Source organism: Lysinibacillus sp. FSL W8-0992 (genome assembly GCF_038008685.1).
Taxonomy (GTDB): domain Bacteria; phylum Bacillota; class Bacilli; order Bacillales_A; family Planococcaceae; genus Lysinibacillus.
In genome coordinates this window covers 1,557,132-1,787,817 of record NZ_JBBOZQ010000001.1, presented here as the reverse complement: position 1 = coordinate 1,787,817, position 230,686 = coordinate 1,557,132, and the positions used below count along the sequence as shown (strand labels likewise).

The window sequence follows — 230,686 nt, the reverse complement described above, 5'->3', positions numbered from 1 at the left end:
ATAGCATGCTTCAACAACATATCGTCTGAGCTACTTGGAGCGCTAGATAAATTCACTCCAAGAGCAGATAAACGCATTACTACATCTAAATACATACGAATCACTCGCTTTCAGCCGTTTTACTTGGTTGCGCAGCTTTTTTCGGTTCTTCTAATCGTTCCATCATTGATTCGTTTAAATGTTTTTCATCAATTGTCAATTCTTCACCAACTAAATAACGCTCTCCCTTATAACGTATAGGGAAAGCGCCGTTTTTCACTTTTACTTTAATGTTCGCCATTTCAAATAGCCTCCTTATGCAATTGGTTGCGCTTGGAATACATTCTGTGCTTCTGGGAATGATGGAATCGCTGTAGCTGCTGCTTTTGCCCATGTTGAAACAGGATCTTTCCCTTCTTCGTAGACCATTCCAATTACCTTGCCAATAGTAGTCATTTCAACATCTGAACCACTACGGACAAGGCGTGATTCTTCAGGAGTTGGACCATATAACGATTCACCAAGTGGGCCATCACCGAACATTACAAATTTATTGTCTGGGAAGTAACTCTTTGTTGTATATGTGCCATCAGCGTTTTGCTCGCGATATTTCGTGTTTGAATTTGACTCATACACAGCTATAGTAGGCAAGCCTTGTTGTGTAAAGAAAGCATTTAAATCCGTTAGATTTGCTACACGAGCAGAACCAGCGCCATATAGGTAACCGATAATCTTTGGATTACGTAAAATAAGGGCTGCTATCTTTTTAGATGTTAATGCACGAGTTGGCGTAATATCTAGTGAACCAGACCAACGTTCTAAATCCCCTAAGATATCCTCAGTACCTGAACCCCATTGATCAGTTCCAGCAAGTGCTTCTTTATGATCTGCTGGTACTCCGTATCCAACCGTAAGAGTCTTTGGTGTGCCATCTGCTGTATTTAAAGCTAATTTCAATTCACCTGTACTCAGTGCTTGCATACGCATTAGTTCAACACTAGCACGAACATCATTTGCTGCTTTGTCGATTAAATTAAATACTCGTTGCATCAAGTATTGTTGCTCCTGTGCTGTTCGTGGGAATTGCAATGCAATTAAATCCTTTTCAGTAATTTGATACTTTTTCTTGATATAAGCAGCCTCTATCACTTGTTTAGCTGCATCTAATGAGCCGATTTCTGCTTCTGTATCAAATGAGTGTACCTTTGCAATAACAGGTAATTCATTCGCTCCTACTAGATATTCAAACTCCAGCGTGTTGTGTTTAACTTCTGGGAAAAGAGCTTCTCCCACGCCATAGCTTTGATATTTTCGTTCCTTCATGTAATCTAATACTGTTTTTTGACCAAATAGTTCTAAAATGTCTGGCATATTGTTTTCCCTCCACTTATCGGAATTTAATTTCTTTTAATGCTGTTTTGGCTGCTACATCTAGAGCAGTTGGTAGACGATCCTCTAAAACGTAAGCTTCAACAATCAATGAACCTGGTTGCGGTCCGTTTGACACATCGACGTCGGTATATAAGATACCTTCTGCGGTAGCGTCATTTTTAGGTAAGATAGTACCCGCCTTTACGACTTTCTTTCCATTCGCATCTGCTGTTACACCTACATCACTCACTAAATAGGTAAATGCCTGCACCTTAGATGATGCTAAGAAATTCACACGTTGAAATTTTTCAATTGGTTTTACATATGGCATATAAAGCCCTCCTTATTGTTTAGTCCCACGGGTTGTTTTTTGTATCATTTGAACCCTTCTCATTCGCTATTTTTGCGAAGTTAGAACCTACATCACTTGTGTCTGTTCCACTGTCTGCGCCACCAGCAGGATTCCACCCTCTAAAAGTTGGTTGCTGCTTTTCTGGCACAAATAAAAAGGACTTTGATTCTTGCAACGATTTAAGTTGCTCATCAAGTCCTTTAGTGACTTTTCCATCTTCACTTAATTCAATTGTCGCCTTGTCGATAAGACCAGTAACTAAATCTGTATCGTGAACTTTACTGTGTAGCGCTAGTTTTAGAGCAGTATTCAAACGCTCATCCTTCATTTGCTGCTCATGTTCCTGTTTCGCAGTTTCATTAGTTTGTTGTAATTCAGTGATTTTCGCTTGAAGCCCATCGATATCCACTTTCTTAAGTTCTTCTAACTGAGTATCACGTTCTGAAAGCTGTGTTTCAAGTGAACTCTTAGTAGTAGATAACTCGTTATATTTTGCTTTTGGCACTACATGTTTTGGTGCTTCCTTCACGGCATTAGTCACTATCGTTTCAATCTGATCATCTGCAATACCTGCATTTTTAAGTAATTCTTTTAACCATTCCATTTTCATTACCTCCATACATTTTTATACAGGTTTGTACCTGTTGGGGGTGTACGCTTCTTTATGGTCTAGCCTTTAAAAAGACCAAAATAAAAAGTTGTATTGTTACGACTTTAAGAAACTGAAATCATTATCTTTTAATACTTGATGTAATACCTTACCTATTCGATTCACCATTTTTTCTGAATGCTCCTGATAGCCAGCTTCATAAAAGATAGCGTGTGTTAATTCATGTATAAGCGTACCTTTTTTTCCATTTTCGGGTAAGTCCGCCTTAACTTCTATGCGACAATATGATTCATCACATGATCCAGCAAATTTAATGTCACCGTCTATAATGACCTGTTCCACTTCTTTAACCGAATAATCAATAGCACCCACTTTAACTTTCGAAGGTAACATTCATTCAACCTCCAATAAATCGGATGCAGCATGCAATTTATGTTCAACTTCACTTAATGCCACACCTATTGAATGATTATCATCATCAACTTTCGATACTTCCACTTGTAACTTTTGCAACTCGATAATCGCTTTGTTAATTAAACTACCAATATCTTTTTGCTCGAATTTTTTCATGAATAAACCTCATTTCCCTTTATGGATTTTATTAATCAAACTATGCAATACACTATAGTGCACAATAAAAGCACTCAACCTTTTTTCATTGGTTAAGTGCTTACTTGATAATTTCGATTTTTTTTACTTCTGATTCATTAAACCCTACATACGGATGTTTTTTTGTTTCAATCGTGATCTCATCATATAATTCATCTTCAGTATCAAGTTTACCTGTGAATGTATTACATCTACCTTCTAGAATCTGACCGTCTGTGAATGTCACACGAATTGTTTCACCTAAATATTGTTCTAAATTCACAATATATCCTCCCTTATCGGTACAATATGTGTACGTTTTTTAGAATGGTGTATTTTAATCGCTTTGGTTGGTTTTATACCATTTGTAGATACGGCGTGACCAACTATACTCTCAGTGACAACAATCTCTGTATTTTTTCTTCTATCATTGTGGTCTCTTTCAACAAATCCCGTTCCAGCATAATCATCAAATAATTTTTGAACATCCACATTATCAAAGAAGTAACTTTTTCCTTCTAACTGAGTAGATTCAATATGAGGAGCTTGTTTCTCTGGATTTATTTTTGCGCCAAACGAACCGTCTTGTAAATTTGATTTCACATACAGATTGTCTTGTAACTTATCCCACTCGCTACCATTACTATACTTAATATCTTGAAATTCTTCAAAAGATTTCGATACATTTTGACCAAGTATATTTGTGTATTTTTTATATTGATTCTTATCAGTTTCAAGATTACGTTGCATTTGCTTATGCTTTTCGATTTTTCCTTGGCCATGTTTATCAACTTGCGTTTGATACCATTCTTCATACTTCATATTGCTAGGAACATAATATGTTTGGCCATCTAAATCTCGGGCAATACGTTCACTATAATCATCTTCAAAATATGGCGCTGTCGTACTACGACAATGTGGGTGAAATGGATTTGCTGTAACTCCAGGTTCGAAATCCTCCTGCTTAAATACCTTCCCGTCCATTGACTGGCAAATGCTACTTGTTTTATGATCTAAAGTTGCAATGATTTCATATCGCTCTACATCAAGCTCATGATAAACATCCTTTTGTGCAGCAGCACTAAAAAACGCTGACTCAGTCATAACTAGACGAGCAGCGTTGGACCGTGAGGTATTCATTTTTCTTGTGATTGCTGAAATCATACGATTAGGAGCTTCGCCTCGCGCCATTGATTGGATAAGCTCAGTGTGCAAAGTGTCTAACAACATATTTCGGTCTCGCCATATCTTTTGGCTAAATGTACGACCATCAGCAGTCCAGGGCTTGCTAATTATTTTTGTAAGCTTGGTTTCATCCAGTGCTTGTAAAGTAAAGCCTATTTCGAAAGCCTTTTGAACCTCAAATGCTGTTTGATAGTATTGCGTCTGATACGTTTCTTTTATCAACTGCTCAAAGCCCTCTATTTGCCCGCCGTACAGTTTTTCCACGTGTTGCTGTAATTGTAATTGCAAACTCTCTAAACGGCTTAAATGAACACGAGAAGAAGCATTTTCAAGTTGTTTCATCCATTGCTGATTAATAGCATTCTTTTTGCCATATTCGATATATTCCTCTACTGTCCAACGAAATTCACGTAATTCATCACTTTTTAATAACCGTTTGGCTTCCTCCAATGAAATTTCATTGTTCTTAGCAAAACGTTGATACCATCGGGCAATATTCTTTTCCATTTCTTGCATGGTTTGAATATAGGCTTTTTCAAGGTCTTTATAGTATGATGCTGATTTATTATGTTGTGCTTGTTCCAACATCTCAAAACGCTTTTGCCAATAACTACGCGTCGGCTTGGTCATCTACATCACCTTGCTTTTGCTGGAAGGTTGTTTCGTAATTATCCATTAAATCCATTTGCTCTTGCTGTTCTTTCTTCTTGCGTTCTAATTCTAGTTGCACATCTTTTACATATGGATGTTGTGCAATCTTTGTTTCTTCAGATAAGTAAGCTGATTTATTTAATACATCTACTACCTCCATCTCATTAATCAGGATGTCGCGATTAAAGATGATATTTACATATTCCCCATCATAATCACCCTGACCAGTGTTAGCTAAATGGACATTGATGAACCAAAGCAACTCCTCGAAGGATGCCTGGAACTCTGTTTCAATACCATCAGCATCAAGATCGATTTCACTATACATAGCTCTAATATTTAATTGATTTGGGTTATTCGCCATACGATCATCTTTCGCATCATAACCTCGACCATTTTCAATTAGTGCTTTTTTAAACAGTGTTAATATCGACTTATAGTTATCAGCATTCACTTCTATGTTTAGAGTTTCAACGCCACCTTTTGTTCCATCTTCTGAGGTCACTTTAACTGCTCCGTATATAGAAAGATTACGCCTAAATTCTCCTAAATCTTGCCCTTCATAGTTATGCAACACTAGGATTGTATTTCTCGCATCTTCCTGCATGTTGTTTTCAAAGTCACTTAACATGGTATTGATGCCATCTTGTAGAGACTTCACGCGTTTAATTAGTGGTATTTCTTTGTTGTTGAATTTAAACGGAATCAAAGGAGCTCTCTGCCAATTCATACTTAATTTATTTTCACCATCATTGATAGTAATATAGGATTCTGGAGTCTTTGTGACATCCTGTATAAGACGACCTGCAAACCACTGATAATATTCTACTCCGTTGACACTGTATACCTCTACCTTCTGCACAACGACTTCTCTATCACCCTCGTATTCTTTCACAAGGAATAAACGAATTGCAAAGTCGAGAATTGTTTGCTCTGAATCCTTCCAATATGGAATGATTTCGTGTGGGGGAAATCGTTTTATGGCAAACTCACCATTTTCATCATAAAACGGATAAAGCCACCCGATACCTCCATTCAAGGCATCCTGCCCAACGCTTTTTAATGTACGGTGGAATCGTTTATTGAAAATATCTTGTAGTTTTTTTAAGTACTCGTTATTTTCTGTTTCAATCGTAATCGGTTTACCCAATTGATAATTCACTTTTTGGTCTACAAGCTTCGCGTACTGATTATCCAGTATCTTGTTATTTGGAAGATTGTCATTTACTTCTAACCTTCCGCCGTTACCGATAACCCACCGTTTACGCTGTAAAATATCTTGAAAGCCCTCATAATAAGCTTCACCTATCAGTATCCACTTTAGCTTCTCCGACTTTTTAAATTTATTTATTTCATTTTCTAGCCATTTGATGTCCGTTATAGCACTATTTGCGTTAGTTGTTATGTTTTCATTGATGACATCTGTATCTGTTATAGCCCCCTGGTACGGAAAATAACTCATGTTCTCACCTCTTTCTAATCAAAACTGAATAATGATTTTTTCATAATTACTGTATTAACAAAATAACGATCCGCATCGAGTTGATGGTCGTTCTGCTTAATCGGCTTATCTTCTCCTCGGTCTGCTGCTTTTGCATCCCACATATAGGAACTGAATTCACGAAATGTCTCTGTACAACAGTCATTGTATTTGATTAGGTTGTTAACCAGCGCGTTTGCTAAGTTACGTATACCATCAAGTACATCATTCTTTGCCTCTTTAACAGAAAAGCCATGTTGCTTCAATGCCGTAATGAATGATTTTGCAGAAGGGTCAACGATAATCTTTACGATTTTTAAGTCACCAACAAATTCCTTCATGTCTTGGCAATATTGCTCGTCGGTTTTCTGTCTACTAGATTTCCGACCATCGTAGTGATATTCCTTAACCTTGTACCAAATACCATCAAAAAAGCCCCACAGACCAAATGTCGTAGGGTTCTGAGTGCCGTAATCGACACTGACATAGTATTTCGTGTAGTTGCGTTGCTCTGTTTTAACAACATGCAGGTCTTTGTCGAACATGTCGTAGATGACGCCCTCAGCTAACACCCATAAACCAAGGATGAAACGTTGATAGAACACGCCTTTATACATGCGTTTATAACGCTCTTTGATACGTTCTGACAGCGATAAGTTGTCATCCATCGTAAAGTGTAAATGCAACATGTTCTTATTTTCTAGTTGTTCTAAGTACTCTAGCTTGAACCAATGATAAGGACCAGCAGGGTTACAGTTGAACCAGAATTTTGCACCATCAACTGAGCATCGAGCTGTTGCTTGGTTGACGAATGATTGTGGCATAAGCGCTACTTCATCAAAGAACATACCAGCTAACGTAATACCTTGAATAAGGTCTTGTGAAGCCTCGTCTTTCCCTCCAAAGATATAAAAATAGTTCACCTTGCCATTGCGAGTGACAGTGAACATGTTTTCGGAACGATATTCTTTTACTTTATAGCCTCTGGACATCAGCATTCGTTTTAATGGTTTAAATACGTTACGTCTAAACGAGCCGATTGTTTTACCAGCCATGCCAAGGTTCTCGTCCTCAAACGTCTCCATTGCCCACATAACGAAAGATAGTGACATAACGACCGTTTTACCAGCACGAACCGAACCATCGCAAATAAGGCCATCCTTGTCCTTGTGAGGGGAATTGGATTGCCACCATTTGAGTACTTTAAGTTGTTTCTGACTAAAAGGCTTGAACGAGAATAAAGCAGGTTTCTTTCGCTTACTCATCCCAATTCACTTCCTTGCCTTCTAATGCCTCTAAGAAGCCATCATCCTCGAACTCTTCTTCATCATCACCATTTTCCTTGCGGATAGCGATTTTCGATAGTTCGATGTCTGTTTTTGTTTTCTCCATGTTCAACTGCATCTGTTCAAGTTTAAGCCTGCGCTCATCATCCTCAGTTGTAAGGTCCATGAACTGTTTAACCAAGTTACGATGTTCAGCGAATGCCCTTGTTTGAGCTTTGATGTATGATTCGTAACGTTCGTGAGCGTAAATGACTTTAAATGTTTCGCCACTTCCACCTTCACCAGATGAATAACCACTTGTTTCTTTTAAGTGGTCGAATGGATCTTCAACCCACATTATCTTTTGAGCACGAATGATAGCTGAGAAGCTTAATTCAATCTGCAACCACAACTGGTCAACAACATCGAAGTCTTGCAATGCCTCCATGATTTCGATTTGCTCATCATAAAGGAACTTACTACGCAAGCCATGAATCATAGCAGCCCTGTTCCGTTTGGTGAACTGATTCGGTGGATTAGGATTGCCACTCCTTTTCTTCACTCGCCCATCCTTCTTAGGCGGTGCATCATGTATCACTTCATCGTTACCAGGTTCGGTTGCATCCTTACTAGAAATAGTTGCAACCTTCTTCGTTTTAGTTGCATCCATTTCAGTTGCATCCCTCGACCATTTCTCACGGCTCTTTCTACTCTTTAAAGTACCAAGCTTTATGTCGTGCTTTTCAGCTAGATCAGCAAGCGTAATCTTTGTGGTTTCCCACTCTAGTTTTATTTCATCCCAATTAGCCATATCTCATAAACACCACCTCCAGAACACTTAAATTCCATTCAAATTACTGTTATAATAATATTTGAAAGGAGTTGAATAAATTTAAATTAGATGAATTAGTTGGAAAATTTATTAGAATTGAATTTATTGATTCTGACAAAGAACTTGGAAAGTTAGAAGGTATTGATAAAGATTTAAATGTTATCATTGTATATATGCGCAGTAGTAATGATAGGTCATTTATCCCTTTATCTTCTGTTAAATCAATTACAGAAGCGTATACTTGATTAGTGCAGTCCTTCCTTTGTTTAGGAAGGGCTTTTTCACTCTCAAAACCACACCAAACTCTACCCTCTCAACAGTTAACGTTTTGGCTGTTTGATGCAGTTTTCAAAGCAAAAGAAAAAGCCCTCGTATGAAGGCTCTTAATTACGTGCAATTGAGGCATTAGCCCACATAACAGCAGTTTCAAGGTTCGTCATAGCAACTGACTTCTCTCGGCTGTTAGGACACACTTCTTCAATCAAGTAAGCAAGCTCTTTCGCTTTTTCACGAATTGCCTCGTACTTTTCTGGTTGCCCTTCTTTCGGAGCGTGGTACATAAAGTTGTTTTCGAGTTTTGGATCCATAATAATCTCCCTCCATAATAAAAACCCCTCGAATCTCAAGTTGTCTTGCATTCGTCTATTATTCTATTGTGGTAAAACTGTCGAGTTAGCTCACTTTTAGAACCGCGGTAGAGCTACACCACGTTATTATTGCAAGTGAATTGTGTTCGTGCATTTCCGTGCACGTTTAGTAAGTTTGACTGATCAAAATGGAAAGTGGGCGAAGTTCACATGATAACCACTCCTTATTCCGTTTTTTAGCCCTTTATATTAATTAAGATACCTAATCTTTTTAAATAAATAGGCCGGCCATGTATGTCGCGCTCCGGACTAATCTGACAAGCGCAGGTCGGTCGTCGGTCTGCCTTTCCCTAATATTTAGGATTTTATAAATACCAAGAGAAGAAACATTTACCTGTCCGACCTCCCCTTCATTCTACACTGCAAATTTTTCGTAGGTCAAAATCGTACTTACTTGGCTATTTTGGCTAATTTGGCTAAAAATAATTTGCTTCTTTAACCGTACATAATCCTTTGATGCTGATAGATGCTCTGCAATTTGGCGGTATGTCATTCCATCAAGTAAGCAATCATAAATCGTTGTAAGCTGCTCGTCCTCAATTAAATTGTAGGCTATCTCCAATGCATAAACGTAAGTACGCAACTTTTCTAATCGTTCAATTTGACCTCGTTCACGTACATCCATTCTTTTGAGTTCTTCGGCACTACGAATAGAACTCCCTTTTGGCATTGCTGCATCTATTCCATATTGAGCTACGCCCCAAGATCCCATTGCGCTACTTCCACCGTATAAAACTCTTTCTAATCGATTGATTTCTTTCTTCCAGAAACGATAGTTTTTCACTAGATAATCGATGTCTGACTCTGACCATACTTCTTTTACTGTTTGCCCTTGTTTGCCCATTAGGTTTGCCCCCTAAACTATGTTATACTTCTTTTACTGACTAGCCTAAAAGGGCATAAACCAATTCGAGCTGTAGCGTCTGCAAACGCTGCGGCTTTTTTATTTATCAAAAATCATTGGACTACATAAATCTGTTCGAAACTTTTTCCATTTTCATCCGTAAATAAATTTGAACAGTTTCCTTTATCAATATCAGGAGGTTTCCAATGAATACTTTTGCTTTAGTAGCTTTTACACTTGCGGCAGCTGCGTTTGCATTTGCATCATCAGCTGATGGTAAGATTAAAAAGCTAGAAAAACGTATCGAAGAACTTGAAAGAAACAAGTAATTTCTTTAATACATAATAGATTTATAGAGCGATGTTTTAATCGCTCTTTTTTGTTTAATCCTCAAATTGTTCAGTAGTTTCTAATTCTTCGTTTAAAACTCTCTATCTCTTTACTTAATTCAACTGCCTGATCTTCAAGTTGCTTTAATTTTTCATGCGGACTTCTTAAAGTCCAATTTACTGCACCCCATATAAATCTTCCGTTTAAATGTTCATTCTTCAATTCCTGTGGTGAAAACCACAAATGCTGGTAAGTGGAATAAAACCATAATCCTTCTTTTTCAGCCTTTTTAAATAATGGGTCAAGACCTTCTAGGATTTCTCTATTATTTTCACTCATTTAACAATCTCCTTTCTGAACAATTTTTATCTAATACTCATATTTTTCAGTTATTTCGATTAACAAAATACAAAAATATTTCTTCAATATCAGCAATATTATCTTCGATATGACCCTCGCAGTTATTAATAAATGCAAAGGCTTCTGTTGCATGTTCTTCTTTGTAGTCTCCATACTCTTGACAAGCAACCAGGTTTTCGTATGGAACATTATATTGTTCGAAGATTTTCACTAACTCTCCGTGTAAAGATTGTACTTTTGCATTCGCCTTGTCATACTGACGTAACTTTTGTTTTATTTCATAAGGCATCTGTTTCAACTTCTTCACCCCCTGCTGCACATTATCTTTCAACTACTACACAGCACTAGCTCTTTTTTCTTTTTAAACTCTTCAAACCAAGCATCATAATCACCATCTAACCTTTTGCCGATTAATCCATGTTTCCTTGGTTTAATTACTCCCAACAACTCCAAATCGATTGCTATAAGAGCAGCACTAACCTTATGAATATTCAACTTGCGATAAATCAAATTAATTGAGAAATCAGCTTCCCACATACCGATAAATTTTTCGATCTGTTCATGTGTGAAATCCAGTTGCAACATTTCGTGTTCTGGTTGCGAGAATAAAATGTATCTTCCTGCTACTTTTCGCCCCACTCAATCGTCACCTCTGCTCTCGGATGCTCTGAATAAAACTTTCTTACAGTCATATCAACAATTTGAGAGTCATCATTCCAGATGATTTTGTTACACCCATCCTTTATGCCCTTAATTAGGTTATCCGCATCAGGTTTCGTAGTTGGTCGTAATTCACCACTAGCTATTAGCGCTCTCTTTGGCCCTGTATGGTATTTCTTTGGTGGCATGAGATAAATATCAGCTTGTAGCTTTATCGGTCCTGTAATCAATTCAGACGGCTTATTTTGCCATGCTACAAGCTTTACAAAGTCTTTGAAGTCCTTGCTCTTTGGTGCATCGTATGTTTTAACGTTCTTGCCTTTTCTACTAAAGCGAGGTCGTTCTTGCGCTTGGATGACACCTGGTATTTCAATTTTTAGTACGTTCATGTTTGCCCTCCTGTTAGCACTCTTATTAATTTGCTGATAGAAAAATCTAATTCTGTTCTACCAGCAGCGTGTATCTAATCCTCAAGCTTAATAAGCTGTAATCTATTATTCACTTCACTTTTAGCGCGTCTTTGATAAGCCCTAGACATGTAAAACTGAATTGTTTTAGGCTTAACACCACGTTCCTCTGCTATTTCCTCTACGGTTCCTATGCCTACCATCTGTTCACCTTTGAATAATGCATATTCTTTCATGTTGCACCTCAATAACCAGCGTTTTGACGCTCATGGTTGACCTTGTTCTTTGCGTAGTAAGCATCCTCGACCTGTTCCCATGTGAAGCCAAGCATTTCGCCAAGACCTATAAACAGCTCCAAACCTTCGTGATAGTAACCGCCTTTCCACTCTTCGTAAATCTCCCAATCCGTTCTCATAAGCGCTGTAAATTGTTGTGTTATATCTCTTTCTTTTAATGGTTCAATCTCTAAATCTTCCGCAATATCATTGAATGCATGTTCCAACCCAATACTCAAAATGAAATGCAAGCAGTCAACGTATTCTTCTAGTAGTGGGTTTCTTACTTCGCCAATATCTTTTCTTTCAATCCAATTGGGATTATCAGTTGGTACATCAACATAATGTGTTTCTTTTTTGTAAACTCTCGGCTCTTGGTCCTTACTCCATTTCTTAAACCCACGCCATTCGTTAGCACATTCACCTAGCTCAACTTGTAGCGCTAACAGCTTCCAATCAAGATTGTTCTGCCCTCGTAACTCAGGATGCTCCTGCATGATGTGCTCGTCCAACACTGCCTGTGTATCAAATAATTTTATTAAGTTCATTTTTACGCTCCTTCGCTAGCCACTTTTTCTCTACTAAAATTTGATATGGATATTTTTCATTTTCATAAAACTTAACCGTGCTTATTGGTATATAAGCTGCATGCTCTTGAAAAATAATTTGCTTTTGTAAATCCCTAAGTGTCCTATCGTACAAGATTTTGCGTTTTTGTGTATTTGGCATATAAATCACTCCTTAGAAAGGCAAATCTGATTCATCAACCTCAATCGGTGCCTTTGTATTAGCAAATGGATCTTCATCCACTCTCGTATAACTTGGTTGGTTATTATTACCGCTATAATTGCCCTGTGGTGGGTTTTGATTCGTTCCACCTGTATTTGTACTAGATTGATAGTTTGGCGTACTCTGTGAGCCTCCTGTGCTGTTTCTTGGCTCTAAGAATTGAATGCTGTCGGCTACTGCATCAGTTGTAAAAACACGTTTCCTATCCTGCCCCTCATAGCTGCCTGTTTGGATTTTGCCCTCCAAACCAATTAAATTACCTTTCTTCATGAAGTTCGCTAGATTCTCCGCGTTTTTGCGCCATGCCATACACGGGATGAAATCTGCCTGTTGCTCACCTTCATTTTTGAATGGTCTGTTGACTGCCACTCGAAACTTACAAGAAGCAATTCCTGACGGAGTGTAACGGAGCTCCGGATCAGCTGTAAGTCGGCCAACTATAACGACTCGGTTAATCAATTGGAATCACCTTCAATAATTTCATATTCACCTTCAAAAAAGTGTCTGCCACATTTCGTTGTAGCCATTTTGCATGAATCAATTGATAACAACTTGTAAGTGTTACCTACAAGCGTTTGTGAACGAATGTCGTCAAGGATTTGTATTATTTTAATCTCTCTACTCATGCAATCATCTCCTCTCTCTGCGCTGGATAGTAAACTTTCGCCGCATCGTATCGGCTGTAAAAATCCCCTTCCGTTTGATGACGCTCAAGCATATCTTGAATATCTTGCTCATCTCCGCAAATCGATCTGTGGTCTGCTTGACCATCCATGTGCCAAATAATGATTGCGTATGGTATAACTCCAAAGCCTAGAAATGTTGGATTCATCACTCATTCACTCCATTTCCTCTTGGACTAATTTAACTGCCGAGTACACAGCTTCTGTATGCTTCCTTAGCACTTGCTTTTCAGGTCTAGTAGCTTTAACCACTTGCAAGCCTAAGTTACTTCCAACGATTTTTGTAACCAGTGAAACAAACACTTTTCTCTCTTGACGTTTATTCATCACTCATTCACTCCTTCGATTTTCATGTTAAGTAAATTTAAAGTTGTAATTATTCCGTCGCAGACACCTTCATTAAAAGCATTATTTGAGACAGATTTTTTCGTTTTAATATTTTGTTTGGAATTGAGATATATTTCTGCAATTTCTTCTTCTGGAGTTACATCTAACACCTCATATCCACCAGTCATTAAAGCCAACAACGTAAACCAATCAATGTCTTTCAATACAGAATCAGTTTTATGAGGTAGTATTTTTTCAGACCATTCGTAAACCACGGCTAATGAATTACCTTCATGTTTGTCCAATAATTCTTGGTAAGCTTCTGCCACCTTATTGCTAACCTTCACTTTTTCAGACATTTGCTTCAACCCCATTTCCTAAATCGTTTCATAACCTTGATAATTTCCTCAATCATTTGAGGATCTTCGTCTGTATTGATCACAATATATTTAGGGAATGGTTTTTTCCCTTCTAGCGTTCTTATATCAGTAATGCGCGCCTCCAAATAAGCAAATTCTCTTCGCTCTTTCAGAGGAAGTCTATCTACATCCTCATTCTTAAAAACTGTATGTGTAATCTGCATTTGTTCAATTTCATCTTGCACTTTTTGGCGTAGAAGTGACTTTTTATAACATTCATTGCAGCAATACTTACCTGACAAAGCGTAGAAATAGTAACCGTTAGAATCATGTAAAATTTGTTTATTACAATCCACGCAAGGAACTGTATTTTCGTTTTCACTTATCTTTCGCAAATATTTAGCAGCAAATGCTCCACAGTAATCTTCTAACCAAACTACTGGACTACCGCATAAATCTTGTTCACCAGTGCTGCATGTCCAAACGATACCTTCGTAATGTTTAGCTTCGATACATGAGTGCATTACTACTTTGTTGCCTTTCTCTAACATCCCTTCACCCTCCAATCAAGGGGCTGTGCGCCCCTCTATCTATGTTCAAATACCTTGCGTAATCGGTAGTTCACTTTCATGTCCTTTGGAATCGTTACCGTGAAATCTTGAGCCATTTCAAACAGCCTGCTTGTTAATGCCTCGTCAATATAAAGCATGTCGTCCAGTGATAGCTCGCTGGATATTAGTAACGGCTTGTTGTTCAGATAACGATAGTTGACTACTTCAAAGATGACCTCGGTCTGCCACGGCTTCACATCAACTTTCCCGCCAATCGGTTTAAACAAATCATCTATGAACAGGACTTCAACCTCTTTCATCCGATCCATAATTTCGTTTTTTCGTTCAAAGTTGTTTGCAGCGATATTGTTCATACCATCTTTGTAAGGGAAGTACAGCACAGGCACTTGCTTTGCATGCATCAGATAATTAGATATGGCGGTTAATAGATGCGTCTTGCCACAACCTGGTTGTCCAATAAGCATGATACTGTTCTGTCTGAAACCTTTAATCTCATCAAAGGCTGTATAGTACTGATTGGCCTTACTTTTCATTTCAACAACCTTTGGATGGAGACCATCGACTGTGAAGTTTTTAAAACTCATTTTCTGAAATTCTTCCGTAATAGCACTTGATTTAATGAGCCTATTAATCTTGAACATCTTGCTACATTCGCATTCGACATAATAGTCCTGCTCAACTTCAACACCTCGGATATAGTAGCCATTCTTTTTGCGGACTAAGTAACTGCCAGTATCTTTACACTTGGAACAGTTATAGTTAGTTTCCTCAATCGCTACAGAAGTCTCCGAACACAGTTGGCTTCGCGCTTGTAGTTCCTCCATTACCGCTGCCATTCTGTCGCCCGTTTTTTGCATCTATCTTCACCTGCCAATCTGCGTATGTTTTTACGCCAAGCTCCTTACGCCAGTTATCTAAAATTGAAAGAATGTATTTAAAGCTTCGTGCACTATTAGATCCAGCGCTGATTGCTTCTTTAATTAGTTGCGGTTCGTAAAATTCAAGTGCTTCATGAATAATGTTGCAATCAGCAAAAGTTGCAATACGAACTTTACTTTCGAATAATTGTTTAATAGGTTCAAAATTCGGATTTATGAGAGGACTAGACGACTGTCTGTCTATGTCTCTTGTATTATTAGATGTATTATTAATTACTGTATTATTATCCTCGGCGTTTTCGCCTATAGGGGTATCGGTGTTTTCACCTAGACCCTCTCGTTGTTTTCGACTAGGGGTATCGGTGTTTTCGCCTATAGGGTATGGTTGCCGTACAATACGAATAATTCGTTTTTCAATTTGCTTTGTGCCCTCTTTATAAACTAGTTGAACCGTTATATATCCCTTATCTCTCATACTAGAAATCATTTTGGAAATGCGGTCTTTTGATAGTTTGAAAAAGTCGGCTAAATACTCATTAGAAGCAAAACACCCATTTTCACCGTCTAATGAATCAATTTCCACCAGTAGTACTTTTTCCGACCACCCTAAATCCTTTGCTAGCCATATTTCTTTCGGAATCCATACGCCCTTGAAATTTCTTTCAGCCATTTGCCCTTGCCCCTCCTACGGAATAAAAATCATCTTGCCTGTTGTCCTTGCAACTGCTTTAAAGATGCGCTCTACGTTGCTATTGCCATCTGATAAATGCAGTAGATGTATTTCCTCAACCTTGCTCAAATCGTTTGCCCTAAAAAATTCGAGTAGGTTTTCTAAGCTGAAATGTGATCGCATAACTCGTTTTCGCATCGCTGGATGTACTCGGCCACTCTCTACATTGTCATCCAATGTTTGTTGGTCGTAATTACACTCAATCATGATGTGAGTTAGCCCTGTAAATCGGTATTTCACGTAGTAGGTATCAGTTGCGAATAACAACTTGCTACCATTGTCAGATTGCAATAAGAATCCTAACGGCTCATTTACATCGTGCTGCACATCAAACGGCAATATAGTCCATGTGCCAACTCTGAATTGCTTTTTGCTTTCGACTGTAACAATTCGGTGATGCTGTAACTGCAAAGCCTCTTGAGTACCTTTTGACATGTAAACATCTAACCCTCGATTTAACACCGATTCCACGCCTTTACAGTGGTCTTTGTGTTCATGGGTAACAAGTACACCTCCAAGGCTTGAAGTCTCGAAATTAACGCCCTGCTGTATCTGTTTGAAGCTGATACCACACTCTAGGAGTAGAGGGGTGCTACCGTCTGTAATGTGATAGCAATTCCCCTTACTTCCTGTTGCTAGAGTTTTGATTTCAATCATTAGAAGCCTGGTCCATCAGTGAATGATGCTTGCTGTTGTTGTACTGGCTTTTTAGTTTCGATAACTACTGTTGCCTCTACTTTTTCAGCAGGTTCATTAGAAAAATCAATAACTTCTGAGTTTGCGTTTTGTTCAATTTCTCGCTTCACTTCTTCAATATCACCCATATCTTTGACTGTTGGCTCAAACTCATTTTCAGTTGTTCGATTAACAGATTCTATTAATAGATCGCTATCATCAGATGTATTAATAAAGGCTTTCGATGCACGGTTGATAACTGTACGTTTAGCCATTTCTTGCGGATATTTATTTTGGACATTTTGCGTTTTAGCTGTTGACCAAGCTGTTGCAATTTCATCCATTGTCATAACCGTTAAGAACTGATCGCCATCCTCGCGCTCGATAATGCAATAAGCACCTTCGATGTCCTCTTTTTTACCTGTAGCAGCTTTCCAATTTACTTTGTGAGCTTTGAAAGCTAATTGACCACGTTCGTTGTATTCAACCTCAAACTCCTCGCCTTTCCAGATAACATTGGCCCAAATATCTTTTACACCATTCAATCTTTTAAGAATTGCTTGAGTACCGTGATAAGAACGTAGAAACTGCAATTTATTTCCGTAAGGTACAAAGTATCCTTGTTTCTTAGCCACAGATAACCCTTGGATAGCCATGTCTTGTAAAGCAAATGCAACAGATTCTGGCGTAACTTTATCGATTAACGCTTCATTTTTACCAAAGTCCACAGCTGTAAGTGTGAAATACGCAGCTTGCAATGCGTTTACTGCTGAATAATTGTCTGGTAAATTAATTTGCCCTAGTTGTTTCATTTTTTCGATTTTATCTGCAACTACCATTACAAAAGCATTTTGTTTTTCTTTTTGAGCTTCTGGTGTTAACTGCTGTTGTTGTGCCACTTGATTTGTCATTAATGAACATCCCCTTTAACCTTCGATAATTGGTTTTCGCCAACAAAAACTGGTTCATTTAAGTCATCTAAAAATACTGCATACTCCATACCAGGCTCTCTAAAATCGTTGTAATTATAAATTGTCCCTGTGTATGTTTCAGTGCCATCATTATTTGTAACTTTCACTTGCTCTCCCACTTCGAAAGTCATATTATATTGCCTCCTTGTATTCGATTGGTTCTAATTCAACACGTAACTGCTTGTCTTTTTCCGAAACCACTAGACTAATAAGTTGAGTTTCCATATCTATAAACTTGGTTACAGCTTCGGCATTATCCACGAAAATTGGTGCTAGGATGCCATAATGAGCTGATAGAGTATTAATAATGTCTAAGCCAACGTTTATTTTTGCTGCATTGTTAAGGCCAGTGCCGTATGGTACGCCCTTAAATGTCGTTTCGCATACTTCGTTTAATCCACCATTTACTTGTGTATCAAATAGCTTGAATCGTGCGTATTTGAACTTGCTGTTAATACGTTCTGTGAGCATGTTTACTTTTGTTCGAATAAATTCTTCTATTAAGAATGTTGTTTGCTCTAGCTTTTCGTACTCTTGAGCAAGTTTCACCTGTTGATCTTCAAGCTCAATAATTCGCTCTTTACTAGCTTCAATGTTCGCATGCTGAGATAATGCATTGTTGCAGCCGTTACGAATGAACTTCAATTTCTCTATTTCTTCATCGATACCAGCAACGGCTTCATGAGCATGCTCGTTTAACTGCTTAATTTCAGCTTGTAACGTTTCAATTTGTTGAGTGATAGATTTGTATTCATCAGTCGATGTAATATCTTGCACTGTTGATTGAGCAGTTTCGAGAGCCTTTTGAGCTTTCTTCAACTCTTTATCCTGTACCGATAGATCATCTTGATACTTGTTCATTTCCGCTAAAGCCGCATCATGTTCATTACGTAATACAGTTAAACGTTCATTTAATTGCTCAACTTGCTCTTTACGAGAGCCACCTTCACGTTGAATATCTGCAAAACGCATTGTTCTTCGTTCGTTAAATTGAGCTTGAGCTTCATTACGAGCAGCATCTACTTGTTCAACAGGTAAAGATTGATTACAGGTTGGACATTCACAAGTATCTTCAAAATGGAATTGCTCTTTTTCAATCACATAATACTTCTCACGTAGATCATCCATCTCTTTCGTTAATCGTCCTATATCATTTTGAATACGATTAGCTTCATCTACTTTAAATTTCCGATTGTTATCAGACTGTTGTAATTTACTATTAACGATTTGAATATTCCCTTGCACTTCTTGTAATTTAGCTTGAGCCTTATATACTTCTTGCATGCTATCAGTCTCAAACGTTCGTTTATGGTCATTGAGTTGCATTTCTAACTTCTGTAGCTGGTGTTGTTTATCTAAAACAGAAGATCCATTTTCCACACGGATTTTTTGTTGGTGCAGTTCATCCATATCAGCTTCGATTTGCTCCACTTGTTGACGCATTTTTTCAATGTCTACAGTCGTTTCTGGCATCATTTTATTGATTTCATCAATGCGTACTGGAATCTTTTCAAGTTGGTCATTGATATGTTTCTTTTGGCTAGCAATGATTTTTTTCATATCTTCCATTGATTTGCCATTAAGAAGTTCATTTAATTTAGCCAGCGATTGATTTGATGCAATTACATCTTCATCTGAAATGTCGCCACAGATTTCAATAAGTAAGGCACGACGATCTTGCCACTTCATTTGTTCATTAAAGTAAGTAGGTGATGTTAGAAGCTTGAATACTTCTTCATCTACAATGCTTTCAACTTTGGCCCTATAATCTTTTTTAGACATCGGTACATCATCTACAAAATGTTCAACCACATGCCCTGTAAACTCTGCTACAGCTTGACCATGCTTTTTCGTCCATTTCTCTTTGTAAATTTTCTTTAAAGTAACTGGCAACCCATCAATTAGAAATGAGCCTTCAACCGTATGCTCCAAGTTGTGGCGTTCAGTTCCGTCACCGTTTAAAGTCTTGATAGCGAAATCCTTTTTGTTGTTGCTATCCTTATCGAATAACAGCCATAAGAACGCATCAAATGTTGTAGTTTTACCTGCCTCGTTGTCGCCAAAAATCTCTGCATTGCCACCGTCTAATTGAATATCTAGTGATTTAATGCCCTTGAAATCTCGTAATTTTAAAACTACCAACTCAATTTTCTTCATCTTTTTTGCCCTCCTGTGGTATGATGATGTAAATTAATTGTTTTTGAAGCCACTGTTGTCGCAGTGGTTTTTTTTGATGGATTTTCCCATCAAGCAACTTGTAAATTCCTTAGAGGAAACGGCTAACCAACCATTTACAAGCTGCTTGACGGAAGCGAGTTTCGACTCGCAAACGTCGGATTGCTAGATTAAAGAGTACTTAATTAACGCGTTGTGCATATTTGTTGCTGGCCATCTGTTTTCTATATCTGGTGCAATTCCAGATGTCGAATACTGAATATCATGTACTTTTATATTTTCTTGAGAAATAAAGTTGTTTAATTCAATTTCAAATGCAGGCATTTCATTTTCAATAACTTTTAATTTCATTTTTTAATTCTCCTTTTTCTCTATCATTCACAATTTGTGATATAATGAACTTGTATAAGTTGTCGCTGTTTAATCACGCCATTGATTAAGCAGCTTTTTTATTGCCATCTAACTTGGCTAATACTTTCTTGTCGCAAAAGAAATGTACATATATTAACCTTTGCTTTAATGTCATGTGTCGCCACGCTCTAGGCTTGATGCGCATATTTCTTCATCGCCTCTCCCAGCAAACCTCTATTTGTTAAATCATCGATTACCCACTGAAAGTTTTGTTGATCTTGTAGATGTGCTTTCAATCGATTGATTTCGTGTGATGTTCGCTTAATTTTTTGCATACATTCTGCTGATAACCGGTAATCACCACGTTTGTTATGCAATCCAATCGCTACTAATAAATCCTCATTGCAAGACTCTAACTTAGCTATTTCAAGTTTTAATCTTTCTACAATATCCAATTGAACATACCTCCTATAAACATCGGAACTGCCGGCATTAACTGAGTTACCAAGTTCACTGTGTCCATTCCGAACAACATTGCTGCAGCTGGTATTTCTGAACCTGTCACATTAATCCACCTTAAAAAGGTTGATAAATCTAAAGTCTTTCGACCACTTTCATATTTACTAACACATGATTGTGTAACATTTAACTCTTCGGCTATATCTTCTTGAGTCATTTTCGCTTTTTTACGAAAGATTTTTAGCATCTTTCCATGCTCTATCGCATCAAACATTTCGTTCATCGCCCCTCTAAATATTCTGTATTAGAATAAATTCCATTGTGGAATACAAATTTCTTCCAAGTTAACTTAATATAGTGATAAGAGGTAGATTTGCCCCTACCTCTTACTAGATTGGTAGTTTGACGAGGCCATTTGCCCTGGCCTCTCCTATGCCCTTGGTTGTTGCTTCAACCAACTTGTTAAAAAATCACGAGTTTCTTTTGCTGGCATCCACCATTTTGAACCTACTTTGAATTTCGGAAAATCAGGATGATAAAAGAATTTATCTCTAATAAATGGGATACTCATTTTTGTTTGACGAACAAGTTCTTCCATATCCCAAAAAGTGTGTTCTATGATTAATGTGTCTAGCTTTTTTTGAGCTTCTTCACGAAGGATGATTTCAGCTCTTTCGTTATAAAATTCAGTATCGACGGTGATCATTTTTGATTACCCTCCTATCATTCAGATTGCTTTTTCGGAGAAAGCGCTTAGTAAAATGTTTGTTAATTCAACTTGGCCCTTACCAGTTACAAGAGTTGTACCTGTTTGAATGTCTCCTGATGTCCTTTTGACAACGGTTGGTCGTACCTTAAACCATCCACGTTCAATAAATTTTTGTTTAGGTAGGTTCTTTTCTGCGCCTTCTTGTTTTATTAAATAGCCACTATCGCGCATCCAGCTTAATAATTTATTACGTCCGATGTTAATACCATGTTTGTCATATATAAGTTTTGCGAATGCTCCAATATTGATAGCTCCATCAGACATTGATACCACTTTTCCGAATTCTGTGTACGGCTTATCTTCTTGGATTTGTGTTTCTAGCATTACAATTTTTTGTTGTTGGAAATCCATCGCCCTTTTGATGACCATGTCTGGACTGTTCCACATACGCTCAAGATGCAAGAAATATTGACGAGCTTGTTTGCCTTTTTCAGTACGTTGGAGCATCGCGATTTCTTTAGCCATATCTAATTTCAATAAAAAATCTGCTGTTTCTTGTTTGTTTAAGGGGTGGACAAAAATGTCCAGGGTATAATCTACACCTTCAACAAATCCATACTCAGTCATTCGCGGAAACCATTTTCTGAAAGGTGTTTCGACTTCTAGAAACTCATGTAGTTCACGGCTACTTACAATAATCTCTCCAACACTGTTTTGTTTTGTTGCAATTAATTGATCCATGGTAAAACCTCCATGTTATTATGCAGTTTTTGTTTGTGCAATTTTTGCACCATTTTCAATAAAAAAAATGGTCCATTCAACATTTAGAACCCGACCAATTGCTTGTGCAACTTTTACACTTGGACGGAGTCCATTTTCTATTTTTGTGTAGTAAGAGCGTTCTACTCCTACCAATATCGAAACCTGTTCTTGTGACAAACCAAGTGTTTTCCGACGTTCTTTTAAAATATCCTGAAACATTTCAAAACCTCCTTTGTGCATTTCTTACACTAAGTATAATGTGCAAAAACTGCACTGTCAATTGTTTTTTGTGTATTTTTTTCACAAAATATTTAATGTGCAATAAATTCACTTATAATAGTTATATAAAAAGGCGGTGATATTAGATGGATTATGGTAGAAGACTTAAAGGATTAAGAGAAGAAAAAGGTTTATCTCAAAAGGACCTGACTGATAGATTATTACTTAACAGATCTACATATGCGCGCTACGAAACGTCATCAACACAACCAGATTACTCAACTTTATTTAAGTTAGCTGATTTTTATGGGGTATCTGTTGATTATATATTAGGAAGAACTAATGTAAGGAATCAAGAGGAACTAGCTGCACATCGATCAGATGATTTTTTAGATGATTTGCCGGCTGATGCTGTTAAAGAGCTAGAATTGTTTAAAGACTTTATCAGAACTAAATATGGGAAAACAAATGGAAAGGGGAATGCTTAATGCGAATGATTGAAACTAAGAAATTATTCGATATCACTTTAAGTGAAGGAATTGTTGTTGAGCGTTGGGATTTCCCTAAACCGTTAGAGGCGGTGTACTTTTTTGAACCAGGATTACCACCTACTATAGGGCTAGCAGAAAGGATAAGATACGATTCTCCTTTATTTAGATGTATATTAGCAGAAGAATTAGGTCATTATTTTACCACTGCCAATAACTCTATTGCTAATCCTTCCATGACTTATCGAGAAAGACTTAGTATTGGTAAAGTTGAGTATAAAGCTATGAAGTGGGCTGCCGAAACATTAATTCCAATAGAGTATTTAAAAATGGCTATTTTGCAAGAAAAACACTGGACTAACTGGACACTTGCTGAATATTTTGAGGTTACTATTGAAATGATTGATTTTAGGTTGCAAATGTCTGATGCGAAGGACTTGGTTATATGCACGCGGTATCTAAGGTATGGTTGAAACAATTAAATAATATTATCATAACCACTTTTTTTCGAAATGCGGTTTTTTTTATAACCTCAAAAAGAACATACATTCTATTTTTGAAAGAGAGGCAAAACTCATGGCTAGTTTCAGAAAGATACGTGGTTCTTGGGAATACAGAATACGCTACAAAGACAAGCAATCTGGAAAATGGAAAGAAACGTCAAAAAGCGGCTTTGCAACAAAAAAAGAAGCTCAACTTGCTGCAAGTGAAGCAAACTTAGATTTTGAATACTATGGCTTCCAAGAAGATGGAAAAGAAACGATGTACAGCTATATGGAAAAATGGTTTGAATTATACAAACGCCCATATTTAAAACAAACAACTATCGATTTACAAGAAAGAAATATTAATAACAATATTCTTCCGCGTTGGGGTAATTATAAATTACGAGAAATTACACGTTCGGAATATACAGAGTGGCTCTTAGAATTAAGTAAAAAATATGCTACTGGATCAGTACGCCGTATTCATAGTATTATGAGCGCTGCTATAAATGATGCAGTTCATGAGTTCAGAATATTAAGAGAAACACCTTTATCACGAGTTAAAATACCGAAAAACAACACAGAAGCAAAAATTAAATTTTATTCAGTCAATGAAATGAATGCTTTGATTGAAGCATCAAAACTAAAAGTGAAACATGCAAAGTATCAACAATCGAATATGTATTATGCCATGATTCACTTGTTAGGTCATACCGGGCTTCGAATTGGTGAATGCCTTTCATTAACATGGTCTGACATTGATTTAGAAAATGGAAAACTTACAGTTAATAAGACTGTGAGTTATCCTGATAAATCTAATAGACCTGTTGTATCCAGTACCAAAACTACATCAAGTGAACGCATCATTGAGCTGGATAAAGCGACTGTTAATGTATTGAAAACATATAGTATCAATCAAAAAGAGCTTTACCTTAGATACCCAAGTATTTTAAAACCTGCAGATAAACTATTATTTCATACAGCAGATGGATTGCATTATCGAGCTAACGTAGTGCGCGATCAATTTAGAGTATTTTGCAAGCGTGCAAACGTGCCTGTATTATCTCCTCACGCACTTCGTCATAGTCACGCGGTTCATCTTTTAGAAGCTGGCGCTAATATAAAATATGTGTCGTCTCGCCTTGGTCACAAGTCGATTAAAGTTACTGCAGATACTTATTTGCATATAACAAAAAAGATCGAGCGCAATGCACTCGACCTCTACGAAAAACATATAAATTTATAATTTGTGGGTGATTTGTGGGTGTTTCACACAATTCACCCCACACCAACTATATAGAAACGTTGATGTATCAAGGTTTATCGGACTTTTATCCGATGCTTCCTTCCATCTCAAACTTGATGAGACGGTTCATTTCTACTGCGTATTCCATTGGTAATTCTTTCGTAAATGGTTCGATAAAGCCCATTACGATCATTTCCGTTGCCTCTTCTTCAGAAATACCACGAGACATTAAGTAGAATAACTGCTCTTCTGATACTTTAGAAACTTTCGCTTCATGCTCTAAAGAAACATTATCATTTAAAATTTCGTTGTATGGAATTGTATCCGAAGTAGATTGGTTATCCATGATTAACGTATCACATTCAATGTTGGCACGTGCACCACTTGCTTTAGGACCGAAACGTACTTGACCCATATATGTTACTTTACCACCTTGTTTAGCAATCGATTTAGAAACGATTGTAGAAGATGTATTAGGTGCCATATGAATCATTTTTGCTCCAGCATGTTGGTGTTGCCCTTTACCAGCTAATGCAATTGATAATGTCATACCACGAGCGCCTTCACCTTTTAGGATACAAGCTGGGTATTTCATCGTTAATTTAGAACCGATATTACCATCGATCCATTCCATCGTACCGTTTGCTTCAACAACTGTACGCTTTGTTACTAAATTGTAAACGTTGTTCGCCCAGTTTTGAATCGTTGTATAACGGCAATAAGCATTTTTTTCAACGATAATCTCTACTACTGCTGAGTGTAAAGAGTTAGTTGTATAAACAGGAGCTGTACATCCTTCAACATAGTGTACATGTGCACCCTCATCCACAATAATTAGCGTACGTTCGAATTGACCCATATTTTCAGAGTTAATACGGAAGTAAGCTTGTAAAGGTGTTTCAACTTTTACACCTGGTGGCACATAAATAAATGAACCACCTGACCAAACTGCTGAATTTAGTGCAGCAAATTTGTTGTCAGTGTATGGAATTACTTTACCCCAATATTTTTTGAAAATATCTTCATTTTCACGTAATGCAGAATCAGTATCTTTAAACACAATACCAAGATCTTCAAGCTCTTGTTTCATATTGTGGTATACTACCTCAGATTCGTACTGAGCTGATACACCTGCAAGATACTTTTGCTCTGCTTCAGGAATACCTAATTTATCAAATGTTGCTTTAATTTCTTCAGGTACTTCATCCCAAGATTTTTGCGTAGCTTCAGATGGTTTTACGTAGTACGTAATTTCATCGAAGTTTAAATCGCCAAGGTCGCCACCCCATTGTGGCATTGGTTTTGTATAGAAAGTTTCAAGCGCTTTTAAGCGGTATTCAAGCATCCACTCAGGCTCTTGCTTCATATTTGAAATTTCACGGACGATTTCTTCAGTTAAACCACGTTTTGAACGGAAAATTGATACGTCCTTGTCATGGAATCCGTATTTGTAATCGCCAATATCCGGCATTTTTTTAGCCATTATTTCTCCTCCGTTCACGAATTATTATTCTTTTACGCCTTTTTCCATTGCTTTCCAAGCCAATGTCGCACATTTAATTCGTGCAGGGAATTGAGAAACACCTTGCAGTGCCTCAACATCCTCAAGGTCGTATTTATCGCTATATTCTTCACCCATCATCATTTTTGAAAAAATTTCAGCAAGCTCTAATGCTTCTTCTACTTTTTTCCCTTTGACAATTTGTGTCATCATTGAAGCAGAAGACATCGAAATAGAACAGCCTTCACCATCAAATTTCGCATCTTCTACAACACCATCATTCACTTTAAGCGTTAAGTGAATGCGGTCGCCACAAGTCGGATTGTTCATATCAATTGTTACAGCATCTGTATCTAAAGATCCTTTATTTCGAGGATTTTTATAATGATCCATGATAACTGAACGGTATAGTTGATCTAAATTATTAAAAGACATCGCCAAAATACTCCTTCGCAGAACGCAACCCGGCAACTAAGCGGTCAATATCTTCCTCCGTGTTATACAGATAAAAGCTTGCGCGCGCTGTCGCTACTTGTTGGAGACATTTCATTAGTGGTTGAGCGCAATGATGTCCTGCACGAACAGCGATACCATTCATGTCCAGAACTGTTGCAACATCATGTGGATGTACATCATCTAAGTTAAACGTAACAAGACCACAACGTTTCATTGGATCGCGCGGACCAAAAATTTTAAGTCCCTCAATTGTTTCAAGTTGATCCATTGCATAGCCTACAAGCTTATGCTCGTGCTGTGCAATATTCTCTAACCCTACTTCCGTTAAGAAATCGATAGCAGCACCTAAACCGATTGCACCTGCAATGATAGGCGTACCACCTTCAAATTTCCACGGTAATTCCTTCCACGTTGAATCTTGTAGTCCAACAAAATCGATCATTTCGCCACCAAATTCAATTGGCTCCATCATTTCAAGGTGCTCTTTTTTACCATATAGTACACCTATTCCAGTCGGACCGCACATTTTATGACCTGAAAAGCCTAAGAAATCTACATCTAAATCTTGCACATCAATTTTCATATGCGGTGCAGCTTGCGCACCATCTGCTACCATTACGGCACCATTAGCATGTGCAATTTTTGCAATTTCTTTAATCGGATTAATTGTACCGAGAACATTTGATGCCATTGATACTGACACGATTTTCGTTTTCGGTGTAATCGTTGCTCGAACCTTTTCAAGATCAATTGTGCCATCTGCCTCAAGGTCAATGTACTTTAATATTGCATTTTTTTCTTTTGCAAGTTGTTGCCAAGGAATAATGTTGGAGTGATGCTCCATATGTGTGATGACAATTTCATCACCTTGCTCAACATTTGCACGACCATAACTAGAAGCTACTGTATTTAACGCAGTCGTTGTACCACGAGTAAAAATAATTTCTTCTGTTGATTTCGCATTAATGAAATTGCGCACCTTTTCACGAGCACCCTCGTATTTGTCAGTCGCACGATTTCCCAATGTATGCACACCTCGGTGAACATTCGAGTTATCAAATTCATAATAATGCTTAATTGCTTCAATTACTTGAGTAGGCTTTTGAGATGTTGCTGCGCTATCAAGGTAAACAAGTGGATGACCATTTACTTGTTGATTTAATATTGGGAAATAGCTTTTAATGTCTTTATTGATCATTAGCGAACTTTCCTTTCGATAACCTCCGTCAGTTGCTTTTGAACGCCTTCTATAGGTAATTGCTTAACAACTGGCGCAAGGAATCCATGGATAACAAGGCGCTCTGCTTCTGCTTTCGAGATACCACGACTCATTAAGTAATAAAGTTGTAGTGGATCTACTCGTCCTACAGATGCTGCGTGTCCTGCTGTTACATCATCTTCATCAATTAAAAGAATTGGGTTAGCATCGCCACGAGCTTTTTCAGAAAGCATTAACACACGTGATTCTTGTTGTGCATCTGCTTTTGTAGCACCGTGTTCAATATAGCCAATACCGTTGAAAATTGACTGTGCTGCATCTTTCATCACACCGTGTTTTAAGATGTGACCATTTGAGTTTTTACCCCAGTGACGAACTTCTGTTGTGAAATTTAGTTTTTGCTCTCCGCGACCAACAACAACTGTTTTTGTATCAGCATGTGAACCGTCACCGACAAGGTGTGTAATGTTTTCAGAAATTGTATCTGAATCGTTCATTAAACCAAGAGCCCAGTCAACTTTTGCATCACGTGCTAAGCGAGCACGACGATTTACATAAGTAGTATAACCTTTAGCTAGTACATCAACCGCACCGTAAATTACTTGTGCATTATCTTGTACAATTACTTCAGAAATAATGTTAGCTTGAGCTTTTGCTTCTTCAACTGTAGAAATATATGTTTCCACATATGTGACAGCTGCATTTGCTTCAGCTACTACTAATACGTGGTTATAAAGTGAAGCTTCTGCATTATCATTTAAGAATACAACTTGTAACGGTTGCTCAATAATGACATTTTTCGGTACGTAAACAAATACGCCACCATTCACAAGTGCTGCGTGAAGTGCTGTTAATTTATGTTCATCAACTTTAACCGCTTCAGTCATGAAGTACTTTTGAACAAGCTCACCGTGATCACGTATAGCTGTTAACATATCTGTAAAAATAACGCCTTTGTCAGCAAGCTCCTGTGATGTTTTAATAAACGCTGGTGTGTTGTTTCGTTGAATATATAAGTTTTCTTGTGCCTCAAGATCAATTAAGCGACGTGCCTCTTCTGGAAGTGCATCAAGTGAAGCAAATTCTTCACTGACAACTGTATGAGTTGGGAAGTTCATGAAATCCCATTTTGAAATATTTGTTCTATCTGGTTTTGGCATATCTAAACCAGCTGCTTTGTCTAGTGCTGCCGTACGAAGCTCTGCAAACCAAGTTGGTTCACCATTCGCCTCTGAGAACGAGCGCACGTCCTGTAATGTTACAGGCAAGTTAAGTTCCACTGTCATGCTAGTTCGTCCTCCTTCTTATGCTTCTTGTTCTTCTGTTTCTTCTTCGATACCTAGTTCTTTTTTAATCCAGTCATAACCTTCTGCTTCTAAACGGTGCGCTAATTCTTCGCCACCTGATTTTACAACGCGACCTTGCATCATTACGTGAACATGGTCTGGTGTGATGTAGTTAAGTAGACGTTGGTAGTGAGTGATCATTAAGCATCCGAAGCCTTCGCCACGCATTGCATTAATACCTTTAGAAACAACTTTAAGTGCGTCAATATCAAGACCAGAGTCAATTTCATCTAAAATAGCGAAAGTTGGCTTAATCATCATTAATTGAAGAATTTCGTTACGTTTTTTCTCACCGCCAGAGAAACCTTCGTTTAAATAACGTTGTGCCATGTCTTCGTTCATTTCAAGGAATTCCATATTTTTATCTAATTCACGAATGAATTTCATTAATGAAATTTCGTCGCCCTCTTCACGGCGTGCATTAATAGCTGAACGTAAGAAATCAGCGTTTGTTACACCAGCGATTTCTGATGGGTATTGCATAGCTAGGAACAAGCCAGCTTGTGCACGCTCATCAACTTCCATTTCAAGTACGTTTTCACCATCAAGTTCAACTGTACCAGAAGTAACTTCGTATTTTGGGTGTCCCATAATTGCAGAAGCTAGTGTTGATTTACCAGTTCCGTTTGGTCCCATAATTGCATGGATTTCATTTGTATTAATTGTAAGGTTTACGCCTTTTAAAATCTCTTTCCCGTCGATTTCAACGTGAAGATCTTTAATTACTAAAGTTGACATGAAAATACCTCCATAGTGTGTTCTGTGAATGGGCAACCATTCCTTAATTATCATCATTCTAATCTTAACTGAAAATCGTTCTCTATGCAAACCATTTTGACCACTTTCACTTTTCAATGATGAAATCTTGAATTATAAAGACTTTTTAAGCATTTTCAGATTTATTAGAATCGAAACTGCTAATGAGAATAGACAAAGTCTATTTTCAATGAAATATCCCTAAATGAGAATGGATTTCATCTAGCTACATAGTGGAAACCTCGCATAAAGCGTTAATTGTAGCGGTTTTGTGACAAAAATGCACAAACAACCATATCTATACTATATCCTATTTCATTAGAATGGAATCACTATAAGAAAATAAAATTATAGAGTAATAGTGCTATTAATTACTATTGTTTTAAAAAAGCTATCTTATAATCCCTTCAAATATTCATACACTTTTTACTGTATGTTAAAAATTCACTTTGCTTTCAGCAGAAGTCATCACATACTTTTACATGTCCAATGAAAAGAGGCTATGGGCAAAAGCGAAAAAGTGTTAGATTGGTTGCAGTCAATCTAACACTTTTTCATTAAATATGTATAAAGGCTAACTTTTTTTGCTATAGATAAAATTCAGTAGATAGCACCAAGTTGGTGGAATCGAAGGCGGTTGCTTTCCGCGGGAGGTTACAGCTTTCTCGTTTGCTGATTATTAAATGCTAAACCTTCTAACATTGCGATTATCAGTAAAATTAGCAGCCAACTGATTCCTTTCTTTATCATAAATCTCCCCCTGACATTGATTACCGAAGACTTAGCTGCCAAATTACAAACAGAATTTGCGTTCAACTGCTTCTTTCGGATTCATTTTTAACAGATATTGGTCATCTACTTTAAATGATTTAAAATGCATTTGAGTTGACTGTAATCGTTTATTCATTTTTTAGCACCATGATATTTTTTCAGTCTTTTTATATCTTAAATATTATATAATTAAAATATAATTAATCGGATTTTTCGATAGATAGAGGTGAATATCCAGTGGAGTTACGTCAATTACGTTATTTTGTGGAGGTTGCAGAGCGTGAGCATATTTCTGAAGCTGCTGAACACCTTCATGTTGCCCAATCAGCAATAAGTCGTCAAATTGCTAATTTAGAAGACGAATTAGGTACACCACTTTTTGAACGTGTCGGCAGAAATGTAAAATTAACACCGATAGGAAAAACTTTTCTTGAACATACAATCACTGCTTTAAAAGCAATAGATTTTGCAGCCAAGCAGGTTGAGGAATATTTAGATCCTGCAAAAGGAACCATTAAAATTGGTTTTCCTACGAGCTTAGCAAGTTATGTACTGCCAACCGTTATTTCAGCATTTAAGCGTGAATACCCAGATTTGCAATTTCAATTGCGCCAAGGCTCTTATCGCTTTTTAATTGATGCCGTTAAAAATCGTGAGCTTAACTTAGCATTTTTAGGACCGCTGCCACCAAAGGACGAATCAATTCAATCAAACATCTTATTCACCGAAAATATTGCAGCCCTATTGCCAGCAAACCATCCTTTAGCGAAACGGGAAAGTATTCAGCTAGCAGATTTACGTAATGATCTTTTTGTTCTTTTTCCAGATGGCTATATATTACATAAAGTTGCGATGGATGCCTGCCGTGCTGCCGGCTTTTTACCAAATGTAATATCTGAAGGTGAAGACTTAGATGCATTAAAAGGTTTAGTGGCCGCTGGAATTGGTGTCAGCCTACTACCTGAGAGTTCACTATACGATTCAGCAGCCCGATTCACTATCAAAGTGCCAATTGAATCGCCCACAATACCAAGAACAGTTGGTATTATTTCACCTGTAAATCGAGAAATTGCACCATCTGAAAAAATATTTTTAGACTTCGTAACTAATTTCTTTTCACGACTTTCTCAGTTTCAATAACACCGTTAAACTAATGAAAAGACCCAGTGAAATTCACTGGGTCACACATTGTCTTATAACCGGCATCAAGAAGTTCAACTTGATGCCGGTTATTTTGTTAATTGTATTGATGGGATGGCGACTTATGCTCAGGGCGTAAGACACAACAACCGTGTGCATGGGAGGGTTGCAGCTTTCGTTGTGCCCGTAGAAAACGCCTACCCGTAGCGAAAATTAAACGCAATTAAATGAAAAAAGACAGTAGACCCAGTAAATTTACCGGGTCTACTGATGCTTAAAATCTACTCTTCTTCATCCTCAACAAGAAGATTTTTTCTTTTTCTACGTAAAATAAAATATAAAATAAGCCCAATCACTAATATCAGTACAGCAAATTCTGCTATAAGCACAAATGAAATAGAATTGTTCTGCTCTGAGGTAGATTTTTCAATGTCTGCTGCACTACTAGCCGCAACTACAAATTTCCCCTCTTTTGTTTCAATCGCAGAGGTTACCTTTTCATTTGTCCCCTTCAATTGGGCTAAAAAGTCCTTTTGGTTTGCTGCTCCATCCATCATTTGGATGATTAATAGCGGTTGCTTATCATCCCAAAAACTTTGTGTAATAAATGTATACTGAGCAATTGTTTCTGGAAGAAAACCTTGCTTTAGTAAATCTTCTGCAGATTGAGGTATATTGTTTTTGTTTCCTATGAGCGTTGTGAAATCGGAGGAAGCGCCAGCAAAAATAATTGCACTTCGTTTTAATTCCTCTTCCTTAACATCTCGTTCTTTCCTCAATATTGTTTGAGCCATTTCACCATTCGTCATTAAGGACTTATACAACAAGAGCATTTGTGTATCGTTTATCACCGTATTATTCGGAACAATAATCAAAGATTGTTCTTGGAATGCATTTGGAAAATCTCTTAATGTAAATGTTGGTGTTGTAGCTTCTTTTGTAACAGATAATGTACTACTACCATCAATATAAAGCCAATAACGTTCATTCGTCGTTTCACAAGGATCCTCTAATTGAAAACCAGTTACTTCAAATTGGATATCTGTCATCGATTGTTTATTTAACACATTTGTTTGAATGGGCACATTCACTTCATATAAATCTGAAGAAGTTGACTCTAGCTTCTGAAGGTCAACTGCATGCGGTACATCATTAACCCATACAATCAATTCTACTTCTCGTTCATTACTTTTACCTTTTTCAGGTAGGAGAGCTGATTTCTTTAAGACTAATCGCATGTTTGCTTCTTTATTAGCCTCAACTTGTGGTAAAGACACATAATAGTGCGGCGTCATCGTTTCTTGACTCGATAATATTTGATGGTCAAAACCTAGCTGTGAAAAGAGAAGTGTTGAATTAGAAGAATTGTTCACTGTTGGTAACTCATCCACCGTTAACGTACTTCCTGCAAATTGACTATACAATTTAGTATCCGTCAATAACGAAATTCGCTCTTGAAGTGCGTTTGGAGTAGCAGCTGACACAAACAAAATAGGTACACTTTGATTGCTTTCCTCATTTTTTAGACTGTGTACACTTAGAAAAAGACCATCTTCATATTGACTATTGGCAGTCTCGAGCATTTTAATCATATAATTTGTACTAAATTCATCTTTTGCTCCTACAACAATAACCGGTCCAGCAACACGTGCAACAGCAGATTCTCTTTTAACATCTACGTCATTCTCACCTTGCTCTGACAAATAAGCAGCAAGTTGATAACTAGCATTCAATGTTTGTTCTGAAGCTTCATCAGGTACTATAAGTGTTGTTCTATAATCTTCATAGCCTACAAACGCTTCAGGATAGTTGCTCAATGTCCATTGTTTTGTACTTTCATTAAATGATGAAATAGACGATAAAATATCGATACGTAACCAATTGCCCTCATTGCCAGGTGCTACACATACACCTTCTTTCAAAATACCATAAAAACTAGCTGTTATTTTATGCGTTCCTTTCATTAAGGCACTTTCCGGTAAAGTAACAGTCACAGTTTGCTTCAATAAATCTGAAGTTAATGCAATCGATTTAATTGCGATATCATCCACTTTTACCGTAAAAGAGGATGGCGCTATTAACAGCTCTGACTGCTGTATTTGAAATGAAACAGTTTGTCCCTTCGCCTCTACATCTTGACTGAGCGTGTAATAGAAATCTCTTGAAGAGGAAGGCCCTGGTAATTCAATTGCCTGAGACAACAATGGTTTTTTTGCTAAGCTGTTTGCCTCAATAGCTATTGTTTGTTTTTCTACTGTGATTGGCGCAGCTAGGGCATGCGTAGCTAAGAACGGCAAACTGATTAAGACTGTAAAAATATAAAGTAAGACTCTCATTATTGTTCTCCTTATTTTGTTTTCTTTGCAAAGCGCTCAGTTTTATACCACTGCACTTCTTGGCCAGTAAAAACTCTTTTTATCTCTAAAAATAGCGACCAAATAACTAATACTATCCACATTTGTGAATATGTAAAATACATTAAAATGACATAGAAAAAATTTTTACGATTCATTTCTGTTTTTTCAATGCTTAAGGTAATCATCACTTCACCTAAAAATAACAAGAAAGCCAATACCCATAAAACAATTGCGATATCTCCAACAGTTAGTCCAATATCGTAAAAAAGATTGGTGATAAATAAAATGTTGGATAAAATGACGCCGAAGAAAAATAAAAAGTAAGTAAAAAAGAAATAAAACAAATCAAAAATAATACTTTTTCTTTTCAATGTGAAAAATTGGCTTAAAAACTTTAGCACAACATACTGATTTCCTCTTGCCCAGCGTGTTCGTTGTTTCCACCATACTTTCAACGTCTCTGGTTCTTGTTCCCACGTAATAGCCTTTGGGAAAAAGCGGATATGATAGCCTAAATTATAGACACGAATAGTTAATTCAGTATCTTCCGCTAACGCCTTTACATCCCATCCACCTAATTGTTCTAAAATACTACGGCGAATGGCGAAATTGGTACCTGGAATTGTTGCAATGTTAAACCACTTCCAACGACCACCTTGTGCCATCCACTGAAAACAAATCGTTTCAATATTAATAAATCGTGTTAACCATGTTTCAGTCGCATTTACCACTCGAAATTTCCCCACGGTAGCTGCAGCTTTTGGGTCATTTACAAGCCCCATAACTAAATACCAAATGGCCATACGCTCTGGCGTATTATCTGCATCATAGACAATAACAACTTCCCCAGTAGAATCCGCTAAAGCTGTATTTAATGCAGAAGATTTGCCCTTACCTTTATAAGGTTCTACTGTTTCAATTACTCGTATAAATGGATATTTTTCTGTAAACTTTCTTGCAATCTCTCCTGTTCTATCCGATGAATTATCGTTAATGACGATTACTTCCAACTTATCTTTCGGGTAAAACAATCGGGACATTGCCCGTAAAGTTTGCTCAATAACAACTTCTTCATTATGTGCAGGAATGAAGATACTCACTGTTGGAACATCTATCATTTTTTTTGACCATTCATCGATAACCTTTTCATAAGATCGAAAATGCAAATAGCCCCCTTGCATTAAAAACATATGGTATAACAGCATAATCCATATGAGAAACAATGAAATATAAAATAAAATATCAGCCATTACTTTTCCTCTCCTCAAATAATCGCTTACGTAGCGTTATACGTAGTCTCAAAGTATTCATAAAAAATACAATAACAAATAACGATACTATGATTACTAACAGCCATAAAACTACTTCAAATGGCCGCTCATCAAACATCTTTTTTAAGCGATCCAGTTTGGTAAAAGAAAGCTGTATCTTTTGCTCTCCGTTTGCTGATTGCATTATTGATACGTTAGACGTCTGTACAAACTGTTCTGTTTTTCTAAAATCAAGCCATTCTAGCTGTACTTGTTTGTTTAAGAGTTCAACAAGCTCTTGTACATGATGAGCCCCTAAGTAGCTAGGATATTGGATTCCAATAGTTGAACCTGGCGCTTTATTGATATTACGAATCGACTGCTGTGTGGAATACAGTGGATATACATTCACATCATTTATTGCTGCTATCGTATAAGGATAAATTGTTTGTAAATCTCTTTCGGTTATATAAAAATGATTTTCTTGTTGTCGCAATACTCCACTGAAAAATGCGCTATCATTTAGAATTAAAGTAGGGTAAATTTTCTGCAATACTAAATAATCTAGACTTTTTTCTATGTTAGCTTGTGAAGAAGATAAAATAAAAGCTACCCCCTCCTGCTGTAATTGTTGTAAATATTTCAGCAATGCCTTATTGTCCTGTAAATAATAAATTGCACCATCTACTTCATATAGTGGGCTAATCTGTAAGTTGATAGGAACATTCAATTGCTTTAATTGTTCAACTACTTCCTTTAACTTCAAAACATCCGTTTCCACATTAATGTCTGATAACACGATAAATGCAGGATGAATGTTTGGAGATGATATTTTCAATAGATCACCAAATATCGATGGCCAGTCATATACTAAAGGAGATGTTTGAATCACTTTACCTATATAAGACCAATTGCTATTTTTTTCTTTCACAATAAAAGGGAAGTCTTCATTAAATGAAGATGCCATTTGTATAACTTCAGCATCATTAGGTGGCGTCATGACCGTCCATTCAATTGGACTCTGCAATTCATGTTCCCCAATTTTTCGAAGCTCGACTTTTTTTCCCTTTTGCCAATGTGAGAATGAGGAAATCTGCTCAATATTCTCCCCTATAGCAACAGCGGGTCCATGGAAATTGTTCATAGCTTGTAATGCTTGGAAAGGTATATGCATCTTATAGGCATTTAAAATGACAATACGTTTATAACCAGCCAATGTATCTTCTTTAATATTTTCCACTGGGATAACATCTACATCTGTATAAGCATTTAGCATTTCACGTAGAATTTGCACATCTTCATCAACTTGTTGATTGCTAGTAACATAAATAAGTGCAATGTCTTTATCATCGACACTTGCTTGATAATGCTGAGGCATACTAACTAAATAAAAAAGAACAATGAAGACGAGCAAGCCAAATCTAAAGCGCACTTGTTTTCATCTCTCTTTCCATTTCTGCTAATAAATCATCAAAACTTTGATCCATCTGTGGCGAGTAAGTAAAATAACTTGTTTTGTAGCTTAGTGTCACCCATCGCTTATTTAATAATTGATGGTTTTTTAAAGCTTGATCCAACTTTTCGTAAATAATATCAATGTATTGATCCGATGTATCGATTAATAAAATGGCAAGATAATTTTCACGATAGCGAAATTTTTTATCTGTTTGTCTAACGGATTGTTGTATTTTTTCCGCCAGTTGCTTCCATAAATATTGTGCTTCTTTGAAACCATATAGCTTTTTAAATTTTTCATAGTTTTCAAGCTTTAGCATAATAAAAACAAAAGAATGTTGATGACGATCCGCTCTTCGCATTTCTTCATTAACAATCACACGCATACGGGATTCATTATCAAAACCAGTCTCTACATCAATGGCTACAAAGTTTTTGACATCCTGCTGTAAGTTTTTCATATATTTTTCTTGTGCTAACAATAATTCATGAATCTTTCCGGCGCATAATACTAGGAGTAGTAAAACAACACCATATGCCAAAAATTGTTGCATTGAAAATGCATTACTTAACAATGCTACAGAACCAGTCATACCGATATACAGTAATGTGGAGCCGCTGATAAAAATAAATAATAAACTACTTATTAGCCCAGTAACCGTACCTCTCCATAGTGTTAGGATTACAATAAGTACTAAAAAGATATATAATAATAAACTTTCAATATCTTGATGTAGTAAAAAATAAGCAGGTAATTGGAGAAGCAAAATAAGTAAAATTCCATAAAGAAATATAGCTTTATTCCATTTTATTGCTGTTCGCATCGTCGACCTCTCTTTCCGCTAGAAGTGGTAATAAATTATCAAATATATGTGTCGCATTTGTTTGCACGTCTACATACCCCGTATTTGCATTGGCCTTTAGCGATTCCATTTTGCGGAAAAATTCTTCAGCCATCATATCATTATGGATTTCCAACATATAACGAGTTGCCATTGCGTAAACAGCAGGCGATTCGAATGTAACAGCTGGTTCACCTGTTTTAGCATCGTAGCGGCCGTACAATTTATGATCTCTACTATATAAAGACAGCAACCAATTGGTAAAGGGCTTCGTTTCTAAACCTAAAGTTGCACTATGGTAAGCAGTATACAATTGATCTATCATATGTAACTCTGTATCATATTCATAGTTTTTTGATACGACATCATAATATTTTGGGAAAAAACCTGCTTGAGCTTTTGGAGCTTTTGCTAAAATAGATAATTGATGCTCTAGTTGTGCTTTAGATAAAACATCATATTGTTGCATCTTTAAAAGTGCAGAAGGCATAATATAACTTAATGTAATAGTGTTAGCCTTTTTATGTGTATGAACATCAACAAAATCTACAAATGTATCTTCTTGCATTCCATACTTTACAATGTTCTTGCCAATGGACTTCCCTAACGTAATATAACGTTCATCATTCCATTTCTCCCCAGCATCAAATAGCGCTCGCATGATTCTATAATCATCAATCAGTGCGTTTACAGTAGCTTGTTTTTTACCGTCAATTCGCCAGACAATAAATTTCTTCTCTAAAAAATAATTATCAATCACTTCAAGCTGCTCATCGAAGCGAGCTTGATCATCTTTTTCTAGTAAATAGGTCAACCATAATCCGACTGATTCAGATAAAAACACATCTTTTTGTTGCGTTAAATCAGTACGTAATAAGTTATCTTCTGTCATTAGTTCTTCAACAACAAACCTCTCAGTTGATGAAATGGGCTTTTTTGTTATTTTTTCTTTTCCTTGTGAGCAGCTCATTAAAACAAACAACAGGCAAAACATGACTAAAATACCACTCCTAAAAAATTTCGTTATAGGATTTCACCTCCATCAGGACTAAATACCAAATTTTTTTCAGTATTATTGGCGAATAATATTATATCAGTAATCATATTAAATGAATCTAAACAAATTCTAAACAATTTTAAAAAAATAAAAGAACTTAATTATTGGATTTCAAACCATTATTTATCTTTCCCCAAAAAAAAATAGTACAAACCATTTTCATGGCTTGTACTATAGTGTTAGAAAAATCTATTTTACTGGTACTACTGCACCTTTCCATTCCTTCAGGATGAAGTCTTGGATTTCTTTAGATTTTAATACTTCTAATAATTTTTTAATTTCTGGCTTATTTTCATCTCCAGCACGTACCGCAATAATATTAACATATGGAGATTCTTTATCTTCAAGCTCAATTGCATCATCAATTGGGTTTAAGCCGTTATCAATTGCATAGTTAGAGTTGATAAGAACAGCATCGCCTTCTTCGTTTTCAAACATTTGAACAAGTAATTCTGGTGCAGTATTTGCATCGAATTTAAAGTCTTTCGGATTATCAACGATATCTTTAATTTCTGCTGCTGTTTTGTCGATACCATCTTTTAATTTAATTAAGCCTTTTGCTTCTAACAATGACAGCATACGGCCATGGTCTGAAACTGAGTTCGATAATAAAATTGTTGCACCTTTAGGAAGGTCTTCAAGAGATTTATATTTTTTAGAGTAAATACCGATTGGCTCGATATGTACGCCGCCAGCATTTACGAAATCATAGCCATTATCTTTAATTTGTTGTTCTAGATAAGGGATATGTTGGAAATAGTTTGCATCAATAGTTTTTGAATCTAAATCTTGGTTAGGTAGTACGTAGTCTTGGTACGTTTCAATTTCTAAATCAATACCTTCTTTAGCTAAAATCGGTTTTGCTTGTTCTAAAATAACTGCGTGTGGTGTGTTAGAAGCACCAATTTTTAATGTTACTTTTTCTTCAGTTTTTGCACTGTCGTCTGCTTTATCTCCAGATGTTGAACCTGCTTCGTCTTTGTTACCAGCACCACAAGCTGCTAAAGCTAGTACAAGTACTGATAAAAATAATCCTGCTAATAACTTCTTCATTTGTATACACTCCCTTTATTTGTTCAATCAATATGTTAGCGGTAAAAACCGGGTTAACCTTTTTAACGTTTGTCTGTTTTCGTTGTAATCATATCGCCAATCCATTGAATGATAAATACGACTACTAAGATCAAAATAGTTGCCATTAATGTCACATCTTGGCGATTACGTTGGAAGCCATCTAAAAAGGCTAAGTTTCCTAGGCCGCCAGCACCAATAATTCCAGCCATTGCCGTATACCCAACGAGTGCTACAGCCGTTACGGTAATCCCAGAAATAAGTGCCGGTAATGATTCTGGAATTAGTACTTTCCAAATAATTGTGGACGTTTTAGCACCCATCGAGCGTGCCGCTTCAATAACGCCTTTATCAATTTCTCGTAATGCAATTAATACCATTCGTGCATAGAATGGTGCAGCACCGATAATAAGTGCTGGTAGCGCTGCATTCGCTCCTCGAATTGTCCCAAGTAAAAACTTCGTAAATGGTATTAGTAAAATAATTAACACGATAAATGGTATCGAACGGAATATATTAACGACCGATCCTGTTAAAAAGTTAACGATTTTATTAGCCCATAATTGGTTTGGACTCGTTAAAAAGAGGATTATGCCAATGGCTAAACCAAGTATAAATGTTACGACTGTTGAAAGAGTGGTCATATAAAGTGTTTCATATGTGGCTGTCCACATTTTTTCCCAGTCGACATTCGGAAAGAGACTAGTTAGCATTTGCAATCACCTCCGTTTGTACTTCAACTGTATTTAAATAATTTAGTGCAGCTGCTACATTTGTATCCGTGCCATCAATTTGCACGATAAGAGTACCGTATGCGCCATTTTTAGTTTGTGAGATATTGCCATGGACAATACTAATCTCCACATCAAACTGTTTTACTAAATGCGATATAACAGGTTGCTCTGTTTTTTCACCAACAAAAACAAGCTTAACAAGGTGTCCCGTTGGATAATTTACTCTAAGCTGTGCAACTGTCTCCTGGGTTTCCTTCGTATCGGTAATTTGCGAAACGAATTTTTTAGTAATCGCCGCTTGTGGTGCTTGGAACACTTGTAATACTTCACCACGCTCCACAATTTCTCCAGCTTCCATTACCGCTACACGATGACAGATTTTGCGGATAACATGCATTTCATGGGTAATTAATACAATCGTTAAACCTAATCGTTCGTTAATGTCGACAAGCAAATCAAGAATTGCATCTGTTGTTTCTGGATCTAGTGCCGATGTAGCTTCATCACATAACAACACTTCAGGATTATTAGCAAGTGCTCGTGCGATACCAACGCGTTGCTTTTGACCGCCTGATAGCTGTGATGGATACGCCTTGTCACGTCCTTCTAAACCGACAAGTGCAATCAGTTCTTTCACACGTGCGTCTCGCTCACTCTTAGCTATACCTGCAATTTCAAGTGGAAAAGCGATATTTTCAGCAACAGTTCTTGACCAAAGTAAGTTAAAATGTTGGAAAATCATACTTACTTTTTGTCTAGCATCACGCAACTTTTGGCCCTTAATAGATGAAAATTCTTGATTGTTCACCTTCACCGTACCTGTTGTCGGCTTTTCTAAACCGTTTAATAAACGAATCATCGTACTTTTACCAGCGCCACTATAGCCGATAATGCCAAAAATCTCACCTTTGTTAATCGTAAGATTGACATCTTTAACAGCAGTTAATTCGCCATTTGCGGTTTTGTATTTCTTCGTAATATTTTGAAGCTGTATCATAGCGAATACTCCTTTTCTCATATAGAAAACCCCTTCACTCATAGACAAGTAGAAGGGGTCACGTATTTTATACGCTAAACCGTTCTCTCATCTTTCAAAGAAAAATCTTTGAGTGATTTGGCACCTTTTCACATATGTGATGGTTGCCGGGCTTCATAGGGCACTTCCCTCCGCCGCTCTTTATAAGAGTTCGATATATTTAATAGTTTTTAATATAGTTGTTACTTTACCATGCTAGCAAAGTTCAGTCAATTGGTTTTTTTAACAATTCGTATAAAAACGGTACGGATTGAAATGCATAAACCTTGTCTATAACTTTTCCTCGATCGCTAACGAGTAAACAAGGTACACTTTCGATTTGAAAATCATAAGCTATTTGCTCTAAAAAATTTATATTTGCCTTACCTAATTTCAACTGTGGCAGTAACTGTTCTATGATATCCATCATTTTAGATGCAACTGCACAAGTTCCGCACATCGGTGTATATAAATAAAAGGCAGTTTTTTCACCAGATTTTACAGCCGTTTCCCACTGCTCTTTTGACCATTCTTCCATTTTTCACGCAACCTTACAAAATATATTCATTATGGATGGAAAAATACGCGCGCAATAAAATCATCGCAAGCACTTTCCTCGGTGTAGTTTCTACTTCTTTATAAGTAGGCATTGTTCGCAAATGCTCCGCCTCAGGATAATGTCTGTCCATTAATGCTCGTAGTTTATCTCCTGATGCATCTGCATCAAAAAATGTATATAGCTCACAGCCCTCATATGGGTCGAGTAATTCTTCTAATTGATGCACACCAATTGTACCATTTGTACAAAGTATTGTAACATCTTCACTCAAAATAGGTTCTATTTGAAGCTTATCCGAACGGCCTTCCACGATTAAACATTTCCCTTCGAACATCACGCCACCCCCATTTAGACAGTTATCTACTACAACAATTCATTGCCATTACCAGATTCCACACGATGCATAGATCTACATGTTAACAATCATTTTCACATGTCGCTTCGCAATTTGGACAACATTTTATGGTGAGTCACTGTACTATCATTTACTTGCAGAGTCAAGCTTTGTACAAATCAAATTACCAACTAATACCTCGTGCTATATAATAAAAAACGCCGGTGTGTATGCCGACGTTTTTCTATTATAGGCTTGTTTATTCTGCAATCATTTCTTCGTATTGTTCTGCAGTCATAAGGCTTTCAATCTCTGAAGCATCTGCAGGCTCTACAACGATCATCCATGCTTTTTCATATGGTGATTCGTTTACGAATTCAGGGCTATCTTCTAAATCTGCATTTACTTCAACTACAGTACCTGAAATTGGTGCGTATAATTCAGAAACAGTTTTTACTGATTCTACGCTTCCAAATGGATCATCTGTTTTAATTTCGTCGCCAACTTGTGGAAGCTCAACGAAAACGATATCTCCTAATTCAGATTGTGCGAAATGTGAAATACCGATACGTACTTTACCATCTTCTAATTTTACCCATTCGTGTTCTTCAGAGTAACGTAAGTCTTTAGGTGTGCTCATGCCAAAAACCCCTCCATAAATATGTAATATATTCACTTTCAGTGTGCCATACTTCTTTCATAAAAACAAGGATTAAAGCTGTTATTTCCACGCTTGTTCAAAATCTGATTCCTTAAAACCTAACGTTACTTTTTTTCCATCAGTAACAATTGGTCGCTTAATTAGCATACCGTCAGAAGCAAGTAGTGTGAGCTGTTCATCTTCGGGCATTTCCGCCAGTTTATCCTTCAACCCAAGTTCGCGATATTTCATGCCAGATGTATTGAAAAATTTCTTCAGAGGCTGTCCGCTAGCTTGCCAATAACTCTTTATTTGCTCTTTCGTAGGTGGTTGTTCAACAATGTGTACCTCTTCGTATGAAACGCCATTGTCGTTTAACCACTTCTGTGCTTTTTTACAAGTTGTACATTTAGGGTAATGGATAAATTGAATCATATTTATAGGCTCCTCTACTATCATTTCCTGTAGTATACCATCATAACTAGTATGAGCCAAAACGAAACATTTATTGGCTAGTTACGCAAGATAAATTAGTAATGTCGAATGTGGCTACCGCCATTGATTTTCGCTACGGGCGGAAGGTCTGAGCAGAATAGCAATTGTTTGAGTGCCTGGTACTTTAGCATAGATACATCGCATTGTATCGGCTCCTATTTCGTAAAAATCCACTACGCTTTCCGCGGGCACAGTGTAAGCCGCAACCCTCGCTAGCGCGCGGTTTGTTTCGTCTTACATTCTGTGTTGTTCCCGCAGGAGTCTTCGTGGATTTTTACTTAATAAATTATAAAATGCATGGTGAATTGTTTGAGTGCCTGGCACCCCACATATGACACTTAGCATAGATACATCGCATTGTATCGGCTCCTATTTCGTAAAAATCCACTACGCTTTCCGTGGGCACAGTGTAAGCCGCAACCCTCGCTAGCGCGCGGTTTGTTTCGTCTTACATTCTGTGCTGTTCCCGCAGGAGTCTTCGTGGATTTTTACTTAATAAATTATAAAATGCATGGTGAATTGTTTGAGTGCCTGGCACCCCGCATATGACACTTAGCATAGATACATCGCATTGTATCGGCTCCTATTTCGTAAAAATCCACTGCGCTTTCCGCGGGCACAGTGTAAGCCGCAACCCTCGCTAGCGCGCGGTTTGTTTCGTCTTACATTCTGTGCTGTTCCCGCAGGAGTCTTCGTGGATTTTTACTTAATAAATTATAAAATGCATGGTGAATTGTTTGAGTGCCTGGCACCCCCACTTAGCTTAGATACATCGCATCACATCGGCTCCTATTTCGTAAAAAATCCACTACGCTTTCCCTCTGGCACAGTGTAAGAAGTACCCCTCGCTAGCGCGCGGTCTGTTTACAACAATATCTACTAGCAAAATTCAGAATTGTTTGTGTGCCTGGCACCCACATAACAAAAGGCAACAAGAATGATTTTCTCGTTGCCTTTTGTGGACACTCTAATCTTAGCTTTCCTATAGCAAGCAGCTAGGTCAAAGTTTATATTATACGATGAATTTTTCTGCTTCGATTAGTTTAACTGAAGCTTCACGCTTTTTAGTAATCAGGTTATAAGGATTGTTACGAGTCAGTTTACGTAATGCTGACAATGTCATACGTGCAGCATCTCCATCTGCTGATGCAAGAATTGTATCCTTTGCCTCTTTCTCGATTTCTGCAAATGCTTCTTGGCAGAAGATTTGTGTGTAAAGTAGTTTTTGATGTGATTTTTCTACACCTTCACGCGCAATTGCCTTTTCTGTACGTAAAACCGCAGACTCCATAGCGAATAATTGGTTGGCGATATTGGCAATGTTCACTAATACCTCTTGTTCTTGGTCTAGCTTCGCCCCATAGCGTTGTGCTGCCATACCCGCTGCTAACACAGCAATTTTTTTAGCATTTTTCACAAGGTATTTTTCTTGTGCTAGTGGCTCTGTGCCTACATCTTCAGGCATTAGCATAAGAAGTTCTTGTTGTAAGTTTTGTGCGACCTGTAATAATGGCAATTCACCTTTTAACGCTTTTTTCATAAATGTACCTGGTACAATCATGCGGTTAATTTCATTTGTACCTTCGAAAATACGGTTAATTCGAGAATCGCGATAAATTCGCTCCACTTCATATTCTGCCATAAAGCCATAGCCACCATGCAATTGCACCGCTTCATCTGCGATATAATCCAATGTTTCCGAACCAAACACTTTCGCAATCGAACACTCAATTGCATATTCAGCAATTGCATTTGCAATAACTTTCCCTTGCTTTTGTTCTTCAGGGCTTAATTGGCTTAAACGATCTTCAAATAATCCAACCGTACGATAATTTAATGACTCAGACGCATATAGTTGAGACGCCATTGTCGATAGTTTTTCTTTCGTTAAGTTGAAATCAGAAAGCTTCGTTTTGAATTGTTGACGTTGGTTTGTATATTGAATGGCTAGCTCTAAAGCACGTTTTGAGCCACCGATTGTTCCTACACCTAATTTATAACGACCGATATTTAAAATGTTAAATGCAATTACGTGTCCACGACCTACTTCACCTAGTAGATTTTCTACAGGTACTTCTGCATCCTCAAGCACTAATGTACGAGTTGAAGAAGATTTGATACCCATTTTCTTTTCTTCTGGACCTACAGAAACACCATTATAGGCACGTTCCACGATGAATGCTGAGAATTTATCGCCATCGATTTTTGCGTACACAACAAAGACATCAGCAAAACCAGCGTTAGTAATCCATTGTTTTTCACCGTTTAATACATAATGAGTGCCAGCAGCATTTAGCTTTGCAGTCGTTTTGGCACCTAAAGCGTCCGAACCTGAACCAGGCTCTGTTAATGCGTAAGCTGCAATTAATTCACCAGAAGCAAGCTTCGGTAAATACTTTTGCTTTTGATCTTCGTTACCGAATAGCACGATAGGTAATGAACCAATCCCTACATGTGCACCATGTGTAATCGAGAAGCCCCCAGCTACTGACATTTTTTCAGCTATTAATGCAGAAGATACTTTATCTAAGCCAAGACCTTCGTATTCTTCTGGTACATCTGCAGCTAATAAACCAAGTTCACCAGCACTTTTCAGTAGACGCACTGAATGCTCGAACTCATGATGCTCTAAGTTTTCAACTACAGGTAATACCTCATTCGCAACATACTCTTCAGTAGTTTTAGCAATCATTTTATGCTCATCTGTAAAATCTTCTGGTGTAAATACGCGGTCCAATGCCACGTCCTCAATGATAAATCCGCCGCCTTTAATGATATCTGTTGTTTTTTCTGTCATGTTAAATTCCTCCTTATTTTTAGGTGCCGGGCACTCATACAATTCGCAATTCTTAAATAATTTCACATAACTTATAAAATCTCAAATACTCCAGCAGCGCCCATACCACCGCCGATACACATTGTAACGACACCATATTTTTTGCCTTGACGTTTCAGCTCGTGAATTAGCTTCAATGTTAAAATTGCACCTGTTGCACCAAGCGGATGTCCTAATGCAATTGCACCGCCATTTACGTTTACTTTCTCTTGGTCAATACCTAAATGACGAACCACTTGTAATGATTGAGATGCAAACGCTTCGTTAATTTCCCACAAATCAATATCTTGAATTGATAAACCTGCAATTTCAAGCGCTTTGGGAACTGCTACGATTGGGCCGATACCCATTACTTCTGGTGGAACTCCGCCAACCGCAAAGCCTAAAAACTTAGCCATCGGTGTCATTCCTTGCTTTTCTGCTTCCTCACGATCCATTACTAGAACTGCAGCTGCACCATCAGAAGTTTGAGAAGCGTTACCTGCTGTAACACTTCCTTTTACATGGAATGCAGGACGAAGTTTAGCTAAGCCTTCAACTGATGTGCCCGGACGAACGCCCTCATCGACACTGAAGGTAAATTTTTTCACCTGTAGTTTATTATTGTTATCCACATAATGTTGTTCCACTTCAATTGGAACAATCTCATCATTGAATTTACCTTCTTTAATTGCTTTTTCTGCAAGCATATGTGATCGTACAGCAAATGCATCTTGATCTTCACGACTCACATTGTACTGACGTGCTACTTCCTCTGCTGTATGCCCCATCCCCATATAGTATTGTGGTGCAGTTTCAGCTAATGTTGGATTTAAGCGTGGTGTATTTCCTACCATTGGCACCATACTCATCGATTCAACACCGCCAGCAAGAATGGCCTTTGAATGACCAAGCATAATACGTTCAGCTGCATATGCTATTGCCTGTAAACCTGATGAACAAAATCGATTAATTGTCAGTGCAGGTGTAGTATCTGGTAGTCCTGCAAGCGCTCCGATACTACGAGCTACATTCATCCCTTGCTCTGCTTCTGGCATTGCGCAGCCTAAAATTAAGTCATCGACAGGACCTTCATAGCCCGCTCTTTTTAATGTTTCTTTGACAACTGCTGCCCCAAAATCATCCGGTCTTACTGTTGCTAATGAACCTTTTTTCGCTTTTCCAATAGGAGTTCGTGCTCCTGCTACAATTACGGCTTCACGCATCGTCTAAATCCCCCTTTGTTTCATGTGCAAACATTTTAGTCTAGTTAGTTACGAAGTGGTTTTCCTTTTAATAACATGTGTTGCATTCTTTGTTGAGATAGCGGATCTGCAACTAAGCTTAGGAATGCTTCACGCTCTAAGTTTAATAGGTATTGCTCATCTACTAATGTGCCATATGGAACTTTTCCACCTGCAATTACGTACGCTAACTTCTTAGCAATTTTTAAATCATGTTCACTAATGAAACCTGATTCAAACATTCCTTGAGCACCAATTAGTAACGTACCGTAGCCAGATGCACCGACAACAGGAACTCTTGTTGGCACTGGTGGTTGGTAGCCTGCATCATAAAGTGCCAAAGCAGCTTGCTTTGCATCATAAATTTGGTGATCTGCATTGACTGAAATACCATCTGCAAAATCTAGGAAGTTATTATCGCGTGCTTCCTCACCTGACGTTGAAACTTTCGCCATCGCAATTGTTTCGAATACTTTATTAGCAATATTTTGATAGTCTACCTCAACTCCATTTGGTAAACCTTTCAAGAATTTTTGGTAAAGCGCTTTATTACCGCCACCACCTGGAATTAAACCAACACCTACTTCTACTAAGCCCATATAAGTTTCCATCGTCGCTTGGATATGTGCAGCAGGTAAACATACTTCTGCGCCTCCACCTAATGTCATCGCGAACGGTGCTGCCACAACAGGTTTGTTAGAATATTTTATTTTTTGCATCGCATCTTGGAATGCTTTAATGACAAAGTCTAGTTCAAAAATGTTATCATCCTGTGCTTCTACTAAAATCATTCCTAAGTTAGCACCGACACAGAAGTTTTTACCTTGGTTTCCAATTACCAAGCCTTTATAATTTGCTTCCACTTCATCTACTGCGTAGTTAATCATTTGAATAATATCTAAACCGATAGCATTTGATTGGGAATGGAACTCAAGTAGTGCAATTCCGTCACCTAAATCTATTAAGCTAGCACCTGTATTAGACTTAATAACGCCATGTTTCTTTTTATAGCGCTTTAAGTTAATTTCTTTTTCATTAACAGGAACTTTTACGTATTGTGACCCGTTATAATACGCTACGTCTCCTTCAAGTTCTGAATAGAATGAAGTAAAGCCCTTCTCTAACATGTCTTTTACAAATACAGGAACCTCGTGACCTTCCGCTTCCATTTTGGCAACGGATTCTGCAACACCGATGGCATCCCATATTTCAAATGGACCTTGTTGCCAGCCGAAGCCCCATTTCATTGCATTATCTATTGCCACAATATCATCGGCAATTTCACCGTGTAGCTGTGCAGAGTAAATTAATGTTGGTGCAAAAATCCCCCATAACAGCTCACCTGTACGATCTTTAGCATACGTTAATGCCTTAACTTTATTAGCTAATCCTCGCGTTTGTTTCGCCATTTCAATTGAAGGTGTTTGTAATTTTTTCACTGGGCTATAAGCTAATGTGTTTGGATCAATTTCTAAAATTTCCTTCCCTTGCTTCTGGAAGAAACCTTGCCCAGACTTAGCACCTAGCCAGCCGTTTGTAACCATTTTTTGCAAAAATTCAGGTACTGCAAATACTTGCTGTTCATCTCCTGACGTTTGGTCATATACGTTTTTTGCCACATGGATAAAAGTATCTAAGCCAACGACATCTAACGTACGGAAAGTAGCAGATTTTGGACGACCGATAAGTGGCCCTGTCACTGAATCTACTTCGCCAACTGAATAGCCGCCTTTCATCATTTCCTGTAAAGTAACGAGCAGACCATATGTGCCTATGCGATTGGCAATGAAGTTCGGAGTATCTTTTGCTAGTACGACCCCTTTGCCAAGAATGTCCTCACCAAATTTTTTCATAAAGTCTACAACTTCCGGTGCAGTTGTTGTTGCAGGGATTACTTCAAGTAATTTTAAATAGCGTGGCGGATTGAAGAAGTGCGTCCCTAAAAAATGTTTTTGGAAATCTTCTGAACGCCCTTCCGCCATTGCATTAATACTAATGCCTGATGTATTAGAACTAATAATTGTACCTGCTGTACGTACAGCATCAATTTTTTCATATAAGCTTTGTTTAATTGCTAGATTTTCAACAACAACTTCAATTACCCAATCTACATCTTTTAGTTTGTCTAAATCGTCTTCAAAGTTCCCCACCGTTAGTAGCGATAAATTTTTCTTAGAAGTAAGTGGTGCTGGCTTTTGCTTCACTAACTTTTGAAGAGCACTATTCACAAAGCGATTTCTTACAGCTGGATGCGCTAAAGTTAAACCCTTTGCTTCTTCCTCTTTCGTTAGTTCTTTCGGTGCAATGTCTAATAATAATGTTGGAATACCGATGTTTGCTAAATGTGCTGCAATTCCAGAACCCATTACTCCAGAACCTAGAACAGCCGCTTTTTTAATGTTATAAGTCACAAGCAATTCCCCCTTATTCTCCCATTGAATGAATAGCCATTCATTTTTTGGCCAAAAAAAATCAAAATTTCGCTTTGGCGTTTTTTGCTTCGATTTTGACATTCACGTTGACCTTTTACAATGTATGCTAGCTAGTCGCAATCACTTACATTGTCATAGATTTTTAGCGAAAAGATTTTAACTAATGTCATTTTATAATCTGTGGCAAGCGCCAGAGACTTATCTTCAGTCAGTTGATATGCAACTCAAATCAGCGTGTGAAAAGTCTTCCACTGAATGAAAATAAAACTACTTTTTCTGTTTTTAGTGTAGATTATTTTGTCTAAATTAGCAATCTTTTTTCTTCATTTATTTTTGCAATATACAACTTTTTTTGTTTTTTACGAGCGAAAATAGGACAATAAGTAGAGTCTACATATCCCAAACAGATAACTTTCAGGATGAAGAGAAAATGTGTAAAATGGTTAGCAAGGAGAGTGAATTACTAATGAAAACAATAACTACTGCAGAACAATTTAATGAGCTTATCTCTGGTGAGCAAAAAGTGCTTGTGAAATTTTATGCTGGATGGTGCCCTGATTGCACACGCATGAATATGTTTATCGATCCAATTATTGAAGAGTACAACCAATTTGATTGGTACGAGCTTAACCGTGACGAACTTCCTGAAATCGCAGACAAATATGATGTAATGGGTATTCCAAGCTTATTAATTTTCCAAAACGGTGAAAAATTAGCACACTTACATAGTGCTAACGCTAAAACACCACAGCAAGTTACTGAATTTTTAGCTGCTCAACAATAAATAGATAGTATTAGTTGATTGTAGCAAAGGCGGTGACTCAAGCGGGAACACCACAAAACGTATGACGCAGCAGACTACGCGATCGCGAGGTTTGCAGCCATCGGTGTGTCCGTAAAAAGCGTCTGCCGTAGTGAATTTCAACTGTCGCAGCAAAAAAGTGTTAGATTGTTTGCAAACAATCTAACACTTTTTCTCTTTTGTCCCAGCTTGATTCATTATTTAAAGAAGGACTCCACGTAATTATGTGTGAAAGCGCCTAAGAATTACATTTAAACCGTTCTTTTTCGAAGGGAGATTTTTATGAAACAGTATTTGCCGATACACGGAATATCACAATACGAAACATCCATTACACCTAAATATCGTAATTCTGCCTGTGGACCAACAACAATCCATGTCATTCTGCACTACTATAATCCGACTGCTCCATCAGTTAACGAACTTTATGAACTACTCGGTGGCACAAAAATAGGCTTGTTTAAATGGCGTTTAATTTATAACCTTCGGAAACTGTTACCGACCTGGGATATACGCAACTGTACGTTAAAAGAGGCGCTGCAGGAAATAGATGCAGGACGCCCCGTTGCGATGCGCTTTGACCGTTACTTTAGCCTGCAATGGTTTGATAAAAAATCTACCTTTGTCTATCATTGGGTACCACTCATTGGCTATGACGTGCAAGACGGTGAGCTCTTGTTAATTTTCCATGATAATGGTGGCAAAAATCGCCCCAGCCAAATTCGTACTGCTCTATTTCAAAATAATGAAAAAGTGTTAAGCTTCGTTAAAGTAGCACCTAAATAAGGGAATACAATGAACGTGCCTGCTTTGCAATAAGCGTAAAGCCACGTTCTTCTATCGCTTTAAATGTTTGTTGCTCATAGTTTGGCACTACTAATTGAGCAATCTCTGCTTCTATCGGTACATTCGTTTGAATTGTTGCTAGTTCGTGTGATAACTTCAGCATGTCAAGATTGTCTTTGATTTTCGTACGTTGACCAGGCTTTAATTCCTCCAAGGAAGAAATAACATTGTCAATAGAGCCGTACATTTGAATAAGTGTCAGCGCCTGTTTTGGACCAATCCCTTTAACTCCTGGATAGCCATCACTTGTATCACCCATAAAAGCCTTTACTTGTGCAAATTGAATCGGTTCTATACCATATTCTTCTTTAAAACGAGAATGTGTATAAAGATCATACTCTGTATAACCTTTTTTCGTAAACGCTATTTGCGTTGTAGGCGTCAACAGTTGCAATAAATCTTTATCCCCACTAATTACTGTAATATCGGCTTCGTCTTGCCATTTGGTAATCATTGAACCGATTAAATCATCAGCCTCCATACCGACAACGCCGAAATTTTGCCACCCAATATGTTGAGATAAGTTTTTAGCCATATCAAATTGAGGAAGCATTTCCTCTGGCGGTGCTGGGCGATTAGCCTTATAACCATCATATAATTCATTTCGGAATGTTTGTGAACCCATATCCCAACAAATAGCTAAATGTGTTGGTTGCATAATAGATTGTGCCGTCAAAACATGGCGGACAAACCCTTGCGCACCATTAGATGGTGTGCCGTCCTCTAAGCGTATAAAATGCCCCATTGCAGCTGAAGCAAAAAAAGAACGAAATAACAATGCCATGCCATCAACAATGAGCAATTTTGGTTTTGTAGTCATGATGAAAAATCCTCTCTAATCCATTATTCTAGCGTTTAGACATTATCTAAAGAATAATAAGCATTTTTCTATTATAGCAAACTATCGACTTAATATAAGTGCCAGGCACTCAAACAATTTACATACCGGTCATGCTTTTTTTCTCTTTACTCACAGAAAAACCCTGGACGCCTGAGGGAACTGCATAAGTTGAAAAGTGCCAGGCACTCAAACAATTAAGCGGAAAGCGCCTGTCCGTAGCGGAAATCAACGTCATTTTTTCCTTATTTACAAAATAAAAAAGTGAGATCTTTCTTCCATTGTCCAGATGATTGGAGCGGAGGGCGGGCGACTCCTGCGGGAACGCACAAAACGTAAGACGCAACAAGCCGCGCGTAGCGAGGGTTGCGGCTTACGTTGTGCCCGCGGAAAGCGCCTGTCCGTAGTGGAAATCAACATCATTTTTTCCTTATTTACAAAATATAAAAGTGAGATTTTCCTTCCATTGTCCAGTTGATTGGAGCGGAGGGCGGGCGACTCCTGCGGGAACGCACAAAACGTAAGACGCAACAAGCCGCGCGTAGCGAGGGTTGCGGCTTACGGTGTGCCCGCGGAAAGCGCCTGTCCGTAGCGGAAATCAACGTCAATATTTTTCTTTATGCAAATAACAGACTATGGAGTAGCCCCATAGCCTGCCTTTTCTTTCCTCGATATGCGATTGCGGTGATCCAATTGAATGCCAGTTAGCCATTGCAAAAATGCTGTAACGCCCGTTTTAACTGTTTCTATACGAAGGTCATTATGCTTTGGATCAGCGTAAATAAAATCAATATGACGTACGCCCTCATTTTCGCCAATCAGCTTTAAAATATCAAATAATTCATAGGCTGTTAACCCACCAGGCGTAGCCGCAGGTACATCAGGCGCAAATGTAATATCCAATGCGTCTAAATCAACGGACACATAAATTCTATCTACTTCATGCATAAGCTGACGCAACATTTCAAGGATAGTCAACTGTATACCGTCGCGTCGCATTTGCTTTAACGTAATCATATGCATTCCTTGCTCACGGGCATAATAAATCATTTCAGGCGAATTAAAAAAGCCATGCAAGCCGACGTTATAAATATGCTTTCCCTCTACAACGCCTGATGCAATCAGTTGATGAATTGGCGAATTCATCGCTAAACCAATTTCTTCTTGATTTCTTGCATCTAAATGTGTATCAAGCTGAATAATGCCAATGCGATCTTTCGGAAAAGCATTTTTAATCCCTCTTAATGAACAAGCTGTAATTGCATGATCTCCACCAATAAGGCATGTGAAGCTTTTTTGATAGGCAATACTTAAGTTTTCCGCTGCCGCCTCTATTGCCGATTCCGAAAGCATTCGATTTTTCGGATCTATCGCTACGTCACCAATATCAACAATTGCTAATGCACGTAAATCTACTTGTTCGTCTAAATTATAAGATTGGAAACCGGACCATGCCTTACGGAAAGCATTAGGATACTGTGCTTTTTTGGATGGATCACTTGCATATGATAATAATGCTCCATACACAATAATATCCACATCGTTTGCAGTTGGATTTTGTTTTTGCTTAATCCACTGATGCATACTTGAGCCATTTTCTTGTTTCCACTGCCATTCAGGTTGGATGAACATTTTAACCTACCACCTTCACGCCTTTTTTCCAAACTTTTTTCACATGATTCACACCAAAAATATAATGTAGCTTTTGATGATTATGAACATCCCATAAAACTAAATCAGCTTGCTTTCCTACCTCGATAGAGCCAACACGATCTTCAATTTGCAATGCACAGGCAGCATTATACGTAGCAGCACATAAGCTTTCTGCTGGTGTCATTTTCATTGTGATACATGCTAGGTTCATTACAAGTGGAAGCGAAATGGTTGGAGAGGACCCAGGATTACAATCAGTCGAAATGGCTACAGGCACACCTGCGTCAATGATGTCTCTAGCACGTGCCGGTTTTTCTCCTAAATACAATGCTGTCGCTGGTAATAAACATGCAATAACCCCCGATTTAGCAAGCTCTTCGATTCCTTCGTCTGAAACTTTTAATAAATGCTCAGCAGAAATAGCTCCTACTTTTGCTGCAACATGCGCACCTTTATTTTCTTCAATTTCATCAGCGTGTATTTTAGGGATGAGCCCTTGCGCCTTGCCTGCCAATAAAATACGTTCTGATTGCTCCGGTGTAAAGACATCGACCTCACAAAATACATCAATAAACTTTGCCAGGTTTTCTTGAACAACTGCAGGAATCATTTCATCAATCACTAAATCAACAAACTGCTCTGGGTTGTCTCGATATTCTTCCGGTACTGCATGTGCTCCCATAAAGGTTGGCACAATGTCCACTGGGTGCTTTTTTTGCAAGCGCTGCATAACACGTAGTTGCTTTAGCTCATTTTCTAAATCTAGTCCGTAGCCACTTTTACTTTCTAATGTTGTGACACCATGCTGTAAAAATAAGTCCAAGCGTCTCGTCGTTTGATTGAAAATATGTTCTTCTGTCAATGTACGCATTTTTCGAGTTGTTGCATGAATGCCTCCCCCAGCATTCATAATGTCCATATAGCTCGCACCTTCTAAACGCATCTCAAATTCATGCTCGCGACTTCCACCAAAAACAACATGTGTATGAGGATCAATCAAACCTGGTGTTACAATTTTTCCCGTTGCATCTACAATCTCTGCTTCCTCTGCACGGGGTAAATATTTAAGTATCATGTCACGAGTCGTACCAAGATCTTGAATAGTACCATCTTCAATCCAGACGCTTCCACCTTCAATAATTCCGAGCTCTCGCATTTCTTCACGTACACGAGGTCCCTTCTTGTCACTTGCAACTGTCACTAATTGAGAAATATTTTGAATCCAAATCGGCCTTTGTTGCTTTTCCATCATCCCTAACTCCCCTTTGTTATGTAGAAAGCTACTTCTTTCCTTCTGCTTGTTCTATATAGAATTCTAAATTAACACGAAGTAACTTACATCTTCGTCACGCTCAGGTAATTTCCCTCTTATTCTCTTAAAAATTCTACAAAAGCAGAACATCAATTAAGTAGAGGATGAATTCTGAGCAACTAAAATAAAAAAGCAATAACACTCTATTCAGAAATGTTATTGCTTACATTACATAGTCTGGCTACCTCATGCATGGAATAGCTTTGAAAATTATAATCCTTCTGTAATTCTTGATAATATTGCAAAAGCTCCTCAAGCATCGCCAAATTTTTATCAATATGTTTTCCAAAGTTATGCGGATGCCACCACAAATGATAAAAAGCCCCTTCCTTTGCAGCAGCAAGCATTCCTTCTTTAATTCGTTTTACCTTGAGGTGCTCAAATGCACGCAACAAGCTACTATATGGTCTTAAAAATGCACTTGCTCGAACATTAATAAATGCATCCCCTTGCATCTCTTCTAGACTTACCATATGATTGCCAGTTACATTAACATAGCTATCCAGCCATTTCATTACACCAAAAGATAGTCGATTTTTTTTAGTGAACTTTTTAGGATTGTATAAATCATGTAGTTCATTTCCTCTATAGCAAACAAATCCTGCTTGCTGACAAATTGTAAAATAATTATCATTCACTTGATTACGTGGAAAAACAATGGACTTCATCGGTTCAATATACCCGTCACATATCATGTTCATTGCTTGTAAATCCGCAAGAAAGTCCGTTTCTGTTTGTCCACTTTCTAAACAATAAAAATGGGAAAATGTATGACTACCAATTTCCTGGTGGGGTGTTTGAATAATTTCTTCAATTAATGATTTGCCAAAGTGCAAAGAATCTTCTTGCTCATTTTCCCCTACTTTCGCAAGCTGGGAATGTGCTGCATACCGCATTTGTTTATATTTCACTGGAATGCCTCGCAAGTAATGAGCCATCTCACCTTTAGATTCTGCAAATAATAAACCTACAGTAGCCCATGTCGCATGTATTTCATATTGCTTAAACAGCATCAAAATTTTAGGTAATGCCTGACGAACACCATATAAATTTTTATTATATTGTCCATGCCGAAATACATCATGAACACCCCAATTTAACTCAAAGTCCAGTGAAATCACTAAACCACCATGATTTGCATTGCTTGCTATTTTCTCCACTTTTGCACGCCCAATAACAACGCACTCATTTTCGATTGTGCGATGTAGCCTGAATATACGTTAACAACTTGTCCACCGAAGCTCAATTTAAATTGACGAATCGTTTCGACATCTGTTAACTCGCCCATATCGTATAGTACAAATCCCTGCTGCTTTAAATACATTAAATTGTGCCATAACAAGAAACGATTCGCATAACGTAATGGACGCTTTAAATGGGGAGGCAATGATAAAGCATCACTTGTCGCTACGTAATAGGACATCGCTTTTTGTGCATGTACAATATCCAATCGATAACACAATGTTTGTCCACATATACTACGTACTTCTGACAAAAACAAAGCGTTTTTTTGATTTAAAAGCATAATGGATTCCATCTGCGATTTAGTAATTTGTTCAATTTTTTTCCTTTTTGCAAAATCATTATAAAACTGTTGAAAAGCTCGTAAGTTCTCTTCTGATGGCTCTGTATATAAAAATACTTGATAGGGCTCTTCCTGTGCGCGACGTAGCAACTTTCGATTGTTTTTCGAAAGTGCTGTATACATCGAGCACTCATGATTTGTTAATGGAATATGAACCGCTTCACGTTTAACAAGCTTACGGCTCGGAACAAGTGAATGTGTGTGACAAACTAACTTCATTGACTTTCTAGTATTTGCCAACTTTTCTGCAAAGTAAATATGCTGCATCGCGATATTCCATCGCTTACTTCTAATGGATAGAATGAACACCGCCCCCACTCTCTGTGTAATTTTCTACATGATTGCGCTCATAACGAGCACATTTAAAATGCTTCATTCGAGAAATATGTTTATAGCCTAATTGCTGCAATCGTTTTCGCTTACGCCATTGCCAAAAGCTTGCCGTTACCCAAAGTGTTTCATTTGGCTTTATTTTTTGAATAAATGCTGTAACAACGTCTATCTCTTTATAGAGATCGTAGCTCAAAAAGTAGGTTTGTTTAGGCAACGATTCAACGATTTGCAATGCATCCACACGTAAGTTTTTCGTATGTAATGCAAATGCAGGCTTCGTCGTCTGTGCAAAGGAATCTTTATAAATGGTATATCCCTTATAAAATAATGAAATAATCTCTTCCTGATCGAGTGACATTGCCTCTTGAATCGACATTTCCTCAAACAACTCCCCTACTGGTTGTTGTGGAACGACCCGATCAGATGGGGATAACTCGTACAATTCCACTTGCTTAAAACGAACAAACTTTTCAACGAATTGTTGTCCATATTCTAGCCAATCTTTCGCTTTTCCATACTTTACTAAATAACGCAGTTCACCAAGAGTGTGACGTTTCCATCCAACGAAACGCTGACTACTTTTCAGCATTTCCTTTAAACGTTCCTTCATTACAAACCAACCAAGCAAAACCTTTGCTCGTTTTGTTTTACTACTTGCAACGATACGCCTCGTAAAATCGATGCCAGAGCGCCAATCAAATTTATAAGCCTCATAACCAATACTCATATCGAACATATGATAATTTTCTGAAAAAGTACGCTTTATCGTAGTTTGATTAAGTAAACGACCAATTCCAAAAATATTGAAGTTTGGCTCATGTCCGAGTGCATAAGTGACATAGCGCCCTCGACAGCAAATACCATAGTTAAAGGCAAGCCATTGATCTTCAAAAACAAGTGCGTCTACTTCTACTTGCATCGCTTCCCCTTTAAGGTGGAAAATGCGTTCAAAAAATTCCCTTTTCTTGCCTTTTGTAAAACCGCTCGTATCCATCTTTTTTTTCCAACGTCGATCAAATAATCTAAACATTTGCCAAAGGTCTTCTTGTTCAGGTGTTTTTGTCCGTAAAGATCCTAAATTACGTAGCTTTTTTTCTCTTCGATCTATACCATGCATTTTTTTACGGTTATTGAAATGGCTATTGAAATCGACGTCTTGAAAAGTAAGGTATGGTGTTACTACTCTGAAAATATGTGGCGGTAATTGCCTTTCTACGAAATACTGTTCAATTGCCTTCGAGGACTCTTTACTTTCAAGTAATCCATGAAATGAAAATAGTACATGACGATGCTTTTTCATTAGCTCATCAAATACAAATGTTATAGCAGGCAATTGCCATTTTTTCCTTGCGATAACACCCGAATAATTAGCGATGTTTTCACCTGTAAAGGCATATAGACGAACACCCCAAAGCATTCGAACCGTAAATGGTAAAAATGCAATAATATCCTCATCCTTTTGCACAGCATATAGCTCTACACGCTCTTTTCTTCCAATAGTAATCCACCAGTTATAAAACCATGCATATTCAATAAACGGATTATCATTGTGTTCATTCGCTAATATCTCATCCCAAATCCCCTTATAATACATAAGTTCATCTTCTGTTCTAATGCGAATTAATTGCAATTTAATCACCCTTTTTAGCAAACTTTGAAATTGCCTGTTCATAGATTGATAATGTTTTTTGATACATAGGAATAAACGTAAAATCACGTAAAAAACGCCGTTCACTTATATCGCCCATTTTTTCACATAGCGTTTCATCCGTTAAAAGCTGTTTAAGCCTTTCTTTCAGTAGGCTTGGATCGTCACGAGCAATTAAAAATCCATTTTCTTGATCAGTCACTAACTCATTGACTCCACCAACATTCGTGGCAATAATAGGAAGTCCTGCTCTCATCGCTTCAATAATTGAAATGGGTAAACCCTCCCAGTCTGATAGCAGTGCAAAGATATGACTTTGAGCAAGCAATTTTGTGACATCTAATTGATTGCCTAAAAACGTAACTCGCTCTGAAAAACCTTTGTCTTTAACATAACGTTCTAATTGGGGACGCAAAGAACCATCACCAATAAATTGAAGGTGCCAAGGTATATCCGATAACTCCATCAAAGCCTCCAACAGTAAATCTTGCCTTTTTGGCACCTCAAAGCGAGCAACCATAACAATTTGCGGATGCTCATTTTCCACTCTATTTGGTGCTATTTTCGTTTCTAATTGTTCAATGCCATTATGAACCGTCTGCATTTTATGAGCAGGTGCAATGCCTTTTGTTAATGCCAACTTACGATCATAATCAGAAACCGTGATGATCTTAGTTGTTAATGGCTGGACCGTTTTTTCAAGTTGGCGATACATCAGTTGCTTTTTTTGTGGCACTCCTTCTGTAAAACTCCAGCTATGTGCGGTAAAAATCGTCGGAATGCGCAAAAGACCACCGATAATACGTCCAATTGCCCCTGCCTTAGAAGAGTGTGTAGCAATGACATCAGGCTGTATTTTTTTAAAAGCAGCTCGTAATTGCCAAAGTGCCTGGATATCTTTTGTTAGATGAATTGCCCGCTGCATGGCAGGGATACTGACTACATCAATTTGCTCATCTTGTAAACGCCATAATGAAGCATCATAATAACCTGTAACAATCGTAACTTTATGGGCATCTTGCTTTAACTTTATAGCAAGTGCCTCCACATGTTTTTGAGCGCCTCCTACTTTATCCATACGTGTTATTAGTTGAACAATCTTCAGCATCCTTCACCTCTTGCTCTTTTAGTAAGCCCCTGTTCTACCTAGAACGACGAAAAAGGTTTTCATAACAATTTTTAAATCCACCCAAAACGTTACGTTTTCTACATAATGAATGTCATAGGAGATTTTTTGACCATGCGAAATATTAGATCGTCCGTTAATTTGTGCAAGCCCTGTTAAACCTGGTTTTACTTCCAAACGGCGTGCCTGTAACGCACTGTAACTATTTGTAATTGTCGGTACTTCGGGCCTTGGTCCAACAATACTCATATCCCCCTTTAATACATTTAAAAGCTGCGGAATTTCATCGATGCTTAATTTACGTAATATTGCTCCTATCTTTGTAATGCGCGTATCTTGGTCAGTTTTGAAATAGTAATCATCTGGAATACCTTCTGTACATATTACAGGCATGTTGACAGGTGTTGCCTGAATAGCCATTGTTCTTAATTTCCAAATGATAAAACGTTGATGTTCGTAACCAGTTCGAATTTGTTTGAAAAAGATGGGGCGTCCTGTAGTAACGAATAATAGGAGGAGTACACCTAACATAAGAGGAATTGTAATAAGTAATAAAATAAATACCCCGACTATATCAAAAATTCGTTTACCATACTGACCGTAAAATGTGATTGTCTCAGCTGTCTGTACGTGCAATACATCATCCTTTACATTTTTTTAGTGCTTAACTTTATATATTCATTTCGCCCATTTATAGAACTATTTCAGACAAAGCAAATACCCTGTAAATATGACAAAAGGAATTACACCAGAAAAATTTTTGGCATAATTCCTTTAATAATCAAGAGATTAAGTTAATTACTGAAAATCAGACACCTGCTCAATTTGAAGGTGACATTCGATATGAACATTTCCCTTTAATGCTTTACTAATCATACACGTTTGTTCTGCTTTTTGAGCTAGCCGATTAATAAGATTTTCATCACGTTCAGGTAGATGCGGTACTTTTACATTTGGTTTATGGACAATTCTCTCATATGTAAAAACACCATCCGTTACATCTACAAACCCTTCTGACTCCATCGACAATGCCTCAACTGGTATTTTGGCGTTTTCCAGTAATGCTGCAAATGTAATTAAATAACAAGTTGCTGAAGCACCCAATAACATTTCATCTGGATTTGTTCCGATTCCTGGTCCATTCATTTCCCGAGGAATAGATACGATTGTATTCAAATTAGTTGATGTTAAGTTCCCTGTACCATTTCTTCCTTGCGACCATGATAAATTCATACCAAACTTGTGCTGCATTTACATAGCTCCTTTTTATTTTATTTCCATTAATTGTAATTAATATTTTAAATTATAATATACTGTTGAAAATGCCCATCCAGCCATATGAATTAGTAAAAGGATCCCTAAAGCTTGAGCGGTAGATAACTGAACACCTGCTATTAACAACAGAAATAGCGCATAAATGGAAATAACCGTTATTTTCCATCCATTCGCTAGTGAGCTTACTGTAATTTTTTCATATCTTTCATCGAGTCCATTTTTACGTGCCGCCATCCTACGTCCCCACCAAAGTCCAAAAAGACCTCCTGAAATGCCAAGCACTATACCAAGAAATCCTAACATTTGTTCCAAACTCATATTTAATCACTACCTTTCTCAAAAATAAATACTTCTTCAATACTTAGTTGAAATGATTTTGCGATTTTATACGCAAGTTCTAAAGATGGATTGTAACGACCATTCTCTATAGAAATAATTGTTTGCCTTGAAACTCCTAGTTTTTCGGATAGCTGTTCTTGAGTCCAGCCAAATGATGCTCTTAATTCTTTAATACGTTGTTCCATTTTTCACCACCCCGATGTAAAGCAACCTTTACGTAAAGTGTACTTTACTATTTTTTATTTGTAAAGCATACTTTACATTTTTTCTCGAATTTTCGGAAAACAACACAAAACTTCCTCGCTTTGTATAACAACAACCATCGAAAAACAGCGAGCCTTATTTTATGGTAAAATAGAAAAAACAATTATTTAGGAGATTTAGTAATGACTTTAACTAAACAACAAGCACTACAAGCACTTAATAAAAACAAATTTATCGGTTTTACGATTTCAACAGGAAATATTATTATAAAAAAGATTAATAAAACCGACTATAATATTTTCGTATATGAAGAAGGTAATGAAAAACCAATGCATTATGTAGGTTCCATTATGAACGTAATGGCGACGATGAGTGATAAAGCTTCAAATAAGGATTTTATTATCGTCGAGCAACTTCCTGAGGAAAATAAAACTGAAACGCCTGCCAATGGGGCTAATGAACAAAAGTCTGTTAAAAAAACTGTTATAAAAACGGCTAATTTGGATGAACAAAGCCGTGCAATCGCAGGCTATGAAGAACTCTATGAAATAACTGAAAGCGGACGCATTATTACAGTGCGTGAAAATCGTGCTTTAGCTCGTTGCAATGATGAATATGGTTTTCATATTGTCCGTTTAACAAAAGATGGCACAGCATCAAACCATAATGTATTCGAACTATGGAAGCAAGCATTCCCAGAGCTTGAACAAACAAACTTTAAAGGTGCCTTAAAAGCGAAATATGGCACAGGCTGTAAGCTAATTGACAAGCCAGGCATTCACTTTTAACAAGAGCATATATAGCTCCAATACAAGACAAGTAAAAATCCTCAGCGCCTATAAAAGACGCTAAGGATTTTTGGTTATATTAGAAAGGAAAGTAGTGCTAGGTGCCAGCTATGTTCTGATTGCTGTCCTTGTTTCGAAAAAAATTTCACCCATTTCTTTTCTTGACGATGCACTTTTTTCCACTTCAACAGTTGATTTACCCATACACGTTCTACCCTTCGAAAACCTAATGCATTCAACGTCCTACGCTTTCGCCACTCAAACCAATTAGCCGAGGTACAAATTGCACGCCCTTCTCGTTGCACTTCATCTACAATAATTTGGAGTTTAGGTAGTTCATAATTTTTAATATATGTAGTATTTGGTGGCAATTCTTGCATAAACCCATCCGCTTCCTCTTGGATTAATTTATCATGTCGCAAAAATGAAATTTCCTGTTTCTGTCCATAGAGCTTATAGCCTTTAAAATAATGAGCAAGGAGCTCAGTTCGCTGATCGTGGTCGAGCACCGATTGAATATTTATTTCCTGGAAGTTAGATTTATTGTGGCACATTTTTTCATCCAAATAATAAATATTAAATACATGTCCATTAAAAACCTTACATTTCAGCATCGATAACCACTCATTCATATTAGCTTTTGTGAACAAGTATCGTAATTCTCCTAATGTATTACGTTTCCACTCTACAATCCTGCGATTTGTTTTCACCATGGCTAACATCGATTCTTGCAGCACCATTACATTACGAAGCGCTTGTTCCCTCATCCCTGTAGTACTCATAATAAATTTTCTTGTAAAATCTAAATGTGTATACCAGTCAAACTTATAAGGCTCATACCCAACACCAAAATCGTATAGACGAAAGTTCATACTTTGTGCCTTTAGCATATTTTCCTTTTCAATTAAACGTCCAGGTCCAAACATATTGAAATCAGGTTCATGCCCCATAGCATGACAAAAATTTCTCCCTCGACAACAAATATCTAATGTAAAGCCAATCCAAGTATTCTCAAATTGCAAACTATGAACTTTTAAACATAGTGCTCCATTTTGCTGCTTTGCAAGCTGTTCAAAAAATGCCTTCGTTCGTTCGTCTGTAAATCCACTCGTATCCATTTTCTTTTGCCATCTTTTTTCAAACAATCGAAACATATTATCTAAACTTCCAGCATGTGCTTTTTGATAAGTTATGTTTCCAAATTCCTTCAACCGCTTTTCTCGACGATTAATACTCTTTAATCTTCGCTTATGCTGTGCTAAAAAATCGGGTAATTCAATCGACTTAAAATCTATATAAGGCGTGACAACACGAAAAACTGAATAGGGCAATTGATGTGCTAACGTATATTTTTCTAATATTTGAGATGTATCCTTACTTTCCAGTAAACCATGTAATACGAAGAGGACTCGGGAAAATTTGCTTGTAAGTTCCTTTAATAAATAATGCACAGCCTGCTCTTTCCATCTTTTTTCGGCAATTACCTCCATATAAGAGGCAAGTCCTTGTCCTAAAAAGCTAAATTGGTGGATACTACTAAATCTTCTTGTATGAACTAACGGGAAAAACGCTATAGCTTCCCCCTTATGCTCAACAATGTAAATTTCCACATTCACATCGTGCCCAACTATCATCCACCACGTCGAAATCCATTCATATTCTATAAAAGGATTATCGTTTTTTTCACGTTCAAGTATTTCAGACCAAGTATCCTTATATGTCTCTAGCTCGTTAATCGTTGTCACGAGTCTATACTCTAGCACGTGTGTAGTCACTCCTTTTTCACTTTCAATAACAAAGCATTGCCTTCCTTATAACCCAGTTATTGTTTTTTAGCATTTCAATGTGCTGTCCTATTTCTTCACCCAGTAGCCACTATATTCAAAAACGAACAAAATTAGAACGATTGCACATACCAATAGCCTGATTCCATTAGTAAAAAGGCATTTTACATATACTTCTCGAGACAAAAAAACCTCCTTATCGAAAGAAGAAGAAGGTTTTTATATAGTACAAATTAAGCTTCAATAAGAGTTGCTATTTCTTGTTTACTACTTTGCGCCATATGTGACGTTGCGATATAACTCATCGTCATTCCTGGTCCTAGTGTAGCACCCGGTCCTGGATAAGTTTCGCCCATTATCGAAGCGGAGCAATTACCAGATGCATACAAGCCTTCAATTGGTGTTCCGTCCTTCTTTACAACCCTAGCATGTTCATCTATAACGAGCCCCCCTTTCGTGCCAATATCACCTGGATATAACCGTAGTGCATAATAAGGTGCATCCTTCAATTCAGCTAAATTTGGGTTTTTTAATGTAGGATCACCGTAATAGTTATCGTAAGCACTTTCCCCTCGATTGAAATCATCATCGTGTCCATTACGTGCAAATGTATTAAAACGCGCAACCGTTTCAATTAAATTTTCTGATGGTACACCCATTTGACTTGCCAATTCCTCTATTGTTTTCCCGCTTTTCACAATATCATTGTCAAACCAGCTTTTTGGGAAAGCTTGTCCAGGGAACAAACCTGTAAATATATATCGACTCTTCGCAGTTGCATCAATAAGAATCCACGAAGGTATTCCAGTATTCGTTTTTTTATGATGTGCAAACATATTATCTACAAACTCATGATAAGGGGCAGCTTCATTTAAAAAACGATTGCCTAAATTGTCTACCACCATCATATTTGGTACGCCACGGTCTGCCACTAAAAAGAATGGATGTCCTTCTGGATCTAATACTGAAGGCGCCCCCCATACTTTATCCATTAAATCTAACGTTCCCCCAATTTTAACGCTTGGTTCAATACAATCACCGGTTTGTCCTTCTGGAGTCGATGTCCATTTGGCATTGGTTGGGGAAGGCAAATATTTCTCTCGGTACGCTTGATTGTGTGAAAAGCCACCAGATGAAAGCACTACACCTTTTTTGGCTTCAATCTGCATTTCTTGTCCATCCCGTTCTACGATTAAACCAATCACGCGATTATTCTTTACGATAAAATCTTTAAATGCCGTTGAGACCCATAACTCCCCATTCGCTTCTGCAAGTGACATACGTAAGCGTGCAATTAACGATTGTCCTAACGCTACAGGCTCACTACCTGTTATTTTAGACTTCACTAAGCGCATCCCTAATTTTAGTGCTGTTGTTTTTCCTTTCATTGTACGTCTTATCATATTTACCTTATGGAATTCATAGCTATTCATCGTGAAGCCTTTAGTCGACATAATAGACCGGCGCATCGTATCAGCTAAAGTTCCCATCTTCTGCAAATCAAAAATAAGTGGCTCAATAGAGCGCCCTTGTGAAAGGCCACCTGGTTTTTCAGGATAATAATCCGAATAGCCTGTAGCATATTGGAAACGCATGTGATTAGTATGATGATTTAAAAACATTAACATTTCAGGCCCTTGCGTTATATAAGCCTCTTTTAATGTGGTTGGCACACGATCACCAATAGTTGAATCTAAGTACAAACGTGCTAGTTCATGCGTGTCAGGAACACCTGCACCTTTAATGACATGATTATTTGGAATCCATAGTGCTCCACCTGATAGGGCAGATGCTCCACCGTAACGATCAGTTTTTTCAATGACTAATGATTTCATCCCTTGCAACTTTGCTGTTAGTCCTGCTGTCAAACCTGCAGCGCCTGATCCTACTACTACTACATCATAACTCGCATCCCATTTCATACTTACATTCCTCACCTTCATTAGTAGTTGACTAAATCAATGAATCTAGTATTTCTATTCAAAAGTATAGAATTAAAGTAATATTCAGTCAATTGAACGCACCCTCTTTTTTCCAAATAATACTTTACGTATAAAGTGACGCTTCATTATCTCCGCTTTCCGATAAAAATCCATATAACAAGCACAGCACTATACAGTAAAGGCATATAAAATAAGCTTCCAGCATCTACCCCATTTTTCACAGCAATGCCGATAAAAGACCAAATAATAACTATTGGAAACAAAAAATCTACTTCCACATAGCGAATATAAATAGCAAGACATGTGGCAACGAAGAGCAACAAATTTGCCCACCATACATCTGATATACCAAAGCCATCCCACTGATAGTACGTCAAAACATAACTAATATTCGCCATTAAGGCAACACTAATCCAGCCCAAGTAAATCGAAAAAGGTAATCTCCCTGCAAAACGGGTATCCCCTTTCGGATAACTTCTATAAATAAAAATTAAACTGACTAGGAGTCCAATCATCATGACGATCGATAACGAAAAGTATTCATAATGCCAACATAAAAGCCAAGCAATATTATACAGACAAGTTGACGTTACAAGACTTATGATGGCTGTCTCTTGATTGGCTTTCTTCCGGAATAAATGAATAACAAGCCATATTCCTAAAACTATATAAATAACAAGCCATATAGAAAAAACATAGCCTGCTGGCATAAACAGCACCTGTAGTTGGTTAGATACTTCTCCTGTTGTTTTGCCATTAATACCTATTGTACTTGCTATAACATTAACAGTAATCATGATTAAAAAGCTCAAAAGTGCAGCCCATTTCATTGCAATCCCCCCAATTATCATAATTAAGCTACTATATAACTAATTAATTCATAAATATAACTACCCTATTTAAAAAAATGAAATCTTTTTAGGAATGCTTACTATCCAGCTTCATTTCTTTTGTACGCACTGTTTCGATTTGCGTGTATAGTTTTCATTATTTAAACGCAAACGTGGTCATTTATTTTAACTGTGCTCCATCATATAACCCTTTACGTTGCATATATTTTGTAAAACGGACTTCAGTTTATTATAGGGCGGAGGAATTTCGCAGTTGAGTGCAATGATACTTGGTGGATTTCTTTTTTTCAGCGTTAGCATAGGTGGAACAATCGCTTGGGTTTTCTCTAAGCTGTTTCAACATACAACCCAAGGTTTATCATTATTATGTGGTGGTTTTTTAGTAGGATTGCTCGTACTAGATATCATTCCCTCCTCTTTTCAAATGTACAAGTCTTTTGGCATGTTATTAGGCATACTTATTGGCTATTTAATATTTCAATTACTTAGTAGTTTATTTCACCCTACAAATCATCAAAACCCCTCCGTTTCTTTGCTTGCAATAGCAATGGTCATCCATACAATTCCTATTAGTCTTACTATTGGAAACTTACTTGGTAATTCCGCCCTTAGTATTACAATGACAGCATCAATCATTCTTCATCATCTTCCGGAAGGGTTTGCACTTACAACAGCATCTCTTTCACAAAGCGGAAGACTATGGAAACTATTCATTTATTTCATCGGATTTTCGATATTCTTTGTATTTTTCGTTTTCATTGGTCAATATTGGAATTTAACAATTAAGGCACAAGGAATGTTAATGGGCCTCTCAATAGGATTAATCGGCACGGCTAGTATTTCAGAATTTATTTTGCACCATGTACGATCAGTAACCTTAAAATCCTTTATGACATATATTTTATTCGGCTATTTTTTAAGCTATATGTTTCATACATTTGTAGGCTAAGCACATATTTTGTTTGAATTTTTCGATTTGTTTGGGTGACTGGCACTTAGAAAAAATGTAAAAAATCCACTTCGCCTAACAAAGCACTGCGAAGTGGATTTTTACATTTTAAATTTAGCTTAGTCTACAGGAGATATTACTCTTCACTCACTGTCATCAACGTAAGTGATAAAATTTTAGAAAACTGCGCACGAGTCAGATTGCCTTTTGGATTAAACTTGCCACTTGCACCTTCAATAATCCCCAATTGCTGTAATAAACCAATAGATTCCACAGCTTCCTTACGCATTTGATCCTTATCCGTAAAGGTATTATTTTTGTTAGCCTTTGCGATATCGAATTCCATCGCTTCTAAGTAACTTGCCGTAACATGAGCCATCTCTTCACGTGTAGCAGGTTTGTTTGGCTCAAAATAATTACCATCGAAAATTTCGAGTAACCCGTACTCTTGTAAAATCGCTACTTCCTTAGCTCCCCAGAAACCTTGCATATCTTTGTAAGAAGCAGGTCCTTCATAATCTTCATTTACATCTAATCCTGAAGCACGGAAAATCATCGCAGCTAATTGACCACGTGTTACTTGTCCATTCGGATTGAATGTTGTATCAGTAGTACCAGTTACGATTCCAGCCTGATAAAGCAATTGGATATAGCTTTCAGCCCAATGGCCAATCGCATCTGTAAAATACCCACCTGGTTTTAAATCAAGGTCAGCACGGTTTAATACCGTAATTAAATCACCCATATCTGTATTACTTGCTGCTTCCCATTTCCCCGCTGTAAAAATTTCAGCCTTGAAGCCATTACCAGATTGAGTAATGCGCATTTGAATCGCATCACCATACAGCTTTTTAAACTCATCAAAGTTTTCTTGTAATGCCTGTTCACCTTCTGGGAATAAGTTTGTCCCATCTGTGTAGGATGCCATTAATCCTTTAAGGGACATTTTTATAATAATGCTATCTTTAGATGTAACTATTGTTACATCATCATCCTCATTGACTAGCTTAGAAAGTAAAAACATTTTGTAAATATCTTGATAGGACATCGATTGTACTTGATTAGTCGATGCAACGACTTGTTTAGGATGAATAATGTTTGCAACATCGACTTTTTCTTGTGCATATGCTTGTAAGCCAAAACCTCCTGTAAAACATGCAATACTTAAGGCTCCAGCTAAAATTGTTTTCTTCATTCCTCTTACCCCTTTCAATTCATAACTTCAGTGTACTAAAACACCTATTAACAAATCTATAAATATATGTAAATTATTGAAAATTATAAAATAGCCCTATTTTTGCAAATCAATTTACTCCGACTAAATCTTTACACTTCTAAGTCTAAATGCTTGAAGATGTTATTAATAAAAGATAAAAATACCCACTAAATCCAAATAATTGATAATAATTCATTTGTACTAAACCGTATATGTTCCTAAAGTCTACTTTTAAAATTATTAAGGCTAACGGTGATTTTTATTCTCAATAAGCACATACTTGAAGCGTATAAATTTCAGTAGAAATCGGACATATTTTTATATCATTATAATAATTGAGTTTATAATTTGATTTTCATTCAACGAAAGAAGTAGTATGAAATTGTAATAAGAAAATTATTCTACATCGAAACTATTATACTAACGTAACAATATCAGAGGAGGAATTCAGATGAACTATCAAAACATTACTGTAGCAGGAAGTGGCGTTTTAGGAAGTCAAATTGCTTATCAGTCTGCTTTTAAAGGATTTAACGTTACTGTGTACGATATTAATGACGAAGCTTTAAAAAATGCGCAGGATCGCATTACAAAGTTAAAACCATTATACCAACACGATTTGGGTGCGACACAGGAAGAAGTAGATGCTGCTTATGCGCGTCTTTCATTTAAAAGTGACTTAGCCGAAGCTGTAGCAAATGCAGACCTTGTTATCGAAGCGATTCCTGAGGTTGTAAAAATCAAAACAGACTTTTACACTAATTTAGGCAAAGTTGCCCCAGCAAAAACAATTTTCGCAACTAACTCATCTACTTTATTACCAAGCCAATTTGCTGAAGCTACAGGTCGCCCTGAGAAGTTTTTAGCATTACATTTTGCTAATACAATTTGGGTAAACAATACAGCTGAAATTATGAAACATCCAGGTACAGATATGAAAGTATTTGATGAGGTCGTTGAATTTGCTCGTGCTATTGGAATGGTGCCACTAACATTATATAAAGAACAACCTGGCTATATTTTAAACTCTCTACTCGTGCCATTTTTAGATGCAGCTGAAATGCTATTAGTAAAAGAAGTATCTGATCCTGAAACAATCGACAAAACTTGGATGATTGGGACAGGTGCTCCTCTTGGACCATTTGCTATTTTAGACGTTGTAGGTATCAATACCGCTCATAACATTGTAGAGGCAAAAGCTGCTGCAACTGGTGATGACAACATGAAAAAGCTTTCTAACTTGTTAAAAACAGAGTATATCGACAAAGGCAAATTAGGACGAGCAACAGGAGAAGGCTTCTACAAATATCCAAACCCAAGCTTCTCAAAACCTGATTTCCTTAAAGGATAAGTGCCTGCCACTCAAACAATTCCCTACAATTTACTACGCTAGTCATGTATTTGATGACTAACACAACAAAAATCCACTGCGTCTCCAGAAAACGCAGTGGATTTTTACGATTTTAGGAGCTAAGTGCCAGGCACCCAAACAATTTTGTATCTAAATAGCACCGCCAGAAGGATTAGCTCAATAAAAATCTACGGAGACTCCTGCGGGAACGCACGTAACGTAAGACGCAACAAGCCGCGCTACTGCGTTGGTTACGGCATACGTCGTGCCCTCGGAAAGCGTAGTGGATTTTTACGATTTCAGGAGCCCGTACTATGCAGGAGCTAAGTGCCAGGCACTCAAACAATTTTATATCTATATAGCACTGCCAGAAGGATTTACTTAGTAAAAATCCACGGAGACTCCTGCGGGAACGCACGGAACGTAAGACGCAACAAGCCGCGCGATAGCGAGGGTTGCGGCTTACGTCGTGCCCGCGGAAAGCGCAGTGGATTTTTACGATTTTAGGAGCCCGTACTATGCAGAAGCTAAGTGCCAGGCACCCAAACAATTTTGTATCTAAATAGCACCGCCAGAAGGATTTACTCAGTAAAAATCCACGGAGACTCCTGCGGGAACGCACGTAACGTAAGACGCAACAAGCCGCGCTACTGCGTTGGTTACGGCATACGTCGTGCCCGCGGAAAGCGTAGTGGATTTTTACGATTTCAGGAGCCCGTACTATGCAGGAGCTATGTGCCAGGCACTCAAACAATTTTATATCTATATAGCACTGCCAGAAGGATTTACTTAGTAAAAATCCACGGAGACTCCTGCGGGAACGCACGGAACGTAAGACGCAACAAGCCGCGCGTCAGCGAGGGTTGCGGCTTACGTCGTGCCCGCGGAAAGCGCAGTGGATTTTTAAGATTTCAGGAGCCCGTACTGTGCAGGAGCTATGTGTGAAACTAAGTGCCAGGCACCCAAACAATTTTGTTTCTAAATAGCACTGCCAGAAAGATTTACTTAGTAAAAATCTACGGAGACTCCTGCGGGAACGCACGGAACGTAAGACGCAACAAACCGCGCGTCAGCGAGGGTTGCGGCTTACGTCGTGCCCGCGGAAAGCGCAGTGGATTTTTACGATTTCAGGAGCCCGTACTATGCAGGACCTATGTGCCAGGCACTCAAACAATTCTATCTTCTACTCATTTAATACTTCCCCTTGCGAATTCACTACTTTAACCTGAAATTCATTTATCGGCGTTACTTCATTTCTCTCTTGTGAACGTAAAATTCCATATATGATTTCTTCCATTTCTAATGCTACCTTTTGTGCATCTTTCTCCGAACCAATGATAGAAGTTTGAACAGTGATAAAGGTGTGTTGATCCGTCGTTACATTTTTAAATACATCAAATTCTTTAAGACCTTCTACAATAGCTTTTAAAAAATAGGATAATTCTTTATCTATTAGTTTTTTTCCTTCATTTTCTGTTGTAAACTCCCACCTTTCAAAAATAACTGTATAGTCCTTAAATGGTGAAGTTTCCATAACACGTTTGGCAATCGGCTCCATATCTTTTTTAACAAAACTAAAATAATCTTCATCCGCCACAACTTGTAACACCAATTCTTTCTTTGTCGTCGTTTTCACATCAACTCCAACATATATTTCATGCAGTTTTTCTTTCAATTTAGCAATACTTAACTCTTCTTTAGTAACGAAAGATTGCTGCGCCTCTTTATTTTCAGAACTATCCACCTCAAAAAGTCTAGCGACTAGGCTAACTATAATTATTACCATAGTAAGTGTTCCTACAAGAATCCATTTCCTTTTGAACATGTTATCCCTCCTACTTAAGAAGGTATGTCATCGAAGATATAAAAAATGCCCTAACCGAAAGTCTCTTTTGTTACCACTAGCGTAAGTTCCACAAAAAAAAATACTTTTAATAAGCACTTGAGAAACATTTTTAATCATATTACCTTTACTTAGGAAGGGGGGATGAAATGATGAAAATAACTATTGAAGAATTAGCAGAATCAAGAATTGCCTTTTTTAGAAACGTCGGTGAATATGGTGAAAAGCAAAACAAAGAACTAATGGAATCCTTTAAGCAATGGGTACTGGAAAATGGAGTATTTGATAATTCACCAATTTTAGCTATACCACAAGATAATCCAGCAGTTACACCGAAAGAAGAATGTCGTTATGATGTTTGCGTCATTATTCAAAACGATTATCATGTGGCAAAGCCTGCTCAGGTTGGTACATTCACTGGAGGGAAATATGCGGTTTTCCTGTTAGACCATACGAAAGAGGCAGTCAGCGAATTTTGGGGCAATATTTTTTCTGAAATCGCAAAACATAATCTATCCATTAGACAACAACCAATAATTGAAAGATATACCTCGCAAATGATTGAAAATCATCTATGTGAAATATTAGTTCCTATTCAGTAACGAAACTTAATATTTCCATCTTCCATTTAACAATAAGTTGTTGTTAGTGAAGGCGGTAAGCGATAACTACTGTAGGAAAGCAACGCATACAGAAAAAAAGTGTTAGATTGATAACAGTCAATCTAACACTTACACTTTTCAGCCTATAATTGATTTTGTACAATTTTACCATCATTCATTTTAATGACCTGATCTGTATATGACAGCATTTCTTCGTCATGTGTAACCATTAAAGTTGTAATGTTTAATGTTTTTGTTAGATCCCTAATTAACTCCATGACATCCTTAGATCTTTTGGAATCTAAACTTGCTGTAGGTTCATCCGCAAAAAGAACTTTCGGTTTATGAATAATTGCTCGCGCAATGGCAACTCGTTGCTTCTCTCCACCTGATAATGATGAAGGATAGGCATTTTTCCGATGATCCATCCCGACTAATTTTAAAAGTCGCTCTACCTCTCTTTGCTGCTCGTGTTTCTTTAATGCTGATTCAGACACTTCAAGCATAAGTAAAAGCTGTTCTTCTACTGTTAAAAAAGGAACTAAGTGAGCAAATTGAAAAACAAAGCCGAATTTACTTGCCCGAACTTGTCGCACTTGTTCTTTAGTCAAAGCTGTCATGTTTTTCCCTTCAAAAATAATTTGGCCATCAGATGTAGGTTGCAACCCTGCAGCAATCGTTAGAAGTGTACTTTTACCAGAGCCAGATGCACCTACTAACGCCGTTACCTCTCCTTCTTTAAGCGTCATATTAATCCCTTTTAATATTTCTTCTTGCACTTCACCATTCGTAAACGTTTTTCTAACATTCTCCATTGTAAATAGCGTCATATTAGACCTCTCCTTGCTGTATCGCTTGTAATGGTTGAATTTTTTTAATTTGGATACCTGAAATTGTTGCACCAATAAAACCAATAATGATGAATACAATCGACAATTGTGTTGTCGTTGCTAAACTTAAACTAAATGGCATTCCTTGTGGTGCAAATTGATTGAAAATTTGACTTAGCGCAATAGATAACGCAAGTGAAATAATCGTAATAACGACCATTTGCGTCCAAATCATTTTAAATAGCTTACTCGTTTTTAAACCGATTGCTTTTAAAATACCGTACAAACCAATCTTTTGAACGTTCATCATGTAGAAAAAGATTGCAAACAGCATGCCACTAATTACAACTAAAAACCAAACTATCATATTAAGAGACATTTGCTCTGCGCTATAACTAGGAATTGTATTTAAAAAATCATTTTTTGAAAATGCTTGTAATCCCGTATAGGATTGAGTAGCATCCCCATCTGGAGCGAAAACTAATTGCATTTCTTCGACACGATAAATTTCTTTGTAATCCTCCATGCTTATATAAGCTACAGGAGCATGACTATATTTCTTTTGCTCAACAAAGCCTTTTACAATAAACTTGCCACTAAATTGATTATTTGTTACTGTATCGCCTACCTGTATACCTTTATCCTTTAATGAGCTATCTAAAATAATTTCCTCATGTTTTACATTTTCAAATAGTGGTGAATCGGTAGCAGTTACAAAGGCTACGCTTTGCTGCTTCCCTGCCTTATCATTTATAAAGCCCATTTGAATTGAGAAGGCTACAGCATCCTTTTGTTTGTTTAACATTTCATTTTGGGTACTGCTATCTATTTTTGACAGATTGTACGTTTCATCTGCATCCTTATTCATATAAAACTGTCCTGCTGGTAAATCTTTTATTAGCGCCGCATTGTCTTGCGATAGTCCATTTGCTAAACCTGAAATAATAAAGGTTAATAAACTCACCAGAAAAACAATGGAACCTAAAATCAAAAATCGTACTTTATTTTTCTTCATTTCTTTTATAGCTAGGTTCATCTTAAAACCCCTCCTATTTCTTTTCACATTCTTAGAATATAGAGCCTAAATGAACAGAGCATGAACTGAAAATGAACGGAAGATGAACAAACTATTACAATTGAATCCATGCTGAAATTATCAATTATTTTTATACAGGTTTTGCAAGTGTACGAACGATTGCCAGCACTGGTTTAATTGGCATTTCACCAAACCTGCTTTCAACGAAAAAACCTTCTACTCATAAACTGAAGTAGAAGGTTTAAAACATTGTATTTAAATTTGAGCACAATAAGTAAACAGCTCAGCTTTTATAGACATTCATCAATAGCTATAGCAATTTAAATTAAAGCTAATAGTTGTTTCGCAAAAGATTTAAAATCGTCAAGATGTTGCTCTATAATTGCCTGTAAAATATCTAGCTTAATCGCCTGATAATCATGTACAGCAATATTTCGGAATCCAACCATGTTCATCAACGATTTTGCTAATTGTGCATTAATGATACCATCTTCTTGCAACAAAAGAAATGCTTCTCTACTCGTCTTAGGTAAACCTAACTTTCTCTCACTTACAAGGTGCATTCCTAAATCAATACTTGCTTCACAAGCACGCTGAATATTTAAAATAATACTATCCTGTTTAGTAAAATCCTTTAAATTGTTTGGATCTTGCTCGTAAACTTCATGAATCCTTTTTATACAGCGCTCAATTGTGGCCACTTTATTTAAAATAACCTCATGACTCATCAAGTACACTCCCTCTCTCCTTAATTCCTTGAAGGATTTCGGTTCGCTGCTCATTCAACGTTGCATACATAGAGTAAGCTTTCATTCGCTGCTTAATAAACTCATTGTCATCTACACAATTTAACAAAATACCAGTTGAAAATATTTGTGCCACAAATACTGTATCAACTTGTTGCAAATCCACCAAATCTACATCAATATGACATTTCTCCGCTAAATCCCCAGCTAGTAAAAATCGTTCATAATTCGTTAAGATTGTTTCTGAAAAGTATGCAATATCTAAATCACTGTCCCCACGCGCCACCCCTTTTGCATGGGAACCAAACAATAAAATAAAGGATGGCTGAACACGCGCTTGTAATACTTCTTTAATTGTATTTTTTAGCTCTTTAGATAACACTTTCAGCCCCCCTTAATGTAATGTAATGAATACATTCATTATACCGATAGGTGGTGAAAATTACACAGCTCTTTATAACGACAGCCAACTACTTTATCAACAAAAAACTCCTAAAAGCATTCGTCTTTGCCCAAGTTAAATTCTTTTCACCTGCTGTAAATATTTTTCATACTCACTACCACGACAAAAGTAGTTTACAATTAAACTACCTTCCTCTTACTAAAGTAATTTACACATACCATAATGCCTATCGATAAATTACACTATTATACTATTTAACATTAAACCTTCACCGTATTACCCTAATGAAGGGTGGTAAAATATAGGACAAATTGTTCTTTGGTAATTATTTTCACTATGCTATTCTTTATAGTAGAAAAATTGAATAGGCAAACTTAAAGAAATTTAGGGACGCAAAGCTATAGGGACTAAGGTTTATAACTATGTCAGCCAGTTGCCGAAGAGTACATACTACTTTTTGTTTAGTAAGGTCATAAAAAAACAAATTACTGAAAAAATATTTTTTTAATATAACATCTAAAAGGTGAATTTTTTATCTTTTAGTCTTTTCAGCGCCCATATATAATGGGTATATTTGTATGTTTTTATATTATCCTTATTTAAAATAAAACTACTCTTTTATGAGTAGTTTTTTTATGTACTCCGTAGGAAAAAATTCAAAACTTCATAAGGAGGAAGAATAGATGAAAGTTGTAAAGATTGTAACAGTATCTGCTCTAGCTTTAAATTTAGTCGGTGGTCCATTGAATGTTTTGGCAAGTGAAAATCCGAATGGAAATATTGTCAAAACTTCAGCTGAAATGAGTACTAAACATACGATAGCATCGGTGAAAAAGTTTGATTTGTACGGAAAAGATATTTTAAAGGCATACGATGACGTATTTAAGATGGCTAATACTAACATTAAATCGATTACGAACAACGGTGGAAAATATGCAAGTTCTACTATTGATAAAGCGATTGATGGCGACATGAATACCCATTGGGAAACAGGGACACCGAATAGTGCATCATTCACAAATGAAGTCGTAATACAGTTCAATGACGCAGCTACGTTAAATAGAATTGTTTATGCTGCACGTCAATCAACTACAAAAGGTAAAGGTTTTGCACAGCAGTTTGAAATTTATAGCTCAACAACAGATTCAGGCAATGATTTTACCCTCGTTTCATCCGGTGAATACAAAGGTTCTACTGGTGATATCGTCGAAATCCAGTTTGACCCAACAGAATTTAAACGCGTAAAGTTTGTTTTCACTAAAGCAAATCAAGATTGGGCAAGTGCATCAGAGTTTCAATTTTATAAAGAAGATGCAATCTCTGACAAAATGGCAACACTATTTACTGATGACACAATGAGTGCTGTTAGTGACAAGTTCCATTCAATTGATGCACTCAATCAATTAGATGCTGAAGCACAAGGACACCCCTTCTATGCTCAATTTAAAGAAGATATCGACAATGCTAAAGTGCTACTAAGCAACGAAGCGATTAAAGCTACAACAGCAGTAACTTCATCATTTAGCCATTACGCAAACGAAGCCTATTCTAAAATATTTAGAATGGACTACAAAAATATTAGGAGCATTCGCAATAACGGTGGACACTATGCTAGCGCTGTTATCGAAAATGCCATCGATGGAAATGTCAATACATATTGGGAAACGAATACAAGCAACACTGCTAAATTCGCAAATGAAGTTGAAGTGGAATTTATCGAACCTGTAACATTAAATCGCATTATTTATGGAGCAAGACCATCCGACCGTAAAGGCTTTGCGGAAGAATTTGAAATTTATGCTTCACAAACATCTAAAGGCGATACATACGAGCTTGTCTCAACAGGTAAGCAGAATATGGTTGCTGGATTAGTTGAAGCAAAGTTCGATCCAACTACATTTAAACGTGTAAAGTTTAAATTCACAAAATCCAATCAAAATTGGGCAACCCTTTCAGAGTTAGCGTTCTATAAAGAAGATACGCTGGACGATAAAATGGCGAAGTTATTTACAGATGGAACGATGAATACTGTATCACCTGAATTCAACAGTATCGAGCTCATTACTGCACTAGAAGAAGAAGCAAAATCGCATCCACTATATGCTACGTATAAAGAAAATATCGAGCTAGCGAAAAAAGTAATTAACGGTGAAGTCGTTACAGAAGGCAGAATAATAGTAGCTGAGCAACACGGAGATATGGTAAAGCACGCCAATGAACAATTGAAGTTCGGCTTCGGTAACAACCTGCAACCAACAGGACTTGCTGCTCAACCAGGCGATCAAATTATCGTTTACGTTGACGCAGCAACAAATGGACCATTACCACGCTTATCTTTTGCTCAACAAGAAGGTGCTTGGAACAGTTGGAGACAAGGCGTTAGCTTAAAAGTTGGTAAAAACGTGATTACGGTGCCGGCAGTTCCTAAAACTTCTTATAATAATAAGGCAGTCACACCGGGCGGAACAATTTATATTGAAAATCCATACACAGCTGAACAGCAAGGAAAAGCACCAACATTACGTTTTGAAGGTGTTGACAGAATTCCATTTGCTACGAAATCTACAAATGTAGAAGAGTTCAAACAATTTTTAATTGACTATAAGAAAAAAATCGATGACGACATTGCGAAGCATCCAAAAGTTGAAGATCGCGAAGTACTAGATATCGTAGAAGTTGTAAGTGACCATTTATTCTGGACAGGTACTGCAACTGGTGCTTATAAAACATATATAGAAAATGGCTATAGCCCACTACAAACAATTGAATCGTATAACCGTCTAATGGATGAACTATTTAAATATAACGGTTTAGATGGTCATAATGAAAAAAATGACCCTAAATTAATTCGAGAAAACGTACGACTTGCACAGCCTTATGCCTACATGTATGCAGCTGGCGATCACATCGGTACACTGGATGATGTCGTATCTGATATTTTAGTTCCTATCGAAGAAAAAGGCGGTTCATGGGGCGTTATCCATGAAATCGGTCATCGCATGGATATTGGGGTAAGAACTTACGGTGAAGTAACAAACAATATGCTACCACAGCATATGTCAGCATTTTACGGAAAAATCGATGGACGTATTCCATATGAAGCGAACATCTATAAAAACGTTCTAAAAGAAAACACAAAAGATTATAACGATCAAGGTCTGTTTGAAAAGCTAGCTGTATATTGGCAACTTGAAATGTATAGCCCAGGATATTGGGGTAAATTAAACTCTTTATATCGCGAACGTAATGTGACACTAACAGATGGTGATCGTTCTAAACAACAGTATTTAGTCGAATTCTCTTCTGAAGCACTTGGTTTAGATTTAAGTGAACATTTTGCTCGCCATGGTTTTGTTGTAACTGACGAAACGAAAGCAAAAACAAGTAAATATCCAAAACCAGATAAAAAAATATGGTATTTAAATAATAGTGCAGTCGACTATAAAGGTAATGGTTTAAAAGGTAAAGAAGTAAACGTAACATTCGCCTCAAACCAAGCTGCTAAAACAAATACATTATATTTATCGATTGATAAATCTTACCAAGATGATTTCTTAGGCTATGAAATATATAGAGATAATGAATTAATTGGCTTTACTAGTACTGCACAATTTATCGATAAAAATGTAGATACAACAAAAAATTATACGTACAAAGTTGTTGGTTATGACAAAAAATTAAATACGCTGAAACCAGTAGAAGTGAAGGCATTTACCCCTACCCTATCTGCTGAAGACTGTGTCACAGTAAAACTACATCAAGCATTTGATCCTATGGATTATGTAAAAGCAATTTCTTATAGCGGCAAAGATATAACAAAAACAGTCATTATCAAATCGAATACGGTAGATATGACGAAAAAAGGAAGCTATGAAGTAGTTTATGAAATAAATGATGAAGGCATTAAAGAAACAAAAACAATGAATGTTAACGTAATAAGTGACATGCAATATATTTCTGATATGACAGCTAAATCTGCAAAAGTAGGTTGGGGCTCATTACAAAAAGATAAATCAATTGCTGGAGGCACAATTACATTACTACGCCAAGGTGTAGATGCAACGTATGCAAAAGGACTTGGTGCACACGCGAACTCTGAAGTAGTGTATGACATCGAAGGAAAAGGCTTTGATTTCTTTGAAAGTTATATCGGAATCGATCAAGCAGCAAAAGGCAAAGCATCTTCTGCAACATTTGAAGTATGGGTCGATGGTGAACAGAAATTTGCAAGTGATGTATTTAAGGCGAATACAGATCATGGCTATATCAACATCCCTGTTACAGGTGCAAAAGAAGTGAAGTTAATTACAACGGATGCCAATGATAGCGGTAATTCCTCTGACCATACTATTTGGGCTGATGCGAAATTTGGCAAAGACTCAAGTCTACCTACGTTAACACTTTCAGAAGACTTGACATTAGTAAAGTTAAATAGTGAATTTGATTTTCTAAAAGATGTAACAGCATCTGATATTGAAGACGGTGATTTAAGTAAACAAATTAAAGTAACTACAAATGGCTTCAATACAAATAAATCAGGTACTTACCAAATCAAATATACAGTAACGGATAGTGATAACAACGTTGCAACGGCGACAAGAAATGTGTATGTCTATAGCGATGAAAAATTCGCCTCAGACATCGGCTGGAAATCTGCTCAAACAGCGTATAGTACTGTCAATAAAGACAAATCGTCTTCAGGTGGTTCAATAAAAGTACTGACAAATGGAGAAGTTAAGGAATTTGCCAAAGGGATTGGTACACACGCAAACTCTGAAATCGTCTATGATTTAACAGATAAAAATTACGATTACTTTGAGACACTCGTAGGTATTGATCGCAATATCGCTGAAAACGGAAATTCTAGCGTGACATTTAAAGTACTAGCTGACGGTCAAGAAGTATATAACAGTGGTGTCATGAAATATCAATCAGAAGCAAAACTTGTGAGAGTACCGCTTCAAGGTGTGAAAGAGTTAAAACTGATTGCAAATGATTCGGGCAATGGTAATGCATCAGATCATGCGAACTTTGCTGATGCTAAGTTCTATGTTTCAAACGGTATGCCGGAACTAACGATTCCTAAATCAGTTGCAACAAAAGTAGGAACGCCTATCAACATCGACGAAAGCTATTTAGCAACGGATGCTGAAGATGGTAATTTAACATCTCGAGTACAAGTAACTGGCTTAGAGCAAGTGAACTTCAATCGAGCTGGCCACTACGAAATTACGTACACAGTAGTTGATAGTGATGGCAATGAAGTAACGAAAAAGCGCACTATTTCAGTGGTAAATATGGAAGATTACCATTACTTAACTGATTTTGAATGGCAATCTACACAAAACAGCTATACAGCTCCTGTGAAAGATATCTCCATTAGTCACAATGCATTACGCTTAACAGGAGACGATGGTCGTGAAATAACATACGAACGAGGCATCGGTGCACATTCTAACTCAACAATCATTTATGATTTAACAGATAAAAACGCAGATTTCTTCACTGCATTTGTTGGTGTAGACCGCCAAATGTACGGTACGATAGGCTCAGTAACATTCCAAGTGTTTGTTGATGGAGAAAAGCAATTCGATAGTGGCTTAATGCAATCTCGTGATTCTCAAAAGTACATTGAAGTGAGCATTACTGGCGCCAAAGAGCTTAAACTTGTCGTAACAGACGGTGGCAACGGAAACGGCTCTGACCATGCATCATGGGGCGAGACGAAATTACATTTTGCTAATGCGGATCGCGTATTCACTGAAGATTTAACACTAGCACTTGAAGATGCTAAAACAGTTAATGTAGAAAACTACACAGCTGATACAATCCAAGCTTTACAAGCGAGCATGGCAAAGGCAGAAGAACTTCTTGCTAATACACAAGCTTCACAAGCACAAATCGATCAAGCTTTAGAGGAGCTATTACAAGCAAAAGCTGCTTTAGTAGCAATTGACTTCAGTCAAATTATACCAATTGCAGACAACCAGCTTAAAGTAGCTATCCAGCAAACGCTAGGACTGTCAGGAGAAATCACTTTAGGTGATATGATTACACTGACAAGTCTACATGCACCAAATGCACGTATTACAAGTCTAGATGGCTTACAATATGCTAAAAATTTAACATCACTTGATATTTCGGCTAATAGCATTACTGATTTCTCGCCATTGAAAAATCTAAGTAAATTAGAAAACATCACTGCGCACCCACAAATCGTTGAAGTATCTAGCTTAACGGGTCCTGAACTAACAGTGGAAAATCTAGTAAAAGGATTAGATGGTAACTATCTTAACCCTTACCAAATAGCGCTAAGAAATACGAAAACAATGAAAGAGATTTCAGTAGATGTGGACCAGCTTACACCGAACGCAGACCACTTTACAATCGACCTTTCTCAAGAAGAACAAGGCATGTACATGCTAGTCATTGCGTATAAGCTAAACGAAGACACACTTATTCAATTAACTTATTTTGTAAAAAACTAGTTATATCGCTGTCATAAAAACTCCTCCCCTTTTAAATACAATGCCCGCGGATTTTTCGTGGGCGTTTTTGATTGTAGACAATAGTTAAATGGAAACAAATAAATCTAATTGAACAAAGAAAAACCCCAAATAGTAACACTATAAAGTGTCCCTACTCGAGGTTTGTTCATATTTTTTATTAAATGTTTACTCAATGAACGCTAATATGAGCTTCCAAATCTAACTCACTCATTTTAAAATACGTCGTGAATCGTTTAGACAAAGCTTGTGTGATGGCTTCACTTTGTTCATCATTCAACGGTTTTGCATAAACCATGACAATGCCAATATTTTCGCTACCCTGCTCTAATGGATTCATCACTACATCTTCTTTCAAAATTAACGCATTGTTCATCGCAACAAAATTTAACACCGTATTTTGCAACATTTTTCTTTCTCTTGGATTTAACCCCACAGTATCAATTATTTCAACCGTAACATAATTCATACTTTGCACCTCCATAAAATGTTGTGAAAATTCTTTTTTTATTTTACTATTTTTATTCCCTACTGAAAATTATTTAATTAAGAAACGATAGTAGATTGTTATTTTCATGTGGTTAGTGAATAAAAGCGAAATGTTAGATTCAACAAATCGGTAGTAACGAGAGTATTAGCTTACGTTGTGTTGAACGGAAAGTGTCGCATAAAAAAAGACGAACAGCACCTAAAGCTGTTCGTCTTTTTTTATTCTTTAAATTTTAAAATGACCCACAATTGTTTGTAAGTCCATCGCTTGATTACTTAAATCATTTGCGACTGCGCTTATTTCTTGTAAAGTTGAAAGCTGTTGTTGTGAAGCTGCTTGTGAACCTTCTGCCTGTTCAGCTGTCGTTTCTGATAAAGCTGCAATTTGTGTAACTGAAGCAGAAACTTGTTCAGTACTTGCGGAAATTTCCTCTGTCACAGCAGAGATGTTTTCAATCTGTGTTCTCATATGATCAACTGCTTGTACAATATCATTGAAAGATGTGCCTGCATTTTCGATTATTTCTACACCTGTTTCAACGGTACGTAAGCTTTCACGCATTGCTAGTTCCACATTTTTTGTATCTTTTTGTATTTCATTCGTAAGCGTTACAATTTGTCCTGCAGATTTGTTCGATTCCTCTGCTAATTTTCTTACCTCATCGGCTACTACAGCAAATCCTTTTCCCGCTTCTCCTGCACGTGCAGCCTCGATTGCAGCGTTTAATGCTAACAGATTCGTTTGTTCAGTAATACCTGTAATTACTTTTGAAATATTTTCAATATCTTCTGTTTGTTTACTTAAACGTTGAATAAGTTCAGTCGTTACCTTTGTTGATTCATAAATCGTTGTCATTTGTTTACTTGCCGAAGAAATATTCGTCACACCTTGACTTGCAACTTCTGTTGTCTCAGAAGCGGAAGTTCGAAGGACATGTGAAGATTGCGCAATATGTTGGACAGCACTAGCTGTTTCATCCATTGCGACAGCATTTTCCCGCGCTGATTGTGCAGTCGTTAAAGTGTTTTCAGATGCGGCTTCTGCTTGATTTGCGATATCAACAGAAGATGCGGTCACTTCTTCCGTTGAAGCACTTAATTGTTCAGCAGACGCACTTAATTGACTAGCACTTTCTGCAAACTGATTTAAAAGTTTTCTCAAAGTATCTTTCATAAAATTAAAGTCTACCGCAAGTTGCCCTAACTCATCCTTAGAGCGAAGTTGAATATCCTCGGCTGTTAAATCCCCCGCTGCAATTGTCTTTACTCCATGTTGTAATTGACGTAAAGGTACAGCAATCTTCTTATTCAATATATAAGCGATGACACTCCCTACTAAAATTGATACTAAAATGATGCTAATAGCGATAAAGAATGATTCTTTTGCATTTTGATTTGCTTCTTGCTGAGCTTGATCGAAATTGGCTTCAATTAAATCATTTAACCCTTCAGACGCATCTATTGCTTCCCCACGAATAGGAATAACATTTTTAGTGTAATAAGCAGCAGCTGCAAAAACGTCTTCATTTTGATTTAATGCGATGACCTTTTCAAGTTCATTTTCAAACGTATCCACTTTTTCACTTGCATTATTTAACGTTTGTTTCTCATCATCTGCATCAAATTGCTCCTTAAGTAGGTTCATCGTTTCATCAATTATGGATTGTGTTTCACGCACATGATTTAACGACTCTTCATCTCCTAAAAGATAAGTTTGTACTTGTGAACCTTCCAAAGCTATGTATTTATTGAGGTCACCCGTCGCATAAAGCTGAGGGAGCCCAACTGCTAATGTATTATTGTAATCCTTACTGATGTCAATAATTTGCAAATAAATACTTGAACCAGAAACAAGCGTTATTAACATCATTGTAATAAACCCTAAAACTAATTTCTTTGTAATAGACATACTAAACTCCTTTTTCAATAAAATGGTTATAATTAGTCATTATAGACTATATTTACGTTTTTATCTATATAGTATTTACTACCATTAATATTTTATTTAAAATAAAAGTATCCCGATTAATTCAAAAAACAGTAAGTATTTTAATAATTATTACTAATGTCGCATGATACAATAATCACAAAATTATTAATTAGCTTATAAAAATGGATATATAACAAAAAAAGAAGGAGATATTTAATGAGTACTGATTTTTTAGAAGATAAACTGCGTGAAACATTTTCACATTTGCAATCTATTGAAGGCGTAAAATCGGTTGATAGCATTTTAGAGCGTTTAAACGACGAGAAAATTTTTCCCGAAATTACTACATTAATATATAATGCAAAATACGAATTAGTTTATTTATACGAAGAACAACAAGTAGTATTAAAAACTATTAAAGAAGGAATAACGCTCGATACAAAGTTTATGAACGAAATACATTTGATTCATCAATATAAAGACATGATTGAGTGTATCCTAACAGGAATCATCGCAACCGATAAAATTAAAAACTACTCGCTTAACCTGCTTTCACTTAAATATAGCGAGTTAATTCAAAGTATTTAACGGACAACAAAAAACCGATGAACGAGAAAATCGCTCATCGGTTTTTTTGTGTAGTCATTAGGTTAGGGAATGTATTATTTTATATAAATACCCTGAATTGGTTCTTTTGCGGAGGGCGGCGACTCCTGCGGGAACAGCACAATACGTAAGACGCTACAGGCGGCGCGACTGCGACGGTTGCGGCTTACGATGTGCCCGCGGAAAGCGTCCGCCCGTAGCGGAAATCATCCGTAGGAGTTATCATTTTTTTCAATTGATTGGAGCGGAGGGCGGCGACTCCTGCGGGAACAGCACAATACGTAAGACGCAACAGGCGGCGCGACTGCGACGGTTGTGGCTTACGATGTGCCCGCGGAAAGCGTCCGCCCGCAGCGGAAATCATCCGTAGGAGTTATCATTTTGACGTGTCCATTCATATTGAATATCAGGTAAATTCTCTTCATTTTCATGACCTCTACCTATAACCTCAAATCCGTGCTTTTCATAGAAACGTTGTGCATTTTCGTTTACTTCAAATGTGTATAATGTTAATCTCCCACTTGAATGGGCTTTCGCTTTATTTAATAATGTTTTACCTATACCGCACCCCTGGTAATCGATATGAATATACAGTTGGCTTACTTCACTATCATTATAGGCAATCATGCCAACAACTGTTTCCTCTATGAACGCTACATCTATTTGAAACTGTTCAAGTAATATATGATTTAAAAAATATATATGATTTTCAACGCTATGCATTTCTTTCTGTCCAATTGCCTGTTCCTTGCTATCTCGCCACATCGCTACTGTTTGTTCAGAAAATTCAGGGCTGTATGGCATGATTGATATTTTATGTTGGCTCATTAGAGTCCTCCCTTCCTTGTACTAACTTGCGGTGTAATGTCTAACAGCTGTAATAACAAATTTCTTGCTAGTTCAAAAATTATATTCCCCATAGAAATTATGATAGGCAATTCTTTTTTAATTTCCGTAAGTTGTTTTAAAATATCCTTCATATTTCCGCCAATGTCTTTTTCTAGTTAAGACTCCGCCATAAACTCTTCTATTGATATTCTAAATTCATTGTATGGATCATTCATTGTTAAATCTAAAATAAGATTAAATATATCGTTTGATAACTCCGGGTAATTTTCTAGTAAAATAATACCTGCATTATAAAATACGAGTAGATAATTGTAGTTAAGGTGTTCTGTTTTTTCAGTTAATCCATTTAACAAAAATTGTACGTTGAAATTATATTTGGCATTCAAAAATTTCTCAATTTCAGCATCAGTTGGAACGGGGTAACCTACGCTTTCAAAAAAAGATAGATCGTCAGAATAATTTTCATTCATTGAAAATTGGTTAATATCTTTATAATGTTCACTATAATCCTGATCAGTTTTAAATGTCTGTACAATATAGCTAAATGTTGCTTCTTGCTCTTCTAAAGATTTATTTAATATGTCTTTTACTAATTCCATATGACGACGTAAAGTTTCTAAATCATTTGTGTCATATAATGGACTATCTAAATCAGAGCCTGAAATTAAAATTTCCGATAAATCAACAGCTCCGAGATATTCATTTACTTGCATTCCGCCTTGTATTATTTTAGTTGGTAATATGTATTCACTATCCGGAAAATCAGAAATAACTAAATCTAAATATGTATTCGCTAAATCCCATCTTTGATCATTGATCGCTATGAGTGCTTTTGTATACGGTTCAGGGATTTCTTGAATTATTTGTTCTGCGGCCTTTTCATCTGTAACAGCCTCTATAGTTTCCTCTTTGTTTTGCTCTAAAGCCTTTTCCTCTTTCTCACTACTATTACAACCAGCTAAAAACAAAGCAAGGGTTAGGACAGTAGTAGCAAAGTACTTATATTTTTTCATAAGACTCACTCCTTTAGTTTCATAATCTAAATATTACCATCAATTGCAATGAAAAACAGTTAGAAATTATAAAAGAAAGTAGGCTAGGACATAGCTTTCATATTGATTTCTTTTAACAATAAATAAAATTTAGAGGAGAGCACTAGTTGAAGGGTAGCTGAGGTAGTTACTGCTACACAGAACGCACAGAATGTAAAAACGCAATTACTGCACGCAAACGAGTTGTGGCTTACGGTGTGCTAAGCGAAAAGTTGTCGCCGTAACGGACAACAACGTTACAGCAAAAAAGTGTTAGATTGATTGCTATCAATCTAACACTTTTTCTCATTTGTCCCAGCTATGTTGTGGTCACCAGTTCAGTTTTGTAATTTGACCTAATCCCTTAACATCTAACATATTTACGTTTAAAGCCAATTCTACCTTTTTCTATTTCCTTTTGAATTCCTTCATAAGCGTGAAGGAAGCTGCTTTTTTTATTGTCCTTTTTCATTTCTACTGGACCTACCTCTTTGGCAGTTGCAAGTGCCATGTCGTGCAGTGGTAAATACGAAACGCCTACCGTATTTAGAAAGTTATTCATAGCAGATTTCGTTCGCTCTGGCGAATCATGAATAGTATTTTTCACAATTTCTAACATACTGGCAATCTTGTCTTCGGAAAATTCAACATCTTTTCGATTTCCTAAAAGCCAGCAGTAGCAACTCCAGCCCGCAGACATTCTCAGCTCTTCCCCACTAGCAATCCATTTATCAGCAACTTGTTGTGCAATATCCGCTTCCGCTAAAGTAACAGCTACCACATAATCAGACAACATATAAAAATATGCCGTATCTATCCAACGATCAAAATCAGATTCCGCCATTGCTTTTGGATCGGCAATAATACCAGCAAAATACATTGCATCATAGTTCCCCGAAGCATAAAGCTCTTCCGCTAAAGGTTGATTAATCTTTATTTTCTTCGCTATAGGCTTCATTGCACCTGTTGCCACTCCAAAAAGCGGCTCATGTGCACCATTGGACATGTACATTTTTTTAGTCCGTTCCTTCCCTAGCGCTTCAAGCTCCTGCATTACTATTTCAAAATTCATTATTTGCACCCCCTTCGTTTTAGCATTTTACTATTTTTTCAATCTCGAATATATCACCATTATCCTATATTAAAGTATCATTTGTCAGCTGAGGTATTTTTTAATATTTGCATGTTAATAAGTGGCTTTTTTCACCTTTTATTTCCTAATCCCCACCAAAAATTCTGCTATAATCATTTTTTTTTGCTTTTTTATCAACTTTCTATTAATATCACTTAGTTACCATTATTCAGTAAAGCTTAATTAAAATTCAATACGTACGGTTTCTTTTTATTAAATTGGGCAATATACACATTATAACTACAATTAAAATAAAAGAAGTTTCTATGCGAAAAGTAATTTTATTACAAGCTAACACATCATGATTTAATTCATCAGGAGGTTACATATGCAATACATTATTTCAATTTTAGGTATTCTCATTGTGTTATTTTTGGCTTGGTTGGCAAGTTCCAATCGAAAAGAGATAAAATTCAAACCAATTATCACAATGATTATCATTCAAATTCTATTGTCATTGTTATTATTAAATACAGAATTTGGATTAATCATTATTAAGGGCATAGCTACTGTTTTTAACAAGTTGCTCGAATATGCAGGTGAAGGTGTTTCCTTTGTCTTTGGCGGCTTGGCGAACGAAGGAGAAGCTCCATTCTTTTTAACAGTGTTGCTACCAATTATATTTATTTCTGCATTAATTGGGATTCTTCAGCATTTGAAAATCCTACCATTCATTATGAAGGGTATTGGATGGGTATTAAGTAAAGTAAATGGAATGGGAAAACTTGAATCTTATAATGCTGTTGCTTCATTGATGGTCGGTCAATCAGAGGTTTTCATTACATTAAAAAAACAACTCGGCCTCCTTTCAAAACAACGTTTATATACTCTATGTGCGTCGGCAATGTCGACTGTCTCTATGTCCATCGTTGGTGCTTATATGACGATGCTCGAACCAAAATATATTGTTACGGCATTAGTTTTAAATTTATTTGGCGGTTTTATTATCGCTACAATTATGAATCCGTACCAAATTGACCCTAACGAGGATATATTAGAAATCGAGCATGAAAAGCAATCCTTCTTTGAAATGCTCGGCGAGTATATTCTTGATGGTTTTAAAGTTGCCATTATCGTCGGGGCCATGTTAATTGGGTTCATTGCATTGATGGCTGGATTCAATAGTGTGTTTGAGCTATTGTTCGGCATTTCGTTCCAAAGTATTCTAGGTTATATCTTTGCACCAGTTGCCTTCATCATGGGGATTCCTTTCTCTGAGGCAGTTAGTGCTGGATCAATTATGGCGACTAAACTGGTAACGAATGAATTTGTGGCGATGTTGGATTTATCCGGAGGCGATCATCACTTTAGTGAACGTACAATGGGTATTCTTTCTGTCTTCCTCGTTTCCTTTGCCAACTTCTCATCAATTGGTATCATTGTCGGGGCTGTCAAAAGTCTAAATGAAAAACAAGGGAATGTAGTCGCACGCTTTGGATTAAAATTATTATTTGGTGCTACACTTGTAAGCGTACTATCAGGTATCATTGTTAGCTTAATTTTATAAAAAAGGAAGTGGCGTGCACCACTTCCTCAGCGAGTCGAGACAAAAGGCATTAAGAAGTCATTCTTAATGCCTTTATCTTTTTTAGTAACGGTGCCAGGCACTCAAACAATTCTATTAGTTGGTGGGAGTGGACCGCGGATAGCGAGGGTTGCAGCTTACGCTGTGCCCGCGGAAAGCGTCCGCCCGTAATGGAAATCGACGGCAGAAGTCTTTTATATTTATTTTGACTAAACCTTTTTATCCCATGACCACAATTTTTTTATTAAAAGTAGACTGTTTTCATTGCCTATTAAGTTGATTGGAGTGGAGGGCGGCGACTCCTGGGGGAACGCACGGCACGTAAGACGCAACAAACCGCGCGTTAGCGAGGGTTGCGGCTTACGCCGTGCCCGCGGAAAGCGTCCGCCCGTAACGGAAATCAACGGCAGAAGTCTTTTATATTTATTTTGACTAAACCTTTTTATCCCATGACCACAATTTTTTTATTAAAAGTAGACTGTTTTCATTGCCTATTAAGTTGATTGGAGTGGAGGGCGGCGACTCCTGCGGGAACGCACGGCACGTAAGACGCAACAAACCGCGCGTTAGCGAGGGTTGCGGCTTACGCCGTGCCCGCGGAAAGCGTCCGCCCGTAACGGAAATCAACGGCAGAAGTCTTTTATATTTATTTTGACTAAACCTTTTTATCCCATGACCACAATTTTCTTATTAAAAGTAGACTGTTTTCATTGCCTATTAAGTTGATTGGAGTGGAGGGCGGCGACTCCTGCGGGAACGCACGGCACGTAAGACGCAACAAACCGCGCGCTAGCGAGGGTTGCGGCTTACGCTGTGCCCGCGGAAAGCGTCCGCCCGTAACGGAAATCAACGGCAGTATTTTTATTTTAATTTAATAACCATTTACAAAGTTCGAGATTGTTTCGATTTCGTCTTCTGTCAGTTCTCTTTGTACGTGTTTTTCATATTCCTTAATAATGCTCTGCTTGTCTCCGCCGAAACGATCTGTAAAGTTGGCGATTGTTCGAAGTTTCGCTACTTCTTGATTAAACTCTTCTTTACTAATCGGCTGTTGATGAGAAGGGATATATGTATCCGCATCAAATTGCTCTAATTCATCCAACAAGCGCAGCGTTTCCTTAACTGTATAGTTTTCTTTTACAGCGTAAAGATTAGGATAAATACAGTCAGCAAGGAAAAGAATCTTTTCTTCTTTGATATAGACAACTACTGAATCAGAAGCATGGTCCCCTCCAACATGTTGAATGATACAAGTTACCCCGCCTAAGTCCATTTCCGCACGTTTTTCAAACGTCACATCTGGTAAAACAATCTTAATATCTCGGTGATCTTTGAATTCTTCTTTAATGGCTCTAGCGCAAAATTCAATTTCAATTCCCTCTTTTACTCGCTCATCAATTGCTTCATCAGACCATGAGAACGGAATTAATTTCTCCATTTCTTCTTTTGTTGCTTTGGAAGCGATGGATACAATATTACGTAGTGCTGACAGGCCAAAAATATGATCCCAATGCCAATGTGTTAGAACTACTATATCAGCATTAGGAACCCCCATTTTTAAAAGTTCTTCCTGAAAATATTGTACATGATCTTCCGAGTTACCTGCATCGATCATTAATGTCTTGTTATTGCCAACTACCATTCCTAGAATGGGGCGGTCGGTTTCTGATATTGGCGTGATATACCAAAAACGTTCACCTATTTTGTTAATTGAGTGCATAATAAATTATCTCCTTCCATTTATAATAGTTTAATTCAAAAAGTAATAATTTACTCTTTTGAAGAATTTTTTTGTGAATAAGAAGCAATTGCATGGCGCTTTATTCTACTTCGGTTGATAATATCGGGGGCTTAAAGGATATAAAAGGTTTGGAACTAGAAAGTAAAGGGAAAATAGTGCTTAAATTCATGATACTAGCGAAAATGGTAATTGTAGTACAGGACATATAAACAATCGAACTTCATTTACAAAATTCAAGTTCAATACGATATCGATGTGAAAGTTTCCGCACTGGTCCAATTAAAAAGATGGAGTGAAATTATATTTTCATTCCATCTTTTATTACTTTATAAATGATAAATTAGGTTGTCGAGGTTTTAAATTGCATTTTATACCTTTTTATTTATATAATTACCATATTTAGTATTTAAATTAACCACTATTTTCCACTTAACGTAGGTTTAATTTCAAATACAATGATTTTTGAAGGGGTGATTGTATGTTGAAAAATATGAATAATTATACTTCAAAAGGAGAATTCACTTCCGTTATACTGGCTTCCCTCATAGGATTTTCTCAAGTCGTTTTTATTGAAAATGCCATTTCAGGCTTCATTATTTTATTAGCTATTACGATTTATTCTTATAAATTGGGCATCATTTCACTTTTATCTTCTATTGTCGGCACACTAATCGGAAAAATAGGAGGTGCGCAAGAAAATAGTGTTAGGTCTGGTCTATTTGGATATAATTCTGTCTTAACAGCTTTGGCCATTTCATTATTTTTAACTGGAACTTCTAGGTGGGGCATCGCACTATTAGGAGCAATGATTGCAGCGATTTTTACAGCAACAATGATGCATTTTTTGAAAAATATAGACATGCCCGTCCTTACTTTTCCTTTTATCATCCTAACATGGTTTATCCTATTAGCTTCTTACAAACTAAACGTATTCCATTTAAGTGAATCTTTAGTACCCCAAAGTTTATCTTACTGGCAACTAAATATTGCAGGTGAGTTAAATTGGGCTGTAGGTTTTTTGAATAATATTGAGCAAATCTTTTTTTTGAATCATCCTTTATCAGGTGTACTTCTTTATACCGCTATATTTTGGGCTAGTTGGAAACTTGGTTTAAATGCTGTGATAGGAAGTGTCGTCGCTTTAGTCTTATCATATGGACTTGGAGGAGAACATGCTTTAATAATAGGAGGTCTTTACGGCTACAATGCGATATTAACATGTATGGCAGTCTCTACTGTATTTAGTACCAAATCTAATCGTTTTAGAATTATTTCAGGTATTCTAGCGACATGTGTAACCATACCGCTTACTGCTAGTTTTAGTACTTGGCTTTTACCATATGGCCTCCCTGTTCTAACGATTCCATTTGTCCTTAGTACTTGGCTCTTCTTAGGTGCTAGAAAGGTAATTCCTAATTTGTAAATAGAAAAATTCTTCAGCTGGAGAATTTAAATATTTTATAAGTACGTGATAACGACCAATAAAAAATGACATCTTACATAAATACTGGTCGTTTTGCGTACTTTGTATTTCTATTACCTTTTGACTCACCATCTCTGATCACACCCCCGATTAATTCATTCACAAATCACCAGTAATAATAGCTATAAAAAAATTATATACTAGGAAATAAATCAAACTATCCTCTTCGAAAATGCTCCATAATTCTCTTTAAATAAAACTTATTCTCTTTTAAACTATTTTTATGTTGACAATCGTATTTTAAATTAATATACTATTCCAAATTAAACCATAAAAGGGTAAATTAATCTAACTTAACTGGTACGTACATCACAATAAGTTTACAGCACATAAAAGTTAATCCATTATTCCTACTGTCGTTAAACTCCTTGGTTTACTGGTTGTAGCATTCATCATTATAAGGTTTGTTACTGTCGATCATATAATAGCTCAAACTTTATTAATTCAAGCTACAATGCCTGCTCTAACATTGTCATCTATTTTATTTAGTAAATTTAATGCGAACGATAAATTAGGTGCAATTGTAACAGTAATTTCAACAATTTTTTCTTTATTGTCAATACTATTGCTTCTTTTAATTTTTGTTAAATTAAATTACTTTTAGGAGGAATTATATGATGAAGGTTGATTTACTTATAAGAAATGCAAATATTATCACTTTAGATGCTCAAAGTACTCGTGCTAATGTTGTAGCTTCTTATAGAGGAAGAATTGTAGGAATATGGTCTAAAGCGGAATTTAATAAAGCAAAGGATTCATTAGCTCCAGAAAAGGATTTTAAAAAACTCGATTTAAATGGTGCAACGTTAATCCCTGGTTTCATCGATACTCATAACCATCTATTTATGTATGCTTTAAATAAGGCGCAAGTTGATTGTTCATCTCCGCAAAATAAAAGTATTTCAGATATCCTCTACAATTTAGAGGCATTTCATCAGAAACAAAATGACAGTAGTTGGATTTTAGGTTTTGGCTATGATGATACAATGCTCACTGAGAACCGACACCCTACTAAAGAAGACTTAGATAAAGTAAGTACAGACCGACCTATTATTGTCCGTCATATTTCAAATCATATTGCAGTTGTAAACTCCAAAGTACTGGAACTAGCGAAAATAGATGCTTCTGTGAAAGACCCAGAAGGAGGGCATTTTGGTCGAGATGCATCAAATAATTTAAATGGGGTTTTATACGAACATGTGGCAATGAGCTTTGTTTACGATTATATCCCTGCCCCTTTAAAAGAAGAAGTTATAGATTTAATTCGCGTCGCTGCTCAAGATTATGTTGCTCAAGGGATTACTACTAATACTGATGCAGCAGTTGGGCATTCAGAATACGATATTCATATGGATGTAATAAGAGATACAAAACATCCCATGAGAATGCGATTAATGTTTATGTATAATGTGTTATTGGAAGATGGCTTTTTTGAAAAGTATAATGCAAATCAACTAAATCAAAAAATATTAGAAGACTCAAATGGCATGGCTAAATTAGATAGTGTGAAGCTATTCCAAGACGGCTCGATTCAGGGGCTTACTGGAGCATTACGTCAACCGTATTATAATGATCCAAATTTATTTGGGGACCTTATTTTTCCACAACAAACTTTGAACGATTACGTATTAAATTTCCATAGTCGTGGCTTTAGAATTGCCACACATGGGAATGGGGATCGTGCGATAGGCTCTATCCTTGAAGCCTATCAACACGCACTTGACACTTCTCCAAGGACTGACCACCGTCATCGGATTGAACATGTCCAAACTGCTACACCAGAAGATTTGAAGTTAATGAAAGACTACAATATTGCTGCTTCATTTTTTATTAATCACATTTATTACTGGGGCGACCGCCATAAAAACATCTTTTTAGGGCCTGAAAGAGCAGAAAGGATAAATCCATTGAAAGAAGCAGAGGACTTAGGTTTGTTGTATACATTACATTCGGATTGTCCAGTTACTCCGATTTCCCCGCTCTTCTCAATATGGGCAGCGGTTAATCGTGTGACGAGTGGAGGACATGTACTTGGAGAAGGACTAAAAATTAATGTTGAAACCGCATTAAAATCAATGACAATTTACGGAGCTCAATTAAACTTCGACGAACAAGATTTAGGTAGTATTGAAATAGGAAAATTCGCTGATTTTGCTATTTTAGATAAGGATCCAACAGCAGTTGATCCTATGACCATTAAAGATATCAATATTTTATTTACGATAATTAATGGCGAAATAGTATTTGAAAATAAAGAGTTAGCTTTATCAAAGATTAAATAATTACTATCCCCCAATAGTAACTATTTATAGATGTTAGACAAACTACTGACAATCCTCATCCGTCAGTAGTTTTCCGAATATTACAAAAATAAAGCATCTATTCTATTCCTTTAGACAAATTTTAGTAAAGCGTTGATTTTTTCAAGAAGCTCCCTTTCCGCAAGTACAGCATCGACTAATTTTATTTAACAGAATCTTTTGACTTATTTTTCATTCCATTTTAGAGTCCTAATATTCTCTCTTTCCGCTTCATCCTTGAGTTAAATTACCTATGAAATAATTTATATACTAAACAATATTTCTCTTTTAAATCATTTTTTTCTACTTAAACACTATTATTATGTTGACAACTATATTTTAAATTTATATACTATTCCAAAATAAACCATGGAATTGTAAATAAATTAACTCAACTGGTACGTACGTCATGATAAGTTAAATTTATTTGCTATTTAGAAAGGAGTTATTCTATGTCCCGAAAAACTTTTTTTAATGTCTTAATTGGTCTTGTTCTACCTGTTGCTAGTGTCATTGGTGGGTTAATTTATTTTCGTTACTCTGAACATTTTATTTTAGGTTTTCCAATTCTTTATTTTTGGATGTTCCTGTGGTTCATACTGACATCTATTTGTATTTCTTGTTCTTGGTTTTTCTTCGATAAAAAAAATTATGATTAATTACAAGGTGGGATAGATAATGGCAGTTACAATCTTCATTAGTGTTCTTATTTTTTCTCTAATTCTAGCAGTTCTTTCAAAAGGAAAATCAAAAAAAGACAATGTAGCAGATTATTTAGTTGGTGGCAGATCTTTTAACGGATTTATCTTATTCTTTCTCGCTATCGGCGAAGTTTATAGTATTGGAACAATAATTGGGTTTCCTGGAGGTATATACGCAAAAGGGGCTAGCTATGGAATATGGTTTCTAGGATACATTCTTTTAGCATATCCAGTTGGTTACTTCCTTTCTCCTCTTATTTGGCGGGCTGGTAAACACTACAATGCGATGACCGCTCCTGATTTGTTCAAAAGCCACTTTTCTAGCAGACCTTTAGAGTTACTAGTGGCATGTACTTGTTTACTTTTCCTCATTCCTTGGGGACAGTTACAATTTGAAGGGCTTATAGTAGCCTTAAATGCTTTAGGCTTCGATTTCCCACCTATTATTGCTGTATTCATTGCTGGAACAATCGCATATGTTTATGTTGCGATTTCTGGAGTTAAAGCACCTGCTGTTATTTCGATTTTAAAAGACATTCTGCTATTCGCAGCCATCATTATCGTAGGGTGGGCAGCATTTTCAAAACTCGATGGTGTAAAAAATCTATTTACTACTGCAAAGGAACACGGTGCTTCAGTGTCATTTGGTTCGACAGAACAAGTCACATTTTCAATAACGACAATTATTTTCCAAGCAGTAGCTTTCTATTGTTTCCCATTTATTATAAATGTATTGTTCACTAGTAAATCAGAAGGGACAATTAAACGCGCCCAAAGATTTATGCCACTGTATATGCTTATGTATCCATTCTTAATTGCTGCGGCATATTTTGCTTTAATTGCTTTGCCGAACATCGATAATCCTAACCATGCATTTATTGCAACATCAATTGAATTATTACCTTCATGGGTAGTTGGATTAGTAGCTGCTGGAGCCGCACTTTCAGGGCTGTTAGTACTAGCCGTTATATCTTTAGTAGTCGGTGGTATTTTTACTCGTAACATTGTGACAAGTATTCCAGAAAATAAACAACGCAAATGGTCACAAGTCGTTGTTGTTGTTTATTTATTAATTTCAATGTTGTTAACTGTTTCACTTCCAAGCTTAATGCTCAATCTAATCAACACAGCTTATTTTGGCTTCGGTCAAATATTACCTGGTATTCTTTCAATTATTTTTTGGAAAAGAGCTACAGCTATAGGAGTAGGTGCAGGTATTCTAACTGGTACGGCAATCGCCTTATCCTTCCAATTTGCAGGTATTAGTATATTTGCAATCAATACCGGGCTTATTGCATTATGTTTCAACTTCCCTGTCTTGATTATCGTGAGTCTACTGACATCTAAAAATAAACAGCTGCTCACGCCGATAGTATCTGTGCGCATGGAAAAATAGTTTAATAATGATTGTTTTAGGAAGTGCATGAAATGGAGTATTCTGTTGTTTTTGAATCAATTTTATTAATAGGGTTTATGATTTTAATAGGTGTATTACTCGCTCGCATTACACCTATTAATGATAGTACTCGTAAAACCTATACGCTTATTATCGTGAATGTAGCGATGCCCTGTATTATTTTGTCGAGCATATTTAAGGTAGATATTAGTCCTTCTATTCTTAAAAATATCGGAATGGTATTTGGACTATCAATTATTATATGTTTAATTGGCATTTTACTAGGATGGCTATTGATTACTATTTTTGATAAGGACAGTTCGATTAAACCTGAAATTGCCCTTCTCTCAGGCCTTGGCAATACAGGTTTCATCGGGATACCATTATGTGCCGCGATTTTAGGTCCTAAAGGTGCTTTATATGCTGCAATTTTTGATGCAGGTGTGGACTTAGTAATATGGACTGTTGGCGTTATGCTGCTACAAAAATCGATGAAATTTTCATTTAGCACGTTGAAATCGATGATCAATATTCCAACCATTGCAATTGTATGTGGCTTATTCTTTGCTTTTGTTAATTATCGTCCTCCCGTTATTTTTATTACATTAACAAACCAATTAGCTGCACTTGCATCACCACTTGCCATGTTTTATATCGGAATACTAATAATGTCTGTAAACAAAGCTCAATTTACAGCACTTAAAAGTAAATCAATCATTCCTACATTGGTTAAACTCCTTGGTTTGCCGGCTGTAGTGTTCATCATTATAAGTTTTATTACTGTCGATCAAGTTATTGCACAAACCTTATTAATTCAAGCTACAATGCCTGCTCTGACATTGTCTTCTATTTTATTTAGCAAATATAATGCGAATGATAAATTAGGCGCTATTGTTACTGTTATATCAACAATATTTTCTTTGTTATCGATACCGTTACTTCTATTAATATTGGTTAAATTAAATTACTTTTAGGAGGTCAATAAAATGTTAAAAGTTGATTTACTTATTAAAAATGCAAATATTATTACTTTAGATGCTCATAGTACACGTGCTAATGTTGTAGCTTCTTTTGAAGGAAGAATCGTAGGAATATGGTCTAAAGATGAATTTAATCAAATTAAAGATTCATTAATTTTTAAACAAGACATGAATGAAGTAGATTTAAATGGCGCAACGTTAATCCCTGGTTTCATCGACACACATAACCATCTATTAATATATGCGCTAAACAAGTCTCAAGTAGATTGTTCCCCTACAAATAATAAAAGTATTACCGATATCATCTATAAGTTAATGGAGTTCCATAATAAACGAGCTGACAGCAGTTGGATTTTAGGCTTTGGCTATGATGATACAATGCTAATAGAAAATAGGCACCCTACAAAAGAAGACTTAGATAAAGTAAGTACGGATCGACCTATATTTATCCGCCATATTTCAAATCATCTGGCAGTTGCAAACTCAAAAGCACTGGAAATCGCTGAGTTAGATGCTTCTATTCAAGACCCAGCTGGAGGTCATTTTGGTCGAGATGAATTCAATAATTTAAATGGTGTTTTATATGAGCCAGCTGCCATGGACTTAGTTTTCAATAGTATACCTACTCCATCGAACGAAGAAGTAATTGAGTTAATTCGAATAGCTTCACAAGATTATTTAGCACAAGGAATCACAACGAATACAGATGCAGGGGTTGGATTAACATTAGGTCCAATCGAATACGATATCCATATTGAAGCTTTGAAAGAAAAAGCACATCCAATGAGAATGCGATTAATGATTATGAATGATTTGTTATTGGAAGGTGGCATTTTTGAAAAGTATAATGCGACTCAACTTAATGAGAAAATTTTAGAGGATTCTAATGGCATGGCCAAATTAGATAGCGCAAAACTATTCCAAGATGGTTCGATTCAGGGGCTTACAGGCGCATTACGTCAGCCATATTATAATGATCCGAATTTATACGGGGACCTAATTTTCCCACAACATATTTTGAACAATTACGTATTAGATTTCCATAATCGAGGCTTTAGAATAGCGACACACGGCAATGGAGACCGTTCCATAGGCTCTATCCTTGAGTCATATCAATATGCACTTGATACTTCTCCAAGCAGTGATCATCGTCATCGAATTGAACATGTTCAAACTGCTACACCTGAAGATTTAAAATTAATGAAAGACTACAATATCGCTGCTTCATTCTTCATTAATCATGTTTATTACTGGGGCGATCGCCATAAAAATATCTTTTTAGGGCCTGAAAGAGCAGAGAGAATGAACCCACTCAAAGAAGCTGATGATTTAGGTTTGTTGTATACGTTACATTCAGATTGTCCTATTACGCCTATTTCTCCACTCTTTTCAATATGGGCCGCAGTTAATCGCATGACGAGAGACGGGCATGTACTAGGTGAAGGACAAAAAATAGATGTTGAAGGTGCGTTAAAATCTATGACAATTTACGGTGCCCAATTGAATTTCGACGAACAGGATTTAGGCAGTATTGAAATAGGGAAATTAGCTGATTTTGCAATTTTAGATAACGACCCTACAGACGTTGATCCGATGACGATTAAAGATATCACTATTTTAGCTACGATTATTAATGGTGAATTTGTATTTGAAAGTAAAGAATTAGCTTTTTCAAAGTGAAAATAATTACTATTCCCCAATAGTAACTATTTATATATTATTAAAAAACTACTGACTCCCCATTTGTCAGTAGTTTTCTGTTGCCAAACAAAAGCATCTGTTATGGGCCTGTAAACTTACCTTTTTTAAAAGTTGATTTCCATTCAAGAAGCTCCCTTTCCGCAGGCACGGCTTCCACTCCAATCAACTAGTAACGCCTACTTAATAAAAAAATCTGTCTCATTTTGAACATTTAAGTTCAAGTTCATTATCCATTGTTACTGCTTTTTTAAACGTTGAGATTTGAAATGAAAAGCATACATACCTGGATTATAATCCGCAATACAATATTCAATGAGATCGCCATTAATATCATAAACAAAGCGATTCAGGTGGAGTGAATTACTGTTTTCTTTAATATTAAGCAATTTACAATCCTCTTTAGAAATAGGCTTACTCGTAATCACCTCATCCGCATCATGCAATTGTATATTCATTTCATCCTCTAACAAGTCATATAACGTACCACTTTTAATATCCAGTTTAGAAAGCTTTTCACCAATTTCTATTGGATAGTATTGTGTCTCAATGGCTATTGGCATATCATCTGCATAACGTACCCGTTTAATCAAATATGCTTCAGCTAAATTGATCGCTTCTTTTACTTCATCAGAAACCGTAATAATCCCATGTTTAATTAACTTCGTCCCCGGCTTCATCCCCATATTCTCAATACTTTTAGTCGTACTAATTAGATTACCCAACCAGTAATGAACGGGTTTTCTAGTAATATATGTACCTTTACCATGTCTTTTCTCCACAATACCATCTATTACTAATTGTGAAATGGCTTCTCTTACTGTACTTCTACTAACATTATATTCTTCCATTAATTCACGTTCGCTTGGTATTTTACTTATATATATACCTTGATTAATTTTCTTTTCGACCATTTTTCTTAACTGTATATGGAGAGGTATTGGATTATTTGAGTTAATCATTATTACACTCCTTTCAATAGTAAGTTTGTATAGGGTTAATTGGATTGCTAGACATATTATTATGAATCCTAAAAGTAACTGCATACCCATGATAATCATTTTTAAGCGTTACTGCTATTATATCTAGTCTCATCAGACCTCGTCCACATCATTCCCTCTTAAATTAATCTATAAGCACTCTCCTTCTTCAAAAGCTCAAATAAATTACATAGAGCCATCTATATTTAGATGGCTCTATTTTTGTTCTATATTTTAAATGCATAATAGTAATTACTATATTATTAACGCTCTATACATGATTACAGCAAATTGATTTCTTGTAGTTATTGCATGAAGCTCTATTTAAGCCTCTTTCCGATATGAACAGTCTCACACTTGTTTCCGCTTCTTATTTATTAGCCAATTCATAGTTTTTCAAGTTTTCTATTGTATGAGAAAGAAGTGAAAAGTCGCCCCAATTCTTATGTCCTGGAATAACTACCTTTGCTTCTGGATATTTATTAATAAGGTTTTGCATTGTATGAGGCCATGCACTCATATTTGCTTCATCAATTATCCCAACGTTATCCTGTTCAAGTGCAAAAATCATATCGCCAAATAACATTTTATATTGAGGTAACCATACGACAATATTATCTCTTGTATGAGCTTCACCTGGATAATATGTCTCTATAATAACTTTGCCTGCTTTAAATACAGGGTTTCTATCCAAGTTAGTTTTAATTTGAGGATATCCTTCATCCTTTATCATTTTTGCAATAAAAGATGTACTTTCAACTGGAATTTTAGCATCCAATAAAGCTTGGATACCGCCAACACGGTCAATTTTATGATGAGTAATAATCGCTTTCTTTACACGTTTATGGAAATTTTGTTCAATCAATGTTAATAATTCATCTGCTAATTGGTCATTCCACGTGGCATCTATAAGATAAAGTCCTTTAGATGAGTTAATAAGCAGACCGTTTGCTGGCACTAAATAGCCATCCATATTTTCATAGGTCGTGTGGACCCAAACCTCATTATTGATTTTTGTTAATTTAACTGAACCATCCTTGTTGCTAATTTCAGTTTGATTTCTGCCTTTTAAAATCCCTTCATTTTCCTCACTTTTGGTAGATGCGTATGTTTTAGATTTTTCTATTGGAAATAAAAAAGATCCAATAATCACTGCGAAACTTAAAACACACAGTAAAACTTTTTTTGAACTTATTATTTTTTTCTTCATGTTTCTAACTCCTCCTTTTCCTTGTTCATTTTAGATTGAGATATTGCCCTGTTCAATAACAGAACGCTAACAAAACGCTAACAGTACAAGAAAAAAGAATGACTATTACCTAGATAAAGAACCGATTCTTTACATTTCAAGTTCATATGATAAGATACCCTTTGCATACTTTAAACTAAATTTGTTCCTTAAGGAGTATACAGATGTTAAATCAGGATGTTTATATTTCAATAAATAAGGGAGAAACACTTACTAAACAAAATAGAATTTTTATTACAAATACTGAAATTGTATTAGGGCGTGAGGGGAGAGATTTTATACCAGACGTTTCTTTTACTAGTCAATACATTTCAAGAAAACACGCTTTAATTGGTGTTGAAAGTGGAAATTATTATATTATCGATCTTAAGAGTAAACACGGAACAGAAATAAATTATACTAGCATTGAAAAGAACAAACCTTTTTTCCTTCACGATAGGGATGTTATTAGTTTAGCTCAAGGCACTTCGGTTCTTACTTTCCATCATCATTCGAAGAGCAGCCTTGATAAAACGCTTGAATTACCTATATTACAAAATGACAATATGGATGATTCTATTGGATTAACTATTAATATTGAACGAAGAGAAATACTTATTGACGGTGTTCAAATTTATCTTACAAGTAAAGACACAGGGCTATTTTGGTTGTTACATCAAAATAAAGGTTGTGCAGTAAGTTATGATGAAATAAAAATTACCGTTTGGCCTGAACGAATTTTACATAAAAATGAAAAACCGGACGTAGGACGTGAAGAAATTAATATGCTTGTATATAGATTAAGAAAGAAATTAGGTAAATACGGGAAATATATTAATTCGGTCCCACGTTACGGATATATATTAGACTTGTAAGCATTACACTACATAGCCTATTTTTAAATAATGTTGTACGGGCATTTTAAGAAATTGTTGGGATATCTGCCCCTCCGATAAAATCCCTTATTTACCTTCCGTCATTGTCCAAGCGATGTGATGCTTCCCAACAACCTTGCAAACTGCTAAATACACAGAATGCCCTTATCGTCTTATATATATTTTATATAAATCACTTAGTAAAAATATATTATCCATGTTAAAATCTGGTCTTTATAATGAAGGTATCACTATTAAAGGAGGAATTGGAATGGAGTTTAATAAACTTGGCAATAGTGGATTATCTGTAAGCAAGATTGCATACGGCAACTGGATAAATCACGGGGGCAAAGTAGATGAAGATACTGCAAATGAGTGTGTGAAAGCTGCACTAGATGTTGGTATTACAACATTTGATACTGCGGATGTTTATTCAGATACGAAAGCTGAAGAAATACTGGGTCGTTCTTTAAATGGTATACGACGCGAGAGCATTGAACTTTGCACAAAGGTATGCCATCCTACTGGAAACGGGCCAAATGATAGAGGTTTATCAAGAAAACACATTTTTGAAAATTGTAATGCCTCTTTACGTAGGTTGCAGACTGATTATATAGATGTCTATTATGCACACCGGTTTGACCCAACTACTCCCCTTGAAGAAACAATGTTAGCCTTCGCAGATCTTGTAAGACAAGGTAAAGTTCTATATATCGGGGTAAGTGAGTGGACATCAGAACAAATTACCCGTGGTGCAGCACTTGCACGTGAATTGAATATCCCTCTTATCGCAAGCCAACCCCAATATTCAATGCTGTGGAGAGTTATCGAAACTGATGTAATCCCAACCTGTCAACGTGAGGGACTCGGACAAGTAGTATGGTCGCCTTTAGCACAAGGTGTTCTCACAGGAAAATATTTACCTCAACAACCAGTACCAACACAATCCCGTGCTAACTCTTCAGCTGGTAAACCATTTTTTAATAAACTTGCACAACGTTGGATGGATGACAATGTTCTTACTGCTATCCAAAACCTAAAACCTATCGCACAACAGATTGATCTTTCCCTTGCTCAGCTCTCAGTAGCTTGGGTGCTACAAAATCACAATGTTTCATCAGCAATTATCGGGGCATCGAGTCCAGAACAGGTAAGAGAGAATACCGTAGCTGCTAGTGTCAAACTAGAGCCTGAAATAATGCAGCAAATTGATAAAGTATTAGACGGTATCGTTGAGTACGATCCAAGTAAAACAGGTTGAGTTTATGCATGATAAAGCTTGAACTAACTAACAATACTTCCTACCCATCCCATGTGGATGGGCTTTTATTTTTGATGGTCTAGATGTAATAGCGAATATACCTCTCTAACAACTGTTAGGAACTGTTCTACAACTGAAGATGTTTCATTCTTTCTCCATCCAACATATAGGTTTACTTTTGGTGTAGTTTGTTGGATTTTTTTATAGATAACACCAGGACGTTTATAACTTTCTACAGACGAAGGGACGACAGAAACGCCCATTCCTGTTGCAACTAGATTAACAATTGTATGCATTTGAATAGCTTCTTGAACTACATTTAAATTTACGCCATGCTCCCAAAAGTAGCTAATAATTAAATCATAAAAATTTGAGCCCATTTGACGCGGAAACAAAATAAATGGTTCACCAATTAACAACTCGACTGGAATTTCGGACAATTTGGCAAAAGGATGATCTTGATGTAAAACTACTGTTAAAGATTCTTCAGAACAAACTTCAGAAGATAGTATTTCGTTATTCTGGTTAGACCGAATAAATCCAATATGAATTTGTTTTTCATTAAGTGCCTTTATTTGTTGCTCCGTTGTCATTTCACGCAACATAAGATTGATTTTAGGAAAGCGTTCTCGAAATACATTCAGCACTTCTATAACAATTTCTGTGGAATCGACAAAACCGATTACTAAGTTCCCTATTTTACCTTCAGCAGCAAGCTGTGTTTCCTCTATTGTTCTTTCTAACTGCAACAACGTTTGTTGAGACCCTGCTAAAAATATCTTTCCAGCATCCGTCAGTTCAACCATTCTTTTTGTACGATGAAAAAGTTGTACGCCCAATTCTTCTTCCAATTTACGAATTTCTTGGCTTAAAGGAGGTTGTGCCATTCTGAGACGTTCTGCTGCACGACTAAAGTTCAATTCTTCTGCGACCATTATAAAATAGCGAATTTTCCTAATATCTATTTTTATGCACCCCTTCTGAAAATCCAATATGAAACTATTTACATTAATTTTAGCATAATCTACCATTTTATTATTTAAGAAAAGAACTATCTTAGTTTTTTGACAAAAATAAAAATAAGTATATTCTTGCCATATCGGCAAAAATACACTTAATTTATCATGAAAAATATAGTGCGCATACGCCTAACAAAGTGTAAATGGCTTTTCAACTGTCAAACTGCTTCGATAAAAATTGTAACTTTGACCTTTACACTTTCGTACTAAATAATTGCGTTCCATTAAATAATGTACAAAGGTAATCACTTGAATAAATGCAGCCCCTCGAAGCTCTGCAGGCTTATGTGCATATACCTGATTCGTAATTTCGTGTGCTGTCGCCCCATCCTCAGGTATTGCATTTAAAATTTGCTGACATTTGTCAGTATAATGAACCATCAATCGTGATACGCGCTCATTAAAGTCTTCAATTTGTGTCCCATGTGCCGGCAATGCATCATGAATTTTCAATTGACCTAAGCTTTCAAATGTCGCTAAATATAAGGCAAGAGGATTTTGCATATGTGTAGAAGGCATAACAATCGGGTTAATAATTTCTAATAAATGATCACCTAAAAATAACACGCCTGCCTCTTTTTCATAAAAGCAATAATGATCTGGCGAGTGTCCAGGTGTCCAAATTGGCTGTAAATTAAATGTTTCACTTTCAATCATTTGATGCTCCGAAAAAATAACATCTACATGTACTTGGAATGGTTCGAATCGATTAAATACCGCAGATGCCTCTTTATCTTGCACCATCCCATAATCAGCCAGAAAAGATAAACTTCCATCCTCAGTAATTCCGTTTTCAAAGCGTTCCCGTCTGCTCGTAAATTCCTCGTAACTTCGTTGAGACATCCAAATAGTTGTCTCATACTCATCTTGGAGCCATTTTGCCAAGCCAAAATGATCAATATGCAAGTGTGTGATAAGTACACGATTAACTCGTCGTTGACCAATGACCTGCCGCCATATTTCTTTCGACTCAGCATTATCGTCACCTGTATCAATAATTGTAATTCCAGAAGGCTCTTCAATTACATAGCAGTTAACACTACGTAAATCATAAGGAATCGGCAATGTAACAACTTGCCAATTTAAAAGCTTTTGATTTTGCATTTTTACACCCCTGCTTAATTATTCTATTATTCTGTCTTTTTATGTTAAGATAATAGCACTTCTTATGGAAAGGAGCCAACTTATGGTACAACAAATCGATCTATTTATTTATAATGCCGTTATTTTAACACAATCAACGTCTGTACCAATCGCTACAAGTATGGCCATTCATAACGGAAAAATCATTGCTCTATTTGGGCATAATGATTCTTCACCCTATCAAGCTAAAATAAGTATTGATGCACAGCAAAAGGTAATTTTGCCTGGTTTTATCGATGCACATTGTCACTTACAAGCGATGGTTAGCGAACAGTTTAGTATACATATACCAACATCATACGAAACGAAAGAGGCACTTTTTGCATATCTTCGTAAGCAAATTTCACCCATTCCAAACGGTAATTGGGTTCGTATTAATGGCTATCATCCTTTTCATTTCCCCCATATAGAACCTTTATCTATGGCAATGTTGGATGAGCTTTCTACCAATCACCCAATCCGTGTACGCTATGTAACGCGGCATACATCCGTGTTAAACAGTAAGGGTTGGGACTATTTCAAACAAGCTTTAGAAAATCATCCTAATGACGGCATCCATATTGAGCTTGATTCACTTGGACAGCCTACAGGTATTATTCATGGAGCAGATGCTTTACTAAATGAATCTGTTTTACCGAAATTACCTGAAGAACAGTGGTTAGTGGGCATAGAAGCTTTACAAGCAAAGCTTCTATCTTTAGGGATTACTACTGTTTGTGATGCATCTCCAACTACATCAGTATCTCAGCTTGCAATATGGAAAAAAGCTGCTCAACACTTTTGGAAAATTCCAGTTCACTGGATGACCGGTAGCCCACACTTTGATGACCTAGCAAATCATCTACAACCTATACCAATATTTAAACGGAATGCCTTAAAAATTGTGTTGGAGACAATGCCAGAAATGTATCCTACAAAGGATGCCATTGTACAAATGATGAAACAAGCATTTCTCGCAAATAGCCCTGTTGCAATTCATGTTGTAAATCCCGAGATGGTTTGGCATGCTATTGATGCATTAAAAACAGTACGTCAGCAACTCCCTGAAGTAAACGGAATTTGTCGTTTTGAACACTTAAGTTTATGTCCCGAAGCTTTTTTCGATATGATACATGAACACCAAATACAGGTTGTCACAAATCCTCCGTTTATCGATATTCATGGAGATCGGTACTTACAGCAAGTAGACGATAATGAACACTGTTGGCTCTATCCAGTGAATTCTTTACTACAACATGACATAACAGTCGCAGCTGGTTCAGATGCACCCGTTGCGCCTATCTCCCCTTGGCTTGGTTTGCATGCTGCATGTACAAGGCAAAGTAAAAATGGCTTACAAGTAAATATACGAGAGGCTGTTTCAAGACAAAATGCGCTTAACCTTTATACGACTCATGCCGCTTTAGTTATCGGTGAGCAACACCAAATAGGGCAACTTGCACCAGGCTTTGACGCTAATTTTATTATTGTTAAACAACATCCTGTAAACTGCACCCTTTATCAGCTCCAAAACATGCAAGTATTAGAAACATGGATTGCTGGTGAGCGACTTTATCATTCTTCATAACAAATATTGTATTTCGAGCAACATATATATATAATAAGTACTTAATTGCTATAATCGCAATTTTCTAAAAACGGAAAGGTGTGAAAACTATGGATAATACTAAAACCGTCCACCGATTAAGCACTGTGGATAATGCCATCTCATTACTCACATTATTTTTAAAATACCAATCAATCGGGCTAGTTGATATTGAGCGCGAGCTACAAATTAGTAAAACAGCGGCTTTTCGTTTAGCAGTTACGTTAACTGACCGTGGTATGCTATTAAAAAATTCCGAAAATAAAACGTATCAGCCAGGGCCAATTATTTTCCAAATCGTCAATCGCTTTCATTCGCCAGATATTGTCTCTATTGCCCAGCCATACATGGTGGAACTTGCAGCTACAACAAAGGAGTCTGTTTACTTATCTATACGCTCCGGTAATAAACACCTCTTTTTATCAGGAGTTGAAAGTGAACATGCCTTAAAAGTAACCACTCCACTAGGAGAAGAATATGAATTATATTACGGCGCTATCGGTAAATTACATATGGCCTACATGTCGCCTAAAGATTTACAAACATATTTTAATCGCACTACCTATATCCAACATACAGAAACAACCCTAGATATTGAGCTTCTAAAACAACAGCTCTCCACTATCAAGCAAGATGGCTATGCCTGGAGCCTTGGTGAACGGGCAGATGGTATGATTGGTGTTGCTGCGCCTATTTGGGGAAATAGTGAAGAGCCTGTAGCCGCGCTAACGATTCTTCTCCCTCTTTCCCGTTTTAATGATGACATTAAAGAACAAATGGAAAAAATCGTGCAAGAATATACAGCAAAAATTACACAAGACTTTCTTGAAAAGCAACACTAGCCATTTGCAATGAACTGTTGCTTATAACTTTCCTTTACAAGGGTTTGTTCAAATGCAAGCCCTTGCTCTAAAGATCGATCCATACCACTAGAAATTAATCGTTTAATTTGCTGTGCTGTCTTAGGATACGTCGTTATACGCTTCATAAAATTTAATACTTCATCAAATAAATGCTCTTCTTCAAAAATGTCCGTGACAATTTGACGAGCCTTCGCTTCCTCAGCTGACAAATAATAACCTTTCATCGCAAAATCGATTGCCCAACCATGACGCATTAATCGGGGTAGGCTTTGTGTTCCGCCAGCTGCCGGTAACATACCTAGTGCACATTCAGGCAAAGAAATTTTTGTTTTTGGTGCTGCAAAACGAAAGTCGCAAATCATCGCCATCTCAATGCCAGAGCCAACCGCAAAGCCATGTAAAATAGCGGCAATCGGCTTAGAGCATCGACGGAATTCATCCCAAATATCATGCTGAATCCGAATTTTTCGCTTTTCAATGACGGAAGGTATTGTGCCAAATTCTTTTAAATCTGCACCAGCACAAAATCCTTTGCCATTGCCTCGTAAAATAACGCCATCGATTGTAGGGTCAGCCTGTACGGCTAAAATTTGTTCATACAGTGCATCACGCATCGCCACACTAACAGCATTTAATTTTTCAGGGTGATTCAATGTAATAATGGCTATATTTTCATCTCGCTCTAATAAAACGATTGATTCCATGTCATCTCCTCCTACTCTCCAATAAAATATGGCTTGCGCTTCTCTAAAAATGCCTGTACACCTTCCATACGATCACGTGAAGTTTGTAATAATAAATAGACATCTAACTCTAAACGTAAGCCTTGCTCAAATGGTAGCTCGCTTCCACGATATAAGCATTCCTTCGTATATTGTAATGATAAAGTAGAGAGCTCGCTTAGACGCAATCCTTCTGCACAAGCCGATTGCCACAGCTCCTCACGTGTTACTTGTATCGTTGCTAAGCCTAGCGCCATCGCTTCCTCCGCAGTTACAGTAGACTGACCAAGCAAGACATTCATTGCAGCACCTTTACCTATTAACCTTGGCAATCGCTGTGTAATGCCTCCCGCTGGCACTAATCCGTAAGCTAATTCAGGTACCGCTAATTGCACATCCTCCGCAATTATTCGGATATCTGCAATACAAGCAAAGCTAAATGCTAATGATGTACATTGCCCATGAATCGCCATAATAATTGGATATGGTAGCTTTGCCCATAGTTCAAGTGCTTCTGTTGCAAGGCATACTGTCTGATATTGTTGTGGAACATCTTCCTCTACAATCGCAGGGAGTCTACTGCCAATTGAAAACTCATCTGCACTCGAACCGACAACAACTACTTTAATATCCGTTGCATCACGCAAATAAATAGCCACATCTCGTAACTCTTGAATAAAGGGTGCATGCCATTCATTTTGTGTTTTACTGTCTATTAGCTGTATGTAGGCAACGCCTTGCTGTTTGGCTATATTGATAAATTGATAAGTCATAGTGAATCCCTCTTTTCTTTGGAATAATGTGTCTTGTAATAAGTTGTATGCTCACCAAAATAAGGGGCTCTTCCTTTCTGTTCTTGCCACGAATTTGGTGTTTCTACTATTATATTGTCATCACATTTATGCATTGTTTTGACACATGATGCATCAGATGTATGCTTATAAGGAACCCAAGCTACCATCGTCGCTACTTCATATTGCGAAACATCAATCATATAGGCTGCATGCGTTGTTGTTTGTTCATACAAGGCAAGAATAATCGAAAAGGCACCCATAACACCTGCTAGCATGTCACTTATTGAAAATAGTGGTAGCGTAGGGGTTCCTGTATAATCTAATGTTTGTGCTACTATTCCACTCATTGACTCTAGTGTGGACCCATAGCCTACATAATCTCGATAAGGTCCTGTTTGACCAAATGCGGATAACGATGCATGAATAATTGACGCATTGTGTAGCTGTAGTACATCATCTGTCAAACCAAAATTCCCCATTACACGCGGGCTAAAATTATTAACGACAATATGGCTGTCTTCAATGAGACGTAACAGTATCTCTTTATCTTCCTCCACGTTCAAATCTAAAATGACTGATTTTTTATTGCGATTGAGCTCTTCAAAAAATGGCGTTGACCCCGACTTACCACGAATGCCATCTGGCCGATGTGGCGCTTCGATTTTAATTACTGTAGCTCCTAAATCTGCAAATAATCGTGTACAATACGGACCAGCCCACATCGCTGTCAAATCCACAATTTGTAACTCCTTAAAACTGGTAAAAGAAAAGGGCTGGTTTGCTGCCAGCCCTTTTGACATGATCCATGGGGAACGGATGATGCGTTGTTGTTTAATAAAACCTCTACTTTTATGTTGGGGACATTGTATTACTTCCTGATGCGATTGGACATTAGCAAATGGCAATCGAAACGTTTGCCCAAGTGTCATTAGCTCTTGCCGTAATTGACTTGAACTCCACTTACTTAGTGATGCCTCGATATCACTTTTTTGCAACCGTCTTTCAAATTGTGTCATACAAGTTGGCAAATCTAATTGTGCCCAACGAGTTAAAAATGCCCACTGTTCATCACTTGGCGCACCAATGAACAGATGACCATCCACAGCAGGGGTTAGCATCATCGGCACAATCTCTTGTTCTTCTTTCGTAAACAGTCGACCATGTAGGGCACTCGCTAAAATCGAGGCTACATGCACCACTACTGTGGATTCGCGCCGCCCTTCAAGTAACTGACAAACTGTGACAAAAGCAATATGAGCTGCCACTAATAATGAGGCGGGGAAACCTCCAATGGCAATAGAAGGGGATGTTTCTTGCTCACTTTCTTTAAGCCAGCCTGCTTTTACTTGTAGTTCACGCTCATCACCTGTTTGAAAAGAATGAAAGTTAATGAATACTGTGACTGCTTCTGGAAAACACGCATATCTCCACATACTGTCGTCCGTTAGTACAATATCCCATTCACTCACTGTTTGTACCGATGATGTAAGCACCTTCTGTGAATCACAAAAGAAAGGTTGCTTCAAACTTACTTTTTCTACATAGGCTCCTTGCAGCCGTAATAATTCAGCAGCAAAACTCGTTGCATGCGTTGTCGAAAGTTCTAGAATTCTACAGCCCTTAAGTGTTTGCTGCTTCATAAAACGACCTCCTATTTTAGTCCGCTGTTGGTAATGCGACTGGTTTTTTCACCTGCATATTTTTGTTACAGCATTGTACAGAACCTTCACCGGATTTGATGCACATTACTTCACTTCCGCATTCCAAACATTCAAAGCGTTTTCCTAATTGATTCGCCATCGTACATCACTCCTTACTTTTTCTCACTAATCTTCTGCCCACAGCAAGTTAGCTGTCCTTCGCCGATTTTCATAATAATGAATTCGCTTTGACATTTTGGGCATGTGAATTTCGTTCCTATTTTAATGGTCATTTACGCTCCCTCGCTTTAGCTAAGCATTTTATTGCCGATAATATTTTTTTCTAGCAAGCTATTATAATCTTCATCTGAAAGTTGTAATAACTCCTTAAACACATACTCATTATCCTGACCAAGTAACGGCGCGGGTGCTTTATGTAAAACACGTTCATTGTTCCATTTAATTGGCCATGTAGGATATAAATGTGTCCCTACATACTCCCTTGTTACTTCTTGATACATATTTTTTAAAAATGGATCATGCTCCATTTCATGCACTTCCAATACAGGACCTGCTGGCACACCGACTTTTTGTAGACGTGACGCAATTGCATGATGTGTCTCCTGCTGTGTCCACTTCGAAATAATAGTATCTAACTCATCATGGGCAGCAAAGCGCCCTGCCGCCGTCTTCAAACGCTCATCGTTTAGGAGCGATTGTGCATTCATTTCTTGGCATAAGCTTTGCCATTCTTCATCTGAAGTGATAGAAATCGCAACCCAACTATCTTTACCTTGTGTACGGTATACACCTTGTGGGGCAATCCCTGGCTGACGATTACCTACACGGCTCCAATTTTCTCCATTCAATATAAAGTCCGCAATAGGTGCGCCCATATAATTCACGCAACCTTCATTTTGCGCAAGCTCAATTTCCTGTCCTTCACCAGTACGATCCCGATGCTCTAGTGCAATTAGCAGGGCAGCTGCCGCATGAAAGCCTGCTAATACATCAGCAACGCCAAGTACAGTCATCGGTTTACCATCCTGATAACCATTTAATTGTGCAATGCCTGATAGCATTTCAAATGTATACGCAAACCCAGGCTGGTCACGATATGGCCCTGTTTTCCCATAGGCTGGCATCGATAGCATAATCACATCTTTCTTATACTGAGATAGCACGTCATAAGTTAATTGAAAGTTTTCCATCACACGTGGTGTGTAGTTTTCAATGACAATATCGCATTTTTCCATAACTTTTTTAAAGTACGCTTTTCCCTCTTCATCATTTAAATTAAGCGTCGCACCTAATTTATTATGATTTGCAGCGTTGAATTGTGGTCCAAACTCCCACCAATCTTCCTTCGGGGATGTTAACATAAAGCGGAAACCATCCGGTGATTGAATGGATTCCAACTTAATAATTTCAGCACCAAGTGCACCGAGATAAGACGTACACATTGGGCCTGACCACCACATCGACAAATCTAAAATTCGTATGCCCTTTAATGGTTGATGCATATGATTCACCCTTTCTACATTTGTGTACTTTTATCATAAAATGCTTTGAATGTTTTTTCGTTATGCTCACCTAATAAAGGTGCGCTTGTACGAATCGACCAAGGTGTTTTCGACATTCGGAACGGTGCACCAGGTTGCTTCATTATGCCAAGCTCTGGATGATTGACCTCGACGAAAAATTCACGTTCTACATACTGCTCTAAAGAAAGTAAGTCTTCAAAAGTTGGAACAAGCGTTACAGGTACACGCCATTCATTGCCTAAAGCAAGCACTTCCTCAGTCGTATGCTCCATTAAAAATGCATCAAGACGCTCTTGGAAAATGTCCTTATGAATTAATCGTTGCGGTAACGTTGTAAAACGCTCATCTTCTACCCAATCATACGCCTCAATCATAAAGCAGAATCCTTGCCAATGTTGACCTGTTAGAACACTTATGCCGACATGCCCATCCTTACATTGTTCAATACCTGGCAGCATCACATAACGTCCCTCGTACTTAAAAACACTTGTCGGATAAGAGTTTTGAACAGTTGGATAGGAACGCTGTAATAAGCCCATTTCCGCAATGGATATATCTAAATGCGCACCTACTCCCGCTTCACGAGCCTCTCGACATGCCGCTAGCGCCGATGATGCTGCAAACGTACCTGTAATATACTCTAAAATACGTAATTGTCCTGCTGCACGTACTGGCTCTCGATCTGGCTCACCTACTGAAGATAAGAAACCACTCATTGCCTGCGTAATAATCTCCGTTGCCTTATAGTGTGCAAATTCTCCCTGTTGCCCAAAGTTTGAAATTGATACCATGACAAGCTTAGGGTTGATTGCCTTTAACGTGTCATAATCTAAGCCAAGTCGCAGCATCACACCTGGTGCAAAGTTTTCAACAAGTAAATCCATATCCTTCACTAACTGCTTGATAATACGAATACTTTGCTCGGATTTTAAATCGAGTGTAATACTTTGTTTATTATTATTTAAGTAAGCAAATAAACCGCTCGCATTTAAATTTTCCTCATTATTTTTAAAAGGACCAGCCGCTCTTGATGGATCACCCGTTTCAGGACGTTCTACTTTAATGATTTCAGCTCCATAATCCGCCAATATTTTTGTACAATAGGGTCCTGCAATATGCCAGGATAAATCAAGTACCTTCAGATGAGTTAACGCTGAATTCTTCATTTACTCCCCCCTTACATACTAGATACTTTTGAAGGTTCTTCTGGCTTTATGGACAACCATTCACCTAGATTACGCAGATGCACTTCTGACGTACCAAATTCTAGTTGTTGCCCTTTAAAGCGACGGTAACAAAACTGTAGTGGATAGTCATAATCAATCCCCATCCCACCGTGTAGTTGATGTGCACCCGTCACTACTTTTTGTCCTTCTTGACTAAGCCAAGCTTTTGCAATGGCTACTTCTGTTGTCGCATCTTTGCCTTCTACTAATCTTGAAAAAGCATGAAAGGCTGCTAGACGACCGCCCTCAACAATTGTTAACATATCCGACATGCGATGTTGAACCGCTTGGAACGAACCAATTGGCACATTAAATTGATGACGCTCCTTAACATAATCGGATGTAATATCAACTGCTCGACTGAGTACACCCGTCATTTCAATAGATTTTAATGCTGTCGCAAATGTTAGCATATCGCTAGCTACTCGGAACCCTTCTCCAACCTTGCCTACGATTTGCTCAGCAGACACTTCCACATGATTAAACTGCACTTCACATAAACCGTCTGCACTAATCGTTGGAATGTCTTTCACTTCAATTCCTTTTGTAGCCGTATCAATAAGGAAAACTGTCAACCCTTCCTCTGAACCAACAGCACCCTGATCTGTACGTGCTACGACAAATAACTTTTCAACTGACTGTGCAAAAGGAACAAATAACTTCGTACCATTTACCACATATTTATCTCCAGCAAAAACCGCTTCTAGCGACAGATGCTCCAATTTGTTATGGGCATGTGGCTCTGCAATGGCATAGCTGACTTTCTGTTCACCATTTGCAAATGCGGGTAGCCAACTTTCTTTCTGTGTCTCCGTACCATGTGTAAGCACTGGCATTACACCACTCACGATTGTTGATAAGAAAGGTCCTTGGAATAAGCCCCAACCCGCTTCCTCCATGACAATCGCTAAATCTAAAAAGTCTCCACCAAATCCACCATATTGCTCTGGCACAACAAGACCGACAAAGCCTAGCTCCACCAGTTCGTTATAAAGCTTTTCTGAATAATGATGTGGATTTTTTTCAAAGGCACGTAATTCCTCCAGCCCACACTTCTCTTTAAAAAACTTCCGAGCTGTTTGCTTAAACTCCTTTTGAATATCATTTAAATGAAAATCCATTACGAACCCTCCTCATATTTTTTTAAATTTAATAAGAGATACGTCTTCATATACCTGATCGTCTACGACTACTTCTACAGGCATTCCAATTGCTATTTCATCTGGAGCAGCATCGAGCATATTGCCGACAATTCTTGCCCCATTTTCTAATTCAACTAACACGACTTCATACGGTGTTTGGAACCCTGGGTGTACCGAACGGTGATACACAACATAAGAATAGATTTTTCCTTTTGTAGGTGCCTCAACCCATTCCAATTCAAAACTGTGGCAGTTATAACAAACTGGACGCGGTGGATGTAACACCGTACCGCACTTGCAACATTGTTGAAAATGTAGTTTCTTTGTTTCCCGAAGCTTGTGCCAAAACATTTCCGTATCTTCATTCATATTAGGCTTTGGCGTGCCAATACCCGTATATTGCACCATATTGTTTTACCCCCTTCTTAAAATGAGCCCACTTGTTGGCACACATGTACCACCTGTAACAAGCACATTTTCTACATTATCTATTTGTGTTGTGGATGTACCACGAATTTGACGAACACCTTCTGTTATTAAATTCATACCATGTAAATAACCTTCCGACATTAAGCCACCTGCTGTGTTAATCGGTAACTCACCATGACGATTAATGCGCGTGCCGCCTTCACAAAACGCAACCCCTTCGCCTCGACTAACAAAGCCAAGTGCTTCCAGTTGCATCGGAATTAACGGACTAAATGCATCGTAAATCTGTGCCACATCAATGTCTTGCGGTGTAATGCCAGCTTGTTGGAATAACTTTTTACCTGATGCTTCTACTTCATGCAAAAACGTAATTTCATCGCGGTAATAACTCGTCATCACTTCTCCATTTGTAGACATTCCTTGGCTAGCTCCCGCTATAATTGCTGGCTTTTGTCTTAATGCTTTTGCACGCTCTGGCGTTGTCACAATAACTGCAATTGCACCGTCAGTACTTAAACAGCAATCATGTCGACGCAATGGCTCGACATTAATAGGCGATGCCAAGTATTCCTCCATCGTCATTTTGCGATTATAAAAGATTGCATTCGGATTGCGGTTGGCATTTTCGCGATTGACTAAAGGTGCCCACGCTAGCTGTCCATCCTTTATGCCATAGTCATGAATGTAACGGTTGGCAAACATCGCTACCCATGACACAGGTGTTAGTAAGCCATACGGATGATACATCCCCATGTGCAAATCTCCACTTACACGTGTTGGTTCGAAATCGCCATAACGCATTGGACCAGATGCATCACGAATGGAACGCACACAAACTACGTAGTTCGCCATACCCGATGCGACAGCTGCTGCTGCACTAGCAACCGTTCCACAACTCGCACCACCACCATATGGAATTTGGTTGAAGTAACTTAAGTTTGGAATCCCAAGTGCCCGTACAATATCTATTTGTGTCGCACTATCCATCGTATAATTGACCATGCCATCGATTTCTTTTATATCTAATCCAGCATCCTCTGCAGCAGCAAGAATCGCTTCAAGTGCCATTCGTAATTCCGTTCTTCCGCAATTTTGACTAAATTCCGTTTGTCCAATTCCTACAATTGCTGCTTTCCCTTGAATCGTTTCCACACCTTTACCCCCTTGGTAATGCTAAGACGCCTTCTCCTAATGCGTGATAGCCTAGATTGTTTTTACCGACAAACTCAACCTCTACTAAACATTCATTGTTTTCCTCATATTTGTTTTTCACACGTCCACTAAAGACGAGCGTGTCATTTGGATAGTTGGGTACTGCTAATTTCAACGCAATTTTTTTCAACGTACTTTCTGGTCCTGCCCAATCGGTTAAATATTTACCGACAAGTCCGTTCGTCGTTAAAATATTCATAAAGACATCATCTGCGCCAGCCGCCTTTGCTGCCAAATGATCGTGATGGACGTTTTCATAATCATGCGTTGCTGCAATCGCACCACCCACAACTAATGCTGCTGTTACCTCCCTAGAAGTAGTAGGCAGTTCCGTTCCGACTTCAACTGAATTCCACGTTATGCTTGCATATGTCGTCGCTTCCATTCCCATTCCTCCTATTGTTGCACTTGCGCTTGATACGATAAGATTGTAAATGACTGCTTACAAACAATCTCATGGCGCTGATTTAAAAATGTATATAAAAATGTCGAGAAGTAACCTGGACCACGTGCCGTTTGCTTCAAAGGTGAAATTTCTTTCACGGACAGCGTATAACTAATGTCATCCCCAATTTTCATTGGCTCAAAATATTCTTGTACTTGCGCTGTCGCAACAATTGAAGAATATCCATGCTCCTTTAGCAAATCTACTAAATGTTCCATTGAATTTTTTTCGCGCTCTACTTTTGGCCAAAGTGGATTCATCGTATACACTTGCACCTGAGTTGGTGGTGCGATAATTTCCCCATAGCGTGATGCCTTTGCATAAGCGTCATCATGATACAGTGGATTAGCATCTTCCATCACTTCGCAATAATGGCGAATCATCGGACGGCATACTTCATCAGTGCCTTTTGTCACCTCTGATTCAATGCCGACTAGCGATTGTAGCATTTCTGTTGTTAATGACATGTCTTCGTTCCCTCCTCTGTATTAAGCACGGCGTAAGCCTAAACCAAAACGTGCCACTAAATCTCGTTGTACATCGTTGGCACCGCCACCAAATAAGAACACAAGGCGTTTCTTTGCATAATTTTCTGCATCGCCATTCGCTATTGCCCATTCAGAGCCATCCCGCACTTGCCCAAATAGCCCCATAATATGCATACAAGAATCAAAAACACGCTGATTGATTTCAGCTGCAAACACTTTATTCATCGAAGGTCTAAATGGCGCTACTTGTTCATTGTCATGTCCCCATGCAGCACGGTAATTGAGTAAACGCAATACTTCTAAATTCATCTTCATTTGTGCAAAATGCTCTTTTACCCATGGACGATCAATGACACGTTCACCATCAATCACGGCTTCTTGAGCAAATGCTAATGTTTCTTCTACCATACGCTCCATACGCGCATATGTAGAAAGCATTAAACGTTCAAGGGAAAGTTGTGACGTAATGTATTGCCAGCCTTTATTTTCTTCACCAACAAGCGCCGAAGCAGGTACGCGCACATTTTCATAATAGGTAACATTCGTTTCTTCACCCATTAGTGCCATTGGCGTAACAGAAAATCCTGGGTCTGTCGTTGGTACTAAAAATATCGAAATACCCTTATGTTTTGACACCGTTGTATCTGTTCGCGCTGCAAGCCAAATATAATCAGCAATATGTGCATTTGTCGTGAAAATCTTTTGACCGTTGATGACATAATCATCACCATCACGAACGGCTGTTGTTTCTAATGCAGCTAAGTCAGTACCTGCTTGTGGTTCTGAATAGCCAATCGCTATCTCCACTTCACCTTTTAATATTTTTGGTAGAAAATAATTTTTTTGTTCCTCAGTCCCTAATTTCATTAACGTTGGACCGACTGTTTCTAGCGTAATGAACGGAATATTGACACCTGTGCGATCTATTTCCTCGATAAAAATATATTGCTCAAGCGGTGTAAGACCTTGCCCACCATACTCCTTTGGCCAACCAACACCGAGCCAACCATCATCACCAAGCTTTTTAATGTATGCCTTCCAAATAGGTCCCCCTTCTGGTGTTACTTTCAACTCCTCGATTAACTCCTCAGTTATTTGCTCCGCCAAGTACTCACGAATCGTCTTACGTAACAATTCTTGTTCTGCTGTTAATTCAAATTTCATTTCCCCCATCACCTTTCTATTTTTATTCCACTAAGTTAGTAGTATATTGATCACGTAAATCACGCTTTAATAACTTACCTGATGATGTACGTGGTAATTCCGTTGCAAATTCTATTATTCTAGGACATTTAAAACTAGCGAGTCGCTCTCGACAATATGCCGTAATATCCGCAATAGCGGGTGGTGCAAGTTCATTATTTGGAATAACGACTGCTAAAATCTCTTCGCCCCATTCCACACTAGGTACACCTATCACTGCTGCATCAGAAATTTCTGGATGCGCCATAAGCACATTTTCAATTTCCTGCGGTGCAATATTTTCACCACCACGGATAATCATGTCTGAGTTGCGACCTTTTAAAAATAAATAGCCATCCTCATCGAAGTAACCCATATCTTTTGTGTTGATCCAGCCTTCAATCATCGTTTCTTTCGATTCTTCTGGACGATTCCAGTAACCTTTCATCGCCTTTGCGGTTTTAATGTAAACGTTACCAATTTCATTAGGAGGTAACTCATTATGACCATCATCGAGTATTTTAATGTCCACATTTGGCAACGGCTTTCCTACCGAATGTAAACGTTTAATCTTGCGTTCAATTTCTTCTTGTGTGCCGACAAGCTTATGGTCATCTGGCCCTAATACAGCGACAGTAGATGTCGTTTCTGTCATGCCAAAAGCATTGGCAAAATCGACTGATAAAGGGAACATCTCAATTGCCTGACGAATAATTGGGAATGGCATTGGGGCCGCCCCGTAGGATAAGCTTTGTAAACTTGAAAAATCAGTTTGCCCGAAGCGTGGATGATCAATAATACGCTTGAGCATCGTCGGCACTAAAAATGCGTGTGTTACTTGCTCTTGCTCTAGCGTATCTAGCCACGTATCTGCTTCAAACTGACGAATCAATACAATACGGCGACCACCATAAATGCAGTTACAAATACTTGTTGCCCCCGCTACATGGTAATTTGGAACACATGTTAACGATGCACCATTTGGCAAGCCAGTTGCCGCTTCGGTATGCCCCATCACATAATTCGTTAGCTGTGTATAAGTAAGCATGACCCCTTTTGGCAAACTCGTTGTCCCACTCGTATAGAGCAAAATCGCAATATCGTTTTCATCTATGTCGGCAAAGTCAATCATCGGCTCAGTATTCGCAATGTATGTTTCATACAATTCGTAACCTTGTGCGTCATCGCCTATTACAATCGTCTTATCAATGTTGCACATCGGATTATTTAAAAATTGCTCGATGGATTGTACATAGCGACCTTCAATAAGTAAAACTTTAATCTCACTATCTCGTAGCATATACTCCAACTCTTCCGGCTTCGCACGATAGTTAATCGGCACAATTGTTGCGCCTAGTTGGAATGCTGCAAAAAAACTTTCTACCACTTCCGGGCTATTTGTTGAAATAACCCCCACTCGATCCCCATGTTTAACACCATCGGCTGCCAATCGACTAGCCAATGCACCTACACGCTGGGCAAGTTGCTCATAACTTAAACGCCGATTAAAAAAAGTTAAAATTTCTTGCTCTGGTGCAATACTTGAGGCAATTGACAATAGCAAATATGCGTTCATTCCGCCACTCCTCCTTTATTGAATATTCAGAATATTATAGTCATTTCGATTATGATAATATATAATTTCGAATATAGCAATATTACTTTGAATTTTTTTATTTAGAACGGAAAATTAAAAATTGTGGGGTGTTTTTATGAAGGTAAAAAAAGACCGTCGTGCACAGCATTCACGTAACTTAATCAAGCAAACGTATATTTCTTTAGTTCAAGAAAGAGGCTCTACCGTTGTTTCGATTACGGATATCGTCGCTCGTTGTAATATTAATCGCTCTACTTTTTACATGCACTTTCAAACAAAGGAACACTTACAAAATCAAATTGTTTTAGATTTTATTGAAGATATTTGCGGGATTATGGCACAGCATTCAGAGCCATCTCCAACTTTCTTTTTTCAATACGGTGTACAACATGCCATTTTTAGCTATGTCGAACAGCACTATGTCGCCTTCCACACATTTTTAACTTTTAGCGATTCTTTTATGAAAAGACTTTCTTCTGAAATCTATAACCAATTTTTAACTTTAGTAAAAGACAAGATGCCGGCACCTCAAATTGCTTCCACGTATTATGCCTCTGTCGTTACAGGCATGATTTATCATTGGAGTGTTGAAACATATTATCAATATTCCGCACAATTTATAGCGCAAGAAACGACGAAACTTTTTCAAAGTAACATGCTTTGTCAGCAATTAAATGGTTAAAAGCAGAATACTGTCGAAACGTTAGTAAAAACCCATCAAAGTACAAGACAATGTTGTTTTTACGACATTTTTATAAAATTTGTGGATTGAATTCTTAAAAATATATCTCTTATAATGAGGCTTAATAAATTCTTGCAGAAGGAGATGCATTGGATTGTAAACGCTTTATTATCATTAAGGGGGATGATTAGAAATGGCAAGTACGGAAAACAAACCACAAGATGCAAAGGTCACAAAGGTACAATGGATTCAATTTTTAGCATTAGTTTTCGGGGCATTTGTAGCAATTGAAGCAATGGCATTTCAGGCACCGGCCATTCCGGTAATTTCGCAACATTTTAAACTTCCAACCTATTTAGCTGGTTTAATTTTACTAACTTTTTATGTTGCTTCCGCTACACTGTATCCAATTGTTGGTCGTTTAGCAGATCAGTATGGTAGAAAAAAGATGTTGCTCATTGGCATGGTGATTTTCACGATTTCAGAAGTTGCCGCTGCAATAGCGCCAGATTTCACAGTCTTCCTAGTTGCGCGGGTATTCCAAGGGGTAGCGGTAGGCTTTATTTTACCAATCGCCATTGCTTATATCGGGGTCATTTTCCCACCCGAAAAACGAGGAATGGCATCGGGCATTTTTTCATCCGTACAAGCTATCGCTGCCATGTCAGGCGCTGCAATTGCAGGCTATTTAATTTTACAATATGGCTGGCCCATTATTTATTGGATTAGTGCGGCATTAGCGTTTCTTGGTTTAATTGTTGTCTTAATTTTCGTAGAGGAATCGAAGGGAGAAAAGCAATCATCCTTTGATTTCATCGGTCTCATCCTTATCTTTGTTACATCGATAACATTATTGTCCGTGTCCACAATTGGCAAAATGTTCGGCTTCTTTTCACCGTATACAATCATTACGTTAGCTGTAGGATTAGTTGCAATTGTGCTGTTATGGATTTGCGAAAATCGCATGAACAATCCACTAATTGAGCTATCTCTATTGAAAATTAAACTATTTAGTATGGCGGTCGGCATTAACTTGCTCATCGTCGCAACCTTTATGCTATTCATCTATTGCATGAATTTCTTTATCTCCTCACGACCAGGCGGGGATGCATCCCAAACAGGATTATTTTATATGTTCCTATACGGGGCATCGTCGATAGGGGGCTTAGTCGTAGGTCGCTTATCAGATAAAATCAATGGCCGTTCCATTTTAATTGCCATTTTCTTTATCCCAACGATAATAATGTTTATCTTTACAATGCTTGACGCATCAACACCATTTAATATTATTGCGACATTAGCCGTTTGTCTTGGTTTCGTATCCGGAGCCAATACACCAATCTTAATGAAATTTGCCTTAAACGAAGTACCAAAAGAAAAACTAGCGGCAGGCGCAGGCCTATTCTCATTCATCCGTGACTTCGGCACACCATTAGGCTCTGTTTCAGGTATTGTGCTATTTTCTATTTTTAAAGACGCGGCATTTAAAGAAACGTTACTCAGTTCTGCAAATGAAGCTGGCATTGGGATCGAACATTCAGCAGCACTACTAGCCGCTGGTCAAACAGGTACTGTCGAAAATAGTGCATTAGCTGAACATCTTATATCTTTAGGAGTATCATTCGAGTCCATCTTTACAACAGCAACTGCAGTCGGCCTTACATCCGCTGTCCATACGATCGCCTATATTGCGATGGCACTGTTTGCTACTATATTGTTCTTATGCTTCTTAATTCCGAAGACAAAGAAGGCACCTGCTCCAGCGGTTATTGCCTCGGAAATGGTTGCTGTGGAGGAGACGGTTTCTTAGAGTTTGTTGCGAAATAGAAAAAGTGTTAGCTTGATGGCGATCAAGCTAACACTTTTTTGCCATGATGTGTTGATGTCCGCTACGGCGGTGGTTGCTATGTGCGGGTTGACGTGCGATTTACACGCTTTTAGCGGCGATTTCTCTAGGTTTACGGGCGATTCTCACGCTTTTAGCGGCGATTTCTTTAGGTTTACGGGCGATTCTCACGCTTTTAGCGGCGATTTCTTTAAGTTTACTGGCGATTTACACGCTTTTAGCGGCGATTTCTCTAGGTTTACAGGCGATTCTCACGCTTTTAGCGGCGATTTCTCTATGTTTACAATAAGGAGCAACCATCGCGGACGCGCGGTTTGTTGCGTCTTACATTGTGTGCTGTCCCCGCAGGAGTCACAGCCTTCGCTACCATTAACTAGTGTTCTCTTCTAAATCTTAAAATAAGCATTCGTCATCAGACAGCCGCTTCAAGTTCCTCAAGAAGTGCAAAAACAAAAGAATATAATTGTGCTAACACTTCGTCAAGTGACTGCTGTTCACTAAATCCATCCAGCGCATCTAACGCAAGATTTACTTCCCAAAGACCGTCTTCCCCAGAAAATGCCGCACTATACGTCATCTTCTCATTTTGCAAATGTGCTTTAAAATACGAATGCAAAAACTCACTGTACTTCTTTTGCAATCGCAGTCCAAACAAAGCACTATACACACCAAACGCCCCATCGAATTCAAGCGCAAACGAATCCACGCGAATCACATCAAAACGTTCAGACGTCACATACATAAATTCATTTGCATGCTCTTTCAAATATTGCACAGGCTTTGTCAGAAACGAAGTTGTTTCTTCTGCTACTAACTCTTCAGTTTCCTTATTGCAACGTTCGATTACTTCGAATTGCAGATGGATTGTTTCTATTGTTGCATCCTCGTTTAACAATGCGTGCTTTTGAGCATACGACTTTTCTACGTCGATTAATTTAATATTGGCTTGCTCGTTTATTAATGATTCTATTTGGGTTTTTAACACTATTATCCAGCTCCATTCGATTGCTTTGAAGATAAGTATAGCTTAGGAAGGCGGTAATATGGAGAAAGTCACTTTATTTCGTTGCGAAAACCTTAATTAGTGACACCAATACGATGGCCTTTAAATAAGGAAAAGCACTTTCACTTCCTTTATTCTTAAAGAAGTGCATTCACTAATTTCCTGTTTTATTTACTTAAATTGTTCAGATTTTCTTTTGATTTATTATATTTGTTAAATTAACTTGAGCCATCTATATTTAGATGGCTCAAGTTCTGTACTATATTGTAATACATGATATTAATCACTATATTATTTTGTTAAATTTAACGCTCTATACAAGATTGCAACGAATTGAGCTCTTGTAATAGAATCTTGAGGATTAAATCTCCCATTATCCCCTTGCACGATACCTAATTTTTCTAAACCAGCAACGTATTGATAACTCCAATGATTTTTAGATAAGTCTTCAAAATTACTTTCATCACCTAGTTCAAAATTAAAAGCAATTACAATAATTTTTGCCAATTGTGCACGGGTTAAGAATTCATCAGGTTTAAATTGACCATTTGTTCCATCGACAATACCTGCTTGTTGAAGCAATTGTATTTCCTCGTAGTAAGGGTGGGTTGGTAATACATCACTAAAAGAAGCATTTTCACGTATTGGTTTTAAATCTAAGGCACGGTTAATCATAATAGCAATATGTTTTCTTAAAATCGGCTCATTTGGACGGAATGTACCATCTGGATAGCCGTTAATAATACCTAGAGCGGCTATTTCTTCAATCATTTCTTTCGACCAATGTGTTGAAATGTCTGAAAAATTAGGTTTTTCTTCTTCTATGGATTCATCAATTTCTTTTTTATTTTCAATCCATTTTGCATACAAAGTTGTTGATACAGTTATAACATCTTTTTCGAAATCCCATTTAACTTTAAATTCAGGGTCTTTATACCACCCTTCAAATAGATAACCTTCTCTTTTAGGATTTTCTGGTTTTATTATATTTTTATTTTTTTCTAAACTTTGCATACCAATGGCACTTCCACCATTTGTATTAAAAATAATCTTATATTTATTTGGTTCTAATTTAATAGGTGTTGTTGACGTAGCATCGGTATTATTATTATATATAGGAATGTTGTTAATCTCATTCACCGTAACTATAATACTTTCTTCATCTGTTAACCTTCCATCACTTACACGCACAATAATTGTATAGCTGCCTGGACCCTGTGCTTTCGACGGCGTCCAGGTAAATACGCCTGTCGTGGCATTGATGCTCGCTCCTGTTGGTGCACCTACTAAACTGTAAGTTAATGTATCTCCATCTGCATCCGTTGCTGATGCCCTGAATGTCAGCTGACTATTCTCATTCACTATTTTATTACCAATTGCTTGTAACACTGGGGCGCTATTTACTTCATTCACCATCACCGTGATGCTTTCTTCATCTGTTAACATTCCATCACTTACACGTACAGTAAATGTATAGATGCCTGGACCCTGGGCTTCCGTTGGTATCCAGATAAAAACACCTGCCGTCGCATTTATGCTCGCTCCTGTTGGTGCACCAACCAAGCTATAGGTTAACGTATTGGCTGGTAAATCAGCGTCTGTTGCCGATGCAGTGAAAGTCAACAGGTTACCCTCATTCACTGTTTTATTACCTATTGCTTGTAACACTGGGGCGCTATTTACTTCATTCACCGTAACCGTAATACTTTCTTCAGCTAGTAACATTCCGTCACTCACACGCACGGTAAATGTATAGATACCTGGTCCCTGGGCTTCCGTTGGTATCCAAGTAAATACACCTGTCGTCGCATTGATGCTCGCTCCTGTTGGTGCATTGATTAAGCTATAAGTTAGTATATCTCCATCTGCATCTGTTGCTGATGCAGTAAATGTCAGCTGACTATTCTCATTCACTGTTTTATTACCAATTGCTTGTAACACTGGGGCGCTATTTACTTCATTCACCGTAACCGTAATGCTTTCTTCATCTGTTATCATTCCGTCACTTACAAGCACAGTAAATGTATAGCTACCAGGACCCTGGGCTTCCGTTGGTGTCCAAGTAAATACGCCCGTCATGGCATTTATAGTTGCTCCTATTGGTGCTCCAACCAAGCTATAGGTTAACGTATTGGCTGGTAAATCAGCGTCTGTTGCTATTGCAGTAAATGTCAGCAGGTTACCCTCATTCACTGTTTGATTACCTATTGCTTGTAACACTGGGGCGCTATTTACTTCATTCACCGTAACTGTGATGGTTTCAGCAGCTGTTGACATTCCGTCACTTACACGTACAGTAAATGTATAGCCGCCTGGCCCCTGTGCTTCCGTTGGTGTCCAGGTGAATACACCTGTCAGGGCATTTATGCTCGCTCCTGTTGGTGCACCAACCAAGCTATAGGTTAACGTATTGGCTGGTAAATCAGCGTCTGTTGCTATTGCAGTAAATGTCAACAGGTTACCCTCATTCACTGTTTTATTACCAATTGCTTGTAACACTGGGGCGCTATTTACTTCATTCACCGTAACCGTAAAGCTTTCTGCGTCTGTTAACATTCCATCATTCACATATACGGTAAATATATAGCTACCCGGACCCTGGGCTTCCGTTGGTGTCCAAGTAAATACACCTGTCGTCGCATTGATGCTCGCTCCTGTTGGTGCACCGACTAAACTGTATGTGAGTGTATCTCCATCTGCATCTATTGCTGATACAGTGAATGTCAGCTGACTGCCCTCATTCACTGTTTTATTACCAATTCCCGTCATTGTTGGTGGAGTATTTGTATTGTCAATCAATGAATGCACTTGTGCAACTGGGAAACTTAAAATGGAGTCGCCTGTAGCTGAGCTTACTCCTGTAATACCAGACAAAACGAAACCCACACCTGATTTAAACGAACCTGCAGCAGAAATATAACCAGCATACAAATTCCCACTGTAGCCACTTTCATACAATGAGGTCCCATCAAATGTCGCTGTTAAATTCGGCGCAAACGTTGTAGGCGCCGCCTCTATCTTTTGAGTTCCAAAATTTAAAAAACATGTTACCATCATCAAAGAAACAGTAAGCAACGCCATTTTTTTAATCACTATCAACTTCCTCTCCTTTCAATTCTATCTTTCTATTCTGACGAGCAATATTCTTTCTCAAACTAGAAGCCTATCTTCTGATATCAGAGGAATCTCACCTTACCTCCTTTAACTTGATCTTCAGTTCACTTTTTATATGTATGTATTCTATAGTAATAAGTACATACCCTTTAAAAGTACTATAGATAAAAACATGGTGATACTGATGAATGTTAATGATTAGAGCGTTAACATTCAAAAAAATAACCTATTAGCGATATTTTTATAAGTAAGAGATTATTGATAGAGTGAGGGGTTACATAAAACATGAAGTGGTTTTCAAAGCATAAAAAAATGCAGAGATGTTTTAAACCCATCCTGCATTTCATATTATTGAAATATATTTTTCCGATGCCATCTAAAATACTGCTTATTCTCTTCATATCTTGAAACTTTCATCTTTTGATGAATGTTATACATTCCATAATTCGTTGCTGGAATTCGTTCTGAAATGTGAATTAAGCCTGTTCCATCAAATGTAATATAACCTTGATCGTATAATGCGTCATGATTACAGCAAAGCAATACACCATTATACGGATCTAACCGTTCTTCATTCGAACTTTCCCGCCAAGGCTTAGAGTGGCTTGCACGTAGAAGCGCCGGTAGCTCAATACCACAAAGTGCGCATTGATGATTCCATAAAGGTAATAATGCTGCTTTAAATTTTTCTTGGCCAATACGGATTTTACGTTTTGCTTCCGCTTCTGTTTCGGTAATCACTGGAATAAGCGTATTTCGTTCTGTGCGTACTACCGTGCCAATCGCAAATTCTAGCTGTTCATCATCCACTTGATAAATATTCATATCACTAATAATATCTAATAGCTTGATCGCAAGTTCTTCATTACATGGATATAAATAGCCTTGGTTTCCATCCCCATCTTGCTGGAAAGCTGAGTATTTAACAGGCAATAACACTTTCAACTCATTAAAGTAATCTTTAATCGTTAATGGTTGTTCTAATTCATGGTATTGCAGCTTCACTAGAAAACCTTTCTCTTCCCACTGGTCATATGTTGTTAGAGAAGCAGGCTTTTTGCCCTCCTCACAATCAGACAGCGCAATGCTAATCGCAACGATTTTTCCTTTTACGTAATGAAAAATACGATCTCCTGAGCTCACTTCCTCCATACGTCGCCATGAGTGCGGAGTGTTTCCGCCTTTATCTTTTTGTGGTGACCAAATGATTTCTGCTTCTTTTTCTTCTTGATAGGTGTGCCCTTGCATGACGATGTAGTGGTTCATTATGTTCTCCTCTTCTATTCATTACTTCTATTATAGCTAAAGTCTTCAAAGTATTTATGTATATATAATTGATTTAATACATAAACTCGTTTTTTAAGTACGCATTCGTTAATTACAAATAATAAAAGCCATAGTAGCTCCTTTCAATTGAGCAACCTATGGCTTCAATATTTATAAATAGTCATCTTTTACTTAATTCGTTTTCTATCCACTCAGAAATTAACATCAAAACATCATCACCTGCATATTTCACATAGGTATTCCGACCTATTAATGTAATTTCTCTTCCAATTTCTACCCCAGCAATACTTCTCGTTGTAGATACGAACCCTTCAACTTTATTTTTAATTTCCCCATCTATTTTTGTTGTTTGACGTAACAATACCTTTTTAGGTTGTACATCAAAGAAATTAAAAATCTCCATTGTAGTTTTCTTTCCATTTAAAAATAAAGTATGAAAATTCCCATACTTAATTATTTCCCCTAGCAATTCTATGTCACCAGTACTTACTAAATCCTTTTGTTGATAATTATTTAATTTTCCCCATATGTCTTTTGTAGCCCATTGGCTTAAATCAAGGTGACAAGCTGTTCCTTCATAATAATCGTACCCAGTGGAATTCTTAATAAATTTTGAAATTCGATTAAACCAATCTTTATAAACCACATTTCTCTCAAAGTATCTTTCGCAATAATCTAATATCTGTTCTCCATGTTCTGCTTTAATATCAGCATAACTATGTAATCCTAAACTATCCAGAGTATGAAACCTATTTTTCCCATTAACTAAATCAAATTCTTTATAACTCGGATTTAAGCTAATAGTAGCAATCTCTGCAGTTCTAAACCTCCCAAATGCAATTACAGGCGTACTTCTAGGGACAATTGTGCAATTTTCTGGTGCACTCTGTTGTAGTCTACTTAAGATTTTTTCATCAAGTGTTTGTATAGTTTTCACCTCATTATATCTATAAATTATACTTTTCTTTCATCATCATCCGAAAATAGTTGTGCTGGATACAATAGTTAATTTGGTAAAAAATACAATATTTTCTATAATTATAGTATAAACATTATAAAATATAAAGAGTACAATCAATATTTCATTGAAAGTCGTTTGAAGTACTGTTGTAGTACTGTAATAATACGGTAACTTGCTTATTAACACTACATTTCTTTACGCAAGGGGTTGTCCAAATGTAGAGAACATTAGGAAACTTTACGTTTGTATATTTTCAAAAAATAAAATGCGTCTAAAACCCTTGGTAATAGGGTCTTAAACGCTTTTAGTAAATTTAAAACTATTCATCTAAAACTTGATACTTCCTAGAATAGAATCTAGCATCTGGCGAAATTTTATCATTTCAGTTGTACGAAAATTTTTTGAGGAATAGTGAAAGAATATTTATGACTAGACTTCACGATTAGTACCCATATTTAAAAACTAATCAGGTATGTTAAAGGTTTACTATTCCAACTATTATCGTTCATTAATTCATTTGGATTTGCGACTAGTTCTACTTGTGCATTTACACTTAAGCAATTAACTACAAATGCCATATAATAATTATCTTTTAATATCATAGCAGCTTTAAGCTCACCATCAGTTAAAATGAAATTAGTTATCTTATTTGAGACAGTTCCTTTTACTTCAATATGTAGTTTCATCCCCGTTGATGTTTCACAACTTATGTCATACCCTGGTTTGTTGCCCAACTTCGCTTCCCAAACAACATTAATATACCCTACATCTTCCAGGTATCTACAAACCAACTCCTCTGCTCGATCCCCAACTTTTTTAGCATTTCTAGAGTACCTTGGCAAATTGTTGTTTTTGGATGATGAAGGATTTGAACTTTTATTACTTTTTGTACTTACTAATAAGCCTTTACCTTCAGATATATTTACATCATCGAGTTTAGGAATAGAGCCATCCGTAAAGGAAATTATTTTGCGATTGGAACTACTTGTAGATGTATTACTATAGCTTCCACTACTTAATACATTCAAATAGTTCTCTTTTGTTAATTCTCGCACACCATTTCTAAAAGCTTGTGAATTACTATGCTCTTCGAGATATTGACCCTTTTCATCTTTAAAAAAAATCGCTTCATCAAACTGAATAAAATCCTCAATAGTAGCAAAGAATTGGCTAGGATCATTAGGATCTACTGTAACTTTTCCAATCTTGGCTGTTCCAAAATAATGTTGTACCTTGGATAATCGGGCATTTTCGAAACGCTGATCTTCCATTTTACCTTTATAATATACTACTAATGTTCCTGGTTCTAACAGTTTTTTGTATCTTTTAGGAAAATGATATAAAACTCCTGTTTGATCTGAATATTGAGAAATATCATTTTCTGTAATTGCCGCATACTTCATAAAAGCCCCCCTAAATCAAGATTGTACCCTCATATATATTATTGCATAATTAATAACATTTCAGATAAATTTAACGCCCTAAAACATTCATAAATGTGTGTCATTTCCACAGGCATAAGAGAGGCGATAATGCTCAAGGGTTCAGATCCTTTTGAATTCATGAAATGTCATTTACGTAACGCTCAAAAGCTTGTTCTGCACATTTCTTGACCATAAAAAACTGCACCTCCGATTGTTAGATTGTGTCTAACCCATTGGGGTGCAGTTCAATTTAAGATGGATTTTCTAATTGAAGTTCCCTAAATTATTTCTGATTTAAACTATCCAACAGTTCTACAATATATTGTGATGTTTCCATCATCTGCTGTTTATTTGTTATTGAAGATTCACCGTCACCTTTTTGATGTCCATAATCTCCAAATCCTCCATGATTCCCACCGTTTATTTCGATAAAACGTGCGTCATTTGGCAAAATATTTTTAACATCCTTTACTTTGTTTAAGTCTGCAACTTTATCATTGCTTCCCCATAGTGATAAGACTTTTATTGGTTGACTACTTAGATTTGTTTTTGATTGGGGATAGGATGCTAATAGTACCAAGCCTTTTATATTATCATTTTTTAGTGCATAATCTGCTGCCATGACGCCCCCTAAAGAATGTCCTCCGATCACCCAAGTATCAATTTCTTTATGATTAGTTATAATATTGTCTGCTTTGTTCGGTGAAAAAATGGCTAAGTTAAAGCTCATTTTCGCAATACTAACGTTATAACCTTTTGCTGCTATCTCTTTAGCGATTGGTGCATATGCGGAAGCTTCTACCTTTGCTCCGGGATAAAAAATAAAGCCGATATTTTTAGCATTCGATACGGGTTCAAATAAAATATTGCCATTTTCTTCAACTTTAACGACTTCGTCAGATTTCAAACTATCCAAAGCTAATGAACTGGCCTTATAATATGAACTTACATAAATAAAAAATCCTGCAACTAGCAGTATTAACAAAGCAAAAATTCCAGTGAAAATTTTAAATTTTAGAGATTTCTTTTGTTTCATCGTATATCCTCCTATCCTATTTATTATATTCAGCTTTGCAAAAATGTTTTAATTGTTCACAGTATCCACTTCACCCATTCATACTAGCCCTGAAATATGCTCGTTTACATTTTGTTCTGTCCATTTTTTGTCTTCAAGATTGACTAATACGCTCATAATTTTAAATTTCAAACTTTGGACGATGACTTTTCGGAACACTCCAACTATACGGACGTTGACATGATGGTAAAGCTGATTTCATACCAGAGCCATCCTTCAATCCCCCCGACAAAGTTTAACATTATATTAATAATAGCACCCGCATCTCGTTTTCACTTGGAGGTGCAAAGTGACATAACTTACTTTGCACATAAAAAACACCACCTCAAATGAGATGGCTACATCATTTTAGATATTCAACTAAGGTTTACCTTTTAAAATCCCGAAACTCATATTGATTCATAGGGGAAAGGGCTATTAAATTCCCCTACTTTATCCCTCAATATTGTATCTTTTTAATTTCCAAGAATAAGCCCAAGTCCGAGGATGCCTTGGATACCCCTCTTGCGTCAAATCCTCCATATGATAGATTTCCTTGTTTTTAATTAAACGAAAAATTTCTTGAATCCTATTGTCATAATCAAATATGTATCCTTTTCCCCAAGCAATAATTATTAATTGAGCATCTTTGTTAGCCATTTCAATTATCGTATTATTATTATATTTTCCGTCAGTATCTATCCCCTTAACAAAATCCAAACTTTGTACTGAAATATACTCATCGACTTTTTCTTGATATATCTCACATACTACATAAAGATTAGTAATAATAATTTTCCCTATGCCCTGTAAAACACCAGCAGAGTTATTTAACGAAACGTATTTGATAATACGATTAAGAGTGTTGTCGGAAATTTCCTCATTTGCTTTACTTGGATTAATCATCATTAAATGGACAGCTTTTTCGGCATCGCCATTTTTTAATTCTATATCTAACCTATATCTCCTATTAGTATCAATGTCATAATGTACTAATTTAACATTTTTCACATACTCATTCTTATAGTAGAAAATTCTTTTTCTTGCTCTTTCCATAACTGCCCCTCCTCTATATATGAATTATCTATGGAGTAAATATTTCAATGTATTCTTTACAAAAATCAGCAGATTATTTAACCGTATGATTTCTGTTAATGAAAAACTTTCAAATATTAAATCTACTAACCCTTAATGTTTTATAATTAAATAAAGGTAAATTTTATTATAATTCCCCATCTTATATATCCGGATTAATTTTTATTATACGCCCTTTTTTTCTTCCTTTACATAATTTTTCTTTGTATTCAGAATAAACAGTATAAATATATAATGAATTGAAAACGATTATACTTTTACAAGTCTTTTTGACAAACTCGAAGTAAATGTCAATGATTTAATGGATTGTAGCCGTGTTGAAGTAAAAGTAGAATGTGATTATTGTAAAAATCCTTTAAAAGAGATATTTAGAAGTGCAGGATGTACTTACTCCTAGCATCCACAGTAATTTTATTAATTTAAAGTGTGCTCCTCTGCTTATACCCATAATAAGACAAAAAAGAATCCCATCTATTAAAAGACAAGATTCTTTAAACTCAAACATTTTTTGCTAGTAGTGTATTCCAATAAAAATTACATTAAAGAAAAAACACCCTATGTAAGCGAGCAGACTAGTCCAATTTTGAAATGGATAGTTTAAACACTTACATAGAGTGGTCTATAGTTGGTTAAGGTTATGAAAGATTAATGACATTTTTTATTTAGACAGCTTTTCATGCTTACGCTTGTAACGCCTCAATTGTTTGAGCTACTTGCTCTTCTGTTAAATTGTGACGCACGATGTAGCGATTGCGTGCATGCTTTGTACATTCGATTGTACAGCCCCCTAAATGCTTTGCTTCATTTTCTTCAGATGCGATGATTTGCTTGTTACATTCAGGGTTTGCACAGTTAATGTAACGTTCACAAGGTTCACCGTCATAGTGATCACGGCCGATAATCACATGCTCTACTTGATTGATTGGCACCGTTAAACGCTCATCAAATACGTACATTTGACCGTCCCATAATTGGCCTTTTGCAACAGGGTCTTTTCCGTATGTTGCAACACCGCCATGTAATTGACCGACATCGCCAAAGCCTTCACGTTTCATCCAGCCTGAAAACTTCTCACAACGAATCCCACCCGTGCAATATGTTAAAACATTTTTCCCTTCGAATAGCTCGCGATTTTCACGTACCCATTCTGGTGTATCACGGAAGTTTTCTACATCTGGTCGAATCGCACCACGAAAATGGCCGACATCGTATTCATACGTGTTACGCACATCTAATACTACTGTATTTTCATCTTGCATTTCAGCAAGGAATTGTTCTGGTGACAGGTAGCGACCTGTTAATTCATGCGGGTTAACGTCTGCTTCTAAGCCTAAGTTTACTAACTCAGGACGTGGGCGTACGTGCATTTTTTTGAATGCATGGCCATCTGCCGCATCAATTTTGAAGACAATCCCTTCAAATAATGAGTCTGCTTGCATGTTTGCCATGTATTGCTCTGTTTGCTCAATTGTACCTGATACCGTACCGTTAATGCCCTCATTAGCTACTAAAATACGACCTTTTAAACCGATTTCTTTACACATTGCTAAATGCGTTTCCGAAAACGCCGCTGGATCTTCAATTTTCGTGTAATGGTAATATAATAAAACTTGATAATTCATTTGTTTCCACCTATCATTTCATATATTTGCAGGATATACCTGATAGTCTATTTTACGACCTAATAACCATAAAGGATTTTCATTTAATATGCTATCGGTAATTAGGCTGAAATGGGTATAATTATTATTTTTAAAGCATTTGGAAAGAGGTTAGTTTACCTTTTTTTATAAAGAAGTATGATTCCACAATCAATATGGCTCGATTGTTGAATAAACTACTTTATTATTAATAGTACACCGTTTTATTGGATTACCTAAGATGTGAATATTCAACTATAAAATTCCCTAAAATAAAATAAAGCATAAACTTTCCATTTGGGAAATTTATGCTTTACGGCACTATTTAACAGTATTTGTACTGCTATATATTATGTATGGAGACGGCGGGAGTCGAACCCGCGTCCCTTATTCGTTATTGCATCGCTATAATATCCGCATTGTTGTAACGTTGACTGTACCGCCATTTGAAACGGTGATATAAACGTACTGGCGGACAAATATCCGTTCAATGGTCGTACATTGCATAGTCGACCTTCTTACGAATCATCTTACGTTATTTGACAGCGGAAGTAAAGCCGATTTATCCGCTAAATATAAAATGTCATATTTTCATATGGCAAATTTTCCGTTATATCTTGCTTGATTGCCAGCTGCATCGCTCTAATACCTTGCTCACGTTTATTCTGCTTATTATCATCCGTAAACTCTGCTCTATAACATACATAATACGACAACTCACGTATTTTTAACTCGCCAATTTCCGCAAAACCCGGTATAAACTTTCTAATATATCTAGCATCCGCCTCGACTATATCGTAAGTTAAACCTGTCACCCTTGCTACTTCTGCGTATACCATCAGTACCACTCTCCTTTACGTACCGAGTATAACGCCCTTAAAACAGCATTGGAATAGGCTTTACTGACCGTTGTGAAATCAGTATTTACGGCTCTTTTAATCTATGCTACTATATCCGTATAATTTAAAAAATCGGATTCGAACGACTACACATTAGTCGTTCTTTTTTTATGCGTCAGTATTACGTTGATTAGATTACTATATAATAGTAGAAACTCAGACGATTCCAGACGGTCAACTATTCCAGATGCGTCTGACAGCGCTGAATATTAACCGCCCGAGTTTAAAAAATTATAGCGAAAATTTCCTGAGGTAAAAAAATAGCTCGAATATTAAACTAAAGCTCCCGTTTGTTGAAGAATCTAAATTTCTGTTCCATTTGAGAGTCTCTTTTTAATAACAAAATAAGTTACTACTCCTAAGCAAATGTAGATTATTAACACACTACTACCCAATATCGCAGAGTATTTATATACACCATAAAGACTGTATATACTTAGTAAAATATAGATTGTTAAAAACACAAGTCCTTTCTTTCTGCTTTTCAAAAAGACTGAGGTAAAAATAGCCAAAACTATACTAACGACTGCCAACTGAAATAAAATGAGTATTGTGAACATCAAAATATTATTATCCATTACACCAATCCCTCCTACATGACTTCTACAAATAAAAGCAATTTCCTTGTTCCGCTAAATTGCTCTGTTAGTTGAATAGTAACAATATTTCAGAAAATTATCCATTATTTTTCCAAAAAGAAAAAAGTTGTAGGTAAGGTCCGAATACCAGAAAGCGCCATTCAGAATCGAGGGCTTTGGGGTCACGCAGTTTCAACGCAAAAAAAAAGACGACCGCCGAAGCAGTCGCCTATAACGCAAAATCTTCCATTGTTGCATCAATTTCATCGCTTGTAATTCCAATATATTTCAACGTAATTGAAGGCGCTGAATGATTGAATATGTGTTGTAACGTAGCAACGTCCTTATTGCGCTTGTAATGATGATAACCGAAAGTTTTCCGCATTGTATGAGTGCCAATGTCATCACGTCCTAATGCGTCAGCAGCCTTCTGTAATGCTCGATATGCTTGCGTTGTGCTGATATAACTATCGCCTCGACGAGACGGAAATAGGTAATCATTATCGTTCATTCCGCGAGTATAATCTTCTATTGCTTCACGTGTTGCCTTCGGAATTAGGAACCGTTTAGGCTTGCCGGTCTTTTGCTCGGTAATAATAACGTGCTGCCTACCCTTAACATCGCTTACCTTTAGCGGTACAATGTCCGATACTCGTAAGCCGGTATTGATTCCGAAGTTAAACATAAATACGTCTCTAGCGCATGCATATCTCGCCAATGCCCAACGCATATCCTCGATTTCCTGCGCCGATCGTAACGGCTGTACGTTCTTTTCATTCGTCATAATATCCGCCTCATTTCATACGTTATCGTACATACTATGTATCTTAACGCAATCATAAACGATGGATATAGTAAAGTCAACGTTTTGTATGTACGAAAATATAGAAAAACGTACATATCTAGTTATTTACGCTAGTATTTTAGAAACCCCTCGAGTTTCAGACATCCCCGTCCAATCCGACTGTCTGCCCGTTGTAATCTGCGTTAACATTACGTTATCTAACTTTACATAAATTTTTATATTCACAGTTCCTTCTATTATATGTCCCGTTGAAACCGCCGAATTATGTAAAGTAATGTAAACCTCTCGCAAAGTGTTTTATGTGCTTGTCCATTCGGAGCCTCTACCCGTCATTTATGCGTCAGAACTAACGTCTACTATAGTTACCTTTTTGACTTCCTTCTATATAATGTCGTCAATTTCGGAAGGTTTAGTTATTGACGGACTATGCCGATTACAAAATGGTGATAATCGTCGAGAATCAAAGTGTTTTAAGTGCACCTGCAAATCCGTCATCTGCCCGATTAAATCGATCATATACTAGCGTCAAAAATGCGTTAAAATCGGACATAATCGGAACTATGTATTTGAAGTTTCTTCTATATAATGCGTCAATTTTGCGTTATGTCCGATTTACAAACGGAGTTCTAAGTAAATAGGCGAAAAAAATCGGCAAGCATAGCTGTATTAGCCGATGCCTGCCCCCATTTATTTTAGCGTTATTCTCCCATCGCTAATACGTACAATAACTGTTGATGCTCCGGCTCGAAAACCCATATCTTAGCACCTTCGACTAATCGATTGGGATACTCAATTGTTCGGGTAACACCATCAATTTTAACAGTCTCAGTTCGATTGAACAGGTCGGGATTGCAAGTAAGACCCTGCGCAGGAGTATCAACGGTATCTCCAGTTACTAGGATTCTAAAATTAGGATACACACTAGTCACTGTTGCCGTACGAATACGACCGCCTGGATTATAGCCGACATATTCTATTACATTCAACAAACGGCCAACCGCACTGCCTTCTTTTATTATTTCCGGTTTATATACACCCACTAAAATCCTCCTCTTTTCTCTAAGATTCCACTTACAAGCGCATCTGCAATTTTACGAATATCAGCTTCTTCGCGAACAACCATGCCAGGCATATTGATCGTTGGTCTAATCGTAACTACACTAGGCGTGCCTTTTTCATTGCGAGGAGTATTCGCAGTGTTATATGAATTATAAGTTGAGTTGTTTGTTATCCCTACGCCTGTTGAGTTGTAAGTAACATCATCTACTCCCGAACTGCGTGTTTTTCCACTAATCATAGAACGATATGCTTCCGCCTCAAAACGAGGTAATACCATTTCTCCTTTGTGCAAATATGATAGATAATTATCATAAGGCACGTTATTTAGTCCATGATAATGCGAACCGTCCGGTTTACTGCCGCCGAGCATATTACCAACGAACGATACAGTCGAGTTGATTCCGCTAGATAGCCAGTCCGGCATCTTAACGGAACTAATAAATCCGACGAAATCCTTAATGTTATCGTATACAGTCGAAATCCATCCGCTCAATTTTTCGAACCATCCCTGTACGCCAGATAACGCATCAGAGAATATGTCGAACGCATTTTTAACGCCAGTTAAGATAAATTCGACAAGTGGCGCTAGTACGTTATCCCACAGCCATTTAATTACTTTAGACATCAACTCGAATCCTTGGGCAATAGCGTTAATAATCGGTTGTGCAATAGTCCATAAAGTCGAGAATAGTTGCGCAACAAACGAAAGCGCTGGAGCAATAACGTTATTGAAAACTAGTACCGCAACATCTCCGAGAATTTGCAGTAGGTTCCAAAGTCCGCTTAAATACGGTTGAATGACCGTCCAAAGGTTCGAGACTATGCTAGAAATTGTCGTCCATACCTGCGTAAAAGCCCCCTTCAACCGTCCGAATACTGAGGAGAATTGCGTCACCTTTTCGGTAACATACGCTTTTACTTCCTCGAATTTCGCCTTAACCTTAGCGAACGATCCAGCTCCGAAAATTTCGTCGAAAACTCCCTTAACTCCGCCTGTTTTAAATGCAGACATCAAATCGGATATTTTCGACTTTATACCGCCCACTACTGCATTCACTTTTTTAGCAATGTCCGGTGGGAAGATAGCGTCTATTAATCCGCCAGTGCCCCCCGTTTTAAATGCGCCGACCAACGACTTGACTTTCCCTATGATACCGCCAATAATGCCTCGGAACGTTTCGCTATTGTCATAGAGCGCCTTTACTCCGACTGCTGCGGCCGCAATTCCTGCGGCTATTAATGAAATCGGATTTGCTAGCATTGATATAGCTCCTACAGCAATTAGTGCTCCAGCAAACGTTGCTATAGCCCCTGCCGCATATGCGATTGGTTTACGCCATTTCACGAATAAATCGTACAATGCGATTGCTTTATCTGTAACCTTTCCGAGCAGACTACCTAATTTGTTACTGAGTGCTTCGGTATCAATCCCATCAAACATCTTGTTTAGTCGCCGTAAGAAGTCGCCTAATTTCGTATTACTTTCCATTCCCATGTTTCTAAAGAAAGTCTGTGACTTCTCTTCGAGTTGGGACCACAATCCTTTTGTTGTATTTCCCATCTTATTAACCATTTCATCTGTTACACCCATTTTGGTTAATAACTTATCTAATCCGGCCATCTTAGCAGACATGCCGTCCATTTTAGTGATTTTTTGTAATTCCTTTTTATCCAATCCTATCGCATCGTACATTGAAATGTAGTCACCTTGCATAAGCTCCTTAGTTGAGAAAGCTGCCTGCTGAGTATCTACACCGGAAAGCGCCTGTATACGTTCAACTAATCCCCAAACTTGTTTGAGTTCATCAACATTTTTACTAAGTCCCAAGAATGCCTTTGAATTTGACAGCATATCTGTGCTATTTAAAACAGGACTGTCAATTGCTGCTTTCTCTACCATTTGGAGATATTTTTTCGCCTTTTTATCGTCACCGAACATACCGCTAATTGCCATCGCATTTTGTTCGTAGTTTGCTGCAGCGCCGATTGTTAAATTAAACAATTTGGCCGCCCCATTTGCTCCCACGTAGGCCCCCGCGATTCCCACTAAAGCGCCTTGCATCCCGCGTAATGACGTACTTAGTCCGTTAGCCCCTACGCGCAATGAAGTGACTCGAGTTGCAAACCCACCCATACGATTCGACGTCAAAGAAACGGCATCACTAAAACGGTTAGTTGTTGATTGTGCCCTCGACATACTTTCGCTCGTAGTTCTGCTCGTACGGTTCATTTGTTCCATCATTTGTGTTAATCGACGCATACGAGACGATCCTTCGTCCCTCATTCTGAAAACTGCGGTTAAATTAATAGCCATTAGTAATCAGCTCTCTTTACGGCTTTTTGACTGGCTGATATAAACCGATTGCTATGTTCATATAATTTGTCATTCATTCGCATACTCTCCTTTGACAAAATAAAAAAGACGCCCTATTAAGAGCGCCTTCTACTGCCTTTGTTTACGTTCTAATTCTTTTCGCTGTTGATCTTCTTCATCCATCACAATCATTTCTGACGCATACATAAACGTCCTATAACGCTTCTTCATCTCATAAACTTCATGCGGCGGTATGTGGTGATTTTGCCATATGCGGTGCAATAAGAATGCTTCACCACCCGCCTTAATTAGTTTTTTACTTCTTCTATTTCTTCCTCGTCGTTAAAGCCGGATAGTGTCAAAATTGCATTTTGTAATGTTGCAATTTCTCCAGCTAATAACGCTTTTTGTATGCAATCTCCTGCGTCAGCCGCTTTAAAATGCTCTAACAATTGTCTATCCGCAAAGTTCGGCTCAATCGTTGCTTTAACGATAAGTAAGCGTGATACTTCTTCTTCATTAACTCTTAGCTCCGTTTTCTTACCGTTCTTAATCGGATAAGTTGCCTGGTCACGAATCATATCGATATCCTCACCTGTAAGTGCTTTAATCGTAATAGAATTACCTAAACGTTTAATAAATACCTTTTCCGTAATTTCTACTGTAGGTTTTGCCCCTAAGAATGCGTCTAAAATTGTCATTTAATCGTCTCCCATACATTTAATTTTTTTTTGAACTGACTTTCACGTTTGAAACAAAAAGAGACAAACGAAATTAATCGCAAGCCTCTCGAAAATTGTTACGCTAGATTTTTAATTCGACCGTGTGCCGACTCTTGCTTGAATTCAAGAGTATACTCGCCTACGATAAAACCACGTTGACGGTCGCCTGTAACTGCCGCAGGAATATGGTGGAATCCGCGGTCATTTAACGGCTTGATTGCCGTACGATTAATGTCGATGAAGAAAATCTCATTCGACTTAACATTATCGTTCATGACTATTGGGAACTGCCCGAAGTCGGTTACTAAGTGATCGACTACTTGTCCACGACTGTTTTCCGCTTGTGTAATGCGGATTTTATCGCCTTGTAAATCACTTATAGCACGCTTCTGATGCGCTGACACAATGAACGCATACTGTCCGCCACCTGCAAGACCGCCTTTCTCGAACACCGTCTGTACCATATCCGTAAGCATCTTAATTGAAATAGCGACTTTACCTGCGTCTGTAACATTTGTCTTAATGAAGTTACGTAGACCGCCTAAATGTCGTACAGTACCATCATCGAACTTGACTCCGTTGATTAACGATTTTTCAAGCTGTAACGCAACTTCAAGTTGTTTCTTCGCTTTCTCGTAGTTGTATAAGCCGTCTACACCATACTGTGATACTGATTCTGCTGTGCCAGTAACTTCTACCGATTCCATGAAGATTTGTGTATAGTTTTCAACACGTTGGCGTGGTTTGTAGCGTGATTTCGGAATGTCAGCGCCTTCTTCACCACGTACATATAAGAACTCAATCTCTGCGTCTTTTGCGATTGCCGAGGCTGTTGTACCTGCATAACCACGTACTACTGTGATTTTCTTAGCAGAGGTATTAATCGCAGTAACCTGTACTAACTCCTCCTCGATTTGTGCAATAGCATCGACTACAAATGGCTCCACGTCAGCTACGGTTAACTCGGTAGCTTCGATAGCAGCAAGCGCCGTCACCTTCGTTTTGACTGCGAATGTTTGATCCTCGTACCAAACGTGAGTTGTATTAGTTACGGGTTGTTTAAAGCCTAGTAAGTTTACTAGAGGCGTTTGATTTGGATTGAGTAAAAGTACCTCGTCTACTACAGATTCTTTCTTACCTACTAATTGAGTAGTATTAATTGCGTTTGTCATTATCGTCGTCCCCCAAATTGTTTAATTTTTTGTTTTAGTCCGCTAAATGCGGCAATATCTTCAACGCTGCCAGTTCGCTTAGCTACTGCCTCTGCGTCCGCTAGCATCGTTTGATGAACTGTTTTTGTATCATTACCGCCATTAGTCGCTGCGCCAATCGGTGTCTGCTTTGGCTTCATACCCTGCAAGATGCCGAGCAGTTCGTCGAGCGCATCGCCTTCTAGCTTTGTAGCGTCAAGGAACGGCTGTAATTTATAGAAGTCTTTTACGCCAGATTGTTCGACCTTCTGTGCGAATATCTCGGCTTTTTGAGTCGCCTCTTGCTCTGCTATTTGCGCTTTTAACGCTTCATACTCGGCTACCTGCGCTCGTAAATCGTCAATTTCCGTTTGATCTGGCGATTGATCGGTTACTTGTTCCTCGATTAATTCTTGTTCTGGCTGTTCTGTTGTTTCATTTGTCATTTTCCTTTTCCTCCTAAGTTATTAAATGTGGGATACTACGGTGTGTTTATGGAACACTCACCGCCCTTCCAGTTTCGGCGGTCATGGGTAACGATTTTCGATGATTCTTTATTTCTAGCACGTTGAAATAAGTTGGTTGATAATTTATACGTAGGAATCGTTCTCTAGTCGTTTTAATACAGATTTCAAGCCCCTCCGCAGTCTAACTGGAATTTTGAATTGTATTGCGTGTAATTTACCTTCGCGAGTGTGATAGGTTGCCATGACCGCGTAACCCTTCCTGGCTTTGATACGCTTGATTGCGATAGGGTATCCCGCGCCAACATATAAGGCGTAGAAATCGTCATCCAATTTCCACGCCTCAAATTCTCTATTTATTTTCGTCATACTGCAGCCTGCTTGTGCTTGTCCATAAGACGTCTGTACCAAGCGTTGCATTCTTCTCGTTGGAACTCATATAACTCGTCATATAGCGCCTCATAATCACGGTTACCTCTCGCTGCCAGCAGTTTTACGAGTGGTGCAACATCGTATGGATTATATTTTGTCTCGATAAACTCGAGGAAACTACGATCATTTTTCTTTCGATTTACGCCGACATCAACGACAATAATGTTGCCTATCGTATTCGCACCACCTGCTGACATCGGAATGACATGCTCGAGAGATAAATCGTTGCTAAATCTACCTGTATACGCACATCTTCCGCCAGCTAACTTAAACAAGTACATAACATCGTCGTAAGTTAAATCGTTTGCAACCCCGAATTGCTTAGCTTTTCTATTTGCATGTCGGAAAGCACCTCGAGCCCTATTTTCAAGCGATGCCATGCGGTATCGAGCGTCCTTCCGTTCACATTCAATGCAGTGTGTCCGCTTCATACTGTAAAAATGTTTGGTTTTAGTACCACATTTTGTGCAAACCTTCATTAACATGCACCGCCTTTACTTTGAGCAACAATTACATCTAACTTGCCCTCTAAGCGTGCTAATGAAAGACTGATAGCGTATAGCATCTCCATCGTTTTAGCATCTGTTTGTTGTTCTGTTTTCTCTGTCATAGTCATCATCCTTTTCATCTGTTAATTTTTACTGAATATATTCAATGCTAACGGTCAAGCCGTTTCGCACGATTACATTTACTAATTCCATTAATAAGCGAGCATTAGGGTTTTGGTACTCGTAGTTGTACTCCATAGCCAGTGGCTCACTTGTTGTAACCACTGCGATTTCTGTTTTTTTGTAGTGTTGCAAGACCTTACGCAGCGAAACAAATGCAGGGAATACGAGGTTTCCGTTATGATAAACCTCACGAAATATACTTTCGTCAGGCAATTCAATAACGACCTCTACTGTTGCTGGACCTGTTTCTGTTACTGTTTGTTTAATGGTTAGTGTCATAATCTTTCTCCTTTTCCTCTGTTTAATTGAACTGCACCATAATCGCAGCTAATTGCTCACCAGTTCCTGCGAAGATTGTTCGAGGATTGACTGTGATACGTTTCTCACGTCTGTCTCGCGGATTTTCATAGAAGCTAAATACTACTTGTCCATCTATCTGAACGCGATTTAATGCCGTTTTTAACTTACCTGCGTTTGCATATTCCAATAGAACCGCAAGTTTCTCTAGTCCCATCGGGCGTAGACGATCCAGGTCCGTTTCGTCTGGATTGAAGCAGATTGTATTTGTTTCGAAATTTAAAAAAGGCATAACTGAGTAGACTAGCGCAAGCTGTCCAACCGTTTTGCCGTTTGTTTTCTCATATAAGTCACGTATCGTTTTCTTGAACACTCGCGTGTGTTGCATATCTGATACTGCGTGGCTGATTGTCTTTACATTTCCTCGATAAAATACCGTTGGATTCATAAAGATACAGTCATCGATTTCCGTTAAAATCTCCGCCTCTACGTAGCGTTTGAATAATTCGCGTGAACGTTTCGTACTTAGCCCCATCAACTTTTCAAAGCCTTCGCGGTCAATCACTCGTCCATTATCGTACTGCAAGCGCCCTGTATTCCATGCGATGTAAGTACCGAGGTACATTAGACGTGCAATATCGGAATTGTTGAGTGTTGGGAATCGTTCGCTTATCATGCGTGACTGTTTAAAGAAGGAGAATACAAAGCCTCCGTTTTCTTTTTCGTGATCTCCGAGGATTTGCTTCGATTCAATTACTTTGGATTGCGCTTCTGTTCGCACTGGCGTTAACTCGGCAACATATCGACCTTCCAACGATTCGTGTGTTTCTCTGTCGTAAGGTACGCCGTCAACAACTATAAAGTTTGCCTTCTGCGCAATTGCCTTGCGTCGTGTATTCGGGTGTAGCTGTACGAATTCTTTTCCTGTAATTGCTGTTGTCATAGTCATCATCCTTTTCATCTATTATTTTTGTAATGCGTCGGCAAGCGTTTGAATTTCTTCGGTTGCTGCCATAACCCTGCGACTTGCTTCGAGCAATGCGGAACTGGCTCTACTTGCTACTGCGTCAGAAAGGCGACGTTCTTCACGTTCTATTGCGCCTAGTGTTGACGACGATATTCCGAGTTTTCTCGATAATTCTCCTTGCGTAATTCCTAGTACCTCACGATACTGCTTGATTTGATGTGCGTTTAATTTCACGGTAAGACGCTCCTTTCTGACTTCGTAGTATTTTTAACACCACAATAAAGCCAATTAAAAAAGCCGCCCTAGTGGACGACTGAAAAATACCTCTTCAATATATAAGATACAAACTAAAGTGAAATGTAGGCTTCCATTTGGCATATTTACTTCCTTACTCTATAGGACAGACAATTCGGCAATTATATGGGTCCTCACTATCTATGATACAAGCTGCTCTAAAGTATGGGTCGATGCCTTAAACTTCCATTCATATAGCATAGATAACTAAACGCCATAAATATCGGAAATTTTCACCACTACAAATGAGATAGACCTTCCTCACATGTATAGCCAACTAAACGGTAAAAATGGCGGAATCGATTTATAAACATTTCCCTCACTATCTATGATACATACTGCTATAAAATATACGTTTGCCTTAATATCCTCTTCATAATATAAGATACAAACTGCTCTAAAGTACAAGTTCCCTTCATATTGTATAAGCCAAGGTTTTGCAATAAATATAACAATTACCCTTAAATTAATTCATTTACCTATAATGTATATCCAACAACTAGATAAAAAGTTAACATTTTCAATTGGCAAAGTCTTTCTCCGTACTCTTAGGCTAGATACGTTTTACTGAAAAATATGGCTGAAACCTGGACGGCGATCATTTATAAAAATTGCTCCTCACTTCATAAGATGACTGAGCGGTAAAAATATGGCTTTCTGTTAAGAAAAAAATACGCCTTCCCTTGTATAGGTGTCTAAAACGGTAAATTGTGTATTAATAAACGAAGCTTTTTTACTTCCTCATAAGGTAAGCCATGAAACGCTGAAAAAAGCAATAAAATATATAAAAATAAATCTAAAATTGCGTATATTCCTAACCTTATAGCAAGCTAAACGCTAAAAATATGGCATCAACGTTTAATTTTTTACAAAGTTAGTACTCCTCTAAAAAAATACCATCCCTTTATGTCCCGAATATCCGGAATTACCATCCCTTTATGTCCACCTTAGATTTTAACAAAACACACAATATATAGTTATAAACGCATAAAATACGCTCGTTTTTACATATATCTTGTACATTTCAACAAATCAAATAGAATCTTATCTATCTTATCTTACCGTCCGCACACGAAAAGATTTACGCTAAATATGTATTGATATGCCGATATTGTACGCTAATACCGAAGGTGTCCGAGAAGTTGTAACAACTTCCTTAAACACTTGCGTCCTCATTTTGCAAAGATCGCAAAATAAGTCCGCGTCTATCTATTACAGTGATATTATTACAATCGCAAGATATCATCATTAATGTAATATCAGATATGGAGCGCTAGCGACATAGAGGATTTGCGCAGCAAAGACTCGTAATATCTTTTACCTTCATAAACGTCAGATACGTTTCTAATAGAAAAACGGCTACTCAGCAAAGTAACCGTCTCCAATCGCAGTTGGCGCTACGATTTTGGTACTAGTCGCTTGTTGGCGCAAGCTCTAGCGAATATTTGCCGATTCTGTTGGGGCAGAATCAGCGTTATATATGACTCACTAGCAATGGATCTCATAAGACGTTAGGTTTCTCTTTCTTTATAAAGCGTCGATGTCAACGCTTAGCAATTTGATGGTGGATGCCTAATTCAGTCGCAATTGAATTTTTATAGGCGTTAGTTTCCGACTTGTTGGCGCAAGTAGGATTCAGCAATTGGGGACGACATCGTCCCGTTTTAAACTTTATACATGTTTTTACCGTACTATTTACCGGTATGTCGCTCTGCAACGCGTCGTACATGTATTCATGAATGTATATTTACCGTAATATACCGTACTAAATTCCTGTATCAGCACCCGATACCGTAGTATCCGGTTAGATATTACGTATTACGAAGCTAAACGATCAACTTGCGCAAGTACCATGAGTAGATGCTCCGCTGTGTATTCGTTCAAATTGGCAAGAATAGACGCCAATTCCTCTGTATATTTGAGGTTTATATCTGCGTCATTTATCATAAGCGTTGCTTCGCCTTCTTCTTCGCAGACGATTAGCTGCACCCCATCCATTAATTGCGTTGTTACCATTGTGACTACATAATCCTCGTCGAGTAAAATACGTTGGCTAGATTGATTCATTCGTAAAACCTCCCGATATTCTAATTTACGGTACGCTTATGAGTACCACTTCTGTTATCATTATATGGTACGCTAATGCGTAACGTCAAGTGTAATTTAGGAGGAATTTTGTATGACTAAGCAAGTTGTTATAAAAATCGATTATTTAATAGAAAAGTACGAGGTTAAATCATTAAGGAAATTGGCGGAGATGTGCGATATAAGACACGCAGCACTAAGCGAATTAAATAATGGCAAGAGAAGAAATATTAACTTTGGGCATATTGAGAGGATCGCCGAAACTTTGGGGATTGATGATATTACCGAGATAATTGATTTTATAGAGGTAGATGACAAAAAAGACGACGGCCAATAACGGCTATCGTCTTTCTTCCCACTTAACATGCGTTCTTCATTTCAATCATTTTTCCATTACATGCTAACTTCTGCTTAGGTAGTTTACCAGTTAGGAAAGTGTCCTTATAGATGCACAAACAATTTTCCATTTCCCTTGGTGTAAGAATTTGAAATTCCACTGGAAACTCATGCATATACAGATACTTTCGTCCCCTCACTGCTTTACGACCTAACAGATTTATTGCCCCGGTTCTCGTTCCCCTGTGAAGATATACCTTAGTTGGATAGAGTCCAAAAGCATATCCAATCCGCTCAGCAGTATCATACACCGTCAAACCCCCAATGCCTTTTATGCCTTTTATTCTAATAAGTTTCATAAGTTCTTCAAAATCCTTTAAGGTAGGTATTTGATGGTAAATGCTCAGCAAATGTTTTTCCAGTTTACCCTTAGCCTCTAGTGTAATTCTTTTCTGATGGCACTGCGTTTTTTTATCAGGACCAATTGCCCAGCCAACTAAGCGGCAGATTTCTATGGGATCCTTCCAAAACTGTGCATAAAACAATAGTACATTAATTTGAGACTTTGAAAATTTTTTTCTTAGAAAATCATTAACTACCAGTTTACTTATAGACATATTCATATTCCATTTCCCCCATTCAATTCATAATTCTTCACATATCTCATGGATATGTTAAATTTCTTAAATGTATGCATTTTTATAAAGCCGAGTCATATCATATTAGTTTGTAAACTGTTTTTTTGAAAAAAAATTGGTTTCCCCCTTTCTGTATGTATTTTACGTTAACGAAAAAAATTTTTTAAATAGAACTTCATGTAAATTGAAAAATATTTGATCTTACTGAGTTAATCGATATTCTAGAAGTAGACGAAGAAAAAGCGCATGCCGACTAATTGGCTGCGCTAATAACTGAAAAAGTAATATGTTATTCACTTTCAGAGCCTGCTGCTATTTCTAAATTACCTGGAGGTAATAATTGATCCAATGCTTCTTGAGAAACAATATCTTTAACTTCATCTGGGAGCAATTCTCTAGAAAAGCCGGCCACTCGTCTGGTCATATCTGGATTGCGTTTAATCCATTTAAAAAGTCTTACAGAAAACGAAAGGAACCAATTTTTTTTATTTAATATATCTAAATGTTTTCTTAATGTATTAATTTCAGAATAAAGCTGATCTAAATTTTGTTTTTGTATATCTTTATTTTCGTCTTTTTCAAGAATTTCATTCTTCAGCAATTCTTCTAGTTCATTTAACTTATATCCTAGATTTTCCCCTTCTTCTTTTGTGAAAAATTGATCGCCTTCTTCTCCCATAGAATGAATTTTTTCTTGCAAGGACTTTAATATTTCATCATGCTCGTTTACTTTTCTTGCAATAGGTGTCTTTGTCATTTCATTATATATATTATTTAACCACTCTCGGATATTAATTAAGAAGTCGTATTTTTTTAAATAATCTTTTCGAACTGTAAATGTAACAGCTCCAGGATTAAACTCTACTTTAAACCTTTCTTCATCTTTATATATGTTTCCTTTAAATTTGTATTGTGGTAAATAAATATATTGAATATTTAACTCTACAAAATCTGTGTAATTTTTCGATTCAATACTAAAATCTTCAATTAAAAAATTTTTCCTATTTAATTCATTTTCAATTTCTTGAAGAAACGTTGTTGTCAAATTATACATAGATTATTTTCACTCCTAAAAGATGCTCTTCATAAATCTATTTCGACAAAAGCAAAAAAAATTCCTTCTAAAATCAAAATATACAAAATAAACTAATTAACATTAGATAGATTTATTGAATTTTGAATAATGAGTGAGTTGACAACAGCACCTATTTTCAGCAGAATAGCTGCTCGATCCGGGAAATCGGCGCAGAGAGGTTACCTATTATCGCTAAATTCGTAGAAATACGTGAATAGCAACAATAAGTAACAACCGCATATTTCAGCGTCATAGTGACGTCCTGGGTGGCTCGTATGCTCCTGTTAGATTGGGATATTTCTACCCGTATGTACTCGTCTAATTATCGTCCTAGACGTGCGGTAGTCCTTAATTGAGCGTATTTGTACGCAGATTGTCCGCTTGTACATGCTTACCCTAGCCGTAACTAGCCGATAAACCATGCCGCGCCCTTAATGGTGGCGCTCACCTATTCGTCGCAACCGTAACAGGAAACGGCTTGACCTGCGATATATCCGATTTTTTGCAACGGTTCGGCAACCTTTCCAGGTTATTTTAACGACGAATTATGGGCAACCTCGTCGCTACTGCTAAAAAAGGATGCACTTAATAGAAGTTGCACCATCGAAAAAATTTCGATATAATGAACCCTAAGAAACGCTATTGCTGCCAGGCAATTTTTAGCGTAGATATTAAGTTAGAAGTCGTTAGTGCGTCAACACTAGCGGCTTTTTTCTGTTTATAAATAATCACGCAAAGACTCTGCGACAAATTCCTTCTCTAAATCGAGGTAGACGGTTGTTGTCTCCAAACTTTTGTGTCCGAGAGCTTTCGATATTAAAGCGACATTAGCGCCTTGATTTAATAAGTTAGTCGCAAATGCTCGTCTTAACGCGTGAGCATTGACGTTCTTTAAGCCGAACTCTCTTGCATATTTCGTTAATGACTTTGAAATTGCGTTACTGGACGACTGGCTATTATTAATGCCTTGTCCATTTGCGGATAAGAAAACGTAAGTATTACGCGTATTGTATTTACGGCGAATCTGCTTGTTTTTCTCGATTAATACTTTCAACATTTCCGCCAACTGATCGTCTATCGGCAGCTTTAACGTGTCGCGATTTTTAAGGACCGCACCGTCCATATCAATGGTATTCTTAACAAAGTCCATATGACGTTCACGCAATTCACCAATCGTTGTTATTCGCAGACCTGTCTTATACATAAGCAAAATCGCAACTGAATCACGGAAACCAACGTAAGTGCTACGGTCAATAAGCGATAGTAATACTTCAACGTCGCTCTCTTTTGATGCACCTTTAACCGTCTTATCAACTTTAATTTGAATCTTCGACCAAAAACGAATCTCAATCCAACGGTTATCGAAGAAACGATTAAGAATCGCCTTCAACGATTTCAAGCGAACTAGCTTCGTTGCATTTGATACGTCGATTTCGTTCAAGTAATCGTAAATCATATTCGCATCAATATCTTCGACGTATCGAACGCTTGTCACCTTGATAAATTCGTTCCACGCAAACTCATAGCTTTCGATTGTTCGCGGTCTGTTACCGCTGATTTCCATTTGACGAAATACCGTCTTTAGCGCCTGTTGTACCGTTAATGAATCGCGCCTATCCTCTACGCGCTTAAAATCAATATCGAATGATTCTTCGACAGCAAATGCTCCGTGCTTTCTCGTACGTTTAACCACGCAAAAAAACCTCCTAATCCGTTAAGATTAGAAGGTCGATTGTTGTCCGCTTGACTGTACGTTTGTACAGCGTCAGACGCTATGTACGCCATTTGAACGTTGATATAACGCTACAAATAACGATTTTTACTTATGGAGACGGCGGGAGTCGAACCCGCGTCCAAAGACTCCAATACTTCAGCTTCTACGCGTGTAGTTTGTCCATTCGCAATTCGCGTAGCATTATGCCGACAAACAGGCGTCCTGTACGCTAACCTGGAAATCTCTTGCCGGTGACTCAGGTGGCACCATCGACCGTATCCCACTAAAGTTGGGCCCCACGTTCTCTACATGGGCGATAGAGAGGCAGAGCGCTTACGAGCTTACGCTGCGAAAGCTAAGTTTTGTTGTTTGCCAGTTATTATATAACTTCCGTTGATGACGGAGCCGAGACCTCCGACGCGCGACCAAAGCTTGAACCATCCCTGTCGAATCCGTAACGTCCCCTTGAATATGATGCGAAGCTTATTGCCTCGATCAAACAAAGAGCTAGAATTGCTTCTAGTACGGTTGAAGAGTAGTACTACGCTTCAATACATCTGGCATTAACAATACTTATTATAAAACAAACCTAGCTGTACTTCAAGTATAGTGCCTTATTTACAGATTTATAGTTCTATATCAACTCCTAAAAAGCAGAGCAAAAAACACCTTTTTAAAAATAATAAAGGTGTTTTTTTCATCTAAGCTATTATCGTACCTCCACACGAATTGGTTCATCAAAGTAAACATATTTTAATTCTGTTTGACCGTAAAGGATAAATGAATCTAATTTAATCCCCTTATCGAATGTGATTGTTGTATACTTTTTTTCTTTATCTTCTCGGATTTCACCCGTATCCCATGCTGTTTTATTATTCACTGTAATATGCCAGTCTTTAATTGTCGTTGCCTTTGCGTCTGATGAAATTTCAAGACGTTGGTCGGGTAAGAGCTTCACTTCATATACTGTATCTTTATAAGTAAATGTGTAAGGTAATTGATCCACTGTTAGCGGGTGTCGGACATTCGTCGGCAGCTCATACTTGGCACCAGTCACAGCTATATAGCCTCCTTCTCTTACGCTTGGATAGGCACTAATCGTTTCAGTATGAGCGTAGCGATCATTTTGAGTATTTATATTATCTTCAGGCATCGAGCGTTTTAATTTTTGTCCATCAGCGTCAATAACGTCATAAAGTATTTGTGCATTATAGCCTGCATAAGCTTCCTTTTCCTTTAACGGTAAATCAGCTGTATACTTTTCTACTTGTTGCTCTACAAAAGTTGCCATTTCCTCCGTAAATTTTGTTTCAAATTTGAAGAGAGAGTTCTGTGGTCCATGTTGTGCACGGATAAAGTTTACGTCAACGCCTTCTTTCTCAAACGTGGAATGTAGTGTAATGGTCTCTGTTTGGGCTAACAATTCCTTGCGATCAATCGGTACTTCCAGCGTCCATGGTCCATCCTCGTCATAAATGTGTTGGTAGTTAAATAGAAGCTTAAATTCATCATGTGTGACATTAAATAATGGGAATTCATAGGTGATTTCATTTGCTGATTGATCTGCAGCGTAACTTGCTGCTTCGCTTTTCCCGTTTGGTAGCACGAGTGCAACATCACCCTTCGTTGATTCATTAAAGAACATTTCCTTGCCACTATAGCCAGATGTAGCTAATGTTACTGTTATGAAAGCATCTGTTAGCTTAACGTCTTTTACTTTTATCGTAATAGGCGTAGAACTAGTTACAGGCTCCTGCTGCACAGTCGAAATTACTAGAAATAATAATGCGGCTGTGACGAATGCGGCTGCTACAAAAGTTGCTCGCCAGCCGCGCTTTTTTGTAAGAGAAGTCTTTTTCTTTGGTAATTGATCCATCACTTGATCTGTAAATGAATCGTCAATATGCACTGCAGGAAACAGGGAGCTTATTAGCTGTTCTGTTTCAAGTTGTTCATCCAGTAATGCAGAGCAGGTTGCACATGATTGAATATGCTTGTCCATTTGCATCATTTTGTTATCGTCTATTCGTCCGTCGATAAAATCGTGCATTTCTTCAGTTGATAAGCAGTTCATTATTAATCTCTCCCTTCAACATAGCGTTTCTTAGCCGTTTTTTTGTTCTATGCAGTCGGTTTCGTACTTCCGATATTGGAATATTAAGTGTCTCAGCGATTTCTTCGTAAGAGCAATTACTAGCATACTTCAGGACGAAAACTTGGTACGTTTTGTGTTCCAATGTTTTAAGCCATTGTTGAAGCAACTCGTTCTGTTCTTTTTCGATTATTAACGATTCAGGTGTTTCTAATGAGGGCGTTTCCTCAATTGGTGTCGGATCTTCCTTATGCTTCCTTTTAAAATCAATCAGTTGATTAATCGCGATACGAAAAAGCCATGCCTTAAAAGATCCCCCTTTAAAATGAAGTAAGTTTTCATAGCATTTGATAAATGATTCTTGTGCAATATCTTTCGCCAATTCCTCGTCATTCGTTTGATATGTTAAATAGCTGACAAGTGGCTGCTTATATGTATCAACAATGATGCGAAATGCTTGTTGATCCCCGTCTATGATTTTTTGTATCAGCTGCTCATCCATGAGACCCACCTCCTTACATTAAAAACGTAAAATCTTTAGAAAAATCTCACCTGCGTGGAAATATATTTTGAAATGAACGTCGAAACATTCTTTTTATTGGGTTTTAATTGTTCTTGCTCCGCGGGATTCTCTCCTCGTTTCGCGGAAATATCTCCTTGTTTCGCGGAATCCTTACTTTACTTCGCGGAATTAACCTCCTGCTTCGCGGAATAAACTTCTATTTCGCGGAATTCTCCCCTTGCTCCGCGGGGATTCTCTCCTCATTTCGTGGAATCTCCCTCGCTTGGCGGAAATATCTCCTTGTTCCGCGGAATTACCTCCTCATTTCGCGGAATCCTCACCTTATTTCGCGGAATTACCTCCTCGTTTCGCGGAATTACCTCCCCTTACTTCTCGGAATTACCTCCCCGTTTCGCGGAATCCTCCCCTTGCTCCGCGGAATTACCTCCCCGTTTCGCGGAATCCTCACCTCACTTCGCGGAATCACCTCCCCGTTTCGCGGAATCCTCCCCTTACTTCGCGGAATTACCTCCCCGTTTCGCGGAATTCTCCCCTTACTTCGCGGAATTACCTCCTCGCTTCGCGGAATCCTCACCTTATTTCGCGGAAGTACCTACAGCGTGGTAGGCGATACTTTTTAATTGGAGCGGAGGGCGGGCGACTCCTGCGGGAACGCACGCATAGTAAGACGCAACAATCCGCGCGTAGCAAGGGTTGCGGCTTACGTTGTGCTCGCGGAAAGAGCACGCCCGTAGCGGAAATCTCCTCCGCTTCACAGATAAGCCCGTGCCCGTAGACTTCACCTTGCTCCCGCAATAAAAAAACTCACCACAACAAGTGGTGAGCTCCTCTCTTAATCTATCAATATTGATTTTTTGCTTTGAAGGTACGTTCCATTTCGCGTTTTGCTTCTTTTTTGCGCATGTCGTCGCGTTTGTCGTAGTCTTTTTTCCCTTTGCCGACGCCGATAAGGAGTTTGGCATAGCCATCTTTAATGTACATTTTTAAAGGGATGATTGTGTAGCCGTCACGTTTGACAGCACCTACTAGTTCGCCGATTTGCTTTTTATGTAGGAGCAATTTGCGGGCGCGTAGTGGGTCGTGGTTGAAACGGTTACCTTGGTCGAATGGGCTGACATGCATGTTGCTAATCCATGCTTCGCCGCTTGTGATTCGAACGTAAGAGTCTCGTAATTGGACTTTACCTGCACGAATGGCTTTAATTTCTGTGCCTGTTAGTACCATGCCCGCTTCAATCGTTTCTTCGATGAAGTAGTCATGCCCTGCTTTTTTGTTTTGTGCTAATACTTTCCCAGTACCTTTTGCCATCTTGTTCACCCTCAATTCAAAGGTTGAGCAGGACTTAGCCTGCTCACGCTGGATTTTTTATTTACGTTTTGTTTTTTTCTTTTTGCCTTTTTTGGCGATGCCTTCGTAAAACTTTTGCTTTTGCTTTACGCCTTTTTTAGGGCCTGGGCTTGAGCTATCTTTTCGTTGGCCACGTGGATCACGGTCACTTCCACCGCGTTCTCTGCGTTTCGATGAGTCACCATTGCTTTGTTTTTCATCGTCACGGCGACCTCTTCCACCGCCTGAACCTGAACGACTGCTACGGCTACTGCGCCCATCTTTATTATCATTATAATTTTTACGCGCATGAATGACTGTAGGTGTTGCTTTTCTTGTTCTTCCATAAGAAGTTACCATTCCTACGATTTCAAAGTCAATCGATGACTCTTCGATAATAACGTTTGCGACGCGTACTTTTACTTCATCACCGATGCGGAATTGGCGGTTCGTACGTTCCCCAATCATAATCATTTGGCGATCATCGAAGCGATAATAATCGTCGGTCATATTGCTAATGTGCACGAGGCCTTCAATCGTATTTGGTAGCTCGATAAAGATACCGAAGTTCGTAACAGAAGAAACAATGCCTTCGAACTCTTCGCCGATTTTATCAGACATATATTGTGCTTTTTTCAATGCGTCTGTATCACGTTCTGCATCGACTGCACGACGTTCGCGTTCTGATGTGTGGTCGGCAATTTCATCCATTGCCATCGACCACTGTGCAACCGTTTCTTGCGACGTGTCTTTATTAATTAAATACGTGCGAATTAAACGGTGAACAACTAAGTCAGGATAACGACGAATTGGTGATGTGAAATGTGTATAGAAATCAGTCGATAAACCGAAGTGACCGATGCTTTCTGGATAGTACTTCGCTTGTTGCATTGAGCGTAGTAGCATCGTCGAAATAACTGGCTCTTCAGGCATGCCTTCAATTGCTGCTAAGACATCTTGCAATGCTTTTGGATGCACCGTATTGCCTGTACCTTTAATTAAAATACCGAAGTTCGTTACGAATTCAAAGAAGCGTTGAAGCTTTTCTGGCTTTGGATCTTCGTGAATACGGTATAGGAACGGTACATTCATCCAATGGAAATGTTCTGCAACAGTTTCGTTGGCAGCAAGCATGAAATCTTCAATTAATTTCTCTGCTACAGTTCGTTCACGTATTTCAATATCTACTGGCCATCCATCTTCATCGACGATCACTTTCGACTCTTTAAAATCAAAGTCAATTGCCCCGCGTTGCTCACGTTTAAGGCGTAAAATTTTTGAAAGCTCTAACATATGTTTAAACATCGGTACAAGTGGCTCATAGCGAGCAATTAGCTCTTCATCTTGTTCCTCTAAAATTTTGTAAACATCTTTGTAAGTCATACGCTCTGTCGTTTTAATGACACTTTGGAATATTTCATGCGCAATGACATTACCATTGCCATCAATAATCATTTCACACGATAACGTTAGGCGATCTACCTGTGGATTTAAAGAACAAATACCGTTCGATAGTCGATGCGGAATCATCGGAATAACACGGTCTGTTAAATATACACTTGTCGCTCGGTCATATGCTTCAATGTCTATTACAGAGCCTTGTGTTACATAGTAGCTGACATCTGCAATATGTACGCCAAGCTTGTAGGTACCATCTACATTTTTCGTAACAGTTACCGCATCATCTAAATCTTTTGCATCTGCACCATCAATTGTGACAATCGTTTCATGACGTAAATCACGACGTCCCTCTAAATCAGCAGGAGAAATTTCATCTGGCACTCGTTGTGCAGCAGCAACGACTTCTTCTGGGAACTCTGGTGGAATATCGTGCTTATATAAGATCGATAAAATATCGACACCTGGGTCATTTTTATGTCCTAAAATTTTTGTAATATAGCCTGTTGCTGATTTTAAATCTTCTGGCCATGTCGCGATTTCAACGACCACTTTGTGTCCATCAACAGCACCTAATGTATCGCCTTTCGCGATGAAAATGTCCATTGGTAGTTTTTTATCGTCCAATACGACAAAGCCGAAGCCTCTATTTGCTTGGAATGTTCCAACAAATGACGTTTGGCCGCGTTCTACAACTTTTGTGATTGTACCTTCGCGGCGATCGCCAAATGATTCCTTTAACACACGAATAAGTACTGTGTCGCCATTAATGGCACCATTTACTTCGTGCGGTGGAATAAAGACATCATCCATACCCTCAACATCAGGTGCGACAAAGCCAAATCCTTTTGCGTGGCCGATAAATTTACCACGCAGTAAATTCATGCGCTCTGGTAAGCCGTAACGATTCGAGCGTGAGCGTACAACTAAGCCCTGCCCCTCCATTCGCACGAGCGTTTTAACAAGCTCCTTAAATTCTTCTGCATCCTCAAACCCAAATTCGTCTTCAATTTCTCCAACGGTTAAAGGTTTATATTCTTCTTCACCGAAAAAATCGAGTAATCGACTTTGTAGTGAATCTTTTTTGTCCGTCATACTAATACCCTCCCTCATGTAAAAATCCTAAATCATTTTTAGTGTGCCCAATTTAAGCCTTCTAAAAAACGATAAATATCTTCATGTAATTGATCTTTTTCTTGATCTAATGTTATAACGTGCTTTGAGTTTTCATACCATTTGATGTATTTTTCTAGTGACTCAGTTTGATTATATATAATGTTGGCAGATTCTGTCTCTATTACCTCATCATTTGTCGCCTGTACGACAAAAATTGGGGCATAAATCATATCTATTTCTTTTCGAGTCTGCACAATAAACTCACGTAGTTGTTGTAATGATGGCATACCTTTTTCAGCGATTAACGACACTTCCGCATCTATTTCTGTGTCGGTTTTGCCTTCAAATTTTTTGTATTCTTTTGCATATTTCAATACGCCTTCAAACATTACGTCTGTAGTTCGCATCGTCATTGGTGCACACATTGTCACAATGCCCTTTACAGGATTGTTTAGCGCTACATTTAAAGCCATCACACCGCCAAGTGATAGGCCTGCTACGGCAATTTCCTCATAGCCAGCATCTTGTAATTGTTGGTACGCAGCTTTGACATCTTGCCACCAATCAGCTGGTCCTGTTGTAATGAGTTCTTCAGGTTGCACACCGTGCCCTTTATAATGAGGCGCTAATGTAGTATACCCTTTTTTCTCTAAATATCTACCAAGCATACGCACATCTGCAGAGCTACCTGTAAATCCGTGTAATAATAACACTGCACGCGGACCTGCTTGAAAGAAAAATGGCTGAGATAATGATTTGTTCATGGCAAGTTCTCCTTCACTGTAAAACATATTCACTCTATTATAGCCATATCCATTATACATTGGCGTAATTTAGCATCTTTCATACGTATAAAATCTACATTATTCGTCTAAGTTCATCTATGTACTGAAAATAAAAGAAAACGCCCAACCATTCTAGGTTAGGCGGAATATCTTCAACTATTATATTTTTGCAATAGCGATTGCTAAAAGAAAGAATAAAATTGATAAAACAATTGTTGCACGGTGAAGAATTAAATCCATACCACGTGCTTTTTGCTTTCCAAATAGTTGTTCAGCTCCACCCGAGATGGCACCTGACAAGCCTGCACTTTTACTAGATTGTAATAAAACTACGACAACCAATGCTAATGATACGATAACTAAAGCTATTAATACTGCTGTATGCATCCACTGCACCTCCCGAACTTTGAAACATCACAACACACAATATTATAACAAATAAAGGTTCCCATGACAAACACAGATTACAAAATGGTATTACTTTTCCAAATACTATGTACAATACATAAATTAAAAAGTAGAAGACCCACTCTACTCTACTGATATTATACAAAAAAATATAGAAATATTTCAAATCCAAAATGCAGTGCCTGGCACCCAAACAATTTTGAATTTTTCTGCCTTTATACTCCTGCTTAGAACACCATGTAACACGCGCTTTCCGCGGGCTTTGCGACTTACAACATGCCTGCGAAAAATCTAAAGTGCCAGGCACTCACACAATTATACCAGTGAAGGGCGGCGACTTCTGCTCCGAACGCACGCATAGTAAAACGCAACAAGCCACACTCTAGCGAGGGTTGCGGCTTACGATGTGCCCGCGGAAAGCCTCCGCCCGCAACGGAAATCAACGTTGTAGCACTCTCCGTCTCAATTACGCGCTCAGCTTATTCATTTACTAAAAAAAATTGCCTCGAAAAGCACATCCATGCTTTCGAGGCAATTTTCATCAAAGGGACTGCTAGTTGCTAGCCGTTCACTTATTTTAAGTTATAGAAAGTTTTTAAACCAAGATATTCAGAAGTTGCACCAAGTTGATCTTCGATGCGAAGAAGTTGGTTGTATTTTGCAACGCGGTCTGTACGAGATGGAGCACCTGTTTTAATTTGACCAGCGTTTGTCGCAACTGCGATATCAGCGATCGTCGCATCTTCTGATTCACCAGAACGGTGAGAAATAACTGCTGTGTAACCAGCACGTTTCGCCATTTCAATTGCTTCAAATGTTTCTGTTAACGTACCGATTTGGTTTACTTTAATTAAAATTGAGTTACCAACACCTTGCTCAATACCAGCAGATAATTTTTTCGTATTTGTTACGAATAAATCATCTCCTACTAATTGTACGCGAGCGCCAATGCGGTCTGTTAATAATTTATGACCAGCCCAGTCGTTTTCGTCTAAGCCGTCTTCGATTGAGATAATTGGGTATTTAGAAGTTAACTGTTCGTACCAGTCCACCATTTCTTCAGAAGTTTTCACAACGCCTTCACCATCTAAATGGTATTTGCCATCTTCTTTGTTGAATAATTCAGAAGACGCAACGTCCATTGCTAATTTCACTTCTTCACCAGCTTTGTAGCCAGCTTTTTCGATTGCTTCAAGGATCACTGTGATAGCTTCTTCGTTCGAACCAAGGTTTGGAGCGAAACCACCTTCGTCACCTACAGCTGTGTTGTAGCCTTTATCTTTTAATACTGCTTTTAAGCTATGGAAAATTTCAGCACCCATACGTAATGCATGACGGAAGTTTTCTGCACCAACAGGCATTACCATGAATTCTTGGATGTCCACGTTGTTATCCGCATGTGCACCACCATTTAAGATGTTCATCATTGGTACTGGTAATTGTTTTGAGTTGAAACCGCCAAGATATTGATAAAGAGGTACATCTAAATAATCTGCTGCAGCATGTGCAACTGCCATTGATACACCTAGGATTGCGTTAGCTCCTAGTTTACCTTTGTTTTCTGTGCCATCTAGCTCGATTAAAGCTTTGTCGATTACTACTTGGTCAAGAACTGAGAAATTACCTTCTAATTCTTGTGCAATAATTGTGTTGACATTTTCGATTGCTTTTAATACACCTTTGCCAAGGTAACGTGATTTGTCACCATCGCGTAATTCTACCGCTTCGTATTCACCTGTAGAGGCACCTGATGGCACGATTGCACGACCAAAAGCACCTGATTCTGTAAATACTTCAACTTCTACTGTTGGGTTCCCACGTGAGTCTAAAACTTCGCGCGCATAAACTTGTGTAATAAATGGCATAATTAATTCTCCTCTTTTTCGATAAGTGATTTACCTGTCATTTCAATAGGTTGTGACACCTCTAATAATTCTAACATGGTTGGCGCTAAATCGGCTAAAATGCCACCATTTCTTAACATTAAATTTGCTTTCGTCACAATTACTGGAACAGGGTTTGTTGTATGAGCTGTCATCGGATTTCCTTCTAACGTTACAACCTCGTCAGAGTTACCGTGGTCAGCTGTAATAATAGCTGCTCCGCCTTTTTCAAGCAGGGCATCTACTACTTTCCCTAGACATTCGTCGACAACTTCGATTGCTTTAATTGTTGGCTCTAACATTCCACTATGCCCCACCATATCAGGGTTCGCAAAGTTTAGAATGATGCCATCAAATTTGTCAGCTGCAATCGCTGCAAGCAATGCGTCTGTTACTTCATAAGCACTCATTTCAGGTTTCAGATCGTATGTCGCAACTTTTGGAGAAGCGATCAAAATACGTTCTTCACCATCGAATTTCTCCTCACGACCGCCACTCATAAAGAATGTAACATGTGGATACTTTTCTGTTTCTGCAATACGAAGCTGTGTTTTGCCATTAGAGGCTAACACTTCACCAATCGTATTTTTTAAGTTGTCATTTTCATAAGCAACTTGTGCGTTTACTTCATCACTATAATGTGTAAACGATACGAATTTTACATTTTGTGGATGTTTTGCTGATAAGGTAAAACCGTCAAATGACGTATTCGTAAATACTTTCGATAATTGAATAGCACGGTCAGGTCGGAAATTAAAGAAAATAACTGCATCATTATCTTCAATTGTCGCAACTGGCTCTCCATGTTCCTGGATGCTAAATGGAATAACAAACTCGTCAGTTACTTCACGCTCATAGGATTCTGTTACGCCACCTTTTGCACTTTCCGCCGTTTGTCCAACCCCATCAACGAGGGCATTATATGTTAATGCTACACGATCCCAACGTTTGTCACGATCCATCGCATAATAACGTCCATGGATTGAAGCAAATTTACCAATGCCAATCGAAGCCATTTGTTTTTCAGTTTCTTCAATATAGCCGATAGCTGTTGTTGGTCCAACATCACGACCATCTAAAAATGCATGCACAAATACTTCGTCAAGCCCTTGTTCTTTTGCTAGCTTTAGCAGTGCAAACATGTGCTCATAATGGCTATGTACACCGCCATCTGATAGTAAACCCATGACATGTAGCTTTGATTGATGTGCTTTAACGTGTGCTACCGCATCTAAAAATGCTTGATTCGTAAAGAAGTCTCCTTCGCGAATCGATTTATTTAAACGCGTTAAGCTTTGATACACGATACGGCCAGCGCCGATATTTAAGTGTCCAACTTCAGAGTTCCCCATTTGACCGTCTGGCAACCCTACTGCCTCACCTGAAGCTGTTAATGTTGCATGCGGGAATTGGTTCCAAAAGCGATCAAAATTTGGTTTCTTTGCTTGAGCAACTGCATTCCCAAAAGTTTCATCACGGAATGCAAAACCATCTAAAATAATTAATGCTACTGGCTTTTTAGGCATTTGCTGCCGCCTCCAATAATTTTAAATATGAATCAGCTTGTAAGCTGGCACCACCGACTAGCGCTCCATCGATATGCTCTTTTGACAATAATTCTTTAATATTATCAGGCTTTACGCTACCGCCATATTGAATACGTATAGCTTTTGCTGTTGCGTTATCATATAATTTTTCAACAACTGCACGAATGGCGCCACATACTTGGTTGGCATCTTCTGCTGTTGCTGTTTTCCCTGTGCCGATTGCCCAGATAGGCTCATAGGCAAGAACCATATGCTCCACGTCCTGTGCGGCAAACCCTGCAAGAGCTGCTGTAATTTGACTAGCTACCTTTTGCTCTGTCGTACCTGCCTCACGTTCTTCCAGTGTTTCACCACAGCAAATAATTGGTACGATATTATGTGAAAGTGCTGCTGCCACCTTTTTATTGATAGCCTCATCTGTTTCGTTATAATATTCACGTCGTTCGGAGTGTCCTAATATCACATAATCTACCTCAACGCTCGCAAGCTGCGCCGGGCTAATTTCACCTGTAAACGCACCTTCATTTTCGTAATGCATTGTTTGAGCACCGATGGCTAGTTCAGATTCACTAGCGACCTGCACAAGTGTTGGTAGAAAAAGTGCCGGTGCGCAAATAACAGCATCTACTTTGTCATTGGAAGGAAGATTATCCTGCACGCTATCGACAAACTGAATTGCCTCTTCAAATGTTTTATACATTTTCCAGTTACCTGCAATAATTGGTTTACGCATCGTTATGCTCCTATCTATTATTTATCGTTTAATGCCACAATACCAGGAAGCTCTTTGCCTTCCATTAATTCAAGTGAAGCGCCGCCACCAGTAGAAATGTGGTCCATTTTATCAGCTACTTCAAATTTTTCTACTGCTGCTGCGGAATCTCCGCCACCAATTACAGTATAGCCAGCAGTTGCTGCCATCGCGTCTGCAACAGTTTTCGTACCATTTGCAAATGGTTCTAATTCAAAAACGCCCATTGGTCCATTCCAAATAATTAATTTTGAATTTTGAATAACTTCTGCGTAGCGAGCAGCTGTTTTTGGTCCAATATCAAGACCCATCCAATCAGCTGGGATAGCATCTACATCGACAACTTTAGTCTCCGCATCTTTTGAAAATTCATTGGCTACCACTGCATCAATTGGCATATGTAACTTCACGCCTTTTGCATGTGCTTTTTCAATGAACGATTTTGCTAGTTCAATTTTATCTTCTTCTAATAAAGATTTACCGATATCATGCCCTTGCGCTTTAATGAAGGTAAATGACAGACCGCCACCAATAATTAAGTGGTCTACCTTTTCAAGTAAGCTCTCAATAACGCCGATTTTATCTTTTACTTTTGCACCACCAATAATAGCAGTGAAAGGACGCTCAGGATTTGATAATGCTTTACCTAGCACATCCAATTCTTTTTGCATAAGGAAGCCTGATACAGCAGGAATGTGTTTCGCAATACCTTCCGTTGAGGCATGTGCACGGTGAGCAGCACCGAATGCATCGTTAACATAAACGTCAGCTAGTTTAGCAAATTGTTCTGCAAGTGCAGGGTCGTTTTTCTCCTCACCAGCATGGAATCGTACGTTTTCCAGTAGAACGATATCGCCGTTTTGCATATTCGCAACAGCTGTTTCTACTGCTTCACCGATTGCCTCATCCAATTTAGTAACAGGTTTAGCTAAAATTTCTGCAAGGCGGATACCAACTGCAGTTAAACGCATATCTTCTTTTACTTCGCCTTTTGGACGACCTAAATGAGACACTAAAATAACTTTTGCGCCTTGTTCAACTAAATATTCAATCGTTGGAATGGCTGCGCGGATACGTGTTTCGTCTGTAATTACCCCATCTGCCATCGGTACATTAAAATCGACACGTACGAAGACGCGCTTACCTTTTACATCAATATCTTTCATTGTTTTCTTATTTAACATGAAGAAACCCCCTTCAAAGTTTTGTAGTACGGACATAATAAAATGTGCTCCACCCATCTTGGCTTTACACACTTTGGACCAAGTTAAAATATACCTTTATTAGCTTTTATAGTAGCAAAAGTAACGTTCGGTGTCTCGTAAAAGACAAGGTGACTACTACCAGTTTGCACAATAGCAAGTCATCCATATTTTATCCAAGATATTTGTATTTAAAAAGGAGTAGGGTAAACGTCCCCTACTCCTATTACCCTTGTTTATTATATCTTTTCGATATTATAAAGGCTATACTTTTTGTGCGTAAAAAGCCGTATTATGTCACACTTTTTACTTCAAATTGCGAATTATGACACTTATTTATGATTTAATCCTTGTTGTGCGATATATAATGCAAGGTCCATTAAACGAGTAGAGTAACCAATTTCATTATCGTACCAAGCAAGAACTTTCACCATGCTATTTTCTAAAACCATTGTTGAAAGGCCATCAACAGTTGAAGAGTTATGGTTGCCATTATAATCAATTGATACTAATGGTAGTTCATTGTAGCCTAAAATACCTTTTAGCTCATTTTCTGAAGCCTCTTTTAAAGCCGCATTAATCGAATCTTTTGTTACATCTGCTTTAAGTTCTACAACTAAATCCACACATGATACGTTCGGTGTAGGAACACGCATAGAGAATCCATCAAGCTTACCTTTTAATTGAGGTAATACTTTAGAAACGGCTACTGCTGCTCCTGTTGTTGTTGGAATCATTGACACTGCCCCTGCACGTGCACGACGTGGATCAGAGTGCGGGAAGTCAAGGATACGTTGATCGTTTGTATATGAGTGAATTGTTGTCATCATACCGCGTTCAATGCCAAATTTCTCATCTAAAATTTTAGCTACTGGCGCTAAGCAGTTTGTTGTACAAGATGCATTTGAAATGACATCATCTGTTTTTGGATTGTAATCTTCATGGTTAACACCCATTACGAATGTTGGCATATCGCCTTTAGCTGGTGCAGATAAAATCGCTTTTTTAGCACCTGCTTCAATATGCTTACCTACCTCTTCCATTGAGCGGAAGCGACCTGTACATTCAAGTACAACGTCTACACCAAGCTCACCCCAAGGTAATTGTGCTGGGTCTTTTTCAGCGTATACTTTAACCGTTTTTCCATTCACTACGAAAGAATCTTCATCTGCATTGACTTCAGCATCATAAATACCGTGTACAGAATCGTATTTTAATAAGTGTGCAAGTTGACCAGCATCTGTTAAGTCATTCACTGCAACTACTTCAAACTCATCATGTTTCATTGCTTCACGAAATACTAAACGTCCAATACGACCAAATCCATTAATTGCTAACTTTAATGCCATTGTCAATTCCTCCAATAATGTTTTATTGATTTATTTTTTACAGTAAACGTTCAGCGATTGCTTTCGCAGCAGCTTCATCTGTTATAAAAATCGTCTGCTTCGGCGCTACCTTAAAGTAAGATAGCATTGCATTCACCTTTTGTTTTCCTGCTGCAACCGCAATAATATGCTTACATTTTTCAACTTGTTCAAGTTGAATTCCAATTGTACGAATACGATGTACAATTTCTCCTTCGGCATTGAAATAATAGCCGAATGCTTCACTAACAGCACCCTTTTCCTCTAGAATACGTAAATCTTCGACCGATGAATTACGACGAATCGCCATTTCTTCAGCAGAGCCAATACCATGAATAACGCAATCAGCGCGGTCATAGTAAGCCATTATTTCTGTAACCATTGGCTCCATTAACATTGCCTGATATGCCTGTTCACTTAAATGCTCGGGTAAAAACAATGTACGGTACTGTGCTTCCATCTGCATAGCAAATGTTGCAACGAGTGTATTAGCCTGCATTTGCATTTCATGTCCGATACCACCACGAGCTGCAACAAATGTTACATTGTGCTGACCGTCAACTGGTTGTAAAAACTGCGCTAGCGAAGCCACTGACTTTCCTCCAGTAACAGCTACTACTTGCTCATTAGCAATAGTCGAAAGAAATTGCTGTGCCGCTTCTTTTCCAAGTAGTGTTAATACGGTTTCATCATCGTTATAATCACCTGGAACAACTAGCACATGCTGTAGCCCTAAATGGTTTTCGAGCGTCTTGCCAAGCTGCGTTAGACCAGACCATTCGTAAACTAATGCTCTAAGCTGTTCAATAACTAATTCACCATCACTCGTACATACCATACCCGACTTTTGGGAATCTAATAACCCTTGATCACGTAAAATATCTGTTTCTTTACGGATTTCACGTTCTGTCATCTTAAGTGACTCCGCTAGTGTTCGTCTCCCAATTGGTTGCATTAACTGAACCGATTGCAAAATACGGTATCTCGATTGTAGAAGTGGATTCATTTCTGGAAGTAGTCTTTGCTGTGCCTCAGGTACAGTTAACATCTATATCTACTCCCTCTCACTTTAATGGGACAAATATCAACCCACTATACTAAATTGTGTCCCACTTGTAATTTTATTATAATATGCTTTAAGAAAAAGAGCAAGTAAATAATGGTATGGGTTGCTTTTACACACTTTATACGCTATCAACATAAGGTTTGTAAAAAAGCGTTATTTATAAAAATAAAAAAATCCCGCAACCAATTTATTTGGCTGCGGGACTGCATGTTTTTATTTAGTGAAAGATAATACGGCGTTTTTCTTGAAACCTGCTAAAGCTTTTGTTGCTTCCGTTTTGTTTGTGTATTCAAAAATACGAACGTCCTTTTGTTCAAATACTGTAATAACCCACATAGTCAAATCTCCCTTTAAGTTTATTTTTGTAATATAACAACCACGTAATAATGTGATACTTTTGATTAACTGTTTTATAACAACCTCTTACTTGATTCCTATTCTACTCCAATTTTTTCAAAAATAAAGCTTTGTGTGAAGTTCTTCACAAACTGTTCATATTCATAACGCTTTCATTGAACAATTTGTGAATAACGTGAATTACAGGTTTAATTATATAATAGAAGAAAACAAGAAAATCCGCGCTTCACGAGGTGAATAACGAATTTTTTAAGTGTTATATTTTTTTAATTTTATAGATTAGATACATCGGTTATTCACTGCACAAATGCTCCATCAATGTTGCATAGTCTAGATTGCCATACTGTATGACTTCTCCATCCTTTTCTACTACTGGTATCATCAACATATATTTTTCGTGTACTGCATCGTCTTTTTCTATATCGATGACGTCGATTGAGAAGCCTAGTTCTTCTTGAACAAGCTTTAATGTACGTAATCCTTCTACACAAAGCTCACAATGCGAACGACTAAAAAAAGTCACGTTCATTTACACACAACCCCTTCCTATTTAGGTGCCAGGCACTCAAACAATTCTGAATTCTCATGCCACTCCTATTAAAGTTTACCAAGTAAAGTAAAACACAACAAACCGCGCGCTCGTGAGGGTTGTGGCTTAGAGCGCTGAGCGGAAAGCGAAGTGGATTTCTACTATTTAGGAGCTGCTCATTAAGTGCCAGGCACTCAAACAATTTGAGTGCCTGGCATACCTGGGCCCGCGGAAATCGATGGCTTATAGATATTTAAATGAAAAAAGACTGTGCAAGTAAAATTTCTGCACAGCCTCATTATCGTTATTTTTTTAAATGACTATCAAAGAATTTAACCATTGCATTATAGAATTCAATGCGGTTTTCTTCGTTTTGGAAGCCATGTCCTTCATTTTCTTTCAGCATATACTCGACATCCACACCTCTTGCACGTAATGCTTCAACGATTTGATCAGATTCTGCCTGATTTACACGCGGATCATTTGCACCTTGCGCAACAAATAATGGTGTTTTAATTTTATCAACATGGAAGACTGGTGAAACTGCTGTTAACAGTTCTTTGTCTGTCTCTGGATGCCCTACACGCTCATAGAACATGTTACGCATAGTTTCCCAATATGGAGGGACTGTATCTAGCAATGTGAAAATATTCGATACGCCAACATAGTCAACTGCTGCTGCATATAAATCAGGTGTAAACGCAATACCAGCTAAAGTTGCGTAACCTCCAAATGATGCACCATAAATACCAATGCGGTCAGGGTCAGCAATACCTTGATCAATTGCCCATTGAACGCCATCTGTAATATCATCTTGAATTTTCAGACCCCATTGCTTATTACCAGCTTGTAAAAATTCTTTTCCGTAACCCGTAGATGAACGGAAATTCACTTGTAACACAGCATATCCTCGGTTTGCAAGTAGCTGTACTTCTGGGTTAAAGCCCCACATATCACGAGCCCATGGACCACCATGTGGATTCACGATAAGCGGTAAGTCTTTAGCCTCTTTGTTTTTCGGTAATGTTAAATAACCGTTAATTGTCAGACCATCACGGCTCTTATAAGAAACTGGATGCATTTCTGCAAGCTCTTCTGATTTTAACCAAGGGCTTAATGTTGCTAGTTCTGTCATTTCATCTGTAGTTGAATCATAGTAATAATATTTGCCGTACACAGTGTCACTAGACACGCTGACGATGAATTTTGTCATTTCTTTATTGTAGTCGTTGATGCCTAGTTCGCTTTCTTCAACACCTAGCTTATTTTGAATTTTGCGGAATAACTGTTCAAATTTCTCATCGAAGAATTGGTAATGTGCTTTATCTGTTACATATGCACCGTATAAAATTTTATCTTGCTCACTACTATATAATACACCCGCTACGTCTACTTCTTCATTAGACATAATGACTTCTTCGTTACCTTCAAGATCATATTTCACTACTTCAACTTTATCTCTGCCTTTATTAGAAGTTGCGTAAATATGCTTATTATCTTTAGAGAACGCAAGTGGCGTTACTTCATCGCCCGCTGCCATTTCAATAAATGGCTTGAATTCGTCTTTTTCTGTATCACGATATAGAATCATACCTTCTACACCATCTGAAACAACTGCTATACGAATATTACCATCTCGGTCAGCTAACCAATCTGCGATGTTACCAGGATTTTTTGCAACATGTTTTGTCTCGCCTGTCTTTACATTTAGCTTGTACACATCGAATACCGTTGCATCTTCTTTATTCATCATAATTAAAATCTCATCTTTAACACCTTGTAATCCACTTAATACCCCTACTGTTACACCTGGATAAGGCGTTAAATCTTTTTCTTCTTTTCCATTAAATGTAGAAGAATAAATGTGGAAGTTTTCATCTCCACCTTTATCTTTGGCATAAAGCAATGTATCATCTTTCCAGAAGAATCCAGAAATATCACGATCTTTTGAATTAGATACACGAACAGGTTCACTATCATCATTCATTTTTTTCACGAACACATTTGAACGGTTTTCCCATGCTGAAGCAAACGTAATGTAATTACCATCTGGTGAAAGCTGATAGCCGAAGTTTCCTGGATTTTTCATAAAATCCTCTACAGAAATTTCTTTAACACCTTCGTTACTTGCACCGTTTTTTAAACTCTTAAATGTAGTAAATATTTTAGTAGCGTCTTGTTTTGAAATTGTTTCACTATTTTCTGAAATACTATTAAATAAGCCTAGCTTATTTGCTTTTTCCAGATAGTCTGCTAGTGTTACTTCTTTTTCTTCTTTATCAAGAGCTCTTACTAAAATTCGTGCAGCTTCATTACGTTTAATCGAACTACTTAGGTTTTCTAATTCTCCGTCTTTAACCCACTTATTAATTACTTCTTGACGCATTGATTCTGAGCCATGTTGGAATGTTAAAGATGTTACAGCTAAATCAAGAAATTCTTTTGCTGTTAGGCGCTCCTCTTGTGCAATAGTAGTATTGCTAGTTTCATTAGCAGCTCGTACTTCCTGTACTGAAACAGGATAAACAACAGATGCTGTTAAAATGACCGCTAAAGATGCTGATAAAAATCTTTTTTTCAAAGTAATTCCTCCTTATATCAGTGTTCGTTATATCGTTTGTCGATACAATGAAATTATAACAAAATTAGTTAATTTGTCAATAATTGATAATACTTATTTATTTATCCTTTTTACCCAAATGAAAAGGACCCTCCAATTAAGGAGAGTCCTTTAATAAATTGTTTCGGTGCCTGACACTTAAACAATTTAGTCCTTCTAAAACGGAAAAATCCACTTCGCTTTCCGCGGGCACGTTGTAAGCCACAACCGTCGCTGTCTCGCCGTCTGTTGTGGCTTACTTTGCGTGCTGTTCCCGCAGGAGTCTTCGTGGATTTTTTCTTAGTTAAGTTTTCAGAATTGTTTGGGTGCCTGGCACTCACACAATTGGCACTCACACAATTGCGTTCAATCATTCCCACTCGATTAAAACTTTCGGCTGGCGCCGCCGCCGGCAGATGATCCACCGCCGAAGCCTCCAAAGCCTCCGCCTCCGCCACCTCTGCCAAAACCGCCTCCAAAGCCTCCACCAAAACCTCCTGGATAACCTCCCCGTCCCCTTGAACGTGGTCCGCCTCCGCCATTTGAGAAGATAATGAAAACAAGAACTATTATAACGAGTAATACAAATAGCCAATTGGGCATCGATTCATCCTCCACTGCTTGTGCTGGCATCTCACCGTCCCAATTATATTCTTTTGCTACAGTTTGAAATAATTCGGCATATGTTGCTTGAAATGCTTGATCGACTTCACCGTTACTCGCGTATGGATAAAAAGCATCGTCTAAAATACGTCCTAATTTCCCATCCGGTAACGCACCTTCTAGACCTTGGCCAACAGCAATAACTACATCATTATTTCCTTGTCCTTGCCCAAATGTAGCCAATAATAGGACACCATTGTTTTTCTTTGCATCTCCAATGCCCCATGCACGAATTAATTTCGTTGCATACATTTTAGCCTCTTGCCCTTGAATGCTATCCACCGTTACAATCATTATTTCTGCACCTGTACCTTTGTCTAATTGCTCTGAATAATGATTGAGTTCTTCCTTTACAGAAGTTGAAAGCACATTCGCAAAATCATGAATGTACGTATTTTTCATTGGTGTAGGCAACTGTGCTAGCGCACTATTAGCTGTTACAAGCCACATTAAACAAGCAACTAAAAACGTTACTGTCAAACGTTTCATTATTGTTTACCTGAATCACTAAAATCAACTGCAGGTGCTTTTTCAGCTCCGGCTGCTGCCTTAAAGTATTCCTTTTGTTCGAAGCCAAACATACCTGCGATAATATTACCTGGGAAGCGTTTTACTTTTTTATTAAAGCCTTGTACTTCATTATTATAATCTTCACGTGCTACTGCTAATCGATTTTCAGTCCCCGCAAGTTCATCCATTAATTGACGGAAATTTGCATCGGCTTTTAAATTCGGATAATTTTCTACGACTACAAGCAATCGACTAAGTGCACCGTTTAATGCATCATTGGCACTCGCTTGTTCCTCTGGTGTTTGTGCGTTCCCCATCTGTGCACGAGCCTCTGTAATGCTGGCAATGACTTCTTGCTCATGATTAGCATATCCTTTTACAGATTCCACTAAATTCGGAATTAAATCATAGCGGCGTTGTAGTTGATTTTCGACTTGAGCCCACTTCGAATCCACATTTTCTTCCGCCGTCACAAGGCCATTATATTTTGGAATAAATAGTAAAGCTAATACAGCTAAAACAATGATAATTATTCCCACAGGTCCAAGTACTTTTTTCAATTTTATATCCTCCCTTAACTTTCTTTTCTTATACCTCTAATGTGTTACAAAAAAACATCACTATGCTAAATATATGCAAACGGATTTATATCGTATGAAACAGGACTAACAAGACATACTAAAAACTGCAACAAACTATACAATTCAGGAGGCGTTTTTTTTGTCACAATCTTTTTATAATGAATCAAATGATGCAACAACACCTAACCAACAACAAAGCCTAAATCATGGTGGCCACGAAGTTATGGACATGCATGAAACAATTGGCGAAATAATCGCTGGACTAAACCTATCCATAATTTTACGTCCGCAAGTAAAAGATCCAGAACTACTTAGCATTTTGGATAATCAATATAATTTCACACTCGGTATGTACAATACGATTGTGGAATCATTTAAAACAGGGCATGATCCTTCCGTTCCAACTGGTCGCTATGAAATGCAGACAGGGAACAACTTCCAATATGGCATTAAGCCCTCTCAGCCGAAAAAGCCAATGCAAAATGCAAGTGAGATAAATGATGAAGTTATATCTGGCTTCTTACTTGGTGCACATAAAGGTTCAGCTAAATGTATGACTGCAGCAGCGACAGAAACAACAAATCCAGTTGTTCGCCGTGTTGTTGCTGATAGTATTCCCAACTGTATCGAGATGGCATACGAAGTATCTATTTACCAAAATAAGCATGGCTATTATCAAGTGCCACAATACACGCAACAAGATATGCGTGCAATGCTTGATGCCTATGCGACAACTACAAATCCCCTCCATTAAATGCAAAAAACCATTCATCGCTTTCGCTTTGAATGGTTTTTCCATTTTCATTATAGAACTTTTCCTAAAAAGGCCTTTGTACGCTCATTTTTCGGGTTGCCAAAGATGTCTTCTGGTGTCCCTTCTTCTACAATATAGCCACCATCCATAAACACAACACGATCTCCTACTTCTCGTGCAAAGCCCATTTCATGTGTCACTACAATCATTGTCATACCTTCAGATGCTAGATTTTTCATAACATCTAATACTTCTTTCACCATTTCTGGATCAAGTGCTGAAGTTGGTTCATCAAATAAAATAGCTTTAGGTTTCATCGCTAATGCTCTTGCAATCGCTACGCGTTGTTGTTGTCCACCTGAAAGCTGCTCAGGATAGTTGTAAGCCTTACTATCTAGACCGACTTTTTGCAGTAGCTCATGGCCAAGTTTCTCTGCATCCGCACGATTCATTTTTCGAATTTGCATTGGAGCCATTGTTACATTATCAATTACATTCATGTGAGGGAACAAATTAAATTGTTGGAATACCATACCGACCTCTGCTCGTATAGCATTTATATTCGTTTTTGGTCCATTTACCTTCACATTCTCTATATAAATTGCTCCATCCGTCACTTCTTCTAGCATATTAATGCAACGTAAAAAAGTACTTTTCCCTGATCCTGATGGTCCAATTACACAGACAACTTGCTTTTCATGTATTTCATAATCGATGCCCTTTAGCACTTCTAATTTTCCAAAGTATTTGTGTAAGTTTTCAATTCTAATCATCTTGCTTCTCTCCCTTCCGCTTTACGAGGGACATAGCTATTGCTGAATCGTTTTTCAATAAATGCTACTACTTTTGTTACACCATATGTTAAAACCAAGTATAGTAATGCAGCTACAATATACGGTTCCCAGAAACGGAAGCTCGCACCTGCCACAACTTTACTTGCATATAAAATATCTGGCGCTGCAATAACCGTTACTAAAGAAGAGTCTTTTAATAATGCAATAAATTCATTACCAAGCGGTGGAATCATACGTCTAAAAGCCTGTGGTAAAATAACTTTTTTCATCGCTTGATTGTGTGTTAGGCCAAGCGAACGCGCTGCTTCCATTTGTCCTTTATCAATGCTTTGAATACCCGCACGGAATATTTCTGCATTATAGGCTGCACAGTTTAATACTAGTGCGGTAATACCTGACACCATATATCCTAATGAATGGCCAAAAATCGTTGGGATAACCGCTAAATGAATTAATAAAATTTGCACTAGCATTGGTGTTCCACGGAATAAATCTACATATAGTTTACATGGCCAGTAAATAAACTTATTTTTAGATACTTTCCCTAAACCTAACAGTAAGCCTAAAATAATACCACCAAAATAACCACTGAGCGTTAAGATGATTGTTATACCAATACCACGGATAAACATATCACGGTAGTTCCAAACTATGTCCCAGCGTAAATCAAAGATGTCCATTAGAACCCCTACTTTCCCTATCAATTTCTCTACTAAATACGCTAATAAATCAAATGTGCCGCTAGCATGATTAGGCTAACGGCATCATCCATTACTTAAAGTCCTTACCAGTAATTTCTTTTAATTTACCATTGTCTTTAATTTTTTGTAGACCTTCATTTAATAGGTTTAATAATTCCGTATTGCCTTTTTTCACCATAAAGCCGTAGTATTCTTTTTCAAATGCATCATCTTCAATTACTTTAAGTTTTGCTTTTGGGTTAGCTTTAATATATTCATAAATAACTGCATTATCGCCAATTGTTGCATCAACGTTACCGTTTAACATTTCTTGAATAGCAACAGGTTGGCTTTCGAATGCCATAATGTTTGTGCTTGCATCACCTTGTAATTTTTTTGCAGCCATATGACCAGTTGCATTTATTTGTACTGAAATCTTTTTATCTTTTAAATCTGCTAATGAAGTAATATCCGAATCCTCTTTAACTACGATTAATAATTGAGATTCATAATATGGCTCTGTAAAATCAAATGAAGCCTTACGTTCTTCATTAATAGTAATACCCGATGCACCGATGTCTGTTTCACCATTTTTAATTGTTTGGAATACAGGCTCCCAACCAATGTTTTCCCATTCCACTTTAATGCCCATTTCGTCTGCAATCGCTTGCAAAATATCGACATCTAATCCTACAATATTCCCTTTATCGTCAATCGATTCAAATGGTGCAAAAGTAGCCTCTGTACCTACCTTATAAACTTTATCCTTGCCGCCGCCACCAGAACCTGCGTCGCCAGATGATGCATCATCTTTTGCACCACAGCCAACTAGCACAAGCGTAAATGCTGCTACAATCATCAATAACGTCCAAAAACGTTTTTTCATAATTTTTCCCCCTAAACAATTAATATTTTCCGACTAATTCATTTTTATCAATTCGGAAATGTTAGACTATTAGGTCAATTATAGTGTCAATAGAGTTGATATACAATACGATTTCGCATAAAAGTGATTATTTTTTCATAATAATGAATTTTACTATACAGAACGAAGAGAAATTATGTAATAAAAACAATATCTATGTCTTAAAATGTATACTTATGCAATTCTAAGATGATTTTTATGCTAATTTTAGATATTTTTGCCCACAAAAAAAGAATCCCCTCAGATAGGATTCTTCTTTTGGGCTAGCATGCTAGCCTCACGATCAGTATGTTCACTAAAAAACTTTTTGGAGTTCTTGCTTTTGATGGTTTAGAAAGGAATAAATATGGGAATAGTGCCTAAGGGACAGATTTCCACCATATTCCTCTCTTTCTCCACTAAGAAGGCTGCTAAGCTACTTATTAGGAGAATCGAGCTATAAAAGTAAATCAATAAATCAGTAAATGGCGCCCTCGGAGGGAATCGAACCCCCAGTGCAAGAACCGGAATCTTACGTGTTATCCATTACACCACGAGGGCAATTGAACATAAAAAAAAAGTACTCACTCTTAGGCTTTACGGTAAAGCATCATGTAGATAATCCTCATTGTAGAAGCATACCTACAAAATAGTGTACTGTACTTTAACTTACGACCTTTCTATTATACAAACGTATTGCCCATAATTCAACTATAAATATTAATTTTTATTATGGATTTAATTTCTTAATATCAGCGTTAATATTTGACCTTCCCTGACTATAATGTGTATGATAAGGTTACAACTGAAATATAATGGATGATTTCAGTAAAAGTATTCGAATTTAGCTTTTTAAGGAGGATTTAACATGAATTTAATTCCTACAGTTATTGAACAAACAAGTCGTGGTGAACGTGCTTATGACATTTATTCACGACTACTAAAAGACCGTATTATCCTATTAGGAAGTGCAATTGATGACAACGTTGCAAACTCAATCGTTGCGCAGCTTCTATTTTTAGAAGCAGAAGATCCGGATAAAGACATTTCTCTTTACATTAACTCACCAGGTGGTTCTATTACAGCTGGTATGGCAATCTACGATACAATGCAATTCATCAAGCCAAAAGTACAAACAATTTGTATTGGTATGGCTGCATCAATGGGTGCTTTCCTACTTGCTGCTGGTGAACCTGGTAAGCGCTATGCATTACCAAATGCAGAAGTAATGATTCACCAACCACTTGGTGGTGCACAAGGTCAAGCGACTGAAATTGAAATTGCTGCAAAACGTATTTTATTCCTTCGTGAAAAATTAAATGGTATTTTATCTGAGCGTACTGGACAGCCACTAGAAGTCATTTCAAGAGATACTGACCGTGATAACTTCATGACAGCTGAGCGCGCAAAAGAATACGGCTTAATCGACCATATTTTTGTACGTAACGAACGCTAATTAGAAAAAACCGTTAAGTCCATGCGACTTAGCGGTTTTTTTATAGGTGCCAGGCACGCAAACAATTCTCAAACAATTTCCATGCTAGCCAATAGCTTGCCAAGGGAAAATTTACTTAGACTGCTTTGGGAATACACGCAATGTAAGACGCAACAATTCGCGTGCTAACGAGGGTTTTGGCTTACGGTGTGTCCGAGGAAAGCATCCACCCGTAGCGGAATTCAACGGCGGCAGATCAAAAACCTCTAAGTCACGTGGACTTAGAGGTTTTTTGTTTTTAATATGCTAAGCATGTCTTTGCTTAGTCTTCTTTTTCAATAATAGCAGCTAATGATGTAACCGCTTGCTCTGCATCGCTACCTTCACTGCTTAAAACAACCTTTGTACCTTTAGCAATAGCTAAGCTCATTACACCCATAATGGATTTGGCATTTACTTTTTTCTCGTCTTTTTCAAGAAAAATATCAGCACTAAAACGATTTGCTTCCTGTACAAATAACGCCGCTTGTCTAGCTTGTAGTCCTAATTTTAATTTTACCTGGACTGTTTTCTCAGTCATTCGCAATTCTCTCCTTCACTACCGTTCATCTATTAGTTTTATATTACCGCACTTAGCAGTAGAAGAACAATAAGCGATTGCACTAGCTTTCTGTCTTTTGTATGAAAGCTTAACCGCCTATTTTTTCACCTCTTCTTAATGCATCTGCTATTTCGTCTATTTTACGCAATCGATGGTTAACTCCTGATTTACTAACCGTTCCACTTGATACCATTTCACCAAGTTCTTTTAACGTTACATCTTGATATTCCACACGTAAGCGTGCAATTTCACGAAGCTTTTCAGGCAGCTGATCCAGCCCTACTGAATTTTCGATAAAGCGAATATTTTCTACCTGGCGTAGTGCAGCGCCTATCGTTTTATTCAAGTTTGCTGTTTCGCAGTTTACAATACGATTAACACTATTTCGCATATCGCGTAATATACGAACATCTTCAAATTTCATCATTGCTTGATGAGCTCCGACAATGTTTAAAAAATCGGAAATCTTTTCCGCTTCTTTTAAGTATGTCACAAAGCCCTTCTTTCGTTCAATTGTTTTTGCATTCAACTCAAATTCATTCATCAAATCCATTAATGCTTCACCGTGTTCTTTATACAAAGAATAAATTTCTAAGTGATAGGCAGACGTTTCTGGGTTATTTACCGAGCCACCTGCTAAAAATGCTCCACGTAAGTAAGCTCTTTTATGGCCACTCTTTTTAATAAGCTCTTTAGAAATCGTGTGATTGAATTGGAAATCATCCGAAATTATCGCTAAATCAATGAGTAACTCACGCGCCCCTTCTCGCACACGACATATATAAACGTTGTTCTTTTTCAAACGCATTTTTTTACGTACAAGTAGCTCGACGTTATAGGGGTACAACTTCTTCATAATTGTGTAAAGCCTTCTAGCGATTGCAGCATTTTCAGTCTGCACGTCTAAACTAAGTTGCTTGTTAGCAAAAGATAATGAACCATTCATACGAATTAAAGCAGATACTTCTGCCTTCATACAATAATCGTCCGCTTCTACTTGCGTCAGCTCTTTTTTCGTTTCTGAAGCAAATGACATATTACGCCCTCCTTTCGACCTTTATTTCTATGTATATGTTCATCTTACCATATACAACAAGCATTCTTTAGGACTCTATTGTAGGCTTCCTTACTTTTTCGGTAAGATTTTTGCATAATCCACAAGCCATTGTGCTACATTTGCAGAATTATGGCGAACTGTCCCATCTGGTCGAATAGTTGCAATATCACGTTTAATAACCTCTAATCCCATACTTTCCAGCTTACCAACATCAAATGTTACGGGCTCCGCACATTCTTCTTTATACAGCTCTTTAACGGGGTGCGGAAGCTGTTCATCATTTACTAAAATAGCATCAATAAAAGAATTTCCAACATGCTTGTGAATAGCTTCAACATGGTCACCTGCTGTATATGAAATCGTTTCACCTTTTTGGGTCATTAAATTACATACATAAATTTTTCGTCCCTTGGCTCTTACTACAGCTTCTCCAATTTCTTTTACTAGCAAATTAGGAATAATACTCGTATATAAGCTTCCAGGTCCTATTAAAATATAGTCAGCTCGATTAATGGCTCGTATTGCCTCCGGTAGCGGTTGCACATTGTCAGGCACTAAAAAAACGCGGTTAATACGCTTTCCAGCAGTTGGAATTTTCGACTCCCCTTCAATGACTACCCCATCTTCTAATTCGGCATTTAAAGTAATTTTTTTATTAGCCGCTGGAATTACTCGACCATGTACTTTTAAAACTTTTCCCATTTCGCTAATAGCATGGCTAAAATCTCCAGTAATATCGGTTAATGCCGTTAACATTAAATTGCCAAGAGAATGACCATTTAAATCCTCTGATACCGAAAAACGATATTGAAACATTTGCTCAACGAGTGGCTCCACATCCGATAATGCAGCGATGACATTACGAACATCACCAGGCGGAGGGATATCGTAATCATCACGTAAACGTCCTGAGGAACCACCATCATCCGCAACTGTTACAATTGCAGTGATATCAAACGGGTGATGCTTTAAACCACGTAGTAACGTAGAAAGGCCAGTACCACCACCTATTACAACTAGCCTTGTATGCTTTTTCCCCATTCACTCAATCCTTTCTTCGATTGATGTCACGGTGCGATATCACAGCATTTTCTTTTTTGGCTAAGCAAGCGCCAAAATATTCTGCTAAAGTCACCGAACGATGCTGTCCTCCTGTACAACCAAAAGCAATGACAAGTTGTGATTTCCCCTCTTGTTTATAAAGCGGTATCATAAATTCAAACAAATCCGTTAGTTTTTGAATAAGGATTTGTGTATCCTCTAACGCTAATACATAAGAAGAGACTTCAGTTTGCAAACCTGTTTTAGGGCGCAATTCCTCTACATAATAAGGATTTTTTAAAAAGCGCACATCAAATACTAAGTCTGCATCTATTGGCATACCGTGTTTATATCCAAAGGACATAATATTAATTGAAAAAGTATGATCTGCATCACTTGCAAATTCCTTAACGATTTTCTCGCGTAGCTCTTTTGGTTTCATGTTAGACGTATTATAAACGAAATTAGCGCGACCTTTTACTTCTGATAGAAGTACGCGTTCTTGTTTAATACCATCTAGTGGTAAACCAGTTACAGCTAATGGATGCGCACGTCTAGTTTCCTTATAACGTCTTACAAGCGTTGCATCATCTGCATCTAAAAATAAAATGCGAACAATGATGTCGCCTTCTTTTAATATTTGGTCGAGCGCACCAATAAGCGAATCAAAAAAGTTGCCGCCACGCATATCCATGACAGCTGCAATACGTGTAATATTTTTACCTGAATCCCTTAGTAAAGTTAAAAAAGTCGTGAGTAACGCTGGTGGTAAATTATCAATACAGTAATACCCTAAATCCTCAAAGCTTTGAATAGCTACGGTCTTCCCAGCTCCAGACATTCCTGTAATAATGACCAATTCATGTGTACATTGTTGACTTTCAACCACCACTGTCATGCAGCTCCTTTATTGTTCTATTGATATTTGTATTTTCTCATGAAGCAATTCAAAATCTTTCGTGTATTCGAATGTGCCGTACTGAATGCCTGATTGCGAAACAGCAAATTGTAAATTTGTTCGATCACCTTCAGCCATCGGCAAATGTTTTAAATCCCCAACTGGGTGCCATGCAAGCTTACCTTCTCTTGTTTCTTCGAATGGTACTCCTTCTATATCTTTCGCCATAAAAGTATAGAGCATCCATTCATCCACCTTAACGTTATCTTCTTTAATAATCATCGTATATACACCCTTTAGATGCGCGTTCAATGGTATAACATTTGTTTCTTCCTGAAACTCACGTAAAGCAGCCTCATAAATCGACTCACCGCTCTCCATTTTTCCGCCTGGTGCTACATACCAGCCCCGTCTCGGCTTTTGAAGTAATAATACTTTGCCATCTTTTACGGCAATTAAGTTTGCAATTCTTTGCATAGACACACCTCTAATCTCTTTTGCATTATATTTTTTATTATAGCAAGACCTATCAGAGTTTGTCCTCATTTCACAACTATGGTATCTTGCGCAAAAAATCGATTATATTGAATCATCATTTAGGGTTTTTGTTTCTTTTTGTATAAAGGCTCGTCGTACTCCCAATGACAGTTATTTTACACGAATAATCATACTTATAGTATACAGTTTTCTGTTGTTAGACATGACACATTCAAAAATAATAAGCCTAAGCATCAGGCTTATTATTGCATAAAACTCCACTTCGCTTTCGGCACAACAAAAGGTTAGCCACAACTGTCGCTTTCGTACAGTTTGTTGCGCCTTACTTTTTGTACTGTTGCTACAGGAATTTATATGGAGCGATTCACTTAAATTCAGAATTGTTTTAGTGACTGGCACTGGCACAACTCATAAGAATTCAGAATTGTTTCAGTGACTGGCACTGACACAAATATCAAAAATAGGTTGCTCCCACCTAATTAGGCGGAAACAACCTACTAAAAAAATAAAAGGGGGATTGCTAATTACACTCTAAATAATACACCTTTTATATGTCATTCAAGTTACAGCAATATTAAAACCGTATTAAAAAATTGTATTTTTTTCCGGTAATAACGGCCATTAGCAACCAGCTTTTTGTCGCTGAACGCTGGCATTCGATACGAACTGTTTTTTAGGCCAATTATGCGTTAATTTTTTCTAATAATTCTTCCACATAATGTTGTGCTGCTTGTGCTGCAATACTACCGTCGCCAGTCGCAGTTACGATTTGGCGAAGCGATTTTTCACGTACATCTCCTGCAGCAAAAATACCTGGTACTTTAGTTTCCATATTATCGTTAGTCACAATATAACCAGCTTCATTTAAAATTCCTAATGCTCCAAAAGGTTTTGTTAATGGAAGCATACCAATATAGATAAATACGCCATCAGCATTAAATTCTGATTCTGTGCCGTCAACAGTTGATTGTAATGTAACGCTGCCTACTTTACCGTTAGCATCGTTAATTTCTTTTACTGTTGCATTCCAAATGAAATCAATTTTTTCGTTGGCAAATGCACGATCTTGTAGAATTTTTTGAGCACGTAATTTGTCACGACGGTGAACAATTGTTACTTTATCAGCAAAACGTGTTAAATAAACGCCTTCTTCAACAGCTGAATCCCCACCACCTACGACAACAAGGTTTTTTTGTTTAAAGAATGCACCATCACATACTGCACAATAGCTGACACCGCGTCCACCAAGTTCTTTTTCACCTGGTACACCCATTTTTTTATATTCTGCACCTGTAGAAAGGATAATTGATCGTGTTTTATATTCTTTAGCACCAGATTTAATGATTTTGTATTCTTCTCCATCGACGATTTCTGAAACATCACCGTATGCATACTCAGCGCCAAATTTTTTCGCATGGTCGAACATTTTAGTAGATAGCTCAGGCCCTAAAATAGTATCAAACCCTGGATAATTTTCTACTTCTTCTGTATTCGCCATTTGTCCGCCAGGAATACCACGCTCAATCATTAGCGTTGAAAGGTTTGCACGTGATGTATAAACAGCCGCAGTCATGCCGGCAGGTCCTGCTCCGATAATTACAACATCATAAATTTTTTCTTCTGACATACATACTTCCTCCTAAACTTGTAAAACTTTTTTATAATAACGTTAGTATGTTCATCGTATGTGAAAGCATTAAGTTATTCAACTATGTTGCTCACAACCTTAATTTAACTCGTTGGTAAAAACGTTAACATTTCTTCAATATATTTAGATAATGTAGACACAGATATCCCATACTGCTCTGCAATTTCCTTTTTCGTCACCTTCAACATGCGAGATGAGCGGAATAAGAAATCATTTGCACCTGCAATTGCTGCTGGATTTGTAAAGCGATAATTTTCACTAAGTGCTTGTTCACAAAGCACAAACCACATTTGAAACATCGGTGCAACTAATGTTGTCATTTTCCCATATTGCTCTAATAATATTTCTGATACACGGACGGCTCTTAAAAAGCTTGCCTCGACTTTGTTTTTTTCATCAAACTGATGACCAAGTGCATAAGCTAAAAAAAGCTTTTCAAAAGCATCAAATTGTTCAACATCTATCCATTTAGGATGAGCAATGATTTCCTGTTTATGCGCTGTACCTTTTAGTAAAAACAAACCGAATAGACGATCACTTATATATTCACTTTCAAGTTTAGATACAATGAAGTCACGATCATGTTCTAATGCGTCAAGCTCATATGTATTTTCATGCTGACGCCAAGGTTCAAAGCCCTCTTTCTCTGGATCAAGCTCAAGCAACTGCTCCCAAGCACCTTTTGAAATTTCATCATAGCCAGAGAAATATGCCGCATGAGATAACCAAAAGTAAAATCCTGGATCACCTAAATAGCCACGTTTTTGCATGCTTCGTAGCCATTTAAAGGCTATTTCATATTGACCAATAAGTGCAAGCGTTGCACCTAGTTTATAACGATGATCCCAAGCATAAGGCTGTATTTTCACCAATACTTCTAAAAGGGCATTTAATTCCTCATCATTTTTCTCATAATACGCAATAACCGTTAAATTGCATAACGCATGTAAATTTCCTTTATTTTCACGCAGTACAGTGTTTAGAATTGCTTTTGCCTGCTCTGCTTCACCGACATAAAAATAAGCTAAAGCTAAATTATTGTATGCAGACCAAAATTCTGGTCTATCTTCTACTAGTTGTTCTAAAATGTTTATTGCTTCTGGAAAATCTCCCTTTTCCATACAACGACGAGCTTGCTCCTGACGATATAAATCCTCGCCACTGCCTTCAAGCTCTTCATAATCATCTTGTTCAAAAGCTACAAACTCCAATATTTCTGCCGCTTCATCTGCATAAGCACCCTCAGGTTCCATTTCTAAGTACTGCTCCGCAAAGCGTTTGGCATCTTGAATAATGCCGACGCACCCAGACACTTCCGCCATATAAAATATAATTTCCGGCTCATTTGGATCTAATTGATAGGCACGGCGAAGTAAATCATAGGCTTCTTCAAAACCTTGACCTTCTAATTCTACAATCGCTAATTGCAATAAGATCATTGGATCATCTGGACTTAAATCAACAGCACGCTGTAAATATTTATAGGCTTTATCCATCTGTCCGCTATTCATCGCTTGAATTGATTTTTTATAATAATAGTCGCCTGTTGGAATGAACGATACGACATTCGTTTGCTTCTCTTTTTGACGTTTCTTTTCCAAAATATTTCCTCCGAAACAAGAAATAAGGAACGCATCATACGTTCCTTTTTACAGTAACTTATATTATACCATACAATAAGCGATATGCTGTTATTTCTCCTCGTGACGTTTTTCCAACACATGCAATACATCAAAAACATTTACTTTTTGTTCTTGTAGTAAAACTAATAGATGATAAATTAAATCTGCTGCTTCCCATTTTACCTCTTCTGCATCACGATTTTTTGCACCGATGACAACCTCTGTTGCTTCTTCTCCAACTTTTTTACAAATTTTATCGATGCCTTTATCGAATAAATATGTAGTGTATGCTCCCTCAGGCATTTCTTGCTCACGCTTTTCAATTACTTTGACTAGTTCAGGGATAATACCAACCGAGCCAACTTTAGCATTTTCTTGAAGTACATTAGTAAAGCAAGAAGTCGTTCCATTGTGGCATGCTGGGCCAGCAGGAAGTACTTCTATAACTAAGGCATCGCCATCACAATCCGCTTTAATGGATACTACCTTTTGTACGTTTCCACTTGTAGCTCCTTTATGCCATAGCTCTTCGCGAGAACGTGAGTAAAACCATGTTTCGCCTGTTTCCAATGTTTTTTCTAATGACTCTTTATTCATATAAGCTACTGTTAATATTTCTTTTGTATTGGCATCTTGCACAACAGCTGTCACAAGACCTTTATCGTCAAATTTAATGTTATTAATCATCGAACTGCCACTCCTTTTTCACGTAAGTATTGTTTTACTTGCGCTACGCTCGTTTCCTTGTAATGAAAAATGGATGCTGCAAGTGCTGCATCTGCATCTACATCATCTGCTAATACATCGTAAAAATGTTCGGCATTCCCTGCACCACCACTTGCAATGACGGGGACTGTCACGGAATCTCTTACCGCCTTTGTTAACGCTAAATCAAAGCCAGATTTTTCTCCGTCCTGATTCATACTTGTTAATAAAATCTCACCAGCGCCTAAGCGAACAGCCTCTTTTGCCCACTCTATCACTCGCCATGATGTTTTGTTGCGGCCTCCGTGTGTATACACCATCCACGTACCGTCTTCTTCACTGTAGCGCGCATCGATTGCAACAACAATACATTGAGCACCGAAGAAGTCAGCACCTTCCTTAATAAGCTCTGGACGTTCTAACGCAGATGTATTAACGGATACTTTATCAGCACCAGCTCGTAAAATACGTTTCATATCCTCTAACGATCGAATACCACCGCCAACGGTAAATGGAATAGCTAATGTCCCCGCTGTTTGGCGCACCACATCGACCATTGTTTCACGACCTTCATGCGATGCCGATATATCTAAAAAAACAAGCTCATCTGCCCCTTGCTCATCATAAAACTTTGCAAGCTCTACCGGATCTCCTGCATCGCGCAATGAAACGAACTGTACACCTTTGACAACACGCCCATCCTTCACATCAAGACATGGAATAATACGTTTTGTTAGCACGCCGCCACCCCTTTTAACCATTGTTCTAATAAGTACACGCCTAACTCACCCGATTTTTCAGGATGGAACTGCATACCTGTAATAGAGCCGTTTGCAACGATGCCTGCCACTTCAATACCATGATAGTCTGCATAAGCCACAAGCTCTGTTGCATCAATATTTGTCGCATAAAATGAATGGACAAAATAAACATGTTCAGCAGTTGCTTCATCTTTTAACCATGCAGGACGATTTGTCACAATCAATTCATTCCACCCCATATGAGGTACTCGATATGATTGTTCCCCTTGAACACCACTAAAGCGCTGAATACTCCCTTTGAAGAACCCAAGGCCCTTCGTTAATGTCACTTCTGCACTTTCCTCAAATAGTAACTGCATCCCTAAACAAATACCGAGCAATGGTCGATTTTCTGCCTTTACTTTTTGTAGGTAGTTATCTAATTTTGTTTCCGCTAAGCGTTTCATAGCATCTGGAAAAGCGCCCACACCTGGCAGTAAAAGTGCATCGACTTCATCTAGCTCGTGTTCATCTGCTGTTACAACGACCTCACAGCCCAGACGTTTTAATGCTTCCTCGACACTAAATAAATTGCCCATCCCATAGTCGATTACACCGATTTTCACGTTAACAGCCCCTTTGTTGAAGGTACACCTTTAACACGAGGATCAATCTCAACTGCCGCATCAATCGCACGGGCTAACGCCTTAAAGATAGCTTCAATTATATGGTGCGTATTATGACCATATGGCACAATTACATGCACATTCATTCTTGCTTCAAGTGCGAATTTCCATAAAAACTCATGCACTAATTCTGTATCAAAAGTGCCTACCTTTTCTTTTAGCTCGGGCACGCGATATTCTAAATGCGGACGATTTGAGCAATCAACCACGACTTGAGCAAGTGCGTCATCCATTGGGACAAAGGCGTTACCGTAACGTTTAATGCCTTTCTTATCACCAAGCGCTTCACGAATTGCTTGTCCTAACACAATGCCAAGGTCTTCTGTCGTGTGGTGATCATCAATGTGCGTATCACCGTTCGCTTGAATTGTGCCATTAAAAAGACCGTGTTTAATAAATAAATCCAACATGTGGTCCATAAAACCAACACCTGTTTGTATATCCGCTTTGCCTTCACCATCTAGATCAATGGCTACTGATATTTGTGTTTCATTAGTTGTCCGTTCTATCTTTGCGTAGCGTTTCTGTTCTGTCATCGTTCTACTCCTTTTCCCATCCACGAGATTCTACTGCACGAGCATGCCCCTCTAGGCCTTCCATGCGAGCTAAGCGTGCAATTTTCGGGGCATTATCGGCCCACGTTTTTTCAGTGTAATAAACGATGCTCGATTTTTTCACGAAGTCATCTACATTTAAACCACTTGCAAAACGAGCTGTGCTGTTTGTCGGTAATACATGGTTTGTGCCTGCAAAATAATCACCAACAGGCTCTGAGCTATATCGCCCGATAAAGATACCGCCAGCGTGACGTACTTGCTCTGCCACAGCTTCCGCATTTTTTGTAACGATTTCTAAATGTTCTGGAGCTAATGAGTTAATTGCGTCTACTGCATCTGACATCGTTTCGGCAATATAAATCGCACCATAATTTTCTATTGACGCACGTGCTACTTCTTCACGTGGTAAAGTGGCTAATTGCTTTTCCACTTCAAGTGCTACGTTATTAGCAAGTTGCTCAGATGTTGTCACTAAAATGGCACAAGCCATCTTATCATGCTCTGCCTGTGATAAAAGATCTGCAGCAACCTCATCTGCAAAGGCTGTTTCATCTGCAATTACTGCAATTTCACTTGGTCCCGCAATCATATCAATTGCGACTTCACCAAATACTTCACGTTTAGCAAGTGCAACAAAAATATTGCCAGGGCCTGTAATTTTATCGACCGCTTGAATCGTTTCCGTTCCGTAGGCAAGTGCCGCAATTGCCTGTGCACCACCAATTTTATATACTTCTTCTACTCCTAAAATATGAGCAGCAGCAAGCACGCCAGCAGGTAATTTACCGTCACGACCAGCAGGTGATGTAATAACAATTCGCTTAACCCCAGCTACTTGTGCAGGAATTACGTTCATCAATACGGAGGAGGGATATGCAGCTGTCCCTCCTGGAACGTAAAGACCTACTGCATCGAGCGCAGTAATACGTTGTCCAAGCCAGGAGCCATCTGCTAATTCCATTCGATAGCCAGAACGCTTTTGTTGCTCATGATAGAGACGAATATTTTGTGCAGCTTCCATTAAATCTGCATATAGCTGTGTATCTATCGCGTTTACGCCCTCTGCAATTTCTTCCTTTGTGACACGTAAATTGTCAGGAGCAAAGCCATCCCATTTTTCTGTATATGTACGTACTGCGATGTCACCTTGCGCTCGGACATCCGCCAATACTTGTCGTACAACCTTTAATTGTTCTTCGTTGCCACCTTCAAGTGGTCGTTTCAAGGAAATACCTTTTGCTAACTTTGTTATTTTCATGAAAAAAGTCCCCTTTGGTTTCTAGCAATTCGTGCAGCGCTCTTTTTGCAACTAGTATATAAGTAGAAGCACGTGATATTTAATTAGTCGACGCAATTCTTTAAGCGTTTTACCAGGTCAATGATGCGATCGCCTTTCATTCGATAGCTCACTGGATTGGCAATTAAGCGCGAGGATACATCCGTAATAAACTCATACTCGACTAAGCCATTTTCTTTAAGGGTACGTCCTGTCGATACAATATCTACTATACGGTCCGCTAAGCCTATCATCGGTGCAAGCTCGATCGACCCATTTAATTCAATAATTTCTACTTGCTCGCCAATACCTTTATAGTACTTCATCGCAATGTTTGGATATTTTGTCGCAATGCGTGGCGCAATTTCGTTCATCGTCGTATTAGGTAAGCCTGCTGATGCGATATAGCATGTACTTATTCTTAAATCAAGAAGCTCATGGACGACTCGCTGTTGTTCCAATAAGACATCTTTTCCGGCAATGCCTATATCTGCAACACCGTGCTCGACATACACAGGAACATCCATAGGTTTTGCTAGTATAAAACGAATTTTTTCTTCAGGAATTTCTATCATTAATTTACGCGTCATCTCAACCTCTTCTGGTAAATTAAAGCCTGCTTCGATAAGCATTTGGTATGCCTCTTCAAAAATGCGCCCTTTCGGCATAGCAATCGTTAATTCATTCACCGCGAACTTCCTCCTGTCCAACAACAACTACCTCAGTAAAATGCGTTAAAAAGGCTGCTTCATCGACTAAACTACTTCTTAACTGTAAGGTCGCTTGTTTTCCCGCTGCTCTTAAAGCTTGTATCTTATCAAGAGCTACCTCAAAGTCTGCTTCCTCAAATAGCACAACGACAGCTTCTTCCTTTTGCAAAGCTTGCGCTGTTATCGTTTCTAATAGTCTGTCTACACGAATACTAAAGCCTGTAGCCCCAACTTTTGAGCCAAATACTTCAAGTAATCCATCATAACGTCCACCATTTCCTAATGGGAAACCACTGCCTGATGCAAACACTTCAAATAACATGCCTGTGTAATAGCTCATATGGCTTGATAGTGTAAAATCAAACGCAACATACTGAGCTAAGTCAGCAACTTCTAACAATTTTGCAAGCTGTTGCATATATTCTAATGCGTCATTTTTCCGCACATATTTTTCAATATCTCGAATTTCCTTTAAAGTCATTGCCTCTTCGATAAATTGTAACAATGCATCTGATTTTGTCTTTGGTAAATCAAATGATGCCACTGCCTCTTCAAAGCCTACATAGTTACGCTGCACAAGCAAAGTGCGTAGTGCGTCTTCTTGTTCGATACTTTCTGTATAGTCCTGTAAAATACAATTTAAAACACCTGCATGTCCAATCGTTACTTTGAAATTTTCTATACCAAACTGCTTTAACAGTTCCATTGCTGTAGCGATTACCTCAGCATCCGCAAATACCGAATGATCACCGATTAGCTCAACACCCATTTGCTCAAATTCTGCTGGCCGTCCACCTTCTGTTTCCTGTGCACGGAATACACTAGCAAAGTAAGCTAAGCGGAGCGGTATCATTTCTTTTAATAATTTCGAAGTGGCTACTCGAGCAATCGGTGTTGTCATATCAGGACGTAGGACGAGCGTATTACCCTGACTATCTACAAGCTTGAATAAATGCGCATCGGAAATTGCAGATGCTTTACCTACTGTATCGAAATACTCTACTGTAGGCGTTTTTATAAATTCATAGCCTCTTGAGCGTAAAAAGCTTCGACCTGTATGTCTTACAGCTTCTACTTTTTCATAAATTTGCGGAAATTTATCGCGCATACCAAGTGGCTTTTCAAACATTTTAATCGCTGACATGTTGACACTTCCTCACGTTTCACTTTAACTCACTAGAGTACTAGAGAATTAGAATATGAAAGTATTTTAACGCATTCCTTTTATTCAGTCAATATATTACGCACTGAATTCTCTAAAAATTTAATTACTTATTATTCAGTTAATTATACACCTATTTATATAAAGTGGAACTTTTATCAATCTCTATTACACAGCTTGAATAACGTAAAAATAGCTAGGACAAAAGAAAAAGTGTTAGATTGACTGCAATCAATCTAACACTTTTTCCAACGCCGTTGATGTCCGCTACGGCGGTGCTTTCCGCGGGCACACCGTAAGCCGCAACCCTCGCTAACGCGCGGTTTGTTGCGTCTTACGTTTTGTGCTTTTCCCGCAGGAGTCACCGCCTCCGCTACCATCAACTAGTGCAATTACATCATGGAGTAATTATATCCAGCCTCTTTTTTTACTTTTTCGGCGTACACCATTGCACAACTTCCTTCTGTTTGCGCTCGGCCATCTGTTCTGCTGTATAAATAATTTGCATCGGGTTACCGCCTGCTAGACAGCCTGCTGGTACATCCTTATGTACTAGTGTTGCGGCTGACACGATGGCTCCGTCACCTATCGTCACTCCAGGTAAAATAGTTGAATTAGCCCCTACCATCACTTCATTGCCAATATGGACATCCCCTAGACGATATTCTTCAATTAAGTATTCATGCGCTAAAATTGTCGTATTAAAGCCAATGACTGTATTATTTCCGACATGAATACGCTCGGGAAACATCGTATCTGGCATGACCATTAAAGCTATAGATGTTTGGTCACCAATTTTCATTTTTAAAAAAGTGCGATACAGCCAGTTCTTCACGCGTAAAAAAGGTGTGAAGCGTCCAATTTGAATGACAATGAAGCACTTCATCACCTTCCAAAAGGACACCGTATCATATACATTCCATAGCGAGTTTGCTCCCTCGACACGATATCTTTCTGTTTTACGCGCCATGCATTTACCCCTCTTTCACAATATCAAGTAAATCCTTCATATGTTGCAATATATATTCTGGGTTAAACTGCTGTAAATATTGTTCCCCTTTAATTGACCATGCGACACCTGCAGCTCTTACACCCGCATTATGCCCAGCTTCAATATCATGAGAATTATCACCAATCATAATGGCGTCTTCTTTTGCTGCACCTAGACGTGATAAAGCAAGTAAAACTGGCTCTGGATCTGGCTTCACATTTTGCACATCATCTGTCCCTACTATCACATCGAATAGATGACTAGCACCTAGAATGTTCAAGCCGCGATCAATCATAGCATTGCGCTTTGTTGAGACAATGGCTAATTTAATACCCATCGACTTTAATTGCTCTAAAGTTGACACAACATCAGGGAACTCGGTCACAAGCTCATCATGATGCGGTTCATTCCAAGCGCGATATTTTGCCATCATTTCGTCTTCTTCACCTGGCGTTAAATCACTAAATGTCTGTTTTAATGACGGACCCATGAATTTTAGGCAATCTTTTGGCGAATATTGCCCGGGAAATCTCTCTTCTAAAACGTGCATAAATGATTGAATGATTAAGTCATTTGTATTTAATAATGTACCATCAAAATCAAAAAGCAATGCTTTTACAGCCATCCTTTACACTCCTTACTTATTGTCCAAATATTTCACTGCAGGCTTTACTTTCAATCTTCGATAAATAATTGCCCCAAGCCCTATGACAATACCAATAATTGAAACGACCTGCGCTGATCGGATATCGCCAATTAAATATAGACTATCTGTACGTAAACCTTCTATATAGAAACGACCAATTGAGTACCATATTAAATAGCTAAAGAATATTTCCCCACGATTTAAATTCACTTTACGTAATGCCAGTAAAATTAATAAGCCGACAAAATTCCATACAGATTCATATAAAAACGTAGGATGTACATATGTGCCTAGTTCTTCGATGTACATTTGATTAATAATCCAATCTGGTAGCATAAGGTTTTCTAAAAATGAACGGGATACTGGTCCACCAAATGCCTCTTGATTCATAAAATTGCCCCAACGGCCAATAATTTGTCCAATTAAAAGACTTGGCGCTAAAATATCTGCCACGCGTAAAAAGCTTACCCCTTTTTTTCGAGTAAATATGTAAGCCGTCACAAATGCACCTATTAGCGCACCATGAATAGCAATACCGCCATTCCAAATTTGAATAATGCTGCCTGGATTTTCACTATAATAATCCCAACGCATAGAAACATAATAAATGCGTGCGCAGATGATAGAAATCGGTACTGCCCATAATAACAAGTCAGCTAAAAAATCTTCGGGCAATCCGCGTTTTACAGCCTCTCTTTGTCCAACAAAATATGCTAAAATAATCCCCGATACAATTAACAATCCGTACCAACGTACAGGAATCGGCCCTAAATGGAAGGCTATCGGGTTAATGTCTAAAAGTAATAAATCCATCTTATGCTCCTCTCAATATTTAACGATCTGTTACCTATTAATCGTCTAATTCATCTGTTGAAGAAATAACTTCATCTAATCGTCTTGAAAACTCTTCAGCTGCATTGACACCCATTTTCTTTAAACGGTAATTCATAGCTGCTACTTCGATAATTACGGATACATTTCGTCCAGGTCGTACTGGAATTGTTAGTTTTGTCAGTTCTGTATCAATTATCTTCATTTTCTCTTCTTCTAAACCTAAACGATCATATACTTTGGTAGGATCCCATATTTCTAACTCAATAATTAAAGTAATACGCTTATATGGTCGTACGGCACTTGCACCAAAGAGTGTCATAATATCGATAATACCAATACCTCGTATTTCCAATAAATGCTCTAAAAGCGGTGGCGGACTACCTATTAAAAAATCCTCAGATTCCTGACGAATTTCCACACAATCATCCGCAACAAGTCGGTGCCCTTTTTTTACAAGCTCTAGCGCTGTTTCACTTTTTCCAACACCGCTTTTTCCGATAATGAGCACACCAATACCATATACATCGACCAACACGCCGTGCGCAGCTGTCATAGGAGCTAAACGTCCCTCTAAATAATTGGTTAGTCTACTCGAAAATTTTGTTGTCGTCATATGTGTTTTAAATACGGGTACATGCTTTTCGTTTGAAGCTTGAATAAGCTCCTCAGGCACTTCTAGGTCACGAGATATAATGATAGCTGGCGTATCCTGTGAACATAGTAAACGCATGCGTTCTAGTTTAACATTCGTTGGTAACATTTCGAAAAAGGAAAGCTCTGTTTTGCCTAGTAATTGTACTCGATTTGCAGGATAATGCGTAAAATATCCAGCCATCTCTAAACCAGGTCTAGAAATATCACTTGTAGTAATAGTTCTTCCAATACCTTCCTCGCCACCTAATAGTTCTAACTTAAATTTTTCCATTACGTCCCTTGTCAATACTACGACCAATGTTTGCAGCCTCCATTCAAACGAATTGAATATTGTTTTATTTTAGCATGCCTATGTATAAAAGAAATGAAATTACACTTGTTTGCATGTTTATATAGTAACACCATTATACTTACTTCTAGACAGCGGTGTAACATACAAGTGCAAAATTACGAGAGATATACCATTTACAGTAACAAATAGAAAAACTAGCGGTCTCCAGAACCGCTAGTTTTTGTCATTTATTTATTTTTGAGTTGCTAACCATTTGGCAACAGCTTCAGCGTCTGCACCTTTAATAAGTCCAGCTGGCATTGCCCCACGACCATTGTTAATCACGTCTAAAATTTCTTCTTCAGATAAGCGAGAACCTACATTGTTTAGTGCAGGTGTATTACCCATACCTTGTAGCTCACCACCATGACAAGAAACGCATGATTTCATTGCGATAGCTTTACCGTCTGGTTCAGCAGCCGTATCGTTATTACCTGTAGCATTATTTTTTTCTCCGCCGCCACCACATGCAGCTAAGAAAATTGCTGAACCGAACACTAATGTTAACATTGCTTTTTTCATTAGTACCCCTCCTAAGTAAATGAATATCTTACCATTGCTATTATACCAAATTTATGCGCGCTTGAAACCTTCACCTAACACCTCATAGGCATCAGAAACGATGACAAACGCAGATGGATCAACGCTTTTAATGAGTTGTTTCAGCTTTGTGAACTCTGTTTGATAGACAACAACCATTAAAACTGGTCGTGCTTCTCCAGTATAACCGCCAATTGCTGGCAATTTTGTCACACCACGATCAATTTCAGCATATATCGCATCACGCACTTCATCTTGTTTCAACGTAATAATATACACCATTTTAGATTGACTAAATCCAAGCTGAATAATATCAATCGTTTTTGTTGTGACATAAAGGCCGATTAAGGCATAGAGTCCTTTTTCTAAGTCAAAAACAATTGCTGCACTAATTGCGATAATTCCATCAATTAATAGTACACTTGTACCAAGCGAAAATCCGGTATACTTTGTAATAATTTGAGCTAGTAAATCAGTGCCACCAGTAGAAGCATTCCCCTTAAAGACTAGACCTATTCCTAATCCGACAACAATTCCTCCAAAAAGTGCACCAAGTAAAGGGTTATCAGTCCAAGGTTCCCAATTATTCGTTAATAAGACGATAAACGGTAACGTTATTGTACCAACAAAAGACTTTACGCCAAACTTTTTACCAAGTATTAGAACTCCAGCTAAAAACAACGGGATATTAAATGCATATTGTACTAGTCCAGGATTCCAGCCAAATAAGCCATGTAAAATGGTACTTATGCCACTAACGCCTCCTGAAGCTACTTGATTTGGTAGTAAAAATACATTAAAACCAATTGCCACTATTGCGGCACCAACAATTACATACACATATTCCAGAATACTTGCCTTTACATCTTGTGATTGATTCATTTCCTCACGCCCACTTCAACTATCAGAATTTTTCTAAAGACGAAATGATTATAGCAAATAGTTTTGACGTTGAGAACTTCATCTTGATGAAGAGAAACTCGACCTAACAAACAAAAAAAGCTACCTTGTGAACATTGGTAGCTTATTTTCTGTAGTTTTCCCCTAATTATAATGATGTTTCTGCCCATTCTAAAGCTTCATTATATAAAAGATCAATACTTGCCATTTCAATATTAATTTGAGGTGCTAATTGCTCTAGACGTTCCCAATCTAGTTTACCTAGGGCAATACTAAACTCTAAATATGGTGTCATCTCGGTTTGTCCACCTAAAATTGTTTCCGTAATCGCCTCTGAAAAAGGTAATTGCTGCAAAATAGCATTCATCGGTCTTTGTAAGATCGTATCAATTAATGAAAACATTCCGACTAAAAAATACTCAGAAAAGTTTTGCTTATAGGATAGCTTTGCTAATTTTTCACAAACTTTTGCTCTGAACAATGATGTACGCATTAATTCTTGGAAAAGATCTGAATCCGTTTTACCATCAAATTCACGCAAAGCTAATAAATAGATCCACTTACGTAGATTTGCTAAACCTAGTAATAAAATAGCTTGCTTAATTGAACGCACTTTTGATTTTGAGCGTCTACTAGAATTATTAATCATTTTTAATAATTTATACGTTAACGATATATCGCGTTCAATATTTTCCGCTAACAGATGAACATTTGGCTCTTCTTCTTTTAACAGAGAAATTATATGGAAATATTGAATAGCATTTGCAGGTATATCCATTGCTCTAATGATTTGAGGCTGCTCAAAAAAATAGCCTTGGAATAACTCATATCCTGAATGCTTAGCTACTTTAAATTGTTTTTGTGTTTCCACTTTTTCAGCAAGCAATTTAATATGAGGGAAATTTTCTTTTACCATATTTTCAATTTCCATTCGTTCAAGCAAAGAGGAAAATAAAAAATCCACTTTTATATAATCAATATGAGGGAAAAGTTTTTCATATATTTGTACATCTTTGTTTAAAATAAAATCATCTAAAGCTATTGTAAATCCATGCGCCTTCAGCTCAATGACACGCTCAACTAATTTCGGTGTTAGTGGTACATCCTCTAAAATCTCAATTACTATTTGCGAAGGATTTAAAAATTCTTCGATTGAACTCATAAGCAAGTTTTCCGTAAAATTAACAAAACAAGGCTTCCCTTTCGTCACCTCGTCGATACCTATTGATAAAAATGAGTTCACTAACACATCCACAGTTGCAGCATCTGAATCGACATTAGGAAATGAATTTTCATTTTTATTTCGATACAACAATTCATACGCAACGACCTGTTCGTGAAGATTAAAGATTGGCTGTCTTCCGATAAATACTTCCATTTCGTTGCCTCCAATTCACCATTTTCTAGTAATTATTATAGCATCTTTCAGTACCTTACGCTTATTTTTTCAGCACTATATTATTTGTTTCTTATCCTCCAACTAACATATACCTATACAATTGGCTATTTATTACTTATGTAACTGGAGTAGTCCTAAATAATACTTTTTTGATAAACATCCATTTTGCCACTCAACATAAAGTGTTTGTCATAAGCCTTTAATCGCATTATAAAATAAATTATAAGAAATCCATATACTGTTTAGATAATAATTACATTAAGCAATAAAATGAAATGGGATTTTCTAAATTTGGAGTGGATGTTAGAAACTTCATTTGGAACGCAGAGCGTAATTTGCGAGTAGCAATTCTAAATATATTTCAATAAAAAAGACTATAAACAAACTCGAAATTTTCAAGTTGTCTATAGTCTGAATACCTCAGAATCATTTCTGAAGCATCTATTTATTTCCCAAATTTAGATTTGAAAGCGCCAATAACCGCTGGTACTACTGAGATAAATATAATTAAAATAAGAACTACCGAGAAATTATCTTTAATAATTGGGATATTACCAAAGAAATAACCAAGTAATGTACAGCTGAATACCCATAAAACTGCACCTACTATGTTGTACAGTAAAAAGTAGCTATAATGCATCTTACTTGCCCCTGCAACAAATGGAATAAACGTACGAATGAATGGCATGAATCGAGCAATAACAATCGTTTTCCCACCATGCGTGTTGAAAAACTTCTCCGCAGCCTCCATACGTTCCTTTTTAACAATTCGGCCTAATAAGCTCTTAGGTGGAATCGAAGTACCAACTTTGTGACCAATATGATAATTCATTGTATCCCCTAAAATTGCTGCAGCCAAAAATACAGGAATTAGGATCCATAGATCAAAGGCTCCCATTGCTGCGGTTAATGTACCACTAGCGAACAGTAATGAATCACCCGGTAAAAATGGAAAAATGACAACACCTGTTTCGACAAACACAATTGCAAATAGAATGAGATAACTCCAATTACCAAAATCACGAATAATTTCTTCCAAATGCACATCAATATGCATTATAAAACTAATTAACTCTTGAATGAGTCCTATCATTGTTTTTGTATGCTCTCTTTCAATTTAATTTTTCCTAAAAGCTTGGACGTTGTTACGCACAAAAGGGTTCCAAATCAATACAACATAGTATACAAGTTACTACTCCCCTACTATATGACAAGCCCTTTTAAAGTATGTAGAAGTTTTGCACATGACTGATTTTATCACTACGGCTCTATGCACTCAACTTATTTAGTCATATTTAGTATAAGTGCCCAGTATGAGTGCCAGGCACCCATACAATTAACAATTTTCAAAATAAAAGCCCACCACTAACTTTCTGTGGTGGACATGAATTCTATTAAAAATCTTATACTGTTGTCGCTTTTAAAGAACGACGCAAAATTTTACCTGTTGTATTTTTCGGTAGCTCGTCCAAGATTTCGACAACTTTCGGAACTTTGTATTTCACCATATGTTTTGCACAGTACTCTAATATATCATCTGCTGTAGTAGCCGTTCCTTCTTTGAGCACAATATATGCATGAACTGCTTCACCGAAGTTAAGGTCTGGATAGCCCACTACTGCCGCCTCTACGATATTGTCATGAGCAAACAACACTTCCTCGACTTCTCTCGGGTATACGTTATAGCCTCCAACAATAATCATATCCTTTTTGCGATCAACGATATAAAAATATCCTTCGTCATCTACTTTTGCAAGATCCCCTGTGTATAACCAACCATCACGGATGGCCATCGCAGTTTCTTCAGGCATTTTATAGTAGCCTTTCATTACGTTTGGACCACGAACGACTAACTCGCCAACCTCACCAACAGGAACTTCTCTTCCATTGATATCAACGACTCTATTTTCGACGTTGTTAATAGATGTACCGATAGAGCCTGCTTTCCGTTCTCTGTCTAATGGATTGAAGCATGTTACAGGTGAAGCTTCTGATAAGCCATACCCCTCTGATACACGTACATTAAATTTCTGCTCGAAATTATGTAATAGTGCAACAGGTAAAGATGCGCCTCCTGAAATGGCTAAACGAATTGTCGAAAAATCTTCCGGCTTGCCATCAGGTAATAAATGTAAAAAGTTATACATCGTTGGGACACCAGCAAATACCGTTGCCTGTTGCTCCTTCGCCAATGTGAAAATTTCACTCGGACTAAAGCGCGGTGCAAGTAAAACGGTTGCGCCACTGATTAAAGGTGCGTTGACAACTACCGTTAATGCAAATACGTGGAAAACTGGTAATGTTGCAATAATGCGATCGTCAGCTCTATACCCTAAATAGGTAGAGACGTCACGTGCATTTGAATAAACATTTCCGTGGGACAGCATGGCACCCTTTGGATTCCCTGTTGTTCCTGATGTATATAATATAATTGCCGTTTCATCATCTGCTACGTCCGCTGGTTCAAGTGATTCAGTTGCACGCGCAATGATCTTTGAAAATAAATGCGTTTTCGCTTTTGCCTCTTCCGATAAAGCAGCTACTTTTTCAGCTACATCTGCTGTTGTTTCACAAACTACAAATGTCTCAACTTCTGGAAACGCTTGTACACCTACTTCTACTAATGGAAGCAATGCATCGAGCGCAATAACCGCCTTGACATCTCCATTACGTAAAATATAAGAAATCTCATCTGGCGTATAAATTGGATTTACAGGAATTGCTGTAGCTCCTAAACGCATCGTTGCATATAAAGCAATTAAATAATGTGGCGTATTGCCGAGTAAAAACGCCACATGGTCCCCTTTTTGTACCCCTAAATCTTGTAACCCCTGTGCAAAGCGACCAATTGTTTGTTCAAATTCCCCATACGTCGTATCTTTCCCCATAAAATGATACGCAATTTTTTCCGGTTGCTCTGCTGCTTGTTGACGAACACATGAAACTAAATTCAATTACACCATCCCCTTATCGTATAAAATGAATCGTTATTCAGTAATATTATATAAGAAATATATCTAAAAGACAATGAGTCTTTTTACTTCATGTCATTATTACCGTTAAAAAATTCATTTTTTTCTCTTTTGTACAGATATTCAAGAACGGATATGTGAGATATATCGCCAACGGATTAAGTAAAAATAAATTACTTGAATAACAACAAAAAAACCAAATGCAAAGAAAACTTCTTTAACAATTGAAATATTAGCAATATCCTTTAAAATACCTTGAACCATAAAAAAGGCAAAGGCACTATGCATCATAGCAACACTCCACGGCAAGAAAAATTGCGGGAATAGATGGCGATTGACCAGCTTTTTCAATTCTATGTCTGTTAACCCCATTCGCTTTAAGACATCAAATTTCCGCTTCTCTCGTTCAAGGGAAGTATGCAGTTTAAAGTAAATGAAACTACCAGCCGCTAGTAAAAATACAGTCGCTACTAAAACACCAACTAATGTAAATAATGAGTACGTAGCTAGTATATAAGAATAATTTAATCCTGCATTTTCAAAGTAAAATGGGCTATGCTTGCCCTTCTTAATATTATTAAAATATTCAGTTGATGCCATTTCAACTATGTCCTTACCAATTTCTTTTGTCTCCATCCACTGCGGAATATCAAAAGTAAACAAATGATAGCTTGGTTGCACAACACCCTTACTTGTAATTGGCTTCACAAGTTTCACAAAGTCTTCATCACTTATAACAATAGAATTCACACTAACTATTGATCCTGGGAATACTATTTTAGGATATACACTATCTATCGTAATAGGTATAGAGTTTTCTTCTAAAACCGTTTGAACTTCTTTATTTTTAAGCTTTTTTAAAGACTCTTCCGAATATGGTATGAATACTGCCTCTCCAGATTCTAGATTAATCAATGGATAGTTAAAAGAGGATAACAAGACGTTCATATCTGATTCTCGGAATACCTCAACCTCATTATGTGTATATGAGGAAGTTTGCTTTACAACTACAAAGCGGGATAAATGATAGGATAATCCCTTCTCCTCTAATTGGATGCGTAGAGAATTAATGTGCGTAGCCTCATATGGGTTATCGCTATCTCCTTTATAAATAAGACCTAGTGGATTTAAACGATCGTATTGTGTCGTATAGGAGGACATCGTAGCCAATACTCCAACAGATAAAAATGCCATTGTCGATACCATCGTTACGACGAAAAACATTTTCACATTATCCCTCATAATGTGTGTTTGTTCAGCTAAAGATAAGAGGCGATAGCGCTGCCAATTAAATTTACGTTTTCCACGTGCAATTTGTAAAAAGAATGGTACTGAATCACTAAAAAAATAGTAAGTTCCAAAAGTTGCTGAGAACGGTATTAATAACGTAAGACCAATCATTGTCGTATGAGAAACGATAAATGCCAGCACATAGGTTGCTAAAATTAAAGCAATGCCATATGTTGCACGAACCTTTGAATAGCTAGTCTCGCTATTTATATAATCATTTCCCTTGATCAAATCGCGAAGTTTTCTCTCACGAGTAAAATATACGCTTATGAAAGAAATAACGACAAACGCACTAGTAAAAACACCGATTGTCAGTAAAAAAGGTTGCCAAGAAACATAGAGCGGTAAATCCTCTAAATGCAAAATTTCTCGAACAATCATAAAGAAAAACTTCGAAAATGAAAAGCCAAAAATAATGCCCACAATAATAGAGCCCGCACCGATAATCATTGTTTCTAAAAAGACAAGCTTGTTCATTTGACGTTTTTCCATTCCAAGATGCAATAAAATAGCAAACTCATGTGATCTCGCCTCTAAAAAAGCACTCATGGAATAATATAAAAAGAACAATGTAAAGAGAACAAGTACGATTTCTGCACCAATCATGCCGACTAACGATACTTCTCCTAAAATGCCACGTTCAATATCTGGATGAAACATCAGCATTGAATAGATAAAAAATACAGCTACGGAAAAAAAGCTCGCCATAAAAAAGGCCCCGTATATACGGCTGTTCCGTACGACATTACGGTAAGCGAATTGTCGAAAGGTCACCTACTTGCCCTCCTCCTAGTAAGCTCAATACATTTAAAATACGTTGGAAAAACATTTGACGTCGGTCATCTCGGTAAATTTCATTGAAAAATTCCCCGTCCTTAATAAATAGCACGCGATCACAATAACTAGCTGCAATCGGGTCATGGGTCACCATCACAATTGTCGTTTGTTTTTCCTTATTAATTTTTGTTAATAGTTCTAGTACATCACGCGAAGAATTAGAATCCAAATTTCCCGTCGGTTCATCTGCTAAAATAAGGCTTGGGTTATGAATCAATGCCCGTCCTATCGCTGTTCTCTGTGCTTGTCCACCTGAAATTTCATTTGGACGTTTTTGTAAAAAGGAAGCTAAATCAAGCTTTTCTATAATATCTGCAAGACGCTCTTCCATTACTTCTAATGGCTGCTGATCAAGCGTTAATGGTAACACGATATTTTCCTCGACAGTGAGCATATGCAATAAATTGAAATCCTGAAAAACAAAGCCCAGCTGTCTTCTTCTAAAATAAGCAAGTTCAGTAGCATTTAGCTTATGAGGGTTCATGCCATCTAAAATGATTTCTCCACTTGTTGGTTCGTCAATCGTAGAAATAATATTTAATAACGTAGTTTTACCACTTCCCGATGGGCCCATTACTGCTAAAAACTCACCTTCTTCAACCTCAAAGCTTAATTGATTGAGTGCACGATGTGTAACCTTTCCCTCGTATACTTTTGTAACATCTTTTATTTGTAAAATAGGCATGCCTTGTCCACCTTATTTCTCGATTAATTCCATAGATTCTGGTAATAGCCATTTTAATACCACCTCAAAGCCAATTTGAAACTGTGGCTCTAAAATGGCTGAAGGTAAGTTCCCTTCATCTTGAACTAGACTAAAGCAATGCTCCCCTACGACCATATCCCAACCATCTAATTCACCTTCTATTATTTCGCCACAAACTGAGTAGTGCCCACTATACATGACTTGCTCGCCTTCTACTGGAAAAGCATTGAGTAGGCATGGTTTATGTAAGTTTAGCCCAAGTGCATTGCAAAAATGCATTACCTCATCTTGAAGTAATAGGCTAGCCTGACGGAAATTTTCACAAAACAAACAGTCACAAGCTTCTAGCTGTGAGTCATACAGATTTTTCGTCTTTTCTAATTCAATATTTAATACCCAGTCATCAATACGCACTTCTCCCATTTTTGCTCCCCCTAATTTGTAAATGTCACGGTGACAATCGTACCTTTACCTACTTCAGATGTAATGTCCAATTGATGCCCTAGTTTTTCACAGATTTCCTTTGCTAAATATAAGCCCATACCTGTGGATTCCCCAGTTTTACGCCCATTCTCTCCCGTAAAAAAGGCTTTAGTCACACGTGAAAGGTCAGAAGCAGGAATACCAATTCCTTCATCACAAATTGCTAACTGAATATAATCATCTTTTTTAATGGCAGATATCACAATTTTTTTATTTTCTTCAAATGTATATTTCACTGCGTTTGTAACGAATTGCCCAATAATAAAGCGAAGCCATTTTGAATCACTCGCTACGATCATGTCATCCTCTATATGAATTTCTGGAAAAACTCTATTCGTTATAAATAAACGTTTATTTTCATTAACAGTTGCAGTGACAATCGCTTTTAAGGGAATCTGCTCTACTTGCATATCCTCTTCAAAGTTTTCCAGTCGCGCATTGACAAGCACCATATCCAATCCTCTACGTAAGCGATCAATTTCCTCTTGAACATTCTTTTTATCGAGAGGACGCTCATCCTGTAATAGCATCTCGATGACTGAAATGGGGGTTTTCATCTGGTGTACCCATTGATTCATAAATTGATCGTGTCGCTTTTGACTAGCATATAACGAATGCAGCTCGTGCTGGTAAAGACGATATAGTTCATGCATATATTTTTCTACTTGCATCGCCTCTGGTGTCTTGGCATTTTTTTGTAGTACATCCTCCATTGATTTTGGGAGATGCAATAATTTGTTCAAATAACTTTGCCGCATTAAATAGCGAATAAGTAAAAATGAGCATAGCAATACCAAACTAATACTTACAGAGTAAATAGCAGTATCAACGTTACGAAAGCCGTCGAGCCAATACAATACCATAATAAAACCAACTAAAATTAGCTGGAAGATAAAAAATGTTGCATAATCTCGCAAAAATAATTTCCAACCCATTACAGTTCACCCGCACTTAATATAAAGCGATAACCTGCTCCGCGGACTGTCTCAATTGTTGACGAAATATTATAATCTGCTAGCTTTTTACGCACACGCGTCATATTAACATTCAACGTATTTTCATCGACAAATGCTTGGTCGTCCCATAGCTCTTCTAACAATTGCTCGCGCGTAACAACTTTTGGTGCCTGGCCCATTAACAGCTCTAAAATGATACATTCTTTTTTCTGCAATGGAATTTCTAAATCATTTTTGTGCAACTCCATACGCTCTAAATGCAATACAAGCTGCCCTTGCTTAATCGTTCGTTCTTCTTGCCTAGCCGCATACTCGCCATATGTACGACGCAAGTGACTACGGATTTTAGCCAAAACAATTTCATAATTGAATGGCTTTGTAATAAAATCGTCACCTCCATTTTCAAGCGCAAAAATTTGATCCATTTCCCCAGATCTTGCTGAAATGAAAATGATTGGACATGTTGTATGTTGACGTAACTGACGACACCAATAATAGCCGTCATACGCTGGTAAATTTATATCAAGCAATACCATATGTGGATTAAACGTTGTAAACTCTTCAATTAGATGGTCAAATTCTTGGATTGTTTCCACTTCGTATTGATATTTTCTAAGTGTTTCTGCAAGCAATGATGCAATCTTTACATCATCCTCGACAATAAATATTCGATGCTTCTCCATACCGACACTCCTTTCTATCGTATATTGTACCAAAAAAAGGCCACGCGCCATAATTGCGCGTGCCCTTTTCTATCATGAGTACGGAAGTAGCTTCGAATTTCCATTACTAAGGAGTTTAGCATGTTTCGACTCATAATGTTCCCAGTAGCATAACCATTCTATGGTCTAAATATAGGCTAAAAATATCTTTCTTATTGAAAGGCATTTGCCAACTACTTTTTTGTCTACTGTTAATATATTAATTGTAAAAACTCTTCTGTTGAGACACCACCAAAGTAAGTTGGTATGTCGATATCTGCTAAAGCCTTTGCAATCGCTACACGGTCATAGTTTGTCCCAACTAGACGTTGTTCTACATCAGCCATATCGCCTACACCGAAGAAATCACCGAAAATATGTGCTTCTTCAATAACACCATGCTTCACCTCTAAACGGATATCAATTCCACCTGAAGGGAAACGATGTGTTTTTTGAATATTAAAGCGTGGCGATTTACCGTAATTCCATTCCCATGTTTGATAGCGTTCAGCGGATAATTTTTGAATATTCGTCCAATCTTCGTCAGTTAGCTCATAATAGCGAATATTTTCTTCACCTCCGAAAATGGACTTTAAAATTTCTAGGCGGAATTCTTCTATAGTCATTTTATCCTTTAAAAATTCCGAAATATTTGCTACGCGAGAACGTATCGATTTAATGCCCTTTGATTCGATTTTATCTTTCTTTACCTTTAATGCAGATACAACAGCATCAATTTCTGTATCAAACATTAATGTCCCGTGACTAAACATACGGCCTTTAGTAGAAAACTGCGCGTTCCCAGAAACTTTACGTCCTTCTGCTAAAATATCGTTACGACCTGACAGTTCAGCGTTTACGCCCATTTTTGCAAGCGCATCTACAACAGGCTGAGTGAATTTTTTATAATTCATAAAACTATCGCCATCGTCGTTTGTAATAAAACTAAAGTTTAGGTTTCCAAGATCGTGATACACCGCACCACCACCAGAGAGACGGCGCACAACGATAATACCGTTATCCTCCACATAGTCTGTATTAATTTCTTCTATCGTATTTTGATTCTTCCCAATAATGATGGATGGCTGATTTATGTAAAATAACAGCACTGGCTCCTTCTCAACGTCCATTGTCTTTAATAAATACTCCTCAATGGCAAGGTTAATGCGTGGATCATGTATCCCTTTATTATCAACGAAAATCATAGTCGTTTCCTCCTTCACAAAATATCCATATTTTATTTTAACGCAAATTAGGCATTTTGTGTTGACGAAACGCATCTGTTATAATACACTAGAAAATAATAAAACAGTAATAGTACAGATGAACTTAAAGGAGGAGTCCACAATGTTAGAAAACGTAGTTGAATTTTTCAAGAACTTACCTGCAAAACAATGCACGGAATGCGGTGAAAAGATCGAAGAACAAAGCGAATGCTACAGCAACACTTGTGAAAAATGTAACTGCCTATAAGCATTTGCCTATTCTGTAAGTCATTTCGTGCCCCACACGAACTAATAATGACACCCCTCATCATACATTTATGGTGAACCATTAATTAAATCTCTTACACTTACACAAAACAGTAGCTGATACGCTCATATCAGCTGCTGTTTTACTTTGTAAATTGTATTAGTGCCTGGCGCTCTTCCCACTGAGAGCTGGTGCCAGGCACTCAAACAATTTTCATGCAATTTTATGAAGCACTAAGGGGAAATCCACGTAGACTCCTGTGGGAACAGCACAAGGTGTAAGACGCAACAAGTCGCGCGACAGCGAGGGTTGCGGCTTACACTGTGCCCGCGAAAAGCATCAGCCGTAGTGAACATCCACGGCATAGAAAAAAGTGTTAGATTGACTGTAGTCAATCTAACACTTTTTTTGTCGTAGCCTCGCAAATTATTAATTAATTTTCTTCTGCTACTTTTGAGTAACGTCTTGTGTGTAATAACATGAAATAACCAAAAGTAATGGCTAAGAACACAATTAAGTATCCAAATAACACACCGTAGTTTTGCCATAAATAAGACATGTCGCCTGTTGAAATGCTTGCTTTAAACGCTTGAACAGTATAAGTCATTGGCAGTAATTTATTGAACACTTGTAATGGTGATGGAATAAGCTCAAGTGGGAATGTACCCGCGCTTGTTGTAAGTTGTAAAATTAGTACAACAATCGCTACGAAGCGACCTGGATCACCGAAAATAGATACTAACATTTGAATTAATGCTAAGAACACATAGCTTGTTATTAAAGCTGTTAGAACAAAGTAGCCTAAATTTTGCACTTCAAGACCTAAGCCCCATTTTACAATTGCTACTGTTAATAAAGCTTGAACAAGACCGACAAATGCAAGCACTGTCACTTTACTTGTAAACCATGTTGCACCATTTTTCGGACGAATAGCTGGTTCAACAAGTGGGAATACAATCGAGATTAATAGTGCCCCAACAAATAATCCAAGTGAAATAAAGTAAGGTGCGAAACCTGTACCATAGTTCGGAACATGGTTAACTGATTCTTTTTCTACTTCTACTGGATTACCTACCATATCATACGTGTCATCATTCGCATGTACTTCGTTCGCTTTTTCACTAGCTTCACCTAATTTGCTAGATAATGTAGCAGTACCATCTGCAAGTTCAGTCGAACCATCTGCAAGTGTTGCAGAGCCGTCTGCTAACTCACCAGATTTTGAAGCAAGTGTTGATGTGCCCTCGTTCAATGTTGTTGTACCACTTGCTAAGTCATTTAATCCTGAAGCTAATGTTTGTGAACCAGTAACAGCTGTGTTAACGCCCGCATGTAATTCACCAAGTTTATCAGCTAATGTGGCATTACCAGCTTGTAGGCTTTGTGCACCTTTAACTAATTCATTACTTTTTGCTGATAAAGCACTTGCACCAGCTAAAACATCTTTTTGACCAGCTGCAATTTGTGTTGCACCACCGCTTACTTGGTTGGCACCAGCTTGTAATTTTTCAGCACCCGCTGATAATGAATTTAAACCATTATGCACACTAGCACTTCCTGCTTGTAGCTCTGCTAACGTTTGTTTTAACGCTGCTGCTTGCTCTTCTGGCATTGATGCAATTGCATTTTGTAACTGTTCAGTTAATGCTTTAATACCCGCTTCCACTTGTGCAGAACCATTCGATAATTGATTTGCTGAACTGTTTAATGTACCAGCATTTTCAGCCACTGATGCAGCACCAGAAGCTATTTGCTGTTGTTTTTCATTTAATGTTGTAAGACCAGCTTCTACCTTAGCTACACCTTGTGTGTATTGAGATAGACCTTGTTCAAGATTTGTCGCCCCTGCAGCTGCCTGCTGTGCACCTTGTTGTAACTGAACTGTACCATTTTCTAATTTCACTAGCCCTGTTGACAGTTCGTTAGCCCCAGATGCTGCTTGCCCTGCACCTTTTGTAATTTTATCTGTACCATCAGAAAGTTCAATCGTGCTAGAAGCTAACTGCTCCAAATAACCTTTTAAATCTTTTGCTCCATTTGCTACTTTTTGTGCTCCTTCATCTAGCTTAACTGAACCGTCAGCAGCTTCTGTAAAGCCATCTCCAAGCGTTGCAATTGAATCAAATAATTTTTCTGCATATGTAGCAGAAACTTGTGAATTTACTTCTGCGCGTATGCGATCCATTGCTGTTTCACCAATTTGCGCTCCTAGGAAGTTCAAGCCTTCATTTGGGATATAGTTCATCACTAACTTCGAAGGTTTGTCATCAAGTAAAGTCGTAGCATGTTCTGAGAAATTTGCTGGTATTTCTAAGATCATGTAATAGTCTCTACTATTTAAACCTTTTTCTGCTTCTTCTTTTGACACTTCAATAAAGTCAAATTGCTTACTATCGACGAGTTTATCGACCAAGGTATCGCCTAAGTCTAACTTCACTTCATCCATTTTTGCTCCATTATCTTCATTGACAACCGCTACAGGCAAATTAGACATACCTGCATATGGATCCCAAAACGCCCATAAAAACATGCCTGCATACATGACAGGGATAAATAGGACGGCAATTATGGAAACAAGCATTTTTCTTGTTTTTAGGATTTTCAGCCATTCAGCTTTAATCATATTTTTCTCTCACTCCTATACTAATTGACCGTAATCGTCAATTGGTCATTTTTCTGTAAAAAAATCACAAACTTCACAGTGCGTAAAATTTGTAGATTCTTCTCTAAAGAACTAGTCCTCGAAAGATTGTTTCCTTGAAAAGATTTAGTATCTTTTCTTCTGGAATCATGTCGCCATGAAGCTCATGCCAATCTACGACGAACGCTAAATACGCTTTTAACAACAGATAGCTTACTAACTCTGTATCACAATCTCGAATCTCACCTTTATCAATACGTCTTTGAATTAACGTTGCAACGTACGATAATATTTCAGATTCTATGCGAATTAATACTTGTTTTACTGCTGGCGTACGTAATTCTTTTTCTTCCTCTATTAACTTCGCAAATAAAAGATGCTTTTCACGGAACTGTAGCATTTTCATTAAAGCATTATGTGCATTATCCATGAAGCTAGCTGATGCATCCAACACTGCATCCGCTTCCGCTTTCATCTCTCGTACAAGTGACATCGCAATCTCTTGAAATAAAATTTCCTTATTTGCAAAGAATGTATAAATCGTTCCTTTACCGACATTAGCAATTTTCGCCACTTGTTCCATCGTCGTTGCCTTATAGCCAAACAATGTAAATGATTTTGCAGCTGCTTCAAGAATTTCCTGCCTACGATCCATATGTGACATCCTTTCCTGTTAAGTTATGTACATCCTTTGTACACAGAAATTAAAATGACCAGAAAACCATTTCGGTCATCTGGTCATTATAATATTCCTATTTTAAAAATAATGCAAGCATTTATTGTTTATTTTTTTCATTTTATTAATGCTCTGTATCCTCTGATGAATCTTTACCATGGTCCGACATGTTCATATTAGCTTTTTCATCTTCTTCGATTACTTGTGTCATATCAGGTGTTCCAGCCGTAATTTGCTGCTTCGGCATATTATGAATACCATTTGCTGTAGTATGGGCAAACATAAAGTATACACCGTCATGATCAAATGTAGTTTGTGCTTTATAGACGCCATCTTTTTCTAATTTACCTTCAAGCATTTGTCCCTCATCGCGTTTACCTGATTCCCACACTTCAAATTCAACTATTGCATCATCGATATTTTTTTCACCTTGAATAACATGTGCACCAAGTTCGATAGGCGTATTTACCTCAACTTCTTTTGGCGTTAAAATTTCCACTTCTAACATTTGAGGCTCTTCCAATGTAGTAGATGTTGCAGGTTTTTCCTTTTCCCCACAACCTACTAATAATGCGGGTACAGCTATCAATGTAAATAACCACTTCTTCATGTTCTATTCCTCCATTAATGGCATCGAAATTTTTACCTTTGTGCCTTTGTCTATTTCACTTTCTATTTCAATCTTGCCTTGTAACTGTTTTAATAATTGTTCAACAATGGATAGACCTAGGCCACTCCCACCATCTACTCGACTGCGCGCTTTATTAACACGATAAAACCGCTCTGTAACATGTGATAAATCTTCCTGCGGTATACCGATGCCTTCATCCTCAATAGTAATGAGCGCGTTACCGTTGTGTTCAATTGCTACAATGTCAACCTTCGACTGCTCATAGGAGTAATTGATAGCATTTTCAATAATATTGATAAAAATTTGCTTTAGTTTCACTTCATCCGCTTTAACAATTAATTCATCATCTACATTCAGATGCAATGTAATATTCTTTTTCTGTGCTTGATGCGTTAAAATTTTTTGTACTTCTCGTAATGTCTCTGCAAGTGGTATCGGATAGAGAGCGATGTCCTTTTGTTCATTTTCCATGCGAGCGAGTTGAAGAAGCTCATTTGTTAAACGCTCCATACGATTTGCTTCACGCACGATTAATTGAATTGCTTCCTCTTGTTGCTCTTCTGCGATAATTCCGTTTTGCATTGCTTCACTATAGCCTTTTACATAGCTAATAGGTGTACGCAATTCATGAGATACAGTTGCTAAAAAGGTCTTTTGGGCCTCATCTTCTCGTTGAATTGCCTCTGCCATGTCGTTAAACGTGCTTGATAGTTTCCCTATCTCGTCACTCGATTTAACAGGTACACGTGTTTCATATTGTCCATAAGACATCTGCTCTACAGCAGTTTGTAAGTCACTTAATGGACGCATAATATGTTGAATACCTTTATATACAAAAAAACTAGTAACAATCAAAAAGACAAATGCACTCAAAAATAAAAAAATGACTTCTTGACTTGCCAACTCACTAATTTTTGCTAAGGGGAAGTAAATATAAATTATTCCCTCTAGCCTATTTTGATCTACTAAAGGTAGTACTACTGAAATAAGCTGCCGATCGAATCGAGGTTCATAGCCAATTTTTTGAACATATTTACCTTCCAGCAATTGTTGCCGTTCTTCAGCCCCTATTAATGTTTCATAATCAATATCAAAGGGGACACAGGCACTAAGTTCACGAGGGTTTCGAACAGCAAAAATATTTAAATTGGAATAATCATTATAATGTTCAATATTAGCAATAAATTCGTCTGTAACTTTACCACTCGTATACATTGTTTGTAGCTTTGTACCGATTTCAATCATATTGCTTTCCGTATCTTCCACGTAAAGCTGTTCATATAAAAAATCTGTCAGTACATACATAAAAACTACTGTTATAATCAAATATGCGAAAATGAGTAACCAAATACGTGTTGAAATCTTTTTCATTCTCCTGGATCAAAGCGGTAGCCTACTCCCCAGACGGTTTGTATATAGCCTGACGCTTCCTTTCCAAGCTTCAATCGCAAAGTTTTAATATGAGTATCAACCGTTCTTGTTCCACCTAAATAGTCAATATCCCAAATGCGCTCTAGTAACTGCTCACGTGAATATGCATTGCCTGGATTTTTCATAAATAAGTGCAATAATTCAAATTCCTTTAAAGTTAATGGAATAACCTTCCCTTCAACTGAAACTTTACGTGCAATTTCATCTAATTTAATTGGCCCAAAGACAACATTTTTTTGCTCAAAATCTGCTATACTAGCGCCACTTCTTCTCAATACAGCATGCATTCGTGCCACTAGTTCATCATTTGTAAACGGTTTGACGATATAATCATCGCCACCGAGTGTTAGACCCTTTACTTTATCCTCATTAGCATCTCGTGCCGTTAAGAATATTACGGGCACATTAGACATCGCTCGAATACTTTGACAAACCGCAAAACCATCTTCATGTGGCATCATTACATCTAATAAAACTAAGTCGATTTGTTCACGAACAATAATATCGTATGCCTCAGTTCCACATGCAGCCGTAAAGGTCTCGAAATTGGAGTTATTGAGCATCATCTCGATTAAATTACGCATATCTTGCTCATCATCTACAATTAATACCGTTGTCACTTTTCTTCCTCCCTTACTAACAGCTGAAATGCACCTTTGCCAACATCAACTGTTTTTTGTACTTGACCATCTTTTATAAAATATAAAGTATGGTCGTCATAACCAGCCACAACAATATAGTCTTTAAACTGATTCACAACAAATGGATTTGCTCCTACTTCTTTTTCCCATAAAACATTTCCTTTAAAGTCGACAACATATAATTCATTATGTCCATGGCTAACGACTAACACTTTATCCTTTGTCTTTGTTAAACCTACTGGCATTAAAGGCATTTCTATACTGCCACGCACAACACCCGTTCCAAGATCAAATCGCTTGACTGAACTATTCGGCTTGCTTCCTTCACCATGTCCGCCGACCCAAAGCTCATTTGTCTCCTCAATGATTACAATGCCATGCGATGATTTTCCTATTGGCCACTCTTGCTCTATTGTTAAATCCTTAATGGATAACACCGATAGTTTCGTATCTTTATAATTGACTACATAGAGCTTATCCTTGTAAGTAGCCATCGACATCGGATAGTTACCAAGTCGCTGTGAGGCCAATTCATTTCCTTCCACATCAAAGCTTGTCACTGTGTTCATCTTACTATTCGTGATAAAAAATTGTTTAATTTTTGGATCATAATACACATTCGTCGTGCCTAGCTCTACTTTTTTTGAATAAAGCTTTTTACCAGTTGAAAGTGTAAAGACAACTATTTCATCTAATTGATGTCCATATAATAATATTCGGTCATTATCTAATAATAATGCTCCTGTATATGCTTTATCGAATGACCATGTTGCAATCACGTTCCCCAGCTCATCAATAAAATCGAGCGAAGGCTCTTGTATATTGAGCGATGCAATAAAACTCTGATTACGGTCAATTGGTTCAAACGATTTCTCGGTACACCCCGCCACCAACATAACTTGTATAAAAGAAAAAATGAAGAATGCCCATTTTTTCATAATCATCACCTCTGCCCTTTAACTATACTTTACATTTGTGAAATCTGCGTGAAACTTGAAAGGTAAATTTATGACAAATTACCAAGTGATAACAGTGTGTTTGCACAATAAGAAAGGGCAATCTGCCTCGCAAAAAAACTGACTCTACATATACTACAAAGATTATTGAAAGGAGGAATCACAATATGGTAACGATAAGTTTATGTATGATTGTGAAAAATGAAGAAGATGTTATCGCCAGATGCCTTGACTCAGTAAGAGATTTAGTCGATGAAATAAATATAGTGGACACCGGCTCCACTGACAAGACAAAGGAAATTGTTAAACCGTTTACTGATCGTATTTTCGATTTTGAGTGGATTCATCATTTTGCTGATGCGCGTAATTTTTCCTTCGAACAAGCAACATGTGACTACATCCTTTGGCTAGATGCAGATGATGTGTTAATGGCGGAAGATCAAGAAAAGTTTAAAGCTTTAAAGCAATCTTTAACTCCCGATATTGATGCTGTCTCGATGAATTATCATTTAAGCTTTGATAACGAAGGGAATGCCAATTCTCTTTTAAGAAGAAACCGACTAGTTAGAAGGGAGAAGCAATTTCGATGGATAGGAGCGGTACATGAATATTTAGAGGTTAGTGGTAATCTTTTTGAAAGTGATGTGGCCGTTAGCCATTTACCACTTCATCACGATCATCAGCGCAATATTACTATTTATAAGAAACTCCTTCAATCAGGAGAACCTCTCACACCACGCGACACGTTTTATTATGCCAATGAATTACTGGATCATAATGAAATCGAGGATGCGGTATTCTACTATGAGCTTTTTTTAACAACTAAACTAGGCTGGGTAGAAGATAATATTAACGCCTGTTTTAAGCTAGCTGATTGCTATTCGAAATTAAATGATAATGAAAATAACGTAAGTTCTATTTTAAGAAGCTTCGAATACGACACCCCGCGCCCTGAAGCATGCTGCAGGCTTGGCCATCATTTTATGGAACAAGCAAAAAATCATGAGGCCATCTTTTGGTATGAGCAAGCACTTGCAATGAAACCTAAACCAAACGCCCCTTTCCAAAATAAAACCTTTACTACTTGGTTGCCCCATTTACAACTTTGCGTCCTCTATGACCGTTTACAACAATATGAATTAGCCAATACCCATAATGAATTAGCCCGTGTCTACTTACCTAATGATCCAAAAATCTTACACAATAAAAACTACTTTGATCGTATGTTTAAAAAATCCAAGGATAAACCTTGAATTACCTAATTTAAAAATGATTTAGACTCTTGTAAAAGCATTTCCCTTCTTCTCTCAATCCTATCGCCCTCCCCCTACGGTAATTTAACTAATTATAATCACTATATGTTTTATAAATTATCATATAAACATTAAAAGTAGTTAACCGTCCACCTCCTCTATCATTTTTATGAATAGGATACTTGAGAGAGGAGGTGAATAAATGAACTTCGAAGATTATTTTTTAAATAATGTTTGCAGTAAATGTAGAACATTCCCTTGTGGTTGTAGAAGAATACCCGAACATCATAGCTGTGTTTGGCCAGTAAAACCTACAGGTTGTACAGGCGCAACAGGGCCGACGGGGGCTACTGGTAACACCGGGCCAACGGGTCCTACTGGCGTAACTGGTGATCCTGGTGCTACTGGACCTACTGGGCCTACGGGCAGCACTGGCGCGACGGGGGATCTTGGACCGACTGGGCCGACTGGTAGCACTGGCGCGACGGGGTTACTCGGACCTACGGGACCTACTGGCGCGACTGGACTTCTCGGACCTACGGGACCTACTGGTGCCACTGGTTTACTCGGACCTACAGGACCTACCGGCGCGACTGGTGAACTCGGACCTACGGGACCTACTGGCGCGACTGGGTTACTCGGACCTACAGGACCTACCGGCGTTACTGGTTTACTCGGACCTACGGGACCTACCGGCGCGACTGGACTTCTCGGACCTACGGGACCTACAGGAGCTACCGGTGAGCTCGGACCTACAGGACCTACCGGCGCTACTGGACTTCTCGGACCTACAGGGCCTACTGGTGCCACTGGCATACTTGGGCCAACAGGACCTACCGGCGCTACCGGTGAGCTCGGACCTACGGGACCTACTGGCACTACCGGTGAACTTGGACCTACTGGGCCTACTGGTGCCACTGGTTTACTCGGACCTACAGGACCTACCGGCGCGACTGGTGAACTCGGACCTACGGGGCCTACTGGCGCCACTGGTTTACTCGGACCTACAGGACCTACTGGTGCCACTGGCCTACTTGGGCCAACAGGACCTACCGGCGCTACCGGTGAGCTCGGACCTACGGGGCCTACTGGCGCCACTGGTTTACTTGGGCCAACAGGACCTACCGGCGCTACCGGTGAACTCGGACCTACGGGACCTACTGGTGCTACAGGACTTCTCGGACCTACGGGACCTACCGGCGCGACTGGTGAACTCGGACCTACGGGACCTACTGGTGCCACTGGTTTACTCGGACCTACGGGACCTACTGGTGCCACTGGTTTACTTGGGCCAACAGGACCTACTGGAGCAACAGGACTTCTCGGACCTACGGGACCTACTGGTGCCACTGGCTTACTTGGGCCAACAGGACCTACTGGTGCCACTGGCTTACTTGGGCCAACAGGACCTACTGGAGCAACAGGACTTCTCGGACCTACCGGGCCTACTGGTGCTACCGGTGATCTCGGACCTACTGGGCCTACTGGTGCTACCGGTGATCTCGGACCTACTGGGCCTACTGGTGCTACCGGTGATCTCGGACCTACAGGACCTACAGGACCTGCGTTTACGGAAGGTTTCTCTGCCTTCTTAAGTACTTTATCCGTTAGTACATCTGCTACTTTAAGTAATTGGAGTGTAGCCTCACCATATTTCACAACACCAGCATTTAACCCAACAACAGGCATATTTACAGTTCCTACTACCGGAAGATATGCATTTGAGGCAACTATCAACTATTCAACAGTAGCTGCCATTAGTCTTGGTATTGGTGCAGGTGTTAACCCTTCATTTGCAATCCGTAGAAATACAACGACAAATTTAATTACCGGTTTATTCCCAATACTAAATTTATCAGTTACCCTATTAACTATTAGAGCAATTCTTGGAAGTGGTACCGTAACATTGGCTGGAGAAGTTAATTTAACTGCTGGTGATACAATCGATTTATTTTACGAAGCAAATGGCTTAACGCTCTCCTTAACACTAGGAGGCGCTAACTCAGGTGGTATTGTATGGTCATGTCATAGAATTTCTTAACGTTGGTTATCTTTACAATTCATGAGTCCATAATCTATGACTCAATATATTCTACGTTGAGAAAAAAGTAATAATAGTTAAATTAAATAAAAAAGTAGTACAAATATAAGTTTGTACTACTTTTTTTAGTCTTCCTGTATAAACATTTCGCTTAAAATTTCATTTGCAACTTTGCACCCTTGCTCTACGCATTCTGGAATTGAAATTCCTTCAAAGGAGCTACCTGCAAGTTTTACTGTCGGGAAGTGTTCATAAAGTTCTTTCTTCACCCGTTCAATTTTTGCTTCATGTCCTACAGTATATTGTGGCATAGCATTTTTCCAACGAGAAACAACCGTCGTCACGGGTTCCCCTTCGATTCCTATTGCATTCTTTAAATCTTGTAATACAGTCTTTTCAATCTCTGAATCAGATAAAGCAACAATCGTTTCATCGCCTACACGACCAATATAGCTTCGTAATAATACATAGTCTTGAGGGGTAGCATTAGGCCATTTCCGATTAATCCATGTACAAGATGTTATTGAAAAATCACTATTTCTAGAGACAAAAAACGACAATGCATCCAAGTCACCTAGTTGCTCTTTTTTAAATGCCATCGTCACTGTTGCAATTGTTGCTGCTTTCATCGTATTTAACTCTGTTAAAAGTTGGTGATTACTAAACATCATTTGCGCAACATTATATGGTGTTGCAATGATAACCGCATCAGTAGTTATATGCGAAAAATTATTTAATACGACCTGCACAGTACCATCTTTGCTGTGATCAATTTGCTCTACTTTAACACCCTTCATAACGGTCCCTGGAAGTAGAGATTCTTCTAGTTTTTCGATAAGTGTCTCAAGACCATTTTCAAAAGTTTGAAAAATGCCCTTATCCTTCGCTATCCGATTGTAACTTAAAAAATTTGTCCCTGACTGTTTCATACCGAAAAGCAAACTACGATACTTTTGCTCTAATTCGTAGAGCTGTGGAAATGTAGATCTCATGCTTAGTTGCTCAATATCTCCAGCAAATGTACCTGCAAGTAAAGGTTCAACGAGATTTTCTACAACCTCCGCACCAAATCTTCTTCGAAAAAATTCACCTAATGGCTGGTCGTCATCCCGTGCAGAACGCGGGAGGACAAAATCTCCCGCTGCACGAATTTTTCCGCTGAGTGAAAATAAACCTGATGTAATGAATGACGAGATATGTGGCGTTGCTCCAGACATCAGATTGCTCGGAATCGGGTATAATTTACTTCCAACAGCTATATAGGTTGGCCCCGAATCTCCAGTTATCATCCTATGTTCAATATTTAAATCCTTCGCAAGTGCCTGGACATGATTTTCTCGGTCGAAAAAGGATTCTGGCCCACGCTCGATAATAAAGCCGTCTTTTCTAAAAGTTTGGATTTTCCCGCCAAGACGTAATGACGACTCGACAAGTACGATATCTACCGGCAATCCTTTTGCGCGCGCTTGTTTTTGCATATAGAACGCAGCTGTGAGGCCTGTAATGCCGCCGCCAACAACAACTACCTTTCGTCTTTTTTGAGTCACCAACATCATCACTTTCTTTTCGCTTAGCTTAATTTTTTATGAATGGCATCTACCATAGCTTCGATAAATAACGGATCTGTATTAGGCATTGCTGGACGATAATAGTTAGCACCTATTTCATCGCAAACAACTTTACATTCATAATCGTTATCGTAAAGCACCTCTAAATGTTCTGTTACAAAACCTACCGGTGTGTAAACAAATGAACGGTACCCATTCTGCTCATAAAGGTCACGTGTTAAATCTTGAACGTCAGGACCGAACCATGGCTCTGGTGTTTGTCCAGCTGATTGCCAGCCCACTTTTACATTTTTCACGCCCGTAGCTTCTTGAATTAATCGAGCTGTCTCAATTAGTTGGTCTTCGTACGGATCGCCCATTTCTTTAATTTTTACAGGAAGTGAGTGTGCTGAGACGATTAGGCAAGCCTTTTCTCGTTCTTCTTCAGTCATAGAATCGAACGTTTCATTCACTTTACCCTTCCAATAATCAATAAACTTTGGCTCATCATACCAAGATTCAACAGATGTAATTTTCAGGCGATCAGCTGCTGTTTCTTCTGCACGGCCATTATATGATTTAATAGAGAAAGTCGAAAAGTGTGGTGCTAGCACGATAGAAACTGCTTCTTTAATACCTGCTGCAACCATTTCCTCAACAGCATCCTCAATGAATGGTTGGATATGCTTTAAACCGATAAATAGTTTGTATTCTACCTCATCTTGCACTTCATTTAAACGTGCACATAAAGCTTCAGCCTGTGCTTCTGTTGCAGCTGCCAGTGGCGATAAACCACCGATTGCCTCGTAGCGACTACGTAAATCTTCTAAATGCTCGTCAGATGGTCTACGTCCGTGACGAATATGTGTATAGTAAGTTTCAATATCTTCCTCTTTATAGGGTGTACCATATGCCATTACTAATAAACCTTTAACTTTTTTCATAAACCTTTTCACCTCTAAATAATAGTTAAACTATATTTTTTGTATGATTTTGTACGTCAACAACAATTACACAAAAAAAGGAGTGTAATTGCGTCAATAGAATTTGCTCTTACTTTTAAGAACGGGCTTGAATTTGTTGTGCACTATATTCATGAATAAGTGTTGTTAAACGTTTCAATACTGCTGGATCAACCTCTGGGAATACACCATGGCCTAAGTTAAAGATATGACCTGGCACCTCTAAGCCTTGATCGATAATATCTTTTGTTCGTTTTTCTATTACTGACCAATCAGCAAGTAATAATGAAGGGTCTAGGTTTCCTTGCACAGGCTTTGTAATACCTTTTGCACGTGCATCTTTAATTGGTAATCTCCAATCTAAGCCAACAACGTCAATTGGCAGATCATGCCACTCTTTCACTAAATGGCTTGCACCAACTCCAAATTGAATAAGCGGTACATTTTCTTTTTTTAACTCGCCAAAAATACGAGTCATAATAGGTTTAATGAACACACGATAATCTTCAACACTTAAGGCACCTACCCATGAGTCAAATACTTGTATCGCTTTTGCACCCGCTTCTACTTGCGCTGAAACGTCCGCAATAATCATGTCTGCCAATTTGTCCATTAATGCAAACCATGCTTTTGGTTCCGAAACCATAAATGATTTGGTTTTATTATAGTTTTTAGAAGGTCCGCCTTCAATCATATAGCTCGCTAACGTGAACGGCGCTCCTGCAAAACCTATTAATGGTACATTAAGCTGTTCTTCTGTTAGTAATTTTATTGTTTCTAAAACGAAAGGTGTATGTTCCTTTGCATTGAACTCACCTAATTTCTCTACATCTGATACTGTGCGAATTGGGTTTGAAATAACTGGACCTACACCAGCTTTAATTTTTACATCAATGCCGATACCTGGTAGTGGCGTTACAATATCTTTATATAAAATCGCAGCATCCACATTGTAGTTTTCGACCGGTAAACGTGTTACATACGCACAAAGCTCAGGTTGATGTGTAATTTCCTCTAATGAATATTTTTCTTTAATTGTACGATATTCTGGCTGAGAACGACCTGCCTGTCGCATATACCAGACAGGTGTATGTTCAGTCCTTTCCCCGCGTGCAGCACGTAGAAGTGTATCATTAAAAAGTGTTGTCATTGATTATTTCCTTCCCCTCGATGAATTTCCTATCATAAAAAATCACTTGTTTATTCCATTATTATTGATATCCGTTTTCAATAGTAAACGCTTCCTCTGCTATTGTATAGTTTTCCTAGTGAAATGTCATAAAATTGTTCTTTCTACATGCTTTCTTTTTTGACAAAGCGGGTAACTTACACTTAAATGGAGTTAATCACTGATTATTAGACATTTATAAGGAGGGCAAAATAATGAATATTTATTTAACTTCTGGCACAGGTGAGTTTATGGAACAGGTGAAAAATAAGTATCCTAACGAACATATGATTTTAATGCATGGTGAAGGTAATTCTGTGCTCATTCATGAAACTGAAGGGAAATCTGTATTTGCTACACCTCGTAAATTTGAAGTGTTAGATTCGGTAAACGAATTAGAAGAACGCGGCTTCTTCGTTTTCAATAATATTCCTGTGACAGATGAAGGTAAACCTGTATTTGAACATCGCTTTTTAAATCGCGCACGTGCAATTGAGAACGAGCCTGGCTTTGTAGCGTTCCGACTATTGCGTCCATTAAATGGCGACACGTACATTGTTATGACACAATGGAATGGGCCACACTCATTTGAAGCATGGAAAAGCTCAAAAGCGTATAATACTGCACATGCACAACGTGAAGAACCAACTGGTGTGCGACAACAAAACATTTTCTCTGCCGCATCCTATGTTACGACCTATAGCGTTGTCCCTAAAGAAGACGACGAGGCATAATTTTTTTAATAAAGGAGCACTTACTTATGAATCAACAAATACTCGATAAAATTGATGCTCATTTTGATGAAATGGTGGCCATTCGCCGCCATCTACATATGCATCCAGAACTAAGCTTCCAAGAGAAAGAAACAGCAAACTATATTAGTGAATACTATCAAAAACTCGGTGTCCCAGTTGAACCAAATGTAAGTGGCTATGGATTGATTGCACGTATTAAAGGTAGCAAGCCTGGTAAAAGGATTGCCTTACGTGCCGATTTTGATGCACTCCCTATTCAAGACGAAAAAGATGTTCCTTACAAATCAAAGGTAGCTGGTGTTATGCATGCTTGTGGCCACGATGGTCATACTGCTACTTTATTAATAGTAGGGAAACTTTTATGGGAAATGAAAGATGAGTTAGCAGGTGAATATGTGCTGATTCATCAACATGCCGAGGAAGCAGACCCAGGCGGTGCTATCGGTATGATACAGGCAGGTGCACTTAACGGTGTTGACGCTATATTTGGTACACATTTATCATCCAATCATCCAACGGGTATGATTGGCTACCGTGTTGGACCACTCATGGCAGCAGTTGATAGCTTTGAACTAAAAATTCAAGGTAAAGGTGGACATGGCGCCCATCCACATCAAACGAAAGATGCTATTGTTATCGGCTCTCAGCTTGTCATGAACTTGCAACAACTTGTAGCGCGTCGAGTAGCTCCAACTGAATCAGCAGTTCTTACTGTTGGCTCTTTCGTTGCGTCAAATGCAGATAATATTATTGCAGATACAGCGTATTTAAATGGCACTATCCGTACGTTTGACAAAGATGTTCGTGCAACGATGGAACGTGAATTTAAACGCGTCGTACAAGGAACTGAAATTGCACAAGATTGCACAATTGAACTAGACTATCGCAAAGGTTATCCAGCAATCGTGAATCATGAAAAAGAAACATTATTTGTTCGTGATATCGCGCAAGACATTTGTGATGTTGTTGAAATACCAGCAACGATGGGTGGTGAAGACTTCGCCTATTATTTAGAGGAAAAACCAGGTACATTCTTCTTCACGGGGGCCGCGCCTGATGAATATGCACCACATCACCATCCGAAATTCGATATTGATGAAAAAGGTATGCTAGTAGCAGCAAAAGTTATGTTAAGCGCTGCGCTAGACTATCAAATCGTGGAATAAAACAAAGAAAGCTCATATCGCCTAATGTTCTTAGGCAAAATGAGCTTTCTTTTTTAATTAAATTAGAGTTACCTCTTTAAGATTTTGACACCTTTGCCGTTATTTCACTAACTACAAGGATAATTATCGTCGTTACATAGAACATCGGCTGCGTCACGCCGCATAAAGTGACGATAATAGCTTGAGCAATCATTGTTAGACGCACTACTTGCTTAACAGCAGCTTTACGCGCACCCTCTGGCAACGGATAAAGCATGTCCATGCGGAACTCACCGCTAGATAATAATGCTTGCTTTAGCTGAATCGTCGTTGCAAAGCTTAAAGCACCCGCAACAATCCATGTTACAACTGGAATATCTACAAAGGCTGCAATAACAGCGGAAATAGCAGTTAATCGGAGCCACAAATAAAAATGATCATCTGTACGGATAAACGTACGGAACACTAAGTACTTTTGAGCATTCCCCTTTTGATAAGGGATAAAATTATAAAACCAGTCAAGCCACGCTCTACGTCGAATACTCCCATGTAAATGTGGTACATCGGTAAAATAATTCGCGAAACGATAGAAGCTCATCATTCGATTTTGTTCTAGTTTTACAAAGTGCTCATATGGTACAGGCTCGTTCGCACATTTTTTGCGAAATACTAATACATAGACACAACCAATTATCGCTGCAACTAATGCTAGAATAAGTTGCATTTGTAGTCCCATATATACGGTTACACCAAATACAATAGCTCGTATTAGTCTATCTACCCAAACATAATGACCACGTTCACTATAACGATAACTAAATTCCCCCTGTACACTAACAAACTTTAAGGCGATAACAAGGAAAAACAGTGACCAAATATTAGATGTTGTTAGTTCCGTTACTGCTTTTAATAAAGGAATACTTATGATATAAACGATTGCCACAATCCAAACTTGTGACCAAAACGTCCACGCTATTGCCTTTTTTAAATACAGCGACATTTTTGATTCTAATGGCAATAAATACACTTGGTCTGGCTCACGCAATAATGTCGTTGGACGGCTAAATGCTAGTAATACACCAATTATTAAGGCAATTAGCCCTTCAGCAGGAAAATCAGACTCAACGATTTTCAACCACTCACTATATTGATAGCCCCCAGCTCCAACAAGAAACACAAGTACAAGCGCTATATGTCCAGTGAAAACAAACTGCATATATTTTTGTACTTCACTTATATAGTGCATGAAGCGCGAGGACCATACATCACGCAAGTTCTTCATGGTCCCGCTCCTTCGTCATTGCAATATAAAGGTCATCCAATGTTGCATGTGGCATACCAAACGTTTTACGTAAATCCACCATCGTGCCTTGTGCTCGAACGCGTCCCTCATGCAATAAAATAATTCGATCACAATGTTTTTCAGCTGTCGATAAAATATGCGTCGACATTAAAATGGATGCACCCTCTTTTTTCTTTGTATCCATCTGATCGAGCAATGATTGAATACCAAGTGGATCTAGTCCGACAAACGGTTCATCAATTATATAGAGACTCGGGTTCACTAAAAAAGCACACATAATCATTACTTTCTGACGCATACCTTTTGAGAAATGCGATGGGAACCAATTTAAGCGTTTTTCCATACGAAATTCCTTCAATAATATTTCTGAACGAGCCGCTAGTGTAGCCTCATCTAAACCATAAGCCATTGCTGTTAATTCTAGATGTTCACGCAATGTTAACTCATCATATAAAACCGGTGTTTCAGGGATATATGAAAATGCTGTCCGATACTTGTCCATGTTTTCTTTTAACGTCACGCCATTTAGACGAATGTCGCCTTCTTTGGGAAGCATTGTTCCTATAATATGTTTAATGGTTGTACTTTTACCCGCACCATTTAAACCAATTAGCCCGACAAGTTCTCCTTTACCTATTGTAAATGACAATTCTTTAATAACAGGCTTCTTCGTATAACCGCCTGTCACATGCTGCACTTCTAATACCGACATACTCTCACTCCTCTTCTTGTTATTATTTTATCAAAAATTAGCAAATGATTCAGTTATGAGTATGATAGAATAAACTTACATATAAAAATTTAAGGGGGATTTTACGAATGAGCGATTGCCTATTTTGCAAAATCATTGATGGATCAATTCCAAGTACAAAAGTTTACGAAGACGAACATGTCTATGCATTCACGGACATTTCACCTGTTGCAAAAGGTCACACATTATTAATTCCAAAACACCATTGTCAGGATTTGTTTGAAATGCCAGAAGATGTAGCGCGTAATTTATATGCAGTCGCGCCAAAGCTTGCGAATGCCATTAAAGCAGCATTTAACCCAATTGGTATGAATACAATTAATAACAACGGTGCTGCAGCTGGACAAACTGTTTTCCACTACCACTTACATTTTATTCCGCGTTACGATGAAAAAGAAGGCCTAGGCTTAATTTGGCAAACACAAACATACACACCAGAACAATTAACAGAAGTAGCCGACAGCATTAAAGCCAATTTATAGTGCCAGGCACTCAAACAATTTAGTACAAAACAGCTTATTAACTGGACATTGAACGCTATTGTCAAACGATCAATTTTAGCGTACAATCACAAATAAGTTTCGCTAACGGTCATGAGGACACGTTAGGAAACAAATAGATTAGCATAGTTGAGGAGAGATTAGAAATGAATACAAAAAATCTAGTGTTAATGGCACTTTTAGTCGGTGTCGGTGCTGCCCTTTATGTGGTCACACCAGGTATGGTAAATGGAATGAAGCCTGACTTCATGTTAACGATGATGTTTATCGGCATTTTATTGTTCCCTTCGATAAAAGAAACTTTTTTACTTTCTTTATCAACAGGGGTGCTTTCAGGTTTATTTACAACTTTCCCAGCAGGCTTTATCCCAAATATTATTGATAAAGCTGTTACAGGTTTTGTGTTTTTAGCAATCCTTATCGTGCTGAAAAAAGTTACGAATCATTTCGCTGTATCCTCTGTATTAGTTGGATTAGGTACGATTTTATCAGGTACTGTCTTTTTATCTGTTGCCCTTTTTGTATTTAACGCTAACGTAGGCGCAACATTTGCAATGCTGTTTGTTGGGGTTGTAATACCAGCTGTTGCATTTAACGTCGTAGCATTTGTTATTATTTATCCTATCGTTGCGAAACTTGTGAAGCGTTCTAAATTCAACACAGCAATTTCGCAAGCATTATAAAACAGCACTAACCGCACTGTACTACTACTTTTAACAATTGTAGTTGCGGACGTAAGACGTTTTAAGCCTTAATATAAGGGAAGAAGCTAAACAGTGAGACAAAATCACTCGTTTAGCTTCTTTTTTCTTTTTTTATCGACTGATTTCATGGTTTAATAGAAGAAAGATAACAAATATAGAAATGAGGTATTTACTATGAAAGCACAACCATTTTTAATCGGATTAACAACAGGTATTATAGGAGGCGCAATTGCAGTCCTTTTCTCAACACCTCAATCGGGCCAACAATTACGTTCTACAATACTTTCCAATACTGATAGTGCCAAACTAAAACTTCAAGATGTAAAACATCAAGTCAGCAACGTTAAACAATCCGTGGGCACATTAACAAATGAAGCAAAAAATAATATACCACAAATAATAAATGATCTAAAACAATCGATTACTACCTTTACGCAAGAAATCGAACCGACAAAGAATAATTTACAACAAGAAATAGAAGCATTACAGAATTCAATTAACGAAATCGAGAAAAACGTTGCACAATTCACCGATAAAAAGAAAAAACCGCAAGAAAAAGTGCAGGCATAAAGTTTTATACAAGGATATCAAAGCCTATTTTTTTACCAAAAATAATCATCAAAATGTTATTTTTTAACCACTTTTCAATTTTTTAATTTTTCTAACTTTAAACTTTTTTTCTTTATTGCTATAATAATTTTAAAACGTTAAAGAAAGCAGTAGGTGATGGCTTTGTCAGAGGAATTATACACTCAAAAAGAAGCAATGCTATACAGTCAAAGAATTGCACAATTATCAAAAGCTTTATGGAAAGCAGTTGAAAAAGATTGGCAACAATGGATTAAACCATACGATTTAAACATTAACGAGCACCATATATTGTGGATTTCATATCATTTAAAAGGGGCTTCCATTTCAGACGTAGCAAAATTTGGTGTAATGCACGTTTCAACAGCATTTAACTTCTCGAAAAAGTTAGAGGAACGAGGATTACTGAAGTTTTCGAAACGCGATGATGACAAGCGTAATACTTATGTAGAGCTAACTGAAACAGGGACAGACCTTATTATTGAAATGAATAGCAATTATCATAACACATATCATTCTGTGCTTGAGGGCTCGCTTGCTTTGAAAGATTTATATGGTCGTTTCCCAGAATTTTTAGATGTGATGGCTGTTATTCGTAATATTTACGGTGAAGACTTTATCGATATTTTTGAACGTTCATTTCAACACTTCCGTGATTCCTTTGACACGTTAGAAGAACGTTCAACTGTAAAAGGATAATTTATGCTAAAAAAGGAGGCATTTCAGAAACATTTCTGAAATACCTCCTTTCTCTTGCAATCTTATAGAAATCAATTTACATTGAATAGGAACCTTCCCTATTATGGAGTTGATATTTAACGTGCACTGTTGGAAAATTTTAAACCTTGAACATCATTATGGAACAACACGTATTGTAATGATGGCTGTAATTGTTTTTCTCACTGTCTTTTCCGTGTCCTATGTGACATTTAATTTATTTAACGATGAGTATTATACTGATCATTTGTTCTGGCTATTTGTAATTGCCGTCCTTGCGCTTTATCCTATTCATAAATGTTTACACTTTCTAGCATTATATGACTTACGTCAGCATCTCAAATTACGTATAAAGAAACAGTTTTACTTTATTCCTGTACTGCATATGCGTATCCGTGAGCCATTATCTAAAAACCGATATATTTTCGCATTACTTGCACCATTTATCGTGTTAAATACAAGTATCGTTATTGCTACATGGCTACTACCTGCCTATACACATTACGGTACATTACTTTTAGCGTATCATTGTAGTTTATGTTTAATTGATATTCTTTACGTGAAGTATTTGTTGAATTCACCTAAAGATGCCCAAATTGAAGAAACACCGAAGGGCTATGAAATTTTAGTACCACCTACAATTAACTGATTCGCTTGTACTTGTGTTTTATTGACGTTTTTTGATATGCTAATAATACTGAAAGAGGGGAGGAATAGACTTGCTATTAATGATTGTAGTTCTATTCTCGGTATTCTATTTATTTCAAATCAATCGCATGACCTATGCACTGTGCATGCGACGTGAAATTCCCGAAGAAAACCAACCAAAGATATTCCGAACTATCAATATACTTATTACAATTTTACTTGTTTCATTTTATGTTGAAATTTTATTCGCGGTCTAATGAAGATGCATCCGCGCCAGTCCGCACGCGGGTCATGTATTTAAAACATCCATGCAGCAATGGGAAATTAATTGACGCCAAATTTTTTCGGCCTCGACCCAAGCGTGCGGAGCGAATGCCTAGATATTGATAAGAAAAGCTAAGGAATAGCATATCCTTAGCTTTTCGGCATTTTATTAATTAGTATAGGAACGCTGCACCAACAATAATTAATAAAATAAATAACACAACTAATAAAGCAAAGCCTGAGCCGTAGCCACCGCCACCACCGTATCCTCCGTTGCTCATAACTTCACCCCCTTTCTTTTCTATATCCTATGCGCTTTGAAATTTGAAATTTAGGCTATACTCAAGGGGGAACCATTTTGTTTTTAAAACGTTTATGTTATAGTAAAAAATGGACGAAATGAATTAAGGAGAGAATATCCATATGAAAAAGACTGTATTATCTTTAACATTAGCAGCCTCAATTTTAGCTCTTGGTGCTTGTAGTGGAGCTGATAGCAAAGCATTAGTTACATCTAAAGTAGGCGATATTTCAGTATCTGATTTTAACGAAAAAGCGAAAACTTTAACAGGCTCTTATGTATTACAACAGATGGTGACTGAAAAAGTATTAGCAGACAAATATGAAGTGACTGATAAAGAAATTAAAGAACAATATGATGCAACTGCATCACAGTTCGGCGATAGCTTTGCACAAGCACTAGCAGAAAACGGCTTAACTGAACAAGGCTTTAAAGATTCTTTACGTGTACAACTACTTCAAGAAAAAGCTTTAAAAGACAAAGCAATTAAAGAAGAAGACGTAAAAAAATATTATGAGCAAATGAAAACAGAATTAAATGGTCGCCACATTCTTGTAGCAGATGAAAAAACTGCGAAAGAAGCGATTGAAAAAATTAAAGGTGGCGCTTCTTTTGCTGATGTTGCAAAAGAATACTCAACTGATACTGGTTCTGCAGCAAAAGGCGGAGAGTTAGGTTGGTTTACAGTTGGTTCTATGGTAGATGAATTCAATGATGCGGCTTATGCCCTTCCATTAAACACATTAAGTGAGCCAATTAAATCAAGCTACGGCTACCACGTAATTGAAATTACGGAAAAGCGCGATGTAAAAGATGTAGGCGCATTTAAAGATGAAGAAGAAAAAATTCGTACAACAATGTTAAACAAGCTTACACAAACTGGTGAAGCACAAACATTGTTAAAAGACATCATCGCTCAATTGGCAAAAGATGCAAACTTTAAAACTTCTGATAAAGAATTAAAAGAAGCTTTAGAATCTTTTACAATAACAAGTGAAGAACAAGCAAAAGCAGATGAAGAAGCTGCTAAAAAAGCTGCAGATGAAAGCACAGACAAAGAATCTAAATAGTAATTGTTTTACTATATGAAAAAGGGTTACGCCAATACAGGCGTAACCCTTTTCGTTTTACTGAATATTTGGCTTGTAAAATGATCGATTATCGAGTGGAAATAGTCTCTCTGTAAATTCTCCAGGACCAGTTTTACCTAATGCGCGTGTAAGCATATTCATTTTTGCATCAATATTATCAATATAATGTAAAATTTCCGCTTCTTGAATCATTGGCTTTTTCGGGCTTCCCCATTCCTCTTTCCCATGATGCGACAACACTAGATGTTGTAAGAGCATCACTTCTTCGCCTTCGATTTCAAGTTCGCTTGCAATTTTAGCAATTTCATTGACCATAATCGTAATATGACCAAGTAAATTACCTTCTACAGTGTACATTGTCGCCACCGGACCAGATAGTTCAACAACCTTACCAATATCATGTAAAATAATTCCCGAATATAATAGATCCCGATTTAGCGTTGGATATAAATCAGCAATGGCTTTCCCTAGCTTTAACATCGATACCATATGGTCTAATAAGCCTGATGCATAATCATGATGGTTTTTCGTTGCTGCTGGAAATACTAAAATAGCATCCTGGTGCTTTTTAATAGCTGCACGCGTAATACGTGAAATATTTGGATTTTTAATATCAAAGAAGAATTGTGTCAATTCCTCATAAAGCTCTTCTTTTGGCGTAGCAGCAGAAGGAACTAAATCATTAACGGCAATTCCCTCCTCCGGCTTTGCCACACGAATTGTTTTGATACGTAATTGGTTTTTCCCACGATAGTCATGAATTTCTCCACCTACATGCACTATCGCCTCTGCATGGTACATTTTTTCATGATCTTCGTTTGTATCCCAGAGTTTCGCCTCAATATCTCCACTTTTATCTTGTAGTAACAGTGACATAAATGGCTTCCCTACAGT

229 protein-coding genes, 1 tRNA gene, 1 other RNA gene and 2 riboswitches (2 of these 233 only partly in view) are annotated in these 230,686 nt (G+C 37.7%); of the genes, 41 read left to right on the top strand and 190 right to left on the bottom strand.

The annotated features are described in order from the left end of the window. From NSQ74_RS08685 to NSQ74_RS08620, 14 genes are all read right to left on the bottom strand, one after another. Positions 1–95: the 5' end (the start) of a hypothetical protein gene (locus NSQ74_RS08685; protein WP_340822764.1), read on the bottom strand. The gene continues 301 nt to the left of window position 1, outside the view; only the first 95 of its 396 coding nucleotides appear in the window; the start codon lies at positions 93–95; its stop codon lies beyond the left edge, outside the window. Positions 96–100: 5 nt separating this feature from the next. Next, complete coding sequence (locus tag NSQ74_RS08680) at positions 101–280, bottom strand: hypothetical protein (RefSeq protein ID WP_340822763.1); 180 nt, start codon at positions 278–280, stop codon at positions 101–103. 14 nt (positions 281–294) lie between these two features. Further along, positions 295–1,350: a major capsid protein gene (locus tag NSQ74_RS08675; protein WP_340822762.1), complete on the bottom strand. Its 1,056-nt coding sequence runs from the start codon at positions 1,348–1,350 to the stop codon at positions 295–297. A gap of 16 nt (positions 1,351–1,366) precedes the next feature. Next, positions 1,367–1,681: a hypothetical protein gene (locus NSQ74_RS08670; RefSeq protein ID WP_340822761.1), complete on the bottom strand. Its 315-nt coding sequence runs from the start codon at positions 1,679–1,681 to the stop codon at positions 1,367–1,369. Positions 1,682–1,700: 19 nt separating this feature from the next. Further along, positions 1,701–2,306, bottom strand: coding sequence for a phage scaffolding protein (locus NSQ74_RS08665; protein WP_340822759.1), 606 nt, complete (start codon positions 2,304–2,306; stop codon positions 1,701–1,703). A gap of 102 nt (positions 2,307–2,408) precedes the next feature. Next, positions 2,409–2,705: an ImmA/IrrE family metallo-endopeptidase gene (locus NSQ74_RS08660; protein ID WP_340822757.1), complete on the bottom strand. Its 297-nt coding sequence runs from the start codon at positions 2,703–2,705 to the stop codon at positions 2,409–2,411. Beyond that, positions 2,706–2,882, bottom strand: a complete 177-nt coding sequence (locus NSQ74_RS08655) for a hypothetical protein (RefSeq protein ID WP_340822755.1) — start codon at positions 2,880–2,882, stop codon at positions 2,706–2,708. Between the two features lie 100 nt (positions 2,883–2,982). Further along, a complete protein-coding gene (locus NSQ74_RS08650; RefSeq protein WP_340822753.1) occupies positions 2,983–3,183 on the bottom strand; it encodes a hypothetical protein in 201 nt (66 codons plus the stop codon). Further along, positions 3,180–4,715, bottom strand: a complete 1,536-nt coding sequence (locus tag NSQ74_RS08645; RefSeq protein ID WP_340822752.1) for a minor capsid protein — start codon at positions 4,713–4,715, stop codon at positions 3,180–3,182. The genes NSQ74_RS08650 and NSQ74_RS08645 overlap by 4 nt, the downstream gene beginning before the upstream one ends. After that, complete coding sequence (locus NSQ74_RS08640; protein WP_340822751.1) at positions 4,696–6,198, bottom strand: phage portal protein; 1,503 nt, start codon at positions 6,196–6,198, stop codon at positions 4,696–4,698. Before NSQ74_RS08640 ends, NSQ74_RS08645 begins: the two co-directional genes overlap by 20 nt. A gap of 14 nt (positions 6,199–6,212) precedes the next feature. Then, positions 6,213–7,481 (bottom strand): PBSX family phage terminase large subunit, encoded by a 1,269-nt coding sequence (locus tag NSQ74_RS08635; protein WP_340822749.1) that lies wholly within the window; start codon positions 7,479–7,481, stop codon positions 6,213–6,215. After that, positions 7,474–8,292: a hypothetical protein gene (locus NSQ74_RS08630; RefSeq protein WP_340822747.1), complete on the bottom strand. Its 819-nt coding sequence runs from the start codon at positions 8,290–8,292 to the stop codon at positions 7,474–7,476. Before NSQ74_RS08630 ends, NSQ74_RS08635 begins: the two co-directional genes overlap by 8 nt. 404 nt (positions 8,293–8,696) lie before the next feature. Beyond that, positions 8,697–8,900 (bottom strand): Acb2/Tad1 domain-containing protein, encoded by a 204-nt coding sequence (locus NSQ74_RS08625; protein WP_340822746.1) that lies wholly within the window; start codon positions 8,898–8,900, stop codon positions 8,697–8,699. Positions 8,901–9,315: 415 nt separating this feature from the next. Continuing rightward, a complete protein-coding gene (locus NSQ74_RS08620; RefSeq protein WP_340822744.1) occupies positions 9,316–9,804 on the bottom strand; it encodes a sigma-70 family RNA polymerase sigma factor in 489 nt (162 codons plus the stop codon). Between the two features lie 206 nt (positions 9,805–10,010). Between NSQ74_RS08620 and NSQ74_RS08615 the strand changes: the two genes are divergently transcribed. Further along, positions 10,011–10,133: a hypothetical protein gene (locus NSQ74_RS08615; RefSeq protein WP_274520178.1), complete on the top strand. Its 123-nt coding sequence runs from the start codon at positions 10,011–10,013 to the stop codon at positions 10,131–10,133. Between the two features lie 70 nt (positions 10,134–10,203). On the opposite strand, the gene NSQ74_RS08610 is transcribed toward NSQ74_RS08615, so the two are convergent. The 25 genes from NSQ74_RS08610 to NSQ74_RS08490 all read right to left on the bottom strand — a co-directional run bounded on the left by NSQ74_RS08610 (position 10,204) and on the right by NSQ74_RS08490 (position 22,495). After that, positions 10,204–10,473 (bottom strand): hypothetical protein, encoded by a 270-nt coding sequence (locus NSQ74_RS08610; RefSeq protein WP_340822740.1) that lies wholly within the window; start codon positions 10,471–10,473, stop codon positions 10,204–10,206. A 46-nt stretch (positions 10,474–10,519) separates the two neighbouring features. Further along, a complete protein-coding gene (locus tag NSQ74_RS08605; RefSeq protein ID WP_340822739.1) occupies positions 10,520–10,792 on the bottom strand; it encodes a hypothetical protein in 273 nt (90 codons plus the stop codon). Positions 10,793–10,821: 29 nt separating this feature from the next. Beyond that, positions 10,822–11,133, bottom strand: coding sequence for a hypothetical protein (locus NSQ74_RS08600; protein ID WP_340822738.1), 312 nt, complete (start codon positions 11,131–11,133; stop codon positions 10,822–10,824). Beyond that, positions 11,118–11,543 carry a RusA family crossover junction endodeoxyribonuclease gene (locus NSQ74_RS08595; RefSeq protein WP_340822737.1) on the bottom strand — a complete coding sequence of 142 codons (426 nt, stop codon included), beginning with the start codon at positions 11,541–11,543 and terminating at the stop codon, positions 11,118–11,120. The genes NSQ74_RS08600 and NSQ74_RS08595 overlap by 16 nt, the downstream gene beginning before the upstream one ends. Positions 11,544–11,617: 74 nt before the next feature. Continuing rightward, on the bottom strand, positions 11,618–11,797 hold the full coding sequence (locus NSQ74_RS08590) for a LuxR C-terminal-related transcriptional regulator (RefSeq protein WP_340822735.1): 180 nt from the start codon (positions 11,795–11,797) through the stop codon (positions 11,618–11,620). An 8-nt stretch (positions 11,798–11,805) separates the two neighbouring features. Next, the gene (locus tag NSQ74_RS08585) at positions 11,806–12,384 is read right to left on the bottom strand and encodes a dUTP diphosphatase (RefSeq protein ID WP_340822734.1); all 579 of its coding nucleotides are present in this window, start codon (positions 12,382–12,384) and stop codon (positions 11,806–11,808) included. Beyond that, entirely contained in the window at positions 12,362–12,565 is a 204-nt protein-coding gene (locus tag NSQ74_RS08580; protein WP_340822733.1) for a hypothetical protein, read from the bottom strand. Before NSQ74_RS08580 ends, NSQ74_RS08585 begins: the two co-directional genes overlap by 23 nt. Before the next feature lie 12 nt (positions 12,566–12,577). Further along, positions 12,578–13,084 carry a single-stranded DNA-binding protein gene (gene ssb, locus NSQ74_RS08575; protein WP_340822731.1) on the bottom strand — a complete coding sequence of 169 codons (507 nt, stop codon included), beginning with the start codon at positions 13,082–13,084 and terminating at the stop codon, positions 12,578–12,580. Beyond that, entirely contained in the window at positions 13,081–13,251 is a 171-nt protein-coding gene (locus NSQ74_RS08570) for a hypothetical protein (protein ID WP_340822729.1), read from the bottom strand. Before NSQ74_RS08570 ends, ssb begins: the two co-directional genes overlap by 4 nt. Continuing rightward, on the bottom strand, positions 13,248–13,457 hold the full coding sequence (locus NSQ74_RS08565; protein WP_340822728.1) for a hypothetical protein: 210 nt from the start codon (positions 13,455–13,457) through the stop codon (positions 13,248–13,250). The genes NSQ74_RS08570 and NSQ74_RS08565 overlap by 4 nt, the downstream gene beginning before the upstream one ends. A 7-nt stretch (positions 13,458–13,464) precedes the next feature. Further along, positions 13,465–13,635, bottom strand: coding sequence for a hypothetical protein (locus NSQ74_RS08560; protein WP_340822726.1), 171 nt, complete (start codon positions 13,633–13,635; stop codon positions 13,465–13,467). Continuing rightward, on the bottom strand, positions 13,635–13,994 hold the full coding sequence (locus NSQ74_RS08555) for a hypothetical protein (protein WP_340822723.1): 360 nt from the start codon (positions 13,992–13,994) through the stop codon (positions 13,635–13,637). The genes NSQ74_RS08560 and NSQ74_RS08555 overlap by 1 nt, the downstream gene beginning before the upstream one ends. 5 nt (positions 13,995–13,999) lie before the next feature. After that, positions 14,000–14,545, bottom strand: coding sequence for a hypothetical protein (locus NSQ74_RS08550; RefSeq protein WP_340822722.1), 546 nt, complete (start codon positions 14,543–14,545; stop codon positions 14,000–14,002). 35 nt (positions 14,546–14,580) lie between these two features. After that, positions 14,581–15,423 carry a DnaA ATPase domain-containing protein gene (locus NSQ74_RS08545; RefSeq protein WP_340822720.1) on the bottom strand — a complete coding sequence of 281 codons (843 nt, stop codon included), beginning with the start codon at positions 15,421–15,423 and terminating at the stop codon, positions 14,581–14,583. After that, the gene (locus NSQ74_RS08540) at positions 15,335–16,114 is read right to left on the bottom strand and encodes a DnaD domain protein (protein WP_340822719.1); all 780 of its coding nucleotides are present in this window, start codon (positions 16,112–16,114) and stop codon (positions 15,335–15,337) included. Before NSQ74_RS08540 ends, NSQ74_RS08545 begins: the two co-directional genes overlap by 89 nt. A gap of 15 nt (positions 16,115–16,129) precedes the next feature. After that, complete coding sequence (locus NSQ74_RS08535; RefSeq protein WP_340822718.1) at positions 16,130–16,831, bottom strand: MBL fold metallo-hydrolase; 702 nt, start codon at positions 16,829–16,831, stop codon at positions 16,130–16,132. Then, the gene (locus NSQ74_RS08530) at positions 16,831–17,760 is read right to left on the bottom strand and encodes a RecT family recombinase (RefSeq protein ID WP_340822716.1); all 930 of its coding nucleotides are present in this window, start codon (positions 17,758–17,760) and stop codon (positions 16,831–16,833) included. The genes NSQ74_RS08535 and NSQ74_RS08530 overlap by 1 nt, the downstream gene beginning before the upstream one ends. Then, the gene (locus NSQ74_RS08525; RefSeq protein WP_340822715.1) at positions 17,760–17,951 is read right to left on the bottom strand and encodes a hypothetical protein; all 192 of its coding nucleotides are present in this window, start codon (positions 17,949–17,951) and stop codon (positions 17,760–17,762) included. The genes NSQ74_RS08530 and NSQ74_RS08525 overlap by 1 nt, the downstream gene beginning before the upstream one ends. 1 nt (position 17,952) lies before the next feature. Then, on the bottom strand, positions 17,953–19,977 hold the full coding sequence (locus tag NSQ74_RS08520) for a hypothetical protein (protein WP_340822713.1): 2,025 nt from the start codon (positions 19,975–19,977) through the stop codon (positions 17,953–17,955). 183 nt (positions 19,978–20,160) lie between these two features. After that, entirely contained in the window at positions 20,161–20,346 is a 186-nt protein-coding gene (locus NSQ74_RS08515) for a hypothetical protein (RefSeq protein ID WP_340822712.1), read from the bottom strand. A 188-nt stretch (positions 20,347–20,534) separates the two neighbouring features. Beyond that, complete coding sequence (locus NSQ74_RS08510) at positions 20,535–20,801, bottom strand: hypothetical protein (RefSeq protein WP_340822711.1); 267 nt, start codon at positions 20,799–20,801, stop codon at positions 20,535–20,537. Continuing rightward, complete coding sequence (locus NSQ74_RS08505; RefSeq protein ID WP_340822710.1) at positions 20,789–21,088, bottom strand: helix-turn-helix domain-containing protein; 300 nt, start codon at positions 21,086–21,088, stop codon at positions 20,789–20,791. The genes NSQ74_RS08510 and NSQ74_RS08505 overlap by 13 nt, the downstream gene beginning before the upstream one ends. Before the next feature lie 147 nt (positions 21,089–21,235). Next, a complete protein-coding gene (locus NSQ74_RS08500) occupies positions 21,236–21,511 on the bottom strand; it encodes a group-specific protein (protein ID WP_340822709.1) in 276 nt (91 codons plus the stop codon). A gap of 21 nt (positions 21,512–21,532) precedes the next feature. Beyond that, positions 21,533–22,255, bottom strand: coding sequence for a phage antirepressor KilAC domain-containing protein (locus tag NSQ74_RS08495; protein WP_340822706.1), 723 nt, complete (start codon positions 22,253–22,255; stop codon positions 21,533–21,535). An 18-nt stretch (positions 22,256–22,273) separates the two neighbouring features. Further along, positions 22,274–22,495 carry a helix-turn-helix transcriptional regulator gene (locus tag NSQ74_RS08490; protein ID WP_340822705.1) on the bottom strand — a complete coding sequence of 74 codons (222 nt, stop codon included), beginning with the start codon at positions 22,493–22,495 and terminating at the stop codon, positions 22,274–22,276. A gap of 146 nt (positions 22,496–22,641) precedes the next feature. Here NSQ74_RS08490 and NSQ74_RS08485 point away from each other — a divergent pair, with 146 nt between their 5' ends. The 3 genes from NSQ74_RS08485 to NSQ74_RS08475 all read left to right on the top strand — a co-directional run bounded on the left by NSQ74_RS08485 (position 22,642) and on the right by NSQ74_RS08475 (position 24,714). Next, positions 22,642–22,983: a helix-turn-helix domain-containing protein gene (locus tag NSQ74_RS08485; RefSeq protein ID WP_340822703.1), complete on the top strand. Its 342-nt coding sequence runs from the start codon at positions 22,642–22,644 to the stop codon at positions 22,981–22,983. Further along, the gene (locus NSQ74_RS08480; RefSeq protein ID WP_340822701.1) at positions 22,983–23,456 is read left to right on the top strand and encodes an ImmA/IrrE family metallo-endopeptidase; all 474 of its coding nucleotides are present in this window, start codon (positions 22,983–22,985) and stop codon (positions 23,454–23,456) included. The genes NSQ74_RS08485 and NSQ74_RS08480 overlap by 1 nt, the downstream gene beginning before the upstream one ends. 103 nt (positions 23,457–23,559) lie before the next feature. Then, on the top strand, positions 23,560–24,714 hold the full coding sequence (locus NSQ74_RS08475; protein ID WP_340822700.1) for a site-specific integrase: 1,155 nt from the start codon (positions 23,560–23,562) through the stop codon (positions 24,712–24,714). 85 nt (positions 24,715–24,799) lie between these two features. Here NSQ74_RS08475 and sufB read toward each other — a convergent pair whose 3' ends face one another. From sufB to sufC, 5 genes are read right to left on the bottom strand one after another with little or no spacing between them, the layout of a single operon-like run. Next, positions 24,800–26,197 (bottom strand): Fe-S cluster assembly protein SufB, encoded by a 1,398-nt coding sequence (gene sufB, locus NSQ74_RS08470; RefSeq protein ID WP_340822699.1) that lies wholly within the window; start codon positions 26,195–26,197, stop codon positions 24,800–24,802. 24 nt (positions 26,198–26,221) lie between these two features. Beyond that, positions 26,222–26,650 (bottom strand): Fe-S cluster assembly sulfur transfer protein SufU, encoded by a 429-nt coding sequence (sufU, locus tag NSQ74_RS08465; RefSeq protein ID WP_340822698.1) that lies wholly within the window; start codon positions 26,648–26,650, stop codon positions 26,222–26,224. Further along, positions 26,640–27,869: a cysteine desulfurase gene (locus tag NSQ74_RS08460; RefSeq protein WP_340822697.1), complete on the bottom strand. Its 1,230-nt coding sequence runs from the start codon at positions 27,867–27,869 to the stop codon at positions 26,640–26,642. Before NSQ74_RS08460 ends, sufU begins: the two co-directional genes overlap by 11 nt. After that, the gene (gene sufD / locus NSQ74_RS08455) at positions 27,869–29,176 is read right to left on the bottom strand and encodes a Fe-S cluster assembly protein SufD (RefSeq protein ID WP_340822695.1); all 1,308 of its coding nucleotides are present in this window, start codon (positions 29,174–29,176) and stop codon (positions 27,869–27,871) included. Before sufD ends, NSQ74_RS08460 begins: the two co-directional genes overlap by 1 nt. An 18-nt stretch (positions 29,177–29,194) precedes the next feature. Further along, positions 29,195–29,974 (bottom strand): Fe-S cluster assembly ATPase SufC, encoded by a 780-nt coding sequence (sufC, locus tag NSQ74_RS08450; protein WP_401012697.1) that lies wholly within the window; start codon positions 29,972–29,974, stop codon positions 29,195–29,197. Positions 29,975–31,000: 1,026 nt separating this feature from the next. Here sufC and NSQ74_RS08445 point away from each other — a divergent pair. Further along, the gene (locus NSQ74_RS08445) at positions 31,001–31,903 is read left to right on the top strand and encodes a LysR family transcriptional regulator (RefSeq protein ID WP_340822694.1); all 903 of its coding nucleotides are present in this window, start codon (positions 31,001–31,003) and stop codon (positions 31,901–31,903) included. Between the two features lie 281 nt (positions 31,904–32,184). On the opposite strand, the gene NSQ74_RS08440 is transcribed toward NSQ74_RS08445, so the two are convergent. The 15 genes from NSQ74_RS08440 to NSQ74_RS08370 form a co-directional block, all read right to left on the bottom strand. Beyond that, positions 32,185–34,239: a cellulose biosynthesis cyclic di-GMP-binding regulatory protein BcsB gene (locus NSQ74_RS08440; RefSeq protein ID WP_340822692.1), complete on the bottom strand. Its 2,055-nt coding sequence runs from the start codon at positions 34,237–34,239 to the stop codon at positions 32,185–32,187. Positions 34,240–34,250: 11 nt separating this feature from the next. Next, a complete protein-coding gene (locus NSQ74_RS08435; protein WP_340822691.1) occupies positions 34,251–35,510 on the bottom strand; it encodes a glycosyltransferase family 2 protein in 1,260 nt (419 codons plus the stop codon). Beyond that, a complete protein-coding gene (locus tag NSQ74_RS08430; protein ID WP_340822689.1) occupies positions 35,503–36,942 on the bottom strand; it encodes a hypothetical protein in 1,440 nt (479 codons plus the stop codon). Before NSQ74_RS08430 ends, NSQ74_RS08435 begins: the two co-directional genes overlap by 8 nt. Continuing rightward, entirely contained in the window at positions 36,932–37,789 is an 858-nt protein-coding gene (locus NSQ74_RS08425) for a diguanylate cyclase domain-containing protein (RefSeq protein WP_340822688.1), read from the bottom strand. Before NSQ74_RS08425 ends, NSQ74_RS08430 begins: the two co-directional genes overlap by 11 nt. Continuing rightward, a complete protein-coding gene (locus tag NSQ74_RS08420) occupies positions 37,764–38,801 on the bottom strand; it encodes a glycosyl hydrolase family 8 (protein ID WP_340822687.1) in 1,038 nt (345 codons plus the stop codon). Before NSQ74_RS08420 ends, NSQ74_RS08425 begins: the two co-directional genes overlap by 26 nt. Before the next feature lie 252 nt (positions 38,802–39,053). After that, the gene (locus tag NSQ74_RS08415) at positions 39,054–39,917 is read right to left on the bottom strand and encodes a MetQ/NlpA family ABC transporter substrate-binding protein (protein WP_340822686.1); all 864 of its coding nucleotides are present in this window, start codon (positions 39,915–39,917) and stop codon (positions 39,054–39,056) included. 62 nt (positions 39,918–39,979) lie between these two features. After that, positions 39,980–40,648, bottom strand: coding sequence for a methionine ABC transporter permease (locus NSQ74_RS08410; protein ID WP_340822684.1), 669 nt, complete (start codon positions 40,646–40,648; stop codon positions 39,980–39,982). Beyond that, positions 40,638–41,666: a methionine ABC transporter ATP-binding protein gene (locus NSQ74_RS08405; RefSeq protein WP_340826432.1), complete on the bottom strand. Its 1,029-nt coding sequence runs from the start codon at positions 41,664–41,666 to the stop codon at positions 40,638–40,640. The genes NSQ74_RS08410 and NSQ74_RS08405 overlap by 11 nt, the downstream gene beginning before the upstream one ends. A gap of 84 nt (positions 41,667–41,750) precedes the next feature. Next, a riboswitch (SAM riboswitch) is annotated at positions 41,751–41,855 on the bottom strand. A 55-nt stretch (positions 41,856–41,910) separates the two neighbouring features. Further along, positions 41,911–42,222: a thioredoxin family protein gene (locus tag NSQ74_RS08400; protein WP_340822682.1), complete on the bottom strand. Its 312-nt coding sequence runs from the start codon at positions 42,220–42,222 to the stop codon at positions 41,911–41,913. Positions 42,223–42,235: 13 nt separating this feature from the next. Continuing rightward, positions 42,236–42,577, bottom strand: a complete 342-nt coding sequence (locus tag NSQ74_RS08395) for a hypothetical protein (protein WP_340822681.1) — start codon at positions 42,575–42,577, stop codon at positions 42,236–42,238. A 259-nt stretch (positions 42,578–42,836) separates the two neighbouring features. Next, positions 42,837–43,217 (bottom strand): glycine cleavage system protein GcvH, encoded by a 381-nt coding sequence (gene gcvH / locus NSQ74_RS08390; protein WP_340822679.1) that lies wholly within the window; start codon positions 43,215–43,217, stop codon positions 42,837–42,839. An 81-nt stretch (positions 43,218–43,298) separates the two neighbouring features. Beyond that, complete coding sequence (locus tag NSQ74_RS08385; RefSeq protein WP_340822678.1) at positions 43,299–43,652, bottom strand: arsenate reductase family protein; 354 nt, start codon at positions 43,650–43,652, stop codon at positions 43,299–43,301. A gap of 1,072 nt (positions 43,653–44,724) precedes the next feature. Further along, positions 44,725–46,509 (bottom strand): acyl-CoA dehydrogenase family protein, encoded by a 1,785-nt coding sequence (locus NSQ74_RS08380; protein WP_340822677.1) that lies wholly within the window; start codon positions 46,507–46,509, stop codon positions 44,725–44,727. Between the two features lie 71 nt (positions 46,510–46,580). Beyond that, entirely contained in the window at positions 46,581–47,753 is a 1,173-nt protein-coding gene (locus NSQ74_RS08375; protein WP_340822676.1) for an acetyl-CoA C-acetyltransferase, read from the bottom strand. 44 nt (positions 47,754–47,797) lie between these two features. Beyond that, on the bottom strand, positions 47,798–50,182 hold the full coding sequence (locus NSQ74_RS08370; RefSeq protein WP_340822675.1) for a 3-hydroxyacyl-CoA dehydrogenase/enoyl-CoA hydratase family protein: 2,385 nt from the start codon (positions 50,180–50,182) through the stop codon (positions 47,798–47,800). 460 nt (positions 50,183–50,642) lie between these two features. Here NSQ74_RS08370 and NSQ74_RS08365 point away from each other — a divergent pair, with 460 nt between their 5' ends. Both NSQ74_RS08365 and NSQ74_RS08360 read left to right on the top strand, forming a co-directional pair. Beyond that, a complete protein-coding gene (locus NSQ74_RS08365; RefSeq protein WP_340826431.1) occupies positions 50,643–50,987 on the top strand; it encodes a thioredoxin family protein in 345 nt (114 codons plus the stop codon). A 300-nt stretch (positions 50,988–51,287) separates the two neighbouring features. Beyond that, a complete protein-coding gene (locus NSQ74_RS08360; protein WP_340822674.1) occupies positions 51,288–51,791 on the top strand; it encodes a C39 family peptidase in 504 nt (167 codons plus the stop codon). Here the strand turns inward: NSQ74_RS08360 and NSQ74_RS08355 are convergent. The 11 genes from NSQ74_RS08355 to NSQ74_RS08305 all read right to left on the bottom strand — a co-directional run bounded on the left by NSQ74_RS08355 (position 51,784) and on the right by NSQ74_RS08305 (position 62,145). Beyond that, positions 51,784–52,671, bottom strand: a complete 888-nt coding sequence (locus NSQ74_RS08355; protein ID WP_340822672.1) for a 5'-3' exonuclease — start codon at positions 52,669–52,671, stop codon at positions 51,784–51,786. The genes NSQ74_RS08360 and NSQ74_RS08355 overlap by 8 nt on opposite strands. Before the next feature lie 651 nt (positions 52,672–53,322). Next, positions 53,323–54,321 carry an agmatinase family protein gene (locus NSQ74_RS08350; RefSeq protein WP_340822671.1) on the bottom strand — a complete coding sequence of 333 codons (999 nt, stop codon included), beginning with the start codon at positions 54,319–54,321 and terminating at the stop codon, positions 53,323–53,325. A 1-nt stretch (position 54,322) separates the two neighbouring features. Continuing rightward, positions 54,323–55,591: an imidazolonepropionase gene (gene hutI / locus NSQ74_RS08345; RefSeq protein ID WP_340826430.1), complete on the bottom strand. Its 1,269-nt coding sequence runs from the start codon at positions 55,589–55,591 to the stop codon at positions 54,323–54,325. Between the two features lie 206 nt (positions 55,592–55,797). Further along, entirely contained in the window at positions 55,798–56,814 is a 1,017-nt protein-coding gene (locus NSQ74_RS08340) for a polysaccharide deacetylase family protein (protein WP_340822669.1), read from the bottom strand. Further along, positions 56,802–57,506, bottom strand: coding sequence for a hypothetical protein (locus tag NSQ74_RS08335; protein WP_340822667.1), 705 nt, complete (start codon positions 57,504–57,506; stop codon positions 56,802–56,804). Before NSQ74_RS08335 ends, NSQ74_RS08340 begins: the two co-directional genes overlap by 13 nt. Positions 57,507–57,528: 22 nt before the next feature. Next, positions 57,529–59,211 (bottom strand): GNAT family N-acetyltransferase, encoded by a 1,683-nt coding sequence (locus tag NSQ74_RS08330; RefSeq protein WP_340822666.1) that lies wholly within the window; start codon positions 59,209–59,211, stop codon positions 57,529–57,531. Next, positions 59,204–60,328: a glycosyltransferase family 4 protein gene (locus NSQ74_RS08325; RefSeq protein ID WP_340822664.1), complete on the bottom strand. Its 1,125-nt coding sequence runs from the start codon at positions 60,326–60,328 to the stop codon at positions 59,204–59,206. The genes NSQ74_RS08330 and NSQ74_RS08325 overlap by 8 nt, the downstream gene beginning before the upstream one ends. Before the next feature lie 18 nt (positions 60,329–60,346). Continuing rightward, positions 60,347–60,982 carry a sugar transferase gene (locus NSQ74_RS08320; RefSeq protein ID WP_340822663.1) on the bottom strand — a complete coding sequence of 212 codons (636 nt, stop codon included), beginning with the start codon at positions 60,980–60,982 and terminating at the stop codon, positions 60,347–60,349. Between the two features lie 162 nt (positions 60,983–61,144). After that, positions 61,145–61,597: an SACOL1771 family peroxiredoxin gene (locus NSQ74_RS08315; protein WP_340822662.1), complete on the bottom strand. Its 453-nt coding sequence runs from the start codon at positions 61,595–61,597 to the stop codon at positions 61,145–61,147. Between the two features lie 39 nt (positions 61,598–61,636). Continuing rightward, a complete protein-coding gene (locus NSQ74_RS08310) occupies positions 61,637–61,939 on the bottom strand; it encodes a hypothetical protein (RefSeq protein WP_340822661.1) in 303 nt (100 codons plus the stop codon). Positions 61,940–61,941: 2 nt separating this feature from the next. Further along, positions 61,942–62,145, bottom strand: a complete 204-nt coding sequence (locus NSQ74_RS08305) for a helix-turn-helix transcriptional regulator (protein WP_340822660.1) — start codon at positions 62,143–62,145, stop codon at positions 61,942–61,944. Positions 62,146–62,346: 201 nt separating this feature from the next. Between NSQ74_RS08305 and NSQ74_RS08300 the strand changes: the two genes are divergently transcribed. Then, positions 62,347–62,952 (top strand): NUMOD4 domain-containing protein, encoded by a 606-nt coding sequence (locus NSQ74_RS08300; protein WP_340822659.1) that lies wholly within the window; start codon positions 62,347–62,349, stop codon positions 62,950–62,952. 74 nt (positions 62,953–63,026) lie between these two features. Here the strand turns inward: NSQ74_RS08300 and NSQ74_RS08295 are convergent, their stop codons facing one another. The 3 genes from NSQ74_RS08295 to NSQ74_RS08285 form a co-directional block, all read right to left on the bottom strand. Next, a complete protein-coding gene (locus NSQ74_RS08295; RefSeq protein ID WP_340822658.1) occupies positions 63,027–64,715 on the bottom strand; it encodes a GNAT family N-acetyltransferase in 1,689 nt (562 codons plus the stop codon). A 254-nt stretch (positions 64,716–64,969) separates the two neighbouring features. Further along, on the bottom strand, positions 64,970–66,658 hold the full coding sequence (locus tag NSQ74_RS08290) for an FAD-binding protein (RefSeq protein WP_340822657.1): 1,689 nt from the start codon (positions 66,656–66,658) through the stop codon (positions 64,970–64,972). 146 nt (positions 66,659–66,804) lie between these two features. Further along, positions 66,805–67,509 (bottom strand): tryptophan-rich sensory protein, encoded by a 705-nt coding sequence (locus NSQ74_RS08285; RefSeq protein WP_340822656.1) that lies wholly within the window; start codon positions 67,507–67,509, stop codon positions 66,805–66,807. A 283-nt stretch (positions 67,510–67,792) separates the two neighbouring features. Between NSQ74_RS08285 and NSQ74_RS08280 the strand changes: the two genes are divergently transcribed. Next, on the top strand, positions 67,793–68,479 hold the full coding sequence (locus NSQ74_RS08280) for a zinc transporter family protein (RefSeq protein WP_340826428.1): 687 nt from the start codon (positions 67,793–67,795) through the stop codon (positions 68,477–68,479). A 136-nt stretch (positions 68,480–68,615) separates the two neighbouring features. On the opposite strand, the gene NSQ74_RS08275 is transcribed toward NSQ74_RS08280, so the two are convergent. Next, complete coding sequence (locus tag NSQ74_RS08275; RefSeq protein WP_340822655.1) at positions 68,616–69,674, bottom strand: S-layer homology domain-containing protein; 1,059 nt, start codon at positions 69,672–69,674, stop codon at positions 68,616–68,618. Positions 69,675–70,146: 472 nt separating this feature from the next. Here NSQ74_RS08275 and NSQ74_RS08270 point away from each other — a divergent pair, with 472 nt between their 5' ends. Then, positions 70,147–71,046: a 3-hydroxyacyl-CoA dehydrogenase gene (locus tag NSQ74_RS08270; protein ID WP_340822653.1), complete on the top strand. Its 900-nt coding sequence runs from the start codon at positions 70,147–70,149 to the stop codon at positions 71,044–71,046. Positions 71,047–72,229: 1,183 nt separating this feature from the next. Here NSQ74_RS08270 and NSQ74_RS08265 read toward each other — a convergent pair. After that, the gene (locus tag NSQ74_RS08265; RefSeq protein WP_340822652.1) at positions 72,230–72,871 is read right to left on the bottom strand and encodes a hypothetical protein; all 642 of its coding nucleotides are present in this window, start codon (positions 72,869–72,871) and stop codon (positions 72,230–72,232) included. 170 nt (positions 72,872–73,041) lie between these two features. Here NSQ74_RS08265 and NSQ74_RS08260 point away from each other — a divergent pair, with 170 nt between their 5' ends. Further along, on the top strand, positions 73,042–73,491 hold the full coding sequence (locus NSQ74_RS08260) for an AraC family transcriptional regulator (RefSeq protein WP_340826426.1): 450 nt from the start codon (positions 73,042–73,044) through the stop codon (positions 73,489–73,491). A gap of 143 nt (positions 73,492–73,634) precedes the next feature. Here NSQ74_RS08260 and NSQ74_RS08255 read toward each other — a convergent pair whose 3' ends face one another. From NSQ74_RS08255 to mntA, 4 genes are all read right to left on the bottom strand, one after another. Beyond that, positions 73,635–74,321, bottom strand: a complete 687-nt coding sequence (locus NSQ74_RS08255) for an ABC transporter ATP-binding protein (RefSeq protein WP_340822651.1) — start codon at positions 74,319–74,321, stop codon at positions 73,635–73,637. 1 nt (position 74,322) lies between these two features. Continuing rightward, positions 74,323–75,357, bottom strand: coding sequence for an ABC transporter permease (locus tag NSQ74_RS08250; protein ID WP_340822649.1), 1,035 nt, complete (start codon positions 75,355–75,357; stop codon positions 74,323–74,325). 320 nt (positions 75,358–75,677) lie between these two features. Continuing rightward, complete coding sequence (hepT, locus tag NSQ74_RS08245) at positions 75,678–76,085, bottom strand: type VII toxin-antitoxin system HepT family RNase toxin (protein ID WP_340822648.1); 408 nt, start codon at positions 76,083–76,085, stop codon at positions 75,678–75,680. Then, positions 76,075–76,485: a type VII toxin-antitoxin system MntA family adenylyltransferase antitoxin gene (mntA, locus tag NSQ74_RS08240; protein WP_340822647.1), complete on the bottom strand. Its 411-nt coding sequence runs from the start codon at positions 76,483–76,485 to the stop codon at positions 76,075–76,077. Before mntA ends, hepT begins: the two co-directional genes overlap by 11 nt. 378 nt (positions 76,486–76,863) lie before the next feature. Then, positions 76,864–76,947: riboswitch (cyclic di-GMP riboswitch) on the top strand. A 242-nt stretch (positions 76,948–77,189) separates the two neighbouring features. Here mntA and NSQ74_RS08235 point away from each other — a divergent pair. Beyond that, positions 77,190–82,994, top strand: a complete 5,805-nt coding sequence (locus NSQ74_RS08235; protein ID WP_340822645.1) for an NPCBM/NEW2 domain-containing protein — start codon at positions 77,190–77,192, stop codon at positions 82,992–82,994. Between the two features lie 190 nt (positions 82,995–83,184). Here NSQ74_RS08235 and NSQ74_RS08230 read toward each other — a convergent pair whose 3' ends face one another. Together NSQ74_RS08230 and NSQ74_RS08225 are read right to left on the bottom strand one after the other, a co-directional pair. Beyond that, on the bottom strand, positions 83,185–83,481 hold the full coding sequence (locus NSQ74_RS08230; protein ID WP_340822643.1) for a hypothetical protein: 297 nt from the start codon (positions 83,479–83,481) through the stop codon (positions 83,185–83,187). 246 nt (positions 83,482–83,727) lie between these two features. Next, positions 83,728–85,410, bottom strand: a complete 1,683-nt coding sequence (locus NSQ74_RS08225; protein ID WP_340822642.1) for a methyl-accepting chemotaxis protein — start codon at positions 85,408–85,410, stop codon at positions 83,728–83,730. Positions 85,411–85,647: 237 nt separating this feature from the next. Between NSQ74_RS08225 and NSQ74_RS08220 the strand changes: the two genes are divergently transcribed. Next, positions 85,648–86,019, top strand: a complete 372-nt coding sequence (locus NSQ74_RS08220; RefSeq protein ID WP_340822640.1) for a hypothetical protein — start codon at positions 85,648–85,650, stop codon at positions 86,017–86,019. A gap of 378 nt (positions 86,020–86,397) precedes the next feature. On the opposite strand, the gene NSQ74_RS08215 is transcribed toward NSQ74_RS08220, so the two are convergent. The 3 genes from NSQ74_RS08215 to NSQ74_RS08205 form a co-directional block, all read right to left on the bottom strand. Beyond that, on the bottom strand, positions 86,398–86,865 hold the full coding sequence (locus tag NSQ74_RS08215; protein WP_340822638.1) for a GNAT family N-acetyltransferase: 468 nt from the start codon (positions 86,863–86,865) through the stop codon (positions 86,398–86,400). 176 nt (positions 86,866–87,041) lie between these two features. Beyond that, on the bottom strand, positions 87,042–87,899 hold the full coding sequence (locus NSQ74_RS08210; protein ID WP_340822636.1) for a hypothetical protein: 858 nt from the start codon (positions 87,897–87,899) through the stop codon (positions 87,042–87,044). Positions 87,900–88,281: 382 nt separating this feature from the next. Beyond that, positions 88,282–88,989: a DNA alkylation repair protein gene (locus NSQ74_RS08205; RefSeq protein ID WP_340822634.1), complete on the bottom strand. Its 708-nt coding sequence runs from the start codon at positions 88,987–88,989 to the stop codon at positions 88,282–88,284. A gap of 388 nt (positions 88,990–89,377) precedes the next feature. Between NSQ74_RS08205 and NSQ74_RS08200 the strand changes: the two genes are divergently transcribed. Then, entirely contained in the window at positions 89,378–90,556 is a 1,179-nt protein-coding gene (locus NSQ74_RS08200) for a NupC/NupG family nucleoside CNT transporter (RefSeq protein WP_340822632.1), read from the top strand. 889 nt (positions 90,557–91,445) lie between these two features. Here the strand turns inward: NSQ74_RS08200 and NSQ74_RS08195 are convergent. Next, entirely contained in the window at positions 91,446–92,294 is an 849-nt protein-coding gene (locus NSQ74_RS08195) for an MBL fold metallo-hydrolase (protein ID WP_340822630.1), read from the bottom strand. A gap of 499 nt (positions 92,295–92,793) precedes the next feature. Between NSQ74_RS08195 and NSQ74_RS08190 the strand changes: the two genes are divergently transcribed. From NSQ74_RS08190 to NSQ74_RS08170, 6 genes are all read left to right on the top strand, one after another. Then, a complete protein-coding gene (locus NSQ74_RS08190) occupies positions 92,794–93,738 on the top strand; it encodes an urea transporter (protein ID WP_340822629.1) in 945 nt (314 codons plus the stop codon). Positions 93,739–94,412: 674 nt separating this feature from the next. Next, positions 94,413–96,080 carry an amidohydrolase gene (locus NSQ74_RS08185; RefSeq protein WP_340822628.1) on the top strand — a complete coding sequence of 556 codons (1,668 nt, stop codon included), beginning with the start codon at positions 94,413–94,415 and terminating at the stop codon, positions 96,078–96,080. A 470-nt stretch (positions 96,081–96,550) separates the two neighbouring features. After that, on the top strand, positions 96,551–96,757 hold the full coding sequence (locus NSQ74_RS23410) for a DUF3311 domain-containing protein (RefSeq protein ID WP_401019830.1): 207 nt from the start codon (positions 96,551–96,553) through the stop codon (positions 96,755–96,757). Between the two features lie 19 nt (positions 96,758–96,776). Further along, positions 96,777–98,195: a sodium:solute symporter family protein gene (locus NSQ74_RS08180; protein WP_340822627.1), complete on the top strand. Its 1,419-nt coding sequence runs from the start codon at positions 96,777–96,779 to the stop codon at positions 98,193–98,195. A 32-nt stretch (positions 98,196–98,227) separates the two neighbouring features. After that, positions 98,228–99,169, top strand: coding sequence for an AEC family transporter (locus NSQ74_RS08175; protein ID WP_340822626.1), 942 nt, complete (start codon positions 98,228–98,230; stop codon positions 99,167–99,169). Positions 99,170–99,181: 12 nt separating this feature from the next. Then, a complete protein-coding gene (locus NSQ74_RS08170; RefSeq protein WP_340822624.1) occupies positions 99,182–100,855 on the top strand; it encodes an amidohydrolase in 1,674 nt (557 codons plus the stop codon). A 257-nt stretch (positions 100,856–101,112) separates the two neighbouring features. Here NSQ74_RS08170 and NSQ74_RS08165 read toward each other — a convergent pair whose 3' ends face one another. Then, positions 101,113–101,835, bottom strand: a complete 723-nt coding sequence (locus tag NSQ74_RS08165; RefSeq protein WP_340822623.1) for a GntR family transcriptional regulator — start codon at positions 101,833–101,835, stop codon at positions 101,113–101,115. A 388-nt stretch (positions 101,836–102,223) separates the two neighbouring features. After that, complete coding sequence (bla, locus tag NSQ74_RS08160) at positions 102,224–103,063, bottom strand: subclass B1 metallo-beta-lactamase (RefSeq protein ID WP_340822622.1); 840 nt, start codon at positions 103,061–103,063, stop codon at positions 102,224–102,226. 203 nt (positions 103,064–103,266) lie between these two features. Between bla and NSQ74_RS08155 the strand changes: the two genes are divergently transcribed. Continuing rightward, positions 103,267–103,956 (top strand): FHA domain-containing protein, encoded by a 690-nt coding sequence (locus tag NSQ74_RS08155; RefSeq protein WP_340822621.1) that lies wholly within the window; start codon positions 103,267–103,269, stop codon positions 103,954–103,956. Between the two features lie 271 nt (positions 103,957–104,227). Then, complete coding sequence (locus tag NSQ74_RS08150; protein WP_340822619.1) at positions 104,228–105,217, top strand: aldo/keto reductase family protein; 990 nt, start codon at positions 104,228–104,230, stop codon at positions 105,215–105,217. 65 nt (positions 105,218–105,282) lie between these two features. Here the strand turns inward: NSQ74_RS08150 and NSQ74_RS08145 are convergent, their stop codons facing one another. Together NSQ74_RS08145 and NSQ74_RS08140 are read right to left on the bottom strand one after the other, a co-directional pair. Next, positions 105,283–106,182 (bottom strand): LysR substrate-binding domain-containing protein, encoded by a 900-nt coding sequence (locus NSQ74_RS08145; RefSeq protein ID WP_340826425.1) that lies wholly within the window; start codon positions 106,180–106,182, stop codon positions 105,283–105,285. Positions 106,183–106,365: 183 nt separating this feature from the next. Continuing rightward, on the bottom strand, positions 106,366–107,340 hold the full coding sequence (locus NSQ74_RS08140; protein WP_340822618.1) for an MBL fold metallo-hydrolase: 975 nt from the start codon (positions 107,338–107,340) through the stop codon (positions 106,366–106,368). Between the two features lie 82 nt (positions 107,341–107,422). On the opposite strand from NSQ74_RS08140, the gene NSQ74_RS08135 reads away from it, so the two are divergent. Both NSQ74_RS08135 and NSQ74_RS08130 read left to right on the top strand, forming a co-directional pair. Continuing rightward, positions 107,423–108,946 carry an amidohydrolase gene (locus NSQ74_RS08135; protein WP_340822617.1) on the top strand — a complete coding sequence of 508 codons (1,524 nt, stop codon included), beginning with the start codon at positions 107,423–107,425 and terminating at the stop codon, positions 108,944–108,946. An 89-nt stretch (positions 108,947–109,035) separates the two neighbouring features. Further along, positions 109,036–109,806, top strand: coding sequence for an IclR family transcriptional regulator (locus NSQ74_RS08130; protein WP_340822616.1), 771 nt, complete (start codon positions 109,036–109,038; stop codon positions 109,804–109,806). Here NSQ74_RS08130 and NSQ74_RS08125 read toward each other — a convergent pair. The 13 genes from NSQ74_RS08125 to NSQ74_RS08065 all read right to left on the bottom strand — a co-directional run bounded on the left by NSQ74_RS08125 (position 109,803) and on the right by NSQ74_RS08065 (position 122,227). After that, on the bottom strand, positions 109,803–110,531 hold the full coding sequence (locus NSQ74_RS08125) for an enoyl-CoA hydratase/isomerase family protein (RefSeq protein ID WP_340822615.1): 729 nt from the start codon (positions 110,529–110,531) through the stop codon (positions 109,803–109,805). The two genes, NSQ74_RS08130 and NSQ74_RS08125, sit on opposite strands and share 4 nt — an antisense overlap. 11 nt (positions 110,532–110,542) lie before the next feature. Beyond that, entirely contained in the window at positions 110,543–111,322 is a 780-nt protein-coding gene (locus NSQ74_RS08120) for an enoyl-CoA hydratase/isomerase family protein (RefSeq protein ID WP_340822614.1), read from the bottom strand. Further along, positions 111,319–112,983 (bottom strand): CoA transferase, encoded by a 1,665-nt coding sequence (locus NSQ74_RS08115; protein ID WP_340822612.1) that lies wholly within the window; start codon positions 112,981–112,983, stop codon positions 111,319–111,321. The genes NSQ74_RS08120 and NSQ74_RS08115 overlap by 4 nt, the downstream gene beginning before the upstream one ends. Before the next feature lie 16 nt (positions 112,984–112,999). Then, the gene (locus tag NSQ74_RS08110; RefSeq protein WP_340822610.1) at positions 113,000–113,143 is read right to left on the bottom strand and encodes a hypothetical protein; all 144 of its coding nucleotides are present in this window, start codon (positions 113,141–113,143) and stop codon (positions 113,000–113,002) included. Positions 113,144–113,291: 148 nt separating this feature from the next. Next, positions 113,292–114,506: a CaiB/BaiF CoA transferase family protein gene (locus tag NSQ74_RS08105; protein WP_340822608.1), complete on the bottom strand. Its 1,215-nt coding sequence runs from the start codon at positions 114,504–114,506 to the stop codon at positions 113,292–113,294. Between the two features lie 14 nt (positions 114,507–114,520). Then, the gene (locus NSQ74_RS08100) at positions 114,521–115,693 is read right to left on the bottom strand and encodes a CaiB/BaiF CoA transferase family protein (protein WP_340822607.1); all 1,173 of its coding nucleotides are present in this window, start codon (positions 115,691–115,693) and stop codon (positions 114,521–114,523) included. 11 nt (positions 115,694–115,704) lie between these two features. Further along, entirely contained in the window at positions 115,705–116,874 is a 1,170-nt protein-coding gene (locus NSQ74_RS08095) for an acyl-CoA dehydrogenase family protein (protein ID WP_340822605.1), read from the bottom strand. 12 nt (positions 116,875–116,886) lie between these two features. Then, on the bottom strand, positions 116,887–117,303 hold the full coding sequence (locus tag NSQ74_RS08090) for a Zn-ribbon domain-containing OB-fold protein (RefSeq protein ID WP_340822603.1): 417 nt from the start codon (positions 117,301–117,303) through the stop codon (positions 116,887–116,889). Positions 117,304–117,309: 6 nt separating this feature from the next. Then, positions 117,310–118,476 (bottom strand): thiolase C-terminal domain-containing protein, encoded by a 1,167-nt coding sequence (locus tag NSQ74_RS08085; protein ID WP_340822600.1) that lies wholly within the window; start codon positions 118,474–118,476, stop codon positions 117,310–117,312. A 4-nt stretch (positions 118,477–118,480) separates the two neighbouring features. Continuing rightward, a complete protein-coding gene (locus NSQ74_RS08080) occupies positions 118,481–118,921 on the bottom strand; it encodes a hypothetical protein (protein ID WP_340822599.1) in 441 nt (146 codons plus the stop codon). Between the two features lie 11 nt (positions 118,922–118,932). Continuing rightward, entirely contained in the window at positions 118,933–119,448 is a 516-nt protein-coding gene (locus NSQ74_RS08075) for an FAS1-like dehydratase domain-containing protein (RefSeq protein ID WP_340822598.1), read from the bottom strand. Between the two features lie 21 nt (positions 119,449–119,469). Then, on the bottom strand, positions 119,470–120,633 hold the full coding sequence (locus NSQ74_RS08070) for an acyl-CoA dehydrogenase family protein (protein ID WP_340822596.1): 1,164 nt from the start codon (positions 120,631–120,633) through the stop codon (positions 119,470–119,472). Between the two features lie 22 nt (positions 120,634–120,655). Beyond that, positions 120,656–122,227, bottom strand: a complete 1,572-nt coding sequence (locus NSQ74_RS08065; RefSeq protein WP_340822595.1) for a class I adenylate-forming enzyme family protein — start codon at positions 122,225–122,227, stop codon at positions 120,656–120,658. A gap of 136 nt (positions 122,228–122,363) precedes the next feature. Here NSQ74_RS08065 and NSQ74_RS08060 point away from each other — a divergent pair, with 136 nt between their 5' ends. Together NSQ74_RS08060 and NSQ74_RS08055 are read left to right on the top strand one after the other, a co-directional pair. Continuing rightward, positions 122,364–122,930 (top strand): TetR/AcrR family transcriptional regulator, encoded by a 567-nt coding sequence (locus NSQ74_RS08060; protein WP_340822593.1) that lies wholly within the window; start codon positions 122,364–122,366, stop codon positions 122,928–122,930. Between the two features lie 193 nt (positions 122,931–123,123). Continuing rightward, positions 123,124–124,740 (top strand): MFS transporter, encoded by a 1,617-nt coding sequence (locus tag NSQ74_RS08055; protein ID WP_340822592.1) that lies wholly within the window; start codon positions 123,124–123,126, stop codon positions 124,738–124,740. A gap of 448 nt (positions 124,741–125,188) precedes the next feature. Here the strand turns inward: NSQ74_RS08055 and NSQ74_RS08050 are convergent, their stop codons facing one another. The 21 genes from NSQ74_RS08050 to NSQ74_RS07950 all read right to left on the bottom strand — a co-directional run bounded on the left by NSQ74_RS08050 (position 125,189) and on the right by NSQ74_RS07950 (position 149,113). After that, positions 125,189–125,761 (bottom strand): hypothetical protein, encoded by a 573-nt coding sequence (locus NSQ74_RS08050; protein ID WP_340822591.1) that lies wholly within the window; start codon positions 125,759–125,761, stop codon positions 125,189–125,191. Positions 125,762–126,070: 309 nt separating this feature from the next. Next, on the bottom strand, positions 126,071–128,872 hold the full coding sequence (locus NSQ74_RS08045; protein ID WP_340822589.1) for a putative Ig domain-containing protein: 2,802 nt from the start codon (positions 128,870–128,872) through the stop codon (positions 126,071–126,073). A 369-nt stretch (positions 128,873–129,241) separates the two neighbouring features. After that, positions 129,242–130,159: an HNH endonuclease gene (locus NSQ74_RS08040; protein WP_340822587.1), complete on the bottom strand. Its 918-nt coding sequence runs from the start codon at positions 130,157–130,159 to the stop codon at positions 129,242–129,244. A 181-nt stretch (positions 130,160–130,340) separates the two neighbouring features. Further along, on the bottom strand, positions 130,341–131,117 hold the full coding sequence (locus tag NSQ74_RS08035; protein ID WP_340822584.1) for a hypothetical protein: 777 nt from the start codon (positions 131,115–131,117) through the stop codon (positions 130,341–130,343). 479 nt (positions 131,118–131,596) lie between these two features. Continuing rightward, positions 131,597–132,544, bottom strand: a complete 948-nt coding sequence (locus NSQ74_RS08030) for a protein NO VEIN domain-containing protein (protein ID WP_340822582.1) — start codon at positions 132,542–132,544, stop codon at positions 131,597–131,599. Positions 132,545–132,848: 304 nt separating this feature from the next. After that, a complete protein-coding gene (locus tag NSQ74_RS08025) occupies positions 132,849–133,601 on the bottom strand; it encodes an alpha/beta family hydrolase (protein ID WP_340822580.1) in 753 nt (250 codons plus the stop codon). Positions 133,602–134,072: 471 nt separating this feature from the next. Beyond that, positions 134,073–134,675, bottom strand: a complete 603-nt coding sequence (locus tag NSQ74_RS08020) for a DUF1643 domain-containing protein (RefSeq protein WP_340822578.1) — start codon at positions 134,673–134,675, stop codon at positions 134,073–134,075. A gap of 719 nt (positions 134,676–135,394) precedes the next feature. Next, positions 135,395–136,336, bottom strand: a complete 942-nt coding sequence (trhO, locus tag NSQ74_RS08015; protein WP_340822576.1) for an oxygen-dependent tRNA uridine(34) hydroxylase TrhO — start codon at positions 136,334–136,336, stop codon at positions 135,395–135,397. A 587-nt stretch (positions 136,337–136,923) separates the two neighbouring features. Next, positions 136,924–137,193 (bottom strand): hypothetical protein, encoded by a 270-nt coding sequence (locus NSQ74_RS08010; protein WP_340822575.1) that lies wholly within the window; start codon positions 137,191–137,193, stop codon positions 136,924–136,926. A gap of 867 nt (positions 137,194–138,060) precedes the next feature. Further along, positions 138,061–138,615: a site-specific integrase gene (locus NSQ74_RS08005; protein WP_340822574.1), complete on the bottom strand. Its 555-nt coding sequence runs from the start codon at positions 138,613–138,615 to the stop codon at positions 138,061–138,063. 719 nt (positions 138,616–139,334) lie between these two features. Continuing rightward, positions 139,335–139,676 (bottom strand): hypothetical protein, encoded by a 342-nt coding sequence (locus tag NSQ74_RS08000; RefSeq protein WP_340822573.1) that lies wholly within the window; start codon positions 139,674–139,676, stop codon positions 139,335–139,337. Beyond that, on the bottom strand, positions 139,676–141,979 hold the full coding sequence (locus NSQ74_RS07995; protein WP_340822571.1) for a phage tail tape measure protein: 2,304 nt from the start codon (positions 141,977–141,979) through the stop codon (positions 139,676–139,678). Before NSQ74_RS07995 ends, NSQ74_RS08000 begins: the two co-directional genes overlap by 1 nt. Before the next feature lie 338 nt (positions 141,980–142,317). Continuing rightward, positions 142,318–142,710 carry a phage tail assembly chaperone gene (locus NSQ74_RS07990; RefSeq protein WP_340822569.1) on the bottom strand — a complete coding sequence of 131 codons (393 nt, stop codon included), beginning with the start codon at positions 142,708–142,710 and terminating at the stop codon, positions 142,318–142,320. A 98-nt stretch (positions 142,711–142,808) separates the two neighbouring features. Beyond that, the gene (locus NSQ74_RS07985; protein ID WP_340822567.1) at positions 142,809–143,903 is read right to left on the bottom strand and encodes an SU10 major capsid protein; all 1,095 of its coding nucleotides are present in this window, start codon (positions 143,901–143,903) and stop codon (positions 142,809–142,811) included. After that, positions 143,903–144,367, bottom strand: a complete 465-nt coding sequence (locus NSQ74_RS07980) for a hypothetical protein (protein ID WP_340822566.1) — start codon at positions 144,365–144,367, stop codon at positions 143,903–143,905. The genes NSQ74_RS07985 and NSQ74_RS07980 overlap by 1 nt, the downstream gene beginning before the upstream one ends. A 383-nt stretch (positions 144,368–144,750) precedes the next feature. Next, on the bottom strand, positions 144,751–145,197 hold the full coding sequence (locus tag NSQ74_RS07975) for an HNH endonuclease (protein WP_340822564.1): 447 nt from the start codon (positions 145,195–145,197) through the stop codon (positions 144,751–144,753). A gap of 98 nt (positions 145,198–145,295) precedes the next feature. Beyond that, complete coding sequence (locus NSQ74_RS07970) at positions 145,296–145,427, bottom strand: hypothetical protein (protein ID WP_340822563.1); 132 nt, start codon at positions 145,425–145,427, stop codon at positions 145,296–145,298. Positions 145,428–145,455: 28 nt separating this feature from the next. Beyond that, on the bottom strand, positions 145,456–145,767 hold the full coding sequence (locus NSQ74_RS07965; RefSeq protein WP_340822561.1) for a hypothetical protein: 312 nt from the start codon (positions 145,765–145,767) through the stop codon (positions 145,456–145,458). A 22-nt stretch (positions 145,768–145,789) separates the two neighbouring features. Then, positions 145,790–146,728, bottom strand: coding sequence for a hypothetical protein (locus NSQ74_RS07960; protein ID WP_340822559.1), 939 nt, complete (start codon positions 146,726–146,728; stop codon positions 145,790–145,792). Positions 146,729–146,749: 21 nt separating this feature from the next. Continuing rightward, positions 146,750–146,986 carry a helix-turn-helix transcriptional regulator gene (locus NSQ74_RS07955; RefSeq protein ID WP_340822557.1) on the bottom strand — a complete coding sequence of 79 codons (237 nt, stop codon included), beginning with the start codon at positions 146,984–146,986 and terminating at the stop codon, positions 146,750–146,752. 1,878 nt (positions 146,987–148,864) lie between these two features. Continuing rightward, positions 148,865–149,113 (bottom strand): hypothetical protein, encoded by a 249-nt coding sequence (locus NSQ74_RS07950; protein WP_340822555.1) that lies wholly within the window; start codon positions 149,111–149,113, stop codon positions 148,865–148,867. A gap of 112 nt (positions 149,114–149,225) precedes the next feature. Here NSQ74_RS07950 and NSQ74_RS07945 point away from each other — a divergent pair, with 112 nt between their 5' ends. Then, on the top strand, positions 149,226–149,468 hold the full coding sequence (locus NSQ74_RS07945) for a helix-turn-helix domain-containing protein (protein WP_340822553.1): 243 nt from the start codon (positions 149,226–149,228) through the stop codon (positions 149,466–149,468). Positions 149,469–149,490: 22 nt separating this feature from the next. On the opposite strand, the gene NSQ74_RS07940 is transcribed toward NSQ74_RS07945, so the two are convergent. From NSQ74_RS07940 to NSQ74_RS07840, 21 genes are all read right to left on the bottom strand, one after another. After that, positions 149,491–150,090: a hypothetical protein gene (locus tag NSQ74_RS07940; RefSeq protein WP_340822551.1), complete on the bottom strand. Its 600-nt coding sequence runs from the start codon at positions 150,088–150,090 to the stop codon at positions 149,491–149,493. Between the two features lie 304 nt (positions 150,091–150,394). Beyond that, complete coding sequence (locus tag NSQ74_RS07935) at positions 150,395–151,159, bottom strand: hypothetical protein (protein WP_340822550.1); 765 nt, start codon at positions 151,157–151,159, stop codon at positions 150,395–150,397. A 739-nt stretch (positions 151,160–151,898) separates the two neighbouring features. Next, the gene (locus NSQ74_RS07930) at positions 151,899–152,873 is read right to left on the bottom strand and encodes a tyrosine-type recombinase/integrase (RefSeq protein WP_340822549.1); all 975 of its coding nucleotides are present in this window, start codon (positions 152,871–152,873) and stop codon (positions 151,899–151,901) included. Positions 152,874–153,003: 130 nt separating this feature from the next. Beyond that, positions 153,004–153,359: a transfer-messenger RNA gene (ssrA, locus tag NSQ74_RS07925) on the bottom strand. A 244-nt stretch (positions 153,360–153,603) separates the two neighbouring features. Beyond that, entirely contained in the window at positions 153,604–154,968 is a 1,365-nt protein-coding gene (locus tag NSQ74_RS07920; protein ID WP_340822548.1) for an anti-sigma factor family protein, read from the bottom strand. Further along, the gene (locus tag NSQ74_RS07915; protein WP_340822547.1) at positions 154,949–155,488 is read right to left on the bottom strand and encodes an RNA polymerase sigma factor; all 540 of its coding nucleotides are present in this window, start codon (positions 155,486–155,488) and stop codon (positions 154,949–154,951) included. Before NSQ74_RS07915 ends, NSQ74_RS07920 begins: the two co-directional genes overlap by 20 nt. Before the next feature lie 861 nt (positions 155,489–156,349). Beyond that, positions 156,350–156,817, bottom strand: a complete 468-nt coding sequence (gene smpB, locus NSQ74_RS07910) for an SsrA-binding protein SmpB (protein ID WP_340822545.1) — start codon at positions 156,815–156,817, stop codon at positions 156,350–156,352. A 57-nt stretch (positions 156,818–156,874) separates the two neighbouring features. Then, complete coding sequence (gene rnr / locus NSQ74_RS07905) at positions 156,875–159,328, bottom strand: ribonuclease R (RefSeq protein ID WP_340822544.1); 2,454 nt, start codon at positions 159,326–159,328, stop codon at positions 156,875–156,877. 38 nt (positions 159,329–159,366) lie between these two features. Then, positions 159,367–160,113 carry an alpha/beta hydrolase gene (locus tag NSQ74_RS07900; RefSeq protein ID WP_340822542.1) on the bottom strand — a complete coding sequence of 249 codons (747 nt, stop codon included), beginning with the start codon at positions 160,111–160,113 and terminating at the stop codon, positions 159,367–159,369. A gap of 180 nt (positions 160,114–160,293) precedes the next feature. Then, positions 160,294–160,521 (bottom strand): preprotein translocase subunit SecG, encoded by a 228-nt coding sequence (secG, locus tag NSQ74_RS07895; RefSeq protein WP_173479464.1) that lies wholly within the window; start codon positions 160,519–160,521, stop codon positions 160,294–160,296. A gap of 593 nt (positions 160,522–161,114) precedes the next feature. Beyond that, entirely contained in the window at positions 161,115–162,407 is a 1,293-nt protein-coding gene (gene eno / locus NSQ74_RS07890) for a phosphopyruvate hydratase (protein WP_340822541.1), read from the bottom strand. Positions 162,408–162,409: 2 nt separating this feature from the next. Continuing rightward, on the bottom strand, positions 162,410–163,951 hold the full coding sequence (gene gpmI, locus NSQ74_RS07885; protein ID WP_340822540.1) for a 2,3-bisphosphoglycerate-independent phosphoglycerate mutase: 1,542 nt from the start codon (positions 163,949–163,951) through the stop codon (positions 162,410–162,412). Beyond that, entirely contained in the window at positions 163,944–164,705 is a 762-nt protein-coding gene (gene tpiA / locus NSQ74_RS07880; RefSeq protein WP_340822539.1) for a triose-phosphate isomerase, read from the bottom strand. Before tpiA ends, gpmI begins: the two co-directional genes overlap by 8 nt. A 17-nt stretch (positions 164,706–164,722) precedes the next feature. Beyond that, on the bottom strand, positions 164,723–165,907 hold the full coding sequence (locus NSQ74_RS07875; RefSeq protein ID WP_340822537.1) for a phosphoglycerate kinase: 1,185 nt from the start codon (positions 165,905–165,907) through the stop codon (positions 164,723–164,725). A gap of 350 nt (positions 165,908–166,257) precedes the next feature. After that, a complete protein-coding gene (gene gap, locus NSQ74_RS07870; RefSeq protein WP_340822535.1) occupies positions 166,258–167,274 on the bottom strand; it encodes a type I glyceraldehyde-3-phosphate dehydrogenase in 1,017 nt (338 codons plus the stop codon). Between the two features lie 37 nt (positions 167,275–167,311). Then, entirely contained in the window at positions 167,312–168,340 is a 1,029-nt protein-coding gene (locus NSQ74_RS07865) for a sugar-binding transcriptional regulator (RefSeq protein WP_340822533.1), read from the bottom strand. A 231-nt stretch (positions 168,341–168,571) separates the two neighbouring features. Beyond that, positions 168,572–168,694 carry a hypothetical protein gene (locus NSQ74_RS07860; protein WP_255313811.1) on the bottom strand — a complete coding sequence of 41 codons (123 nt, stop codon included), beginning with the start codon at positions 168,692–168,694 and terminating at the stop codon, positions 168,572–168,574. Between the two features lie 313 nt (positions 168,695–169,007). Then, positions 169,008–169,244, bottom strand: a complete 237-nt coding sequence (locus NSQ74_RS07855) for a glutaredoxin family protein (RefSeq protein ID WP_340822530.1) — start codon at positions 169,242–169,244, stop codon at positions 169,008–169,010. A gap of 304 nt (positions 169,245–169,548) precedes the next feature. Then, on the bottom strand, positions 169,549–171,825 hold the full coding sequence (locus NSQ74_RS07850; RefSeq protein WP_340822529.1) for a S9 family peptidase: 2,277 nt from the start codon (positions 171,823–171,825) through the stop codon (positions 169,549–169,551). A 402-nt stretch (positions 171,826–172,227) separates the two neighbouring features. Further along, positions 172,228–172,995: a TPM domain-containing protein gene (locus tag NSQ74_RS07845; RefSeq protein WP_340822528.1), complete on the bottom strand. Its 768-nt coding sequence runs from the start codon at positions 172,993–172,995 to the stop codon at positions 172,228–172,230. After that, positions 172,995–173,576 (bottom strand): LemA family protein, encoded by a 582-nt coding sequence (locus tag NSQ74_RS07840; RefSeq protein ID WP_340822527.1) that lies wholly within the window; start codon positions 173,574–173,576, stop codon positions 172,995–172,997. The genes NSQ74_RS07845 and NSQ74_RS07840 overlap by 1 nt, the downstream gene beginning before the upstream one ends. Positions 173,577–173,736: 160 nt before the next feature. On the opposite strand from NSQ74_RS07840, the gene NSQ74_RS07835 reads away from it, so the two are divergent. After that, positions 173,737–174,351 (top strand): spore coat protein, encoded by a 615-nt coding sequence (locus tag NSQ74_RS07835; protein WP_340822526.1) that lies wholly within the window; start codon positions 173,737–173,739, stop codon positions 174,349–174,351. 50 nt (positions 174,352–174,401) lie between these two features. On the opposite strand, the gene NSQ74_RS07830 is transcribed toward NSQ74_RS07835, so the two are convergent. From NSQ74_RS07830 to NSQ74_RS07815, 4 genes are all read right to left on the bottom strand, one after another. Then, positions 174,402–175,124, bottom strand: a complete 723-nt coding sequence (locus NSQ74_RS07830; RefSeq protein WP_340822525.1) for an amino acid ABC transporter ATP-binding protein — start codon at positions 175,122–175,124, stop codon at positions 174,402–174,404. Beyond that, entirely contained in the window at positions 175,121–175,825 is a 705-nt protein-coding gene (locus NSQ74_RS07825) for an amino acid ABC transporter permease (RefSeq protein WP_340822524.1), read from the bottom strand. The genes NSQ74_RS07830 and NSQ74_RS07825 overlap by 4 nt, the downstream gene beginning before the upstream one ends. Positions 175,826–175,916: 91 nt before the next feature. Continuing rightward, positions 175,917–176,711 carry a basic amino acid ABC transporter substrate-binding protein gene (locus NSQ74_RS07820; protein ID WP_340822523.1) on the bottom strand — a complete coding sequence of 265 codons (795 nt, stop codon included), beginning with the start codon at positions 176,709–176,711 and terminating at the stop codon, positions 175,917–175,919. 504 nt (positions 176,712–177,215) lie between these two features. Next, a tRNA-Arg gene (locus NSQ74_RS07815) sits at positions 177,216–177,290 on the bottom strand. Positions 177,291–177,597: 307 nt separating this feature from the next. Between NSQ74_RS07815 and clpP the strand changes: the two genes are divergently transcribed. Then, positions 177,598–178,185, top strand: coding sequence for an ATP-dependent Clp endopeptidase proteolytic subunit ClpP (gene clpP / locus NSQ74_RS07810; RefSeq protein WP_024363901.1), 588 nt, complete (start codon positions 177,598–177,600; stop codon positions 178,183–178,185). Positions 178,186–178,486: 301 nt separating this feature from the next. Here the strand turns inward: clpP and NSQ74_RS07805 are convergent, their stop codons facing one another. The 29 genes from NSQ74_RS07805 to NSQ74_RS07665 form a co-directional block, all read right to left on the bottom strand. Next, a complete protein-coding gene (locus NSQ74_RS07805) occupies positions 178,487–178,744 on the bottom strand; it encodes an HPr family phosphocarrier protein (protein WP_340822520.1) in 258 nt (85 codons plus the stop codon). A gap of 109 nt (positions 178,745–178,853) precedes the next feature. Then, positions 178,854–179,801 (bottom strand): DNA-binding protein WhiA, encoded by a 948-nt coding sequence (whiA, locus tag NSQ74_RS07800; protein WP_173479448.1) that lies wholly within the window; start codon positions 179,799–179,801, stop codon positions 178,854–178,856. 90 nt (positions 179,802–179,891) lie between these two features. Next, positions 179,892–180,863 carry a gluconeogenesis factor YvcK family protein gene (locus NSQ74_RS07795; RefSeq protein WP_340822518.1) on the bottom strand — a complete coding sequence of 324 codons (972 nt, stop codon included), beginning with the start codon at positions 180,861–180,863 and terminating at the stop codon, positions 179,892–179,894. A gap of 4 nt (positions 180,864–180,867) precedes the next feature. Further along, positions 180,868–181,761, bottom strand: a complete 894-nt coding sequence (gene rapZ, locus NSQ74_RS07790; protein ID WP_340822516.1) for an RNase adapter RapZ — start codon at positions 181,759–181,761, stop codon at positions 180,868–180,870. Positions 181,762–181,770: 9 nt separating this feature from the next. Continuing rightward, positions 181,771–182,238: an 8-oxo-dGTP diphosphatase gene (locus NSQ74_RS07785; protein WP_340822515.1), complete on the bottom strand. Its 468-nt coding sequence runs from the start codon at positions 182,236–182,238 to the stop codon at positions 181,771–181,773. Positions 182,239–182,941: 703 nt separating this feature from the next. After that, positions 182,942–183,886, bottom strand: coding sequence for a thioredoxin-disulfide reductase (gene trxB / locus NSQ74_RS07780; RefSeq protein WP_340822513.1), 945 nt, complete (start codon positions 183,884–183,886; stop codon positions 182,942–182,944). A 104-nt stretch (positions 183,887–183,990) separates the two neighbouring features. Then, positions 183,991–185,508, bottom strand: coding sequence for a tetratricopeptide repeat protein (locus tag NSQ74_RS07775; protein ID WP_340822512.1), 1,518 nt, complete (start codon positions 185,506–185,508; stop codon positions 183,991–183,993). 90 nt (positions 185,509–185,598) lie between these two features. Then, positions 185,599–186,216, bottom strand: a complete 618-nt coding sequence (hisIE, locus tag NSQ74_RS07770) for a bifunctional phosphoribosyl-AMP cyclohydrolase/phosphoribosyl-ATP diphosphatase HisIE (protein WP_340822510.1) — start codon at positions 186,214–186,216, stop codon at positions 185,599–185,601. Further along, positions 186,213–186,974 carry an imidazole glycerol phosphate synthase subunit HisF gene (gene hisF, locus NSQ74_RS07765; protein WP_340822509.1) on the bottom strand — a complete coding sequence of 254 codons (762 nt, stop codon included), beginning with the start codon at positions 186,972–186,974 and terminating at the stop codon, positions 186,213–186,215. The genes hisIE and hisF overlap by 4 nt, the downstream gene beginning before the upstream one ends. Further along, positions 186,968–187,600 (bottom strand): imidazole glycerol phosphate synthase subunit HisH, encoded by a 633-nt coding sequence (gene hisH, locus NSQ74_RS07760; protein WP_340822507.1) that lies wholly within the window; start codon positions 187,598–187,600, stop codon positions 186,968–186,970. Before hisH ends, hisF begins: the two co-directional genes overlap by 7 nt. Continuing rightward, entirely contained in the window at positions 187,597–188,196 is a 600-nt protein-coding gene (gene hisB, locus NSQ74_RS07755) for an imidazoleglycerol-phosphate dehydratase HisB (RefSeq protein WP_340822505.1), read from the bottom strand. The genes hisH and hisB overlap by 4 nt, the downstream gene beginning before the upstream one ends. A gap of 4 nt (positions 188,197–188,200) precedes the next feature. Beyond that, positions 188,201–189,475: a histidinol dehydrogenase gene (hisD, locus tag NSQ74_RS07750; RefSeq protein WP_340822503.1), complete on the bottom strand. Its 1,275-nt coding sequence runs from the start codon at positions 189,473–189,475 to the stop codon at positions 188,201–188,203. An 83-nt stretch (positions 189,476–189,558) separates the two neighbouring features. Next, the gene (gene hisG / locus NSQ74_RS07745; protein ID WP_340822501.1) at positions 189,559–190,182 is read right to left on the bottom strand and encodes an ATP phosphoribosyltransferase; all 624 of its coding nucleotides are present in this window, start codon (positions 190,180–190,182) and stop codon (positions 189,559–189,561) included. Continuing rightward, positions 190,175–191,347, bottom strand: coding sequence for an ATP phosphoribosyltransferase regulatory subunit (locus NSQ74_RS07740; protein ID WP_340822499.1), 1,173 nt, complete (start codon positions 191,345–191,347; stop codon positions 190,175–190,177). The genes hisG and NSQ74_RS07740 overlap by 8 nt, the downstream gene beginning before the upstream one ends. 445 nt (positions 191,348–191,792) lie before the next feature. After that, on the bottom strand, positions 191,793–192,335 hold the full coding sequence (locus NSQ74_RS07735; RefSeq protein ID WP_340822498.1) for an acyltransferase: 543 nt from the start codon (positions 192,333–192,335) through the stop codon (positions 191,793–191,795). A gap of 4 nt (positions 192,336–192,339) precedes the next feature. Next, entirely contained in the window at positions 192,340–192,981 is a 642-nt protein-coding gene (ppaX, locus tag NSQ74_RS07730; RefSeq protein WP_340822497.1) for a pyrophosphatase PpaX, read from the bottom strand. Between the two features lie 12 nt (positions 192,982–192,993). After that, entirely contained in the window at positions 192,994–193,815 is an 822-nt protein-coding gene (gene lgt / locus NSQ74_RS07725) for a prolipoprotein diacylglyceryl transferase (RefSeq protein ID WP_340822495.1), read from the bottom strand. 37 nt (positions 193,816–193,852) lie between these two features. Next, positions 193,853–194,788: an HPr(Ser) kinase/phosphatase gene (gene hprK, locus NSQ74_RS07720; protein ID WP_340822494.1), complete on the bottom strand. Its 936-nt coding sequence runs from the start codon at positions 194,786–194,788 to the stop codon at positions 193,853–193,855. Positions 194,789–195,013: 225 nt separating this feature from the next. Beyond that, positions 195,014–195,343: a cytochrome c551 gene (gene cccB / locus NSQ74_RS07715; protein ID WP_340822493.1), complete on the bottom strand. Its 330-nt coding sequence runs from the start codon at positions 195,341–195,343 to the stop codon at positions 195,014–195,016. Positions 195,344–195,394: 51 nt separating this feature from the next. Beyond that, positions 195,395–196,243 carry a YitT family protein gene (locus NSQ74_RS07710; protein WP_340822491.1) on the bottom strand — a complete coding sequence of 283 codons (849 nt, stop codon included), beginning with the start codon at positions 196,241–196,243 and terminating at the stop codon, positions 195,395–195,397. 166 nt (positions 196,244–196,409) lie between these two features. Further along, positions 196,410–197,639: an EAL and HDOD domain-containing protein gene (locus tag NSQ74_RS07705; RefSeq protein ID WP_340822489.1), complete on the bottom strand. Its 1,230-nt coding sequence runs from the start codon at positions 197,637–197,639 to the stop codon at positions 196,410–196,412. Positions 197,640–198,105: 466 nt separating this feature from the next. Next, positions 198,106–198,750 (bottom strand): VTT domain-containing protein, encoded by a 645-nt coding sequence (locus NSQ74_RS07700; protein WP_401014574.1) that lies wholly within the window; start codon positions 198,748–198,750, stop codon positions 198,106–198,108. A gap of 313 nt (positions 198,751–199,063) precedes the next feature. Beyond that, positions 199,064–200,614: a fatty acid--CoA ligase family protein gene (locus tag NSQ74_RS07695; RefSeq protein ID WP_340822486.1), complete on the bottom strand. Its 1,551-nt coding sequence runs from the start codon at positions 200,612–200,614 to the stop codon at positions 199,064–199,066. A gap of 141 nt (positions 200,615–200,755) precedes the next feature. Continuing rightward, a complete protein-coding gene (locus NSQ74_RS07690; RefSeq protein ID WP_340822485.1) occupies positions 200,756–202,630 on the bottom strand; it encodes an ABC transporter permease in 1,875 nt (624 codons plus the stop codon). A gap of 37 nt (positions 202,631–202,667) precedes the next feature. Continuing rightward, positions 202,668–203,444 carry an ABC transporter ATP-binding protein gene (locus tag NSQ74_RS07685; protein ID WP_340822484.1) on the bottom strand — a complete coding sequence of 259 codons (777 nt, stop codon included), beginning with the start codon at positions 203,442–203,444 and terminating at the stop codon, positions 202,668–202,670. 12 nt (positions 203,445–203,456) lie between these two features. Continuing rightward, the gene (locus NSQ74_RS07680; protein ID WP_340822483.1) at positions 203,457–203,888 is read right to left on the bottom strand and encodes a hypothetical protein; all 432 of its coding nucleotides are present in this window, start codon (positions 203,886–203,888) and stop codon (positions 203,457–203,459) included. Between the two features lie 11 nt (positions 203,889–203,899). Next, the gene (locus NSQ74_RS07675; protein WP_340822482.1) at positions 203,900–204,883 is read right to left on the bottom strand and encodes a sensor histidine kinase; all 984 of its coding nucleotides are present in this window, start codon (positions 204,881–204,883) and stop codon (positions 203,900–203,902) included. Then, positions 204,883–205,587, bottom strand: coding sequence for a response regulator transcription factor (locus NSQ74_RS07670; protein ID WP_340822481.1), 705 nt, complete (start codon positions 205,585–205,587; stop codon positions 204,883–204,885). The genes NSQ74_RS07675 and NSQ74_RS07670 overlap by 1 nt, the downstream gene beginning before the upstream one ends. A gap of 230 nt (positions 205,588–205,817) precedes the next feature. Next, entirely contained in the window at positions 205,818–206,810 is a 993-nt protein-coding gene (locus NSQ74_RS07665) for a lipoate--protein ligase (protein ID WP_340822478.1), read from the bottom strand. Positions 206,811–206,952: 142 nt separating this feature from the next. Here NSQ74_RS07665 and yhfH point away from each other — a divergent pair, with 142 nt between their 5' ends. Next, complete coding sequence (gene yhfH, locus NSQ74_RS07660) at positions 206,953–207,078, top strand: protein YhfH (protein ID WP_069514604.1); 126 nt, start codon at positions 206,953–206,955, stop codon at positions 207,076–207,078. A gap of 433 nt (positions 207,079–207,511) precedes the next feature. Here the strand turns inward: yhfH and NSQ74_RS07655 are convergent, their stop codons facing one another. From NSQ74_RS07655 to NSQ74_RS07630, 6 genes are all read right to left on the bottom strand, one after another. Continuing rightward, a complete protein-coding gene (locus tag NSQ74_RS07655) occupies positions 207,512–209,701 on the bottom strand; it encodes a YhgE/Pip domain-containing protein (RefSeq protein ID WP_340822476.1) in 2,190 nt (729 codons plus the stop codon). A gap of 103 nt (positions 209,702–209,804) precedes the next feature. Next, positions 209,805–210,374 (bottom strand): TetR/AcrR family transcriptional regulator, encoded by a 570-nt coding sequence (locus NSQ74_RS07650; RefSeq protein WP_340822474.1) that lies wholly within the window; start codon positions 210,372–210,374, stop codon positions 209,805–209,807. 145 nt (positions 210,375–210,519) lie between these two features. Beyond that, positions 210,520–211,005: a FixH family protein gene (locus NSQ74_RS07645; RefSeq protein WP_340822473.1), complete on the bottom strand. Its 486-nt coding sequence runs from the start codon at positions 211,003–211,005 to the stop codon at positions 210,520–210,522. 3 nt (positions 211,006–211,008) lie between these two features. Then, a complete protein-coding gene (locus NSQ74_RS07640; protein WP_340822472.1) occupies positions 211,009–212,397 on the bottom strand; it encodes a sensor histidine kinase in 1,389 nt (462 codons plus the stop codon). After that, the gene (locus tag NSQ74_RS07635; RefSeq protein ID WP_340822471.1) at positions 212,394–213,077 is read right to left on the bottom strand and encodes a response regulator transcription factor; all 684 of its coding nucleotides are present in this window, start codon (positions 213,075–213,077) and stop codon (positions 212,394–212,396) included. The genes NSQ74_RS07640 and NSQ74_RS07635 overlap by 4 nt, the downstream gene beginning before the upstream one ends. Continuing rightward, positions 213,074–214,036 carry a YncE family protein gene (locus NSQ74_RS07630; RefSeq protein ID WP_340822470.1) on the bottom strand — a complete coding sequence of 321 codons (963 nt, stop codon included), beginning with the start codon at positions 214,034–214,036 and terminating at the stop codon, positions 213,074–213,076. The genes NSQ74_RS07635 and NSQ74_RS07630 overlap by 4 nt, the downstream gene beginning before the upstream one ends. Positions 214,037–214,221: 185 nt before the next feature. Between NSQ74_RS07630 and NSQ74_RS07625 the strand changes: the two genes are divergently transcribed. Beyond that, positions 214,222–215,307: a glycosyltransferase family 2 protein gene (locus tag NSQ74_RS07625; protein WP_340822468.1), complete on the top strand. Its 1,086-nt coding sequence runs from the start codon at positions 214,222–214,224 to the stop codon at positions 215,305–215,307. Positions 215,308–215,509: 202 nt separating this feature from the next. Then, positions 215,510–217,348: a collagen-like protein gene (locus NSQ74_RS07620; protein ID WP_340822466.1), complete on the top strand. Its 1,839-nt coding sequence runs from the start codon at positions 215,510–215,512 to the stop codon at positions 217,346–217,348. Positions 217,349–217,473: 125 nt separating this feature from the next. Here the strand turns inward: NSQ74_RS07620 and hemY are convergent, their stop codons facing one another. The 3 genes from hemY to hemE all read right to left on the bottom strand — a co-directional run bounded on the left by hemY (position 217,474) and on the right by hemE (position 221,007). Next, positions 217,474–218,904 carry a protoporphyrinogen oxidase gene (hemY, locus tag NSQ74_RS07615; protein ID WP_340822465.1) on the bottom strand — a complete coding sequence of 477 codons (1,431 nt, stop codon included), beginning with the start codon at positions 218,902–218,904 and terminating at the stop codon, positions 217,474–217,476. 14 nt (positions 218,905–218,918) lie between these two features. Next, positions 218,919–219,839, bottom strand: coding sequence for a ferrochelatase (hemH, locus tag NSQ74_RS07610; RefSeq protein WP_340822463.1), 921 nt, complete (start codon positions 219,837–219,839; stop codon positions 218,919–218,921). Positions 219,840–219,954: 115 nt separating this feature from the next. Beyond that, positions 219,955–221,007, bottom strand: a complete 1,053-nt coding sequence (gene hemE / locus NSQ74_RS07605) for a uroporphyrinogen decarboxylase (protein WP_340822461.1) — start codon at positions 221,005–221,007, stop codon at positions 219,955–219,957. 233 nt (positions 221,008–221,240) lie between these two features. Between hemE and NSQ74_RS07600 the strand changes: the two genes are divergently transcribed. Together NSQ74_RS07600 and NSQ74_RS07595 are read left to right on the top strand one after the other, a co-directional pair. Then, positions 221,241–221,759, top strand: a complete 519-nt coding sequence (locus NSQ74_RS07600; protein WP_340822460.1) for an antibiotic biosynthesis monooxygenase family protein — start codon at positions 221,241–221,243, stop codon at positions 221,757–221,759. Between the two features lie 26 nt (positions 221,760–221,785). After that, positions 221,786–222,946, top strand: a complete 1,161-nt coding sequence (locus NSQ74_RS07595; RefSeq protein WP_340822459.1) for an amidohydrolase — start codon at positions 221,786–221,788, stop codon at positions 222,944–222,946. Between the two features lie 76 nt (positions 222,947–223,022). On the opposite strand, the gene NSQ74_RS07590 is transcribed toward NSQ74_RS07595, so the two are convergent. Beyond that, on the bottom strand, positions 223,023–224,207 hold the full coding sequence (locus NSQ74_RS07590) for an ABC transporter permease (protein WP_340822458.1): 1,185 nt from the start codon (positions 224,205–224,207) through the stop codon (positions 223,023–223,025). Then, positions 224,191–224,940 (bottom strand): ABC transporter ATP-binding protein, encoded by a 750-nt coding sequence (locus NSQ74_RS07585; protein ID WP_340822457.1) that lies wholly within the window; start codon positions 224,938–224,940, stop codon positions 224,191–224,193. Before NSQ74_RS07585 ends, NSQ74_RS07590 begins: the two co-directional genes overlap by 17 nt. Positions 224,941–225,047: 107 nt before the next feature. On the opposite strand from NSQ74_RS07585, the gene NSQ74_RS07580 reads away from it, so the two are divergent. The 6 genes from NSQ74_RS07580 (at position 225,048) to NSQ74_RS07555 (ending at position 228,393) form a co-directional block, all read left to right on the top strand. Next, the gene (locus NSQ74_RS07580; RefSeq protein WP_340822456.1) at positions 225,048–225,461 is read left to right on the top strand and encodes an HIT family protein; all 414 of its coding nucleotides are present in this window, start codon (positions 225,048–225,050) and stop codon (positions 225,459–225,461) included. 164 nt (positions 225,462–225,625) lie between these two features. Then, entirely contained in the window at positions 225,626–226,162 is a 537-nt protein-coding gene (locus tag NSQ74_RS07575; protein ID WP_340822455.1) for a tryptophan transporter, read from the top strand. A gap of 195 nt (positions 226,163–226,357) precedes the next feature. Next, positions 226,358–226,753, top strand: a complete 396-nt coding sequence (locus NSQ74_RS07570; RefSeq protein WP_340822454.1) for a YtxH domain-containing protein — start codon at positions 226,358–226,360, stop codon at positions 226,751–226,753. A gap of 156 nt (positions 226,754–226,909) precedes the next feature. After that, positions 226,910–227,470, top strand: a complete 561-nt coding sequence (locus NSQ74_RS07565) for an HTH-type transcriptional regulator Hpr (protein WP_029747195.1) — start codon at positions 226,910–226,912, stop codon at positions 227,468–227,470. A 121-nt stretch (positions 227,471–227,591) separates the two neighbouring features. Next, complete coding sequence (locus NSQ74_RS07560; protein ID WP_340822453.1) at positions 227,592–228,137, top strand: DUF3267 domain-containing protein; 546 nt, start codon at positions 227,592–227,594, stop codon at positions 228,135–228,137. Between the two features lie 70 nt (positions 228,138–228,207). Further along, positions 228,208–228,393 (top strand): hypothetical protein, encoded by a 186-nt coding sequence (locus NSQ74_RS07555; RefSeq protein ID WP_010857338.1) that lies wholly within the window; start codon positions 228,208–228,210, stop codon positions 228,391–228,393. A 180-nt stretch (positions 228,394–228,573) separates the two neighbouring features. On the opposite strand, the gene NSQ74_RS07550 is transcribed toward NSQ74_RS07555, so the two are convergent. Continuing rightward, a complete protein-coding gene (locus NSQ74_RS07550) occupies positions 228,574–228,681 on the bottom strand; it encodes a YjcZ family sporulation protein (protein WP_080647610.1) in 108 nt (35 codons plus the stop codon). A gap of 142 nt (positions 228,682–228,823) precedes the next feature. On the opposite strand from NSQ74_RS07550, the gene NSQ74_RS07545 reads away from it, so the two are divergent. Continuing rightward, positions 228,824–229,771: a peptidylprolyl isomerase gene (locus NSQ74_RS07545; RefSeq protein ID WP_340822450.1), complete on the top strand. Its 948-nt coding sequence runs from the start codon at positions 228,824–228,826 to the stop codon at positions 229,769–229,771. 57 nt (positions 229,772–229,828) lie between these two features. On the opposite strand, the gene yhaM is transcribed toward NSQ74_RS07545, so the two are convergent. Beyond that, positions 229,829–230,686 carry the 3' portion of a 3'-5' exoribonuclease YhaM gene (gene yhaM, locus NSQ74_RS07540; RefSeq protein WP_340822449.1) on the bottom strand. Its footprint extends 81 nt past the window's final position, so the window shows 858 of its 939 coding nt (coding positions 82–939); the start codon falls outside the window, past its right edge — the gene reads right to left on this strand; it ends in the stop codon at positions 229,829–229,831.

What these genes read in the sequence shown, in the direction of transcription:
- NSQ74_RS08505 (WP_340822710.1), bottom strand. Translation starts at nt 21,088, where the DNA reads ATGAACGAAATGTTTGATGCGATAGAGCATGGAAAGATGCTAAAAATC.
- NSQ74_RS08090 (WP_340822603.1), bottom strand. Translation starts at nt 117,303, where the DNA reads ATGGTGCAATATACGGGTATTGGCACGCCAAAGCCTAATATGAATGAA.
- NSQ74_RS08030 (WP_340822582.1), bottom strand. Translation starts at nt 132,544, where the DNA reads ATGAAGTATGCGGCAATTACAGAAAATGATATTTCTCAATATTCAGAT.
- trxB (WP_340822513.1), bottom strand. Translation starts at nt 183,886, where the DNA reads ATGTCAGAAGAAAAAATTTATGATGTTGTAATTATCGGAGCAGGACCT.
- NSQ74_RS08420 (WP_340822687.1), bottom strand. Translation starts at nt 38,801, where the DNA reads ATGTTTTGCCTGTTGTTTGTTTTAATGAGCTGCTCACAAGGAAAAGAA.
- gpmI (WP_340822540.1), bottom strand. Translation starts at nt 163,951, where the DNA reads ATGCCTAAAAAGCCAGTAGCATTAATTATTTTAGATGGTTTTGCATTC.
- NSQ74_RS07900 (WP_340822542.1), bottom strand. Translation starts at nt 160,113, where the DNA reads ATGAACAAATCATTATCTCAGCCATTTTTCTTTCAAGCAGGTCCGCGT.
- smpB (WP_340822545.1), bottom strand. Translation starts at nt 156,817, where the DNA reads ATGGCAAAAGGTACTGGGAAAGTATTAGCACAAAACAAAAAAGCAGGG.
- NSQ74_RS08020 (WP_340822578.1), bottom strand. Translation starts at nt 134,675, where the DNA reads ATGGAAAGAGCAAGAAAAAGAATTTTCTACTATAAGAATGAGTATGTG.
- NSQ74_RS08100 (WP_340822607.1), bottom strand. Translation starts at nt 115,693, where the DNA reads ATGAAGAATTCAGCGTTAACTCATCTGAAGGTACTTGATTTATCCTGG.
- NSQ74_RS07860 (WP_255313811.1), bottom strand. Translation starts at nt 168,694, where the DNA reads ATGTGGGTTATTACAGTATTTGAACAAAAGGACGTTCGTATTTTTGAA.
- NSQ74_RS07820 (WP_340822523.1), bottom strand. Translation starts at nt 176,711, where the DNA reads ATGAAAAAACGTTTTTGGACGTTATTGATGATTGTAGCAGCATTTACG.
- NSQ74_RS08515 (WP_340822712.1), bottom strand. Translation starts at nt 20,346, where the DNA reads ATGAAATTAAAAGTTATTGAAAATGAAATGCCTGCATTTGAAATTGAA.
- NSQ74_RS08645 (WP_340822752.1), bottom strand. Translation starts at nt 4,715, where the DNA reads ATGACCAAGCCGACGCGTAGTTATTGGCAAAAGCGTTTTGAGATGTTG.
- hisD (WP_340822503.1), bottom strand. Translation starts at nt 189,475, where the DNA reads ATGAAAATAACAAAGTTAGCAAAAGGTATTTCCTTGAAACGACCACTT.
- hemH (WP_340822463.1), bottom strand. Translation starts at nt 219,839, where the DNA reads ATGAAAAAAGTTAAAGGTTTATTAGTAATGGCATATGGTACACCCTAT.
- yhfH (WP_069514604.1), top strand. Translation starts at nt 206,953, where the DNA reads ATGTTAGAAAACGTAGTTGAATTTTTCAAGAACTTACCTGCAAAACAA.
- NSQ74_RS08210 (WP_340822636.1), bottom strand. Translation starts at nt 87,899, where the DNA reads ATGAAAAAATATAAGTACTTTGCTACTACTGTCCTAACCCTTGCTTTG.
- NSQ74_RS07630 (WP_340822470.1), bottom strand. Translation starts at nt 214,036, where the DNA reads ATGAAAAAATGGGCATTCTTCATTTTTTCTTTTATACAAGTTATGTTG.
- trhO (WP_340822576.1), bottom strand. Translation starts at nt 136,336, where the DNA reads ATGAATTATCAAGTTTTATTATATTACCATTACACGAAAATTGAAGAT.
- NSQ74_RS08490 (WP_340822705.1), bottom strand. Translation starts at nt 22,495, where the DNA reads ATGTTTCAGGATATTTTAAAAGAACGTCGGAAAACACTTGGTTTGTCA.
- NSQ74_RS07600 (WP_340822460.1), top strand. Translation starts at nt 221,241, where the DNA reads ATGAATATTTATTTAACTTCTGGCACAGGTGAGTTTATGGAACAGGTG.
- NSQ74_RS08105 (WP_340822608.1), bottom strand. Translation starts at nt 114,506, where the DNA reads ATGCATCAACCATTAAAGGGCATACGAATTTTAGATTTGTCGATGTGG.
- NSQ74_RS08025 (WP_340822580.1), bottom strand. Translation starts at nt 133,601, where the DNA reads ATGAAACAAAAGAAATCTCTAAAATTTAAAATTTTCACTGGAATTTTT.
- NSQ74_RS07915 (WP_340822547.1), bottom strand. Translation starts at nt 155,488, where the DNA reads ATGGATGAGCAGCTGATACAAAAAATCATAGACGGGGATCAACAAGCA.
- NSQ74_RS08535 (WP_340822718.1), bottom strand. Translation starts at nt 16,831, where the DNA reads ATGATTGAAATCAAAACTCTAGCAACAGGAAGTAAGGGGAATTGCTAT.
- NSQ74_RS08610 (WP_340822740.1), bottom strand. Translation starts at nt 10,473, where the DNA reads ATGAGTGAAAATAATAGAGAAATCCTAGAAGGTCTTGACCCATTATTT.
- NSQ74_RS08615 (WP_274520178.1), top strand. Translation starts at nt 10,011, where the DNA reads ATGAATACTTTTGCTTTAGTAGCTTTTACACTTGCGGCAGCTGCGTTT.
- NSQ74_RS08040 (WP_340822587.1), bottom strand. Translation starts at nt 130,159, where the DNA reads ATGAACCACTACATCGTCATGCAAGGGCACACCTATCAAGAAGAAAAA.
- NSQ74_RS08485 (WP_340822703.1), top strand. Translation starts at nt 22,642, where the DNA reads ATGGATTATGGTAGAAGACTTAAAGGATTAAGAGAAGAAAAAGGTTTA.
- NSQ74_RS07935 (WP_340822550.1), bottom strand. Translation starts at nt 151,159, where the DNA reads ATGTATAATTTGACAACAACGTTTCTTCAAGAAATTGAAAATGAATTA.
- NSQ74_RS08665 (WP_340822759.1), bottom strand. Translation starts at nt 2,306, where the DNA reads ATGGAATGGTTAAAAGAATTACTTAAAAATGCAGGTATTGCAGATGAT.
- NSQ74_RS08305 (WP_340822660.1), bottom strand. Translation starts at nt 62,145, where the DNA reads ATGGAACAACGTATTAAAGAATTAAGAGCATCATTTGGCTGGACTCAA.
- NSQ74_RS07675 (WP_340822482.1), bottom strand. Translation starts at nt 204,883, where the DNA reads ATGGGTTGGAAATTATTTTTGCGAGATTATGCAACATTTTTTATCTTC.
- whiA (WP_173479448.1), bottom strand. Translation starts at nt 179,801, where the DNA reads ATGTCATTTGCTTCAGAAACGAAAAAAGAGCTGACGCAAGTAGAAGCG.
- NSQ74_RS08270 (WP_340822653.1), top strand. Translation starts at nt 70,147, where the DNA reads ATGAACTATCAAAACATTACTGTAGCAGGAAGTGGCGTTTTAGGAAGT.
- hisB (WP_340822505.1), bottom strand. Translation starts at nt 188,196, where the DNA reads ATGACAGAACAGAAACGCTACGCAAAGATAGAACGGACAACTAATGAA.
- NSQ74_RS07740 (WP_340822499.1), bottom strand. Translation starts at nt 191,347, where the DNA reads ATGTCAGCGATTAAAATGTTTGAAAAGCCACTTGGTATGCGCGATAAA.
- NSQ74_RS07865 (WP_340822533.1), bottom strand. Translation starts at nt 168,340, where the DNA reads ATGTTAACTGTACCTGAGGCACAGCAAAGACTACTTCCAGAAATGAAT.
- NSQ74_RS07950 (WP_340822555.1), bottom strand. Translation starts at nt 149,113, where the DNA reads ATGAATCAATCTAGCCAACGTATTTTACTCGACGAGGATTATGTAGTC.
- sufD (WP_340822695.1), bottom strand. Translation starts at nt 29,176, where the DNA reads ATGACAGTGGAACTTAACTTGCCTGTAACATTACAGGACGTGCGCTCG.
- NSQ74_RS08075 (WP_340822598.1), bottom strand. Translation starts at nt 119,448, where the DNA reads ATGTCATTAACAACAGAAATGCTACAATCGCTAGTCGGCATTGAATCA.
- hisIE (WP_340822510.1), bottom strand. Translation starts at nt 186,216, where the DNA reads ATGATTAATAACATTAAATTTGACGATAAAGGTCTTGTGACAGCTGTT.
- ppaX (WP_340822497.1), bottom strand. Translation starts at nt 192,981, where the DNA reads ATGGCTGTAAAAGCATTGCTTTTTGATTTTGATGGTACATTATTAAAT.
- NSQ74_RS08125 (WP_340822615.1), bottom strand. Translation starts at nt 110,531, where the DNA reads ATGGAATCAATCGTTTTATTAGAGCGAGATGAAAATATAGCCATTATT.
- NSQ74_RS07645 (WP_340822473.1), bottom strand. Translation starts at nt 211,005, where the DNA reads ATGAAGAAGTGGTTATTTACATTGATAGCTGTACCCGCATTATTAGTA.
- NSQ74_RS07960 (WP_340822559.1), bottom strand. Translation starts at nt 146,728, where the DNA reads ATGACAACAGCAATTACAGGAAAAGAATTCGTACAGCTACACCCGAAT.
- NSQ74_RS08215 (WP_340822638.1), bottom strand. Translation starts at nt 86,865, where the DNA reads ATGAGCCAACATAAAATATCAATCATGCCATACAGCCCTGAATTTTCT.
- NSQ74_RS08230 (WP_340822643.1), bottom strand. Translation starts at nt 83,481, where the DNA reads ATGAATTATGTTACGGTTGAAATAATTGATACTGTGGGGTTAAATCCA.
- NSQ74_RS08460 (WP_340822697.1), bottom strand. Translation starts at nt 27,869, where the DNA reads ATGATCAATAAAGACATTAAAAGCTATTTCCCAATATTAAATCAACAA.
- NSQ74_RS08580 (WP_340822733.1), bottom strand. Translation starts at nt 12,565, where the DNA reads ATGCCAAATACACAAAAACGCAAAATCTTGTACGATAGGACACTTAGG.
- NSQ74_RS08500 (WP_340822709.1), bottom strand. Translation starts at nt 21,511, where the DNA reads ATGATCACCGTCGATACTGAATTTTATAACGAAAGAGCTGAAATCATC.
- NSQ74_RS08475 (WP_340822700.1), top strand. Translation starts at nt 23,560, where the DNA reads ATGGCTAGTTTCAGAAAGATACGTGGTTCTTGGGAATACAGAATACGC.
- NSQ74_RS07975 (WP_340822564.1), bottom strand. Translation starts at nt 145,197, where the DNA reads ATGGCATCGCTTGAAAATAGGGCTCGAGGTGCTTTCCGACATGCAAAT.
- NSQ74_RS08135 (WP_340822617.1), top strand. Translation starts at nt 107,423, where the DNA reads ATGGTACAACAAATCGATCTATTTATTTATAATGCCGTTATTTTAACA.
- NSQ74_RS08130 (WP_340822616.1), top strand. Translation starts at nt 109,036, where the DNA reads ATGGATAATACTAAAACCGTCCACCGATTAAGCACTGTGGATAATGCC.
- NSQ74_RS08115 (WP_340822612.1), bottom strand. Translation starts at nt 112,983, where the DNA reads ATGAAGCAGCAAACACTTAAGGGCTGTAGAATTCTAGAACTTTCGACA.
- NSQ74_RS07670 (WP_340822481.1), bottom strand. Translation starts at nt 205,587, where the DNA reads ATGGAGAAGCATCGAATATTTATTGTCGAGGATGATGTAAAGATTGCA.
- NSQ74_RS08495 (WP_340822706.1), bottom strand. Translation starts at nt 22,255, where the DNA reads ATGGATCAATTAATTGCAACAAAACAAAACAGTGTTGGAGAGATTATT.
- NSQ74_RS08005 (WP_340822574.1), bottom strand. Translation starts at nt 138,615, where the DNA reads ATGACGAATGAAAAGAACGTACAGCCGTTACGATCGGCGCAGGAAATC.
- NSQ74_RS07685 (WP_340822484.1), bottom strand. Translation starts at nt 203,444, where the DNA reads ATGCCTATTTTACAAATAAAAGATGTTACAAAAGTATACGAGGGAAAG.
- NSQ74_RS08190 (WP_340822629.1), top strand. Translation starts at nt 92,794, where the DNA reads ATGTTGAAAAATATGAATAATTATACTTCAAAAGGAGAATTCACTTCC.
- NSQ74_RS08630 (WP_340822747.1), bottom strand. Translation starts at nt 8,292, where the DNA reads ATGGCTAATTGGGATGAAATAAAACTAGAGTGGGAAACCACAAAGATT.
- NSQ74_RS07590 (WP_340822458.1), bottom strand. Translation starts at nt 224,207, where the DNA reads ATGAAGAACTTGCGTGATGTATGGTCCTCGCGCTTCATGCACTATATA.
- rnr (WP_340822544.1), bottom strand. Translation starts at nt 159,328, where the DNA reads ATGACGGACAAAAAAGATTCACTACAAAGTCGATTACTCGATTTTTTC.
- NSQ74_RS08290 (WP_340822657.1), bottom strand. Translation starts at nt 66,658, where the DNA reads ATGAAATGGGATGCGAGTTATGATGTAGTAGTAGTAGGATCAGGCGCT.
- NSQ74_RS08065 (WP_340822595.1), bottom strand. Translation starts at nt 122,227, where the DNA reads ATGAACGCATATTTGCTATTGTCAATTGCCTCAAGTATTGCACCAGAG.
- sufB (WP_340822699.1), bottom strand. Translation starts at nt 26,197, where the DNA reads ATGGCTAAAAAAATGCCGGATATTGGCGATTACAAATACGGATTCCAT.
- NSQ74_RS07650 (WP_340822474.1), bottom strand. Translation starts at nt 210,374, where the DNA reads ATGGATCGTAGGCAGGAAATTCTTGAAGCAGCTGCAAAATCATTTACA.
- NSQ74_RS08280 (WP_340826428.1), top strand. Translation starts at nt 67,793, where the DNA reads ATGATACTTGGTGGATTTCTTTTTTTCAGCGTTAGCATAGGTGGAACA.
- NSQ74_RS08205 (WP_340822634.1), bottom strand. Translation starts at nt 88,989, where the DNA reads ATGAATTTTGAAATAGTAATGCAGGAGCTTGAAGCGCTAGGGAAGGAA.
- NSQ74_RS08530 (WP_340822716.1), bottom strand. Translation starts at nt 17,760, where the DNA reads ATGACAAATCAAGTGGCACAACAACAGCAGTTAACACCAGAAGCTCAA.
- hepT (WP_340822648.1), bottom strand. Translation starts at nt 76,085, where the DNA reads ATGAGTCATGAGGTTATTTTAAATAAAGTGGCCACAATTGAGCGCTGT.
- sufU (WP_340822698.1), bottom strand. Translation starts at nt 26,650, where the DNA reads ATGTCTTTTAATAATTTAGATCAACTATACCGTTCAGTTATCATGGAT.
- NSQ74_RS08395 (WP_340822681.1), bottom strand. Translation starts at nt 42,577, where the DNA reads ATGTTCGAAGGGAAATGTTTAATCGTGGAAGGCCGTTCGGATAAGCTT.
- lgt (WP_340822495.1), bottom strand. Translation starts at nt 193,815, where the DNA reads ATGGATTTATTACTTTTAGACATTAACCCGATAGCCTTCCATTTAGGG.
- NSQ74_RS08660 (WP_340822757.1), bottom strand. Translation starts at nt 2,705, where the DNA reads ATGTTACCTTCGAAAGTTAAAGTGGGTGCTATTGATTATTCGGTTAAA.
- NSQ74_RS08325 (WP_340822664.1), bottom strand. Translation starts at nt 60,328, where the DNA reads ATGCTGAAGATTGTTCAACTAATAACACGTATGGATAAAGTAGGAGGC.
- NSQ74_RS08310 (WP_340822661.1), bottom strand. Translation starts at nt 61,939, where the DNA reads ATGAGTTTGGAACAAATGTTAGGATTTCTTGGTATAGTGCTTGGCATT.
- gcvH (WP_340822679.1), bottom strand. Translation starts at nt 43,217, where the DNA reads ATGAGCACACCTAAAGACTTACGTTACTCTGAAGAACACGAATGGGTA.
- NSQ74_RS08625 (WP_340822746.1), bottom strand. Translation starts at nt 8,900, where the DNA reads ATGGATCCAAAACTCGAAAACAACTTTATGTACCACGCTCCGAAAGAA.
- NSQ74_RS08635 (WP_340822749.1), bottom strand. Translation starts at nt 7,481, where the DNA reads ATGAGTAAGCGAAAGAAACCTGCTTTATTCTCGTTCAAGCCTTTTAGT.
- NSQ74_RS08080 (WP_340822599.1), bottom strand. Translation starts at nt 118,921, where the DNA reads ATGGAAGCGACGACATATGCAAGCATAACGTGGAATTCAGTTGAAGTC.
- NSQ74_RS07575 (WP_340822455.1), top strand. Translation starts at nt 225,626, where the DNA reads ATGAATACAAAAAATCTAGTGTTAATGGCACTTTTAGTCGGTGTCGGT.
- NSQ74_RS07580 (WP_340822456.1), top strand. Translation starts at nt 225,048, where the DNA reads ATGAGCGATTGCCTATTTTGCAAAATCATTGATGGATCAATTCCAAGT.
- NSQ74_RS08070 (WP_340822596.1), bottom strand. Translation starts at nt 120,633, where the DNA reads ATGAAATTTGAATTAACAGCAGAACAAGAATTGTTACGTAAGACGATT.
- NSQ74_RS08670 (WP_340822761.1), bottom strand. Translation starts at nt 1,681, where the DNA reads ATGCCATATGTAAAACCAATTGAAAAATTTCAACGTGTGAATTTCTTA.
- NSQ74_RS08585 (WP_340822734.1), bottom strand. Translation starts at nt 12,384, where the DNA reads ATGAACTTAATAAAATTATTTGATACACAGGCAGTGTTGGACGAGCAC.
- hemE (WP_340822461.1), bottom strand. Translation starts at nt 221,007, where the DNA reads ATGACAACACTTTTTAATGATACACTTCTACGTGCTGCACGCGGGGAA.
- hemY (WP_340822465.1), bottom strand. Translation starts at nt 218,904, where the DNA reads ATGATGTTGGTGACTCAAAAAAGACGAAAGGTAGTTGTTGTTGGCGGC.
- NSQ74_RS08275 (WP_340822655.1), bottom strand. Translation starts at nt 69,674, where the DNA reads ATGAAGAAAACAATTTTAGCTGGAGCCTTAAGTATTGCATGTTTTACA.
- NSQ74_RS08525 (WP_340822715.1), bottom strand. Translation starts at nt 17,951, where the DNA reads ATGACTTTCGAAGTGGGAGAGCAAGTGAAAGTTACAAATAATGATGGC.
- NSQ74_RS07705 (WP_340822489.1), bottom strand. Translation starts at nt 197,639, where the DNA reads ATGGAAGTATTTATCGGAAGACAGCCAATCTTTAATCTTCACGAACAG.
- NSQ74_RS08545 (WP_340822720.1), bottom strand. Translation starts at nt 15,423, where the DNA reads ATGCAAAAAACGGGCGACAGAATGGCAGCGGTAATGGAGGAACTACAA.
- NSQ74_RS08380 (WP_340822677.1), bottom strand. Translation starts at nt 46,509, where the DNA reads ATGACAGAAAAAACAACAGATATCATTAAAGGCGGCGGATTTATCATT.
- NSQ74_RS08385 (WP_340822678.1), bottom strand. Translation starts at nt 43,652, where the DNA reads ATGATTCAATTTATCCATTACCCTAAATGTACAACTTGTAAAAAAGCA.
- NSQ74_RS08170 (WP_340822624.1), top strand. Translation starts at nt 99,182, where the DNA reads ATGTTAAAAGTTGATTTACTTATTAAAAATGCAAATATTATTACTTTA.
- NSQ74_RS08400 (WP_340822682.1), bottom strand. Translation starts at nt 42,222, where the DNA reads ATGGAAGAATGGTCAAAAGAGCAGTGGGAAACGGCTGTAAAATCTGGT.
- NSQ74_RS07920 (WP_340822548.1), bottom strand. Translation starts at nt 154,968, where the DNA reads ATGAACTGCTTATCAACTGAAGAAATGCACGATTTTATCGACGGACGA.
- NSQ74_RS08060 (WP_340822593.1), top strand. Translation starts at nt 122,364, where the DNA reads ATGAAGGTAAAAAAAGACCGTCGTGCACAGCATTCACGTAACTTAATC.
- NSQ74_RS08265 (WP_340822652.1), bottom strand. Translation starts at nt 72,871, where the DNA reads ATGTTCAAAAGGAAATGGATTCTTGTAGGAACACTTACTATGGTAATA.
- NSQ74_RS08680 (WP_340822763.1), bottom strand. Translation starts at nt 280, where the DNA reads ATGGCGAACATTAAAGTAAAAGTGAAAAACGGCGCTTTCCCTATACGT.
- NSQ74_RS08350 (WP_340822671.1), bottom strand. Translation starts at nt 54,321, where the DNA reads ATGTTCATCCAACCTGAATGGCAGTGGAAACAAGAAAATGGCTCAAGT.
- NSQ74_RS08120 (WP_340822614.1), bottom strand. Translation starts at nt 111,322, where the DNA reads ATGACTTATCAATTTATCAATATAGCCAAACAGCAAGGCGTTGCCTAC.
- NSQ74_RS08480 (WP_340822701.1), top strand. Translation starts at nt 22,983, where the DNA reads ATGCGAATGATTGAAACTAAGAAATTATTCGATATCACTTTAAGTGAA.
- NSQ74_RS08375 (WP_340822676.1), bottom strand. Translation starts at nt 47,753, where the DNA reads ATGCGTGAAGCCGTAATTGTAGCAGGAGCACGAACTCCTATTGGAAAA.
- secG (WP_173479464.1), bottom strand. Translation starts at nt 160,521, where the DNA reads ATGCATACAGCAGTATTAATAGCTTTAGTTATCGTATCATTAGCATTG.
- NSQ74_RS07875 (WP_340822537.1), bottom strand. Translation starts at nt 165,907, where the DNA reads ATGTTAAATAAGAAAACAATGAAAGATATTGATGTAAAAGGTAAGCGC.
- NSQ74_RS08640 (WP_340822751.1), bottom strand. Translation starts at nt 6,198, where the DNA reads ATGAGTTATTTTCCGTACCAGGGGGCTATAACAGATACAGATGTCATC.
- NSQ74_RS07980 (WP_340822566.1), bottom strand. Translation starts at nt 144,367, where the DNA reads ATGACAAATGAAACAACAGAACAGCCAGAACAAGAATTAATCGAGGAA.
- NSQ74_RS08250 (WP_340822649.1), bottom strand. Translation starts at nt 75,357, where the DNA reads ATGAACCTAGCTATAAAAGAAATGAAGAAAAATAAAGTACGATTTTTG.
- NSQ74_RS07830 (WP_340822525.1), bottom strand. Translation starts at nt 175,124, where the DNA reads ATGATTAGAATTGAAAACTTACACAAATACTTTGGAAAATTAGAAGTG.
- NSQ74_RS23410 (WP_401019830.1), top strand. Translation starts at nt 96,551, where the DNA reads ATGTCCCGAAAAACTTTTTTTAATGTCTTAATTGGTCTTGTTCTACCT.
- NSQ74_RS08540 (WP_340822719.1), bottom strand. Translation starts at nt 16,114, where the DNA reads ATGGCTGAAAGAAATTTCAAGGGCGTATGGATTCCGAAAGAAATATGG.
- NSQ74_RS08595 (WP_340822737.1), bottom strand. Translation starts at nt 11,543, where the DNA reads ATGAACGTACTAAAAATTGAAATACCAGGTGTCATCCAAGCGCAAGAA.
- NSQ74_RS08550 (WP_340822722.1), bottom strand. Translation starts at nt 14,545, where the DNA reads ATGTTAGAGAAAGGCAACAAAGTAGTAATGCACTCATGTATCGAAGCT.
- clpP (WP_024363901.1), top strand. Translation starts at nt 177,598, where the DNA reads ATGAATTTAATTCCTACAGTTATTGAACAAACAAGTCGTGGTGAACGT.
- NSQ74_RS08195 (WP_340822630.1), bottom strand. Translation starts at nt 92,294, where the DNA reads ATGCACTCAATTAACAAAATAGGTGAACGTTTTTGGTATATCACGCCA.
- NSQ74_RS07620 (WP_340822466.1), top strand. Translation starts at nt 215,510, where the DNA reads ATGAACTTCGAAGATTATTTTTTAAATAATGTTTGCAGTAAATGTAGA.
- NSQ74_RS08365 (WP_340826431.1), top strand. Translation starts at nt 50,643, where the DNA reads ATGGTTAGCAAGGAGAGTGAATTACTAATGAAAACAATAACTACTGCA.
- NSQ74_RS08405 (WP_340826432.1), bottom strand. Translation starts at nt 41,666, where the DNA reads ATGATACAGCTTCAAAATATTACGAAGAAATACAAAACCGCAAATGGC.
- NSQ74_RS08110 (WP_340822610.1), bottom strand. Translation starts at nt 113,143, where the DNA reads ATGGCGAATCAATTAGGAAAACGCTTTGAATGTTTGGAATGCGGAAGT.
- NSQ74_RS07785 (WP_340822515.1), bottom strand. Translation starts at nt 182,238, where the DNA reads ATGCAAAGAATTGCAAACTTAATTGCCGTAAAAGATGGCAAAGTATTA.
- NSQ74_RS07680 (WP_340822483.1), bottom strand. Translation starts at nt 203,888, where the DNA reads ATGGGAGAAGTGCGTATTGATGACTGGGTATTAAATATTGAATTAGAA.
- tpiA (WP_340822539.1), bottom strand. Translation starts at nt 164,705, where the DNA reads ATGCGTAAACCAATTATTGCAGGTAACTGGAAAATGTATAAAACATTT.
- NSQ74_RS08555 (WP_340822723.1), bottom strand. Translation starts at nt 13,994, where the DNA reads ATGTCTGAAAAAGTGAAGGTTAGCAATAAGGTGGCAGAAGCTTACCAA.
- NSQ74_RS08155 (WP_340822621.1), top strand. Translation starts at nt 103,267, where the DNA reads ATGTTAAATCAGGATGTTTATATTTCAATAAATAAGGGAGAAACACTT.
- rapZ (WP_340822516.1), bottom strand. Translation starts at nt 181,761, where the DNA reads ATGACAGTGGTGGTTGAAAGTCAACAATGTACACATGAATTGGTCATT.
- NSQ74_RS07625 (WP_340822468.1), top strand. Translation starts at nt 214,222, where the DNA reads ATGGTAACGATAAGTTTATGTATGATTGTGAAAAATGAAGAAGATGTT.
- NSQ74_RS08565 (WP_340822728.1), bottom strand. Translation starts at nt 13,457, where the DNA reads ATGAATCCAACATTTCTAGGCTTTGGAGTTATACCATACGCAATCATT.
- bla (WP_340822622.1), bottom strand. Translation starts at nt 103,063, where the DNA reads ATGAAGAAAAAAATAATAAGTTCAAAAAAAGTTTTACTGTGTGTTTTA.
- NSQ74_RS08095 (WP_340822605.1), bottom strand. Translation starts at nt 116,874, where the DNA reads ATGGATTTTCATTTAAATGATATTCAAAAGGAGTTTAAGCAAACAGCT.
- NSQ74_RS07985 (WP_340822567.1), bottom strand. Translation starts at nt 143,903, where the DNA reads ATGACAAACGCAATTAATACTACTCAATTAGTAGGTAAGAAAGAATCT.
- gap (WP_340822535.1), bottom strand. Translation starts at nt 167,274, where the DNA reads ATGGCATTAAAGTTAGCAATTAATGGATTTGGTCGTATTGGACGTTTA.
- NSQ74_RS08150 (WP_340822619.1), top strand. Translation starts at nt 104,228, where the DNA reads ATGGAGTTTAATAAACTTGGCAATAGTGGATTATCTGTAAGCAAGATT.
- NSQ74_RS07940 (WP_340822551.1), bottom strand. Translation starts at nt 150,090, where the DNA reads ATGAATATGTCTATAAGTAAACTGGTAGTTAATGATTTTCTAAGAAAA.
- NSQ74_RS08220 (WP_340822640.1), top strand. Translation starts at nt 85,648, where the DNA reads ATGAGTACTGATTTTTTAGAAGATAAACTGCGTGAAACATTTTCACAT.
- NSQ74_RS08360 (WP_340822674.1), top strand. Translation starts at nt 51,288, where the DNA reads ATGAAACAGTATTTGCCGATACACGGAATATCACAATACGAAACATCC.
- NSQ74_RS08175 (WP_340822626.1), top strand. Translation starts at nt 98,228, where the DNA reads ATGGAGTATTCTGTTGTTTTTGAATCAATTTTATTAATAGGGTTTATG.
- sufC (WP_401012697.1), bottom strand. Translation starts at nt 29,974, where the DNA reads ATGTCAACTTTAGTAATTAAAGATCTTCACGTTGAAATCGACGGGAAA.
- NSQ74_RS08410 (WP_340822684.1), bottom strand. Translation starts at nt 40,648, where the DNA reads ATGCTAACTAGTCTCTTTCCGAATGTCGACTGGGAAAAAATGTGGACA.
- NSQ74_RS08675 (WP_340822762.1), bottom strand. Translation starts at nt 1,350, where the DNA reads ATGCCAGACATTTTAGAACTATTTGGTCAAAAAACAGTATTAGATTAC.
- NSQ74_RS07795 (WP_340822518.1), bottom strand. Translation starts at nt 180,863, where the DNA reads ATGGGGAAAAAGCATACAAGGCTAGTTGTAATAGGTGGTGGTACTGGC.
- NSQ74_RS08655 (WP_340822755.1), bottom strand. Translation starts at nt 2,882, where the DNA reads ATGAAAAAATTCGAGCAAAAAGATATTGGTAGTTTAATTAACAAAGCG.
- NSQ74_RS07970 (WP_340822563.1), bottom strand. Translation starts at nt 145,427, where the DNA reads ATGACAGAGAAAACAGAACAACAAACAGATGCTAAAACGATGGAGATG.
- NSQ74_RS07585 (WP_340822457.1), bottom strand. Translation starts at nt 224,940, where the DNA reads ATGTCGGTATTAGAAGTGCAGCATGTGACAGGCGGTTATACGAAGAAG.
- NSQ74_RS07640 (WP_340822472.1), bottom strand. Translation starts at nt 212,397, where the DNA reads ATGAAAAAGATTTCAACACGTATTTGGTTACTCATTTTCGCATATTTG.
- NSQ74_RS07690 (WP_340822485.1), bottom strand. Translation starts at nt 202,630, where the DNA reads ATGGCGAGCTTTTTTTCCGTAGCTGTATTTTTTATCTATTCAATGCTG.
- NSQ74_RS08285 (WP_340822656.1), bottom strand. Translation starts at nt 67,509, where the DNA reads ATGAAATGGGCTGCACTTTTGAGCTTTTTAATCATGATTACTGTTAAT.
- NSQ74_RS08140 (WP_340822618.1), bottom strand. Translation starts at nt 107,340, where the DNA reads ATGCAAAATCAAAAGCTTTTAAATTGGCAAGTTGTTACATTGCCGATT.
- NSQ74_RS07550 (WP_080647610.1), bottom strand. Translation starts at nt 228,681, where the DNA reads ATGAGCAACGGAGGATACGGTGGTGGCGGTGGCTACGGCTCAGGCTTT.
- NSQ74_RS08225 (WP_340822642.1), bottom strand. Translation starts at nt 85,410, where the DNA reads ATGTCTATTACAAAGAAATTAGTTTTAGGGTTTATTACAATGATGTTA.
- NSQ74_RS08440 (WP_340822692.1), bottom strand. Translation starts at nt 34,239, where the DNA reads ATGAGAGTCTTACTTTATATTTTTACAGTCTTAATCAGTTTGCCGTTC.
- NSQ74_RS08255 (WP_340822651.1), bottom strand. Translation starts at nt 74,321, where the DNA reads ATGACGCTATTTACAATGGAGAATGTTAGAAAAACGTTTACGAATGGT.
- NSQ74_RS08165 (WP_340822623.1), bottom strand. Translation starts at nt 101,835, where the DNA reads ATGATTAACTCAAATAATCCAATACCTCTCCATATACAGTTAAGAAAA.
- NSQ74_RS08590 (WP_340822735.1), bottom strand. Translation starts at nt 11,797, where the DNA reads ATGAAAGAATATGCATTATTCAAAGGTGAACAGATGGTAGGCATAGGA.
- NSQ74_RS08425 (WP_340822688.1), bottom strand. Translation starts at nt 37,789, where the DNA reads ATGCGAACAGCAATAAAATGGAATAAAGCTATATTTCTTTATGGAATT.
- NSQ74_RS08355 (WP_340822672.1), bottom strand. Translation starts at nt 52,671, where the DNA reads ATGACTACAAAACCAAAATTGCTCATTGTTGATGGCATGGCATTGTTA.
- NSQ74_RS07665 (WP_340822478.1), bottom strand. Translation starts at nt 206,810, where the DNA reads ATGATTTTCGTTGATAATAAAGGGATACATGATCCACGCATTAACCTT.
- NSQ74_RS08260 (WP_340826426.1), top strand. Translation starts at nt 73,042, where the DNA reads ATGAAAATAACTATTGAAGAATTAGCAGAATCAAGAATTGCCTTTTTT.
- NSQ74_RS08300 (WP_340822659.1), top strand. Translation starts at nt 62,347, where the DNA reads ATGACTTTAACTAAACAACAAGCACTACAAGCACTTAATAAAAACAAA.
- NSQ74_RS08560 (WP_340822726.1), bottom strand. Translation starts at nt 13,635, where the DNA reads ATGAATAAACGTCAAGAGAGAAAAGTGTTTGTTTCACTGGTTACAAAA.
- NSQ74_RS07735 (WP_340822498.1), bottom strand. Translation starts at nt 192,335, where the DNA reads ATGGCGCGTAAAACAGAAAGATATCGTGTCGAGGGAGCAAACTCGCTA.
- NSQ74_RS08415 (WP_340822686.1), bottom strand. Translation starts at nt 39,917, where the DNA reads ATGAAGAAGTTATTAGCAGGATTATTTTTATCAGTACTTGTACTAGCT.
- NSQ74_RS08435 (WP_340822691.1), bottom strand. Translation starts at nt 35,510, where the DNA reads ATGGCTGATATTTTATTTTATATTTCATTGTTTCTCATATGGATTATG.
- eno (WP_340822541.1), bottom strand. Translation starts at nt 162,407, where the DNA reads ATGCCATTTATTACACAAGTTTATGCGCGCGAAGTTTTAGACTCACGT.
- NSQ74_RS07545 (WP_340822450.1), top strand. Translation starts at nt 228,824, where the DNA reads ATGAAAAAGACTGTATTATCTTTAACATTAGCAGCCTCAATTTTAGCT.
- NSQ74_RS07805 (WP_340822520.1), bottom strand. Translation starts at nt 178,744, where the DNA reads ATGACTGAGAAAACAGTCCAGGTAAAATTAAAATTAGGACTACAAGCT.
- NSQ74_RS07710 (WP_340822491.1), bottom strand. Translation starts at nt 196,243, where the DNA reads ATGAATCAATCACAAGATGTAAAGGCAAGTATTCTGGAATATGTGTAT.
- NSQ74_RS07595 (WP_340822459.1), top strand. Translation starts at nt 221,786, where the DNA reads ATGAATCAACAAATACTCGATAAAATTGATGCTCATTTTGATGAAATG.
- NSQ74_RS07825 (WP_340822524.1), bottom strand. Translation starts at nt 175,825, where the DNA reads ATGGACATCTTTGATTTACGCTGGGACATAGTTTGGAACTACCGTGAT.
- NSQ74_RS08200 (WP_340822632.1), top strand. Translation starts at nt 89,378, where the DNA reads ATGCAATACATTATTTCAATTTTAGGTATTCTCATTGTGTTATTTTTG.
- NSQ74_RS08010 (WP_340822575.1), bottom strand. Translation starts at nt 137,193, where the DNA reads ATGGTATACGCAGAAGTAGCAAGGGTGACAGGTTTAACTTACGATATA.
- NSQ74_RS07965 (WP_340822561.1), bottom strand. Translation starts at nt 145,767, where the DNA reads ATGACACTAACCATTAAACAAACAGTAACAGAAACAGGTCCAGCAACA.
- NSQ74_RS07655 (WP_340822476.1), bottom strand. Translation starts at nt 209,701, where the DNA reads ATGATTAAAGCTGAATGGCTGAAAATCCTAAAAACAAGAAAAATGCTT.
- NSQ74_RS08335 (WP_340822667.1), bottom strand. Translation starts at nt 57,506, where the DNA reads ATGCAGCATATTTACTTTGCAGAAAAGTTGGCAAATACTAGAAAGTCA.
- hutI (WP_340826430.1), bottom strand. Translation starts at nt 55,591, where the DNA reads ATGGAAAAGCAACAAAGGCCGATTTGGATTCAAAATATTTCTCAATTA.
- NSQ74_RS08055 (WP_340822592.1), top strand. Translation starts at nt 123,124, where the DNA reads ATGGCAAGTACGGAAAACAAACCACAAGATGCAAAGGTCACAAAGGTA.
- NSQ74_RS08315 (WP_340822662.1), bottom strand. Translation starts at nt 61,597, where the DNA reads ATGCAGCACAAGTTTGGTATGAATTTATCATGGTCGCAAGGAAGAAAT.
- NSQ74_RS08620 (WP_340822744.1), bottom strand. Translation starts at nt 9,804, where the DNA reads ATGGGCAAACAAGGGCAAACAGTAAAAGAAGTATGGTCAGAGTCAGAC.
- NSQ74_RS07845 (WP_340822528.1), bottom strand. Translation starts at nt 172,995, where the DNA reads ATGAAACGTTTGACAGTAACGTTTTTAGTTGCTTGTTTAATGTGGCTT.
- NSQ74_RS07990 (WP_340822569.1), bottom strand. Translation starts at nt 142,710, where the DNA reads ATGACAATTTTAGACGCATTCTTAGGGGCAAAACCTACAGTAGAAATT.
- NSQ74_RS08185 (WP_340822628.1), top strand. Translation starts at nt 94,413, where the DNA reads ATGATGAAGGTTGATTTACTTATAAGAAATGCAAATATTATCACTTTA.
- NSQ74_RS08570 (WP_340822729.1), bottom strand. Translation starts at nt 13,251, where the DNA reads ATGAGTAGAGAGATTAAAATAATACAAATCCTTGACGACATTCGTTCA.
- cccB (WP_340822493.1), bottom strand. Translation starts at nt 195,343, where the DNA reads ATGAAAAAAGCAATGTTAACATTAGTGTTCGGTTCAGCAATTTTCTTA.
- NSQ74_RS08180 (WP_340822627.1), top strand. Translation starts at nt 96,777, where the DNA reads ATGGCAGTTACAATCTTCATTAGTGTTCTTATTTTTTCTCTAATTCTA.
- NSQ74_RS07565 (WP_029747195.1), top strand. Translation starts at nt 226,910, where the DNA reads ATGGCTTTGTCAGAGGAATTATACACTCAAAAAGAAGCAATGCTATAC.
- NSQ74_RS07945 (WP_340822553.1), top strand. Translation starts at nt 149,226, where the DNA reads ATGACTAAGCAAGTTGTTATAAAAATCGATTATTTAATAGAAAAGTAC.
- NSQ74_RS07855 (WP_340822530.1), bottom strand. Translation starts at nt 169,244, where the DNA reads ATGAACGTGACTTTTTTTAGTCGTTCGCATTGTGAGCTTTGTGTAGAA.
- NSQ74_RS07570 (WP_340822454.1), top strand. Translation starts at nt 226,358, where the DNA reads ATGAAAGCACAACCATTTTTAATCGGATTAACAACAGGTATTATAGGA.
- NSQ74_RS07995 (WP_340822571.1), bottom strand. Translation starts at nt 141,979, where the DNA reads ATGAGGGACGAAGGATCGTCTCGTATGCGTCGATTAACACAAATGATG.
- NSQ74_RS08235 (WP_340822645.1), top strand. Translation starts at nt 77,190, where the DNA reads ATGAAAGTTGTAAAGATTGTAACAGTATCTGCTCTAGCTTTAAATTTA.
- NSQ74_RS08520 (WP_340822713.1), bottom strand. Translation starts at nt 19,977, where the DNA reads ATGAAGAAAATTGAGTTGGTAGTTTTAAAATTACGAGATTTCAAGGGC.